At 35.7% G+C, this 230,686-nt stretch carries 204 protein-coding genes, 8 tRNA genes, 1 other RNA gene and 1 pseudogene (1 of these 214 cut by a window edge); 178 read left to right on the top strand and 36 right to left on the bottom strand.

What is annotated here, in order from left to right:
- The first annotated feature begins 213 nt into the window (after positions 1 to 213).
- The 19 genes from rpmG to LE179_RS00095 all read left to right on the top strand — a co-directional run bounded on the left by rpmG (position 214) and on the right by LE179_RS00095 (position 16,890).
- Positions 214 to 366: a 50S ribosomal protein L33 gene (gene rpmG, locus LE179_RS00005; RefSeq protein ID WP_374128327.1), complete on the top strand. Its 153-nt coding sequence runs from the start codon at positions 214 to 216 to the stop codon at positions 364 to 366.
- A 474-nt stretch (positions 367 to 840) separates the two neighbouring features.
- Positions 841 to 1,020 carry a hypothetical protein gene (locus LE179_RS00010; protein WP_374128328.1) on the top strand — a complete coding sequence of 60 codons (180 nt, stop codon included), beginning with the start codon at positions 841 to 843 and terminating at the stop codon, positions 1,018 to 1,020.
- A gap of 188 nt (positions 1,021 to 1,208) precedes the next feature.
- Positions 1,209 to 1,279 (top strand) — tRNA-Trp (locus LE179_RS00015).
- A gap of 29 nt (positions 1,280 to 1,308) precedes the next feature.
- Positions 1,309 to 1,497, top strand: a complete 189-nt coding sequence (gene secE, locus LE179_RS00020) for a preprotein translocase subunit SecE (RefSeq protein WP_374128329.1) — start codon at positions 1,309 to 1,311, stop codon at positions 1,495 to 1,497.
- A 13-nt stretch (positions 1,498 to 1,510) separates the two neighbouring features.
- On the top strand, positions 1,511 to 2,041 hold the full coding sequence (gene nusG / locus LE179_RS00025; RefSeq protein WP_374128330.1) for a transcription termination/antitermination protein NusG: 531 nt from the start codon (positions 1,511 to 1,513) through the stop codon (positions 2,039 to 2,041).
- A gap of 94 nt (positions 2,042 to 2,135) precedes the next feature.
- Positions 2,136 to 2,570, top strand: coding sequence for a 50S ribosomal protein L11 (gene rplK / locus LE179_RS00030; RefSeq protein ID WP_374128331.1), 435 nt, complete (start codon positions 2,136 to 2,138; stop codon positions 2,568 to 2,570).
- 178 nt (positions 2,571 to 2,748) lie between these two features.
- Complete coding sequence (rplA, locus tag LE179_RS00035; protein ID WP_374128332.1) at positions 2,749 to 3,474, top strand: 50S ribosomal protein L1; 726 nt, start codon at positions 2,749 to 2,751, stop codon at positions 3,472 to 3,474.
- 77 nt (positions 3,475 to 3,551) lie between these two features.
- Positions 3,552 to 4,007, top strand: coding sequence for a ribosome maturation factor RimP (rimP, locus tag LE179_RS00040; protein ID WP_374128333.1), 456 nt, complete (start codon positions 3,552 to 3,554; stop codon positions 4,005 to 4,007).
- Between the two features lie 9 nt (positions 4,008 to 4,016).
- Positions 4,017 to 5,273: a transcription termination factor NusA gene (gene nusA / locus LE179_RS00045; RefSeq protein ID WP_374128334.1), complete on the top strand. Its 1,257-nt coding sequence runs from the start codon at positions 4,017 to 4,019 to the stop codon at positions 5,271 to 5,273.
- Positions 5,274 to 5,285: 12 nt separating this feature from the next.
- Positions 5,286 to 7,550, top strand: a complete 2,265-nt coding sequence (gene infB / locus LE179_RS00050) for a translation initiation factor IF-2 (RefSeq protein ID WP_374128335.1) — start codon at positions 5,286 to 5,288, stop codon at positions 7,548 to 7,550.
- Between the two features lie 378 nt (positions 7,551 to 7,928).
- Positions 7,929 to 8,282: a 30S ribosome-binding factor RbfA gene (rbfA, locus tag LE179_RS00055; protein ID WP_374128336.1), complete on the top strand. Its 354-nt coding sequence runs from the start codon at positions 7,929 to 7,931 to the stop codon at positions 8,280 to 8,282.
- Positions 8,283 to 8,436: 154 nt separating this feature from the next.
- The gene (locus LE179_RS00060) at positions 8,437 to 9,423 is read left to right on the top strand and encodes a bifunctional oligoribonuclease/PAP phosphatase NrnA (RefSeq protein ID WP_374128337.1); all 987 of its coding nucleotides are present in this window, start codon (positions 8,437 to 8,439) and stop codon (positions 9,421 to 9,423) included.
- A gap of 452 nt (positions 9,424 to 9,875) precedes the next feature.
- Entirely contained in the window at positions 9,876 to 10,103 is a 228-nt protein-coding gene (locus tag LE179_RS00065) for a hypothetical protein (RefSeq protein WP_374128338.1), read from the top strand.
- Between the two features lie 54 nt (positions 10,104 to 10,157).
- Entirely contained in the window at positions 10,158 to 11,042 is an 885-nt protein-coding gene (gene ribF / locus LE179_RS00070) for a riboflavin biosynthesis protein RibF (protein ID WP_374128339.1), read from the top strand.
- A 721-nt stretch (positions 11,043 to 11,763) separates the two neighbouring features.
- Positions 11,764 to 12,111, top strand: a complete 348-nt coding sequence (locus LE179_RS00075) for a histidine triad nucleotide-binding protein (RefSeq protein WP_374128340.1) — start codon at positions 11,764 to 11,766, stop codon at positions 12,109 to 12,111.
- Between the two features lie 52 nt (positions 12,112 to 12,163).
- Positions 12,164 to 12,370, top strand: coding sequence for a 30S ribosomal protein S21 (gene rpsU, locus LE179_RS00080; protein ID WP_374128341.1), 207 nt, complete (start codon positions 12,164 to 12,166; stop codon positions 12,368 to 12,370).
- A gap of 74 nt (positions 12,371 to 12,444) precedes the next feature.
- Positions 12,445 to 13,404: an NGG1p interacting factor NIF3 gene (locus tag LE179_RS00085; RefSeq protein WP_374128342.1), complete on the top strand. Its 960-nt coding sequence runs from the start codon at positions 12,445 to 12,447 to the stop codon at positions 13,402 to 13,404.
- Between the two features lie 2 nt (positions 13,405 to 13,406).
- Entirely contained in the window at positions 13,407 to 15,209 is a 1,803-nt protein-coding gene (gene dnaG / locus LE179_RS00090) for a DNA primase (protein ID WP_374128343.1), read from the top strand.
- Entirely contained in the window at positions 15,166 to 16,890 is a 1,725-nt protein-coding gene (locus LE179_RS00095; RefSeq protein ID WP_374128344.1) for a sigma-70 family RNA polymerase sigma factor, read from the top strand. The genes dnaG and LE179_RS00095 overlap by 44 nt, the downstream gene beginning before the upstream one ends.
- A gap of 110 nt (positions 16,891 to 17,000) precedes the next feature.
- Here LE179_RS00095 and LE179_RS00100 read toward each other — a convergent pair whose 3' ends face one another.
- The 3 genes from LE179_RS00100 to LE179_RS00110 all read right to left on the bottom strand — a co-directional run bounded on the left by LE179_RS00100 (position 17,001) and on the right by LE179_RS00110 (position 19,289).
- On the bottom strand, positions 17,001 to 17,744 hold the full coding sequence (locus LE179_RS00100) for a thiamine pyrophosphate-dependent enzyme (RefSeq protein WP_374128345.1): 744 nt from the start codon (positions 17,742 to 17,744) through the stop codon (positions 17,001 to 17,003).
- Between the two features lie 268 nt (positions 17,745 to 18,012).
- Positions 18,013 to 19,080 carry a 3-methyl-2-oxobutanoate dehydrogenase subunit VorB gene (locus LE179_RS00105; RefSeq protein ID WP_374128346.1) on the bottom strand — a complete coding sequence of 356 codons (1,068 nt, stop codon included), beginning with the start codon at positions 19,078 to 19,080 and terminating at the stop codon, positions 18,013 to 18,015.
- Positions 19,077 to 19,289: a ferredoxin family protein gene (locus LE179_RS00110; RefSeq protein WP_374128347.1), complete on the bottom strand. Its 213-nt coding sequence runs from the start codon at positions 19,287 to 19,289 to the stop codon at positions 19,077 to 19,079. Before LE179_RS00110 ends, LE179_RS00105 begins: the two co-directional genes overlap by 4 nt.
- A 304-nt stretch (positions 19,290 to 19,593) precedes the next feature.
- Between LE179_RS00110 and LE179_RS00115 the strand changes: the two genes are divergently transcribed.
- Together LE179_RS00115 and LE179_RS00120 are read left to right on the top strand one after the other, a co-directional pair.
- On the top strand, positions 19,594 to 20,247 hold the full coding sequence (locus tag LE179_RS00115; RefSeq protein ID WP_374128348.1) for a hypothetical protein: 654 nt from the start codon (positions 19,594 to 19,596) through the stop codon (positions 20,245 to 20,247).
- Positions 20,248 to 20,923: 676 nt separating this feature from the next.
- Entirely contained in the window at positions 20,924 to 21,106 is a 183-nt protein-coding gene (locus LE179_RS00120) for a hypothetical protein (RefSeq protein WP_374128349.1), read from the top strand.
- Positions 21,107 to 21,374: 268 nt separating this feature from the next.
- On the opposite strand, the gene LE179_RS00125 is transcribed toward LE179_RS00120, so the two are convergent.
- A complete protein-coding gene (locus LE179_RS00125; RefSeq protein ID WP_374128350.1) occupies positions 21,375 to 22,478 on the bottom strand; it encodes a carbohydrate porin in 1,104 nt (367 codons plus the stop codon).
- Positions 22,479 to 23,553: 1,075 nt separating this feature from the next.
- Between LE179_RS00125 and LE179_RS00130 the strand changes: the two genes are divergently transcribed.
- The 8 genes from LE179_RS00130 to trpA all read left to right on the top strand — a co-directional run bounded on the left by LE179_RS00130 (position 23,554) and on the right by trpA (position 31,050).
- A complete protein-coding gene (locus tag LE179_RS00130) occupies positions 23,554 to 23,727 on the top strand; it encodes a hypothetical protein (RefSeq protein WP_374128351.1) in 174 nt (57 codons plus the stop codon).
- Positions 23,728 to 24,100: 373 nt separating this feature from the next.
- Positions 24,101 to 25,576 carry an anthranilate synthase component I family protein gene (locus LE179_RS00135; protein WP_374128352.1) on the top strand — a complete coding sequence of 492 codons (1,476 nt, stop codon included), beginning with the start codon at positions 24,101 to 24,103 and terminating at the stop codon, positions 25,574 to 25,576.
- Positions 25,573 to 26,151, top strand: a complete 579-nt coding sequence (locus LE179_RS00140) for an aminodeoxychorismate/anthranilate synthase component II (protein WP_374128353.1) — start codon at positions 25,573 to 25,575, stop codon at positions 26,149 to 26,151. Before LE179_RS00135 ends, LE179_RS00140 begins: the two co-directional genes overlap by 4 nt.
- A complete protein-coding gene (trpD, locus tag LE179_RS00145; RefSeq protein WP_374128354.1) occupies positions 26,148 to 27,173 on the top strand; it encodes an anthranilate phosphoribosyltransferase in 1,026 nt (341 codons plus the stop codon). The genes LE179_RS00140 and trpD overlap by 4 nt, the downstream gene beginning before the upstream one ends.
- 136 nt (positions 27,174 to 27,309) lie before the next feature.
- Complete coding sequence (gene trpC, locus LE179_RS00150) at positions 27,310 to 28,083, top strand: indole-3-glycerol phosphate synthase TrpC (RefSeq protein ID WP_374128355.1); 774 nt, start codon at positions 27,310 to 27,312, stop codon at positions 28,081 to 28,083.
- A gap of 187 nt (positions 28,084 to 28,270) precedes the next feature.
- Positions 28,271 to 28,873, top strand: coding sequence for a phosphoribosylanthranilate isomerase (locus tag LE179_RS00155; RefSeq protein WP_374128356.1), 603 nt, complete (start codon positions 28,271 to 28,273; stop codon positions 28,871 to 28,873).
- A 166-nt stretch (positions 28,874 to 29,039) separates the two neighbouring features.
- Entirely contained in the window at positions 29,040 to 30,230 is a 1,191-nt protein-coding gene (gene trpB, locus LE179_RS00160) for a tryptophan synthase subunit beta (RefSeq protein WP_374128357.1), read from the top strand.
- Positions 30,223 to 31,050 carry a tryptophan synthase subunit alpha gene (gene trpA, locus LE179_RS00165; RefSeq protein WP_374128358.1) on the top strand — a complete coding sequence of 276 codons (828 nt, stop codon included), beginning with the start codon at positions 30,223 to 30,225 and terminating at the stop codon, positions 31,048 to 31,050. The genes trpB and trpA overlap by 8 nt, the downstream gene beginning before the upstream one ends.
- 1,369 nt (positions 31,051 to 32,419) lie before the next feature.
- Here trpA and LE179_RS00170 read toward each other — a convergent pair.
- On the bottom strand, positions 32,420 to 33,268 hold the full coding sequence (locus tag LE179_RS00170) for a hypothetical protein (protein ID WP_374128359.1): 849 nt from the start codon (positions 33,266 to 33,268) through the stop codon (positions 32,420 to 32,422).
- 1,291 nt (positions 33,269 to 34,559) lie between these two features.
- Entirely contained in the window at positions 34,560 to 34,706 is a 147-nt protein-coding gene (locus tag LE179_RS00175) for a hypothetical protein (RefSeq protein ID WP_374128360.1), read from the bottom strand.
- 697 nt (positions 34,707 to 35,403) lie between these two features.
- Here LE179_RS00175 and argF point away from each other — a divergent pair.
- The 6 genes from argF (at position 35,404) to LE179_RS00205 (ending at position 45,184) form a co-directional block, all read left to right on the top strand.
- Complete coding sequence (gene argF / locus LE179_RS00180) at positions 35,404 to 36,339, top strand: ornithine carbamoyltransferase (protein WP_374128571.1); 936 nt, start codon at positions 35,404 to 35,406, stop codon at positions 36,337 to 36,339.
- 1,575 nt (positions 36,340 to 37,914) lie between these two features.
- Positions 37,915 to 37,987, top strand: a tRNA-Thr gene (locus LE179_RS00185).
- 151 nt (positions 37,988 to 38,138) lie between these two features.
- Entirely contained in the window at positions 38,139 to 38,588 is a 450-nt protein-coding gene (gene smpB, locus LE179_RS00190; RefSeq protein ID WP_374128361.1) for an SsrA-binding protein SmpB, read from the top strand.
- Between the two features lie 36 nt (positions 38,589 to 38,624).
- Positions 38,625 to 41,678 carry a UvrD-helicase domain-containing protein gene (locus LE179_RS00195; RefSeq protein ID WP_374128362.1) on the top strand — a complete coding sequence of 1,018 codons (3,054 nt, stop codon included), beginning with the start codon at positions 38,625 to 38,627 and terminating at the stop codon, positions 41,676 to 41,678.
- A 191-nt stretch (positions 41,679 to 41,869) separates the two neighbouring features.
- Positions 41,870 to 44,671: a PD-(D/E)XK nuclease family protein gene (locus LE179_RS00200; protein WP_374128363.1), complete on the top strand. Its 2,802-nt coding sequence runs from the start codon at positions 41,870 to 41,872 to the stop codon at positions 44,669 to 44,671.
- Positions 44,672 to 44,872: 201 nt separating this feature from the next.
- Complete coding sequence (locus tag LE179_RS00205; protein ID WP_374128364.1) at positions 44,873 to 45,184, top strand: phasin family protein; 312 nt, start codon at positions 44,873 to 44,875, stop codon at positions 45,182 to 45,184.
- Between the two features lie 85 nt (positions 45,185 to 45,269).
- Here LE179_RS00205 and LE179_RS00210 read toward each other — a convergent pair whose 3' ends face one another.
- Positions 45,270 to 47,045 (bottom strand): cation:proton antiporter, encoded by a 1,776-nt coding sequence (locus LE179_RS00210; protein WP_374128365.1) that lies wholly within the window; start codon positions 47,043 to 47,045, stop codon positions 45,270 to 45,272.
- Between the two features lie 228 nt (positions 47,046 to 47,273).
- Between LE179_RS00210 and LE179_RS00215 the strand changes: the two genes are divergently transcribed.
- A complete protein-coding gene (locus LE179_RS00215; RefSeq protein ID WP_374128366.1) occupies positions 47,274 to 49,742 on the top strand; it encodes a TIGR03960 family B12-binding radical SAM protein in 2,469 nt (822 codons plus the stop codon).
- Positions 49,743 to 50,544: 802 nt separating this feature from the next.
- Here LE179_RS00215 and LE179_RS00220 read toward each other — a convergent pair.
- Both LE179_RS00220 and LE179_RS00225 read right to left on the bottom strand, forming a co-directional pair.
- Positions 50,545 to 51,255: a hypothetical protein gene (locus LE179_RS00220; RefSeq protein ID WP_374128367.1), complete on the bottom strand. Its 711-nt coding sequence runs from the start codon at positions 51,253 to 51,255 to the stop codon at positions 50,545 to 50,547.
- Between the two features lie 251 nt (positions 51,256 to 51,506).
- Positions 51,507 to 51,773, bottom strand: a complete 267-nt coding sequence (locus LE179_RS00225) for a type II toxin-antitoxin system RelE/ParE family toxin (RefSeq protein ID WP_374128572.1) — start codon at positions 51,771 to 51,773, stop codon at positions 51,507 to 51,509.
- Between the two features lie 654 nt (positions 51,774 to 52,427).
- Between LE179_RS00225 and LE179_RS00230 the strand changes: the two genes are divergently transcribed.
- The 3 genes from LE179_RS00230 (at position 52,428) to LE179_RS00240 (ending at position 61,042) form a co-directional block, all read left to right on the top strand.
- Positions 52,428 to 57,509, top strand: a complete 5,082-nt coding sequence (locus LE179_RS00230; protein ID WP_374128368.1) for an AAA domain-containing protein — start codon at positions 52,428 to 52,430, stop codon at positions 57,507 to 57,509.
- Positions 57,510 to 57,689: 180 nt separating this feature from the next.
- Entirely contained in the window at positions 57,690 to 59,402 is a 1,713-nt protein-coding gene (locus tag LE179_RS00235; protein ID WP_374128369.1) for a hypothetical protein, read from the top strand.
- Positions 59,402 to 61,042 carry a hypothetical protein gene (locus LE179_RS00240; RefSeq protein ID WP_374128370.1) on the top strand — a complete coding sequence of 547 codons (1,641 nt, stop codon included), beginning with the start codon at positions 59,402 to 59,404 and terminating at the stop codon, positions 61,040 to 61,042. The genes LE179_RS00235 and LE179_RS00240 overlap by 1 nt, the downstream gene beginning before the upstream one ends.
- 85 nt (positions 61,043 to 61,127) lie before the next feature.
- Here LE179_RS00240 and LE179_RS00245 read toward each other — a convergent pair.
- From LE179_RS00245 to LE179_RS00260, 4 genes are all read right to left on the bottom strand, one after another.
- Positions 61,128 to 61,203: transfer RNA gene (locus LE179_RS00245), tRNA-Gln, on the bottom strand.
- A gap of 851 nt (positions 61,204 to 62,054) precedes the next feature.
- Positions 62,055 to 62,474, bottom strand: a transfer-messenger RNA (tmRNA) gene (gene ssrA, locus LE179_RS00250).
- Positions 62,475 to 62,589: 115 nt separating this feature from the next.
- Complete coding sequence (gene tadA / locus LE179_RS00255; RefSeq protein ID WP_374128371.1) at positions 62,590 to 63,093, bottom strand: tRNA adenosine(34) deaminase TadA; 504 nt, start codon at positions 63,091 to 63,093, stop codon at positions 62,590 to 62,592.
- On the bottom strand, positions 63,083 to 63,481 hold the full coding sequence (locus LE179_RS00260) for an acyl-CoA thioesterase (protein ID WP_374128372.1): 399 nt from the start codon (positions 63,479 to 63,481) through the stop codon (positions 63,083 to 63,085). Before LE179_RS00260 ends, tadA begins: the two co-directional genes overlap by 11 nt.
- Positions 63,482 to 64,676: 1,195 nt before the next feature.
- On the opposite strand from LE179_RS00260, the gene LE179_RS00265 reads away from it, so the two are divergent.
- The 3 genes from LE179_RS00265 (at position 64,677) to LE179_RS00275 (ending at position 68,842) form a co-directional block, all read left to right on the top strand.
- Positions 64,677 to 65,300, top strand: a complete 624-nt coding sequence (locus LE179_RS00265; RefSeq protein ID WP_374128373.1) for a hypothetical protein — start codon at positions 64,677 to 64,679, stop codon at positions 65,298 to 65,300.
- 373 nt (positions 65,301 to 65,673) lie between these two features.
- Complete coding sequence (locus LE179_RS00270; RefSeq protein ID WP_374128374.1) at positions 65,674 to 68,085, top strand: homocysteine S-methyltransferase family protein; 2,412 nt, start codon at positions 65,674 to 65,676, stop codon at positions 68,083 to 68,085.
- Positions 68,086 to 68,260: 175 nt separating this feature from the next.
- On the top strand, positions 68,261 to 68,842 hold the full coding sequence (locus tag LE179_RS00275; protein ID WP_374128375.1) for an anaerobic ribonucleoside-triphosphate reductase activating protein: 582 nt from the start codon (positions 68,261 to 68,263) through the stop codon (positions 68,840 to 68,842).
- Between the two features lie 215 nt (positions 68,843 to 69,057).
- On the opposite strand, the gene nrdD is transcribed toward LE179_RS00275, so the two are convergent.
- The 8 genes from nrdD to LE179_RS00315 all read right to left on the bottom strand — a co-directional run bounded on the left by nrdD (position 69,058) and on the right by LE179_RS00315 (position 76,164).
- The gene (nrdD, locus tag LE179_RS00280) at positions 69,058 to 69,237 is read right to left on the bottom strand and encodes an anaerobic ribonucleoside-triphosphate reductase (RefSeq protein WP_374128376.1); all 180 of its coding nucleotides are present in this window, start codon (positions 69,235 to 69,237) and stop codon (positions 69,058 to 69,060) included.
- A gap of 104 nt (positions 69,238 to 69,341) precedes the next feature.
- A complete protein-coding gene (locus tag LE179_RS00285; RefSeq protein ID WP_374128377.1) occupies positions 69,342 to 71,390 on the bottom strand; it encodes a ribonucleoside triphosphate reductase in 2,049 nt (682 codons plus the stop codon).
- A gap of 398 nt (positions 71,391 to 71,788) precedes the next feature.
- A complete protein-coding gene (locus LE179_RS00290; RefSeq protein WP_374128378.1) occupies positions 71,789 to 72,205 on the bottom strand; it encodes a hypothetical protein in 417 nt (138 codons plus the stop codon).
- A 130-nt stretch (positions 72,206 to 72,335) separates the two neighbouring features.
- Positions 72,336 to 73,256, bottom strand: coding sequence for a quinolinate synthase NadA (gene nadA / locus LE179_RS00295; RefSeq protein WP_374128379.1), 921 nt, complete (start codon positions 73,254 to 73,256; stop codon positions 72,336 to 72,338).
- Entirely contained in the window at positions 73,253 to 73,495 is a 243-nt protein-coding gene (locus LE179_RS00300) for a hydroxyethylthiazole kinase (RefSeq protein ID WP_374128380.1), read from the bottom strand. Before LE179_RS00300 ends, nadA begins: the two co-directional genes overlap by 4 nt.
- A 219-nt stretch (positions 73,496 to 73,714) precedes the next feature.
- Entirely contained in the window at positions 73,715 to 73,867 is a 153-nt protein-coding gene (locus LE179_RS00305; protein ID WP_374128381.1) for a hydroxyethylthiazole kinase, read from the bottom strand.
- Between the two features lie 252 nt (positions 73,868 to 74,119).
- Complete coding sequence (locus LE179_RS00310) at positions 74,120 to 74,743, bottom strand: AAA family ATPase (protein ID WP_374128382.1); 624 nt, start codon at positions 74,741 to 74,743, stop codon at positions 74,120 to 74,122.
- Positions 74,744 to 74,808: 65 nt separating this feature from the next.
- The gene (locus LE179_RS00315; RefSeq protein WP_374128383.1) at positions 74,809 to 76,164 is read right to left on the bottom strand and encodes an MATE family efflux transporter; all 1,356 of its coding nucleotides are present in this window, start codon (positions 76,162 to 76,164) and stop codon (positions 74,809 to 74,811) included.
- 308 nt (positions 76,165 to 76,472) lie between these two features.
- Between LE179_RS00315 and LE179_RS00320 the strand changes: the two genes are divergently transcribed.
- The 14 genes from LE179_RS00320 (at position 76,473) to LE179_RS00385 (ending at position 89,214) form a co-directional block, all read left to right on the top strand.
- Positions 76,473 to 77,138, top strand: a complete 666-nt coding sequence (locus LE179_RS00320) for an HD domain-containing protein (RefSeq protein WP_374128384.1) — start codon at positions 76,473 to 76,475, stop codon at positions 77,136 to 77,138.
- Complete coding sequence (gene tgt, locus LE179_RS00325; protein WP_374128385.1) at positions 77,138 to 78,283, top strand: tRNA guanosine(34) transglycosylase Tgt; 1,146 nt, start codon at positions 77,138 to 77,140, stop codon at positions 78,281 to 78,283. Before LE179_RS00320 ends, tgt begins: the two co-directional genes overlap by 1 nt.
- A 29-nt stretch (positions 78,284 to 78,312) precedes the next feature.
- Entirely contained in the window at positions 78,313 to 78,702 is a 390-nt protein-coding gene (gene yajC, locus LE179_RS00330; protein ID WP_374128386.1) for a preprotein translocase subunit YajC, read from the top strand.
- A gap of 546 nt (positions 78,703 to 79,248) precedes the next feature.
- Positions 79,249 to 79,932 carry an HD domain-containing protein gene (locus LE179_RS00335; protein WP_374128387.1) on the top strand — a complete coding sequence of 228 codons (684 nt, stop codon included), beginning with the start codon at positions 79,249 to 79,251 and terminating at the stop codon, positions 79,930 to 79,932.
- Positions 79,933 to 81,363 (top strand): protein translocase subunit SecD, encoded by a 1,431-nt coding sequence (secD, locus tag LE179_RS00340; RefSeq protein WP_374128388.1) that lies wholly within the window; start codon positions 79,933 to 79,935, stop codon positions 81,361 to 81,363.
- 12 nt (positions 81,364 to 81,375) lie between these two features.
- Positions 81,376 to 82,308: a protein translocase subunit SecF gene (gene secF, locus LE179_RS00345; protein ID WP_374128389.1), complete on the top strand. Its 933-nt coding sequence runs from the start codon at positions 81,376 to 81,378 to the stop codon at positions 82,306 to 82,308.
- A gap of 68 nt (positions 82,309 to 82,376) precedes the next feature.
- On the top strand, positions 82,377 to 82,880 hold the full coding sequence (locus LE179_RS00350) for a hypothetical protein (protein ID WP_374128390.1): 504 nt from the start codon (positions 82,377 to 82,379) through the stop codon (positions 82,878 to 82,880).
- A 155-nt stretch (positions 82,881 to 83,035) separates the two neighbouring features.
- Positions 83,036 to 84,244, top strand: coding sequence for a 3-deoxy-D-manno-octulosonic acid transferase (locus tag LE179_RS00355; RefSeq protein ID WP_374128391.1), 1,209 nt, complete (start codon positions 83,036 to 83,038; stop codon positions 84,242 to 84,244).
- Complete coding sequence (locus tag LE179_RS00360) at positions 84,237 to 85,910, top strand: glycosyltransferase family 9 protein (RefSeq protein WP_374128392.1); 1,674 nt, start codon at positions 84,237 to 84,239, stop codon at positions 85,908 to 85,910. The genes LE179_RS00355 and LE179_RS00360 overlap by 8 nt, the downstream gene beginning before the upstream one ends.
- Positions 85,891 to 86,823 (top strand): glycosyltransferase family 9 protein, encoded by a 933-nt coding sequence (locus LE179_RS00365; protein ID WP_374128393.1) that lies wholly within the window; start codon positions 85,891 to 85,893, stop codon positions 86,821 to 86,823. Before LE179_RS00360 ends, LE179_RS00365 begins: the two co-directional genes overlap by 20 nt.
- A gap of 10 nt (positions 86,824 to 86,833) precedes the next feature.
- Positions 86,834 to 86,995 carry a hypothetical protein gene (locus LE179_RS00370; RefSeq protein ID WP_374128394.1) on the top strand — a complete coding sequence of 54 codons (162 nt, stop codon included), beginning with the start codon at positions 86,834 to 86,836 and terminating at the stop codon, positions 86,993 to 86,995.
- Positions 86,996 to 87,148: 153 nt separating this feature from the next.
- Positions 87,149 to 87,343: a hypothetical protein gene (locus tag LE179_RS00375; protein ID WP_374128395.1), complete on the top strand. Its 195-nt coding sequence runs from the start codon at positions 87,149 to 87,151 to the stop codon at positions 87,341 to 87,343.
- The gene (locus LE179_RS00380; RefSeq protein ID WP_374128396.1) at positions 87,334 to 87,483 is read left to right on the top strand and encodes a hypothetical protein; all 150 of its coding nucleotides are present in this window, start codon (positions 87,334 to 87,336) and stop codon (positions 87,481 to 87,483) included. The genes LE179_RS00375 and LE179_RS00380 overlap by 10 nt, the downstream gene beginning before the upstream one ends.
- Before the next feature lie 63 nt (positions 87,484 to 87,546).
- Entirely contained in the window at positions 87,547 to 89,214 is a 1,668-nt protein-coding gene (locus LE179_RS00385; RefSeq protein ID WP_374128397.1) for a diphosphate--fructose-6-phosphate 1-phosphotransferase, read from the top strand.
- Positions 89,215 to 89,534: 320 nt separating this feature from the next.
- On the opposite strand, the gene bioB is transcribed toward LE179_RS00385, so the two are convergent.
- Positions 89,535 to 90,479 (bottom strand): biotin synthase BioB, encoded by a 945-nt coding sequence (bioB, locus tag LE179_RS00390; protein ID WP_374128398.1) that lies wholly within the window; start codon positions 90,477 to 90,479, stop codon positions 89,535 to 89,537.
- A gap of 489 nt (positions 90,480 to 90,968) precedes the next feature.
- Between bioB and LE179_RS00395 the strand changes: the two genes are divergently transcribed.
- Positions 90,969 to 91,184: a hypothetical protein gene (locus tag LE179_RS00395; protein WP_374128399.1), complete on the top strand. Its 216-nt coding sequence runs from the start codon at positions 90,969 to 90,971 to the stop codon at positions 91,182 to 91,184.
- 556 nt (positions 91,185 to 91,740) lie between these two features.
- Here the strand turns inward: LE179_RS00395 and LE179_RS00400 are convergent.
- The 5 genes from LE179_RS00400 to LE179_RS00420 all read right to left on the bottom strand — a co-directional run bounded on the left by LE179_RS00400 (position 91,741) and on the right by LE179_RS00420 (position 95,127).
- Positions 91,741 to 92,124, bottom strand: a complete 384-nt coding sequence (locus LE179_RS00400) for a hypothetical protein (protein ID WP_374128400.1) — start codon at positions 92,122 to 92,124, stop codon at positions 91,741 to 91,743.
- Between the two features lie 42 nt (positions 92,125 to 92,166).
- On the bottom strand, positions 92,167 to 92,364 hold the full coding sequence (locus tag LE179_RS00405) for a hypothetical protein (protein ID WP_374128401.1): 198 nt from the start codon (positions 92,362 to 92,364) through the stop codon (positions 92,167 to 92,169).
- A gap of 700 nt (positions 92,365 to 93,064) precedes the next feature.
- Positions 93,065 to 94,357 carry a homoserine dehydrogenase gene (locus LE179_RS00410; RefSeq protein ID WP_374128402.1) on the bottom strand — a complete coding sequence of 431 codons (1,293 nt, stop codon included), beginning with the start codon at positions 94,355 to 94,357 and terminating at the stop codon, positions 93,065 to 93,067.
- A gap of 264 nt (positions 94,358 to 94,621) precedes the next feature.
- Positions 94,622 to 94,837: a hypothetical protein gene (locus LE179_RS00415; protein WP_374128403.1), complete on the bottom strand. Its 216-nt coding sequence runs from the start codon at positions 94,835 to 94,837 to the stop codon at positions 94,622 to 94,624.
- A 20-nt stretch (positions 94,838 to 94,857) separates the two neighbouring features.
- Positions 94,858 to 95,127: an HU family DNA-binding protein gene (locus LE179_RS00420; protein ID WP_374128404.1), complete on the bottom strand. Its 270-nt coding sequence runs from the start codon at positions 95,125 to 95,127 to the stop codon at positions 94,858 to 94,860.
- A 166-nt stretch (positions 95,128 to 95,293) separates the two neighbouring features.
- Here LE179_RS00420 and LE179_RS00425 point away from each other — a divergent pair.
- From LE179_RS00425 to LE179_RS00455, 7 genes are all read left to right on the top strand, one after another.
- Positions 95,294 to 95,366 (top strand) — tRNA-Ala (locus tag LE179_RS00425).
- A 1,036-nt stretch (positions 95,367 to 96,402) separates the two neighbouring features.
- On the top strand, positions 96,403 to 96,819 hold the full coding sequence (locus LE179_RS00430; RefSeq protein WP_374128405.1) for a secondary thiamine-phosphate synthase enzyme YjbQ: 417 nt from the start codon (positions 96,403 to 96,405) through the stop codon (positions 96,817 to 96,819).
- Positions 96,820 to 96,823: 4 nt separating this feature from the next.
- Positions 96,824 to 97,426: a 16S rRNA (guanine(966)-N(2))-methyltransferase RsmD gene (gene rsmD, locus LE179_RS00435; RefSeq protein ID WP_374128406.1), complete on the top strand. Its 603-nt coding sequence runs from the start codon at positions 96,824 to 96,826 to the stop codon at positions 97,424 to 97,426.
- The gene (locus LE179_RS00440) at positions 97,410 to 98,156 is read left to right on the top strand and encodes a RecB family exonuclease (RefSeq protein ID WP_374128407.1); all 747 of its coding nucleotides are present in this window, start codon (positions 97,410 to 97,412) and stop codon (positions 98,154 to 98,156) included. Before rsmD ends, LE179_RS00440 begins: the two co-directional genes overlap by 17 nt.
- Before the next feature lie 54 nt (positions 98,157 to 98,210).
- Complete coding sequence (gene argB / locus LE179_RS00445; protein ID WP_374128408.1) at positions 98,211 to 98,969, top strand: acetylglutamate kinase; 759 nt, start codon at positions 98,211 to 98,213, stop codon at positions 98,967 to 98,969.
- A 491-nt stretch (positions 98,970 to 99,460) separates the two neighbouring features.
- Positions 99,461 to 100,660 (top strand): aspartate aminotransferase family protein, encoded by a 1,200-nt coding sequence (locus LE179_RS00450; RefSeq protein ID WP_374128409.1) that lies wholly within the window; start codon positions 99,461 to 99,463, stop codon positions 100,658 to 100,660.
- The gene (locus tag LE179_RS00455; protein ID WP_374128410.1) at positions 100,642 to 101,883 is read left to right on the top strand and encodes an argininosuccinate synthase; all 1,242 of its coding nucleotides are present in this window, start codon (positions 100,642 to 100,644) and stop codon (positions 101,881 to 101,883) included. The genes LE179_RS00450 and LE179_RS00455 overlap by 19 nt, the downstream gene beginning before the upstream one ends.
- A gap of 299 nt (positions 101,884 to 102,182) precedes the next feature.
- Here the strand turns inward: LE179_RS00455 and LE179_RS00460 are convergent, their stop codons facing one another.
- The gene (locus tag LE179_RS00460; RefSeq protein WP_374128411.1) at positions 102,183 to 102,662 is read right to left on the bottom strand and encodes a GatB/YqeY domain-containing protein; all 480 of its coding nucleotides are present in this window, start codon (positions 102,660 to 102,662) and stop codon (positions 102,183 to 102,185) included.
- A gap of 234 nt (positions 102,663 to 102,896) precedes the next feature.
- Here LE179_RS00460 and ribD point away from each other — a divergent pair, with 234 nt between their 5' ends.
- From ribD to LE179_RS00595, 27 genes are all read left to right on the top strand, one after another.
- Positions 102,897 to 103,964 (top strand): bifunctional diaminohydroxyphosphoribosylaminopyrimidine deaminase/5-amino-6-(5-phosphoribosylamino)uracil reductase RibD, encoded by a 1,068-nt coding sequence (ribD, locus tag LE179_RS00465; protein WP_374128412.1) that lies wholly within the window; start codon positions 102,897 to 102,899, stop codon positions 103,962 to 103,964.
- A gap of 121 nt (positions 103,965 to 104,085) precedes the next feature.
- Complete coding sequence (locus LE179_RS00470; protein ID WP_374128413.1) at positions 104,086 to 104,703, top strand: riboflavin synthase; 618 nt, start codon at positions 104,086 to 104,088, stop codon at positions 104,701 to 104,703.
- 33 nt (positions 104,704 to 104,736) lie between these two features.
- Entirely contained in the window at positions 104,737 to 105,948 is a 1,212-nt protein-coding gene (locus LE179_RS00475; RefSeq protein WP_374128414.1) for a bifunctional 3,4-dihydroxy-2-butanone-4-phosphate synthase/GTP cyclohydrolase II, read from the top strand.
- Between the two features lie 186 nt (positions 105,949 to 106,134).
- On the top strand, positions 106,135 to 106,596 hold the full coding sequence (ribE, locus tag LE179_RS00480; RefSeq protein ID WP_374128415.1) for a 6,7-dimethyl-8-ribityllumazine synthase: 462 nt from the start codon (positions 106,135 to 106,137) through the stop codon (positions 106,594 to 106,596).
- A gap of 126 nt (positions 106,597 to 106,722) precedes the next feature.
- Positions 106,723 to 106,795 (top strand) — tRNA-Lys (locus LE179_RS00485).
- Between the two features lie 6 nt (positions 106,796 to 106,801).
- A tRNA-Glu gene (locus LE179_RS00490) sits at positions 106,802 to 106,874 on the top strand.
- A 93-nt stretch (positions 106,875 to 106,967) separates the two neighbouring features.
- Entirely contained in the window at positions 106,968 to 108,257 is a 1,290-nt protein-coding gene (locus LE179_RS00495) for an adenylosuccinate synthase (RefSeq protein WP_374128416.1), read from the top strand.
- A 68-nt stretch (positions 108,258 to 108,325) separates the two neighbouring features.
- On the top strand, positions 108,326 to 109,021 hold the full coding sequence (thyX, locus tag LE179_RS00500) for an FAD-dependent thymidylate synthase (protein ID WP_374128417.1): 696 nt from the start codon (positions 108,326 to 108,328) through the stop codon (positions 109,019 to 109,021).
- Positions 109,022 to 109,194: 173 nt separating this feature from the next.
- Positions 109,195 to 110,364, top strand: coding sequence for a cation:proton antiporter (locus tag LE179_RS00505; protein ID WP_374128418.1), 1,170 nt, complete (start codon positions 109,195 to 109,197; stop codon positions 110,362 to 110,364).
- Positions 110,365 to 111,431: 1,067 nt separating this feature from the next.
- The gene (locus tag LE179_RS00510) at positions 111,432 to 111,920 is read left to right on the top strand and encodes an NAD(P)H-dependent oxidoreductase subunit E (protein ID WP_374128419.1); all 489 of its coding nucleotides are present in this window, start codon (positions 111,432 to 111,434) and stop codon (positions 111,918 to 111,920) included.
- Positions 111,920 to 113,791: an NADH-ubiquinone oxidoreductase-F iron-sulfur binding region domain-containing protein gene (locus LE179_RS00515; RefSeq protein ID WP_374128420.1), complete on the top strand. Its 1,872-nt coding sequence runs from the start codon at positions 111,920 to 111,922 to the stop codon at positions 113,789 to 113,791. The genes LE179_RS00510 and LE179_RS00515 overlap by 1 nt, the downstream gene beginning before the upstream one ends.
- Before the next feature lie 83 nt (positions 113,792 to 113,874).
- A complete protein-coding gene (locus LE179_RS00520) occupies positions 113,875 to 115,887 on the top strand; it encodes a [FeFe] hydrogenase, group A (RefSeq protein WP_374128421.1) in 2,013 nt (670 codons plus the stop codon).
- 10 nt (positions 115,888 to 115,897) lie between these two features.
- Positions 115,898 to 116,320: a Holliday junction resolvase RuvX gene (gene ruvX, locus LE179_RS00525; protein WP_374128422.1), complete on the top strand. Its 423-nt coding sequence runs from the start codon at positions 115,898 to 115,900 to the stop codon at positions 116,318 to 116,320.
- A gap of 379 nt (positions 116,321 to 116,699) precedes the next feature.
- Complete coding sequence (gene mltG, locus LE179_RS00530; RefSeq protein ID WP_374128423.1) at positions 116,700 to 117,644, top strand: endolytic transglycosylase MltG; 945 nt, start codon at positions 116,700 to 116,702, stop codon at positions 117,642 to 117,644.
- Positions 117,645 to 117,852: 208 nt separating this feature from the next.
- Positions 117,853 to 118,467: a hypothetical protein gene (locus LE179_RS00535; RefSeq protein WP_374128424.1), complete on the top strand. Its 615-nt coding sequence runs from the start codon at positions 117,853 to 117,855 to the stop codon at positions 118,465 to 118,467.
- 64 nt (positions 118,468 to 118,531) lie between these two features.
- On the top strand, positions 118,532 to 119,137 hold the full coding sequence (locus LE179_RS00540) for a hypothetical protein (protein WP_374128425.1): 606 nt from the start codon (positions 118,532 to 118,534) through the stop codon (positions 119,135 to 119,137).
- A gap of 166 nt (positions 119,138 to 119,303) precedes the next feature.
- Positions 119,304 to 120,494, top strand: a complete 1,191-nt coding sequence (locus LE179_RS00545) for a cysteine desulfurase family protein (protein ID WP_374128426.1) — start codon at positions 119,304 to 119,306, stop codon at positions 120,492 to 120,494.
- A 344-nt stretch (positions 120,495 to 120,838) separates the two neighbouring features.
- On the top strand, positions 120,839 to 121,336 hold the full coding sequence (locus LE179_RS00550; RefSeq protein ID WP_374128427.1) for a YajQ family cyclic di-GMP-binding protein: 498 nt from the start codon (positions 120,839 to 120,841) through the stop codon (positions 121,334 to 121,336).
- Between the two features lie 65 nt (positions 121,337 to 121,401).
- A complete protein-coding gene (rlmD, locus tag LE179_RS00555; RefSeq protein WP_374128428.1) occupies positions 121,402 to 122,745 on the top strand; it encodes a 23S rRNA (uracil(1939)-C(5))-methyltransferase RlmD in 1,344 nt (447 codons plus the stop codon).
- A 648-nt stretch (positions 122,746 to 123,393) separates the two neighbouring features.
- Positions 123,394 to 123,467, top strand: a tRNA-Arg gene (locus LE179_RS00560).
- Between the two features lie 10 nt (positions 123,468 to 123,477).
- Positions 123,478 to 123,551 (top strand) — tRNA-His (locus tag LE179_RS00565).
- Positions 123,552 to 123,749: 198 nt separating this feature from the next.
- Complete coding sequence (locus LE179_RS00570) at positions 123,750 to 125,363, top strand: type I restriction-modification system subunit M (protein ID WP_374128429.1); 1,614 nt, start codon at positions 123,750 to 123,752, stop codon at positions 125,361 to 125,363.
- A 4-nt stretch (positions 125,364 to 125,367) separates the two neighbouring features.
- Entirely contained in the window at positions 125,368 to 125,943 is a 576-nt protein-coding gene (gene fic, locus LE179_RS00575; RefSeq protein WP_374128430.1) for a protein adenylyltransferase Fic, read from the top strand.
- 24 nt (positions 125,944 to 125,967) lie between these two features.
- Positions 125,968 to 127,230: a restriction endonuclease subunit S gene (locus tag LE179_RS00580; protein ID WP_374128431.1), complete on the top strand. Its 1,263-nt coding sequence runs from the start codon at positions 125,968 to 125,970 to the stop codon at positions 127,228 to 127,230.
- A gap of 13 nt (positions 127,231 to 127,243) precedes the next feature.
- Positions 127,244 to 130,321, top strand: a complete 3,078-nt coding sequence (locus tag LE179_RS00585) for a type I restriction endonuclease subunit R (RefSeq protein WP_374128432.1) — start codon at positions 127,244 to 127,246, stop codon at positions 130,319 to 130,321.
- 740 nt (positions 130,322 to 131,061) lie between these two features.
- The gene (locus LE179_RS00590) at positions 131,062 to 132,657 is read left to right on the top strand and encodes a DNA methyltransferase (RefSeq protein WP_374128433.1); all 1,596 of its coding nucleotides are present in this window, start codon (positions 131,062 to 131,064) and stop codon (positions 132,655 to 132,657) included.
- Positions 132,648 to 133,424, top strand: coding sequence for a TdeIII family type II restriction endonuclease (locus LE179_RS00595; RefSeq protein WP_374128434.1), 777 nt, complete (start codon positions 132,648 to 132,650; stop codon positions 133,422 to 133,424). The genes LE179_RS00590 and LE179_RS00595 overlap by 10 nt, the downstream gene beginning before the upstream one ends.
- 1,048 nt (positions 133,425 to 134,472) lie before the next feature.
- On the opposite strand, the gene LE179_RS00600 is transcribed toward LE179_RS00595, so the two are convergent.
- From LE179_RS00600 to LE179_RS00615, 4 genes are read right to left on the bottom strand one after another with little or no spacing between them, the layout of a single operon-like run.
- The gene (locus tag LE179_RS00600; RefSeq protein ID WP_374128435.1) at positions 134,473 to 136,914 is read right to left on the bottom strand and encodes a hypothetical protein; all 2,442 of its coding nucleotides are present in this window, start codon (positions 136,912 to 136,914) and stop codon (positions 134,473 to 134,475) included.
- Positions 136,904 to 137,095, bottom strand: coding sequence for a hypothetical protein (locus LE179_RS00605; protein WP_374128436.1), 192 nt, complete (start codon positions 137,093 to 137,095; stop codon positions 136,904 to 136,906). The genes LE179_RS00600 and LE179_RS00605 overlap by 11 nt, the downstream gene beginning before the upstream one ends.
- Positions 137,092 to 137,553 (bottom strand): hypothetical protein, encoded by a 462-nt coding sequence (locus tag LE179_RS00610; RefSeq protein ID WP_374128437.1) that lies wholly within the window; start codon positions 137,551 to 137,553, stop codon positions 137,092 to 137,094. The genes LE179_RS00605 and LE179_RS00610 overlap by 4 nt, the downstream gene beginning before the upstream one ends.
- A complete protein-coding gene (locus LE179_RS00615; protein ID WP_374128438.1) occupies positions 137,553 to 137,795 on the bottom strand; it encodes a hypothetical protein in 243 nt (80 codons plus the stop codon). Before LE179_RS00615 ends, LE179_RS00610 begins: the two co-directional genes overlap by 1 nt.
- A 1,194-nt stretch (positions 137,796 to 138,989) precedes the next feature.
- Here LE179_RS00615 and dnaX point away from each other — a divergent pair.
- The 55 genes and pseudogenes from dnaX to hydF all read left to right on the top strand — a co-directional run bounded on the left by dnaX (position 138,990) and on the right by hydF (position 193,573).
- The gene (dnaX, locus tag LE179_RS00620; RefSeq protein WP_374128439.1) at positions 138,990 to 140,612 is read left to right on the top strand and encodes a DNA polymerase III subunit gamma/tau; all 1,623 of its coding nucleotides are present in this window, start codon (positions 138,990 to 138,992) and stop codon (positions 140,610 to 140,612) included.
- A 633-nt stretch (positions 140,613 to 141,245) separates the two neighbouring features.
- Complete coding sequence (gene recR / locus LE179_RS00625; protein ID WP_374128440.1) at positions 141,246 to 141,842, top strand: recombination mediator RecR; 597 nt, start codon at positions 141,246 to 141,248, stop codon at positions 141,840 to 141,842.
- An 88-nt stretch (positions 141,843 to 141,930) separates the two neighbouring features.
- Complete coding sequence (locus LE179_RS00630) at positions 141,931 to 142,509, top strand: 2-oxoacid:acceptor oxidoreductase family protein (protein ID WP_374128441.1); 579 nt, start codon at positions 141,931 to 141,933, stop codon at positions 142,507 to 142,509.
- Positions 142,510 to 142,619: 110 nt separating this feature from the next.
- On the top strand, positions 142,620 to 142,934 hold the full coding sequence (locus LE179_RS00635) for a 4Fe-4S binding protein (RefSeq protein ID WP_374128442.1): 315 nt from the start codon (positions 142,620 to 142,622) through the stop codon (positions 142,932 to 142,934).
- A gap of 34 nt (positions 142,935 to 142,968) precedes the next feature.
- Positions 142,969 to 144,174, top strand: coding sequence for a pyruvate ferredoxin oxidoreductase (porA, locus tag LE179_RS00640; RefSeq protein WP_374128443.1), 1,206 nt, complete (start codon positions 142,969 to 142,971; stop codon positions 144,172 to 144,174).
- 206 nt (positions 144,175 to 144,380) lie between these two features.
- Positions 144,381 to 145,316, top strand: coding sequence for a thiamine pyrophosphate-dependent enzyme (locus LE179_RS00645; RefSeq protein WP_374128444.1), 936 nt, complete (start codon positions 144,381 to 144,383; stop codon positions 145,314 to 145,316).
- A gap of 250 nt (positions 145,317 to 145,566) precedes the next feature.
- Positions 145,567 to 146,724, top strand: coding sequence for a chorismate synthase (aroC, locus tag LE179_RS00650; RefSeq protein WP_374128445.1), 1,158 nt, complete (start codon positions 145,567 to 145,569; stop codon positions 146,722 to 146,724).
- The gene (locus LE179_RS00655) at positions 146,724 to 147,239 is read left to right on the top strand and encodes a shikimate kinase (RefSeq protein ID WP_374128446.1); all 516 of its coding nucleotides are present in this window, start codon (positions 146,724 to 146,726) and stop codon (positions 147,237 to 147,239) included. The genes aroC and LE179_RS00655 overlap by 1 nt, the downstream gene beginning before the upstream one ends.
- 122 nt (positions 147,240 to 147,361) lie before the next feature.
- On the top strand, positions 147,362 to 148,054 hold the full coding sequence (locus LE179_RS00660) for a hypothetical protein (RefSeq protein ID WP_374128447.1): 693 nt from the start codon (positions 147,362 to 147,364) through the stop codon (positions 148,052 to 148,054).
- 10 nt (positions 148,055 to 148,064) lie between these two features.
- Positions 148,065 to 149,078, top strand: coding sequence for an acetyl-CoA carboxylase carboxyltransferase subunit alpha (locus tag LE179_RS00665; RefSeq protein ID WP_374128448.1), 1,014 nt, complete (start codon positions 148,065 to 148,067; stop codon positions 149,076 to 149,078).
- A 398-nt stretch (positions 149,079 to 149,476) separates the two neighbouring features.
- A complete protein-coding gene (gene fba / locus LE179_RS00670) occupies positions 149,477 to 150,472 on the top strand; it encodes a class II fructose-1,6-bisphosphate aldolase (protein ID WP_374128449.1) in 996 nt (331 codons plus the stop codon).
- Between the two features lie 189 nt (positions 150,473 to 150,661).
- Entirely contained in the window at positions 150,662 to 150,955 is a 294-nt protein-coding gene (locus tag LE179_RS00675; protein ID WP_374128450.1) for a hypothetical protein, read from the top strand.
- A gap of 481 nt (positions 150,956 to 151,436) precedes the next feature.
- Complete coding sequence (locus LE179_RS00680; RefSeq protein ID WP_374128451.1) at positions 151,437 to 152,789, top strand: NADP-dependent malic enzyme; 1,353 nt, start codon at positions 151,437 to 151,439, stop codon at positions 152,787 to 152,789.
- Complete coding sequence (locus LE179_RS00685; RefSeq protein ID WP_374128452.1) at positions 152,770 to 153,609, top strand: fumarate hydratase; 840 nt, start codon at positions 152,770 to 152,772, stop codon at positions 153,607 to 153,609. The genes LE179_RS00680 and LE179_RS00685 overlap by 20 nt, the downstream gene beginning before the upstream one ends.
- Complete coding sequence (locus tag LE179_RS00690) at positions 153,606 to 154,160, top strand: Fe-S-containing hydro-lyase (RefSeq protein ID WP_374128453.1); 555 nt, start codon at positions 153,606 to 153,608, stop codon at positions 154,158 to 154,160. Before LE179_RS00685 ends, LE179_RS00690 begins: the two co-directional genes overlap by 4 nt.
- A gap of 372 nt (positions 154,161 to 154,532) precedes the next feature.
- On the top strand, positions 154,533 to 154,664 hold the full coding sequence (locus LE179_RS00695; RefSeq protein ID WP_374128454.1) for a hypothetical protein: 132 nt from the start codon (positions 154,533 to 154,535) through the stop codon (positions 154,662 to 154,664).
- 378 nt (positions 154,665 to 155,042) lie between these two features.
- On the top strand, positions 155,043 to 155,840 hold the full coding sequence (locus LE179_RS00700) for a type III pantothenate kinase (protein ID WP_374128455.1): 798 nt from the start codon (positions 155,043 to 155,045) through the stop codon (positions 155,838 to 155,840).
- Between the two features lie 410 nt (positions 155,841 to 156,250).
- Complete coding sequence (infC, locus tag LE179_RS00705) at positions 156,251 to 156,790, top strand: translation initiation factor IF-3 (protein ID WP_374128456.1); 540 nt, start codon at positions 156,251 to 156,253, stop codon at positions 156,788 to 156,790.
- 87 nt (positions 156,791 to 156,877) lie between these two features.
- Positions 156,878 to 157,069, top strand: coding sequence for a 50S ribosomal protein L35 (gene rpmI / locus LE179_RS00710; RefSeq protein WP_374128573.1), 192 nt, complete (start codon positions 156,878 to 156,880; stop codon positions 157,067 to 157,069).
- Between the two features lie 29 nt (positions 157,070 to 157,098).
- Positions 157,099 to 157,446, top strand: coding sequence for a 50S ribosomal protein L20 (gene rplT, locus LE179_RS00715; protein WP_374128457.1), 348 nt, complete (start codon positions 157,099 to 157,101; stop codon positions 157,444 to 157,446).
- A gap of 6 nt (positions 157,447 to 157,452) precedes the next feature.
- On the top strand, positions 157,453 to 158,760 hold the full coding sequence (locus LE179_RS00720) for a TrkH family potassium uptake protein (protein WP_374128458.1): 1,308 nt from the start codon (positions 157,453 to 157,455) through the stop codon (positions 158,758 to 158,760).
- 92 nt (positions 158,761 to 158,852) lie between these two features.
- Positions 158,853 to 159,542 (top strand): TrkA family potassium uptake protein, encoded by a 690-nt coding sequence (locus LE179_RS00725; RefSeq protein WP_374128459.1) that lies wholly within the window; start codon positions 158,853 to 158,855, stop codon positions 159,540 to 159,542.
- An 11-nt stretch (positions 159,543 to 159,553) separates the two neighbouring features.
- The gene (locus LE179_RS00730; RefSeq protein ID WP_374128460.1) at positions 159,554 to 159,841 is read left to right on the top strand and encodes a tetratricopeptide repeat protein; all 288 of its coding nucleotides are present in this window, start codon (positions 159,554 to 159,556) and stop codon (positions 159,839 to 159,841) included.
- 67 nt (positions 159,842 to 159,908) lie between these two features.
- A complete protein-coding gene (gene pheS, locus LE179_RS00735; protein WP_374128461.1) occupies positions 159,909 to 160,928 on the top strand; it encodes a phenylalanine--tRNA ligase subunit alpha in 1,020 nt (339 codons plus the stop codon).
- Between the two features lie 360 nt (positions 160,929 to 161,288).
- Entirely contained in the window at positions 161,289 to 163,652 is a 2,364-nt protein-coding gene (gene pheT, locus LE179_RS00740; protein WP_374128462.1) for a phenylalanine--tRNA ligase subunit beta, read from the top strand.
- Between the two features lie 105 nt (positions 163,653 to 163,757).
- Entirely contained in the window at positions 163,758 to 165,263 is a 1,506-nt protein-coding gene (locus tag LE179_RS00745; RefSeq protein ID WP_374128463.1) for an FAD-binding oxidoreductase, read from the top strand.
- A 697-nt stretch (positions 165,264 to 165,960) separates the two neighbouring features.
- Complete coding sequence (locus LE179_RS00750) at positions 165,961 to 166,302, top strand: hypothetical protein (protein WP_374128464.1); 342 nt, start codon at positions 165,961 to 165,963, stop codon at positions 166,300 to 166,302.
- A gap of 305 nt (positions 166,303 to 166,607) precedes the next feature.
- Positions 166,608 to 167,243: a site-2 protease family protein gene (locus tag LE179_RS00755; RefSeq protein ID WP_374128465.1), complete on the top strand. Its 636-nt coding sequence runs from the start codon at positions 166,608 to 166,610 to the stop codon at positions 167,241 to 167,243.
- A gap of 50 nt (positions 167,244 to 167,293) precedes the next feature.
- Positions 167,294 to 168,268: a tryptophan--tRNA ligase gene (trpS, locus tag LE179_RS00760; protein ID WP_374128466.1), complete on the top strand. Its 975-nt coding sequence runs from the start codon at positions 167,294 to 167,296 to the stop codon at positions 168,266 to 168,268.
- Between the two features lie 119 nt (positions 168,269 to 168,387).
- Positions 168,388 to 169,167 (top strand): ScpA family protein, encoded by a 780-nt coding sequence (locus tag LE179_RS00765; protein ID WP_374128467.1) that lies wholly within the window; start codon positions 168,388 to 168,390, stop codon positions 169,165 to 169,167.
- Between the two features lie 69 nt (positions 169,168 to 169,236).
- Positions 169,237 to 169,842, top strand: coding sequence for an SMC-Scp complex subunit ScpB (scpB, locus tag LE179_RS00770; RefSeq protein ID WP_374128468.1), 606 nt, complete (start codon positions 169,237 to 169,239; stop codon positions 169,840 to 169,842).
- A gap of 827 nt (positions 169,843 to 170,669) precedes the next feature.
- Positions 170,670 to 170,855 (top strand): hypothetical protein, encoded by a 186-nt coding sequence (locus LE179_RS00775; protein WP_374128469.1) that lies wholly within the window; start codon positions 170,670 to 170,672, stop codon positions 170,853 to 170,855.
- A gap of 90 nt (positions 170,856 to 170,945) precedes the next feature.
- Positions 170,946 to 171,242 carry a hypothetical protein gene (locus tag LE179_RS00780; RefSeq protein ID WP_374128470.1) on the top strand — a complete coding sequence of 99 codons (297 nt, stop codon included), beginning with the start codon at positions 170,946 to 170,948 and terminating at the stop codon, positions 171,240 to 171,242.
- 781 nt (positions 171,243 to 172,023) lie between these two features.
- On the top strand, positions 172,024 to 172,761 hold the full coding sequence (locus LE179_RS00785; RefSeq protein WP_374128471.1) for a hypothetical protein: 738 nt from the start codon (positions 172,024 to 172,026) through the stop codon (positions 172,759 to 172,761).
- Between the two features lies 1 nt (position 172,762).
- Positions 172,763 to 173,872 (top strand): murein hydrolase activator EnvC, encoded by a 1,110-nt coding sequence (locus tag LE179_RS00790; protein ID WP_374128472.1) that lies wholly within the window; start codon positions 172,763 to 172,765, stop codon positions 173,870 to 173,872.
- 121 nt (positions 173,873 to 173,993) lie between these two features.
- Positions 173,994 to 175,331, top strand: a complete 1,338-nt coding sequence (locus tag LE179_RS00795) for a S41 family peptidase (protein ID WP_374128473.1) — start codon at positions 173,994 to 173,996, stop codon at positions 175,329 to 175,331.
- A 32-nt stretch (positions 175,332 to 175,363) separates the two neighbouring features.
- Positions 175,364 to 175,789, top strand: coding sequence for a hypothetical protein (locus LE179_RS00800; RefSeq protein ID WP_374128474.1), 426 nt, complete (start codon positions 175,364 to 175,366; stop codon positions 175,787 to 175,789).
- A gap of 9 nt (positions 175,790 to 175,798) precedes the next feature.
- Complete coding sequence (gene tsaD / locus LE179_RS00805; RefSeq protein ID WP_374128475.1) at positions 175,799 to 176,821, top strand: tRNA (adenosine(37)-N6)-threonylcarbamoyltransferase complex transferase subunit TsaD; 1,023 nt, start codon at positions 175,799 to 175,801, stop codon at positions 176,819 to 176,821.
- Positions 176,822 to 176,935: 114 nt separating this feature from the next.
- A complete protein-coding gene (gene dusB, locus LE179_RS00810; RefSeq protein WP_374128476.1) occupies positions 176,936 to 177,904 on the top strand; it encodes a tRNA dihydrouridine synthase DusB in 969 nt (322 codons plus the stop codon).
- A gap of 280 nt (positions 177,905 to 178,184) precedes the next feature.
- The gene (gene pal, locus LE179_RS00815) at positions 178,185 to 178,676 is read left to right on the top strand and encodes a peptidoglycan-associated lipoprotein Pal (RefSeq protein ID WP_374128477.1); all 492 of its coding nucleotides are present in this window, start codon (positions 178,185 to 178,187) and stop codon (positions 178,674 to 178,676) included.
- Positions 178,677 to 178,682: 6 nt separating this feature from the next.
- The gene (locus LE179_RS00820) at positions 178,683 to 179,363 is read left to right on the top strand and encodes a tol-pal system YbgF family protein (protein ID WP_374128478.1); all 681 of its coding nucleotides are present in this window, start codon (positions 178,683 to 178,685) and stop codon (positions 179,361 to 179,363) included.
- The gene (locus LE179_RS00825; protein ID WP_374128479.1) at positions 179,363 to 180,139 is read left to right on the top strand and encodes a TonB family protein; all 777 of its coding nucleotides are present in this window, start codon (positions 179,363 to 179,365) and stop codon (positions 180,137 to 180,139) included. Before LE179_RS00820 ends, LE179_RS00825 begins: the two co-directional genes overlap by 1 nt.
- A gap of 15 nt (positions 180,140 to 180,154) precedes the next feature.
- Positions 180,155 to 181,444: a Tol-Pal system beta propeller repeat protein TolB gene (gene tolB / locus LE179_RS00830; protein ID WP_374128480.1), complete on the top strand. Its 1,290-nt coding sequence runs from the start codon at positions 180,155 to 180,157 to the stop codon at positions 181,442 to 181,444.
- Positions 181,445 to 181,469: 25 nt separating this feature from the next.
- Entirely contained in the window at positions 181,470 to 182,108 is a 639-nt protein-coding gene (locus LE179_RS00835) for a MotA/TolQ/ExbB proton channel family protein (protein WP_374128481.1), read from the top strand.
- The gene (locus LE179_RS00840) at positions 182,099 to 182,503 is read left to right on the top strand and encodes an ExbD/TolR family protein (RefSeq protein ID WP_374128482.1); all 405 of its coding nucleotides are present in this window, start codon (positions 182,099 to 182,101) and stop codon (positions 182,501 to 182,503) included. Before LE179_RS00835 ends, LE179_RS00840 begins: the two co-directional genes overlap by 10 nt.
- 731 nt (positions 182,504 to 183,234) lie before the next feature.
- A complete protein-coding gene (locus tag LE179_RS00845) occupies positions 183,235 to 183,375 on the top strand; it encodes a hypothetical protein (RefSeq protein ID WP_374128483.1) in 141 nt (46 codons plus the stop codon).
- Between the two features lie 33 nt (positions 183,376 to 183,408).
- Entirely contained in the window at positions 183,409 to 183,654 is a 246-nt protein-coding gene (locus tag LE179_RS00850; protein WP_374128484.1) for a hypothetical protein, read from the top strand.
- A gap of 540 nt (positions 183,655 to 184,194) precedes the next feature.
- Positions 184,195 to 184,650: a Crp/Fnr family transcriptional regulator gene (locus LE179_RS00855; protein WP_374128485.1), complete on the top strand. Its 456-nt coding sequence runs from the start codon at positions 184,195 to 184,197 to the stop codon at positions 184,648 to 184,650.
- Between the two features lie 80 nt (positions 184,651 to 184,730).
- Complete coding sequence (locus tag LE179_RS00860; RefSeq protein ID WP_374128486.1) at positions 184,731 to 185,774, top strand: AI-2E family transporter; 1,044 nt, start codon at positions 184,731 to 184,733, stop codon at positions 185,772 to 185,774.
- 60 nt (positions 185,775 to 185,834) lie between these two features.
- Positions 185,835 to 186,797, top strand: coding sequence for an ATP-dependent 6-phosphofructokinase (locus LE179_RS00865; RefSeq protein ID WP_374128487.1), 963 nt, complete (start codon positions 185,835 to 185,837; stop codon positions 186,795 to 186,797).
- Between the two features lie 73 nt (positions 186,798 to 186,870).
- On the top strand, positions 186,871 to 188,181 hold the full coding sequence (tyrS, locus tag LE179_RS00870) for a tyrosine--tRNA ligase (RefSeq protein ID WP_374128488.1): 1,311 nt from the start codon (positions 186,871 to 186,873) through the stop codon (positions 188,179 to 188,181).
- A gap of 1,294 nt (positions 188,182 to 189,475) precedes the next feature.
- Positions 189,476 to 190,321 (top strand): sulfide/dihydroorotate dehydrogenase-like FAD/NAD-binding protein, encoded by an 846-nt coding sequence (locus tag LE179_RS00875; protein ID WP_374128489.1) that lies wholly within the window; start codon positions 189,476 to 189,478, stop codon positions 190,319 to 190,321.
- Positions 190,306 to 191,422 (top strand): annotated as a pseudogene (locus tag LE179_RS00880) (FAD-dependent oxidoreductase). The gene LE179_RS00875 and the pseudogene LE179_RS00880 overlap by 16 nt, the downstream one beginning before the upstream one ends.
- Before the next feature lie 351 nt (positions 191,423 to 191,773).
- A complete protein-coding gene (locus LE179_RS00885; protein ID WP_374128490.1) occupies positions 191,774 to 192,025 on the top strand; it encodes a hypothetical protein in 252 nt (83 codons plus the stop codon).
- Positions 192,026 to 192,331: 306 nt separating this feature from the next.
- Positions 192,332 to 193,573, top strand: a complete 1,242-nt coding sequence (gene hydF / locus LE179_RS00890; protein WP_374128491.1) for a [FeFe] hydrogenase H-cluster maturation GTPase HydF — start codon at positions 192,332 to 192,334, stop codon at positions 193,571 to 193,573.
- 123 nt (positions 193,574 to 193,696) lie between these two features.
- Here the strand turns inward: hydF and LE179_RS00895 are convergent, their stop codons facing one another.
- Positions 193,697 to 194,392 carry a hypothetical protein gene (locus tag LE179_RS00895; protein WP_374128492.1) on the bottom strand — a complete coding sequence of 232 codons (696 nt, stop codon included), beginning with the start codon at positions 194,390 to 194,392 and terminating at the stop codon, positions 193,697 to 193,699.
- Positions 194,393 to 195,461: 1,069 nt separating this feature from the next.
- Here LE179_RS00895 and tpiA point away from each other — a divergent pair.
- The 12 genes from tpiA to LE179_RS00955 all read left to right on the top strand — a co-directional run bounded on the left by tpiA (position 195,462) and on the right by LE179_RS00955 (position 202,161).
- Positions 195,462 to 196,214, top strand: coding sequence for a triose-phosphate isomerase (tpiA, locus tag LE179_RS00900; protein WP_374128493.1), 753 nt, complete (start codon positions 195,462 to 195,464; stop codon positions 196,212 to 196,214).
- 51 nt (positions 196,215 to 196,265) lie between these two features.
- Positions 196,266 to 196,727, top strand: a complete 462-nt coding sequence (rpiB, locus tag LE179_RS00905) for a ribose 5-phosphate isomerase B (protein ID WP_374128494.1) — start codon at positions 196,266 to 196,268, stop codon at positions 196,725 to 196,727.
- Positions 196,715 to 197,299, top strand: a complete 585-nt coding sequence (locus LE179_RS00910; RefSeq protein WP_374128495.1) for a hypothetical protein — start codon at positions 196,715 to 196,717, stop codon at positions 197,297 to 197,299. Before rpiB ends, LE179_RS00910 begins: the two co-directional genes overlap by 13 nt.
- Positions 197,300 to 197,335: 36 nt before the next feature.
- Complete coding sequence (locus LE179_RS00915; protein ID WP_374128496.1) at positions 197,336 to 198,160, top strand: transketolase; 825 nt, start codon at positions 197,336 to 197,338, stop codon at positions 198,158 to 198,160.
- 139 nt (positions 198,161 to 198,299) lie between these two features.
- A complete protein-coding gene (locus LE179_RS00920; protein WP_374128497.1) occupies positions 198,300 to 199,247 on the top strand; it encodes a transketolase family protein in 948 nt (315 codons plus the stop codon).
- A gap of 89 nt (positions 199,248 to 199,336) precedes the next feature.
- Entirely contained in the window at positions 199,337 to 199,471 is a 135-nt protein-coding gene (locus LE179_RS00925) for a hypothetical protein (protein ID WP_374128574.1), read from the top strand.
- A 61-nt stretch (positions 199,472 to 199,532) separates the two neighbouring features.
- Positions 199,533 to 199,670 (top strand): hypothetical protein, encoded by a 138-nt coding sequence (locus LE179_RS00930; protein WP_374128498.1) that lies wholly within the window; start codon positions 199,533 to 199,535, stop codon positions 199,668 to 199,670.
- A gap of 150 nt (positions 199,671 to 199,820) precedes the next feature.
- Positions 199,821 to 200,696, top strand: a complete 876-nt coding sequence (gene mtnP, locus LE179_RS00935) for an S-methyl-5'-thioadenosine phosphorylase (RefSeq protein WP_374128499.1) — start codon at positions 199,821 to 199,823, stop codon at positions 200,694 to 200,696.
- Between the two features lie 375 nt (positions 200,697 to 201,071).
- Positions 201,072 to 201,287 carry a hypothetical protein gene (locus LE179_RS00940; protein WP_374128500.1) on the top strand — a complete coding sequence of 72 codons (216 nt, stop codon included), beginning with the start codon at positions 201,072 to 201,074 and terminating at the stop codon, positions 201,285 to 201,287.
- 50 nt (positions 201,288 to 201,337) lie between these two features.
- Positions 201,338 to 201,481, top strand: coding sequence for a hypothetical protein (locus tag LE179_RS00945; protein WP_374128501.1), 144 nt, complete (start codon positions 201,338 to 201,340; stop codon positions 201,479 to 201,481).
- Between the two features lie 191 nt (positions 201,482 to 201,672).
- On the top strand, positions 201,673 to 201,825 hold the full coding sequence (locus tag LE179_RS00950; protein ID WP_374128502.1) for a hypothetical protein: 153 nt from the start codon (positions 201,673 to 201,675) through the stop codon (positions 201,823 to 201,825).
- A 93-nt stretch (positions 201,826 to 201,918) separates the two neighbouring features.
- Positions 201,919 to 202,161, top strand: a complete 243-nt coding sequence (locus tag LE179_RS00955; RefSeq protein WP_374128503.1) for a hypothetical protein — start codon at positions 201,919 to 201,921, stop codon at positions 202,159 to 202,161.
- A 680-nt stretch (positions 202,162 to 202,841) separates the two neighbouring features.
- Here the strand turns inward: LE179_RS00955 and LE179_RS00960 are convergent.
- From LE179_RS00960 to LE179_RS00970, 3 genes are all read right to left on the bottom strand, one after another.
- Positions 202,842 to 203,363, bottom strand: a complete 522-nt coding sequence (locus LE179_RS00960) for a DJ-1/PfpI family protein (RefSeq protein WP_374128504.1) — start codon at positions 203,361 to 203,363, stop codon at positions 202,842 to 202,844.
- Positions 203,364 to 203,408: 45 nt separating this feature from the next.
- The gene (locus LE179_RS00965) at positions 203,409 to 204,632 is read right to left on the bottom strand and encodes an acetate/propionate family kinase (protein WP_374128505.1); all 1,224 of its coding nucleotides are present in this window, start codon (positions 204,630 to 204,632) and stop codon (positions 203,409 to 203,411) included.
- A gap of 1,022 nt (positions 204,633 to 205,654) precedes the next feature.
- Positions 205,655 to 205,882, bottom strand: coding sequence for a hypothetical protein (locus LE179_RS00970; RefSeq protein ID WP_374128506.1), 228 nt, complete (start codon positions 205,880 to 205,882; stop codon positions 205,655 to 205,657).
- 1,041 nt (positions 205,883 to 206,923) lie between these two features.
- On the opposite strand from LE179_RS00970, the gene LE179_RS00975 reads away from it, so the two are divergent.
- From LE179_RS00975 to LE179_RS01070, 20 genes are all read left to right on the top strand, one after another.
- Complete coding sequence (locus tag LE179_RS00975; protein WP_374128507.1) at positions 206,924 to 207,154, top strand: hypothetical protein; 231 nt, start codon at positions 206,924 to 206,926, stop codon at positions 207,152 to 207,154.
- Positions 207,155 to 207,156: 2 nt separating this feature from the next.
- Positions 207,157 to 207,447 (top strand): cell division protein ZapA, encoded by a 291-nt coding sequence (locus tag LE179_RS00980; protein WP_374128508.1) that lies wholly within the window; start codon positions 207,157 to 207,159, stop codon positions 207,445 to 207,447.
- A 205-nt stretch (positions 207,448 to 207,652) separates the two neighbouring features.
- The gene (locus LE179_RS00985; protein ID WP_374128509.1) at positions 207,653 to 208,972 is read left to right on the top strand and encodes a replication-associated recombination protein A; all 1,320 of its coding nucleotides are present in this window, start codon (positions 207,653 to 207,655) and stop codon (positions 208,970 to 208,972) included.
- Positions 208,929 to 209,522 carry a 5-formyltetrahydrofolate cyclo-ligase gene (locus tag LE179_RS00990; protein WP_374128510.1) on the top strand — a complete coding sequence of 198 codons (594 nt, stop codon included), beginning with the start codon at positions 208,929 to 208,931 and terminating at the stop codon, positions 209,520 to 209,522. The genes LE179_RS00985 and LE179_RS00990 overlap by 44 nt, the downstream gene beginning before the upstream one ends.
- An 11-nt stretch (positions 209,523 to 209,533) precedes the next feature.
- Positions 209,534 to 211,090: a ribonuclease Y gene (gene rny / locus LE179_RS00995; protein ID WP_374128511.1), complete on the top strand. Its 1,557-nt coding sequence runs from the start codon at positions 209,534 to 209,536 to the stop codon at positions 211,088 to 211,090.
- A 272-nt stretch (positions 211,091 to 211,362) separates the two neighbouring features.
- Positions 211,363 to 212,613 (top strand): exodeoxyribonuclease VII large subunit, encoded by a 1,251-nt coding sequence (gene xseA / locus LE179_RS01000; protein WP_374128512.1) that lies wholly within the window; start codon positions 211,363 to 211,365, stop codon positions 212,611 to 212,613.
- Positions 212,591 to 212,803 (top strand): exodeoxyribonuclease VII small subunit, encoded by a 213-nt coding sequence (gene xseB, locus LE179_RS01005; protein WP_374128513.1) that lies wholly within the window; start codon positions 212,591 to 212,593, stop codon positions 212,801 to 212,803. The genes xseA and xseB overlap by 23 nt, the downstream gene beginning before the upstream one ends.
- Before the next feature lie 4 nt (positions 212,804 to 212,807).
- A complete protein-coding gene (locus LE179_RS01010; RefSeq protein ID WP_374128514.1) occupies positions 212,808 to 213,704 on the top strand; it encodes a polyprenyl synthetase family protein in 897 nt (298 codons plus the stop codon).
- Positions 213,705 to 215,064: 1,360 nt separating this feature from the next.
- Entirely contained in the window at positions 215,065 to 216,906 is a 1,842-nt protein-coding gene (gene dxs, locus LE179_RS01015; RefSeq protein WP_374128515.1) for a 1-deoxy-D-xylulose-5-phosphate synthase, read from the top strand.
- A 93-nt stretch (positions 216,907 to 216,999) separates the two neighbouring features.
- Positions 217,000 to 217,737, top strand: a complete 738-nt coding sequence (locus LE179_RS01020; RefSeq protein WP_374128516.1) for a TlyA family RNA methyltransferase — start codon at positions 217,000 to 217,002, stop codon at positions 217,735 to 217,737.
- Positions 217,738 to 218,042: 305 nt separating this feature from the next.
- Positions 218,043 to 220,496 carry a leucine--tRNA ligase gene (gene leuS / locus LE179_RS01025; RefSeq protein ID WP_374128517.1) on the top strand — a complete coding sequence of 818 codons (2,454 nt, stop codon included), beginning with the start codon at positions 218,043 to 218,045 and terminating at the stop codon, positions 220,494 to 220,496.
- 14 nt (positions 220,497 to 220,510) lie between these two features.
- On the top strand, positions 220,511 to 221,089 hold the full coding sequence (locus LE179_RS01030) for a hypothetical protein (protein ID WP_374128518.1): 579 nt from the start codon (positions 220,511 to 220,513) through the stop codon (positions 221,087 to 221,089).
- Between the two features lie 187 nt (positions 221,090 to 221,276).
- A protein-coding gene (gene prfB / locus LE179_RS01035) for a peptide chain release factor 2 (protein ID WP_374128519.1) occupies positions 221,277 to 222,390 on the top strand; the annotation gives its coding sequence in 2 pieces (ribosomal slippage) (positions 221,277 to 221,315 and positions 221,317 to 222,390; 1,113 coding nt in all).
- Positions 222,391 to 222,493: 103 nt separating this feature from the next.
- The gene (locus tag LE179_RS01040; protein ID WP_374128520.1) at positions 222,494 to 223,114 is read left to right on the top strand and encodes a phosphatidylserine decarboxylase; all 621 of its coding nucleotides are present in this window, start codon (positions 222,494 to 222,496) and stop codon (positions 223,112 to 223,114) included.
- Between the two features lie 9 nt (positions 223,115 to 223,123).
- On the top strand, positions 223,124 to 223,912 hold the full coding sequence (gene pssA / locus LE179_RS01045) for a CDP-diacylglycerol--serine O-phosphatidyltransferase (protein ID WP_374128521.1): 789 nt from the start codon (positions 223,124 to 223,126) through the stop codon (positions 223,910 to 223,912).
- A 5-nt stretch (positions 223,913 to 223,917) separates the two neighbouring features.
- Positions 223,918 to 224,430 carry a nucleoside-diphosphate kinase gene (locus LE179_RS01050; RefSeq protein WP_374128522.1) on the top strand — a complete coding sequence of 171 codons (513 nt, stop codon included), beginning with the start codon at positions 223,918 to 223,920 and terminating at the stop codon, positions 224,428 to 224,430.
- 571 nt (positions 224,431 to 225,001) lie between these two features.
- A complete protein-coding gene (locus LE179_RS01055; protein ID WP_374128523.1) occupies positions 225,002 to 226,771 on the top strand; it encodes a phosphoenolpyruvate carboxykinase (GTP) in 1,770 nt (589 codons plus the stop codon).
- 98 nt (positions 226,772 to 226,869) lie between these two features.
- Positions 226,870 to 227,403, top strand: a complete 534-nt coding sequence (locus LE179_RS01060; RefSeq protein ID WP_374128524.1) for an NUDIX domain-containing protein — start codon at positions 226,870 to 226,872, stop codon at positions 227,401 to 227,403.
- Between the two features lie 61 nt (positions 227,404 to 227,464).
- Positions 227,465 to 229,231, top strand: coding sequence for an aspartate--tRNA ligase (gene aspS / locus LE179_RS01065; protein WP_374128525.1), 1,767 nt, complete (start codon positions 227,465 to 227,467; stop codon positions 229,229 to 229,231).
- Between the two features lie 155 nt (positions 229,232 to 229,386).
- Positions 229,387 to 230,686, top strand: partial view of an HD family phosphohydrolase gene (locus LE179_RS01070; RefSeq protein ID WP_374128526.1) — the 5' portion only. Its footprint extends 161 nt past the window's final position; 1,300 of the gene's 1,461 nt are visible here — the first part of the coding sequence; its start codon is at positions 229,387 to 229,389; its stop codon lies beyond the right edge, outside the window.

Genomic DNA, 230,686 nt, shown 5'->3' on the forward strand with positions numbered 1-230,686 from the left:
CGGAAATAGTTGAGTGATGATAGAGGTATTTAGTAAATATGCTTTAAGGCGATATATTTTTGAGAATGAGAAAGGGAAGACTATTATTGATTGGCTGTTGTTGCGAGTAAAGACTTAACGCTTATTTAGAAAACGAAGATCAAATGAAGAAAAGTGTATGTTTTAATATTGGTTTTAATGTAAAATTATAAGTGTAATCGGAGAATTAAATAAATGGCAGATAGAATTATTATAGCCATGGCATGCAGTGTATGTAAAAACAGAAATTATTACTTCGATAGAAGCAAGAAGCAGGAAGGAAAGCTATCGTTGAAAAAATTTTGTAAAAATTGTAGAAAGCGTACTGATCACAAAGAGACAAAGTAGTGAAAACAGTAATGATAAGCATATGCGGAGAGAAGTGAATAAATAAGAAAGAGTTGCTTAATAGCGTTATTCCTTATTTATGAGCTGTGGAAGACGTTCTGTTGCGACTACTACAATGTGTCAGAGCTAGAAGAAAATGTGGTTACTCTGTCTTACTATTCCGGTTCTTTCGGAGCAGTGGTTGTGTTAAGTCTTATGGAGAGGTATATCAGCAGGAGCGCCTAAAAAAAGCTTAAGTAAGAAGAGAAAAAAATACGAAAAACCATGAGACTTTATAGGATTGAAACCGGAGCTATTCTAAAGTCGTACCGCCTTTTTCAGAATTTCATAGCTTTAAAGACACATCTCCTGCAAGAAAGAAAGATAAAGAGTTCCCTCGTATAAGGAAATTTAAGAAGACTTTTATTGACAACGCTAACACCTCTAAACCGGTTCTCTACCTAATCGAGTATTTTTATGCTGAGGAAAAAAGAGATGAAGAGGAGTCACCTTTGGAAAAGAAAAAGCGTGACGAAGATATCGTCATCATCACCTGAACACATCAAAGAACGCTCTGTTATACTCGAGAATGAGCCACCCTCGCCGTTATTTGACGAAGATAATCTAAAAGCTTCAGAGATTGACCTAATTGTAGGAGGAGAAGAAGCAAAATAAATAATAAGCCTATAGAGATGGTCGATATGGATATAAAGTAAATGAATCCATATGGAAAGCCGAAATTAACGCCAGAAAATAAGAGAAAAAGTTAGGATTACCCGTGGATCTCTTACGCAAGAAAAGACACTATTGAAAGGTTTAAAAATGAAGAAAGTAAAAGGTAATCAATAAGTCAAGTATTGGGGGGGGGCATAAGCTAATGGTAAACTTCTGGTCTCCAAAACCAGCTTTGGAGGTTCAAATCCTTCTGCCCCCGTTTTTGAATAATATTGACAAAGGTTTAAAATGAATTTAATTAAAGCATCTCTACAATTTTTTAGAGACTCATATTATGAACTTGCAAAAGTTACATGGCTTGGTAAAAAAGAAGTTGTTGGAACTACTGCAGTGGTAATTGTATTTGTTATTATCATGTCTATTTTCGTCAGCATTGTTGACTTACTTTTAGGTCTGGTTGTTAATATTATATTATGAGCTGGAGTGAAAAATGGTAAACCAATGGTATGTTGTTCATACTTATTCAGGACATGAGGATAAAGTAAAGAAAAATTTGGAAATGGCTATTACAAATTTGAATATGCACGATGTAATTTCGCAAATACTTGTTCCAACTGAAGAAGTGGTTGAGGTAAAACAAAATAAAAAGAGAATAAAAAGAAGAAAATTCTATCCCGGCTATGTTTTTGTCGAAATGACTGTAAATAATACCACTTTCTGGCTCATCAGAAATACTGTAGGTGTTACAGGTTTTTTAGGCGGCGTAAAACCCGTCCCTATGGCGCAAAACGAAGTTGAAAGTCTTCTTGACATCGTTATTAATCCAGATGCTTCTAAACCTAGACCTGCAGTATCGTTTGAGAAAGAAGAAAACGTCCGTATTATTGAAGGACCGTTTAAACATTTTATTGGTATAGTAGATGAAATCAACCATGAGAGGGGTAAGCTCAGAGTTATGGTGACAATATTTGGAAGACCTACACCAGTAGAGCTTGATTTCTTGCAAGTTGAAAAAATGTAAAAAAAGTTACGATTGAATCCTTAAAAAGTTCAATATTAATAATTCTCAGTTATGTGTGCAAGTGATGCTGAGGCAATATTAGGAGTAATGCAAAATGGCCCCAAAGAAAGTGAAAGCAATGATTAAATTACAAATCCCCGCGGGTGGAGCGAATCCGGCACCGCCGGTAGGTTCCGCATTAGGTCCGCAGGGTGTAAATATTATGGATTTCTGCAAGCAGTTCAACGAAAGAACAAAAAAAATGGAGCAAGGAATGACAATACCTGTGGTTATAACTGTATTCGAAGACAAATCATTTACTTTTATAACAAAAATGCCTCCGGTTCCTGCTTTGATTAAAAAAGCTGCCGGTGTTGCGAAAGCTTCAGGAGTTCCTAATAGGAATAAAGTAGGAAAAATTACTGCGGCGCAGATAGAAGAAATAGCAAAGCAAAAAATGCCAGACTTGAACGCAAATGGAGACCTAAATGCTGCAAAGCTTATGGTCGAAGGGACTGCAAAGAGCATGGGCATTGATGTTGTTAAGTAGTAGTCATAATATAGCATAATAAGAAATTGAAAATATAGTATCTATAATATTTGGAATTAGCGGCAATGGGTTTTTTTTACCTGATATTATAGATACTATATTGCGAATGAAACAGTTTAGAGAACTTGCCGTAGAAATTGCTTTGTTCTTTTCAGTATTAAGATAAACGAAAATAAAAATGAATAGTGGGAGTCGGTTTATACTCGACGTAACCACAGGAGGAAAAGTGAGTAAAAGGCTTAGCGAAGCGGCGAAATTAGTTGATAAACGTAAAACTTATAAACTGATGGAGGCTGTAACTCTTGTAAAAGAAATGGCAACGGCAAAATTTGACGAGACTGTTGAAGCTCACATTAAACTTGGAATTGATCCTAGACGGAGCGATCAAATGGTAAGGGGTACGATATCTCTACCGCATGGCATCGGAAAAACAAGAAAAGTTGCGGTTTTGGCAAAAGGTGAAAAACAGAGAGAAGCTGAAGCAGCGGGTGCTGATATTATAGGTTCTAATGATTTGATTGAAGATATATCAAAAGGTAATCTTGACTTTGACGTTTTGGTTGCAACGCCTGACGTCATGAAAGATTTAAGCAAGGTGGCAAAGATCCTCGGACCTAAAGGTCTTATGCCAAATCCAAAATCAGGGACGGTGACATTTGAAATCGGCGCGACAGTCGAAGAACTTAAAAAAGGAAGGATTGAATATAAGAACGATTCTTTCGGAATAATTCATGTTCCGGTGGGAAAAGCATCTTTTGAAAAAGAAAAACTTACAGATAATATAAAAGTTTTGATAGAAGCTGTTGTCAAAGCGAAGCCTTCAAGTTCAAAAGGACAGTATATGAAGAGTATTTCTGTTTCGTCGACAATGGGTCCAGGTATATTTGTTGAACAAAAAATATAGTTGCTTTTTAAATTTGTACTATACATGAAAGGTGGCTGATTGATGGCTGCCTTTTGCTTTTGTGAGGACAGTGATAGATGGAGAAAACGCAGGAAATAGAAGATTTGCTTGCACCGATTGCGGCGGAAAAAAAAGTAGAAATAGTTGATGTGCAGTATGTTAAGGAAGTCGGCAGTTGGGTCGCAAGGATTTTTATTGATAAAAACGGTGGAGTAACAATGAAGGATTGTGAAAATATAAGCTATGTTTTTAGTGCTTTTTTAGACAAGAGTGATATATTAAAAGATTCTTATATCCTGGAAATCTCTTCTCCGGGACCTAATAGAGTTTTAAAAAAAGAAGAAAGTTTTAAGCGTTTTGTTGGGAGTAAAGTGAGAATACAAACTTTTAAGCCCATAAACAATCAAAGGAGTTTTTTGGGAACTCTTTTAAATTTTAAAGACGGCAAGATGAAAATAGACGATGTGGCGAACGGAATTGTGGAAATAGAATTTTCGGATATAAAGAAAGCAAATATAGAAACAGATGTTTAGGAGGATGAGATGTCGGAAAAGGGTGAACTTTTAATAGCTCTTGAGCAGATTGAAAAAGATAAAAAAATTAAGAAAGAAGATATTTTAGCAGTTATAGAAAATGCTCTTGTGTCAGCATATAAAAAGCATGTCGGTAAAAATGTTAACGTTGAAGCTAAAGTTGATCCTGAATTGGGAAAAATGGTTGCAAGCGTAATAAAGGTCGTTGTCAAAGATGTTGTAAATCCTCTTTTGGAAATATGTGTTCAAGACGCGAAAAAGCTTGGGCAGAATGCGGAACTTGGTGCTGAAGTGAGAATACCTCTTGATACGCAGGATTTTTCGCGTATTGCCGCACAGACGGCGAAACAGGTTATAGTGCAGAAAATCAGGGAATCCGAAAGAGATTCACTGTTTGACGAGATGAGAGAAAAAATTGGGCAGATTGTAAATGGCGTTATATATCGCATAGTAAATAGGAATCTCATAGTTGATTTGGGTAAGACAGAAGCCATACTTCCTTTAAATGAACAAGTATTTAGAGAAAAATTCAGCGTCGGACAGTATATAAAAGCTGTGATTATGAAAGTTGAAAAGAACGTCAAAGGTTCTGGAGTCGTTTTATCGAGAGCAAGCATTGAACTTGTAAAAAAACTTTTTGAACTTGAAGTGCCTGAAATTTATGAAAAGGTTGTAGAGATAGTAAATGTGGTTAGAGAGCCGGGTGTGAGAACAAAAATAGCTGTGTTATCGCACAATCCAAAAGTTGATCCCGTAGGCGCGTGTGTAGGCGTAAAAGGTGCAAGAGTAAAACCTATAATAGACGAATTAAAAGGTGAGAGAATTGATTTAGTGCCTTATTCTTTAGATCCAGCGAAATATATAGCAAGCGCAATGTCTCCCGCAAAAGTTATTTCCGTGTTAATTATTTCTGAAGAGGAGAAAAAGTCGGAGGTTTTGGTGACCGATGATATGTTGTTTTTAGCTATTGGTAAAGATGGTCATAATGTAAGACTTGCTGCAAAGCTCACAGGTTGGCATATCGATGTGAAATCGGAGGGACAGAAAAAACAGGAAGACAATGAAAGGATTGAAAAGCGGACTGAAATTCTCGAAGAACTTGAAGGACTTAGCGAAAAAACCATAAAAACACTTGTAAAAGCGGGGATTACGAATATAGAAAGATTGTCCTTGCTGACGATTGACGATATTACTACTTTATCCGGTATAGGTCCTAAAACCGCTGAAAAAATCATTGAAGCGGCAAAAAAGAGCGTTGAAAAATAAGCAGGAGCGTTTATGCCATTAAAACAAATTGATAAAATAGAAGTTTCTAAGGAAAAAACTACAAAGAGGAAAGTTGCATCGTCGGCTAAGAAAACCTTAAAAAAGGGTAAAGACGATAGTGTTGCAGCTGCTAAGAAAACGGCTAAGACTAAGCCTAAGAAAACAAGAACAAAATCTGTTAAGACAAAAGGGGTAAAAGCTGACTCTGTTAAAAAGAAAACCGTTAGAAAAATTGTTAAGAAAGTTGTTTCTGAGGAAAAAGAAAAACAGGAAATACACAAACTTGAAGATGATAAAGGTGTTAAAGAGAAAAATGATTCTCAAACCTTTGTAGAAGACGAAAGAACGGAAGAAAAATCTGAGGCAAAAAAAATACAAGAAACTGCTGTTTTGCCATCTCCGTCGTCTCCCGATGTAACAACCATAGAGCAAAAACCGGTAGAACAGGAACAGACTGTTCTAAAGACTGAGAAACCAAACGCTGCGTCAAAGTCGGTAGGAGCTAACACAGAATCCGTTAAAGATAAATATAAAGGGATAATTTTAATAAATGAGTTGATAACCGTAAGGGAACTTGCCGAGAAAATGAAGCTCAAGGTTGGCGATGTTTTAAAGAAACTTCTCTCTTTGGGGAGTCTTGCTACTATAAACCAAAGACTTGACATTGATACAGCTGTTCTTTTGACTAATGAGTTCGGTTATGATACGGAGTTTGTGTCAATTTATTCTGATGAAAAGGTAAGTGCTGAAAAGGAAGATCCTTCAAAATTGAAGGTGCGTCCGCCGGTCGTTACGATTATGGGTCACGTTGACCACGGTAAAACTTCTCTTCTTGACACAATAAGAAATAGTAACATTGTTGCGGGTGAACACGGTGGCATTACGCAGCATATCGGAGCGTACAAAATAAAAGCACCAGGTGGGAAATATATTGTGTTTTTGGATACTCCCGGTCATGAGATTTTTACAGCAATGCGTTCTAGAGGATCACAAGCTACTGATATAGTTGTGCTTGTTGTCTCCGCAACTGATGGTGTAATGCCGCAGACAATTGAAGCCATAAACCATGCCAAAGCCGCGAATGTGCCTATTATAGTTGCAGTAAATAAGATAGATTTGCCTGTTTCAGATTCGAAAAAGGTAAGACAGGAATTAAGCAATTATGGTCTTGTGCCTGAGGAATGGGGCGGTGATACAATAATGATTGATATTTCTGCAAAACAAAAAACCAACATTAATTTGTTATTGGAAATGATTTTACTCAAAGCTGAGATGATGGATCTCAAGGCAAATCCTGATAAAAAAGCTGAAGGAATAGTTGTTGAGGCGAAACTCGATTCTCGCAGAGGTCCGGTAACGACGCTTTTGGTTCAAGGCGGGACTTTGAGAATTGTTGATAATTTGGTTATAGGAACGACTTACGGTAAAGTAAGAGCGATGATTGATGATTGTGGGAAGAGATTTGATGAAGCTCTTCCGAGCACTCCGGTGGAAATTTTAGGACTGAACGAGCCTCCGCAGGCAGGCGATAGATTTATTGTGGTTGATCATGAATCGCAAGCAAGAGAAATTGCACAGTCAAGAAAAGAAAAAGCTAAAGAAGCTTCTTTAAAACCAAGACGTCACTTATCACTTGTTGATATAAGTTTGGGACAAGTAAAGGATTTGAAAATAATATTGAAAGCAGATGTTCAGGGTTCTTTAGGAGCGTTGAGCGATGCTTTGGAAAGACTTTCAACTTCTGAAATAAATTTGAAAATAGTACATAGAGGTGCGGGTGCAATTACAGAATCAGATATTGCTTTAGCCGTTGCTTCAGATGCTTTAGTGATTGGTTTTAACTTACGTCCCGATGCCGCAGTTGAAAAACTTGCGGAAGCAGAAGGGGTAAACATAAGTGTTTACAGAATTATTTATGATTTAATTGCAGATGTTAAAGCTGCTATGGAAGGCTTGCTTGCTCCTGATATGAAAGAAAAAGTACTCGGCAGAGCCGTTGTAAAGCAGGTATTCAGACTGTCAAGCTATGGGATTATTTCAGGATGTTCTGTCATCGACGGGAAAATACAAAGAGCTGCAAGGATAAGGCTTTTGAGAGATAACATCATTGTTTTTGAGGGAAATATTTCTTCGTTAAAAAGATTCAAAGACGATGCCAAAGAAGTTGAAAAAGGCTATGAGTGTGGAATCGGTCTTGAAAACTTTTCTGATATAAAACCCGGTGACATAATTGAGAATTTTACTATGGAGAAATTTGCAAGAAAGCTAGATAGTTAATAAAAATGACAGGTCGGAACAACAAGCCATGCAATGACATGGCGCTTCTCTTTAATTTTCATCTTTATGTTTAGCTGTGGATATTTAAATTCTCCTCTTTAATTTAGTGTTAAAGTGTATACGCTAAAGGAAGGATACGGCAGTAGAAATCTGCAATATCGGCTTTATTTTGTGTCAAGTATTCATCATCGTCACTAAAAGCTTGATATAAAGCATCGTTCTAAATCTAGTGAGAAGTTTCATTCATAATTTTTAAGTGATGATTCCTTATCAATTGTACATAGTCTTTTAGTTCAAGTATTTTGCCATTAAAATGCACAATAAAAGGGACAGGCTCTGAAATCAAGTTCGAAGTAATAAACCTAGAAGGAAGTTAATATGCCATTATCGTATAAAAGATATGTCAGAGTAGGTGAGCTTATACATCGGACTGTGTCGTCAATCGTAATGAAGATGAAAGGCTTGGACGAAGGAGTTGTTACGGTTATGAGTGTCAACCTTACAGACGATTTGTTAAGTTGTAAAATTTATTATTCCGTTTTAGGTTCTGAAGAAGATAAGAAAAAAGCAGATATAGTTTTAAAGAAGAATACAAAAGAGGTAAGACACCAACTGGCTTTGCATTTAAATTTAAGACGTACTCCGACAATATCTTTTATTTATGATGATACCAATGAAAAAGCTACAAAAGTATTTGATATACTCAAAAAAATAGAAGAAGAAAAAAAATAGTGATATCTTTTGAGTTTGTGTGTGCAAATCAATAATTGTTTCGATATACGTACGTCAGTAAGGACTATGCGTTTAATTGCAGATATGTAAATAAATTTGTAAAGAAAAAATTGAATACTTTGACTCATTTATGGGGAGAGAAATGTCGTTGCGTATGAATTTAAATAAGAACGATTTGAAGAAAATTTCAGAAATCTCCAAAATAATCAAACAATCAAAAACATTCTTTATTGCCGGTCATATGAAACCAGATGGCGACAGTCTCGGTTCAGCTTTGGCTCTTGCGTCTGTTTTAAATAGGTTAGGTAAGAAAGCATGTGTTTACTGTGCTGACGAGGTACCAGATTTTTTAAGATTTCTTAAGGGTTCGAGTGAAATAAAAAAGTCAGCAAAGAAAACTGACATATTTGATTGTGCGATAATTTTAGAATCGATTAACTTTTCAAGAATGGGTGATATAATTACTCCGGGTCAATCAAAAAAAGTAATCAATATAGACCATCATTTAACTTATACTGATTTCGGAACTGTAAATTATATTGTTCCATCTTCATCGTCAACCGCAGAACTCATATTGAATATTTTAGAATATATGAAAATTAAACTTACTAAAAGCGAAGCGGAGAATCTTTATACGGGCATATTGACTGATACAGGTCGTTTCCAACAGATAAACACTACTTCTAATTCGCATATTGCTTGTGTAAAACTTATGGAGTATGGCATAAACATAAATGAAATTTATAGAAAAGTTTATGAAAATAGTTCTATCAACGCTTTAAAGTTAAAGGGAATTGCTTTATGTGGAATAAAAACGATTTTTAATAATAGCGTTTCTTATGTTGTTTTAACAAGAGATATGTTTAAGAAAAGCGGTGCAAGAGATGGTGACGATAATGGCATAGTAAATTATACTTTAAGAATAAAAGGCGTAAAAGTCGGCTGTCTTTTCAAAGAAATAGATAAGAAAACCACAAAAATAAGCTGTCGTTCAGTGAACACTTTTAATGTTTTAGAAATTGTGTGCAGGTTTGAAGGCGGTGGCCATAAAAATGCCGCAGGATGTACTATTAAAGAGGGAATGAATGCTTCAATCAAGATGATAAGCAGCGTTTTAAAAGAGAAGCTCATGGGCGGTTAACACGTACAAGTATATTGTGCTGTGGCAGTTTTTCTGTATATTTGTATGTTTTGTCTAGATTGTTCGCCGGACGGTGTTTTTGTTTTTTACAAAGTAGGTGAGATTTTGGAGGATTCGGTCGGTGCTGTATATGTTTGTATGAGTTAATCAGTTATATCTCGAAGCTATAATAGTTTGACGTGTAAACCATAAGGATATTATTTTGTTTGAAGTTGTCCAATAAAAAAGTAGAATAAAAATAGTTTTAAACGTTAAGTCGTCGGAGTATGCGATGCTTTAGATATTGATATTACAAGATTTTTACTTACTTTGGTAGGCAAAACGATAAATTCGTGAAAAGAGATAAGATTTGTTTAAGTTTCTTTCCGCTGGATAAAATTATTTAGATAAAAATGTAGTTTCCAAAAACGGCATTTCAAATATGAAAATATATAAAAAGATAGTTAAAATATTTGGAGATAAAGTTTCTCAGGCTTTTCAGCGGAACTTACATAAAAACTTTAGCGCAGGAGTTTGGAAGTATTTTAGAGTGCGACATAACAGTTAAGACTTTGAAAAGAGAAAGAATAGATATATTTGCTTTGAGACTTAAAGATACGGGCAGTGCTAGTAAAATAATTGAGAAATTGATACCCTCGTTTAGAATCGCTCTAATTCTGGTTTACCGTTACTACAAATAAAAAAACAGTTGCTGAAAGGTAAAGCTTTCGGCAGACATATCCAATGAGTATAAAATGATAAGAAAATCGGCAATAACCATCGGAACTTTTGATGGAGTGCATAAAGGTCACAGATTTCTCGTAAATAAAACTTTGTGTGCCGCAAAAAAGAATAATTTAAGAAGTGTAATAATTGTGCTTGAAGAGCCCATTAAAAAGGTAAAGGGTCTGCTTACGACATACGAAGAAAAAATAGAAGAAATTAAATTTTTAGGGGCAGATGAAATTTTTATAATAGAAATTCATTCGGAAATTCTCTCCTGTGACCCCAACGAATTTTTTGATAAATTTCTATGTAAAATGCTTAATGTTTCCGAAATAGTGTGTGGCTCTGATTTTGCTTTTGGGAAAGACAGAAAGGGAGACATTGAATGGCTTAAGAAAAAAACGAGAGAAAAGAATATAAGAATTGATATAGTTGAGCCTTTAAAGGACGCTTCAAGACAAATTTCATCGTCTTATATAAGGATATTAATTGAAAAAGGTGATGTAAAAAATGCAGCAAGACTACTTGGCAGAAATTATTTTTTTACGGGAATTCCGTTTAACGAAAAAGGCGCGGGTAAAAAGCTTGGATTTCCTACAGTTAATCTCCGTGTAGATAGTGATAAACTTCTCCCCAAGGGAGTTTACATAAGTCTTATAACGCAGAATAAAAGAATATATCCTTCTCTTACAAGCATAGGGATACGCTCTACTTTTGACAGGGGAAATAAAATTGTTCCAGAGACACACATTTTGGATTTTAAAGGGACATGGAAAAAGTTACAAACCAGAGTTATGCTTTTGAAAAAAATAAGAGATGAAAAAAAATTTGTGGATAGTAAGGCGCTTAAAGCTCAGATTTTAAAGGATGTATCAATGGCATTGCGACTTTTTAAAAATCAGAAAACGGGGTGAAAGATATTATTCTTGCATATAGAACGGCAATGTGTTGTATTCGGTTGCTTTTGCAGTTTTAAAACAGTTGATTCCTTTTATGAAAAACTTATGGTTTATTATCTGTTTCCTTGTACTTTCTGACATAACATGAGGATATATTTCTGAAGATTTTTTTATATCAAAATTTTCTGAGCAGCGTTTCTTTACGCAGAGTGAAAATTATTATCTACTGCTTATATCGGGAACAATAAAAATTCCGTTTTTGGAATACATATCGCAGAGCTTTGATATATTTTGTAGATAATTTGGTGAGATATGCTGAAAAAAGGATAAAATAGATATTAAAGCCGAGATGAAAGTAATAAACCTTTGGAGAAAACGGTTAAAAGAAACAGGGTTTGGGAATTAAAAAGTGAAGAAATAAGTAAAAGAAGACATAAGAATTAAGATAAAAGTATCTAAAGCAATTTAACCGGAATTAAAAGGATAGAAAATAAAGCAGGTATTCGGCGATCCAATCCAAGAATGCTTGAAGATATGCTGGTATAAAGATATGACAGAACACTGAGGCGGGGTGGATTTATAAATATTATAAATGATACTAATCGATAATTTTAAAATATCGCATCATATTTATCTAGCTAATACAGGTAAATTAATACTTTTTCTAAATGGGATACAATTTTTAATTATTTTTGTATTATATATGAGGTAGTCATAATAAATAAAGGGATTTTAAATGTCAAAGAATTGTCTTTTCTGCAAAATAGCCAAAGGAGAGATTCCGTCTTATAAGATATACGAAGACGAGAAAATTTTTGCTTTTAAAGATATAAATCCGCAGGCACCGATTCATATATTGATTATTCCCAAAAAGCATATAGTCGGGTTAGACACTGTCTCGGAAGAAGACGAAAAAATATTGGGCAATGTTCAGATTGTCATGTCAAAAATAGCGAAGCAGTTTCCTGAAATGAAAAACGGATTTCGTATAGTAAATAACTGCGGTGCGGACGGCGGACAAACTGTTCTTCATATCCATTATCATCTTCTAGGAGGTCGGGTTTTTAGCTGGCCGCCCGGATAATGTGAAAATAAAAAACTAATCTTTTTTAAGAAAGGCGGTGCTTTAGAAAAAAATGGTCAACGTTAAAGTGCGCGAAGGCGAGTCTATTGAAGAAGCTATAAGACGTTTTAAAAGAGAGTGTGAAAGAAACGGAGTAATGCAAGAAATAAAGAAACGTGAATTTTACAAGACTCCAAGCGTTTTGAAAAAAGAGAGACTTGCAGAAACGAAAAGGAAAATCCGTCGCAAAATGGTTAAAGATAGTAGATGGTCAAAGTAATTGAAAATAAGAAGGGAGTTATGTTTAGATGTATTGACGACATACGACTCCCTTTTATTTTGAGGCTATGAAAAATGAAATTAAAGGACATACATAAATTATTTATAAAGGAAGGGATTGAGACAGATCCGAGGGGCGTAAATATTGTTAAGCTGGATTTATCGAAGCGCAAAGAAGAATATGATGCTCTTTCAGGTAAAAAGAAAGAGAATTACGATATGGAAAGTCTTACAAACCCTTATTATGATTCAAGAATTCTTTACGGTGATGAAAATACCGAAGTTAGAACTGTTATGGTCGGTATAGACATAGAGAGTCAAGAGCTTTTACTTGCAAAACAGCTTATGAACTCAGGCATTGAAATTGATTTGGTCATAGCACATCATCCTGAGGGGTATGCCTATTCAACGTTTTACAGTGTTTTGGAAATGCAAGCAGATATTTTAAATAAGCAGGGTATTCCGATAAATGTTGCCGAAAAAATTGTTTCCAAAAGAATGAAAGAGGTACAGAGGAGTGTGCTTCCTCAGAATAATGAAAGAGTTTATGATGCTGCAAAGCTTTTAGGTGTACCTCTTATGACTGCGCACAGTGTTGCGGACAACCATGTGACTGCGTTTTTACAAAATGAAATCAATGCTTTAAATCCAGTATATTTGAAAGAGATTGTGGAACTGTTAAATAAGTATCCTGAATATCAGCATGCGTCAAAAGTTGGGCATGCGCCGTTTATTTTAAACGGGAGTGATTATTCGCGTTGCGGAAAAGTTTTTGTTGATATGACAGGCGGCACGGAAGGTCCTCTCGAATCTTTTGAAGGGCTTAAAGCTGCGGGAGTTGGAACAATTATTTCAATGCATTTGAGCACCAGAGCAGTTAAGGAAGCGGAGAAACATTATTTAAATGTTGTTTTGGCAGGACATATTTCATCTGATAATTTGGGTTTAAATCTGCTTTTTGACAAATTAGAAAGCGAAGCTCCTGAAAAATTTGAATTTATAGAGTGTTCGGGTTTCAGAAGGTTCAGAAGGTAAAAATGTCAATATCTGAAGATACGATTGAGAGAATAAAACTTTCCAACGGCATAGAGTCTGTAGTAAGGGAATATTTGCCGGACTTAAAAAGAGCAGGGCGCAACTGGAAGTCGTGTTGTCCGTTTCACAGTGAAAAAACGCCGTCTTTTGTAGTGAGTCCTGAAAAAGGAATTTTCAAATGCTTCGGCTGTGATGCTGTGGGCGATGTTTTTAAGTTTGTAATGCTTGCCGACAGTATATCATGGATTGAAGCGGTAAAAAAACTTGCCGCAAAGGCAAATATAGAAATTCAAGAAACAAAACAAGATATAATAAAAACATCTGAAAAAACGAAACTGTTTGGCATTTTAGAAAATTCGGCTATATATTATCATAGGTGTTTGCTTGAAAACTCAAGTGCCAGAAAAGCGAGAGAATATCTTGCAAAACGTGGTGTAAGTCGCGAAACGGTGAATAAGTTTAAACTTGGGTTTTCTCCTAAAGGCCAGTTTTTGGGATCAGCTTTAAAAGAGGGTTGTGTAAGAGATGATCTTTTAAAAGCGGGATTGATAGCCAAAATGGAGAATGGAAGTTTTTTTGAATACATGTCGGACAGAATAGTTTTTCCAATTTTTGACGTTCAGGGGAGAATTGTGGCGTTCGGCGGAAGAACTATTGCAGATCATGAGGTTAAATACTTAAATAGTCCTGAAACTGTTATTTATTCAAAATCGTCAAATCTTTACGGGTTATTTCAGACTTTGCCTGAAATTCGGAAAGAAAGAAAAATGATTATTCTTGAAGGATATATGGATGTTGTTATTCCGCAGCAGTTTGGTATAACGGGTGCAGTCGCGACGCTTGGGACTTCGTTTACTCAATATCATGCGAAGTTGATTTCAAGGTATTCCGACAGTGTCACCTTGCTTTTTGATTCTGATAATGCTGGAAGAGCTGCTGCGCAAAGATCTCTTGAAATTCTCGTCGAAAGCGGAATAGAGTGCAGAGTGTCCGCTTTACCTGAGCATGTTGATGCTGACGAGTATCTCAACCGATATGGAAAGGAAAGCTTTTTAAAGCTTCTTAAAGACAGTTCTAAGAGTGCGATAGATTTCATGATTGCAAGAGTGTGCGGAGGTTTATCTTCGGGCGGGAAAAAAAGTTCGCCCGAAATGAAAGCGAGTGCTGTATCTACTCTTTTGGGTTTTATTTTAAGAAGTTCCAATTCTATAATTCAGACAGAGTGGATAAAATGTGTAGCGCAGCATATTGGTGTTAACGAGGAAGCAGTTTGGATAGAGTTTGAGAAAAAGCAGCGTTTAAAACTCAAGGGTTATTTGCAAGTTGATAGGGGTTTAGATGAACAAGTTGTTGCAAATAAAAAAGTTTCAATGTCTTTGGAAGAAGATCTTTTAAATCTTATTTTAAACAACAGAGATTGTATTGAAGAAATTAACCTGGATTGTTTTGAAGACGCGAGATGTAAAAAAGTTTTCGAACTTATAACTTCGGGATCGAGTGACTCCGAAATATTAAATGTCTTGTCAGAAGAAGACGGAAATTGGTTTGCAGAATTGACATTGAACACAATAAAATACAATGACATTAAAGAGGCTTTAAGTATCATTTTAAAAGATATCAAAATAGACAGACTTGAAAGAAGAAGACAGCAACTTAAAAAAGAAATTCTTTTGATGGATACAGGTGAGAAAGAAATAAATAAGAATGTATTTAATGAATATAAAGAATTGACAATTTTTTTAAAGGGATCGAGGAAATTAAATGGTGAAAAAAGGTTTGTTTCAGGATTTGATCGACACCGGTAAAGGGCAGGGCTATCTGACTTATGAAGACATTAATAAGAGTCTTTCGCAAAAATCTATGGTTGCCGAAAAAATTGACAGCTTTTTTGTGACTTTAGAAGATTTGGGCATTAAAGTAATAGATGATAAAGAATATCTTTCTGATAAGGCAAAGAGAAATAGTGGCGAAGCCGTAGAGCGGTCTGTAAAAGCTATAAGTGAAGAAGAGGATATAAATCCCGTAAGAATGTATTTGAGTGAGATGGCGAAAGTTCCGTTGCTTGAAAGATCTATGGAAGTCGAGCTTGTAAAAAATATAAGAGAAAGCGAAGAGAAATTAAAATTCATAGTTTTAGAATCGCCTCTTATCGTAGAAGAAGTAAGAAAGTGGGAAATGCTTATAAGACAGCAGGAGATGACGTCCAAAGAACTTATGCCTCGAGGGAAAAAATCGTCGGGACAGTTAAGAACAATGGACTTAAAAATAAAGTCAGCTGTAAAAAAAATAAATGATATTGAAGAAAATATAAATGCTTGTGAAAAGAAATTAAAACTTAAATCAATATCCCGTAAAAACAGAGAGAAGTGTCAGACGCAGGTAAAAGAACTTCATTCCGAGATTGTCAACCTTATTGTGGATCTTGATCTCAATCAAGATAAAATCAAAAGGATTATTAATAAAGTTAAGACGAAAGCGCAGAAATTAAATGAAATAAATGGCGAGTTAAAAAAAATTGGACACAAATATAAAAGTCTTTTCCCTGAAGTTTATCTGTTGCTTAAAAACTATAATGCAAGAAAGATTTCTGTATCTGAATTTAAAAAACGTACGGGTATTTCTGTAAAAGATGTGGCAGAAGACATAACAAAAATTGAAGATCTTTTGGCTAAGCGGACTAATCTGATAGATGGTTTTGTTATAACTCCCGAAGAGATAATTGAAATTGACAGGAAGATTAGAGAACTTGAAGATATTATACACAGAGATAAAATGAAGCTTATTGAAGCAAATTTCAGGCTTGTTGTTTCAATAGCGAAGAAGCACGTCGGAATAAGCAATTTGGAATTATCGGATTTGATACAAGAGGGAAATCTCGGACTTTCAAAAGCCGTAGAAAAGTTTGAATGGAAAAGAGGATTTAAATTCTCAACTTATGCCACGTGGTGGATAAGACAATCTATAAATCGTGCCATCGCCGATCAAGCAAGAACTATAAGAATTCCCGTTCATATGAAGGAGCTTATATCAAAACTTACCAAAATTAAAAAGGAATATCAGCAAGATATAGGCAGAGAGCCTACTATAGAAGAATATTCAAAGACATTAAAACTTTCCCACGATAGAGTAAGAAAAATATTGAAGATGATGCAGGAACCAGTTTCTCTTGCGACGCCGGTTGGCGAAGAAGAAGATTCTCGTCTTGAAGATTTTATAGAAGATCAGAACAGTCCCAATCCAGTATTTAAAACTCAACAGTACAGACTTCAGCTTGAACTTGAAAAAGTATTAAACACTTTAACTCAGCGTGAAGCTGAAATTATACGTTTAAGATATGGTGTAGGCATAGGATATCCAAGTACGCTTGAAGAGGTTGGTAAAAAATTTGGTGTCACAAGGGAGAGAGTAAGACAGATTGAAGCGAAAGCAATAAGAAAATTGAAATATCCTAAAAGAAGTAAGTCATTACGCGAATATTTAGATTAATTTTATAAAAACTTAAAAGAATAATGAAAAATGCTTGAGTAATATAGAGCTGATGTGTTTTTTATATAAATGAATTTTCTCTAATTCATAGCTTTGAAAAAAACAAAACTTTATGTATTGGTCTTGTCTTTTACTGTCCCGAGTGGAAAGGATTTAATAAATGTTTCTTCAACCCATTTTATTGAATCAAGTGGAGTCATACCCCAGTCTACCGGACAATTTGAGATAATTTCGACCAAAGAGAAGCCTTTTCTATCAATTTGGCACTGAAAAGCTTTTTTTATTGCCTTTTTTGCTTTCATTATATTTTGCGGATTATATATCGCAACTCTTTCCAAGTATGCTGTTCCTTCGAGCGTTGAGAGAAGTTCACAGAGTTTTATCGGGTATCCTTCTCTTTCTGGATTTCTACCGAAAGGTGTAGTTTCCGTTATCTGTCCTATCAGTGTTGTGGGCGCCATTTGTCCGCCTGTCATACCGTAGTTGGCATTATTTACAAATATAGTTGTTATATTCTCGCCTCTGTTTGCCGCATGTATGGTTTCTGCCATTCCTATTGCAGCTATATCTCCGTCGCCTTGATACGTGAATACAAATTTGTCAGGATTTGTTCTTTTTATTCCGGTGGCAACAGCCGGTGGTCTTCCGTGAGGCGCTTCTGTAACATCAAAATTAAAATATTCGTAAGCAAAAACAGCACAACCTACGGGAGCTACGGCAATAGTTTTTTCTCTCACACCTAATTCGTCAATACATTCGGTGATAAGCCTGTGAATTATGCCGTGTCCGCATCCCGGACAATATGATAGAACAGCATCCTTTAAACTTTCTGGTTTTGATAATATTTTTTTCATAGCATTTATCCGATTATACTTTTCTTATACGGAAACAATAGCTGCTTTAAGCGAACTCAGCTTGGAATTTGATACGAAATATACAGTTATAATATCCTTTTGCCATTGTGGGCTTGAATTACAGCCTGCCTCCGCTGTTTTTATTTAATAACATATCAAGTTAAGAAAAACTTCAAAATTAAATACCCAAAATAAAATCAATCATTATAAGATAAGAGGCTTGAGATATAAGAGAGCAACTAATACTTTTTGTTATTACTTTCGTTCTTCACGCTCCGCTCGAGCCACCCAAGATTTGGCTTTGTATTTTTTTAAGTATTTCCTGTTCTGTGACAAGTCCGCCGCCGGCTTTTCCTAAAAATCCGACTTCGGATTTGCCGTTTACAGCAAGTTTCACGTCTTCAACCATCTGCCCGTGACTTAACTCGACGGATAAAAATTTTACATTTGGTTTTGCAAGAGAATTTGTTATTTCAGACGGGAACGGCCATAGAGTTTTTGGTCTTAAGAGCCCCGCTTTAATGCCATTTTTTCTTGCAAGTTTTACTGCAGATCTTGCTATTCTTGACGAGATGCCGTAAGCAATTATAATGATTTCGGCATCTTCTAGCATATAAGATTCGTACTTGACTTCATTCTCGGATATCAGTTTATATTTTTCTTGCAATTTAACATTGTGTTTTTCTAAAACTCCGTCTTTCATAAGTAACGATTTGATAGATCTAGGCTCTCTCCCTTTAGATCCGTTTAAAATCCACTCTTTTTCCGTAAATTCTTTTTTTTCGATCCTGTTAAATTCTATAGGTTCCATCATTTGTCCTATGATACCGTCTGTGAGTATCATAACAGGTGTTCTGTACTTTTCGGCTAAATCGAAAGCGTCGTAAGCCGTTTCATACATTTCTTGTGCTGAATTTGGGGCAAGAACAATTATTTTGTAATCTCCGTGACCTCCGCCTTTTACAGCTTGGAAATAGTCTGATTGTGAGCTGGAAATATTCCCAAGACCGGGTCCGCCTCTTTGCACATTTACTATAAGAGCAGGAACCTGCATTCCAGACATATAGGAAATTGCTTCTTGTTTTAAAGATATTCCAGGAGAGGATGACGATGTCATAGCTCTTGCGCCTGTTATGGCTGCTCCCAGAACCATACTTGCTGCTGCAATTTCAGATTCAGCTTGAATGAAAACTCTTCCGAGTTCAACCATCCTTTTTGAGAGATACGCCGGAATCTCGTTTTGAGGCGTTATGGGATAGCCGAAATAGGATTTAAGTCCCGCTGTAATCGCGCCTTCACAGAGAGCAATATTTCCTTTAATAAGTTTTTTCGTCATAGATCTTTATAAACCTCAATACAAACGTCAGGGCATACCATGTAACAAAAACCGCACCCTATACAAGCATTTTCTTTTTCCAAACTGGCCCAGTGATATCCGGCTTTATTAAATTGTTTTGAAAAAGATATACATTGTTTAGGGCAGGCTTTTATACATAAACTGCAGCCTTTACATTTTTCTGAATTAATTTTAATTGTTGATATCATAATAAAATATTTTATGTTTTTTTTAAAGTGAAGGCAACTTTTATATTTGTAAGATACGTAAACTGCGACATTTATTTCATTTTTGCTGCAGAAATATCTTGTTATCCTTCTTTTGCTGTTGCTTTATTCCTTATTGCATATCCGCTTATTTATTAAAACTATGCTTTGTTTGTTTATTTCTGTATCCGTTTTAACCTGTTGGTAAACTTTATTCTAGATATTGGTGCCTAAAATTATATACTTGTTGTATATGGCGATGATTTGATAAAATTAATAGGAATTTTTATATCTGGATTTATTTTTATTGTTAAAGGATATTGTGTTAGAGATACATCCGTTTAAACCTTTTGTTCCAAAAGGAGCGTCAGCGCTTATTGTAGGGACTTTCCCACCTGTAGCGCAATATCGTGATTTTGAATTTTATTATCCCAATAACATGGGAAACAGATTTTGGATAATTATGGAATATGTTTTTAATCACAAGTTTCAGTATTGGAAAGGTGGTGCAGCCATAGAAGAGAGGAAAGCGTTATGTGAGAGAGAACATATAGCTATAACTGATATGATTGAGAAATGTATAAGGACTGAGGGCAATTCGTCTGATAAAAACTTAGATAAAATAGAATTTCGCAATGCTCATAAGTTGTTAAAAGACTGTTCTACTATACAAAAAGTTATACTTACAAGCAGAGCCGATGGAAATAGTGAGCAAATACATAAAAAGCATTTAAGTAAATCAAGAGGCAATAGCGCGTTGGAATTATTAAACGAACACTTGAGAGAAAACGGAATTATTATCCAGAATTTGCATAAAAGAGAAAGCGGGCTAATTGAAGGTGAATTTAGGTTAGTCGATAGGAAGATGAGAATATTCGTTCCCTATACTCCGGTTGCAAGGTGGTATAACAGTCAGAAAAGAAAGGTAAACGATATGTATAAAGACAGTTTTGATGCGTAAATGAAATATAAATTTTTAAAAACATTTATTTACAATCTGATTTAATTGTTTAATAAGCAAGATATATTGTTTTGTTCATAAAGTGGCATGACAACTTTTTATATACGACGGTAAATAGTGAGCAATAGTTGTATGCATTGCGATGCTGTTTTTAGATGATTGAGTAATGATATGTTGTCAGCATGGTGATCCGAATGAGGAATTATGGCTAGTAATAAGCAAATGGTGAATATCCTCAATTTTTGTAATATTTGGTTTTTAAACTATTCCAGTTTAATATAAACGAAATCAAGCGCTTTTTTGTGATTGATTACTATAATAGCTCCTTCTTTTCTGTTGTTTTTTGCTTCTATAAGTTCTTTTATTAGTTGTCTCATGTCAATTAAAGAATATGTGTTGACTTCTATTTTTGATACTCGGTAAATTTGATAGTTAGTTTTTGAAGTACGATTGTGTTCAATGCTTTTCTTGTTTCTATAGAATTGTTCGTTTATCTAAAGAGGATATATTTTAAAAAAAGGACTGCACCTATAATAATTCTTCTCCAGAATGAGAAAATATCTTTTCTTTCTCATTTACAGTAAAAGAGAAAATGCCGTTTGTAAATTTGCAAAAGTATGTTAAAAAATATAAAATTATTGTGTGTAGTTAAAATTATCATAAGGGGAAATAAGAAATGAAAAAAGTGGTGTTATTTGTAGCATTAGCTACGGTGTTTGGTTTGTCATTTGTGGCTTGTAGTAGCAAAGCGGAAAATCCAGAAGATAGTCAGAACCAGTCTTCAAATGTTGATAATAATGGTGCTGATCAATCGCAGTCTGCCGCCGGTGAAAATTCTGACGCTGCAAATCCGCAGTAGGTGAAAATAAGGGCAATTAAAGTGTGGGAGTAAAATTTCCGTGATTCTTGCGTAGATGGGAAATAGATGTATCAAAAGCAGCTGTAAAGTTATTTTCTCAGCTTTCCTATAAGAAGTAATATCTATTTATTTCTGACACAGTTATTTATCTTTTTTCTGCTTAACTTTCATAAGTGCTGTCTGCCAGATAACATTGTTCTTATCTCAAAAATAAAAAAGAGACTGTCTTTAAGCAGCAGTCTCTTTTTCATTATTATGCTCTGTAAACTTAAAAGGCAAAGGAAGTTCTTATTCCATAAACAAATATATTGTTAGATGATTTTTCAGCGTTAGGATTTATAAAGTATTGAACAATCGGACTAATAGCAATATGATTGTTTAGTGCAAACTTATAATACAGTTCTATTTGCGTTGTTTTAGCATCTTTATAAGAAATTTTCTCTGTTTTTAAGCCTTTAGAATCGTATATTTGTCCGACGGCCAGACCTACCACGTCATTTGCTCTTGACCATATTGAACCTTTAATCTGAATGCCTGTACTCCACAACAATGAAATAATATTGTCACGAAACTCCTCATCTCCTGATTTTTTAATTTTGCTGTATCCAGTGGCAAATACGCCGATTTCTTCGGTTATTGCTTCATCTATACTTATGCCGAAACCCCAAGTTCCAGATTTTTTATTAGGAATTTTATAATTGGAGTATTTTTTATTGTTATTTAACCATCCGTACAGTCTATAATTGCCGTTTTTGGAAGATTTGCAGGTAACTTGGAATATATTGAATCCATTTCTATCAAAGTCGCCAGTATTTTTCGTAAAATAGGCATAAGCAATATCAAAGCTGTCAGTTGCCGCATAATTCAGTGCTAACGCAATGGTTTGTGACGGAGCGTCAATTATTTCTTTGTAGGTTGCAAAAGAACCCACCACAAACTGTGAGGTTTCGTCGTTTGCATAATTGTTGCCGGCAAAATGACTCCACAAGCTTAATTTTCCAAAATTTATGGTAAATTTATTGTCAAGTAAAGTTTGTTGATAGTATAGCTCGGGGATTTGTATAGGTATTATATCAGTTTCTTGGTGGGTTTTAGTATGATTTGTGTTTCTCAAATCATAAATGCTTTTTTCTCCCGCAAAATGTGCTATGACTTTTCCATTATTTTCAAATTCTTTTATAAGTTTTAGATTGATTTTGTATGTTGCAGGCTTTGCGATTTTTCTTATATTCTGCATAATAAACATTCCGTTTGTTTCAACTTGAATTCCAAGCTGTTCAGCTGTACTGTCTGCTGCAAGTAATAAGGATATACTAGGGTTCATAAGCATAAACGCGCTTGCTACTAAATATATTATTACTTTGTTATTCATTATTTCCTCCTGTGGATTTTGCTCTCCGTAAAGTATCTCTCCGAAGGTTTTCTGACATTAAATCTGCGAACTTAATTTTAGCATTTTTTTGCATAAATTTTGACAATTTACAATTCAAATTGTGAACTTGTAAGTAATCTAAGTTCTAAGTAAGTGAGGTATATGGCGGCAACATCAGCTAAATACCGCAAAGAATGAAGAAAGGATACGCAGTCCATTAGAGCTGTGCAGTATCTAAAGAATTATAAGCAGCTTAGACACTTAGGTGTTGCAAATTATCGTAACCTGTGAAAAACGGTATTGTAAAGCATAAAATTAGGTAGTAGCATATTATTTTTCATCGCTTATTATTCATTTCCTATATTTATTTTATCTTTTTACGTTGTGAACTGTTTATCTTTTTTAATACTGCAAGAATTATCTGTTTATGTAAATGTTTCCTATATTGTGGTTAGTGCTGAGTTCTTGACACTAGTTATAATCTTTTATATGTCAAACCTACCGTGTTTCGCATTCAAACAAAAAATAAATGCAACGCAGAAAGGCTTTTTCATTATTTAGCTTTCTTCTTGGAACAGGAAAGTCTTTTTACTTTTAGATTTTAGTCTCTATGCCGCTTTATTGATTTATATGATTTAACTGAATTATATCGAATTAAATTAATACGAGCCTAATCTCAAGAAATCTTTCCTGCTTTTATGCGGTGGAGCTGACAAGAAATTAAGTAGGAAAGACATATATTGTTTTTGCCGTCACTTCGTCGGAATAAGGTTTTCAGGCAACTAAAGAAAACAACGTCAATTTAGAACTGTTTTCATAGGAATAATGCGACTCTGCTATTGAACTGAAAGATGGAGAAGTCATATTAATATTGTTTGTCAAATGATATAGGAACAAAAAAATATTAAGATTAAATTAATATTTGCAAATGTTTTTTTATGAATATATAGGTTTTTTGAGAAAGTATTATTGATGATAGGTTTTAATATTGTTATGTTTTGTCCAGAAATAAATGAAATGTTTGTGATGAATGTAGAGAAGATGTGAGCGGTTGTGCGGTAATAATGATTCTTTAATGTTTGCTGTAATTGAAAATGAATTTGCAGCCGAAAGAATCAAAAAATTAGATGATAAAAATGAATTAATTACGGATAATTCTCAATGTAAAAATGAAATTTGCAAAAAGATTGAAATATCAAGACCTGCCATTAAAATAGGATTGTTGACATTTAATAGTGTTATTTTATAGTATAATTAAAATTTAATAATTATGGTTTTACCTGAAACCGTTGATGTGGAAATAACGGTAATTGTGCAGTTACAGAGAGCGGGTGCAGCTGAGATTCCCGTACAACGCAGATTATCAAATGGACCACGGAGGGCGCGGTCAAAAGGATTACGGCTTATGACTGTTTAGCTGTAAAGTCCCCAGTATTCCGCGACGTATAGCAAGCGTTATTTGCGATGAGCGTGTCAGCGCTCTTAAAGGGTATGGGTTTGGCTTTCGTTTTCGCTATTCCCGTAAATCAAGGTGGCACCACGGACATTTTCAAACGTCCGTCCTTGACATGTATTTTTATGTCTTGGACAGGCGTTTTTTTTATTTTATAGAGGGAGGAAAAATGATCAGACCTTCACTAGAAGAAGCGAAGAAGTTTTTTAAAGATTATACGATAGTTCCGGTGTGTAGGGAAATTTTTGCGGATATCAGGACATCTGTTGAAATCCTCAAAATTTTTATGGCGGAAAATAAAAAATGTTATCTACTTGAAAGCGTTGAAAGCTTTGCTTTTGGCGAGACTTGGGGAAGGTATTCTTTTCTCGGTTGCGATCCTAAGCTTACCGTCAGATGCAACGATAATAAAGTTTTTATAAATGATGGCGAGGAAAAGGAAGTAATCACAGATGATCCGGTAAAGATAGTGAGAGGTATTATTTCGGAGTATAAGAGTCCTAAAATAGAATATATGCCTCCGTTTACAGGAGGTTTAACAGGATATTTTTCTTATGATTTTGTTAAGTACAGTGAAAAATCTTTGAATCTTTCAAATTCAAATGACGAAAATTTTGATGACTTTTATCTTATGCTTTTTGATACGATTATAGCTTTTGACCATTTGAAGCAAAAAATTTTTATTATAGTAAACGTTCCCGTTGTGGATTTTGAGAAGAATTTTATAAAAGCGGAAATGAAACTCAAGGAAATGGAAGAGCTTATAAGAAACGGCGTCACAAAGGAAGAACAGAAATCGGAACTTAAATCAGACTTTAAAATGCTACATGATAAAAAAGAATTTATGAATATGATTGGAAAAATAAAAGAACATATACACGAGGGCGATATTTTTCAGGCTGTGATATCAAACAGGTCTGAAGCGGATTTCAGCGGCAACCTTATACAGTCATACAGGGTTTTGAGAACTACAAATCCGTCGCCGTATATGTTTTATTTTAATTTTGGTGATGTTGAAATTGCCGGCGCTTCGCCTGAGACGCTTGTTACTTTAAAAAATAATAAAATCATAAATTATGCTCTAGCGGGAACATGCAGACGGGGAGCTAATGCCGCCGAAGATGAACTTCTTATCTCGCAGCTTTTGAGCGACGAAAAAGAACTTTCGGAACACAATATGCTTGTGGATTTAGGGAGAAATGATTTAGGCAAAGTCAGCAAGTTCGGTTCCGTAGGAGTGACGGAGTATATGAAAATTTTAAAATTTTCGCATGTAAGCCATATAGCGTCGGTAATAAGTTCGACAATAGAAGACAGCTATGATCATCTCGATGCTTTGTCGGCTGTTCTTCCGGCGGGTACTTTATCCGGCGCTCCCAAAAAAAGAGCCTGTGAAATTATAAATGATTTGGAAAAACATAAGCGCGGGACATACGGCGGCGCGATAGGATATATAGACTTCACGGGAAATATGGATATGTGCATTGCAATAAGAATGGCAAAGCTGCAGAACGGAAAAGTTTATGTTCAGTCCGGTGCGGGTGTTGTTGCGGACAGCGATCCAGAAAAGGAGTATAACGAATGCAGTCAAAAAGCGCGGGCGGTTATCAATGCACTGCAAATTGCTCAAGAGGAGAAAATATGATTTTAATTATAGACAATTACGACAGTTTTTCTTATAACCTTTATCAGTACGTCGGGACTATAAATAAAGATGTGAAAGTTATAAAAAATGATGAAATGACAGTTGAGGAAATAGAAAAATTAAATTTGTCGCATTTGATTATTTCGCCGGGTCCAGGAAGACCGGATGCTGCGGGAGTATGCGAAGAAGCGATAAAGTATTTTAAAGGAAGAATGCCGATATTGGGAGTTTGTCTGGGACATCAGGCAATATGCGAGGTGTTTGGCGCAAAGATTACGTATGCAAAAACCTTGATGCACGGCAAAACAAGCGACATACATATTGCTAACGGCAGTCCTGTTTTTAAAGGACTTTCTCCGGTTCTCAAAGCTGCAAGGTATCATTCCCTTATTGCGGACAGGTCAACTCTTCCCGATGAATTGCTTGTAATAGCCGAAGATGAAGAATCGCAGGTAATGGGCGTAAAATACCAAGATTGCAATCTTTACGGACTGCAGTTTCATCCGGAATCTGTGCTTACAAAAAGCGGAATGACAATAATTGAAAATTTTCTCAATTTGACGGAGGTAAAATGATACAAGAAGCTATTTATGAAATTGTAAACAGGCATAATCTTACAATAGATAAAACAAAAGAAGTGATGAATCGAATAATGGATGGCGGAGCTACTGACGCGCAAATCGCTTCTTTTCTTACATCTCTTAGACTTAAGGGAGAAACAATTGAGGAAATAACGGCTTGCGCAATGGTTATGAGGGAAAAATGCCAGAAATTAAATCCTGAGTTTGACGTGCTTGATATTGTGGGGACGGGCGGAGATGAACTTGCGACATTTAATATTTCGACGGTGTCGTCGTTTGTCATTGCAGCGGCGGGCGTACCGGTTGCAAAGCACGGAAACAGGAGCGTATCTAGCAAATGCGGAAGCGCTGATTTGCTTGAAGCTTTAGGAGTAAATATAATGCTTACTCCGAAGCAATGTGAAGCGGTGTTAAGGAAAATTGGAATGTGCTTTTTAATGGCGCAGACATTTCACTCGTCTATGAAATATGTAGCTAAAGTGAGAAAAGAACTCGGCATAAGGACAATATTTAATATTTTAGGACCTCTTGCAAACCCGGCGAAGGCAAACTATGAACTTATCGGGGTTTATGATGAAAATCTTGTGGAACCTATAGCGAACGTGCTTGCAAATCTTGGCGTGAAAAGAGCGATGGTGGTACATGGGCATGACGGGCTTGACGAAGTAACGTTATCCGATACTACAACGATTTGCGAAGTGAATAATGGTAGATTAAACAGTTTTTTTATTACGCCGGAGCAGTTTGGATTGAAAAGATGCAAGTTGTCTGAACTCATCGGCGGAACACCTCAAGAAAACAAAGAAATAGCGTTAGATATTTTGAACGGCAAGCAGGGAGCGAAAAGGGATACTGTCGTTTTAAATTCCGCTGTGTGTTTATATATGTTTTATGATAACATGACGTTTAAACAGTGTTTAAAAATGGCACAGGAAATGATTGATAGTAAGAAGGCGTTAAATAAACTTAATGAATTTATAAAAATATCGCGTGAAGTTCAAGAGATAAGCAACTGAAGCCTGAAAGCTTCAAGCTTGCGAGAGAATGTTGGGAAATGAGAGAAGCTGAAGGGAGTTTGTCGTTTTCTTGTTCCTCAAAGATTGTTTGAATGAGGGATTTATATTTGTAAATCCGATTGCATGAGGTATAAAGATGATATTGGATGAAATTGTTGCGGCAACAGAAATAAGAGTTGAAAAAGCGAAGTTTCAAAAATCTTTTGAAACGATAAAAAAAGAAGCCTTAAATAAAAAAGAGAAATTTGTTTCTTTTGAAGAAGCGTTGTCAAAAGTGGGAATGAGTTTTATCTGCGAAGTTAAAAAAGCTTCGCCGTCAAAAGGATTGATATCAACCGATTTTAAATATAAAGAAATTGCTTTGGAATATGAAAAATCTGGAGCTGACGCTGTTTCTGTTCTTACCGAACCGGACTTTTTTCTTGGTAGCACAAGGTATTTACAAGAGATAAAAAGTATTGTAAAAATCCCGGTTCTACGCAAAGATTTTATAATAGATTCCTATCAGATATACGAATCAAGGGTCATTGGTGCGGATGCTGTTCTTTTGATATGTTCTATTTTATCGTACGATGTTTTAAAAGAATTTGCGGAGACGGCGCAAGGACTTGGCATGTCCTGTCTTGTTGAAGCTCACGATGAAAAAGAAATTGAGATGGCATTAAAAATCGGCGCTAGAATAATAGGCGTTAATAACCGGAATCTTAAAACTTTTGAGGTTGATTTTAATAACGGCATGAAACTTCGCAGTCTTGTATCGGATGATAAAATTTTTGTTTCGGAAAGCGGGATTAAAACGAAAGAACATATAAGCATTCTCAAAGCGAATAATGTCAATGCGGTTTTGATAGGCGAAGAACTTATGAGAAGCGGCAGTATTGCGGAACATCTTAGAGAATTAAAAAGCTAGAAGATTGCTGTCATTCGCATAAGTCGAGTAAATCTTTCCAGTGTATGCGTGTGTTATTTGTCATTTGCTGGAAAGCTGCCGTCTTTTTGCGGTTTTTGCAGTAGTTTTGTCTGCTCGCGTTGTTGCGGGGCAAGAAGAAACCATCAAACGATCTGCAGCGGTAAAAATCAGTAGGAAAAGAGTGATAATGCCGAAAATAAAAATATGCGGACTTAAGAGAAAAGAAGATATAGGTTTTGTAAACATTGCAAAGCCGGATTTTGTCGGTTTTGTTTTTGCAGGCGTAAAGAGAAAAATAGATTTTAGCGTTGCTGCAAAATTTAGATATCTGCTTGACGATAAAATTCGATCAGTCGGTGTTTTCGTAAACGATAAGATTGACAACATTGTCGATTTGTGTGAAGATAAAACTATAAATTTAGTACAGCTCCATGGCGATGAAGATGAATCTTATATAAGCGAGTTGAAAGAGAAAATAGAAAACCCGGTTATAAAAGCTGTGAGGGTAAAAGATAAAATTCATGATACTGAAACAAAAGCAGATTTTGTGCTTTTTGATGCGTACAGCGGTTCCGAATACGGCGGCGGCGGAAAAGTTTTTGATTGGAGTTTGCTTGAGGGCTGCGAAAAACCGTTTTTTCTTGCAGGCGGATTAGATAGGTATAATATTGTAAAAGCGGTAAAGAAATTAAATCCTTATTGTGTTGATTTGAGCAGCGGCGTTGAAACGGGCGGTATAAAGGATCTAAACAAAATTGTTGAGACGGTAAATATTGTAAGAAGTTTATAAAGACTGGAACGGATAAAGTGAAGTAAACGACAGAATTCTTTGTCTGTCGGTATGATAGAAACAGTAGTGTTGCGGGCGGAAGCATACGGATTTTTATAGTTTGTAGAAAAAGATTCTTCAAGTCTTTGTCTTTCGGAATGGCAACCATACAGGAAGGAGATAAACAATGTCAGAGTTAAAAGGGAAATTTGGAATACATGGCGGGCAATATATTCCGGAAACGCTTATGAATGCCGTAAATGAGCTTGAAATGGCTTATAATCGTTTAAAAAATGACGGGCAATTTAATAAAGAGCTTGCTTTTCTGCTTAACGAATATGCGGGAAGACCGTCGGAATTGTATTATGCTGGGAATGCCACTAAAAAACTTGGCGGAGCAAAAATATATCTGAAAAGAGAAGATTTGAATCATACCGGCTCGCACAAAATAAACAATGTTTTGGGACAGGTTTTGCTTGCGAAAAAAATGGGCAAAAAAAGAATTATAGCGGAAACAGGAGCAGGACAGCATGGTGTTGCGACAGCGACTGCCGCTACGCTGCTCGGTATGGAATGCGAAATTTTTATGGGCGAAGAGGATACCGAAAGGCAGGCTTTAAATGTTTTCAGAATGCAGTTGCTTGGCGCGAAAGTCAATTCTGTAAAGAGCGGTACAAAAACTTTAAAAGATGCTGTGAGTGAAGCTATGAGAGAGTGGAGCAGAAGAGTTGACGACACGTTTTATGTTTTAGGCTCGGTGATGGGACCACATCCGTATCCGCAGATTGTGAGAGATTTTCAAAGCGTTATAAGCAAAGAGATAAAAGAACAGTTGATGGAAAAAGAGTCTGTGCTTCCGTCTACAGTTATTGCCTGCGTTGGAGGCGGCTCGAATTCGATAGGTGCTTTTTATAATTTTATAGGTGATAAAGAAGTTGAACTTATAGGTTGTGAAGCTGCGGGTAAAGGCATTGATACTTTTGAAACTGCGGCTACTATTGCAAAAGGAAGGCTCGGAATATTTCACGGAATGAAATCGTATTTTTGCCAGACAGAAAACGGACAAATCGCTCCTGTATATTCAATTTCTGCCGGACTTGATTATCCGGGTATAGGTCCGGAACATGCGTATCTACACGATATAAAAAGAGCGCAATATGTTCCCGTTACTGATGATGAAGCTGTCGGAGCGTTTGAGTTTTTGTCAAGAACCGAAGGGATTATTCCCGCTATAGAATCTGCGCATGCAGTGCATTATGCAATGAAAATTGCTCCTGAAATGAAAAAAGATGCGATAATAGTCATCTGCATTTCTGGCAGGGGCGATAAAGATGTTGCAATGATTGCAAAATACAAGGGGGTAAATATTAATGAATAATGTTTGTTCTTCCTCTGTTTTCTCGCCTTTTAACGGCGAGAAAAAGTCGGGGAATATCACGGAAATATTTAAAAATAAAAAAGTTCTGATAACGTATCTTACGGCTGGAGATCCGTCTCTTGATAAAACCGAAAACTACATTCTGGCAATGGCTGAAAGTGGAGCTGATTTAATAGAAATAGGCATACCTTTTTCAGATCCTGTTGCGGAAGGAAAGACAATACAAGATGCTATGACGAGAGCGCTATCGAAAAAAATAGATTTAGATGATATTTTTAATGCGGTTGTAAACGTCAGAAAAAAGTCAAATGTTCCGCTTGTATTTATGACATACTTGAACCCTTTATTCTCTTACGGATATGAAAAGTTTTTTAAAAAGTGCGCCGATACGGGAATAAAAGGCGTAATTGTTCCCGACATGCCTTTTGAAGAGCAAGATGAGATTAAAGCCTTTACCGATAAATTCGGCATAGTGATTATTACGCTTATAGCGCCTACGTCTAAAGAGAGAATAAATACTTTGGCAAGACAAGCTAAAGGTTTTGTATATCTTGTTTCGTCGCTCGGCGTTACTGGAGTGAGAAGTAGGATAACTACAAATATTGGCAATATAGTCTCGGAAATAAAGAAATTGACGGATACTCCTGTTGCCGTAGGGTTTGGAATTTCTACTGCCGAGCAGGCAAAGGAGATGGCAAAAGATGCCGACGGTGTAATAATCGGAAGTGCTGTTGTCAAAATAATTGCAGAATATAAAGAAAACGCTGCCACCAAACTTGCGGAATATGTTTCAGAAATCAAGAAAATTATACAGAACTGAGATAGAGCGTGCTGGAAAAATGTTTTTATCCGACTTTGCATAGCTTGAAAGAGAAGAGAGATATCTTCCTGCCAAAAGATTATGATAGCTCTCACCGCAGATTTTTTTCTTTTGATAGGAGGAAAAAATAAAAGTCGTCGTTTTAGGAAAAGATGAAAATATGCTTGACGTAACAAAAAAGTGTTTCAACCGATAAGCTTGGATTATTCAGTCGTCGTGTTATTCTTTTAGAAACGAGTATGCTATTGATGTGACGGGCAGAAATAAGGCTTTTACAGTTTGCCGTCAATATCTTTTTCATATATTTTTTGTAATTTTTGTAATCAATGATAAAAGCAGGATTCTTATTTTTGCAGAAACGACAGTCTGCTTCTTCATTATTTAATTCCTTTTGAACGTCTAGTAGTAGAGTCGGGCAGTTTTTTTACTTTTTCTGTTTATGTTTTTTTTGACTTGCTTAAGATGATAATTGTTGTCGTCACTCTGTCGGCAGGTGAAACAAAAAATACGGTCGTTATAAACGGCGACGTTCGGATTGTGACAGTTATGCTGCAGTCAGCACATTTGCTCGCTTCTGTTTACGATAACTTCTCTATCTTCCTAGATAATCTGTGAGATAGTTTTTGAGATTTTCATTATTGTCTTTTGTTGTTAATTTTGATTTTTTTCTTGCGATTTGTATTTGTCTTGCCGGTTTGGCGGTTTTTGCTGCCGCTTCTATTATATTTCCTTTTTTCCAGTGTATTGTGTAAATTATAGTAGTAACGCCATGTTGCGGTTGTATCGCTGTCGTAAAAGACTCCGATCTGTCTGTTTTTTAGTAGGTCTCCGGTTTTTCTTGGGATTCAAATAACTTTGCTTTTGTTTCAAGTCCAGTAGTTTTAAAGTATAAATAGCACCTATCTTTTTTGGTATGTGCATAATGGAGATACTTTTTTTAGTTTCCTTGCGTATACGACGAAATATTGCCTCTATTGATTTCTATTTTGATTTTGCTCGTTCAACAGGATTGCATATCGCATTATCTTTATAAATTGCTTCTTCCTTAAGTCTTTTTTATATAATTTATACTGTAGACTACTGAGACTGAGTTAGGTTCTTAAGCCACTCATTTTTCTTACGAAACTTAATATTTTCTTCATTTTCCCAAGAGATTTAATAAGTGTTGATAGAAAATCGGAGTTGGGAGGTTATTATTTTCACTTTAATTTTATCTAAAGCTCTTTACAATAAAAAAGTTTTTCCGACTTTTTTAAACACTGGTCGACAAACGACATAGCTTATTCTCTCTATCGCTTTTTTTATTTATTTGATCATTTTTTTGACTTCTTTATGAAAATGCTTATAATCTCATCTTTCTGGACATATTTTAATTTTCAATAACAAAATAGGAATAAGGGAACGATAGAGGGTAATTTTTACCCCGTATTTTAGCAATCTTTTGTCGTAGGTCTTTTGTACCCCTCATATTAAAAGTTTTATTTTGCTGATTAATAATCAATCTTTTCTCTTTGTCTTTTAGTAAATGTTTAATAAACTTAGCTTTAAGGTCGTTGTTGATAAAAATAATGACATTGTTAATTATCTCTTCATTTTCCTCAAGAATATTATTATCATTATTCATATTAACCTGCTTGTTGTTTTGATTGGTAATTTGATTCAATTCTTTTTTTATTTCTTCGATATCTTTATCAATTTGTTGAAGTCCTTGATTGGTTGCAAGTTTTTTGATGTCGATGATCTTGCGGAGAGTTTGGATAGTATCATAGAGGTTTTTGACAATCTTTTTTTGAAGGGAGACAAAATTCTGCTTGGGAGTCTGTGATTCTTTACTGAGTTTGTAATGCTCGTTAATTTGTTCCGTATTTTGGGCTACGTAGGTTGCGTCTCTTTTAAACAATGTTATGGTGTCGTGATCATGTCTATATTTCAGATAATAGCTGCTAATAGCAATGACAGTCAAAGTAATAATAGTAGTAATGGCAGCAGTGATAATATAGTGTTCCTTTAGCTTTAGCTTTCGCAAAACAGATGAAAAACTGGAAATAATATCGGGAAAGGCATCTTGAGGAGAAACTGATAACACGGGTATTATCGTATTAGGGGCTATTTTATCCGAAAGAGTATTGTTATTGGTATTTATAATTCTCTTATCGCATCCGGTGAAGTACGACGCCATAAAGCAGAATGTTAAATAACAATAAAATATTTTTTTCATTTTAGTCTCCTTTTTGGTGGCAGCTCTTAGTGTGTATTCGATTTCTAAGATGACTGTGCCATAGGAACCCTCTGCCCTGTCCACAGTTGTCCGTTTTAATAATGCTTTCTGTCGTTATCTCTCCGAGCGTCGATACTTTATTTTTCTTGCAGGAAATGTAGAAGGCAAAAGCGTAATATATTGCGATGAAGCAACATAAAATTTTTTCAATTTTTTTATTAAATCGTTAAATCAATAAATGGTATTGTTATTATTTGCTAGTATTTTGCGGTGAATCTCCTCGTTAAAAATTATAGTTTTAATTTTCGGCATTTTTATTGCTTATCTTATCATCTTTCTGTTTATTTTCACCTGTCGTATGTTTTATTTGGTTTTGCAGATAGCTTAGTTTGCTTTCTACGATGCCAATGTTAGTACTTTTTGTTTTCTTATTGTATCCAGCAAGGCAGGATAAACCGCGGCAAAAGATAATAGAAACGGAAATTAGTTTTTTTCATTAACAAAAATATTATCTATATTCATATTTATCTCGTCATTTTTCTATTCAACTTTAACTGTCGTATTTTCATTTTTTGTTTTTATGGTAGGATATATCTTTACGGTTCTTTTGATTTTTGGTTTCGGCTTTCTGCTGGGGTATTTGTATATCTAACTGATTAATTATCTTATTGCTGTAATCAAGGTTGCAGCTTACGCATTTGGTTTGTGTATTCTCTTGTTCTCTGTCAATTTGCATTTCAACCGATTGTTTTCAAATTGCAATGTATAAATATTGTCTTTTTGATTTTTAATTCTTTCGGTTTTTTTGTATTTATTTCTGCAATTTTACTGTACCGGCCTTAATCGGTATTTATATGCCTATTATTATGCCTAGTGAGTGTTGCTGCCCTTGTTGTTGCGTATGCTTTACAGTTTTTATTATCAGTGGTGGGTACTGCGGTGGGAGTAATGCTATTTTTTAAAATCCTCTTATCACGCTTTGTAAAGTGCAATACTGTAAAACAGAGTTAAATAACAACAAAATATTTTTTTATTTCAATCTTTTTTATAACCCCAAAAAACCGTAAGGTTACCCATACCGCAAATACTGTATCTAACGGCTTAAGTGCTATTTCTGTTATTTTCCTGCTGGTACATATTTAGATGAAAGAGTATCACCAAATAGATTGTAAGATGTATCTTTAATATTACTTATTATTATATCATAAGTGGTATTATATTATTACATTCTGCTTGTCGTCGGCAACTGCGGTGATAAATGATAAGACAAACGAGTATTAGTTTTTTTATTTCAATCTCTATTTTTATGTTGAGTGTCATTATTTTGATTGTGTGCGTTTGTGACTGTCTGCGGCAGTTTATCTGCGTCCATTTTCGGCGTTTTTTTAATATAAAAGTAGTAATCAAGCTGCCTGTTGTCGTTTATAAAACGATTCATACCCGGATTAAATTTTGTCTAGCGATTTCAACAGTCGCATTTCCGCCAAATCTTTTCTGTATGCCAATGCCGTCCTTCGATGAAAGTTTGCATAACCGAGAAAACACCTCCTTTAGTTTTTTTCTATGCAATTACTATCAAAATCGTATCTATTATGACTGTTTTATTTGAAAGTTTATTTTTAATATTTGAAAAATAGACGAATATTTGCTGGATTAGGATTTATCGCCTGTCTTGCAGTTTTGTTTTTTTACTGCATGTGCTGTAACATAGCGGCGGATGATATTTTCATTGCTGATTTTTGTTTCAACTATACAATGTCACTATCTAAAATAAGGATTCGAATCGTCTGAAAAATTCTTAATGTTTTTAATCTTGGGCAGAGTTTAAATAACGATGGAAAAACAAAAAGTTTTTCCGTCGGCAGATGACGAATAATTGTTTGAAAACACAACAATATCTTTGCCTTAACAGAAAGTCGTCATTGCGGTTTTGATGTTCAATAGTTTTGCGTCTGCCGCTTCGCCGTAAGGAGAAATAATAAGGGATAATTGTAATTATCTGCGCGATTCTATTGATATTAATCCATCTGTCAGGGGAAATATTTTACGTTGATTTATAGTGCGTATTTATGATAGAATTTAATTCATTAAATAAACTTGATTCATTAGATAAACTTGTGTGCAGGAGAGACGTTATGGCAAAAAAAGATTTGTTGTCAATTTACGATTTATCGGCAAAAGAAATAAAAGCGTTATTAAGTAAATCATTTGAATTTAAAAGCAGGAAAAAAAGTCTTGATGTTTTTAAGGGTAAAATATTGGGATTGATATTTGAAAAGCCTTCGACGAGAACAATGGTTTCATTTACAACGGCGATGCTGCAGCTTGGCGGAACACCTGTTTTTCTTAATACGGAAAATCTTCAGCGAAAAAGAGGCGAATCTGTACACGATACTGCGGCAGTTTTGTCGCGTTATTTAAACGGTATTATGGTGAGGGCTTTTAAACACTCCGATGTTGAAGAATTTGCGAAATATTCTACAATTCCCGTTATAAACGGTCTTACGGATTACGAACATCCTTGCCAGATATTGGCAGATATCATGACGATTATGGAATTTCATAAGGCAAAGACAATTGGAGCTTTAAAAAAAATTAAAATTGTTTTTACGGGTGACAGCAACAATATCGCAAACTCATTGCTTGCCATATCTGCCGTTTTAGGTCTCGATTTTACGCTTATATCTCCTAAAGAATATTTGCCTAAAAAAGAGATATTGAATAAAGCTTTGGGATATACTTCGTCGACTGGTGCGGCGATTAAAATTACAAGCGATGTCGGCGAAGCAAAAAATGCCGATGTAATATATACTGATGTATGGACGTCAATGGGCTTTGAAGCCGAAGAGAGAAAAAGGAAAAAAGCTTTTAGTCCTTATCAGGTAAACGGTGAGCTGCTTAAAAAAGCTTCTTCAAAATGTATTGTTCTCCATTGCCTTCCCGCGATAAGAGGCGAAGAAATTACCGAAGAAATTATGGATAAGTATGAAGACTCGATATTCACACAGGCAGAGAACAGACTTTATGTGCAAAAAGCCATTTTGTTACACTTTCTTGGTACGGCTGGCTAATCATCATGCCATGTGCGTAAATGAAAAAAAATTATACTTGATATAGATAATGCGGACTGAGATCAAAATTCGTTTTGATGTAGTCTCAAAATTAGTTTGAAGAAAGGTGTCCAATAGGCAACTAAAACGAACATATGGCTTTTATTTATTAGTCAGCTATTCTTGGTGATCTTGACAAAAAACTTATCCCTTTTCTTCTGGAATAAAAATGAAAAGGATAGTATCTCTGCTTTTGGTAATAGCGTTAGTTTGCTGGTTGTGAAAAGTCTGCAGAAGTTGTAAGTTTAGCAAAATATTCGACTGGTTCAGACATGGAAAAGAATGTTAATAATCGTCTTATCGTTTTATCATTGAACACAAAGAAAAATACTTGTAGCAAATATTATGACTGTTAGGTGGATGGATCGATATTGTTTACTGCTTTAACTTTTTATAATGGAAGAGGCAATAAGTATTTTAACTTTAGTGACAATTTGTTTAGGATTTGAAAATGCGCGGTATTGCGATATTTCTGTATGCTAAAATGTTGTTGCTATTTTAAATTTTGTCGAATTTTGCAGATTGTTTTCAATTCTTCATCAATGTAATCGCGATGCCGTAAAATTATAGCTATTTAAGGTAAAACTTAAACTATTTCCGACTCAAATTCATTTAAATCTTTATCGAAGAGTTGTTGATTGCCTATCATTTGTTGAAAAATCCGTATAGATTGACTTAAAAAAATTTATAGCTATTTTGGTGGCGTTTGCCTTGACAAAATTCTTAGGATGTTTTTAGAGTTGAAAATATAGCCCAGAAAAATCCTGCAAAAGAAGTTCCTATAAAAGCAACGATTGTTACAATAAAGATTATACGAGTATGTTTCCTTAAGAAATTCATCATTCCTTTTCTGCTCCGTCATTTATTTCTTTTGTTGTCATTGAAGATTTATCGTCGAGATACGTTCTCATATCCGCAGTTAGTATTTTTTTGTCTTTATATTTCTGAGAACTTTGACTTTCGGCATTATTTCTATGCAATCAAAGTCGTTTATATTTCTTTTTAGCTTAACGTCTCGTTTATCAGAGGCGATTTTTATGTTTATGCCGTAGGTTATTTCAGTCGTCTACTTCTTCGGAAACTGTAGGGCATTAATGCTTTCCGAACTTAATCGAACGAGTTGTTAAAGCGGTCTGTGAAATCATAAAATATACATATAAGTAGAGATAAAATGCTTATTTTAAAAGAGTCTGTTTTGCAGTACGGAGTAAAACGCTATGGTAATTCTTTCCTTTAACTATATGGTTTTATGAATAATTTTTATAAAATAATGCTATCATATATAAGAAATTTATGTCAATATGTTTTTTGACATTGAAACTTTTTTTATAATTTTATCTCGTAATCTGCCGGTATATACAATATACTTGCGTCTGATCTGAGGCACATACAGTAGTGGACGACTAAACGGAAGTATTTCCGCTTTATCCGAGCGGGACAAAATACTGTTTCTTCCTTTTTCCTCCTGCAAGACATTCTGAATTCTCCGAAGAATTATAAGCGGTATAGGCGTATCGTATATGTCAATGGCACTGTGCCGACGTAGCTCAGTTGGTAGAGCAGCGGTTTTGTAAACCGCAGGTCGTAGGTTCAAATCCTATCGTCGGCTACGGACAAGAAAATCGGCATTTATCTCCCAGTTGTATTAGTCGTGTAAAAAAATATCTGTTCCGAGCAAATCCATTTTAACAGTTCTGCATATTTTAAAAATATAGCATATTATTTAAAGTTTCATTAAAATTTGACGTGCGATATACCTAATGGGAAAAAAGATACTTTCATCAAACAGAAAAGCTTACTACAACTATGAAATTCTTGAAAAGTTGGAAGTAGGAATTGTATTGTCGGGATATGAAGTAAAATCCGCTAGACGGTCTAATATAAGTCTTGTCGATAGTGTTGTGTGGTTTTCTAACGGCGAAGCTTTTTCCGAAAAGATGTTTATCGCTCCTTATGAATTGATGTCCACTCATATTGCAGACTATGACGTTAAAAGAAAGCGAAAACTTTTAATGCATAAGTCGGAAATTGACAGACTGAGCGCAAAAGTTAAAGAAAAAGGACTTACCGTTGTCCCTTTGGAAGTTTATGTCGGCAATAAAGGCAAAATTAAACTTCTTATAGGTCTTGCAAGGGGTAAAAAGTCGTACGATAAAAAAGAAGCCATAAAGAAAAAAGATATTGAAAGAGAAATGACAAGAGAATATTAATAGCGTATAAAACACTACTAGACCGCAATTAGGCATATGAACAAATCTCAAATAATTTCAGTACAGGCGTCCGCAGGATCAGGCAAAACTTATAATCTTGCAAAAAGATATCTTTATCTTTTGCTTGACTCTGGCAGTCATACCAGTATAAAAAATGTAATAGCCGTGACTTTTACAAATAAGGCGGCTGTGGAGATGAAGTACAGGGTTATGAGTTATCTTAAAAAAGCGGCATTGTCTTTAGATACCGGCAATTTTTTTGATGATTTGAAACTTTCTAAAAATGAAATAGCCGATAAAAGCTCCGTCGTTTTGAAAGAAATTCTTGAATCTTACGATAATTTTAACATAAGCACCATAGATAGTTTTAAAAACCACATCTTAAAGTCTTGTGCTATAAGCGTTGATCTTTCTCCGAATTTTACCGTAGAACGGGATTATTCGGGTAATCTTTTGTTTTCTTTGGAAATCTTTTTGCAAAAAGTCCAGATCTCAGAAAACTTGAGGAGCATTGTATTACAGTATCTGTCGCAGTATTTGATGAGAGATACAGGTTGGTTTCCTAAAAATAATATCTATAGCGAAATTGAAAAGGTGTTTAAAGCATCGGGAAATACCGGGAAAGATGTTATGTCGGACGAAGAAATATCTTTTAGAAATGAAATTGATTCAAGAGCCGCTGTGATTATAGAAAAAATTGAAGAATTTGCAAAATTTCTTCCGAATATTGAAGCGAAAAGATATTATTCAGACGCTGTTGAAAAAGTTTTGAAGTCCGGTAGAAAAATATTTTTTTCAATGGATATTCCTGCTAGGTTTGCATACGAAACCGTCGAGTACACAAAAGGCGCAAAAATTGATGCTCGCTCCGATGAACTTTGGAACGAAATAAACAAAGAAATTAGATCCTTATGTGATTTTTATATGGAAAACTATTACGGTATTTACTCTTATATATATTCAAAAGTAGCGCTTGAGTTTGATGGGCAGTCAAAAAAAGACGGTGTTGTATTTTTAAATGAAATAAATAAAAAAACAGTCGGTTTGTTTGAAAAGAATAACACTATGCCGGAGGTATATTGCAGGTTGTCAGAAAAATATAAGCATTTTTTAATTGACGAATTTCAGGATACTAGTCTTGTACAGTGGCTGGGGATTAAAAGGTTTTTGGAAGAAAGCCTTGCTGAAGGGGGAACGTTTTTTTATGTTGGCGACGTAAAGCAGGCGATTTATGCTTTTAGAGGCGGAAACTCTGAGATTTTTGATACGGTGTCAAAAGAATTTCCTTCGGCAGATGTCGATAAAAGATATCTTAAACAGAATTTTAGAAGCGGTAGGACTGTTGTAAATTTTAACAATAATATATTTTCAAAAGAAAATATCGAGAGGTTTTTAAATGAATTTTACAAAGGAAAAGACGTTGAGTGCAATTTTTCAAAGTTTATTGAAACTTACTCTTTCCCTAAACAGGAAACGCCAGAGGAACATAATTACGGTTATGTTGAAATAGATTTAATAGATAAAACCTGTAAAGATGTTGAAGAAGAAATAAAACAAAGATTTATAAATTGCATTTTTCAAATATCAGAAAGGTTCAAGTTCGGAGATATAGCTGTTTTATGCAGAACGAACGACGAAATACTTACCATAAGTTCGTGGCTTTTGGAAAAAGGACTTGGCGTAGAATCGTCACAAACTCTGAATATAAGAAATAATAGCGTTGTAAAACAGATTGTATCGCTGCTTATATTTATTGATTCTCCCATAAATGCGCTGTCTTTTTCCTCTTTTGTTATTGGAGATGTTTTCGGTAAAGCCGCAGGTGTTGAGAGCAATGAGCTTGAAAAGTTTATTTTTATTTATAATAAAGGGAATAAAAACGGAACTTTTTATAAAGCTTTTAGAGAGGTATATAAAAGTCTTTGGAATGAATATTTCGAGGGGTTTTTTGTGAAAGCGGGTTTTGTGCCTGTTTATGAATTAATTCTTGCAGTGCTTGAAAAATTTAAAATTGCGGATAATTTTCCAGATAGCAAAGCGTTTATAATGTGCTTTTTGGAGCTTATAAAAGATTTTGAAACGCAGGATTCGGGGCTTAAAAACTTTTTAGAATATTTTAACAATTTAAAAAACAATGAAGAGTCTTTATATATAAAAAGTGTTTTTAGAAACAGTATAAAAGTTATGACGGTGCATAAGACTAAAGGACTTCAATTTCCCGCAGTGGTAGTTCCTTTCCTCAAACTCTCAGAAAAGGCTGTGGGAAGACCTTATTTTGACGATTCAGGCGAGAAAATAAAATTGTTGAGCATATCGGAAAACCTTGCGAAGTTTTCGCAAAAAGCGAAAAAAATATACGACATGGAAAAAATGAATTCGTTATTGTCTGAACTTAATACAGCGTATGTTTCAATGACAAGAGCTGAATATGAATTTTATGCTATAGTTCCGCCGAAATCCGGTAATTCAAATAATGCAATTTTGCTGTTGTTGGGAAATAATAATCTTATTTCCGGCACTAAACGGACATACAGTTTCACCGAAATCGAGAAAGACGATGTTATTTCAGACGCTTTTATCGGTGGTTATAAAGATATGCAAAAATATTTAGAAAGAGCAGATAGAACGTTGCCTGATATAAAAGAAGCGGAAAAAAAAGGTTCGATTATACATTATGCTTTGTCAAAGATAACGTCATTAAAAAATAAAAATATAAGTGATGCCATTGATGATGTGCTTAAGATTACAAAAAGAAAATTTTTCTTTGAAGATGTTGAGTTTTGTAGGGAAAAGCTTAGCAAAATGTTTGTATCGGAAGAAATTTTAAATCTATTCGCGTATGGCGAAAACAATATTTATAATGAAAAAGAAGTTGTAGATACTGCGGGTAAAACTTTTAGGATTGATAAATTGATAGTACGTAATGACGAAGTTATAATAGTAGATTTTAAAAGCTCAAATTCTGGGAAAGAAAAAAATGAAGAACAGCTGAGGCGTTATGTATCTCTTGTTTCCGAAATTTATCCCAATAAAAAAATATCGGCTTATATTGCGGATATTGAAAATGCAAAATGTCTGCCGGTACAATAAACAAATGCTGTCCCGCCGGACATGATTTCAATGTCTGCCGTTATTCTTAAAAGGCAGGACTTTCTTGAAAATATGCTTTGCCCGTTATCCGCTGTCGTGCCATGCTTTGAAAACAAGTATTAATCCGGCAGTTGTAGGCATTAGCCATGGTTGGTCAATTTGTCATTAAAATATATCGTAAGGGATATAAGATGTTGGGTAGGATAATAAATATAGACGCCTGCGAAAACATAATAAATTTTACAGCCGACTACATTTTTAAATCGGATAGGAAAATTGCTTTGATAAGCGGCGGTCGGAGACCTTTTCTATTTATTAAGAAACAGCTTGCCGAAAAGCAAAAGAAAGCCTTTTTTCCTCCAGAGTTCTTTACGAACAATGAATTTATCGAGAGAGTTATTTTTGATAATACGGAACTTGTAAAAATCTCAGATATTGAAGCGGCGTTTATGATATTTGAGATTGTTAAAAATGAAGTGCCGCAACTTTTGAACGGTAAAATTTCTTTTGCATCTTTTATGGATTGGTCTTTTGAAATTTTGTCTTTTATAGAGCAAGTGAGCTTGGAAGATGTCTCTGAAGAAAAACTTAAAGCCGTAAAAGCAAACGCTGAAATAGGTTATGACGTTCCCGACAATATCAACGATTTATTGAAAAATATCTTTAAAATAAGAAATAGTTTTTATAACAGTTTGGAAAAATCGTCAAAAACTACGGAGGGTCGCAGTTTTTTAAAAGCTTCGGCGATGGGACCGGAATTGTTAGTTGGAAATTTTGACGAAGTGATATTAATGGTGCCATTTTATCTTCACAAGACTGAAATTGAAATTTTTAAAAAAATTTACAGCGTTGGAAAACTCACCGTGTTTATTCATGGAAATCCATGGAAGTATGAAACTTTGGTAAGTTTATATTCTGCATTTGACGAGCCGTTGCCGAACGCGAAAAATGAAAGACACGAATACAAATTAAATGTATATTCCGCTTTTGACGATCAGTCTCAGGGCGCTTTGCTTAAAAATCTTATCAGCGGTTATTCTGAAAATGATTTAGATAAAACGGTTATTATTGTGCCGGATTCAAAAATGCTTCAATCTGTGATATCTGAAGTTTCAATAGTTACAGAACATTATAATGTTTCGGCGGGTTATCCTGCTGAAAAAACGTCTGTTTTTTCTTTACTTGACGCAATTGTAAAAGCGCAGCTTTCAAAGAAGGGACGATACTACTATTCAAAAGACGTTATGAAAGTACTGGCTAACCCGCTTTCAAAAAATATGAGGTTCTTTGGAGAAAATTCAATATCGAGGATTGTCGCTCATAAGATTGAAGAAGCTTTAGATCAGGATTCAAAAAGTAGTTTAAGCGGCAAAATGTTTGTTTCTTTTGAAGAAATTGTCGGTGAGAAGCAACTTGTTGATGAAATAAGTCTTACTGTAACCGAAGCTTGGAAATACGTTGCCTCTAAAAAAATTGTAGAGATATTAAAAGAAATTTTTGACATTTTCTTTGTGTCGTGGGAAAAAATAAATACTCTTGATAATTTGTCTTATATTTTGTCTGAATTTTTTGGGAAAATATATTCTTTAAGCGCTACAAGCGCTTATCCCTTAAATATTGAAGTTATGGGATTATTATTATCTTTGGCAAAAGATCTGAAATTTGGAGAGGTATCGCAGGCAGAGTTTTCCAATGAAGATGTTTTAAATATTTTCAAAAAGATGATTAGAAATAAAAGAATAGCTTTGCCGGGTTCGCCTCTTAACGGTATGCAAATTTTAGGACTTTTAGAATCGAGAAATCTTTCGTTTGACAATGTTTTCATAGTGGGAATGACAGATTCGGCAATACCTGCCGTAAAAAAAGAATATGCTCTTGTCCCCAAAGATATAATGTACGCTTTAGGAATTAAAATGGCCAAGAAAGAGTTTGAAATACAACGGTATCATTTTAATAGACTTATTGCAGGAGCAAAAAATTTAAGTCTTATTTATCCTGATAACGAGAAAGACGAAAGGAGTAGATTTATCGAAGCTCTTATTTGGAATAAACAGCTGGAAAATAAAGACATTGATATCGTAAAAACAAATAAATTTGTTTTACCTAAATTTTCGGCGAAACAACTTGTAAAACGAAAATATGCAAAAACTGAAGAGATTAGAGAATATCTTAAAAATATGTTTTATACGTACAGTAAAATTGACGCTTATTTAAGCTGTAAACTTAAATTTTATTTTATGTATGTGTTGCTGCTTGACGAAGGAATGGAAGTGGGACGAGAGCTTTCCGGCAGCGATATAGGAAATTTTGTGCATAGTTTTTTAAAAGATGCTTTATATGAAGAACTTAACGGCGAGAAACTGAAGACTTCGGAATTTGAAAAAGAGTATTTAAAAAAACTTGAGAACAGTTTTGATAATTTCCCGTGTTTTAAGTTTAGGGAAGACGCTTTTATGATAAAAGAAGTTTTAGTGTACAGAATGAAAAACATTTTATATTATGAAAGACAAAGGTCTTATAAAAACATTTACGGTTGCGAGAGAGAATATATTTCAAATATTGAAACGACTTCAGGGGAAACTTATAAATTAAAATGCAGAATTGACAGGATAGATACGGACGGTAAAGATTATATGATATTTGATTATAAAACAGGTGCTGTTCCCGATAAAATTGTTTTAGAGAAATATCTTGAGTTAATGTCAGATGATTTTGGCAGGCAGAATATAAAAAAGGCGATAAGTTCTCTACAGCTTCCGTTGTATAAATACATATTTGAAAAAGAGACAGGTCTTGCCGTCTTAAATTGCGGAATTTATGATATAAAAAAAGCAAAAATTATTGAATTTCCTGAAAAAAGAGAAGTATATGAGAAATGCGTTGATGTAGTTAAGATTGTGCTTGACGAGATAAATGGTGGAGAAAATTTTGAATTCGATGAAAAAGATAAAGTTAACTGTGAGATGTGCAGATATTTTTATGTATGCAGATAAAATATTTTTAGAATTTTTAACCAATAATAATTTCTTAAGAGAAAGGAAAAATAAAAAATATTTACATAACTAAATTGGGTGAATTGTAAAACTTAAATAATTTTGTATGATATTTGAAAATACTTTGTAAAAAAGTAAAATTGAGAGAGTGAGATTTTCAGTTTTGTAGGCAGGTATTAGCTTATGACAAAAGGGGGACACATGGCAGGCTTGAAAACAGTGCTTTATGCGGGCGTGGGATTGGCGTTGAAAGGTAAGAAGAAAATAGAGGAGGCAGCAAAAAAGTTTGTTGAAAATAATAAAATTGAAGCTGATGAGGGTAAAAAATTTTTTGATGAAACCGTAAAGCAGGCTGAAACGGCAAAAAATGAATTATCAAAAAAGATTAATAAAACTGTAAAAACGACAGTCAACAAAATGGGTTTTATAACGCATGAAGAAGCGGAAAATCTCAAAAGTGAAATAGAAAAACTTAAAACGCAGTTGGACAAGTCCGAAAAAGGAGAAAAATAAGTTTTCTAGTGGAAATTATTTTTCATTGTCTATGTTGCTAAATAAAAATTAGTTTATTTAGCATAGCGATGTATTTTTTTATTGTTTATTCTTGCTCTTTGTCGGCTGACTGAGCTGCAAGTTCCGAAGCTACCGCGAGTAGGCTTTGTTTTTCCAAATCGTCGAGTAGTAAAGAAGTCAAAGCATTTGCAACTTCTTCTTCTTCAAAGACTATTCCCGATATGCCTGTTTGTTTTAAGTTCTCTTTGCTGTCAATAAAACGCGCTCTCACGAGTATGCGTGTTTTTGGGTTTAAGGCGGACGCAAGTGAAGCGGTTTCCAATGTTGTATTTAAAGAAGGAATTGTAATAATTAAATAATCTGCATTTTTTATGCCTGCTGCAAACAAAATATCTTTTTTTGCCGAGTTTCCGTAAATTACTGCTTGTCCTTGGGAACTCAGGCTATTAACTGTGTCTATGTTTATTTCAACGATAATAGGTTTTACATCTTGCTCTATTAATGCCTGAGTAACTTTTTTACCGGTAGGTCCGTAACCTACGACTATGGCTGTTTTTTGTGCAAGGTATTCTTCAGTGGGGAGCAGATTTTTTGCGAGATCCTTATCTTTACTGTTTTTATTTCCTTTTCTGTCAGCTGCAAAATTTAAAATCTTCCACAACTTTTTTTTGGAACGAAGAAATTTCTCAATTGCCGGAACTTTCTTAAATACCGACGGGTTTAGAGTTATTGATGCGATGGAACACACGACTATTGCATTGTAAACAACATCTCCAGCAAGACCTAACCGTTTTGCTTCTTGCGCCAGTATAAATGAGAATTCTCCGACCTGCGCTAGCCCCGAAGCGACTGTGAGGGCTGTTTTTGTGGAGTATCCTAAGATGGAGACTGTAAGTATAGCGGTTAAAGGTTTGATGAGTAAAACGATGGCGAGACACATGCATATGAGCAGCGGATACTCGATTATAAATTTTAAATCAAAAAGCATACCGACTGCAAGGAAAAATAAAACTGCGAAAGCGTCTCTCAACGGAAGAATATCAGCGCCTGCCTGATGGCTTGCTTTGCTTTTTCCTACAACCATTCCGCCCAAAAATGCGCCTAAGGCAAACGATGCTTGAAATACGACAGCCGCAAGAATTGCTGTTAAAAAAGCTATGACTAAAACCGTGAGAGTGAAAAGTTCTTCTGAGTGGGTCTTTATAATTTTTGACAAGAGCCACGGAACAAACAGTTCTCCGCCTTTCATAACCAAAACCCATAATAAAACAAGCCGTCCCAAAGCGATTCCTATTGCTTTAAGTATTTCAATACTTCCTTCTGCAGTACTCGTATTAGACAATATTGTCATAATGCTAGGAAGGGCGACAAGTATTAATACGGTTAAAATATCTTCTACAACGAGCCATCCGACGGCTACATGTCCGTGTACGGTGTTGACAATATCATTGTCGTTTAAAACTCTTAAAAGTACGACAGTGCTTGCCACAGCAAGACCAAAACCAAGTATGAGCGCCGACTTTAAATCAAGTCCTAAGGTGGTGCCGACAAATATTCCGCAAATGGTTGCAATAGTGCTTTGTATTACCGCTCCCGGGATAGCGACGCCCTTAACTGCCATGAGATCATCCATTTTGAAATGTAATCCCACGCCAAACATCAAGAGAATGACGCCGGCTTCTGAAAGTTGAGATGCCAGAGCGTAATCTGCGACAAATCCGGGAGAAGCGGGACCTATGAAGAACCCAGCTAAAAGATATCCGACAATAGAAGAAAGACCCAGCTTTTGCGTTATAAAACCGAGCACAAGAGCAAAGGCAAAGCCTATTGCTATAATTTCAAGTAATTGGTATTCGTGCATTTAAAACCGCCTTGAAGTCTGCGATATTATAACATAAAATTCGGTAATCTTTGTTATTTTAGAATCTGTCTGTTATTTTTTATTTCAAGCTTTTGCGCTTTTGTGCTGTTTGGCGCGGCAATTTTCATAAACGCCCTTAGGTCGTTAAAGTGCAAAACAAAGAAAAATTTGTTTTATATGCAAATTGTGTATAATATAAAAAATCCGATTTGCTGTAATACGAAACTTATGAAAAAACTATCCAAAATTGATGAAATATTGAATGTTGTGAAAAAACCTGCAAGGTACATAAACGGTGAGTTAAATTCACATTCTGCCGATATGCTTGCGGATTTTTCGATAGTCTTGTGTTTTCCTGATATTTATGAAGTCGGCGCTTCCAACCTTGGACTTGAAATTCTTTACCATTTAATTAATGAAAAAAAAATTGCCCGCTGCGAAAGGGTATTTGCTCCGGATGTCGATTTAGAGCTACTTTTGAGAAAAATGGGAACTAATCTTTTCTCGTTAGAATCCGGCAGTGATTTAAAGAATTTTGATATTTTGGGTTTTACAATTCAGTGCGAACTTGTTGTGACAAACATAGTCAATATTCTTGACTTATCGGGCATTTCCATATTTTCAAAAGACAGAAAAAACAACGAGCCTTTGATAATCGCCGGCGGACCTGCTTTAACTAATCCGGAACCTTTCTGCGATTTTTTTGATATGTTTGTTTTAGGCGACGGCGAAGAAGCGATTGAGGATATAATAAACATATGTAAAGAATCCAAGAAAGCTGGATTTTCAAGATTAGAAATCATAAAAAAACTGTCAAAATTGGATGGCGTATATGTGCCGTCATTCTATAGTGTCAAATATAATGATGACAATACGATAAAATCTGTAACTCCCATCTCGGAAGATGTAAAGCCTGTTGTTGGGAAAAGAGTTTTAAACCTTGAAAACGCATATTTTCCGGAAAAGAAAATAGTTCCTTTTGTAAAAACCGTACACGACAGATTAAATATTGAAGTTGCAAGAGGATGTCCTGGACAGTGTCGCTTCTGTCAGGCATCAAAATATTACCGCCCGTGGAGGCAGAGACCGCTTCAGAAGTTGCTATATCTTGTAGAGAAAGGTTTGCAGGCTACAGGTTTTGAAGAAGTTGTCTTTTCATCTCTTTCATGCAGTGATTATAAAAATTTAGACGAGTTGCTAATAAAGACAAACGATTTGTACGGCAGGTCAAATCTTAGTATTTCGCTGCCGTCTTTAAGATGCAACGAACATTCCCTTAAAGTAGCTCAATATATCAATAGAAACAAAAAGCCTACGCTTACTTTTGCGCCTGAAGCAGGCACAGACAGAATGCGTAATGTAATAGGCAAGTATATTTCCGAAAAACAGATAGTTGAAACACTGCTTGCCGCAAACGCTATGGGCTGGAGTATGATAAAGCTTTATTTTATGATAGGTCTCCCAACGGAAACTAATGAGGATATAGCAGGTATAGAGCGTCTTGTAAAGCTTGTCAGAAAAAAAGCGAATGGTTTAAATTTTAATATTACTGTTTCGCCTTTTGTTCCGAAAGCCCAGACAGCATTTCAATGGACGCCGATGGCGGATGCGGACGAAATAAAGCGGAAAATTACGCTTTTAAATAAACTTCTTCCGGCAAATGTGAAAGCGCATAATCATAGAGCGAGTATTTTAGAAGCTTTAATTGCAAAAGGGGACAGGCGACTTTCATCTGTAATTTATAAGGCGTGGCAGAAAGGCGCGAGATTTGACCAATGGGCTGATAAATTTGTCGGCAGCATATGGGATAAGGCTTTCGCTGAAAGCGGGATTAATATAAATTTTTATGTGTATAGGAATATAGGATATGGCGAGATCCTGCCGTGGGAGCATTTAAATTTCGGTGTGTCAAAAGAAGCGTTATATGCAGAGTATATCAGAGGCATAAACGAAACTGCCGATGTTGCGGAAAGACAATCTAATAAAGTGCAGCGTGTCCTGCCTGAAATTTATGAAAAGCATAAAATTTCAGCTACTACTGCGCCTGTTATGCGTTTAAGGCTTCGTTTTTCAAAAAAAGGAAAGGTCAGGTTTATATCTCATTTAGAACAGGTAGAAATGTTTCGCAGAGCCGCAAGGCGTTCCTGTCTTCCCGTAGCGTTTACTGCAGGCTTTAGTCCTCAGATTAAATCGTCTTATGGACCGCCGCTTTCTATAGGTCAGGAAAGTACGAGTGAATATATGGAATTATATTTTACGCAGAAAGTAAATGTTGAAAATGTAAGACTGAAATTTTCAAAAGCGTTGCCGGAAGGGTTTAAAATACTTGATGTAAAAAAAGTGCCTTTAAATTTTCCGTCTATAGATATTTTATCAAACGTTTCAGAATATGAGATAAAAAATGCGGATATCGCTCAAGAACAAATTGATAAATTTTTATTTCAGGATTTGATTGCGGTAGAGAAAATAAAAATGGGAAAAACTGTTGAAGTCGATGCTAAACCTTTAATAAGATCTTTTAAAAATGAAAACGGCATTTTAAAATTACAGCTTCGTTTTGGCGGCGGTAGATATGTGAAGCCTGAAGCGATTTTAAAAAAACTATTGGGGGATCAGTATAATTATGGCAAAATATACGCTATTGAAAGAACTAATTTATATATTGAAACAAAAAGCGGGAAAATATATGAACCGTAAAATATCAAATTTATGGCTTTATGCGTTGTTCTTTGTTTAATCTCGTTTCTGCGCGACGAGTTGTAAAAATACACCTTTCTATTGCAGAGATAGTATTAGAAGAGCTTATTTCACCGGTAAGAAAATTTATCCCGCCGCTTATGAGAAATTTCTCAATGTTACAGACAATCTCAATTTCTTCATTTTTTTTTAATTCTGCTTGTGCTACGAAAAGCTTAGAAAAGACAAAACAACGTGGCGGTATGATATAGTCTCAAAACCCGCTATCTTTTCCTCTGTCAATTTAATTTATGCAGGATATAGTAATCATTTACGCCTGTCCTGCTCGCATTTTAAATCATACATAAAGAGTATTTTCTATAATTAATACCTGTTAAATTTGGTTTTTAAATTCTTATGGGAAAGTAGGAGTTTATTGTTAAAGGAAATGATATTTTAACTCAAATGTCTGACTTTGCAGTTGCTAAAGACAAACGGACAATAACGAATCAGACTTATTGATGAGCTAGGTTTGCAAATATTTGATGCCGATATTTGTGAAATCGATAAAGTATCTGATAAGGTCATTTTAATTTAAGTATACTATGCATTTTCTATGGTTTATTTAATAGCTATAATCATTTATACTTTGCAAGTAACTTTAACGCTGCATGTTGACTTTTACTGTTTATAGCTTATTACCATAAGCATATAAACTCTTACAAAGTAACCATAATATGTGTATATATTTGCTTACTTTTGGCATTTGCTTTCAGTAAAATTATTGCGAGCTTCGCTAATTGAAGGATTTTATTATTTGCTACTAGGAGGGGTTCTCTAAAAAAGAAAAATCTTCATAAGTATACCAATATTTCTTATATTTTTCTCCTATGGAACTGATATCATCATTATAAAATCTTAAATCAAATTTAATATTTAGTCCTTTATATGGGGGAATGTTGGAATTGAGGAGTAATTCTTTAAAATCGTCAATCTTGTTCTCATAATCGGTATGGCTTGTTCCTTTAGGATCTATGAAGATGATTTTGTAATCGTTTTCTTTTTTAACCCAAAAGATAAAATCGGGAAAAAATTTTCTGTATCTGTTATCTTTTCTGTAGAAATACGGTATTCCAATTTTGTCCAAAGTTTCATCTATTTTACTAAACATCCATTCTGCTGATACGCTTTCTCGATTTATATATTTCTCAAGAGCCTTAATAAATTTCACTTCGCTCTCATTTACTATTATATGGTTTATATAATCCATTTTCTCTGTTCTTGAATAAATTAACGGCAAATAATAATGTTTCGCTATATTTTTTATTTTTAATTCTTTAAATTCAGCCTCATTCTTTTTGCCTGTTTTTACATTTTCAATTTCTGAGTTTAACAATTCAACATCTTCAGTTGCTAGATTAGATATTTTTATATGCTTAAAATGTATTATTTCGTCTTCAAGTTCTTTAAATCCGTAAAACGTTTTATTTTTTATATCGGTGTGAGAAATCAATTTGCCGAGCAAAAAATCCATATCATTATAGACATTATCCTCTTTTATTTGAAAAGAATTATCATCGTCAATTTTCTGCTGATTGTTTTACTCCTGTACTATCTGCGAGCTTTTTTTGAGTTAATCCCTTTTTTCTCTTGTCTCAATAAGTTTGCCTATAAGAGCAACCTCTAAAATTTATACGTCTTTTTGCGTCGGATGTAAGAAGTTTTGGATCGCTCCATATATAGTTAAAAGTTGTACATTTTATATTATTTATCTTTTTCATATTTTTAGTTCTCTCTTTTTAAAAAATCTGTCAGATTGTGTCTCGCTTTTTCTATGTCTCTTAGCGGTGTTTTTTTCATTTTCTTAATAAAATGGTGTAGTAAAACGTATATATTTTTTTGCCAATAGAAGAAAAATATTCTATTTTTCAGCGGTCTCAGCTCCCATAATTTTCCATCAATATGTTTTACTATCGGTGCTTTTGCTCTTGTTCCATATTTTTCCAAGACTTTTACATAAGCTATTATTTTTTCAGCATTAATTTTGTCGATTTTATTTGTTTCTCCTCTTTAAAATAAATCATAAATATAATCCTTGAGAAATTCTCTTCCATTTTTATCTTTATAAAAGATAATTTCATACATACTAAATTTATCCCTGTATATATGGTATATCGTAGCAATACCTTTTAGTACAGAATTGATTACGAAAATAAACGAATAGCAAAGAGAAGTAAGGACAGTGTTTATGAGTAAAAATTATTGAGATTAGTAGCAATAATAAGCGTGACGAAGGTATTTAATTGCAACGGTAAGAAAGTTTATAGTGAAAAATAGGAGAATACAGTTTGGAGGAATTCGAGAAAACTGTTGAGGTATTCGGATTTATACTGTTTATTTATGTCTTTATAATATTCTATAATTTTGTATTAAAGTAATCACTTTTGATTATTTTTTGTTTTAAAGCATGTGTGTTAAAGTATATGCATAAATATAATTGATTGAAAATTTATTCTTATAATCTGATAATAGGTAAGCAATGATAGCTATGCGAAGAACGAGGGGGGGGGAATGAAAATATTTAACTATTGATTAAAATAAAGCTATTTTAATAAAAGAAACCGCTAAATATCCACTTTTTCAAGCTTGAGACTTGTATTTGTGCAATAAACAAAATATTAATACTATAAATATGGAATTTGAATTATGGATAATATTCGACTAAAAACATTAAACTTATTTAAGTATATTAAATCAGTTTTAGAACTTAGCCTTAAAGTTCAGACTGACTTTTCTGGTATATCATTTAAAAAATTTGAAAACTCTTTTCAAAATACTAAGTATATTTCATCAATTTTTACAAATCCAGAACAGGAAGATTACTTTATAATAAAATACCCTGATAATCTGCCTCCGCTGAAATATCCAAATGAATTATCGGGGTTCATTATAGATTATCCTGATAATCCACATTTAATAAAAGAGGAAAACCCTAATAATGATACTATTATTACTCAAAGCAATAATAACAGAGAAAAAATTTGGCAAGAATTTTTGCCTAAATTGCAAGCATGGAAAAAAGAGAAGCAAGATAGATTATTAGTTGAGAGACTTTTTAATGATTTATATAACCTTTCTATACATAGAGATGAAAACTATGAGTTTATATTAGGACATGGGATAATAGCATGGAAAATATCTAAACAAATATCATTAAATTACCCTTTAGTAAGCATGGAGTTAAATGTTGGTTACGATTCTGAATCGAAAACAATTAGGATAAGTGCTGTTGATGGGAAAAGCTTTGTATTGGAAGATTTGGTTATTCAAAATTATGTCACAAATATATTGGAAATAAAAAACTTATTTTATAGTTTTGATTACGACATAGCTGAGAAAAGTTCATATATAAATTTTTTTGGACGTATTGTCAATATGTTTAGAGACCCAACAAATGGAAATATTGCTAATGCGAAATTAGTTGAGGATAAGCAAATAGACCCGTGCGAAATTGATCATGACTTAAAATTAATTGATACATGGGGAATTTTTTATAGAAAAAGAAGACAAAGTGCAGAAATAAAAGATTCAGAAAACTACATCGAGAAGTTTAAAAGTGGCAATAAAAGCGATGATGGGAACAATATAGGTGCTTTGAAAACTTTTTTACAGAAAGCATCAAATACTCGCAAAACCGCCGGAAAGCCACTAATTAGCGTAACACAGTTACTGCAAAAACATGGCTTAGTACGCGATACCTATCCAGACAACGAATTTCTGCGGACTGCGGCAAATAGAGGCACAAAAATCCACGCTAATATTGCGAAATGGGTGAACGGGATTGATGAGAAAGAGCCGGATGTTGATAGCTACTGTGCGGCGATTAAAAATGCGTTAAAAGATAAAATGGCTGACACTCATAAGTTCGCCGAATGGAGATTATGTGACGATATGATAGTTGGCACGGCTGATTTAATTTACGTCGATAAACAAGATGGCAAATGCATAATGGCAGATATCAAAACCGTGAAAAAGTCTGAGAGAAAGTCTGAGAAAAAGTCTGATTATCGGAGCGTAGCGTGGCAACTTAGCCTCTATAAGTATCTGTTTAATTTAAACGCGATTCCGTTAGGTCTAAAGCTTATTGATAAGCTTGAGGTGATAAGATTATATCCCGATGTCGATGGCATGCATTGCGAGCTAACAGATGTTTCAAGTTACGTGTCTGAGATAGATGTTATGGAATTGCTGCGCGCTGAAAGAGAAGGCAGACAATGGACTGGAAATAAAATAACTGTAGCGAACGATGAACGTAAGCTAATTAATCTAGCAACGCGTACTGTGGATAATTTTTATCCTAGATCATATACTGAAATAGAGGTATTGCAAAATGATAAAATTTTGTTTCCTCTTCCTTTTAATGATGAACAGGTCAATATTCTGACAAAGTTAGAAGTTTCTGATAGCGTAATTGTTCAAGGACCGCCTGGCACAGGGAAAAGCCATACAATAGCTAATTTGATTTCACACTTTTTAGCTATGGGCGATAGGGTTTTGGTGACTAGTCAAAAAGATCAAGCTTTAGACGTGTTACTTACAAAAATTCCTGAAGAGCTTAGAAATTTTTGTATACCGATTTTATCGTCAGTTCCGGATGCCAAAAAAAAGATGAATAGTGTATTCTGTGGAATTACAGAAGCAATTAATTATCCTTCGCATGATTTAGCAAAAGACATTGAAGTCCTCAATTGTGAAATAAATGATGCAAAGAATAAGTTAATTGAAATGCAAGATAATATAAAAAAAGCTTCTAAAGGACAGCTAACTAAAATTAAACTTAATGATGACAGCTATTTGCCAATGGTTGTTGCGCAAAAGCTTAAGGATGAGACAGATAAACATTCATGGCTTAAGGATAAGGTCGCGTATAACGTCGAGTATGTCAAGGACAATATGGGCAATGATGTAAGTGTAGTAACACCTATACTTCCATTGGATAAATCTGAATTGAAGCGTTTGTCAGATTTGTCAGAACAGTTAAGAGGTTATTTAGATGATTTAAAAATAAAGAGACCTCAAATAAAATCTTTGATTACTCCTAAAGAATTTGAAGAATTATCAAGTAATTTATTGAAAATAAGAGATTTAGGTTCTCGATTGAATTCATTTAGTCCTGATTTAGTTATAAAAAGTTCAAAAATTGAAGATTTGGCTTCTTTTGCTACTTTATTAAGGAATAGATTGGACAATGATAAGAACATAATATTAGAATGGCAAGAAAAGTTGTTGAAGATTATAAGTGATAAGAGAGAGCAAAAGCAACTGCAAAGTATATTCTCAAAACTTTTAGAACAGAAAAGTAAGTTAGAAGAATTGAGAGGCAAATATGATTCCTTTAAGGATGTTATAATTAAAACTTCATTTGCGACTACAGAATTAAAAAATTTTTTATTTAAACAATTGGAAAAAGTTAGGGATAATAAGAATATTTATAGTTTTTTTAACAAAATATTTATGTCAAAACGAGAGAAAATGACTCTGAATAATATTTCAGTAGACGGCATAAAAGAGTTAGAAACAGAAAGCGACTGGCGTCAAACTATAGATTACATTGAAATGTTAGAACAATTGAATAATTTATGTGTAACATGGAATAAGATAGCTAACAAATATTCTTTGCCGATTATAAATATTATAAATACGCCAAATACTGATAGAAACAAGTTTAAAGAATTTGAAGATAGCTGTAAGGAAATATTACTGTCAATTTCATATATGGAAGCTGTATTACGAAATAAAAAGATACATGAGAAAATTAAAACTTTTTCGGGAAATATTTTAGAGAGAGCAGATTATGCATTAACTACTTGTCACATTGAGAGCATATTACAAGCGGTAGATTGTAAACTTGAACTTATGAGTAGTAAATCCCGGAATACTAAGGCTAAGGAAGAAGAGCTAAAAAACACAATATCTCAATATTTAAATGGTTATAAAGAGAATTTACAGATATTTAATTCCCTTTCCGCAGTTTATAATGGTCAGGAAAAAGCGATTTTAGATTATACTTCAGCGTACAATAAATTAAAAGATTTAGAGTCGTTAGAAGATAGGTATAAGGAATTTTGTGATTTGTTGAATAAATTGCAAGATAAAGCTCCTATATGGGCAGGGTTCTTTATGCAAAACTTGTCATCCGGCGTAGTTTATCCTGAATATTGGGCTAAGACGTTTCAATATAAAGCGTGGATGTCATACATTTCTGAAATTAATAAGTTAGCAAGAAGCTTAACGCGTCGGGAAAAAGAATTTGTTTCTCTGAATAAAAAATTGAGGAAACTAAAAGAGCAGTTGATACTGAAAACTGCATTTATGAATATTCAAAAAAGCGCTACACGAGCAAATGTGATAGCACTTGAAGAATGGAAGATGGCTCTAAAAAGGTTACCAAAAGGAAAATCTAAATATGCATTTGAAAAGAGAAGACTGCTGCAAGCGGCCACACAAAAAGCCAAAAACGCTATACCTGTTTGGATTATGCAATTGCATAAAGTATCAGAAACAATTCCTTCTGAAGTGGGCATTTTTGACGTCGTAATTATTGATGAAGCAAGTCAAAGCGATATTAGAGCTTTTTTGGCTCTGGTAAGAGGTAAAAAAGTAATAGTTGTAGGAGATCCAGAACAAGTAAGTCCGCTTAATATTGGAATTGATGTAATGCAAATTCAAAATAAAATAAAAGAACATCTTGCTGATATTCCAGCTAGCAGTTATTATGATTTAAAAACAAGTATATATGACATTGCAAAGTTGATTCTTGGTGGCAATAGCGAGTTGATGTTGAAAGAACATTTTAGGTGCTTGCCAGAAATTATTAAGTTTAGTAATGATTTATGTTATGACGGAAAGATTATCCCTTTGAGATATGAGAATCCCAATAAAAAACTAACACCGGTTTTAGAGACTGTGTATGTACAAAAAGGCATAAGGAGAGATGATGTTAATATAAATGAAATGGAGGCAGAGATTATATGTTCAAAAATCAAAGACGTTATAAAAAATGAGCTATTTGATAATAAAACCATAGGTATAATATCGTTGACGGGTAGTGAACAAGCGGAATATATTGAAAATATTTTAACTAATTATATATCAACAGACGATCGTGCAAAATATAGAATTAGAGTGGGGAATGCTGCAACGTTTCAGGGAGATGAGAGAGATATAATATTTTTGTCTATGGTGGTTGGTCCTAATGACAGTAAACAATATAAACCTTTAACAGAAGATGTGTATAAACAAAGGTTTAATGTTGCTGTAAGTAGAGCAAGAGATAAGATTATACTAGTTCATTCCTTAAAATTAGATGAGATTGCAAATCATAATTGTATGAGATATAAATTACTTGAGTTTATGACTGGCGTGGATTTAACAGAAAAAATAGAAAGAGATCATTTAACCTTTGAATCTGATTTCGAGGAGATAATTTATAATATTTTTGCGGATAAAGGATATGCTGTTAATTCACAAGTAAAAATTGGGCCATATAGAATAGATTTAGTTGTAGAAGGAGCTGATGCCAAACTCGGCATTGAATGCGATGGCGACAAAGATTGTCTGCCGGAAGAGTGGTTTCGAAATAGTTTAAAGCAAAAAAATTTGGAAAGGATGGGATGGAATATTTATCGTATATGGGGAAGCGATTTCTATAATGATAGGCAAACTATTATAGAAGAAATCACTGCGAATCTAAATAGATTGGGCATTTATCCAGTTGGGAAGATATAATACTAATCATGTCGGTTAATAATAAATCTTTAACTAATACAATCAAAATTAAGTATATTTTTATGGTCTTTTAGATATGAGATTGGAGAGTATCTAAGCTGCCTGCCTTTCAGAGTCGGAATAGTAAACTTATAACTTATTGTTTTAAATAGTATGCTAAGTTTTATGGAAGGAACTTTTATGAAATTAAAAAATTCTCCAACTCCAAAGCAATTCTTCGAAAAATTGCAAAAGTTGATATCTGCCAATAGAAAGAATGAAGCAAAGTCAATTTTGGACAATGCTCACAGCGATATTCTCAATATGGCTTGCAAAGCAATTAAACAGGAATACAGTCCCTTTAAAATACTATCGATATTTGAAGAAATTCAACCGAGAATTATTCTAAATTGGGATAGTTTTATAAAGTTTATTAGAATTGTACATAAGAAAACAATAAAAGATATTTGTGCATTCAAACAGTACGAACTTTTCAAATCAATTTTAGAAAATAATGAATCTCAGTTGGAGCTTATTGAAGCAAAATTAAAAGAAAAAGTTTTTGAATTTACGCGTGGTTATATATCTACATTTTATACTTTTTTATTGGAAAAAGATTTTCTTAGCACGCATGCACGCATTGTGAATGAAATTTCAGAAACAGACAATATGCATCTTTTACATGGCTATATAACTGCCATAGGAAAATATAATTATACCGGTGATTATGATAAAGAATTGAATGCAACTATAAGAATTCTTGAGAGTCTGCAAACAGATAGTAGACTTCATAGCAGTATATTGTATGCTTGTGAAAATTTAATAAAATTTTCTGAAAAAATACCAAGGTTGCTTTTAAAGTTGAAAGATTCGTTAAAACCTGATAATAGGCAGACGTTATTATTTATACTTTCAAATTTGGTCGAAGGTTATTTAAAAGAAGATTGGTTTAACCAAATTTTATTTTCTTATACTGGTATTTTATCAGATGATGTTGATCCTATAGATAATATCTTATGTAAAAAAATAGTAAAAGGTGATATAGCTACTGTCAAGAAGTTTTTACATACTTGGGCTAAAAAAATTAATTTACATCAATCAGAAAAATTTGATATAAGATCGTTTCATGATACAATTAATGCATTTCATAAAGAATCCGATATTGCAAAAGAAATGATAATAGAGATGTTAGATAATGAAAATTGTTCGATTTTTTATCTGGGAACTTTGTTTTTAGACACATATCAAGCTGAGTATCTGGATTTTAATAACTTTTCATTTGATTTTTTATCTTCAAATAATAAGTTAAATAAATATGATTATATATACATATCTAAAAAATTAATAGGACATTATAGTAATAAATTTAATACGATGTGTCCTTTGATTTTTTCAATTATGGATAATTTAGAATACAATGATAGCAGAAAAAATATAATAAGAAAATTATTTATAATTTTTATAGGTTTTAACTTTCCCCAATCTACGATAGTATTTCTTAAAAATAAATTAGTTTTACTTGATCCTAAAGAACCTAAAACTCGATATATTTCGTCTATTATAGATTGTATTGAAACACATATTAAACCTAAAAATGAATTACCTCCTTTAAAAGAATTAGAACCTCCTGACAACATAATGCGAAAACTGTCCAGAGCTTTAAATGAACGATATCACAATGGAATGATGGAAGCAGTTAAAAAAGAGTCGATTCTGTTGTGGCGTATACGGCAAACTCGTATCAAATATGGGATCGCTTCTTTTTCTTATAATAAATCCTTAAAAGACTATCCTGAGCCTCAAAAAATGGGAACTATAAGTTTTTCTTCGGAAAGTCCGTTATCTGGAATATATTCCCCAATTCCTCACGCTATGTGTATGTTAAATATGCTAAATATTAAAAAAGGTTTATAATGAAATTAATAATAAAAGAATATCTAACTATGTTGAAAGAATCAAAAGAATTGGATATTTTACTGCCTGACTTATTATTACAAATGGGATTCGATGTAAGAGTAAGCCCCTCCATAGGTGTCAGACAATATGGGGTTGATGTAGAAGCAGTAAAAGGCGAGAACGGGGAAATATATCTTTTCACGATAAAAAGAGGAGATATTGATAGAAAAAATTGGGATGGAACCCCTCAGTCTGTAAGGCAATCACTGAATGAGATAGAAGATACATATATACCAAACATGCTGGCAAAAGAATATAAAAATAAGAAGAAAAATATAATTGTTGTTACCGGTGGAGAAATGAACCAAAAAATCACTCCAAACTGGGAAGGATATAAAAAGTGTAATAAAGATAAGAATATTTCATTCGATTTTTGGGGCGGGAATCAATTATCTCTTAAGATAGAACGATATCTTTTGAATGAACACTTATTATCGCCTAAATTGAGTTCAAGTTTCAGAAAAATATTAGCACTTTTAGAATATAATAGTTATGAATTCACTGAACTCAATAAAATTTTAGAGGAGATGTTCATTGATGATATGCAAGTGGGAGAAAGAAGTCGTGATGATAGAATTGAAAAAAAATTTCGAACAGTGAATCTTATGTTGAATATAATATACTATTGGGCTAAAAGCAACAATAATATAAAGCCTGCAATTCTTTGTGCAGAAAAGATTACAATAGCGTCATGGGGGATGTTAAAAAAATACTCTCTATTTAAAAATAATGTCTTAATAAAAGAGTTCAAAAAAATATACGATACTTTAGAAGAAATATATGGTGATTATTTTGAAAAAATAAAACCTTATACAGAAATTGAAAATGGATTGTGCATTAATGTTGCCGATTTTTCTATCAATTCAATTAATTTATTTGAAATTTTGGGTTTTCTAGGTATTTATGGCTTTATTAAAGAAAAGTTATTAGAAGTGCAAAAAACTATAATTGAACTTATAAGAAAACATAAATGTTTATTGAATCCATGTTTTGATAATCAGATAATAGATATTACCTTAGCCGTTTTAGTCATATCTAAAGATATAACAACTAACAGAAAATTTTTATCATCGTGGATCACTTCTATGATAGAATGTGTATGTTTTGCTTATAAAGAAGGGATGTATTTTCCTATATCATCAGATGATTATGATGATTTATTTGAGTGTAATATAAATAAAAAGTTGACTAAAGAAGAATTGTTTGATGTATCAACACTTATTCCGATACTTTTACAATTGTGTTGTTTTAATAATTTGGATGATATATACGATGAAATCCAAACAATGTTAAAAAATATGGATTTCGGAAAATGTGATTTTCAAATTTGGTATCCAAACAAAGATACGGAAGAAAAAATGTATAAAAATAGCAATGCTGTGCTAGAGACTGGTTGTACAGATAGTGAAGTTGATATTCAAATTTCAGCTAAAGAAATGAAGAATAGAATACAATTAATTCAAAAAAATTCTGTCTCGTCTGATGAAATTTCTGCTATCAAATATGGTTTTAATGTATTGCCTTTGATAATAAGTCGTCATTATAGGATGCCTGTATTCCCAATGTATTGGCAAGATCTATTGTTGAATAAAAAATAATACACTATAATCTTATTCTAAATCTAACTCAGCTTGGAGATATTATTTAAGATATGATATTTAGGATAAGCAGCCAGTTAGATATTGGCTGCCCGACCTGGACTCGAACCAGGAGACTTCTGCTCCAGAGGCAGACGTGTTACCAATTACACCATCGGGCAATTTTTATGATTAATATTATAAATTATATTAAAAAGTTCTAATTTTTGGCAAATTTTTCTCTTGCAGGACTAATCAAGCCGTGTTGTGAAGGATAACGGACGGGGAAGATATCTTTAAATTTTTGTCAGTATAAAACAACTATTGAAACAAGTGCATTATTTGTATTCTTTACATTTTGCAAGTTCATATCGGCAAATTTTTTATTCAAAAAAATTAACAATTGATGTTGCTACGTAACAGTTCAGCGATATAATATAAAATCTTTAATTTTTTTATCTATGTTTTTGTTATTGAATTAGTTTTTTTATGACACTTGTGGTTTTCACTATGTCTCGCATAAAGAAAGAATAAAGAGTATTTCTCATTTAAAGGGGGGAGAGACTCCTTCTACAGGATAGATATCTCAGAAAGAGAAGTGTATTATTGCGAGGTAGGAGGAAGACTAGACGAGCATAACGCATAACGATTTATTTTTATAATCCAATTACTTTTCATCAAAATTAAAATACGCAGGCTTAAATAAAAACTTTCAAAATCTTTTTGATGAAATAATAAGTGTATATTGTGTTGATTTTAATTCTAAAAACGGGAAATACAGTTTAAGTTTAACAGCTTAATTGCACTGAATGTCGTTAGGGAAAGAGTGCCTTTATTATAATTATGTACGGTTTAGTCCGTTAAGACTCAAATATCAATGGAATAATGAAAAGAATTTTTCATCAGCGAGACAGATAAAACCGTAAATTTAATCTATTGAGAAAAATTACTTTTTCTCATAATGTGTAGATTACCTTTTAGTTTATTGTGACTGGATTGCCAGAATTAAAATTAAGTGATGCGTTGTTAATGTTTATGGAGGTGGCGGGAATTGAACCCGCGTCCGAAAATGTTTCAGTATGACCGCTACAGGCTTAGTCCGAAAGATTTATCTCGTTTATAACGCCGTCTCCGGACGTGATTACGTTATAAACCAGCGCTGTTTTAATTTCGTTTTAAGCTGACAGCACAAGCCGCTTAAAACTAACCTGCTTTTTGTCGTTTTACCTTATAGCAAGTGTCTAAAGTAAAGCGAGACTGCGTTAAGCAGCCATTAATGGCATTTGTGCTTTCATCATTGAACTAAACATTATTGGTTGTTTAGTTATTTCTGAACTAAAATGCCTATTTTTCGTTTTGTTGTTTATTTTTCGGTCGATTTTTACGGAGCCATCGACCAACTCCGACCTGCTGTCATTACGTCCATCACTTCCGTCGAACCCTGTTCACCCCCGCTTTTCTTCGTAAAACTTTGCTCAGATATAACTGTTTCTCTTTGCTATTCTTTCTTGTATGTTTAAATTTTGTTTTACATTAAAACGAAGAAAGAACTTTATAGGATATACTTTTTATATAATTTTGATTGATTTATGCTTTTGTTGTCTTACCTTTTTAAAAAAAAATTTTATGATATCTGCACATTCTCTGCTTAAATATTCTTCTCTCCCGCCGTCAATTTCTATTCGGCAGTTGGGTTTTTTAGTATCTGCTGTTTTAAGTACGTTTCCACAATAGTCCACCTTTTTATCAAAAGCACCAAAAATAATTTTTTTTATTCTAGCATTTACTAAAGCTCCGGCGCACATTGCGCACGGTTCAATTGTAGCATATAAACAACAATCATTCAGTCGATAATTTTTGAGTTTTTTTGCAGCTTTTCTCAATGCAATAATTTCGGCGTGAGCTGTAGGATCTGACAATGCGATGCATTTGTTAAATCCTCTTGCAATTATTTTGCCGTCTTTAACTATTACAGCTCCTACGGGTACTTCCTGCGATTCTTGGGCTTTAGAGGCTTCTTTTAAAGCTTGGAGCATAAAATAAGCATCATCTCTAACTTGTTTATTTTTCAAGATGTTTTTCTATTAATTCTCTTATATCGTTAGGGAAACGCACAGGTTTAAACATTTTGTTTACAAAAGGATGTTTTGTTTTTCCCGTAACTAAGAGTTTTCCATCACATTTTACTTTGTAAGAGCATGTAGTGCTTGCCGCTGTAACTTCAGTAAGACTTGTTTCTATTGCTATTAGGTCATCATATTTTGCTGGCGCCAGATACTTGCATTCGGCATAAATTACTGGAAAATAAAATCCGCGCTTTTCAATTATTTTATATTCAAAGCCGATTTCTCTAAGTAATTCAGCTCTTCCTCTTTCAAAAAAAGTCAGATAATTGCCGTAATATACCATTCCCATCTGATCGGTGTCGGCGTAAGCTATTCTCAAGTGCAACACATTCATAATCTACTCCCAGTTTAAGTTTGCTTTAAATTATAATAAATTTGTTTTTAATAAATCAATACGCCGTATCTAAAGAGGCACCGGAAAACAAAAATATTGCCACTGTCTGAACTTAAAATTATAAAGGAACTACAACAGAAGTTTTTGAAACAAAAATAAGATAAGCACTGCTAATTATGAGGAAAAAGTCCGCATTCTTGACTGCCTTTGTAAAATTTGTAAATTCCCAATATCTTAAAAAAAACTGTTGTTAGACGCTTAAGTCAAATCTCATCTATCAAATCGAACTGTTCCGCACTGCTTTTACTTGCAAATCTCAAAAAAAGCTCTGTCTTCTCTAAAATAACGCTTTACTTCTTCTTAAAATATCCTGAATAGTTTTGTTAACTCTCGAATTTCAATATTTTTGCTTTCATAATAATATACTCTTTTCAATAAATATGGACGATTAAGAGAAATGACAATATTTACTTCGAATAAAAAACTATACTTTTATTCTAAAATTTCCGCTTGCCCTCGTTATATATTCCTTTAACATTGCCGTTTTTGTTAACAAACTTTGCAAATATGTTTTGTCAAGTTTTTTCTTGGAGGTTTTTGCAATTTAAGAGTAACAATCTCCCTACTATTCTATAACAAATCCTCTAAAGACGTTATTGTATTAGAAAATCCATCTTATTCCAAGTTTATTTTTTTGCGATTAAAGTAAAAATAAGCAATATCCGAAGGGTAAAGCGGAATGTAAAATTTTATTGCTCTGTCTAGCATAATGCTTTTTGCAGAATTATAAGAAGTTTTGACAAGATGCATATGTGCAAGGGAGCTTTTTTGATTTCTTACTGTATTTTAGCGACATAATGCTTTTATGCCATTTACTTGGCTTATCTTCTTGTAAAATGGAGAAGAAATTGATTTTATTATTTATTGAGCGCATAGATGGAAATTTGCTTATTGTTAAAAAGAAGGCTTCGGGATTGTAAATCTGGACGATTTTAGATATATGCGCTTTTGAAGAGAGAACTTCCTTATAAATTTGCACGCACAGCCGTGGGTTACAAATAGAGAGTGTGATATATACGTTGTGCTTATAAAAAAGTACGTAAGAAAATTTTTAAACTGTTTTTTATCAACTCTATAAGCGTAATTTCGTAATTTTAATATTTATTGAGTTGGGTTTTTTTGTAAAATGTTAATTATGCTGAAAATTTTAACTGTAGAAGTACCTTACAATAAGCTGCTTACAAGATTGGGATATCTTCAGACTAAAACAAAACTTGATGAGAAAACTGCCGGTTTAATAAGGGAAAATTTAAATTTGTCGCAAAAACTTGTTAAACCTCAAACGGCGGTTGCTTTTGAAAATATAACGATAAGCGGTGGCAAAGTATCGGATGAAATTTTATTTGAGAGCGGATATAAAATTAGAAGTAGTAATTTAATGGCGCTTTTAAGAGATTGTTTTAAAGTTTATGGGATTAGCGTAACTATAGGCGGGTTGTTGGAGCGCAGGAGAGATGTGTTTTTGAAAAAAAAAGAAACTTTTAACGCTCTTATATCTGATGCGGTAGGGTCCGTTGCCGCAGAAGAAACAATAGATCTTGTGAATGCACAGATTAAGTCGTATGAAGAAAAAAATGGTAATATATTAACAAGGAGATATTCTCCAGGGTACGGCGACTGGTCGCTTGAGGACAATAAGCATTTTTTGGATTGGATAGGCGCAAAACATATAGGCATTAAATTAAATGAGTTTTGTCAGATGAATCCAGAGAAATCTATTTCAGCTTTAATAGGTGTTGCCAAAAGAAAGACAGAGTAAAAGCTGAAGAATTGAAAAAAAATGTTATAGAAAGCAAGAGCAAAAAAATTGCAATTAATTTGTAAAAAAATCTCTATTATTGGGAAATGGTCTGTTTTATTAAAACATTTTTAAGTTCAAATGCGATTAGAGAGGGAGATATCGTAGGGACTGAAATATTCTGTTAGTAAAAAAAGAATTTCTTATAAAAATATATGATATAAAAACAAAATATTGGTGGGTGTTACCTTGCGGAAAGTAATTTTAAATAAAATTAGACTTTAATCGTGTAATATCTGAGATTGTGAAAGACTGAGAAAAGTGTTTATCGGCAACAACAAAAAACTGCAAAAACCAGTATGGATAATTAAGCAAGAAAAGAAGGATTTTTGGTATGAACAGACAAGAATTTTTGGATATCCTAAGAAGTCGTGTGTTAATAATGGATGGAGCGACAGGAACTGAGCTGCAGAAGAAAAAATATCTCGACGGCGTTGAGATTCCGGAGGAAATAAATATTAAATTCCCGGAGAGAATTGCGGAAATTTATTCCTCTTACATAAATGCGGGTTCTAATATAGTTCTTGCAAACACATTTGGCGCGAATTCCATAAGGTTGAAACAGCACGGACTTTTAGACCGAGCTGATGACATAATAAAGTCAGGGATTGGTTTGATAAGAAAAATTTCTTCTGATACTATTGTCGCTGGCGATATTTCGTCGATAGGGGAATATATTGAACCGCTTGGTTCTTTATCTTTTGATGAGGCTTATAACGCTTTTGCATTTCAGTCGTTTTTGCTGCAAAAACACGGTGCAGATATTATAGTTATTGAAACAATGACTGAAATAAAAGAAGTTAAAGCGGCAATTCTTGCAGCGAAAGAAAATTTTAACGGAGCAGTTATTGTTCAAATGACTTTTTCAAAAGACGGTATTACGGTTACGGGAACTGATTTAAAAAGTTTTATTGCAATGGCGGAAAGTTTAGGCGCCGATGCTCTGGGATTAAACTGCTCTATAGGCTCTCAGGATTTGGCGGAGCTTGCAAAAGTTCTGTGCGATAACACAAATCTTCCTATATCTTTTAAACCTAATGCTGGAATTCCTGTGTTGATTAACCGCGAAACTTGCTTTCCTGAGACGAAAGAAGAATTTATTGAAGCAAGTTTAAAAGCATATTCTTACGGCGTCAATATGTTTGGCGGCTGCTGTGGAACGAATCCTGAATTTATAAAAATTTTGTCTGGCGAGCTTAAGAACAAAGCTCCGAAAATACGTGGTATGAAAAGTAAATATTTCCTTTCAACGAGAACAAAAGCTATAGATGTAGATGAGGCTAAGCGTCCTGTTGTAATTGGCGAGAGGATAAATCCTACGAACAGGAAAAAGTTTCAGGAGGAGCTGCTTAAGGGCAATTTATCTCACGTAAAAGATGAAGCTCGCTCGCAGGTTCAATCTGGCGCAAATCTTTTAGATGTGAATATGGGTGTTCCGGGAACAGATGAAATAGAACTTCTTACAAATGCCGTAAACCAGATACAGGAGACAGTCCCTGTTCCTTTATGCATAGATTCGAGTAATCCCGGCGCTTTAGAGCAGGCAGTTAAAAACTGTGCAGGCAAGCCTATTATAAATTCTGTAAACGGCGAACAGGCAAAACTTGACATAATATTGCCTATTGCAAAACGCTATGGCGCGGCGCTCATAGCATTGACGACAGATGATAACGGGATACCTGAAACGGCAGAGGGTCGATTAAAAATAGCTGAAGAGATTTTAAACTTTGCCGATCGATGCGGATTTGAAAGGAAAAATATTATTTTTGATTATCTCGTTCTTTCCGTAAGTTCTTCGCCAGGGCAGATACAAGAAACGTTAAAGGCAATGAAAGAATCAAAGAGAATATATCCTGAATGTAAGCTCATTTTAGGTGTTTCAAATATTTCTTTCGGACTTCCTTCAAGACAAACAATTAATTCAACTTTTTTAAAAATGGCTGTGGATGCAGGGCTTGATTTTGCAATTGTTAATCCCCACGAGAATTGGAATATAGATGATCCTTTTGCTAAGAATTTACTCCTGAATAAAGATAAGGGAGCAATTAAGTATATGGAGACATTTGCCGCTTTTAAAAAACAGATGCCAAAAACTGAGGCACAAAAACTTCCTCCGGATAAACAGCTTTATTTTGCGGTTTTAAATGGGAATCAAGAATCTGTAACTGACATTTTAAATCAAATTATTACTTCTGATGCCAATCCTTTTCAGACAGTAAACGATAATGTTTTGAAAGCTTTAAACCTTGTCGGCGAAAAATTTGCCGCAAAGGAATATTTTTTACCGCAGATAATTATGTCTGCACAGGCTGCTCAAAGAGCTTTTTCCATAGTAAAAACTATTTTAAAAAAGGACGAAAAGTCTTCTGCCGGTAAGGTTATATTGGCTACAGTTAAAGGCGATATGCACGATATAGGTAAAAACATAGTTGGCGCTGTGCTTGAAAGCTATGGTTTTGACGTCATAGATATGGGCATAAACGTCGATTCTCAGGCAATAATGAATAAAACCCGCGAAGTTAATCCGATTGCAATAGGGCTTTCCGCTCTTATGACAACCACAATGCCTGAAATGGAAATGGTTGTAAAATTAAGAAATGAAGCTCGTGTTCCCACAAAAATTATTGTGGGTGGAGCGGCGGTGACAGAAAAGTTTGCTAAAGAGATAGGCGCAGATGCTTATGCCAGAGACGCTATGGAAGCCGCAAGATATATGAAAGCTTTACAAGCAAGTAGGTGTAGATAATAAAGATCAAGTTACGCTTTTGAGTATATGTAATAATAAGATTTTGGAAAAATAAAGACTACACGAAAGGAAAAACGAAGCAATTGAGGCATCTCGTTAAATTCTCAGTTTAGTCACCATAAGCTCAATTAATCGGAGCAGTGGAGGATAAGTTCAGAATAATACAAACAAAGGGGTGGCAAAGTTGCGGATAGGCGGACTTCAAAAACTATCGCTTATAGATTATCATGGAACTCCTGCAGCCGTCATTTTTACACAGGGTTGCAATATGTTCTGTCCTTATTGCCACAATCCTCAACTAGTTTATCCCGACTCATTTGAGAAAATTCTAAATAGAAATGAAATTTTAGATTTCTTAAAAAAGAGACAAGATCTTTTAAAAGGAGTAGTCATAACAGGCGGCGAACCCACGCTACAAGATGATTTATGCGATTTCATAAAAAAAATCAAAAATTTGAAGTTTCCCGTTAAGCTTGACACAAACGGCACAAACCCTGAAATATTGCAAGAACTTATATGCGGAAACCTCATAGATTTTATAGCTATGGATATAAAATCGCCTGCCAAAAAATACAAATTATTTTTCAAGGGAAATTTAAACTTAATTATGCGGTCACTACATATAATTAAGTCTTCAAACATACCTCATATTTTCAGAACTACATACGATATGGATATTTTAAATGAAAAAGATATAGATGAAATAAGAGCAACCATAGGAAATTCAGAATACATAGTTCAAGAATGCAGGAAATAATTTAACAATTAACAACGGACAACAGTTCAATAAAAAGCACAATCAACTGTTATTTTTTATAGCTGTGCTCTCACATAGTGTAACGCAAGGATGGAAAAAGAAAGTGTCATTACGGATTTACATCGGAGTCTGTTATTTTTGTTTACTTTTTAACGGAAACTCTCAATTAGATTCAGTATGGCGATACTGTAGTAGTCCAAAAAGGAGAGAAAATATTATTTGTAAAAACAATAATTTTTACGGGTTTTAAATTCTTCTCTCTTACCTTCGTTCCACGAAGCAACGGGTCTCAAATATCCCACCACTCTTGAATAGACTTCACATTTTGTACCTTTAACTAAATCTTTTTGTAGTTTTAATTCTTTGATTTTCTCATGAATTTCGTTTAATGTCATTTTAGTGATTTCCTTATAAATTTATTTCACAGCAAGAGTAAACTTTGATTTGCCATGCATGGCTGTTCTAAAACATCTTATATGAGGAAAAATGAGAAAGGATATCAATTCTCATATAACATGTCTTCGAGTGCTTTTATTTGTTTGTCTATATTGTCAAGTTTTTCCTGCTTACATTTCGGACATTCGGTATGTTCGCCTTCAATGTAGCCGCACCGCGGGCACACACTGAAAGTAGGCGTTATTGTAAAATATGGCAGATTGTAATTTTCGCATACGGTTTTTATAAAAATTTTTAGACTTTTCGTATCTTTAATACGCTCCCCTATGAAAATATGCAAAACCGTCCCTCCAGTGTACTTTGTCTGCATTGAATCTTGTAAATCTAGATTTTCAAAAATGTCGTCGGTATAATCTACCGGCAATTGACTTGAATTTGTATAAAATGGCGTATTTTCTGTTTTACTTGCCGAAATTATATCGCGGTATTTCTGCGTATCAAGCCTTGCAAGCCTGTAAGATGCTCCTTCCGCGGGCGTAGCTTCAAGATTGTAGTTGTTTCCTGTTTCTTTCTGATATTTAATAAGAGTTTCTCTCATAAAATCCAATACTCTTTCGCCGAAGGATTTCCCTTTTTTGCTCCCGATTCCTTCTCCAAACAAATTCATACATGCTTCGTTTAACCCTACAATTCCTATTGTTGAAAAGTGGTTTTTCCAATATTCATTAAAGCGTTTTTTAATCGTTCTCAGATAAAAACTTATATAAGGATATAAATTACCAGACGTAAATTTTTCTAAAATGTTTCTTTTTATTTCTAAACTTTGCTTTGCAATATCCATATTCACTTTAAGTCTGTCTATAAAATCAGATTCGTTTTTTGCAAGGTAACCTATTTTTGGCATATTTATTGTGACGACTCCTATTGAACCCGTAAGCGGAGACGCTCCAAAAAGTCCGCCACCGCGCTTTTTAAGTTCGCGGTTATCTATTCTCAAACGGCAACACATGCTTCTTGCATCTTCGGGTTTCATATCAGAATTAATAAAGTTTGCAAAATAAGGTACTCCGTATTTTGCTGTTATATCCCATAAAGCGCTTATGTTTTTATTATTCCAATCAAAGTCTTTCGTTATGTTATATGTAGGTATTGGGAATGTAAAGACTCTGCCTTTAGCGTCCCCTGCAAGCATGAGTTCTAAAAATGCCTGATTTAACATATCCATTTCTTTTTGAAATTCGGCATATTTTTTATCTTGATATTTGCCGCCGATTATGACAGGTTCGTTTTTGTAATGTGGAGCTATGGTCAAATCCATAGTTAAATTTGTAAAAGGAGTCTGGAAACCGACTCTTGTGGGGACATTTATATTAAATAAAAATTCCTGTAAAGCCTGTTTTACTTCTTCATAGTTTAGTTTGTCATAATAAATGAAAGGAGCCAGCAGTGTGTCAAAGTTTGAAAAAGCTTGCGCTCCGGCGCTTTCGCCTTGAAGAGTATAAAAAAAATTTACAATCTGTCCAAGCACTGTCCTGAAATGTTTTGCCGGTTTTGCTTCAGATTTTCCGGATGCGCCTTTAAATCCGTTCAGCAGCAAATCCTGCAAATCCCAGCCTACACAGTAAGCGCCAAGCAATCCTAAATCATGCAGATGCAGATCCCCTTCGCTGTGTGCCTTTCTTACATTTTCCGGATAAATTTTATTCAGCCAATAAATCTTGCTGATTTCTGAAGAAATATAATTGTTGAGACCCTGCAAGGAATAAGACATGTTGCTGTTTTCATTTACCTGCCAATCTGTTTTTTTGAGGTACTGGTCAACTAAATCAACGTTGAAAGCAGACATTATTTCTCTTATTTTACTGTGCTGATCGCGGTAGAGTATATACGCTTTTGCAGTTTTTTTATACACAGAAGAGAGCAAAACTTCTTCAACTATGTCTTGAACTTCTTCGACAGTGGGTTTTTTGTTTTCAATCGTATCTAGTAGAAGAGATAAAGCTTTTATGGTTAGTTTATTTGCTATGTCTTGTCCAAATTCGCCTGTAGCTTCGCCTGCTTTTGCTATAGCCGCAGCAATTTTTTTTGGATTAAATGCTTCCCTGATACCATTTCTTTTTATGATTGAACTAAAAAATTCTTTGTTTTCCATATTGTGCTTATGTTAATATTTACTACCTCTTATGATTGAACTAAAAAATTCTTTGTTTTCCATATTGTGCTTATGTTAATATTTACTCCCCCCTGCTGCCTGATAGCAGAAGTGAAGAGGAGGAGGAGTAAGGATAATGAAAAAAGTAAGTGAGCAAGGATTAAAAGAAATAAAAAAGAGCAATGAATATAAATGCAAAATAGAACAATACATATAAATAAGTATTTCAAGAAGGAGGACTAACTTTACATGAGGCGAAATGTAAAGTCTTAAGAAGCAAAGAACTGAAATTGAGAACGCAAGAAATAAAAGAGAAAGAGATAGATAACAGGAAAGAATTTGAGCAAGCGATATTTAATTAAGCCAATACATCTTTCTTTTTATACCCTCTTTATTTATTATTGAACTTTGAACATCTTTGAGATAGCTTTTGCAGATGAACACTTGTGCAAAAATATACACAGGTTTATGTTAACATACCAATGTTCCCATTGTTTTTTGCAGAGCGTCCAAATACTCCCAAGATTAGTTTCTTCCAACGGGGGGCGTTCATAATCTGGTATTTTTGTTCTGTCTTCATTATGGCCAGCCTCTTCTGGCGGCTTGTTATCAAAAAAAAGAAAAGGCTTCTTCTCAGTCTTTAGACGAGCCAAAATTTTAGCTCTTTCGCCATTAGGAGCTTTTCTACAACTGCATATCATTGATGGTATTAAAAGTCCTGCTATAAATTTACTCACGTCGTATCCTTCTCTACCAAATACTTCAAATACCGTCTTTTTCGTCGTTTTCTGAACTGTCTGTTTCTTATTGCCCAATTTGAGACACTAGTGTGCATTTTTTCAAAAACCAAAAAATTTACAAAACGCTAATATAGCATAAACGCCGCTTATTTAGTGTGATTTAATATTTATTAAAAACAAAAATATCAACAAAAAAGTTGTTTTCTTAGCCTTGCGCGTTTATTTCCAGCATCTTTAGAATTGGAATGTAAGCTTTTTGTCTTATGTCGTCAGGAACAGAAACTATATTTTTCATATTTGTAAGCGTATCTAGAACTTTTGCAAGTGTGATTTTTTTCATATTAGGACACACTGCAAAAGACGATACGGGGTAAAAGTTTTTATCCGGATTATCTTTTTTAAGCTTATATAGAATTCCCGTCTCTGTTCCTATGATGAATTCTTTCGCGGTGCTTTTTTCAACATATCTACACATAACACCGGTTGACATAATGTGGTCTGCGGAAGATATGACTTCTGGACGGCATTCAGGATGAACTAAAACTTCCGCATGCGGATGCTCTTCTTTTGCGTTTAAGGCATATTCTGGCAGAATTAAATTATTGTGCGTAGGACAAAATCCGTTCCAGATATTCATTTTTACGCCTGACGTTTTTTGAACATAGTTGCCTAAATTTCTGTCGGGAATGAAAATTATATCGCTTTTATTGTCGGCAACGCTTTTCACAACGTTTACAGCATTTGAAGACGTGCAGCATATATCGCTTTCAGCTTTTACCGCAGCGGAAGTATTTACATAAGCTACCACTACCGGATTTTTATATTGCGATTTGAATTCTTTTAATTTTTCGGCAGTTATCATATCTGCCATAGGGCAACCTGCATCTATTGCGGGAATTAAGACTTTTTTATTTGGATTTAGTATCGATGCGGTTTCTGCCATAAAATGCACCCCGCAAAAAACAATTACATCTGCATTTGTTTGCACAGCTTTTTTGCTTAAATCCAGAGAATCGCCGACAAAATCTGCTATATCGTGAATCTCAGGCAGCTGATATATGTGGGCTAAAATTATGGCATTTTTTTCTTTTTTTAACTCATTTAGTTTTTTTATTATTTCTTTCATTGTTTTATTTCTTCAAATTTTCTCATTTTAATTGATATACCGCTTAATGCAGTTATTTTGCCAAACAAATTTGTTTTAAATGTTTTATGACCTTCGGATGTTTCGTCGGCACTTTCTGCTGCAATTTCAAAACATATAAGACTCGCGATCGTGGCAAAAAGATAATCTTTTTCAACTGCGCAGAATGTCCCTGTAACAGAAGTCGACATACGGTCTGTCCTCACAATTTGGGACATCATGGGATATCCATCTTAACTATAAAAACTTTTGCTCCATCGGTATAAATATCTTCTTTTCCAGCTGCTGCAACAACACTCTTTTTTCGTAAGCAAGAGTCTTTGCAATTTTTATTATATTGTTCCCGGAATATTTCCGCTGTCAACGCCTTTTGTGACGACGTTTATTCCTGCAACTTTTGCGATTTCAGAAGCACTGCCTTTTATAATGGTAACTTTATACTATAAAAGTTCTGCTATTTTTTCATTTCTGTATTTTGTCGCACCTACCTCTGCGGCATCTACAACTACGTGGATTTCCTTTTGTTTGCGGTAGCCATAAACTTGTTTCATAGCGTCGACTGTGTTGTTATTTAGAGTTCCTATGCTTATCATAACGGAGTTTGCACATAGACGCCATATCTACAGCTTCTTCAGGAATGTGTGTCATTTACTAGCGAGCCGCCGAAAATTTTGATGGTATTGCGCAATCTGAAATTATAACCCAGTTTGTAATGTAATGCATTAAAAGGGAAATTTTTCTCGTTTTTTTTCCAAAACTTCGTAGATATTATCTACAATTCTACCTCTTTACTAATTTCTATTTAGAATGACCAATAAATATTGTAACTGTTATTAATTATACTTTTATTTGAATTTTTTTTCTACAAGAGTGCGTATGAATTCTGCCGTTTTATCTATGCCGAGAACAGAAGAGTTGATACACAAATGATATGAAATTGCCTCTTCCCAAACTTTTCCCGTATAGTAATTATAATATTTTGAGCGTTCTCTGTCCGAGCGTTCTATTTCTTCAAGAGCTTTGTTCTCCGTAATATTTTTATACAAACTTATGCGTTCTATTCTATCTTCTATATCAGCGCATATAAACACATTGATACATTTTGGATGATTTCGCAAGACATAATTGGCGCATCGTCCAATAAAAACTGACGATTCTTTTCTCGCAAGCTGTTTTATTATGTCGCTTTGAATTTTAAATAGAGAATCGTTTAAAATAAGATTATTGTCGCTCTGTTCCAAACCGAAAAAGTTTACAAATAATCCATGTAATCCTCCGAAAAGCCAAAAATGTTTTTTTTCGTCTGAAGCTTCAAAAAGTTCCTTTTCTAAACCACTTTTTTCTGAAGCTATCTTTATAAGCTCTTTATCGTAAAATGCTATATTTAAATCTTTGGATAATTTTTTGCCTATTAAAAATCCGCCACTGCCGTATTGTCGCGCTATTGTTATTGCAAATTTTTTGTTCACAACTTTACCTCTTTGCCTTGTTGTCTAATATGAAGTAGAAAGCAAAATGAAATGAGTGACAGCAGCTAACAGCTTTTTTTACTCTGTAATTTGCGATACTGTGCCATAAATATATAAACCGCTAAAATAGAAGACGCTATATCGGAAATCGAAATACTAATCCATACTCCGAAAATATTCATATATTTTGGCAGAACAATAAGAAGCGGTATAAGAAAAAGCACCTGACGTGTAAGTGATAATAAAATAGTCTTTTGCGCTTTGCCGATAGCCTGGAAGAAAGCCACCGCCACAGTCTGAAATCCTATAAAAGGGAAAAACATAAATGTGTAACGGAGTCCGGTTGCCGTTATATCAATGAGATTTTTTTCATTGGTGAAAATAGATGCCGCAGAGTGCGGAAACAACTCTACAAGTACGAATCCAAAAGTCATTATGGCAACCGCAATAATAATTGTTTTTTTTAAAACTTCTATTACGCGTTCATAAGCGCCTGCCCCGTAATTATACCCGGCTATAGATTGCATGCCTTGATTGAGACCAAAAACTATCATGATAAAAAGATATGTCATACGGTTTACTATTCCATAAGCGCCTACCGCAAGATTTCCGCCGTAAAAAGAGAGGTTTTTATTGATGAGAATGACTATCACACACGCTGTGGCGTTAAGAAGAAATGACGCCGTACCTATAGAGAATATTCCCTTTACAATTTCTTTTCTTAAGCGAAAAGAATCTTTTTTTAAACGTATAAAACTTTTGTTGCTGCTGAAAAACCATATTTGCCATGCTAAAGCTAAAGTCTGTGATATAATCGTGGCCGCGGCGCTTCCTCGTATTCCCCAACCGAATTTAAAAATAAACAGGGGATTAAGTGTCAAATTCATTAGGACGGTTATAATTGTGGCATACATCGCTTTTTGAGGATGGCCAGCGGAACGCATTAGAGCGTTGAGTCCTATATATGTATGAGTAATTACATTGCCAGCTAAAATGATAATCATGAAATCGCGTGCATAAGGAAGCGTCTGGCTGCTTGCGCCAAAAAAGATGAGAATAGGATTTAAAAAGACGAGGACTATTACAGAAAATAATATTCCCATTGCGATGTTGAGTACGTATACATTTCCGATTATATAATTTGCGGCAATGTAATCTTTCTGTCCGAGTCTCAGCGATAAAAGAGTTGCTGCTCCAATGCCTACTAAAGACCCGAATGCTGCGGCTAAATTCATGATAGGAAAGGTAATCGCAAGACCGGATAAAGCCAAAACTCCGACACCGCGACCTATAAAAATGCTGTCGGTTATATTGTAAAGCGATACGGTGATCATAGCAATAATCGCAGGAATTGCATATTCAACTAGTAGTTTGTCTATATCCGAAGTGCCTAAAATAAGCGGAGACTTTCCTTTTTTCATGTTTTTAGGATTCCTGAAATATGAAGTATATGTGTTATGTGTATGGATTAATATTAAGTATTTTAATAAAAACTGAATGTTTTGTATATTTACTGTCTATTATGTGCAGATTGTTCTTGTGGCGACAGAAGAGATATTTTGCAGTTGTCGTTTATTTCGTATTCTGCCTTTCAAATTCAAGACTGTTTTCTTAGCGTTACTGCAAAAATATTGAAAGAAATATCTCAGAATTTTGCTTTTTGGCAAGCCGTACTCAAATTGAGGATAATACCAAAATAGCATAGGTTGAAATTTGATATAATACTTAAATGGATGATATGTTAACTTTTGAAGAAATAAAAAATAATCCTGAAATACAGACATACCTTAAATTTATGGACAAGACATTTGCTCTTATGGGATATAAGGAGCATGGTAGAGGACATGCTTTGTATGCTGCCGAAATTGCTGAGCGGATTTTGAAATATTTGGGCTATAGCAAAAGAGAGCAGGAACTTGCTAAAATTGCCGCTTATATCCATGATATGGGTAACTTGGTTTCAAAGTATGGACACGATCAAAGCAGTGCAATAATGTTTTTAAATATTATTGGAGATGACAGATACAATGAAGATGTTTTTGCTATAGCAAGCGCTGTGGGTTGTCATGAAGATAAAACTGTGGACCCGGTGTCGGCGATTGCTGCTGCTCTTGTTCTCGGTGATAAAACAGATGTGCGCCGTGAAAGAATAAGAGCAGAGGACGTATATTATATCTATAAACATTCTCGTATAACTGCTGCTTGTCAAAAAGTTGATGTTGTTATAGATAAAGAAAGGATGACTATCGGACTGCAAATAAAAATTGACACTACAATATGCTCAGTTATGGACTATTTTGAAATATTTATGTCAAGGACAAATTTCTGTAGAAGGGCAAGTAGTGTTTTGAATTGCAATTTTGAATTATATATTAATGAGGATAAGTTTCTGTAATGGAATGCGGTTCTTACCAACTTATAAAAAAATCGTCTGAATGTGGGGCAAGACTCGGAAAGGTTTATACTACGAGAGGTATTATTGACACTCCGATTTTTATGCCTGTGGGGACGCAAGGCACGGTTAAAGGTGTTGCCATAGAGTTTTTGCGCGGTTCCGGCGCGCAAATAATACTTGCAAACTCATACCACTTATATCTTCGTCCCGGAACTGAAGTAATAAAAAAAGCGGGAGGGATACAGAAATTTAATTCGTGGAACAGTCCGATGCTTACAGATTCGGGTGGTTTTCAGGTGTTTAGTTTGAGAAATATCAGAAAAATTAACGAAGACGGAGTTGAATTTCAGTCTCATATAGACGGATCAAAACATTTTTTTTCACCGGAAAAATCCGTACAGGTTCAAAAGGACATAGGTGCTGACATTACAATGTGTTTTGACGAATGCACGCCTTACCCCGCAGATTACGGATATGCAAAAAATTCTATGGAATTAAGTCTTAAATGGGCGGAGAGGTGTAAGAAAGAATTTTATAAGGATGATTCTTACAAAACTCAATCTTTATTTGGCATCATACAGGGATCGGTATATAATGATTTAAGAGTAAGAAGTACGATGGAAATGTTAAATATTGGTTTTACTGGCTATGCAATGGGTGGACTTTCTATAGGCGAGCCTAAAAAAGATATGCATTCTGTTTTAGAAAGTATTTTGCCTGTGATTCCTGAAAATAAAGCCAGATATCTTATGGGTGTGGGAATGCCTGAAGATTTATGGGAAGGTGTTGAACGTGGAATTGATATGTTTGACTGTGTTATTCCTACGCGCAATGGACGAAATGGACAGGTTTTTACAAGTCTTGGGAAAATTAATATAAGAAATGCGGAATTTAAGGAAGATTTCAGTCCATTGGACCCGGATTGTGGCTGTCCTGTATGTACTGGATATTCAAAAGCGTATTTAAATCATTTGGTGAGGGCTCGCGAGACTTTATATTTAAGTCTTTTGTCTTTACATAACATTTATTTTATGGTAAACTTAACGTTAAAAATGAGAAAATCATTAGAAAATAGTACTTTTATCAAATCAAAAAAAGAATTTTTTGAAAAATACTATTCGAGAGACAGACTTTCAGAGGACTAGTATTTTAGAGAATTAAGAATGAGGGTAAAATGAAGAAGTTTATTAATTTATTTATATTTTTAATGTCGATTATTGTAATGCCATCCTTGGCGTTTGCGCAGCCCTCTTCGATGGGATTGTCTTCTTTTGGCGGATTAATGCCGTTAATTCTTATATTTGTTTTTTTCTATCTGTTCTTGTTGAGACCGCAACAGAAAAAGGCTAAAGAACATCGGAATTTATTGAATTCTTTAAAAAAGGATGATAGGATTATTACCGCTGGCGGTTTATATGCCACAGTAAGCGCTGTAAAAGGGAACATCGTTGAGGCAAAAGTTTCAGAGGGAGTTTGTGTTCAGGTTGCAAAACAATCGATTTCTGCTGTTATAACAAAAGAATATGAAGAAGCGGCAAAAATACCTGAAATAGTTAAGAAATAAATATAAGAAATAAATAATGGAGTATTTTAGTCTGACTTGAAATGATGAATACTGTTATCCGATGGTCAGGATAAACAAAATCTACGAATACTGCTTTGCAAGAAAGGAGCAGTTTCTCATAAACAATTATTGGCAGATGGTATTCTCAGAATAACAGTCCAAATAAGGAATGCTGTGAGGCAAAGTATCGCAAACAGGCACAAAATCGTAAAAGCACGAAGACACAGCGTTGAAAGAATTCCAAAAGGCGGAGACTGACAAGTCGCAATATCCTGAAAAAGGAAAGAGATGAGATTAAAAAGGTGGAATCTATATTCGATATGTTCCAAATAAGACAAATAAGTAACATTTGGCAGAGCATCGTAAGACCACTAACCAAGTCCTCAACGGCAATAAGAACGACTCAAATTTAACGACGAAACCATTAAGAGATAAAGGAAAGGAAGACTATATGTATATGCTTCCTGACTGGCTGCAACTTGCTGCCAAGAGCAAGAGAAGAAAATGGACTAATGCCGCAAGCTGCAGAAGAGCCGATAATATATTATGGATGATAAAAATAAGTATTCAAGTGTAACTCTTAAAGACGTAAAGAAAAACCCGATAGTTAACGCGTTTATTAAATCTGCTAACGATTATTTGGGGACGATTGGTTATACCGAACACGGCGTCAGACATGTAAAACTGGTTGCTTCTATAGCTGAAAATGTTTTGTTGTATCTTGATTATCCGAAGAGACTTCAGGAACTTGCGGGAATTGCAGGTTATATGCACGATATAGGAAATGTCGTAAATAGACAGGATCACGGACAATCTGCTGCCCTTGTGTCGATGAGGTTACTGAAAGATATGGGTATGATGCCTGAAGAAACGGCATTGATAATTTCGGCAGTAGGAAACCACGAAGAAGAAAGAGGAGATCCCGTAAATCCTGTGGCGGCTGCTTTAATTTTAGCTGACAAATCTGACGTGCACAAAACAAGAGTTAGAAATCCCGATATTTCAAGATACGATATACACGATAGAGTAAATTCTGCCGTGGAAAGATCTTTTTTAAAAGTTCTTAAAGATAAAGAAATTATATCGCTTCAGCTTACCGTTGATACGCAAATATCAAAAGTTATGGAGTATTTTGAGATTTTTATGTCGAGAATGCTTATGTGCAGAAGAGCTGCGAGTTTTTTGAATTGTACGTTTGAGTTAATAATAAATGAGAGGAAATTACTTTAAGTGAAGATTAACTGGAAATTGTGGATTAGTATTGTATTATTAGCTTTTTCGGTTTGGGTGTTATGGCCGTCTTTTAACTGGGCGATTATGTCTGTCGAGAAAAGAGAACAAGCAGAAAAAGAGAAAGATCCTATTTTAGGCAAACTTCTAAAATTAGGTTTGGATTTAAAAGGCGGTACACATCTTCTTTTAGAAATTGACGCATCACGGTTAGATGGGAGCGTAAAAATTAAGGATGCAGTTGACAGAGCGATAGAAATTATCAGAAATAGGATTGATCAATTCGGCGTAACGGATCCCATGATTGCAAAGCAAGGAGATAAGTGGATAGTAGTGCAGCTTCCGGGCATTAGAGATCCAAAAGCCGCGAAAGATTTAATCGGTAAGACTGCATTGCTTGAGTTTAGGATAGAAAATACAAGCGAAGAAGCAAAACGAGCTCTTGATTTGATTTATGAGAAAAAAATTACGCCTGCACAATATAGAGAAAATCCATCGCTGTATCCAGATATAAAAGCCGTTATGCCTGAAGGCGCATCGGTTTTTGAGACCAAAAGAGATGTAATTTATTGCGTTTTAGATAAAGCTCTTTTAACAGGAGCCGTTCTTGCAAACGCAAAAGTTGAATTTGGTGGAGAGTACCAACATGGAATGGTAGTTTCAGTGGAATTTAATAAAGATGGTGGAAGAATATTTGAGCATATAACTGAGAGAAACATAGGAAAAAATCTAGCTATAGTTCTTGACGATGTTGTGCAGTCTGCTCCTGTGATACGTGCAAAGATTTCTAGAGGAGAAAAAGCGGTTATTGAGGGTAATTTTAACTCTGATGAGGCAAAACTTCTTGCAGCCGTATTGAGAGCAGGCGCTCTTCCTGCGCCGGTTAAATTGATAGAAGAAAGGACGGTCGGACCGTCGCTCGGTGACGATTCTATAAAGAAAGGTTTTATGTCGTCTTTTATAGGTGTTATATTAGTTTTTCTTTTTATGTTTATCTATTACCGTTCCTCAGGATTAATTGCAGATTTAGCGCTTGCTTTAAACTTAATAATACTCATGGCGATAATGACATATTTTCAGTTTACTCTTACGCTTCCGGGAGTAGCTGGTATAGCGCTTATGCTTGCTATGTCCGTTGACGCAAATGTGCTTATATTGGAAAGAATAAGGGAAGAACTTGCTGCTGGAAAAACAGTAAGAGTGGCAGTGGATATGGGATATCAGAAAGTTTTTTGGACTATTTTTGATGCGAATTTTACGACTCTTGTAGCTGCGGCTTTTTTATTCCAGTTTGGAACAGGTCCTATAAAAGGTTTTGCCGTTACTCTTTCGATAGGTCTTATTGTAAGCATGTTCACTGCTGTGACTGTAACAAAACTTATATATGAACTTTTGTTCAAAGAAAATCTTTTATTAAAAATAAAAATATAGCCGGGGGTTAGCGTGCGATTTTTTAAATCTGTAAATATAGATTTTATCAGGAACCGCTATAAATTTTTTGTAGTTTCTGGACTATTGTTTTTAGTGACGATAGGAGCTTTTATTTACAGAAGCGGACCGAATTATGGTATTGACTTTACCGGCGGTATTCTTATGCAGATTTCTTTTCAAGATAAAGTTGTATTGCAGGATGTCCGCAAAGCTGTAGAGGAAAGTGGAATAGGTTCTTTTGAACTTCAAAGTTCTGGCAATCTTATTATAATAAGAGCAAAGAAAAATCTTAAATCTCAGGAAGAGTTTGAGGATTCAGTTAAAAGCTCAATACGGTCAAAATTTCCGGATAATCCGTTTAATATTGAAAGAGTTGAATACGTAGGTCCTACTGTCGGCGAATATATTTCAAAACAAGCTATCTATGTATTTTTATTTGCATTTTTAGGTATGATTATTTATATTGCGTTCAGATTTAAATCCAGTTTGTGGGGACTTGCGTCTATTGTAGGAATTATTCATGATGTTGTTATATCTTTAGGTTTTGTAATTCTTGTAAACAAGGAAATTAACATAACGGTTATTGCCGCTCTTCTCACGGTTGCCGGTTATTCAATTAACGATACTATAGTTTTGTTTGATAGGATAAAAGAAAATTTAAGACTTCTTGGAAAAGAAGATTTTGCAACACTAATTAATAAAAGCATAAATGAGGTTCTTGTCAGAACTGTTGTTACTTCTTTAACTGTGTTTATTGTGGCGTGTTCGCTCTTTTTCTTAGGTGGAGAAGTTATACATACTTTTGCATACATAATGGTCATAGGGACGGTGCTTGGAGTGTTTTCTACGATATTTATTTGTGTGTCGCTTGTTTATGAGTGGGAAACAAGGAAAAGTAAACGTTTGAAAAACGCCATAAAGCAGGGTGTTGTTCGTTCAAAGTGATGCGGAAGATAAAGAATTTTAGAGTAAATTTGCGCCTGAAAGAAATTTTGCGCGTAATTAAGAAGCTTATGAATACCGCTGAACTATCCTTAGAACTTGAGAAGTCAGTTCAGAGGAGTTGTCGTTTTTATTCCAAGTTTTTGGTTCCGTCTGTGGTTTATGAGACTTTTTCAAAAGAAACACTTCCTTTTATTTATGAAAAAGATGTACCGCCAAAATGGATTGCTGAAAGTGTTTTTTTTGTAACTATAGGCAGCAGTCTTTATGAAGAATATAAGAGAAATGAAGAGATTTTTGGTGAATATACTGGAAAAATTGTTTCTGTAATAAGTAGCGATGCTTTAGAACAGTCAAAAAAATTTATACAAAGACTTGTTTTGAATGAGGCACAGGAAGAAAACTGTGAGATTTCGAGGGTTGTTGACATTCCGCCGTGTTTATACGAAGCTGCGGCAAAATTTATTCCTGTTAGTAAAATAGGCATAAATGCAGAATCTGGGGAACTGAGTCCTCTATATTCAACATGCGGATTATTTTATTGGACGTCTTCTAAGAAGAGGACAAAGAAATAAGAATTTAAAGTAAAGACATGATTGTGTGTTAGAAGCTAAGAAATTTACAGTGTAAATAATACGGTTCTGGTCGCGAAAAATATCTTTATTTTAGTACGCGGTGAGGGAATGACAATTTTTTTTTGGTAATATACAATATTTTCTTTGTTTTATTTTTGCCTTTGATTGCGGTTTTTGTTCTTTTTAGTACTACTACCGGATACAGGAAAGAATTTTTTTACAAACTATCTGAACGTCTTGCTATTTATAAACTCTCGCATAGGAATTTAAAAACAACTCTTTGGATACATTGTGCTTCGCTCGGAGAAATACGCGCTGTGGAGCCTATTTTGGATGGGTTTGGAGATAAGTATTATATCGTTTTAACATCAACTACAAAAAGCGGCAGAGACTATGCCCAAAAATTACAAAAAGCAGATTTTGTCGCTTTACTTCCTTTAGATATTTTTCCTTTTATGTGTAAAGCGTTTAATGTTATTAAACCGGATATGCTGATACTTGTTGAAACTGAACTTTGGGTGACTATGCTTTATACTGCGGCACGCAAAAATATAAAAATTATTACAATCAACGGGAGAATGTCCACTAAATCATTTAAAGCTTATAAAAGGTTGAAATTTTTCTGGAGTAGATTTATGAAGTTAATCAATGTTGTTATGGCAAGAAATAAAGATGATGCTGATAGATTTGCATTTTTAACGGGTGGAAAGAGTGAAATTGTTATTTCTGGGAATATAAAATATGACAGGAATTTTACATTAAATTCAAGGAGAGAAGATTTCTCTCTAAGTGAAGAAGATTTTGTTTTTACAGTCGGCAGTACAAAAGAAGGGGAAGAAGAAATTATTGCAGACGTGTATAATAAAATAACTTCCCGTTTTAGCAAGATTAAATTTTTCCTTGCTCCGAGACATCTCTCAAGAGTAAAAACCGTAATGGAAATTCTTAAAGGTAAGCGTATTAAATATTCGTTATTTTCTGAGGGTGATTTTAACAGTAAATTCATTTTGATCGATGTTTTTGGAAAATTACAGAGCATATATTCGGTTTCAGACGTTTGTTATGTCGGAGGTTCTTTAGTAAATGGAGGTGGACAGAATCCCATAGAGCCTGCGGCGTACGCGAAACCCGTTTTGTTTGGCAGAAATATGAATAACTTTAAAACCGAATCTGAAATTCTTTTAAAATATGGCGGAGCTTTAATTGTTGAAAATGCCAGCGATTTAGCTGATAGCATAAAAAAGTTTATATCTGATAAAAAGTTTCTTGAAGATACTGGTCGCAATGCTTTAAAAGCTATTGAGTCGCAGAATGGCGCTGTTTCTTTTACAATAAAAAAAATAAAAGAAAGTTTAGATGCCTAGTAAAAATTTAATGAGAATTATTATTTTTATATGTCGTATTATAGATAAAACTCTGAGAAAAAAATCGTTAAATGATACTTTTCATTATCCAAAGCCTTCAATTTATTCTTTCTGGCATGGAAATACATTCCCGATGATGTTTTCTAACCAAAAAAGTAATATAGTTATTATGGCAAGCCTGTCGAAAGACGGAGAAATTTTGTCTCAAGTTTTAAAAAAGTACGGTTATTTAACTGTCAGAGGATCATCGAGTAAAAGCGGTGGAAGGGCGCTGATAGAAATTATAAGATATGCCCGCAAAGGATATTCTATTGCTTTTGGGGCAGATGGTCCTAAAGGGCTTTATCATAAATTTAAATACGGAGCCGTATATGCAGCGCAAAAAACGGGTATGTTGCTGCTTCCCATAAGTTGTTCGCCGAAAAATAAAATCGTAATTAACAAGTCGTGGGATAAAATGATAATTCCGCTGCCTTTTTCGAAAATGGTGCAGATTTATGGAGAACCGTTTTATATCGATGATGGAGATGATATTGAAGAGAAAGCGGTTCTTGTGGAAGAGAAATTAAATAAGTTATTTGAATTTACGGGTAAATATTACTGGGAAAAAGATATTTTAAAATATTTGGAGTATCATCCTGCTCCTAAGATTTTAATTGTTCAGCCCAGCAGAATAGGCGATATAGTTTTTTCTATACCAGTTCTTTCGGCAATTAAAAAAAGATATCCCTATGCAAGATTAAGTTGGATTGTGGATGAGAGATGCGTTGAAATTTTAGATGGTAATCCTTTTCTCGAAAATATTTTTATCTGGGACAGGAGACAAATCTCTTTTAAATATTATAAAAATTTAAGACAGTGCTTAAGAGAACAAAAATTTGATTTAAGCATAGATTTACACGGACTTGCAAAGTCGGCGATGCTTGTTAAACTTGCCGGCGCAAAGTTTAAAATAGCGTCTTCTTCTACAAATGGAATGAGAGAGTTTTCGTGGCTGTTTTCAAAAGAAATAAAATCTCGCCAAAAATGCCATTGTGTCGAGCGACATTTTGAAGTTGCAAAATATTTGGACTGTGTCGACGAAAAAAGTTATCCCATTGTAATACCTGAGGAGAACTTTAAAAGCGTCAGGCAAAAGCTGTTAAAAGAGAATGTAAATTTGGAAAAAATAATCGGAATTCATCCCGGTGGAGGTTGGGTTTCAAGAAGGTGGGGCAGCCATAAGTTTGCCGGTCTTGCGGGAAAGTTGAAAAACGAGTTGGATGCGGATATTGTTTTTGTCGGAGGAAAAGAAGGCGGAGCAAGCGAAAAAGGTTTAAACGAAGAAATAGTTTCAGTCGTTGGCGTTAAAACTACTGATATGACCGGAAAATTCACTTTAAAAGAACTGTGTGCTTTTTTAAAAATGTGTAGAGTTTTTGTAGGCAGTGAGTCGGGTCCTATGCATATTGCAACGGCTTTTGACACTCAAGCTGTGGCAATTTTAGGTCCGACAGACGCAAAACTTACGGGACCGTATAAAGGCAATACGAAAATTATACAGCATCAGGTGGACTGCCAGCCGTGTAGAAATAGAAATTGTAAAAGTACTATATGTATGCGTAGTATAACTGTTTCCGAAGTTTTTGAAGAAGTGAAGAAAAAATATGAAAATTTTAATTATTAAGCCAAGCTCATTTGGTGATATTGTAAAAGCTTTACCTTGCGCGAACGCTTTAAAACAGGCATATCATCATATGTGCGAAATAAGCTGGGTTGTTTTTAACAGATGGGCTTCTATTCTTAAAATTTGTTCTGATGTCGATAAAATTATAAAGTGGGACAGAGAAAAAGGATTAAAAGGTTTTTTTGAAGTATTAAAGAAAATTAATGAAACAGAATATGATTTAATTATGGATTTGCAGGGGCTTTTAAGAAGCGCTTTTCTCGCAAAATTTGCCAGAGCAAAAATAAAACTCGGCGTGCCTGGAATGAAGGAATTCAGCAATCTTTTAATAAAGGAAGTGTATCCGGAAAATGCTGGGCTGAATAGTACGCTTCGCAATCTTGAACCTGTTCGTTTTTTGACCGGTAAAATTTTTCATCCTGAAGTGAACATGAAAATAGATTCAAATGCGGATGAGATTTTACAAGATAACGGGATTTCGGGGGATTTTATTTCCCTGATTCCTTTTGCAAGAGGAAAAGGAAAAGACTGGAGCATATTGAATTATAATAAGCTTATTGATTTGATAAAAAAAGAATATTTTAATGTGCAGATTGTGATTTTGGGTTCTGTTAAAGATTTCGGAAAATTAAAGTCCGATAAAATTATAGATTTATGCGGCAAAACGGAAATAGAGGATGTCGCAGGCATTTTGTTGAAAAGTAGAGTTGCCGTCGGAGCAGATACCGGACCTATGCATCTGTCGTCGATTTTGCAGACTCCATCTGTTTTTATACTCGGGACTTTGAATATAGATGATGCCTCTCCCTATATGGGAAAATTTTCGTTGCTTTTAAATGAAAATGATGCTAAGAATATAAACGCTGTTAAACCTGAGAATGTTTTTTCAGAGATAAGAAAGTGGATGAGATAGTTTTTTTCATATGAATCGGCTTGGGGATTTACCTTTCTCGCTCCCGGTTCTTAAGTCTGCAAAACAGGAATTGAATGCGAGGGTATATTCTGTCGTTAGGTCTGCTTTATCGCAATTTTTAACGTCTTCAGATTTGGTTGACGGAATAATACCTAAAGAGAAAACTTTATAAAAAATATAAGAAAAGAAAAATTTGATGAAGACTTTCTTTTTTCGGAATCGTCGCGTTCGTTAATTTCAGCTTATTTTTCGGGAGTGAGAGAAAGGACGGGTTTTGAGACGGCGTCTTTAAGTTTTTTACTTATCAATGAGGCGCATATATCAGGTGTTTCCTCGTTATTTAATAATAAGGGAATCTTTAAATGAAATTGCTGGAAAATGTAAAATGGCGACAAAGATGTTTATCGCAGAAAACAGTATTTTAGACAGAGTTGCTTTTTTAAAAAAATGCAGTTTGTTTGTAGTGTATGGATTCGGATGCTATGCATTAACCGCTGCTGTAGGGGCAAGATGTATATAGGTGTGTTTGGTTGTGCGGATCCGCTTCAAACGAGACCTATGTCTTTTGAAAAATATCTAATAATACAAAAAGATGATATTTCACAAATTATGCCGGAAGATATTATTTCAAAAGTTACAGTGTGGACTGGAAGTTGCTAGTATATACAATATATTTTCGCGTTGTGCGTAAACAGATTCTAAAAAAATCGGAGGACATAAAGGATGGCAAATGTTTCGGAGCTTCAAATTGAAAGAAGGAAATTTAAGCCGGTTCTGCCGGACGTATTAAAAAATGGATCGGCTTCTATAAAGCTCGTTAAGGGAAAAGCTACGCAATCTGTGGCGGATCAGGATGAAATAAAAGAGATTTTTAAGAATATTTACGGTTTGCCTGAAGTTAGATTTAAAAAAGGCACAAATGCTGTTGCCGCAAAGAAAGCTATAAAAGTTGCTGTAGTTCTTTCGGGAGGACAAGCTCCGGGAGGACATAATGTCATAGCAGGGCTTTTTGACGGATTGAAAGAAGCAAACAGCGAGAACACTTTAATAGGTTATCTAGGAGGTCCATCGGGAATTTTGGAAAATAAATATAAAGAGATTTCCAAAGAATTATTATGCGAGTACAGAAATACGGGTGGCTTTGATTTCATACAATCGGGAAGAACGAAAATTGAAACGCCCGAACAGTTTAGTTTGACGAAAGCTAATCTTTTGACGTCTAAAGTAGATGCGCTGGTTGTTGTCGGTGGGGACGACTCGAATACAAACGCTGCTATGATAGCGGAATACTTAAAGAAAGAAAATTTAGGCAAATGTGTTGTAGGTGTTCCTAAAACTATTGACGGAGATTTGAAAAATAAGTACATTGAAACTTCATTTGGTTTTGACACAGCGACAAAGATTTATTCGGAGCTGGTCGGAAATATCTGCAGAGATGTAAATTCGGCGCAAAAGTACTGGCATTTTGTTCGTCTCATGGGGAGAAGTGCTTCTCATATTACGTTGGAAGTTGGTTTTAAAACCCAGCCTAACATTGTTTTAGTCGGCGAAGAGATTTTGTCGAAGAATATGAAGCTTGCCAAAGTCGTTGAAAATATTGTTGACGTTATAATAAGACGTTCACAGGCGGGTAAAAACTTCGGAGTTGTTTTGGTGCCAGAAGGACTTATAGAGTTTATACCTGAAATGAAAGAGCTTATTTCAGTCCTTAACGATACTTTAGCTGAAAATGCAGATGCCGTTGCGAAGCTTAGTTCGATTAGGGATAAGAAAGAATTTGTCTGCGGTAAGCTTCCTAAAGAACTTTCCGATTTAATGAAGTCGCTTCCTGCGGACATTGCTTCGCAGCTTATGTTGGACAGAGATCCTCACGGTAATGTTCAGGTGTCATTGATTGAAACAGAAAAACTTTTAATAGAGATGGTGCATAAAAAGCTTTCTGAACTGAAAAAAGAAAATAAATATAAAGGTAAGTTCTCGGCGATTACACATTTTTTTGGATATGAAGGTCGCTGCGGAATCCCGTCAAATTTTGATGCAAATTACACTTACGCTTTAGGCTATAATGCGGCTATGCTTGTGATAAACGGACTTACGGGTTATTTATCGTCTGTAAGAAATCTTGTAAAATCCCCGGAGCAATGGGAGTGTGGCGGAATTCCTCTTACAATGATGATGAATATTGAAAGAAGACATGGGAAGGAAAAACCCGTTATACAGAAAGCTTTGGTTGATTTAGACGGGAAACCGTTTAAAGAATTTGTAAAAAATAGAGATGAGTGGGCTGTCAGCGAAAGTTATATTTTCCCGGGACCTATACAATATTTTGGACCTGCAGATGTCACAGATATGATGACGAGAACGCTTAGATACGAACAGTCTGAAAAGTGATAGTAGTTTAAATAGGATAGTTAGCTTGGGCTGTCCCCAGAAATATAAAGGGACAGCCCTTTTTTGTTTTTAGAACTGGCACTTAATAAAAAGAGATTTAGGATAAAGTCGGTTTTTTTAGTCCCTTAGATAATTATGGGTTGTGTTCATATCTCTCTCATATTTCTTAAAAATCAGGATTATCAAGCCTTGCTTGTTATCGTTGCAGTAGAACTCGCTATTGATATTTGTTTTATTGATGGGACGGTACATCTGCGCAAGATAGGCTTTTTACTGTAAACACAATATAAAAAATATTTAAAAATGTGACATTTTCTGCTTTATTCTATTTCTAGGTCTAGGTCTTTTATCATTTGTTTATCAGAAGTTATGTTTCTGCCGCTTATGGTGAGGTAGCCGCCGGTCATGAGACCGTTTGCGCCTGCTTGGAATATCCACGACTGTAAATCTCTTAAATTTACTTCTCTGCCGCCGCATATCATAATATCGGGAGTTTGTAAGATTATTCTGAAAACTGCTATTGTTTTTAAGATTTCGACTGGAGTCATTGTGGGTAAGTGTTCGAGAGCTGTGCCTTTAATAGGCATTAAAAAATTCATAGGAACGCTGTCAGAGCCAAGCTCTTTTAAAGTAAATGCTAAATCTACTCTGTCTTTAAAACTTTCTCCCATACCGAAAAGTCCGCCGGAACATATTTCAAAACCGAATTTTTTAGCTCTTTTTATAGTGTCAACTCTTTCCTGATAACTGTGTGTGGAACAAATATTGGGATAAAAATTTTCAGACGTTTCAAGATTATGGTGCATTTTTTTTATGCCGGCTTTTTTAAGTTTAAGAAAATTTTCGTCTGATATTCTGCCTATGGAAACGCCTAAATGCGATACTTTCTTATGTTTTTTAAACATTTCGCAAAGTTTTTCTATTTCTACATCGTTCAAAGAATTGCCGCTTGAAACAATGCCGAAACATCCTACGTTTTCTAAAGCTTTAATAGAAACTTCATTTATTTTTTCAGTATCTACAAGAGAATATACCTTCACGTCAGTTTTGTTGAAAGCCGATTGAGCGCAAAACTTGCAGTCTTCGCTGCACTGTCCTGATTTTGCATTTATAATAGAACAAACTTTTACTTTGTCACCTTTATATTTTCTGCGTATTTTAGCGGATGCAAGAAAGATGTCTTCAAGTTCAAAATCAAAAAATTTCAAAGCTTCTTCTTTTGTAATCTGTTTACCATTTGCGATTTCAATAGTTAAGTCTTCCATTTATGCTTTTTCCTATTCTGCATTAAATTCAAAATTTGCAAACATTTATTCAATTTATCATTTTTTAGCGCCTGAATACATCAAATTCGATCTTTGCAGATTATTTTTATTGTCCAAATAAGTCCACACAATACCTTCGCTTTCTCCTCTTTAGCGTGAGCAGCTGCAATCATTCGCCTATTTAATTCATCCTCTAGTTCAGGCAATGTTTCCCTAAATTGAGGAATAATATATCTTTTAAGAATTTTTTTAATCCGCTCCTTTTTTACTCTTTATGCTGCTCTTCAATCAATATTTTTTTGATCCTTTTATTTTTTATGGCATAACAATAAAGCAAGCTTAAATGCTTCACTACAGCGTTAAGTCCTTAATTTTCTGTGTTTTTTTTATAGAGTAGCTTTAAACGCAAGCTGCTCTGTTTTCGTTTTTAAAGAAATCTGCATTTACCTGCAAACTCTTTATATAAGACAGTCTATCGACGGAAGTTAATTGAGAACCGTCAATAAACAGCTTAGGCAATATATATCCGCTTCGCTGATTTACATCGGTATAATATCTACTTATCTACTGTTTTTAAAAGCGGTTGAAGTAGTTCCACTCGACGTTTTATACTTTAAGAGGAAAAAAATACAAAAGCGGAGAAAAATGCTGGCAGCTCCCAACACGAAAGGTATAAGCAGTAAAAACGCTGCGAGTATCGTGTGAGAGATATTTTCCAATCCGCATTAAACTCCTTGCGGGAGTTGACAAAAGCTTTTATAATTATGATTACTCACTGAGAAGACAAAGCTCTGCATTAATAGAATTACCTTGCGTCATGTCATTAAATTCTTCTAATATTGTCGGCGAATAGGAAGGAGTATCAGAATCAAAACGACTAAATGCCGACTGTGGTATCTGACTTATTTCTGCTGGCTTTTTTCCTTCATTCTTTAAACGATTATAGACGAGATAAAAGAAAAACACTATACACACCCCTGCTAAAGAGTTAAAGAGTCAAGAATTAAACGATTGTTAGCTTTCAGACACTCTGGACACTTTAAAGATAAAAGCTCTGACGACTTAGGCTTATAACTATCGGAATTATTGCCGAGTGCGGCTCTATAAATTACCTTTTCTTTTGATTAACAACTTGTTCTTTTTTTTATTATGGAATAATTCTAAAAGCATTAACATGACAACAACGTTAAACTGATGTAATTACTTGTTTATCTTTCCCTCACTAAACACGGAGCAGTTTTGACAATAGGTCGTTCCGTTTTCATTCCTCTTCAGGATTAATCAAATTTGCGTTATCATTTTCCGCATCGGTCCAAGTTGCCTCCATAGCAGTAATATTATTTAAAAGTTCTTCAAGTCCCAAAACAAAAGGATTCGCGTCATTATTTCCCGCATTTTCCACAACTGTGTCAGGAGAAGAATTATTGTCTGAATTTACCAAATTTAAACCTGAAGAATTTGCCGAATTTACAGAAAAATTCACGTCATTATTTTCCGCATTTTCCGCAACTGTGCCAAGAGAAGAATTATCGTCTGAATTTGCTAAATTTAAACCTGAAGAATTTGCTGAATTTATAACTCTTGCAAACTTTCCACAACTTGCAATTAAAGCTACTATCAAAAGAAGCGCTACTGTTCTTTTCATTTTTATCCCGCTTTTACCCAGACAGAAGAAGTATAAGGTTTTTTATTTATAGCTTTTATCTTCACTAAGTTTTAGAAGATTTAAATACACATCGCAGGCGTTGGCAGTCGTAATATTATCCATAATAAAAAGCTTATTAATCGTACAATTGTCACACTTGTGATAAAGATAAAGCTTCTTACAATAAGCAAAATACAGCTGAATGCCTACAAGCTCTTCAAAAACCTTAATCAAAATCAAAATCGCTTGAACAAATATCTCTCGAAGAAGATGAAGAAACTGAAAATGGATTTAATAACTCATTCAGATTATTAACTGATGAATGCGTCGGATATAAACAAAGTAGTAAGAATAAGTCAGATTTAGAGATTGCAATTTAGCTAAGTAATAATCTGTCTTAATTTTTTTATGAGAAGACTCATGAGCATCAGCAGGAGAAATATCTGTATAAAAAGCATAGCGATTTAGTATGCACAGGAAAAGTACTCAAACAGCCAGTAGTTAGCATTAATGCTAAAGAAAAAGCTATTATTTTCTTATATCATATTTGTCCTTAATTATGTTCATACAAACACTGTTTAAATTTGAGTTTTTCCTTTCAGTTAGATTTTGCAGTCTTGTCCAAGTGCCGTAATCAATCGCCGCCGTAATATTCTTTTTTCCACAATCGTTGCTGTCAATTCGGGTAAAGAATTCTGTAAAAAAGCTGTAAAATTTGGCTTCTATTCGCTTTTTCATTCTTGGCAATATCGTTGACGTAATTTAACAATTTTGCATCGCCGTAAAGGTTCAACGCTCTTTTGCTCCTTTTATTTTATCATTATTATCCTTGAATTCAAGATGCTCAAATATTGCCTCCGCATTTATACTGGCACACTTGTTCTTTTGCAGCTCTAAATTGTAAGCATATATCATTGTCGTGTTTAAAACTGCATGCCTTTCAAACTTCTATTTTAATTTTAACCGTTTTGTGTTTCACTATAGATTTTGTGGCGTTGATCTGCTTTAAAGCTTTTTCAAGATCCTCGAGATGTGTTTCGTGCGTAATTATGATAATTCTGCCGTAATCGGTGCCGTTTATATTGAGTTGTGCAAGGCTCCTTGCGATTGAAACTTTAAATTCGGCCAGAATTCCTGAAATTTTTGATAAAACGCCGGCTTTATCTATGACGGCAAACCTTAAGTAATAAGGCGATTTGCTTTTGCCTATAGGAAGAATTTTAATTTTTTTCTTACTGTCATAGACTACATCTGGGATAATTCCTACAGTGTTTGTAATGATGGATTTTGAAAGGTTTATAATGTCGGACACAACTGCGCTTGCCGCAGGCTGTTGTCCCGCTCCTTTGCCGTAAAATAAGACGTCGCCTGAATCTTTTCCCGTAATCATGATGGCGTTATATTCATTTTCAACTGTTGTGAAGGCGTGATCGTAATTTATAAGGCACGGCTGTACGGACATATCTATTCCGTCTTTTGTTTTCTGTGCCGAACCTATGAGTTTCACGTCGTATCCGAAATCCTGTGTTATTAAAATGTCCTCGATATCTAAATCCGCAATACCTTTGACAAGCGGTATATTTTTGACTTTTATCCAGCTGCCCCACGCAAGAGAAGCAAGTATAGCGAGTTTGTTTGCCGTGTCAATGCCGTCTACGTCAAAAGATGGATTGGCTTCGGCATAACCGGCTTTTTGAGCGCTTTTTAAGGCTTCTTCATAAGGTACGCAGTGCTTTTTCATTTCGCTTAAAATGAAATTTGTGGTACCGTTTAAAATACCTTTGATTTCAAATACTTCTTCAGAAGCAAGTCCTTCGCTTAAACCTTGAACCACCGGGATTACGCCGCCGACAGAAGCTTCGTAATATATTGATTTCTGATATATTTGTGCTGTTGTGAAAATCTGATCCCAGTATTTTGCAAGTACGGCTTTATTTGCACTGACGACATTTTTGCCAGCTTTTAAAGATTCTATTATCACTGTCCTTGCAGGCTCGTATCCACCGATAAGCTCAACAATCAAATCTATTTCGGGATCTTTTATTATGTCTCTGAAGTTTTTAACGTAAAGTTCAGGTTTGTCTATAGGTTTTAAATCGCAAATTGATTTTATACATATAGGTTTACCGACTTTTCTTAAAACTATTTTTTTGTTTTCTCCTAATATTTTTACTACGCCTTTTCCTACAGTTCCATATCCTATGAGACCTACATTAATATACTTTTTTTTCATAGCTAATCCTTGATATTTTCCAATTTTTATATGCTCGCAAAACGATATGCTGCATGTACGGTGCATTTTGTAAAATTGTTTATGTGAGACAGAATGTTGTTAAGTATTTTACTATATTTTGCGTAAGACGCTTTTACATATCTTTCGCCTTATTATTGAAACTTTTATCAAAATGAGACAATAAGTCCGATTTCTTTTGCAAGTTATATCCGAATAGTCAGTCCAGGACGTCCTATCGTTTGCTCGGTTATGATTTCTCTAAATTCAGGTATCTTGCGGGTACTTGTTTGTATTTTTGTGTTTTAACGTGTTGCAAAATCTGTCGATGACGCAACAGGCCGCGGGAAAAACAGAACTCCATATATCTAAATTTGCGACATAAGACTTTTTGCCATAAACTTCTTTCTTGAACCAGTTGATTTTGGCAAACATATGAGGTGGCAGTTTTTCTAAATTTTTAGACGATTTTATATTTATCATATTTTATTTAAACTCAATTACTATATTATTTTTCTAAGAGTTGTAGTAGGCTTAAATGAAACCTTTTTCCCCGGCGGAATGAGAATTACTTCTTTGGTTCTAGGGTTTCTCCCCTGTTTGGCTTTGCGGGGCTTAGTTCTAAAAGATCCGAGACCCGAAAGAGAAATCACTCCGCCGTTTTTTAGAGTAATTTGGATTACTTTAACTAGAGCTTTTATTGCTTTATTTGAATCATTTTGCGTTAACCCTGAAACATCAGCAACCTGTTTGACGACATCAGGTTTTTTCATCAAATTAATACCTCCATTCGAAGTAAATTGTGTTTTTTTAAAAACACATTCATTTTATAATAAATTTCAATAAAAATGTCAATGACGTCGATAGCTCAAGTGCAGTAAATAAACATATTTGACAAATACGTACATCTTTCGTTATAATCTGTCAAGCTATGGTTATGGGGCTATAGCTCAGCTGGGAGAGCGCTTGCATGGCATGCAAGAGGTCAGGGGTTCAATCCCCCTTAGCTCCACATAAAAATTGAGATGTAAAAGAACTTTAGCAGAGAAGAAGTATAGAATAAAGAGCGGTTAAAATAGGTGTACAAAAAAATCCTAAAAAAATTGGTTCTACTATAGTCCGTTTAACCTTATTGGCGAACTGCGGTTCGGAGAAAATATCACCAAAAGACTCATTGACTCCGAATACATCTACAGGGTCTACGCCCTCGCAAAAAAACAACCAAAACACAGAAAAAGTCAGTCGCTTTGATGAATGGTTTGCAGAATGCGAATTACAACAAGAACGGAACAAAAACGATGGGTTCTTCAGGGCAGCAGATTGCGACAAAGATTAAGGTAGTCTGAGGTATAGCCTTAACTATTCTTGCTGCTGTAGGCTTATACAAAGGAGCAAGATTGTATTTTACAGAGCGTTCAGACGAGTATTCGGCTACCTCAAGACCGCTCTCAACAGCAATCAGCAAAAAAATGCGACAGGATATAGGAATATGCTCATTGGTTAGCTGGCTGGGCTTGGATAATATGTTTTGAGCTGTATCAAGACCGAAAGAAATCTATAACCTGTGAATTTCGGTTGGGCGATATTTAATATTCAGTATATAAATTCGCATTGATACAAATATCTATGGAAACGCTACGTGCTAGGAGTTCCTCTATCAACACGGAATGCGTAATTTTCTAGAATTACCGGGATAAATCCTCCCTTAGAAAAGGACGATACTCCTATTGATAATCACGGTGAAGGAAGAGTCATATTTTAATTGTGAATTTGATTTCCAAATATAAGGAAGATAGATGGACAGAAACAATCTATAAGGTTCTTGCGCACCATAGAAGAGACATGTAGGAAATGCTCATAGAAAGGTCAGGCGAACGTACTCCGATGAGGGACGAATATGTAAGAGAGCTGCTATGCGGCAATAAAAGATTAGCGATTTAGCGGCGAAAGCGGAATAATAAACGACCGGGAACGAAGGTTCAATCTCTCCTCCTTTAGTTCCATTTTTTGAAATATAAAAAGTGAAATAAAACAAAGGAGTTAAAAAAATGATTTACTCAGAGTATATTAATTGTGAAACTAAAGGTTATACTGATATTCTTGACATAACAGATGATATTAAAAGAGTTGTTGCTCGTTCTGGGATTACAAACGGCATAGCGACTTTGGGCGTGACAAGTTCTACTTCTGCCATCACGACTCTTGAATTTGAACCGGGACTTGTCGAGGATTTCCGCAAATCTCTTGAAGTAATTGCTCCCGTCAAAGGTGTTTACGCTCATGACGAAAAATGGCATGACGGCAACGGTTTTTCGCATATACGTTCTTCATTAATAGGTACGTCTAAAACCATACCGATTGTGTCAAAATCCTTAATGACAGGAACTTGGCAGCAAATAATTTTGGTAGATTTTGATAACAGGCCTCGAAGCAGAAAAGTGTTCGTTCAGGTTTTTGGAGAATGAGTAAATGACTTTGAAGGTTATCGCGGGCGCGTCTCGCGGAAGAAGGATAAAAACTCTGCCGCGTGATGACTTATCCATACGCCCTATGCTTGGCAGAATGAAGAAATCGATTTTTGATATAATACAGTTTAAAGTTTCATCTTCTGTTTTTATTGATTTATTTGCAGGAGTGGGTTCAGTCGGAATTGAAGCTCTTTCTCGCGGTGCGAAAAAAGTGGTATTTGCAGAGTTAAGCGAAGTTTCTCTGTCGCTTATTAAATACAACGTAAACATGCTCGGATTCAATGACAGGGCAAAAATCGTCAAATGCGACGTAATAAAAGATTTTGCCGTTTTGCGGGATAAGTATGACATAGTTTTTATGGGTCCTCCTTACAAAGACGGAAATAAAAAAACTCTTGCGCTTACATATCCTGCTTTGAAAAATGCGATGAAATACGATATTTTAAAAGACGACTCCGTTCTCATAGCACAGAAACATATAAAAGAACCTGTCGGAAATATTACGGGACTTGAATGTTTTAGGGTAGAGAAATACGGCGACACTGTTATTTCTTTTTACAGAAGGGCAAGGTTAGGAAACATAGGAAATGAGAGAGGATTTTAAAATAAGTTATTCGAGGGTAAATGCGTATTTGTTTTGCCCGTATAAATACAAACTTATATATTTAGATAATTTTCATATTCCGGTTAATGCGAATGTTACTTTTGGGCATATTATTCATAAAGCGCTTGAACAATTTCACAGCGGCAAAGAACAATCTTATAATGTGTTGTTTGAGTGTTATGATGACGCTTGGAAAAATGATGGATTTACTGATCCACAGCAGATATTTGAATATTATGAATGCGGCAAACGAATGCTCGTAAATTATTATAAATCTTTCAGCAAATCGGACGCGGAAGTTTTATACGTTGAAAGAGCGTTTGATGCCAATATAGGAAGATACAAGTTTATAGGTATTATTGACAGAATTGATAGATATCCTGACGGCAAGTATGAAATTATGGATTATAAAACCCATGTAAAGGTATGGGAGCAGGAAAGAGTGGACAGAGATTTACAGTTAAGTTTTTACGCGTATGCTTGCAAAAATATTTTTGGTTTTAATCCTGACGAGATATCGATTTACTTCTTGTCGGAAAATAGAAAAATTTATACGAAAAGATCTAAAAGCGAAATAGCTGACGCGATAAATCTCGCGATATTAACCGCAGAAAATATAACGGCGGAAAAGTTTAATCCTGACGTTTCGAAATGTCAATTATGCGATTTTAAGTTGAAATGCAAATTTTCAGTTTATAAAGAAGCATGCGCCGAATTGTGTCCAGCATGATTTATGTGCGTGGCAGGACTGCAGGAAACTCAAAATATTGAGCAGGTAAAATACATGAAGACGTTAATGGTAGTGAAGTTCGGCGGAAGTTTAACCAAAAGTCCGTTGGCGCAGAGTAAATTTCTTGAAGAACTAGCTTTAATTTCACGAAAACAAAATATTATTTTAGTTCATGGCGGTGGACCCGAAATAAATGCGCTTCTTGAGAAATTTGCGATGGAAAGTAAATTTGTGGACGGTTTAAGATTTACCGACGCGGATACGTTAGGCGTTGTTGAAATGGCTTTGAGTGGTAAAGTAAACAGAGTTTTAACCACAGGGCTTATAAAAAACGGCGCAAATGCTGTCGGAATATCCGGGAAAGATGGAAAAAGCGTAGTATGCAGGCAAGTTGAACGACTTGGTTTTGTCGGTGAGCCGGTTAAAATAAACAGAAAACTTATAGACATTTTAATAAAAGCTGGATTTCTGCCGGTTATAGCTTCTATTGCCGCTGATGCTGAAGGCAATGTCGTAAATGTCAACGCTGACACTTTAGCCGCTTCAATAGCAGCGGCTTTTAAAGCGCAGAAACTTATATTTTTGACGGATGTTGCCGGGGTGCTTGATAAAAATAAAAATACAATTAAAGAAATTAAAATTGAAGAAATAAACTCTTTAATAAAAGACGAAACAATAACAGGCGGAATGATACCGAAGATTAGAGGCTGCGCCGAATCCGTTAAAAAAGGCGTAAAAGAAGTTTGGATAGCGGAAGGGATAAGCGGGATACAAAAAATAAATGGAACAGTAATAAAAAAGAGAGATAGGTAGAGAAAGTTTGAGGTAAATATATGTCAAGTCGATTGTATTGAACAGTGTATTGATGATGGAATGGTCGCGATTCTATTATAAAAAAAAGAGAACGGATTGATAAAAAGAAGTTGGCTGCAGTACAAAAACCTATGGGAACAATGAAATCAATAGAATTGTGTATTTTGTGGATACTAGCTTAATAATAGAAAATAAAAGTCTATTATAAAAAAGAATTCTTTATCTTGAGAATTCTGAAATTGAGTCGCAAATATTTTATGGTATAAAATAGTTAAGCACTTAAAAGACTGTGAAGTTAATATCTCCGATTTGTTTAAAACGAATTTTGATTTAATATCAAAAATTATTGTATTTAGAAGACTTTTATCAAATAGCAAAATGAAATGCCATTGATTTTCTTTCATAAAGATAAGATTTTGAAATTGCTTCTGAAATATTTAAAAAAATCTCTGATTATTTAAGTTATCAGAATTATTAAAAAAGAGGTTAATATGGATATAAAACAAATTGAAGATAATTATTTTATGCATACATATAAGCGTATTAACTTAGTTGTGAAAAAAGCTAAAAACCGGTTTATATGGGATAGAAACGGTAAAAAATATCTTGACTTTTTTGCTGGTATAAGCGTATGTAACGTCGGACATTGCAATGAAGCCGTCATAAAGGCAGTAAAAAAACAGTTGGACAGTTTTGCGCATGTTTCAAATTTATATTATGCGCTGCCACAGATTAAATTAGGCGAGGAGCTTGTTAAGAGAATATTTCCCGTGAGCGGAAGAGTTTTTCTTTCAAATTCCGGAGCGGAAGCGAACGAATGCGCGATAAAGATTGCAAAGAAATGGGGTTTTTTGAATCCTTCAAAAAAGGGAAACAGATATGAAATAATTTGCTTCACAAATTCATTTCACGGAAGGACGCTCACTACGCTTTCCGCAACAGGTCAGGAGAAATTTCATGAGTTTTTTAAACCGTTATGTGATGGATTTGTTTTTGCTGAAATCAATAATATAGATTCGGTAAAAAAACTTTTAAATGATAGAACCGTTGCCGTAATGATAGAACCTATACAGGGCGAAGGGGGGATAATTCCCTCCGATAAGGTATTTTTAAAAGACTTGAGGGCATTTTGTGATGAGAATAATCTTCTTTTGATTTTTGACGAGATACAATGTGGCGTGGGTCGTACAGGAAAATTTTATGCTTTTGAAAATTACGATGTTAAACCGGATATTGTCACTTTGGCAAAATCTTTGGCTAACGGACTGCCTTTAGGAGCTACCATCGCTGGAGAAAAGTGCGCTGAAGCGTTTTCATACGGAGAACATGGTTCTACTTTCGGAGGAAATCCTGTATCATGTGCTGCGGCTCTTGCGGTGTTAAAAATTATCAATTCAAAGTTCTTGAGAACTTCTTCAAAAACTGCGGAATATCTCCGTGTAAAACTTGAAGATTTAAAAGAGAAGTATTCAGTTATAGAATGTATCAGGGGACTTGGTTTAATGATTGGCATATGTCTTAAAGTAAGCGGCAAAGATATTGTAAGTTATTGTATGGATAGAGGTTTGATTATAAATTGTACTCAAGAGACAGTATTAAGATTGTTACCGCCGCTTACAATTACGAAAAAAGATGTAGATTTTGCTGTGAAAATTTTGGAGGAGGCATTAAAATGGAAGTTAACAAAGTAAGCAGTAAACCCATAGGTAAAGATGCGGTTAAAAAAGTAGTTGTAGCTTATTCTGGCGGACTTGATACGTCTATCATTTTATCATGGATAAAAGAGAATTACGGATGCGAAGTTGTGGCGTGTTGTGTCGACGTGGGGCAGGGGAAAGAACTTGAAGGATTAGACGAAAAAGCAAAAAAAACCGGTGCTTCAAAATCATATATAATTGATGCGAAAGAGGAGTTTGTCACGGATTATATTTATCCCGCGATAAAAGCGAACGCTTTATACGAAGATAGATATTATTTAGGGACGGCGCTTGCAAGACCGATAATTGCCGACAAAATTGCAGGTATTGTAAAAAAAGAAAAAGCCGATGCTGTTTGCCATGGCGCAACGGGCAAAGGAAACGATCAGGTGCGGTTTGAACTTGCTTTTAAATCTTTAATCCCAAATATAAAAATTATAGCTCCTTGGAGGGAATGGGATATAAAGTCGAGAGAAGACGCTATTGATTATGCTAAAAAAAGGAACATTCCTATCCCTGTAACAAAAGCAAAACCGTATTCTTCAGATGCAAATTTATGGCATATTTCTTATGAGGGCGGTGTTTTAGAAGACCTTGATAATGAATATGATGAGTCAATGTTTAAAATGACTGTTTCTCCTGAGAAAGCTCCGAATAAACCCACATATCTTACTATAGTATTTGAGCAGGGTATCCCTGTTTCTATAGATGGCAATAAGTTTTCGCCAGTGGAATTGATTACAAAACTAAATAAAATTGCAGGTGCAAACAGCATAGGAAGAACTGATATAGTTGAAAATAGACTTGTCGGTATGAAGTCAAGAGGTGTTTATGAATCTCCCGCGGCAGCTGTTTTATATGCAGCGCATAAAGAACTTGAATCGATTTCCGTTGATCGCGATACACTGCATTTTAAGCAATTACTTGGTCCTAAATATGCCGAAATTGCATATTACGGTTTATGGTTTTCGCCGCTCAGAGAAGCTCTTGATGCTTTTGTCGACAAGACGCAGAAATATGTTACCGGCAGTGTAAAATTGAAACTTTATAAAGGAAATATTATAACTGCTGCAAGAGAAGCAAAGCATTCTTTGTATTCAGAAAAGCTTGCAACTTTTGAGAAAGATGAGATTTATAATCATAAAGATGCCGAAGGATTTATTAATCTTTGGGGGTTGCCGACAAAAGTACAGGCTATGCTAAGAAAAAGTAAATAAAACTAATAACGACTTTTTTGTTTTCTACAAAGCGTTTACAATGTCATTGTCTTATGAAATGCGGTTAGGTATGTATTAAAAAAACAACCGGTAAAATAAATTCCGGATTATTGACACCTATAGCGATTCTTATTTTCTTTATTTTGCTTTTCCTCTTTCCTTTTTCAATGTGGATAGAGAGTGGGAAAACAAATATATGTGGTGTCATGATTTGGGATCTACTTGTATATTTTTTACTATGATTGTAAGATTGATGCAGAATATTGCTTTGGCGTTGACTCTATATTTGTTATTTTCTATTAATTATTTATGCAGTCTTTAGATTCGAGAATGCTAGCTATTCCCAATACTTTTTTGACAGTCGCAGAAATGCGTTTTCCGTCGGCTTTTCCATTTGCGCTGATTATCGCCGCTTTAATAACGCCACCAAAACTTTTATCTATAGAAGCGTCCGCAATAGCTTTAACTTTATTAAAGAGTTCTTCATCGGACATTTCAACGGGAAGATATTGTTTAATTACCGTAATTTCTCTGCTTTCTTTGTCTATTAAATCTTGTCTTGCGACTTTTTTGAAACTTTCAATGGATTCTTTACGCTTTTTTACTTCGCTTCTCAATACTTTTACAACTTCTTCGTTATTGATTTTAATATTTTTCATATCGCGTATATTTATCTCGTTGAGTATGCCTCTTATGATGTTTAACTTTTCCATGTCTTTAGCTTTCATATAAGTTGTCAAGTCCGATTTAAGCCTTTTAACCATTTCATTGTCTGTCATTTTTTTCTCCGTCGTTTATATTTTGAGGAATATCATAATTTTATACGCCGATAAAAGCAAGTAATATTGTAATTTTTGAAAGAAAATTGTTGATATTTTTATTATACTAAATTCTCGTATTAGCAGAAATATTGATTGACAGAACGGGCAAAAAATGAGTATAATTGACAAAAGTTTTTGCAAAGATGGTTCGTTTGCGCTTCCTCCGCAGAGAAAATTTTTTTAGGGTTTCATATGAACGACAATAATTATATGCAAATTGCGTTGAACCTTGCAAAAAAAGGAAAAGGCAGAGTTTATCCCAATCCTTTAGTAGGCTGTGTGATTGTAAAAGATAATAAAGTTGTGGGAAAAGGGTGGCATCAACATTTCGGTGGTAATCATGCTGAGATAAATGCTCTTAGAGATGCAGGAGGAAATGCTGAAGGCGCAGACTTGTACGTTACGCTTGAACCTTGCAACAGTTATGGCAAAAAACCTCCGTGTACTCTCGCGATTGTAAAAGCCGGTATAAAGAGGGTTTATTACGCAATACCTGACAGCAATGTCTCGGGCAGCAGAGAAGTGTTGCAGAAAAATAATATTGAGGTTTATGAAGGCTTGTTAAAAAAGCAAGCTGAAGTTCTGATTAAAGATTATCTAAAGTATTTAAAAAGTAAACCTAAAGTTTCAGTTAAAGCGGCGATGACTCTAGACGGCAAAATTGCAACTTATGGATATGATTCAAAATGGATAACATCAGAAGAATCGAGAAATTTTGTACACAAAATGAGATCACGTTATGATGCAGTTCTTGTAGGCACGAATACGGCACTTAAAGATAATCCTTTTCTTACGACGCATTCAAAAAACTTAAAAAATCCGATAAGAGTTGTTATAGATTCGAAATTAAAGCTTCCGGAGTCTCATCATTTGTTTGATGTATGTGTTCCGACAATTGTTATTTATGATTCGAATGTCAAAAGTATACCGGAACATTTGAAAAAAGAAGGAATAATTCTATCTCCTATTGATATTGATGCTGCAAGAAAAGATTTTAATGTGGTAGTAAAAAAGCTAAATTATCTTTCGCTAAAAAGAATTTTAATAGAAGGCGGTAGCGAAATAATTGCTTCGGCTTTATTTTCAAACGCAGTGAATGACATATATTTTTTTATTGCTCCAAAGATAGCTGGTGGCAAAACTGCGATTTCTGTTGTAGGTGGCGCGGGAGTGAAAAAAATATCGGAATCGTTGCCTGTAAAAAATATGAAAGTAAAAAAAGTAGGCTTTGATTTGCTTGTAACAGGACGAATTAAATGATGTTTTACGTGTAGTTCTGGAAGACCCGAACGGTAATGTTAAAGAGCTTTTAAGAGATTTTGGGAAAATAAACTTTTGATTGCTTCATTTCCTCAAAATAGCAAATCTGAAGGAATAGCAGATGTTTACAGGTTTAATTGAAGATATAGGTACAGTCAAAAGTGTTTTAGATTCTAAGATTGAAATTAGAACAAAGCTCGACGATATTACAAAAGGTGACAGTATCTCAGTCAATGGAGTATGTTTGACTGCAGTCTTTGTAAATAAAGACGGTTTTGTTGCTGATTACAGTCCCAATACTGATAGGATTACGTCGCTTTCAAAATTAAAACAGAATTCAAAAGTCAATTTAGAACGCGCTATAAAATTGTCTTCGCGGTTTGGTGGACATATAGTAAGCGGGCATGTTGACGGTACCGCTGAAATAGAAAAAATAGAGAAGCTTGGACATTTTTTTAGAGTTATATTTTCTTGCGGAGAAAATATATCCGCATACTGCGTTGACAAGGGTTCTGTTGCGGTTGATGGCATAAGTTTAACGCTTTCATCTGTGTCAACTTTAGGATTTGAAATTTTTATTATACCTGAGACTTTTAATAATACAATTATGCGGTTTAAAAAAGAAGGGAGTAAAGTAAATATTGAGACTGATATTCTTGCTAAATACGTAAAAAAGTTTGTGAGTAAAAGAGCAGATAATATTTCGCTTGAAATGTTAAAAGAAAATGGTTTTTTTTAACGCGGATGCATTGTATATGCAAATGGAGTTTATATGAAGAGCAAAATTTTTACGTCGGTAGAAGATGCGATTAGAGACATTAAAGCGGGGAAAATGGTTATTGTTGTTGATGATCCCGGCAGAGAAAATGAAGGAGATTTGGTTTGTGCTGCTGAAAAAACTTCTCCTGAAATTATAAATTTTATGGCAAAGTATGCAAGAGGTCTTGTTTGCGTTCCGATGGAACATGAAAGGCTTGAAGAGCTTGAAATAAAAAATATGGTTGAAAAGCCGACAGAAAAAAAAGGTTGTTCTTTCACGGTGTCTGTCGACTATAAAATAGGTACTACAACGGGCATATCGGCTTATGATAGATCTATTACTGTCAGGAAGCTTATTGATAAAACTACAAAGCCTGAAGATTTTACGAGACCTGGTCACACATTTCCTTTGAGATATAGGGAAGGTGGTGTTTTAGTCAGGACGGGGCATACGGAAGCGGCTGTTGATTTAGTCAAACTTGCGGGATTTTATCCTGCTGGAGTTATATGTGAAATAATGAATGGCGATGGAACAATGGCGAGAATGCCTGATTTGATAGAGTTTGCAAAGAAGCACGATTTGAAGATTATAACAATAGAAGAGCTTGTAAATTATAGGCGTCGGACTGAAAAACTTGTCAACGAACTTGTAAGCGTTGATTTGCCTACAAGATACGGATACTTTAAACTTATTTTATTTGAAGATACGATAACGAAAGATTTTCACCTTGCGATTGTAAAGGGCAGTGTAAAAGGCGAGCAGGACGTTTTAGTAAGACTTCATTCGTCATGTGAAACGGGAGATATATTTCACTCTTTAAGGTGCGACTGCGGTGAGCAGCTTAAAACGGCTTTAAAAACCATTGAAAAAGCGGGGCAAGGCGTGGTTTTGTATATGCATCAGGAAGGCAGAGGAATAGGACTTGTAAATAAACTTAAAGCTTATAGTTTACAGGAAAAAGGCATGGACACTGTAGAAGCTAATGAAGCGCTTGGGTTTAAGCCGGATTTAAGAGATTATGGAATAGCTGCTCAGATGTTATCTGAACTCGATATAAAGAGTATTAATCTTATGACTAATAATCCCAGAAAGGTAGAAGAACTTGAAGGATACGGTTTAAAAGTTGCAAAAAGGGTCCCGGTGGAGATTAATCCTACGGAGTTTAATAAAGGATATTTAAAAACTAAAAAAGAGAAGATGGGGCATATATTAGAGACAGTTTAAATATTTTATTATGGAACGTACTGCTGTCTTTAGGAGTTGTGAATGGGGAGATAATTGTAAAATCAACGATAATTTCGCATTTGTCGTTATAAAATTGCGGTATTCTGTATTTTTAAGGAAGTCAATCGTTATACTTGCTTTGTTGTTTATAATGGCAAACATAAATGAAAAGATAGAGAGGATAGAATGAATATTGTTGGCGGGCAGTTAAATGCACACGGGAAAAAATTTGCAATAGTGGTATCGAGGTTTAATGAATTTATAACAAATAAACTTATAAGCGGCGCGGAGGATATTCTTAAAAGACATTCAGTTGCAGATGAAGATATTTCTGTTTATTGGGTTCCAGGAGCTTTTGAAATTCCCGCAGTCGCAAAAAAAATTGCAGAAAACAAAAAAGTTGATGGAATAATCTGCCTTGGTTGCGTTATAAGAGGAGCTACTCCGCATTTTGATTATGTCTCATCCGAAGTTTCAAAAGGCGTTGCTTCTGTATCGCTTCAGAGTGAGGTTCCGGTGATTTTTGGCGTGTTGACAACGGATTCCATAGAACAGGCCATTGAAAGAGCCGGCACTAAAGCGGGAAACAAAGGGTCTGATGCAGCGATGAGCGCAATAGAAATGGTAAATTTATATTCTGTAATTTGACAAAAAAGCATTTTTATGTTATCTTTCAAAGATTATTAATTATTAAAATTATCCATTATTCATAGTAATTTAGTTCAATTCTGCAATCTGTTATTAGTTTTAATAATTCCTTTTATGTCATGTGATGGGCCCGTAGCTCAGCTGGTAGAGCACCTCACTTTTAATGAGGTTGTCGTGCGTTCGAATCGCACCGGGCTCATTTTTTGCTCCCATCGTCTAGGGGTCTAGGACACAGGATTTTCAATCCTGCGACACGAGTTCAAATCTCGTTGGGAGCGCTTGTTTTTAAGACATGTCACAACGAATATCGGATCATTTAGACCTTGTTTTTTTCAAGAGTTTAATGTTATTTTGTTTTATGGAAGGTAATCATGTCAACATTAGTTGTTTTAGGAACGCAGTGGGGAGATGAAGGTAAGGGAAAAGTCGTCCATTATCTTGCAAAGCAGGCGGATTATATTGTTCGTTATCAGGGCGGAAATAATGCAGGTCATACCTTAATTTATGAAAATAAGCCTTTTATTCTTCATTTAATACCATCAGGGATACTCTTTCCCGAAAAATATTGCTTGATTACAAACGGTGTTGTAGTGGATCCTAAAGCTTTAAAAGAAGAAATCGCCATATTAAATGATAATCATATCCCCGTTGGAGAAAGATTTTTTATAAGCGAGCAAGCTCATATTATACTTCCTTATCATAAGATTATTGATGGAATTCTCGAAGATGAAAATGTTAAAATAGGCACCACAAGAAGAGGGATAGGACCCGCGTATGCGGATAAAGTAAAGAGGATAGGGATAAGAGTTATTGACTATTTAGAAGAAGACGTTTTTAAAGATTTACTTGAGAAAAATTTTATTGAAAAATTGCCTATATTAAAAAATAGCGGAGTGAATATTGCGGGTTTAAAAGAGGAAATATTGAAAGAGCGTGAAGAGCTTTCAAAGTTTCTTGAACCTTTTGTTGCAGATACAAGCGTTATGCTTGAAAGTGCGATAGAGAGAAATAAAAAAATACTTTTTGAAAGCGCTCAAGGCACCCTGCTTGATTTGGATTTCGGAACTTATCCTTTTGTAACATCGTCTAACCCTATAGCCGGCGGCGTATGTTCCGGTGCGGGCGTCGGTCCTACAAAAATAGATAATGTTTTAGGAGTTGTAAAGGCTTATACTACAAGAGTCGGTGAGGGACCTTTTACTGTGGAGCTTTTTGATGAAATGGGAGAATTTTTAAGAGAAAACGGTGGTGAATACGGAGCGACAACCGGAAGACCCCGCCGTTGCGGATGGTTTGATGCAGTTGTCGTAAGACACAGCGTAAGAGTGAACGGCATAAAGCATTTAATTCTTACAAAGCTTGACTGTGTGGAAGCTATAGATAAAATTAAGATATGCGTTGCATACAAATATAAAGGTAAGATATACAGAGAATTTCCTGCCTCAAGGACAGTTCAAAAATATGCTGAACCAGTTTATGAAGAAATGCCGGGATTCAACGGGAAAGTTAAAGGCGTTACTGATTTTGAAAAACTGCCTATCAATGCGCGAAAATATGTTAAGCGTTTGGAACAGCTTGTCGGTGCCCCGATAGATTTAATTTCTCTTGGAAGGAAAAGAGAAGAAACTATAGAGGTAAGAGAAGGCGTAAAATGGTTTTAATTGCTGTATTGTTTTTCCACCACTTGGCTTTGTTGTAGATAAATCAGTTTATTCATATGTTTTTGTCAATGGATGTAATATTTTACTATAAAGATATGAAAGTAAAACTTTTAAATTTTACTCGTAATCCGGAAAAAATATGCGCTGTAGCCGCAAGATTATGTTATAGCTCTAAAAGCATTGATGAAAACTTCAAGAATTTTAAAAAAGAGAAAAGCAAAGAACTTCTTGATAAGATTATTTTTTCAGGTCATCATTCTGTTTTGGAACATTCTTCCTTCACTTTTGGAATTGAAGGTGTTTCGCGTGCTTTGCTCGCGCAGTTTACAAGACACAGAATAGCCTCTTTTTCCGTGCAGAGCCAGAGGTATGTAAAATTTGAGAACGACATTAAATTTGTGTGTCCTAAGACAATAAAAGAAAACGCCCTCCTGCGAAAAAAATATAATGATTTTAAGAATAATGTTAAAGAATTGTATAAAGAATTTTTAGATGCAGGTGTTCCCGCGGAAGATGCTAGATGTATTTTACCTAATGCTTCAACTACAAAAATTATAGTTACGATGAATGCAAGAGAATTGAGACACTTTTTCTCATTGAGATGCTGTAACAGAGCGCAAGGTGAAATGAATGATATGGCGCGTCGTATGTTAAAACTTGTCAAAAAAAAAGCAGAGCTGTTATTTTCTAATGCGGGACCTAGTTGCTTAAGAGAAGGTTGTCATGAGGCTTTTCCATGCGGTAAGCCGTGGAAAAAACGTTAAATTTTATTGTTCACTTTTAACTTGATTCAATTTCTTCTTGGACAAACAGATAACGGCAAGCGCTAAGTTAAATTCCAAATCAAGTTTTTCGGCATTGCGAATCTGAATCTGAATCTGAATCTGAATCTGAATCTGAATAGTAATGTATTTCCTGGAGTGATATAGTGTATGAGGTGTTTGATTTCCTAATATCTTTAGCAAGTATTCTTTTCTTTGCAAAAGTTTTTGGGGAAATTGCTTTGAGACTTGGACAAAGCGCTATAATTGGCGAGCTTTTAGCGGGGATTTTTATAGGACCTGGCGTTTTAGGAATTGTGCATGAAACATCTGTTTTGTCAAACATGTCTGAACTTGGCGTAATAATTCTCCTTTTTGAAGTCGGACTTTCAACCAATATAAAAGAATTTTTAAAAGCAAGCGGATGGGCGATGGCCGTAGCGTTTATTGGCGTAATAGTTCCTTACTTTTTAGGATATTTTGTATTTTTACGCTTCGGACTTACAAATATACAGGCAATTTTTGCCGGTGCCGTTCTTACGGCGACTTCTGTAGGTATTACAATAAGAGTGTTCATGGATTTAAAACATCTCGAAGCTGAAGAGGCAAAGATAGTTCTTGGCGCTGCAGTTATTGACGATGTTATAGGACTTACAATGCTTGCCGTTGTTTTGAGACTTGTTACGGGAGGAGCCGTCAGTTTTGGGACTGTTGTACGTATAAGCGGAACCGCAATACTGTTTTTGTCGTTATCTACTGCTGTGGGTTTGCTTATAGTACCTACGGTTTTTAATTTTGTTTCAAAAATGAAGCAGGCTCATATAGTATTTGTTATGGGTGTTGTTTTGTGTTTTGTTTTATCGGCATTCTCAATTAAAATTGAGCTTGCTCCTATGGTAGGCTCGTTTGTTGCTGGACTTATTCTTTCAACTATAAAACAAAGCGAAGAAATAAAGAGAGGCATAAAACCGATTTATGCGATTTTTGTGCCTGTATTTTTTGTTGTAATGGGTACTAAAGTAGATATAAGCACATTTAATCCTTTTGTTGCTGCGAACAGAGAAATTTTAATTTTAACGGGAGTACTTTTTGTTGTTGCTTTTGTAGGTAAGGCAGTTGCTGGTTTTGCCGTATTAAAAAAAGGAATAAATAAATTTTTAATAGGCGTTTCAATGGTGCCTCGCGGTGAGGTAGGATTAATATTTTCAGAAATTGGTTTGAAAAATAATGTTTTTGGAACGCGAGATTACAGTGCTTTAGTTGCAGTTATGATGCTTACGACTTTTATTACTCCGATAATATTAAAGCATCTTATATCAAAACAGAAAAAAAGTAGCTCGATATAATAGAAATAATAGAAATTGTTAAAAAGTAATATCGATACTTCTAAATAATTTCGGCTATTTCAGGCAATACTTGCTATTTCCATCACTGTTTACAGGCAAAAATTTTGTGCGGCACATCAACACACTCGCCGCCAAAAACAACATTACACAGAGTTAGATAATGCACATAGCTGGTAATTTAACGGCTTTAGCCACATTGTGACATTATAGAGTAATTGATATTATTTTGAAAAGCTGGGTGGTTTGTTCCATTCCTTGTAATAGTTCCGCCTGTACAAGCATTCGTCTTGAAGGTTGTTTAACGCTTTTTGAAATGGTTCGATAATTTTCCTGTCTGGACTTCGGGCGTTTGATTTTATCACCTTCTTATAAAAGAAGTGGTTTTCTCAAAATTAAAACAACAAGATTTAGTGAGAAATAATTATTATGTGATTAATGAAGAGCTTGTAGAAAACTACAGGCTCTTTTTCTTTGGTTGTGTTGATAAATTTAAGTCGTAAGTGTTTCTATGCTTGTTTTTTATATCGGGTTTCTATGGCTAAAATCTATGTTTTTTAACATTTGAAAGGATCAGAATTAATTGAGAGTTAAGCCTTGTTTAGCGCTTAGCTATAAATATCCACAGCGGAAACATAAAACCAGAATGGAAACAAGTACTTCGATTTTATATAAAGAACGGTGTGATTATTATATATGCTTCTGAAGTTTTAATTATTTGCAAGTCTTAAATGTTTGCTGAAAAATAAAATGACGTGAGTGTGTTTAACTATAAAGATAACAAAAGCAAGTATAAATCCTTTTATTCCGTATATAAAAAGTATATAATATCCATAACTATTGGATAAATATTTAATCTACTTTTTTGTCTTTTGACTAAAGAAAAAAATTTATTTGCTGGCGTAATATCAATTCGAACTTTGTCTATCGCTATAAACGAAATAATTGTGATAGAATAAAATGATAGGTCAAATCTATTATGACGGTAAAATGCATCAAAGTACGTTAAGTTAAATGATGCAGGAATGCAGTGCTTGTTATTTGTTATAAAATCTCATAGGAGTAAGCAAATGGAATCAGATTACGGTAAGTTTGAGGCAGTGTGCCGGATTCTTGAAGAAAATAGTTTTGATAAGTCGAAGCTGATAGCTATTCTTCAGTCGGTTCAGGAAGAATACAGGTATTTGCCGGAAGACATTTTAGATTTTATAGCGTCATCACTGAAAATTTCTCCCGCAAGAGTTTACGGGGTCGCAACGTTTTTTGCGCATTTTACTTTAAAACCTAAAGGTAAACATATCATAAAAGTTTGTGATGGAATAGCCTGCCACGTAAAAAAATCCGATCGTCTTATAGATGCGGTAAAAAATAGGCTTGGGTTAAAAGAACTCGAATACTCTACAAAAGATATGCTTTTTACAATTGAAACGGTTTCGTGCCTTGGGGCATGTGGTCTTGCCCCTGTTTTTCTTATGGACGAAGAGGTTCACGGACAGATGACTTCCGATAGAGTTGTTAAACTGATTGATAAAGTAATGAGTCAAGAGGAGGTAAAATAGTGGTAGATTTAGATGAAATAGCCCAGTCAGTTCAAAAAGCCGGAAAAAATATAACTAAAAGGATTATTATCTGCGCAGGCACAGGTTGCGTTGCAAATGGCTCCATTAAAGTTTTTGAAAGTTTTTTAAATGCTGCGAAAGAACTGGGAATGGATGTACACATCGAATTGAGAGAAGAAAATAGTGGAACATTTTTGTCTAAAAGTGGTTGTCAGGGATTTTGCCAGAAAGGTCCACTTGTAAATATTTTGCCTGCCGGGATACTTTATATAAGAGTTAAAGTTAGCGATGTAAAAGAAATTTTAGAGAAAAGCATAAAAAATGAAGAGCTTATAGATAGGCTTTGTTATACTGATAATGGGAAAGTATGCAGAGGGCAAGATGAAATTCCTTTCTATAAGAAACAGCACAGAATGGTTATTAAACAATGCGGCATTATGGATCCCGAGAATATTAAAGAATATATTTCTATTGGAGGGTACAGAGCTGCAAAAAAAGCTTGTGCGGAGATGACCGATAAGGAAATATGCGATGTGGTTTTAGAATCAGGTTTTAGGGGACGCGGCGGCGGAGGATTTCCTGTCGGTAAAAAATGGAGTTTAGCCAGAAGTCAATCTGCTTCAAAAAAGTATATTATTTGTAACGGCGACGAAGGTGATCCGGGTGCATTTATGGACAGAAGTGTTATGGAAGGAAATCCGCACGGCGTTATAGAAGGTTTGATAATCGCGGCAAAAGCAACTGGCGCCGATGAGGGATACGTGTATGTGAGAACAGAATACGCTCTTGCTGTTAAGAGAATGAAAAAAGCGGTAAAAGATGCTACAGATATTAAAGTTTTGGGAAAAAACATTTTTGGATCAAACCATAATTTTACGCTTCACGTTATGGAAGGAGCCGGTGCTTTTGTATGCGGCGAGGAAATTGCGCTGATAGCTTCGGTCGAAGGAAAAAGGGGAATGCCTTTGCCGAAACCTCCTTTTCCCGCACAGAGTGGATTATGGGGAAAACCTACTACGATAAATAATGTTGAAACTCTTGCGGCTATTCCCATGATAATAAATTATGGCGCAGACGTTTTCAGAAAGATAGGAACTGCGTCTTCCCCTGGGACAAAAACGTTTGCGTTAACCGGACACGTCTTGAATACGGGACTTATTGAAGTTCCTTTGGGGTCAACTTTAAGGCAGATAATATTTGACATTTCAGGCGGGGTTACAGATGAAAAAGGACATGTCAAAGACAGTAACTTTAAAGCCGTACAGATAGGCGGACCTTCAGGCGGTTGTTTGACTGAAAGGCACCTTGATCTTTCGTTGGATTTTGACTCTTTAAAAAGAGTCGGTGCTATGGTAGGTTCAGGCGGACTTGTGGTAATGAATAAAAGTACTTGTATGGTAAATATTGCAAGGTTTTTTATGCAGTTTACGCAAAATGAATCTTGTGGAAAATGTGTTTTATGCCGCGAGGGAACGAAACAAATGCTTTTAATGCTCAACGATATTACCGAGGGTAAAGCGGACGAAAATACTATTCCGCTTTTGGAAAAACTTGCTAAAGCAGTTCAAATAGGTTCTCTATGCGGGCTTGGGAAAACTGCTCCTAATCCGGTTTTGTCGACGTTAAAATATTTTAAAGATGAGTACGATGCTCATGTTAAAGAAAAAAGATGCCCCGCGGGTGAATGCGCAAATCTTATAAGCTATAGGATAACTGACAAATGCGTCGGCTGTACGGTTTGCTCAATGAAATGTCCTGTAAAGGCTATAAGCGGCGAACGCGGGCAGAAGCATAAAATTGATGTTATAAAATGCGTAAAATGTGGTATTTGTATGCAGTCATGCAAACTTAATGCAATAGAGAAAGCTTAAACATTAAACATATATATTATCGTGTTTGCGTTGTATAACAAATGTTAGATTAATTTGTTATACAGATTAGGAGGTTTGGGTTGATGGAAAAGTATTTGACGATAAATGGCAGAAAAGTTTTATTTAATGGTGAAAAAAATCTTTTGGAAGTTATAAGGAAAGAAAATATAGAGTTGCCGACATTTTGTTATCATTCGGAACTCAGCGTTTACGGTTCGTGTAGACTTTGTATGATAGAAATTGAAGGCAGAGGAATACTTCCTGCTTGTTCTACTCCACCTGAGAACGGAATGGTGATTAAGACAAACACTGAGCAGATAATAGAATTGAGAAAAATTATAATGGAGCTTTTTCTTGCAAATCACGATGGAGAATGCACTACGTGTGGAAAAAGTGAAACCTGTCAGCTTCAGACATTGGCGAGAAGACTTGGCATTGATGAAATAAGATTTAAAAATGTTATGCACAAAGAACCTAAAGATTTATCTACATATTCTTTAGTAAGAGAGTCTGGTAAATGTATTCTTTGCGGTGACTGCGTAAGATTTTGTGATGAAATACAGAGTGTAGGGGCGATAGGTTTTGCAAATCGCGGTCAAAAATTCGTGATTTGTCCGAGTTTTGGAAATGATTTAGAGTCGTCGGGGTGTGTTTACTGCGGACAATGTGCAAGAGTGTGTCCTACAGGTGCAATTATGCCTAAATCTGAAATAAGCTATGTGTGGAAAGCTTTAAGCGATTCAAAGAAAAAAGTTATAGTTGCAATAGCTCCTGCGGTGCGTGCGGCAATCGGAGAAGTATTTGGACTTGCCGGCGGCAATGGAACCGAGATAGCTGGAAAGATTGTGGCGGCTTTGCGTTCTATGGGCTTTGCAAGAGTTTTTGATGTTTCGTTTGCCGCGGATATGACAATAGTTGAAGAAGCAAACGAGTTCGCTGAACGTCTGAAAAACAATACGAATATGCCGCAGTTTACATCGTGTTGTCCTGCATGGGTGAAATTTATAGAACAATATTATCCTGATTTTATTTCAAATCTTTCAAGTTGCCGTTCTCCGCAGGCAATGTATGGCTCTGTCGCAAAAAGGATTATGCCTGGGATACTTAAGATTCCGAAAGAGGATTTAATTGTGGTTTCAATAATGCCTTGTACGGCAAAAAAGTTTGAAGCGAGAAGACCTGAACTTTCAAAAAACGGTATTCTAGATATTGATTATGTTTTAACGACGCAAGAACTTGCAAGAATGGTCGAAGAGGCGGGACTACGCTTTGGCGAGCTTGAACCGTCGGCATTTGATATGCCTTTGGGTTTCAAAACTGGCGGAGGGATAATATTTGGTAATTCTGGCGGCGTAACTGAAGCTGTTTTGAGAAGCGTCGTAAATAATAATTCATATGGGACAAGCGAAACTGAGCAGTTCAATTTTGTACGCGGTGAAGACGGCTTAAGAGAAATGAAAGTCAATCTTGGTGACAGGAAACTTAGAATTGCCGTCGTCTATGGATTAAAAAATGCAAGGAAAATTTTAAGAGATATTAAAGCTGATAAATCGAGATACGATTTTGTAGAAGTTATGGCATGTCCGGGCGGATGCATAGGCGGAGCGGGACAGCCTGTTTATAAAGATTTATCGGTAAGAAAGACAAGAACTGAAGTTTTATATAAAAGCGACAAAACTATGGAACTCCACCGACCTCAAGATAATCCGTACGTTCAAAAGATATATGAGGATTATCTCGGAGAACCGGGAAGCTGTGCGGCTCATGAATATTTACATACCGAATATAAATATAAAAAGAGATTTAAAGAAACATTTGAAATTCACAAACCCGCAAAAGAAAACAGTATTAAAGTTAGCGTGTGTTTTGGAACCGGATGTATGCAAAAAGGTTCAAGAGAGATTTTAAAGCATATTGTCGATTTTATAAAGAATGGCGAATGTAAAGATCACGTAGGCATAGAAGTTTCTATCTGTTTGGAAAGATGTTTCAAGGGACCGGTCGTAAAAGTTGCAGACCAGATACTTGAATACTGTACGACTAAAAGGGCAGAAGAAGCAATACATGAAGAGCTGAAAAAACGATTGAATATGTAATGTATATTATATGAGCAGAATTATGGGAGTCGATTATGGTTTAAAGCGAATAGGAATTGCGATGACAGACTTTCTGCGTATTACTGCTAGTCCTTTTTGCACTGTTGAAAGCGTGTCTTTAAAAAAAAATGCTTTGGAAATTGTAGAAATTGCAGAAAGTAATGATGTATCCACAATTGTTTTGGGACTGCCGATAAATATGAATGGTACTGAAGGTTCAATGGCTGAAGTCGTCCGTAAGTTTGTTAGGGAGATTAAATTTCTTTCAGGTGTTGAGGTGACGACAGTTGACGAAAGGCTTACGACAGTACAGGCTGAAAGAATGCTTATAGATAGCGCTGGCGTTTCCAGAGAAAAACGTAAAGGTCTCAAAGATAAAATTGCTGCAGCGCTGATTTTGCAGACATATTTAGATATGCAAGCGGCAAAGTAGAAAAAGGGTGCAGGTTAGTAAAGTTAGCGTTCAGTTTGGCGATGGCGGTTTTAACTGCGTCACAATGCGATATGCCTTGCTGTGGATGCTGGTTTTAATTGTTTGGAGAGATATTTTATTTTGAGTATGGATTTCTCATAAGATTATACAGCATACTGTTGCGGCGCTTATTTCTAGACGACAGAGTTGTAGCGGCAATCCTGTCGTTTTTTTGTCAAAAAATATGTTTGTTTTTTTATCCGTCATTGTAAAAAATGGTTGTCTTTTGCTGCCATATCGTTTCCGAAAACTGCACTCAGAGAAAAAGTCTGCATTAATAGCTGCTGTTAACAGCTAAAATGAATATTTAAAAAGCGGTAAAGAAGGACTTTAAGAAGCGGTGATTAAAAAAGTAGCGGTTATTTTATTGATAGCTATAATGTATTTTCTTATTCCTATCTGCATGCGTTTTTTTGCCTCCGGCGATAAAGTTTTAATAAGAGTGCAAAGCGGTGACAGCGCTTCGGCGACGGCGGCGCGCTTGAAAAAAAATAAGCTTATATACTCTGAAAAGTTATTTTTGTGTTTGGTTAAACTTACAAAGACACAAAATAAGCTTAAATCCGGTGTTTATAGTTTTTCCAAGAACGATGGTATGTTTAAGATACTGAGAAGCTTAAAGAACGGTTCGGGAAACCTCTTGCGCTTTACAGTGCCTGAAGGAAAAAATATAAATCAGACAGCAGAAATTATTTCAAGAACGATAAATATTGATAAAGAAAAATTCGTTAAAATTGCGGCAGACAGGAATATAGAAGGCTATCTTATGCCTGAAACATATTTTGTAGATCATGGAATAAGCGAAGAGCAGCTGATTGAAATGATGTATAGCGAATTTAATAAAAAAATTACACCGGATATGTATAAAAGGGCTAAAGAGATTAATGTTCCGTTTAAAGATATAGTTATAATAGCGTCGATTGTTGAAAAAGAAGCCGCTAAACGGGAAGAAAGGGCAATGATAGCTGCGGTTTTTTATAATAGATTAAAAAATAATATGAAATTGCAATCGTGCGTTACTGTTTTATATGCTATGGGTATAAATAAAGCGAAGCTGAATTTTGAAGATATAAAATTTGATTCGTCATATAATACTTATAAGCATTTAGGACTCCCTCCGGGTCCTATATGTAGCCCAGGGATAGAGTCGATAAAGGCGGTTTTATATCCTGCGGACACGACGAGTATGTTTTTTGTTTCAGCTGGCGATGGCAGTCATTTATTTGCAGATAATTTGTGTGATCATAACAAAAATAAGCAAGCTATAGATAAGAAAAGGAACTAGCGGAAAGCATAATAACAAAAATGAGTTTAACCGCTTTGGCTGTAGATACATGCTTATCGTTATACAGTCTTATAACAAAAAATCCTTCAGTGATTTCTCGCATTTGGTATGCTCAGTATATTCTTGAGACTATCCGAGTATTTGCGTATCCTCATATTTGGGAAGCGTTCTCTTTTGATTTTTATTTTATAAAAGGTGCAATATGGAAATGAAAAAAATTATATGTATATGTATATGTATATGTATATGTATATGCCTGATGTCTGGCTGTGGTAAGCCGCTTAGGCATGGAAGACTTGCGAATGCTGTTGTTGAGGATAAAGGAAGCGAAGGCGTTTCAACGCATTCGCTGACGTCAGATACTTCAAATGCTTCCGCTTCTAAACCTTCAAACACTCCCGCTCCAACACCTGAGCCGAGTAAGTCTGCTCAGCCGTCTGATAGTGCTGATACAGGTAGCTCAGTTGGGAAATATGTCGGTTATGCTGTTGCTGTTATTTTTCTTATTGTTGGCTGTTATGATGTGTTTAGATATTTCAAGCCTAAAGAAATTATTATTCCTGCGCCTAAGATTGCAGGTTATGTCCCTTCTAATCCTACCCAAGTTGACCATGGCAAATACCGAGATTGTTATCTTTATTGGAAGGATACCATTTCTTATACTTGGTATTTTGCTAAAAGGGAAACTACACGTTATTACTTTCTTGACTTTTTATCGTATAAGGAAATTGATAGTAAAATACCTGTTTATCAATTGTGTGATACTTTGAATCATTCTCATCTTTTTGATTCGTATGTTTACGAGCTTGCACCTGACCAATAGGAGCCTAGAATGCCCGAAAACGTTGAGAGCGTTACAGAAGACATTTTAAAAGTGCAATATAAAAATGAAAAAAATAATATCTGTATGCTTATGTATATGCCTGATGTCTGGCTGTGATAAGTTGCTTAGTCATGGAAGACCTGCGAATGCTGTTGTTGAGGATAAAGGAAGCGAAGGCGTCTCAACGCATTCGCTGACGTCAGATACTTCAAATGCTTCTGCTTCAACACCTGAGGCTCAGCCTGCGTCTGATAGTGCTGTGTCTTCCTCTTGGATTTCTTGGCATGGATATGTTCCTACAATTAACGTAAATAATTCAGTTTTATATTGGACTTTGAATGCTGTCGGTTATGCTTTTGCTTTTATTGCTCTTATTGTTGGCGGTTATGATGTGTTTAGATATTTCAAACCTGAAAGAAGAGCAATATTTTGTCCTTGTGCAGGTCTTGTCTCTCTTTCTCGTGACCAAATTAATGATGGTGGAGTTTATAAATATTGTGGGCTTGCTTGGGATATGGATAGTTCTTATACTTGGTATTTTGCTAAAAGGACAACTACACGCTATTTTTATGTTGATGAAGAGGGGAATAATATTGATAGTAAAATACCTGTTTATAAATTGCAGGGTGAGCTTTCTGTATATGTTTACAAGCCTGCACCTAGCAAATAGGAGCCTAGAATGCCCGAAAACGTTGAGAGCGTTACAGAAGACATTTTAAAGGAAACACGCAACATCTACATTATTACGTTTGTAGTTAGCTTAGCTTGATTAAATGTTTGTTGTAAAATGATGATAGGTTTCGAATTAAGTTCTAAATGACAGAATAGGAAGAATAATGAAACGAAGAAGAGTTTATTTGGATAACAGTGCTACAACCGTTGTCTATCCTGAAGTTATAAAAGAAATGCAGTCATATTTTTCTGATACTTATGGGAATGCTTCAAGTCTTCATTATTTCGGAAGACAAGCAAAAATAGCGCTTGATAACGCAAGAAAGAAGACAGCGGCACTATTAAACGCCAGCTCTGAAGAAATATTTTTTACCGGATGTGGCACTGAGTCTGACAATATCGCTATATTTGGCATATTAAATGCTCATAAAAAAAAAGGACACGTAATTACGAGCAGAATTGAACATCATGCCGTTTTATATTCATGTAAGCATCTTGAAGACAACGGATATGAAGTAACTTACCTCGATGTTGATAAAGACGGAATTGTTTCTGTTGAAGATTTGAAAGAAGCCGTAAAAGACGATACTATTCTTGTGACGATAATGCATGCAAATAATGAAGTCGGTTCGATTCAGCCTATAGAAGAGATTGCGTTAGAATTAAAAAAAATCAACGCAAAACGAAAAAATAAAATTTATTTTCATACGGATGCCGTGCAGACTGCGGGTAAGCTTCATTTGGATGTTGAAAAACTTGGAATTGATTTACTTGCAATATCGGCGCATAAATTCAACGGTCCTAAGGGCGTTGGCGCTCTTTATGTTAAAAAGGGAACAAATATATCGCCTATAACTTTCGGCGGACATCATGAAAACGGACTTCGTTCTGGGACTGAAAATATTTCGTCTATCTCGGGATTTGCAAAAGCGTTTGAGATTTCAAGTTCTAAAATTGAAGAATGCAATAAGCGTATTCTTGATTTAAGGGAAAAACTTAAAGCTGGTATTCTTAGTACTATTCCTGAGGTAATAATTAATGGAAGTGGAAGCAAAGCCGTTTCTAATATTTTGAATGTGAGCTTTAATTATATAGAAGGTGAAGCTTTGCTTCTTATGCTTGATATGAAAGGCATAGCTGTTTCTACGGGTTCGGCGTGCGCTACGGGTTCGGCGGAACCGTCGCATGTCTTATCTGCAATGGGTGTTAATCCCGTTGCTTCGCAGGGCGCGATTCGTTTTTCCGTCGGATGTTATAACACGGGAGAGGATGTTGATTACGTACTTGAAGTTTTACCAAAAGCTGTAAATAGTCTGCGTTCAATGTCTCCCGTCTGGAATCAAAAAAACGCTTGAGAATAAACAATAAAGCAAGTAGAGTATAAAATCATATTATATACCTTTATGTCAGTCCGTAAATACACAGTTCTTTTTTGATAATTTTCTCAATCAGTCCTATGTAAAGAATACTGCCTGCCGCAAGACAGTGGAATTTTATAAATAAATTATAGCAGCGTAAGTGTATTATTTGTATTAACGGGCATTAAATGGTATTGGAGGGGAGAAATGTATATTAATTTTGCATCAGACTGGCCGGTATATCTGTTTATGGGAGTGTTTGTTGTTTTTTTTGCATATATTGTTGTCAAAGGAAATTCTAAAAAAGATGGCGATGCGTAATTTTACGGAGGATTAATTGTATGGCTGATAAGTTTTCTTTTGATATTGTTTCTGAAGTGAATATGATGGAAGTGGATAATGCCGTTAATCAAGCGCGGAAAGAACTTGCAAACAGGTTTGATTTTAAGGGCAGTAAATCGTCAATAGAATTAAATAAAAATGATAAAAAAATAATTTTAGTTGCAGACGACGAATATAAAATGAAAGCTTTGAAAGATATTTTGGAAGGGCGTTTTGCAAAAAGAGGCGTTTCAATAAAATCTTTGGACTATAAAGCACAGGAGAATGCTTTTGAAGGATACATAAGGCAAACAGTTGAAATTATTTCTGGTATTCCGTCTGATAAAGCAAAAGAACTTTCAAAACTGATAAAGGATTCAAAAATAAAAGTCCAGACTCAGATAGACGGCACGAAAGTAAAAGTAATTTCTCCCCAAAAAGATGACTTGCAGCGTGTGATGTCTTATTTAAAGCAGGTATCTTTTTCGCTGCCTTTGCAGTTTACTAATTATAGATGAAGCGGTAAATTGGACAGAGCGCAAAAAGAAATTTAATCTTTGCAAAAATACTCAAATCCATGTCTTTGAAAAATAAAATTATTGATGTCAAAGCTGAAAAAATTGTTTTCCCGGGTCGTTCCCTTTGTAGGTGTTCAGATGGAACTGTTCTGTTTACCGAAGGATTACTTCCCGGCGAGATCGCGAATGTCCTTGTGACGAAGGATAAAAAAACATTCAGAGAAGGTCTGCTTAAAAGTATCACTTCTGAATCTGTTGAAAGGATAAAGCCTTTGTGTTCGTCTTTTGGTTTTTGCGGCGGATGTTCTTTTCAAAATGTTTCTTATGAAAATCAGATTAAGTATAAACAGAAATATATATCGGAACTTTTAAGTTTTACCGGGACGGCAGTTTCAAAAATATTGTCAGCTTCTTCGATTTGGTATTACAGAAATAAAGTGGAATTCAGTTTTTTTAATAATAAAGGTGTTACAGATTTGGGATTTCATTGTAAAGGGAGTTTCGACAGATATGTTTCGGTCCCGCCCTGTTTTATATCGGATAAAGATTTTTTGCAAGTCGCAGAAACCGTAAAACGATTTGCGAACGAAAACAATCTTACGGCGTATAACAATAAGACTCATGAAGGATTTTTTAGACATTTGGTTTTGCGTAAAGCAAAAAATAACAATCAGCTTCTTATCAACATAGTTACGAATAACGTTGAGTATGAACCAGCGTTTTGGGAGATTCTTGTGAAGGAACTCGGCGGATTCTCCTGCAGTATTTATTGGACGTACAATGGAAGAAAATCTGATGCAGTTTTGGCTGATAAAGTAACCCTTATTTACGGGGAGCCGTTTATTACTGAGAAGCTTAATATAGGGGGGAAAGATTATTTTTTTAATATTTCGCCGTTTTCGTTTTTTCAGACGAACTCAAAAGGAACTGAAATTCTCTACAACGAAGTTTTAAGATTGTTAAATCAGTCGGAGAACGATATTTTGCTTGATTTATACTGCGGTACCGGAACAATAGGTGTTTCAATGGCTGGTAATGTCAAAAAGGTTATAGGTATAGAACAGGTTGCGCAGGCAGTTGACGATGCAAAAGAAAATGCTTTGGCGAATAATGTTTTTAATGCGGGGTTTTATGCTTCAACTGTAGAAGACTGGGTTAAAGAAAATAAGATACCTTCTGACGCTGTGGTTGTCGATCCGCCGCGCAGCGGTCTTACTAAAGATGTTATAAGGTTTCTGCTTGAGTCAAAATCGAGAAAAATAGTTTACGTTTCTTGCAATCCATCCACACTAGCAAGAGATCTGCAATTAATTGTTGAAAACGGCAAGTATAAAGTCAAAGAAATTACGCCTGTTGATATGTTTCCGCAGACATATCATATTGAAATAGTAGTATTGTTAGAATTATAAGCAGATAAAATAAGCCGACAAAAATTTGATTATAAAAGCGGCGAAGTTATTATTTGTTTTTTTACGTTTATTTTTGTATGGATTCTGCTTACTGTAAACTGTTAAGTATAAATTATTTATCCGGATACAGTTGTTAAAATAACAGAGACTCAAAGACTGTGCTTATGCAAATTAAGAAGAGTTAATCAAACATATGATATTGTTTCCTAAACTTAATTTGAAGTTGTTATAATTAGCTGTTGGCGACAATTTTTTGATTAAATCGGGAGAGATTTCCCTATCTTTTCTCTCTTCTCTTAAAACAGCCTTGCTTTGTGCGGTTGCATAAATTGAAGGAAAAATCTCCCTGTTTTTTCTTGCTTTCTTTGAATGCTGAAAGCGGAAACATTAAAAAATCTTCTTATTTTTTCTTTTCTTGAGTAATCACGCTTTGTATAATCGCATAACTTGAATGAACAGTCTTCTTATTTTCTCTATTCCCTAGCGAATACTGATAGGATAAGCGTTAAAGTCTAGAGGTCGCGAAGACAATTATAGATTTCAAAATAAAACCCTTGAAATATTTTAAAATATGCTGGAAGATAGAGTATTTTTTAGATTGCGGGGTAAGTTTATTTTTGTTATAATCCAATTCTTGAATTGCAAATTGTCTCCGTAGCTCAACTGGATAGAGCAACTGCCTTCTAAGCAGTAGGTTGCGTGTTCAACTCACGCCGGAGACGTTCTTCTTTGGTGGTTGTAGCTCAACTGGTTAGAGCGTCGGTTTGTGGAGCCGAAGGTTGCGGGTTCAAGTCCCGTCAGCCACCCATTGCCCTATTATAACGTTAGTTAAATGACATTCTAGCGAAGTGTGACGCTTCTTTTGTCTATAAAAAAATGTAAAATAATATAGGCAAAATAGATTTGTGCATAATTGTAATGAAGCATAGGCAAGATGATAGCGAAAGAAGTAATTTTGGATTAGAACAATCTGAGGATAAAGAACTTGATAAATGAGTTAAAATATGCGTAATGCCAAAACAACTGCCGATACTTGCCTTAACAACGTAGTCCCCGCCGTAAATAACAAAAAAGAACAAGAACGCCAAGCCTTACACGCAACTATTTGGAAGATTGCTAATGACCTGCGCGGTTCGGTAGACGGCTGGGATTTTAAGCAATATGTTTTAGGATTATTATTTTACCGGTTTATCTCGGAAAATCTTTCGTCTTATATAAACGAAAAACAACAGAAAGCTGATAAAAAAGATTTTAATTATGCCGAACTTGCCGATGAAGAAGCAGAAAATGCACGAAAAGTGATGGTTGATGAAAAAGGTTTTTTTATTTTGCCTTCACAGCTTTTTGAAAATGTCTGCCGAAAAGCCAAAAATGACGATAATTTAAATGAAACTCTTAAAAATGTCTTTGAAAACATAGAAAGTTCTGCTCAAGGTGCGGACAGTGAAAGCAACCTTAAAGGTTTGTTTGACGATGTTGACGTAAACAGCAATAAGCTTGGCAGCACGGTTGTAAAGCGCAACGAGCTTCTTGTAAAACTGCTTGACGCTATCGGCGGTTTAAAGCTCGGCGATTATGCCGATAATGCTATTGACCTCTTCGGCGACGCATATGAGTATTTAATGACTATGTATGCGGCAAACGCCGGCAAATCTGGAGGCGAATTTTTTACTCCGCAGGAAGTCAGCGAACTTTTGGCGCGTATTGCCGTTTCAGGCAAAACGGAAGTCAACAAGGTTTATGACCCTGCCTGCGGTAGCGGTTCTTTACTCTTAAAATTTGCCAAAATACTCGGTAAGGAAAATGTCCGCAATGGCTTTTTTGGGCAAGAAACAAACATAACCACCTATAACCTTTGTCGTATAAATATGTTTTTGCACGATATAAACTTTGAAAAATTTGATATAGCGCACGGCGATACGCTAAAAGATCCTAAACACTGGGACGATGAACCGTTTGAGGCAATCGTTACGAACCCGCCTTATTCTGTTAAATGGGACGGCGACGCTAATCAGCTTTTAATTAATGACGAACGTTTTACGCCCGCAGGAATTTTAGCCCCAAAATCCAAAGCAGACCTAGCTTTTGTTATGCACTGTCTTGCTTGGCTTTCCACAAACGGCACTGCGGCAATAGTTTCATTTCCGGGCGTCTTATATAGAGGCGGAGCGGAGCAGAAAATCCGCAGGTATTTAATTGATAATAATTTTGTAGATACGGTTATTCAGCTGCCGCCGGACTTGTTTTTTGGCACGGGCATAGCAACAAGCGTGATAGTGCTTAAAAAGAATAAGAGAGAGAATAAAACGCTTTTTATAGATGCTTCTGCCGAATTTTCACGCATTACCAACAAGAATAAACTTTCCAATAATAACATTGATAAAATACTAAAATCTTTCCAAGAGCGCAAAGACATAGCGCATTTTGCCAAACTTATACCAAATGCCAATATTGTCGGAAATGGTTATAACCTTGCGGTAAGTTCGTATGTGGAGCAGGAGGACAAGCGGGAAGTTGTGGACATTAAAAAGCTGAATGTAGAAATTTCACAAGTAGTGGCAAGGCAAGCGCGGCTGCGAACGGAAATAGATAAAATAATTTCAGAAATAGAAAGTTGAAAATATGGGTCAAATTGACGGACTCAGCAAAAAAAAGGCGTATCAATTATTTGGCAGCGGCGATATTAGCAGCATTGAAGTCGGAACGATAAAAGGATTGCGCCAAATTCATAAATGTTTGTTTGAAGGACTTTATGATTTTGCCGGTATAATCCGCAATCAGAACATATCAAAAGACGGGTTTAGATTTGCAAGCAGTTTGTATTTGAACGAAAGTCTTGCAAAAATTGAAGCAATGCCGGAAACTACTTTTAAAGAAATTATAAAAAAATACGTTGAGCTAAACATCGCCCACCCTTTTATGGAAGGCAACGGCAGAAGCGGCAGGCTTTGGTTGGACTTAACTTTGAAAAAGAATTTAAAGGTTTGTGTTGATTGGCAAAAAGTTGATAAAATCGCTTATTTGCAGGCTATGGAAAGGAGTCCGATAAACGATTTGGAAGTAAAAACTCTTCTGAAAAAAGCTCTGACTGATAAGATTGGCGATTGTGAGATATTTATCAAAGGCATTGAGCAATCATACTGCTACGAAGAAGTCGAAAACTATAAAGAAAATATAGTTAAAGGTAAGAATGACTAAATTTGCTGCCATCGCGAGGAATTTATGACAAAGCAGTCCAGTCGGTTAGGTAATTTAATTAAAAAATATTGCCCCAACGGCGTGAAATTTAAGGAACTTTACAAACTAACAATTTGGGATAAGAGATTCGATGGTGTTGAAAAAGAAAAGCAACCAAATGTTCGCTCGTTTAAACACATATCGGCGGCAGAGTTAAAATCATTGTATATAAAAGGGAGCTGTAATGTGCAAAATAATGTCAGATTATTGTCAACGGGACAATTTGATGGTTATACAGCACAGGAACTGGTAGGCGATAACTTGAATAATGACGAAGTTATTGCAATACCATCTGGCGGTTCAGCGAATTTGAAATATTGTAAAGGCAAATTTGTTGATAGCGGAAATATTTTAGCAGTTGCCAGAGATGAAAATGTTCGTTTGAAATATGTTTATTATTTTTTGTTAGATAAAAATAGATTGATTGAAAGTTACTTTAGAGGTTCGGGATTGAAGCACCCGAGTATGCGTGAGATTTTGGAAATTAAAATTCCTGTCCCGGCGATTGAGGTACAAGAAGAAATCGTGCGAATATTAGACACTTTTACTCAGCTTGAGTCGGAGCTTGAGTCGGAGCTTGAGTTGAGAACAAAACAATATGAATATTACCGCAATAGTTTACTCTCATTTGAAAGCGACAAGACAAGACAAGTAAAATGGGCAATATTAGGGGAGATAGGCAAGGTTTCAATGTGTAAAAGAATTATGAAAAATCAAACTTCTTCTGTTGGGGATATACCATTTTATAAAATTGGAACTTTTGGTAAAAAAGCAGATGCTTATATTAAAAAAGAAGTTTATGAAGAATATAAAAACAAATACTCCTTTCCGAAGCTGGGTGATATTCTTTTGTCAGCTTCTGGTACGATTGGAAGAAGGGTTATATATGACGGCAAACCTGCTTATTTCCAGGATAGTAATATAGTTTGGATTGATAATGATGAAAGTAAAATAATGAATAAGTTTTTATATTATCTTTATGAAACTATTACTTGGCAAACAGAAGGTGGCACAATTAAAAGACTTTATAATGCCAATGTGGAAAAAACGAAAATCCCAATACCGCCTATGTCAGAGCAAAAAAGAATAGTGGGTGTTTTGGATAGGTTTGACAGCTTAGTTAATGATATTTCAGTTGGTTTGCCTGCGGAGCTTTCCGCGAGGCGCAAGCAATATGAGTATTACAGAAATAAACTTTTAGCCTTTAAAGAAGTGGACTGCCGCGAAGCGGCCAACCGACTCTTGTAGTGGCGATAAAAAAATGACCAAATATAAAACAGTAATGGAACAGCCAAACTCAACCGTTGTAGCTGAATATAAGGCGCAGTATCAGTATGTCAAAAAATACCAAAGCGAAGGAGAACTTGAAGCAGAGTTTATTAAACTTTTGCAAAGCAACGGCTATGAGCATTTGCAAATTAAAAACTCAGGCGATTTACTTGCCAATTTACGCAAACAACTTGAAAAACTTAACAACGCGCTGGATTGTCGCGCCGATAAATCGGTCTGCGGTGCCGCCGGGTCGTTTAAATTTAGCGACGTCGAATGGCAGCAAATTTTAAACAGTTACCTTGCAAACAAAAATGAAGGCATTGTAGAAAAGACCCGCAAGATCCAAGAAGATTTTATTTATACACTAAAGCGCGCCGATGCAAGTCCGAAAAACATATATATCATAGACAAAAATAATATCCATAACAATTTTTTGCAGGTTGTAAATCAATACAGCGCCGTAGGAACGCGAAAAAATCGCTATGATGTTACAGTTTTGGTAAACGGCTTGCCGTTAGTTCATATTGAGTTAAAAAGACGCGGCGTTTCTATTAAAGAAGCGTTTAACCAAATAAACCGTTACCAGTATGACAGTTTTTGGGCTGAGAGCGGATTATATGAGTTTGTGCAGTTATTTGTAATTTCTAACGGCACGCATACAAAATACTATTCCAACACCGTAAGACGCCGGCGTTTAAAAGAGCAGTCCGCAGACGGGCGAGGTAAAAGCAAAAAGACATCTAACAGTTTTGAATTTACTTCTTGGTGGGCAGACGCTAAAAATAAAAGAATCGCCGATTTAATGGACTTTGGAAAAACGTTCTTTTCTAAACATGCTTTACTTGCCTTGCTTACAAGATACTGCGTGTTTACAACTGAAAAAGATTTGCTTGTTATGCGTCCGTATCAAATTGCGGCTACAGAACAAATTTTAAGCAGAATAGAGATGTCCAAAAACTTAAAGCAGTTAGGGACGGTAAAAGCGGGCGGGTTCATTTGGCATACAACAGGAAGCGGTAAAACGCTGACAAGTTTTAAAGCCGCACAGCTGGCAAGTAAATCAGAATTTATGGATAAGGTGCTTTTTGTGGTTGATAGGAAAGACCTTGACTATCAAACTATGGTGGAATACGACAGGTTTGAGAAAGGCGCTGCAAACAGCAATACTTCAACGAAAGTTTTGAGCAAACAACTTGAAGACCATAACGTCAAAATTATTATTACTACAATTCAAAAACTTGATAGGTTTATTAAAGATAATAAAGCTCATGCCGTTTTTAACAGGCATGTTACAATAATATTTGACGAATGTCACAGGTCGCAATTTGGCGATATGCACAGCAAAATCATAAAAAGTTTTAAAAATTACCATATATTCGGCTTTACCGGCACGCCCATTTTTGCGGCAAATTCGTCGTCGGGCGGCAATCCGCAGTTAAAAACAACAGAGCAGGCATTCGGCGATAAATTACATTCTTATACCATAATGGATGCTATAATCGACGAAAATGTTTTGCCGTTTAGAATTGATTATGTAAATACTCTAAAAATAAAAGAGGACATTAAAGATAAAAAGGTATCCGCCATTGATATAAAACGAGCGGAAAGCGCGTCTGAGAGAATTACGGAAATTGTTAAATATATCTGCGAGCATTTTGACCAAAAGACAAAACGTAATCAGTTTTATAAGTTAAAAGATAGAAGTATGGCTGGGTTTAACTCCATTTTTGCGGTAAGCTCCATTGAAGCAGCAAAGCTATATTATTTGGAATTTAAGAAGCAGATAGCAGACTTATCCGCCGCGAAAAAGTTAAAAATCGCTTTAATTTATAGTTTTGTTACAAACGAGGACGAAGTAGAAAACGGAATTTTGCCTGACGAAGATTTTGACGCGGAAAGGCTTGATAAAAGTTCGCGAGATTTTCTTGACGATGCCATAAAAGATTACAACGTTTATTTTAAAACTAATTTTGACACTTCATCAGATAAGTTTGAAAATTATTATAAAGATGTGTCTCAAAGAGTTAAAAGGCGCGAAGTTGATTTATTGATAGTATGCAATATGTTTTTAACTGGTTTTGACGCTACTACCGTAAATACTTTATGGGTTGATAAAAATTTACGCCAACACGGGCTTTTGCAGGCGTTTAGCCGTACTAACCGCATTTTAAATTCTGTTAAAACTTTTGGCAATATAATTTGTTTCCGTGATTTAGAAAATGCCACCAACGAAGCTGTTGCCTTATTTGGCGATAAGGACGCGTGTGGAATAGTTTTACTTAAATCCTATAAAGAATATTACGAAGGTTTTGAAAAGGGTGGAAAATATCAAAGAGGATATATAGAATTGATTGCCGAACTTAAAGAAAACTTTCCGCTGCCGGTTGATATTGCAGGCGAGCAGGCTGAAAAGGATTTTATAAAACTTTACGGAGATATTTTAAAGGTACAAAACATTTTAACCTCTTTTGACGAGTTTGCTGGCAATGAGATTTTGAGTATTAGGGACTTTCAGGACTATCAAAGCTCGTATATTGACCTTTATCAGAAGTTAAGAAAAGGCAAAGATGTCCATAAAGAAAATATTAACGACGATATTGTCTTTGAAATGGAGCTTATAAAGCAAATTGAAATCAACGTTGATTATATCTTGAATTTAATAGCAAAATGCCAAGAAGACAATATAAAAGGTAAAGAGATTTTAAATCACATTGAAAAGGCAATAAATTCAAGCATTGAGCTAAGAAGTAAAAGAGAGCTTATAGAAAACTTTATTGCAACTATAAACAATAAAACAAATATCAATGACGATTGGAAAAAGTTTGCAGGCAAGCAGCAAGCGCAAGATTTAGACAAAATTATAAAAGAAGAAAGATTAGAAGAGAAAAAAACTAAAAAATTTATAGAAGACGCCTTTCGCGACGGTGAGATAAGAGAACAAGGAACGGCGTTTGCAAATATTTTGCCGCCTGTCGATATGTTTACAAAGGATAATGCGCTTGCTAAAAAGAGATATACAGTATTAGAAAAACTAAAAGTATTTTTTGAAAAATATTTTGGAATTTAAATCATCTCTTGGGCGAAAATAAATGAAATATTCATTACTAGAGGTTTTATCCTTATTATATATATGTCAGAAATATTTAAGTATTAGGGTATAAATCAAGATAAAATGTTCGGTTTTTGGAATAGCTGCAATAGCAGCGGCATTTCTAAGTCTTTATTTTACGGCTGCGGCTATAATTTCATAAACTGTGTATAGTAAAATTAAATATGAAATTGGAGATTTTAATTTTATATTGGCTGCATTTTTAACTTTTATTGCATTAATGAGTCTTTGGAAATTAGCAATAAAGGGTTATTAGTTTTTTTAATCCGGTATATTTAATCTTTATTTACCTTTTACCCGAAATTAATCATTGTTTTGCAATTATTTCTAAAAATAAATTATTTAAATTTGATGTTAATTTACAGGATCGTAGTAGAGAAGGAATTATAAAAAGATTTGATATCTATGGAGATATTTTTATATTTACTGCAAAACAAAAACATTTACAAGCAAATAATTTATTTTCAATAGAAAACTTGACGTTGCCATTATTAGATTATTATGAACGTGTATTAAAAAAGAAATACCTGCGAATAGTTATTAGTTTGAAAGAGAGAATAAGTTTAAAAAGTATATAAATGTAAGTTATAAAGTTTCTTTGTAACTATGCATATCGATTTGAATTTTAGATAATGAAAGGATAAGATATGTAATTTCTACGTTTTAAACAAATTTAAAGGGTTTTATATAATATTAACATGAAAAACAATGCGCGATACTTAACCATTTCGCAAGCAAGTAAGTGGGCAAGTCAATATCTTGGAAAAGAAATTACAACTTCTAATATTTCTTATTTGATCCAGTATGGATGTATACGCAAAATCGGGAACAACAATTCAACTCAAGTTCTAAAATCAGAACTTGAGAACTATTATTATTCATTTAATAAATCAAGAGAACACGCTTGGAAAGATAAACTCGGGCAGGATTTGAATTGGAAGTTATCTTTCGACAATTTAAAGGAATCAGATACAACAAAGCATGTTCATAAACTTCACCCTTATAAAGGTAAATTTATCCCTCAGCTTGTAGAATACTTCTTAGATGACCATACTGATGAATTTAAAAAAGAAGAATTTTTTAATAAAAATGATATTGTTTTAGACCCTTTCTGTGGCAGCGGGACAACTCTTGCTCAAGCAAATGAACTCGGCATGCATGCAATAGGCATAGATATTTCGTCTTTTAACTCTTTTATTGCAAATTGTAAGATTAGTAAATATGACATTATTTCGTTAGAAAAAAGTATAAATGTAATTACGGAAAAACTGATTAAAAATCCCATATTCTTAAAAAATATTGAATTTGAGCAAACTCTTATAGAAAAGTTAAAAGAATTTAACAATAAATATTTCCCTGTGCCCGAATTTAAGTATAAGCTTAAACGAGGGTTTATGGACGAAGATAAATATGGACAAGAGAAAGAGAGATTATTTCTCTCGATCTATAAAGACTTAATCAAAAAGTATAATGTAGAACTTTTCAAGCAAAATCCTAAAACTTTTATAGAAAAATGGTACTTTAAAAATATCATATATGAGATAAATTTTGTTTTTGAAGAGATAAAAAAAGCTAAAGATTCTAATAATAAAAACATTCTAGTTTTGATTTTGAGTCGCACAATGCGCTCATGTAGAGCTACTACCCATTTTGATTTAGCAACTCTGGTAAAACCTATATTGGCGACTTATTATTGTTCTAAACACGGAAAAATTTGCAAGCCGATATTTTCGATTATGAAATGGTGGAAAACTTATTCAAAAGATACAGTCAAAAGAATAAAAGAGTTCGAGAAATTAAAAACGAAGACATATCAATACTGTTTATCCGGAGACGCCAGAGTAATTGATATTTTGTCAGTGCTTTCTAAAAAGAAAACTCACTTTTTAGATATATTAAACAAGCAAAAAATTTCAGGAATATTCTCAAGCCCTCCTTATGTAGGACTTATAGATTATCATGAACAGCACGCTTATGCGTATGATTTATTTGGTTTTAAAAGAAACGATAAGTTTGAAATAGGTCCATTATTTAAAGGGCAAGGAAAAGAAGCACAAAGAAGATATGTTGAAAATATTTCAACAGTTTTAAATAATTGCAAAAAGTATTTAAAAGAAAATTATAATGTCTTTTTGGTAGCAAATGACAAGTATAATTTGTATCCTGCGATTGCTGAGAAATCGGAAATGAAAATTGTAAATATTTTTAAACGTCCTGTATTAAACCGCACAGAAAAGAGCAAGGGTGCCTATGCCGAAATGATCTTTCATTTAAAGGAAAACAAATGTCTTTAAATCAAGAACAGCAAAAAGAAATGAAAGAAATTTTAAAAGAAAGTCTCAGAGCCAAATTTGAAAACTATAAACCTGAGTCTGCTTCAATGCCATTTCATACAAGATTATTGGGTAAAGATAGAATGGCATTATTTTCTTTTATCCATTCTTTAAATACTAATTTTGGGACTACTATTTTTGAGCCCATTGCTCTTAAATTAGCAAAATCTAATTTTAGGATAGTCGCCGGACAGAAAAATGCAGGAATGCAGATCAGTGATGGATCTCAAAGAGAAATACAATACATTATTGATGATATTTCCGCAGGAAATATTAAGCCAAATAAAATTGAGGAAACAGAGAGAATAAGAAAAGTGAGTCAAGAAGGTAGAATGTGCAAAGTAAAACTTACAAGAATAGGTGTTTTTCTTGAGAACTCAGATGGTGAAAAGTTCTTATTTGATATTAAAACGGCAAAACCCAATAAAGGTAATTTTAAAGAGTTTAAGAGAACATTATTAGAATGGGTTGCCGCAATATTTGCAGAAAATCCGAAAGTAAAAGTGAATACACTTATAGCAATACCATATAATCCTTATGAACCAAAGCCATACGACCGTTGGACAATGGCTGGAATGCTAGATATCCCAAATGAGCTAAAAGTAGCTGAGGAATTTTGGGATTTTTTAAGCGGCGAAGGTAGTTATAAAGATTTATTAGACTGCTTTGAACAAGTCGGTATTGAATTAAGCGATGAGATTAATAATTATTTTGAAAAATATAAATAACTTTGTGAAGAGCCTGATTTTAGATTCATTAATTTTATCTGAGATAATTAAAAGTTATGAGTAATATTTTGCCACAATTATAAGTTTTTAGAATCCATTTATTCTCAAGATTTTTTACATCTAAAAACAGATTTTTTAATAAAGATTCAACTATACTTGTGGTTCAGAATTGTTTAATTCGGCTGATATTTCTGTAGAAAAAAATTATTGAAATTATCAGAGATATAATGAATAAAATAACTACGCATAATTATTTTGCAAATGCATATTTTGCTATTGGATCTTATAGGAAAAAGTATATATATTGGGATATCGAGGAATTAATTGCCGCAAAAGAACAATTTTAATTGCATCGTTGTTGTATATTATGGATAGAAATAGCAAATGCCTGTGGTGGTATATATATAAAAAGAACGGCAATTTAAGCGAAAAGTTAGAATTGATCCTTTTTTTATTTATTCCGCAGGAGTATAAATACGAAAATAAATGTTAATACAATGAAATAAATATTAGATGATAGCGAACAATAATAAATATGTATTATATCCTTTCAGTATGTTTAAGAGTTTAAATAAAGAAGTTTTATTTAATATGATTTATGAAATTATTGATATATAACATGAGAAATATAATTGTAATAGTGTTAAAAGGCAGAGAGCATGTATGGATTTTAGGAGATTTGATATTGATGATTCTCCCTTTGTCTGTACTTTATACGGCGAATAGAATGGACATATAGATATGAAAAGGACTTGCTTAAATTATTAGTTTTTTATGCAAAAAAATAAAATTTGCACTTCAAAATATTTTAAGAAAGGCAAAAGAATTCAGTTGTAGATATCGGAGTTAAAAACTATTATATTGAAATGAGTTTTTTATAAATAATTATATTCTATTTTTAATAAAGCGCATAGTTCGAATAAAAAAATCAAAAGTTTGATATAGTGAAAATATGAAAAATGTATTTTTTGTAATTTGATTTTATAGACAACTTTAGATAATGATATTTAGCGTTAAAAAGAAAGAAGATAATAGAAACTTAATGTTCTTACTTGTCCCAAGCGTACTTTGTTTTTCCGCAATCGCAGCTGATTTGCTTCGCTCTCTTATCATAATTTTCTATTGATATTTGTGGTTTTTTACAATTGGAGTCTTGGCAGTTAAATATTTTTTCAAATTCTTGTACGTCTGTCCAAAAAGCTTTTAAATCGCCAAGTTTGGGCTTGGATGGATTGTCATGAGAGAACTGATTCCCTAATGTAGATGATAATAAGGCAACTTGATTTATTGTTGGGATTTTGGATTTTAAATCTTCAGAGGCGTGTTTCTTGATTTTTGATATTAATTCGCTAATCAATTCATTAGACATTCTTTTTTCATTAGTGTCATTGAATTTAAAACTAACTTTTACTTCTAAGTTGGAACATATGTTCTTTAATATGTGTTCTAAATGTTGTCTTATTAGATTACCCGCTGTTTCAGGAGAGCCTTTTGCAAGTTCTTTTTCAATACGTTCTTTTAAAGTAAGTGTTTCGTCAACATATGCTCCTTGATGTTTATCCCATTTTATTTCATTAATCAGCCAATTGTTTCTTCTTGCTTTTTGACTAATATAATTGAACCACTCAGATTCATGCGTAAGTAAAATTATTTGATAGTCAGAGAATTTATTAAATAATAAATCTGCAAATTTGTTTCTGTGATTTGTATCAAAACTTGAAATCACATCGTCTAAAACAAAAAATTTATTGTTCTTATTAAAAGCTTTCACAGAAGCTAAGAAAAATGATATTCCAAAGCAATTTAAATGCGATTCGCTAAAATATTTTTGCGGAGACGATTCCCACTGGCCATTATATTTGTATTTGATAGTGATGCCTTTTAAATTGTCGCCGTCAGGATTTTCAATAGTAGTAATTTGTATTTCTTGAAATAGGTCTTCGGGATTCATATATTGATAAAAATCATTTATACTATCAGAAAAAATAGATATAAAATTTTCTAATCCTTCTTTTTGCTTTTTTATGAACTCATTATAAATTAGTTCCAATGATTTTTTTTGTTGCTCTAAATTGTTTTTATCTTTTTCGAATCGTTTAATTTGTAAAAATGCATCTTTAGCGGCTGATATATTGGCAAAAGTCTCCGTGGTATTGTCATCTTTAATAGATATTTTAATTGCTTCTATTTCTTGAGCGATTGTGTTTTGTATTTTAAAATCTTCATCTTTTAGAATTAAAGTATCATCATTTGGCAGTTTATTTCCTGACTTAACTTCTTCCTTTGCCGCTTTTTGGTAATTGGAAAATTTAACTTTTAATTCTTCTATTGCTTGCTTAACATTGTTATGCGAAGGTTCATTAATTAAAGGATTTCTCAATATTACTTCTTCAATTCTTTTTAATCGTTCACTTGAGATATCTAAAACCAATTTTTTTGTATTATCATATTTTTCATTTATTTTTAAATAGTCTTCAATTCCTTCAAGACGTTTTTGAATATCAGTTTTTAATTCATCAAGATTTTTAGTTTGTAAACATAAAGGACAACTGTTTTCTTTGTGATATTTTTTGTTTAAAACGACTTCTCCTGATTTTAAAAGTTCATATAGGGAAGCTTGTATTATGCTTTTAATATCTTTTGCAGCTTTATTAAACTCGTTAAAATATTTTTGATATTCGTTTGTAAAAAGGGGTATCTCACTTTTAAGAGTAGAAAGCATTTTGTTGATATCTTCTAAAGATTTTAATTCCGTTGACTGCTTTGTGTTAGATGATTTTTTTATATGATTTAATACCGAATCAATATCTTTAAAAGAACTAACAGTTATGCCGGTTTTTAGGGGGAGTATAATTTCATTTATTGTTTTAAATAGATCTTTTTCTTGACTTACAGCTGCCCCTATTTTAGAAATTAATGTTTTTTCTTGAGTTGCTCTTTGAGCTTCAAAGTTCTGATTTTTTATTTCATTTTTTATTGAATTGAATGTTCTTTTTAGGATATCTTTAATTTTTGTTACATCGGAGAAGCCTATGATATCAGATAGATATCTCAGTTTGTCGCTTTTAGTCTGGTCTATAAAATCTCGTAGCGACTGATATCTGAGTAACAAGTTCTCATTTTTTGAATCATCTAAATATTTACTAAAAGAGCTGTCTGATGAATTTGATAGTTTATGAACCAACTTTTCCCTTTCGAAATATAAACTTTTTGATATATTATTAAGCTTTTTATTAAATGATATAGAAATTTTAGATACATCTGGTTTTGATATATATGAATTACGCAAGGCATCTTTTAAAACAATCTCCTCATTTGATAAATGAGAAATTTTATCAGTATAAAGCCATTCTATAGAATCTGAAATACTACTTTTTCCTGTACCGTTGTCGCCGTATAGTAAGACAGATTTTTCATTTAATGGTAAATTTATAGTATTTTTTATACCTCTTATTCCAGAAATATTTATATCTTTGATTTTAATTGTCATTTTCCTGTCTTATCTCATCTATTTTATTGGTTATGTTTTTTTCAGTAAATTTTCCGGTTTTATATAATTCCGATAAGATGTTTGCAATCTTGTCGTCTACTCCTTTAATTGAAGAAATATTTTGAAAGAAATCATCTAAAATTTCTTTCCCGGATTTTACGTTATTTTCTTTTGTTCTCATTTAAAATAACTCCAATTAATTTTAAAGTTTATTAAAATAGTATTATTAAGTACTTTTAATCCAGTTTTGTTATTGCAGATGGGATAGACGCCAAAATTTTCAACAAAGTTTAAAATAAAGTAGCTTTCTAAGTCTTCGACTCGGAATTCCCAAATATTTTTCAATACCTCAAAATTTATATATGTAAACCATAACGGTTTTATTTTTCTATAATTAACTAGCCCTATGTTTTTTGATTTTCCTTCAAAATGTCCAATAAGTCTGCTTCCTATGCCATTTGTTTTTTTTTCACTCATTCCAATGTAAAGTAATTTTGATTTGTCAAAAGGATATTGAATTTGATTATTTGGACTAAAAATAAAATACAATCCTATTATGCCATTTAAAGGTTTAATATTATCTGCTTCAAATGGCATAGGATTATCAAAGTATATATTGACTATATTCTTAATCTTCACTATTCCTCATCTATAATTTTCTCATATGAGTTTTTAATGTTTTTATTGATATAAGTGTTTAGACCTCTACCTTTTTCTTTGGCTAATTTTTTCATTTCTTCTATATTATCTTTTCCGCTGCTATTATAAGTATAAAGATAAATCTTCTTGGGTGTTTTTTTGAATTTAACTTTAATATAATCGTCTCCAATTTCAAATTCAGAAACTCCAGAATTTCCACTTAAATCAGAATATTTTTCCATAATTTTTTTGTTGTACAGCTTAATGTACTATATAAACAAACTCCCTTTGCGTAAGATTAATAGGTACTTTATAAATCTTATAAATTAAAATAATCTTTCTTTTGTTTTCTGTTATTTTTCCCTGTGAAGCTTCTTCTCAATCTGTTTGGCTTTTAAATCGACTTATAGTTGGCAACATGATGTCTTCTTTTGGCGTCAAGATATGTCTTTTGAGCCTCATTTTTTTGACTTTATATTTCCTCAAAAGACTCAGTTCTGTCACCTGTGTCCTTGATACAGCTATGAACATCTAAATGACACACACAATACGACTAAACCCAACACAAGTAAAAGGTTTTTCATTTATTTTCCCCTTACGAGCCTAGATTACGCAAATCTCCGAATAATGCCGCACTGAATGTCTGTCATTTTGCCCACATCCGCTTTCCTATTTTATATGTCTATGCTTTTCTCCTTAGGGAAGATGCAAGAGGTCTTACCTTCCTCTCTTTACTTAAATGTTACTGTTGAATTATATCATAAAACTTTGAGATTGTTAAAATAATTTCTATTATAATAAATGATAGCAATATAAATATTAATTTCGAATTTAGATACTTTTCATTCTTTAATTATAACTGCAATTGTTTTCAGTCTTTCTGAAAAGACTGCTCTGTCGACTTATATTTGTTTTGTAGGGAAACTGCCTTTCCTAAATTGCACATCTGTTTCGTAAAACTCAATATCTATTAGCTTAACCATAAGTTTTTTTGTCAGCACAGGATAATTAAACAGGAGTTTGTACCGGTGTTGCCAGTCTTGCTTTTCTCCCCCCGTCTCTTAAGATAAAAAATTGTCAGAAAACGAGTCTCTATTCTTGAAGAATGGATAGTCTAAAATGAGAGGTATGTTGTTGGACGGACATATAACGGCAGGTTATAAATTATATATACAATCAGTATTTAATGGTTGCCATTTCGAATCTAATTTAGAGTCGTTAATATCCATGATGGTAAATATTTATGATATTAAAACTTCTATTATAATGTGTTATAGTAAAAATGTTTTTTTGTTTCTGCGGTAAGATAATGGGCAATATTAAAATGACATCGTAGAAAAGGGAGTAATGGTTTAGCAAGAATTTGTTTTCTTAGACAATCAAATGAGTATTTGCTAGAATTACAGTATAAAAAATGAATCAGGGATATTTGTTTTATGTCATATCTTGTTTTCGCCAGAAAATTCAGACCGCAAAATTTTGATAAAGTTATCGGACAGGAACATATTTCGCAGACTCTTAAAAATGCGATTTGCGAGAAACGCGTTGCCCATGCCTATTTATTTAGCGGACCCAGAGGCTGTGGTAAGACCACTATGGCAAGGATTCTTGCTAAAGCTTTGAATTGTAAAAATGGTCCGACAATTGAACCCTGCGGAGTATGTGAAAACTGTTTAGAGATTTCAAAAAGTTCGAGCATTGACGTTTTAGAAATTGACGGAGCGTCAAACAACGGCATAGATGAGATCAGGGCTTTAAGGGAAAACGTAAAGTTCTCAAGTGCCAATTCAAAGTATAAAATTTATATTATAGACGAAGCGCACCAGATAACCTCGCAGGCGTTTAACGCATTGCTTAAGACGCTCGAGGAGCCGCCGCCTCATGTTGTTTTTATTATGGCTACAACTGAACAACATAAAATTCCCGCCACTATTCTTTCAAGATGTCAGAGATACAGGTTTAAGCTTATATCAAGCGCTGAAATGATTTGCGCAATAAAGGATATAGGACAAAAAGAAGGTTTTGAGATAGACGACGAAGCTTTAAGCATACTGACTTCGGCATCTGGCGGCTCTATGAGAGATGCCTTAAGTCTTTTAGATCAAGCTGTGTCTTCAAACGCAGGCAAAATAACCGGCAATTATATAAGAGAGCTATTCGGACTTCTCCCGAAAGATATTATAGTTTCGATTACTGACAGTGTTGCAAAAGGCGATATACAAGCAATTCTAAAAACTGTCAAAGAAATTTTCGAGCAAGGATACAATATTTTACAGTTTGCAAGAGATTTAAGAGACCATCTTAGAAATGTTATGATTTATTCTATAAATCCCGCAGTCGCAGAAATTTCTTCTGGAGATAAAAAACTTTTTGATATTCAAAAAACTTTGTTTACCGTATCCCGCCACTTGCGTATGAACAATCTTTTATCAAAAGCTCTTGAAGAAATGCGTTGGCATGATCATCCCAGAATTATTCTTGAGATGTATCTTCTTAAAATGTCGGAACCGTATTATGATGTCGGCGAACTTATAAACATAATTTCTGATCTGGAGAAAAACGTTAAGGTTAGCGGCGGCTCGTCGCTGCCTTTTGAGAAGCAGTCTGCGGTTCAAAGCGAATCTTGTGTTACAGATGAGATTTCTGCTTCCGTAGATTTGGCAATTGTGTGGAATGAGATTGTTTCTGAAATAATAAAAAAGCATCCGCTTACAGCTGTGGCGTTGAAAAGAGCATCGATTAAGGTGAAAGATGTTTCGTCAATACAGTTGACGGTTTCAGAGCAATTTGATTATGATAGTATTTTAGAGTTTCAGGAACAGATTTCAGAACTTTTTCAAAGAAAGACAGGTTTAAACGTAACAATGGGAATTGTTATTGAAGAGGTCGCGCCTAAAAATGAAATAGCGGAGGAAGATATAGTCATTAAAAAAGAAAATTCCCCGCAATCTTTTGAATATGGCGTTGAAGAAAATTGTGAAGAAAACGCAGAAACTGCTGTGCCCAAACATATAGAAGAAATAGCCAAAAAATTTGGTTCTATTGCTAAAAAGATTTGATATATCTCAGGATTTTCTAGAATGGAAAGAAATAATTTATAAATGGTATTTTGTTTTATAGAATAGATATTTTTGTTATGAGTAAAATTGACTGAGGATAATTATCTAAATCCGGGAATAATCCATATATTATAATAGGTTGCGATATTAATTTGTAAATAGTGTTTCCAGCGGCATCGTATCAGTGTAGCGTCTTTTGTAAGTGGGATAAAACAAAAAATTGATGTGGTTCGCAAAAATGAAAGAAAACAGCTGATTATAGATGATGAAGTATCGTATGCAGGTTCAAAAGTACAGTTTTACGCGAAAGGGAAAATACTTTTTTTAGGCTGTCAGATATTTGGAGATACTGTACAGTATAAAAATCAAAATAAAACAGGGTATTGTAGTATATATAAGCTAGCTTGAGGATTATTGCAAAAGTATTTAAACCTGCTGACAGCAAAGATATGAAGTCCGGGTTTGTTATAGTATAGGTAAGCAGTCTGTCTTTTCTACATTTTTGTGAAAATATGGAGAGATAGATATTTAAAAATTTCAACATATATTTCTAAAGAAAAAAAATCAAGCAGATATCAAAAGAAGGTATTTTTTTTTTTGAGCTGTTAAAGGGATATTGGGGATTTAAACAATATGAACAGACCGCAGCCTGTAGAGAGAATGGTCGAAATAGTAAAAAAGCTACCCGGTGTAGGTCCTAAAATGGCGGAACGGTTGAGCTATCATATGTTGAAAATGCCTCAAGAAGAAGTTGACAGATTTATATATTGTATACAAAATGCAAGACAGACTATGAAGTGCTGCAGTATCTGTTGTAATTTAAGCGAACACGATCCCTGCCTTATATGTTCCGATACCACAAGAGAACAAAGCATTATATGTGTTGTGGAAACTCCGCAGGATTTGATAGCCGTAAGCAAAGTTAAAGATTATAAAGGGCTTTATTTTGTGCTTGGCGGCGCTTTGTCGCCCCTTGACGCGGTTGGTCCTGATGACATAAGAATTGATAAGTTGATGGAGAGATTAAAAAGTGATAATATTAGCGAGGTAATAATAGCTACGGATACGGACTCTAAAGGCGAAATAACTGCCGTTTACCTTGCAGATATTATTAAAACATTAGACATTAAGGTTACAAGATTAGGTTATGGTTTACCTGTCGGCGGCGATATCGAGTATGCCGATGAGGTAACTATTTCGCGCGCTATTGCGGGACGAAAAGAAATGTAAGATGACAGAGTAAGAATAGAGTTAATGTCAAAGAAAAGAAGTCTTTTATCTTCACTCTTTAATTCTATATATGCAAAGGAGCAGAATGATGTTAGAAAAAATGATTGAAGTTCGTTGGCATGGACGCGGTGGTCAAGGTGCAAAAACAGCTGCGCTTTTATTTGCCGAAGCTGTTTTGGCAACAGGCAAATACATTCAAGCGTTTCCTGAATACGGCCCGGAAAGAATGGGCGCTCCAGTTCAGTCTTTTAACAGAGTAAGTGAAGATCCTATTACAATCCATTCGGGTATTATAAATCCGAATTATGTGGTTATTTTAGACCCGTCTCTTATGGAATCAGTTTCGGTGACAGAAGGTGTCGGCCAAAATGGAAAAGTTATAGTAAATACTTCTTTCAGCGCCTCAGAAATTGCACAAAAACTCGGTATTGACGCGGGTCAAGTGTACGTGGTGAACGCAAGCCAGATTGCTGTGGAAACAATGGGAAAAGATATACCGAATACACCAATGCTTGGCGCTTTGGTGAAAGTTATAGGAACTTTAGATATTGATAGCGTTTTAGAGGATACAAAAATTAAACTTACGGCAAAATTTAGACATAAACCTGAAGTTATTGAGGGAAATCTTGCGTCAATAAAACGCGCTTTTGACGAAGTGAAAAATTGATAGGTTTTTACCTCGCAAGACGCAGGGATAGAAGTATATCTTTGCGTTTAATTTCGTTCTGATGTTTAGATGTTTAAATGAAGAGGTTTTTTGCCTCTCGGAGGAATAAAGTGAAAAAAGAAGAAAATGAGAAATTAACAGCCGCTGAACTCCCCATAGGTGATATAGTCGAAGCCGGGACAGCAGTTGAATTTAATACGGGGAATTGGCGTTCTGAAAGACCTGTGTGGAATAAAGAAAAATGTATTCATTGTTTGACATGCTGGATTTCGTGCCCTGATGCTTCTATAAAAATTGCTCCAGACGAAAAGAGAATAACGGTTGTTACAGGCATAAATTATTACCATTGCAAAGGTTGTGGAATTTGCGCAAAAGAATGTCCGCCTAAAATTAAAGCAATTACAATGGAACAGGAAAGAAAATAATTATTGAGAGGCTTTGCCTCAAGGGGTTAATGAAATGATAAAGACAGTGTGCTCAAAAGGTAAACTTGTTGCTAAAACCGGCAACGAAGTTATGGCTGAAGCAATGCGCCAGATAGAGCCAGATGTAGTGGCGGCATATCCTATAACTCCGGCAACTGAGATAGTGCAGATATTCTCACAGTTTGTTGCAGACGGTGTTGTAAAGAGCGAGTATGTTGCAGTAGAAAGCGAACACTCCGCTATGTCGGCGACAATAGCAGCGTCGGCAGCCGGCGCAAGAGCGATGACAGGCACTTCTTCACAGGGATTATGTCTTATGTGGGAGATGCTTTATATAGCTTCGGGATTGAGACTTCCCATAGTTATGGCGGAAGTCAACAGAGCGATTTCCGCTCCAATTAATATTCACGGCGATCATTCGGATACAATGGGTGCAAGGGATGCAGGGTGGATTCAGATATATTCGGAAAACTCACAAGAAGCTTACGACAATATGATACAGGCTGTTAAAATAGCTGAAAAAGCGAAACTTCCTACGCTTGTGACGACAGACGGGTTTATTATTTCTCATTGTATGGAAGTTGTGGAAACTTATCCTGATGCGGATGTAAAAGCTTTTATCGGCAAATACGAGCCTGAAAGATACCTTTTAGATGTGAAAAAGCCTTATACGTTAGGTTCAATTGATTTGCAGGATTATTATTTTGAACACAGATACCAGCTAGCACAGGCTGTAAGGGATGCGAAAGATATAGTTTTAGATGTGTCGGAAGATTTCAAAAAAACTTTTGGACGCAAATATGATTTATGCGAAAAATATATGCTTGACGATGCAGAAATTGCAGTAGTAGTTATAGGTTCAACAGCCGGGACTGTAAAAGCTGTAGTAAAGGAATTGAGAGAAAGGGGCATTAAAGCGGGTTTTTTGAAGATAAGAGTTTACAGACCGTTTCCTGCAGAACAGATAGCAAAAGATTTAGAGCACGTTAAAGCGGTTGCAGTTATGGACAGAGCGGATTCATGTTCTGGAGCATTTGCTCCTGTTTATTCTGATGTTGTCGCATCTTTATACGCCGCGGGGGTTACAAAGCCTAAAGTTGTAAACTACGTTTGCGGTCTTGGCGGAAGAGAAATCAATACCGGACATATTGCCGTTGTTTACGAAACGCTCGGTAAGATTGCGTCAGGCATAGAAAAGCCGTCAAATAAAGTTGAATACATAAATGTAAGAATAAGATAGTTATCAGGCTCTTTTTATCTCTCCATCCTTGTCGAGGATGGGAATAAGAATGCATAAAGAGTTCAAAATAAGTTGATGTCGGGAGCGAGAGGCAATTCTGACCGGGAGGACAGCTCTTCTTTTTTTTCTTCTTCTCTTCTCTTATTGTAGAGGAAAAAACTGAGGGATATAGTCAATGAAAAAGTTTTGTTCTTAGGAGAAATAAAATGGCAAATTTAAAAGAATTAAGTAAAAGCCCGGAGCACCTGACAGGTGGACATCGCCTTTGTGCCGGTTGCGGCGCAGGCATAGTTGTAAGACAGGCTTTGATGGCTGCCGGCGATACGCCGATTGTTGTCACAAGCGCTACTGGTTGCTTAGAAGTCTCGACAACAGTTTTTCCTTATAGTGCATGGAGAGATTCGTTTTTCCACAGTGCGTTTGAAAACTCGGCAGCAACATGCAGCGGCATTGAAGCAGCATATAGAAGTTTAAAGGCGCAAGGTAAAATTAGAGATGATATTAGATTTATAGCTTTCGGCGGCGACGGTGGAACTTATGACATCGGTTTGCAGTCTTTGTCAGGTGCAATGGAGAGAGGGCATAGAATGCTTTATATATGCTATAACAATGAAGCATATATGAATACCGGAATCCAAAGGTCGGGAGCAACTCCTAGAGGAGCACATACGACAACCGCTCCTGCGGGAAAAGTGCGTCAGGGTAAAGAACAGAATAAAAAAGATTTAACGCAAATAATGATTGCTCACGATATTCCTTATGTCGCCCAGACCTATGTTGGAAACTGGAACGATTTTATAACAAAAGTTCAGAAGGCGTTAGCAGTTGACGGACCGTCGTTTATAAACGTTTTAACGCCTTGCAGGCTTGGTTGGATATATAAACCGGAAGACACGATGGAACTTACAAGACTTGCAGTTGAAACTTGTATTTGGCCTTCTTTTGAGGTTGAAAACAGTGTTTATAAAATAAATGTTGTACCTAAAGAAAAAAAGCCTGTAATTGAATTTCTAAAACTACAGGGGAGATTTAAACATCTTTTCAAACCCGATAATGCCCATATTCTTGAAGCAATTCAGAAAAATGTTGACGAAAAATGGTCTCTTTTACAGCGAAAAGCAGCATCTGGATGCCAGGCATAAATTTACAATAATCGTGGTATTTTGCATTATATCGGGATAAAATGGATTGCAATGCATATCCATCTGTATAGTTAGCAGTAATGCCTGAAAACTCCTATTGAATACAAATATGCTGGTAGCGGAAACATGTCTTATTAAGAGAGCAGGTATTTTTTATCTGTTCTCTTTTTTTATTTGTGAATGTATGTTTTACATACCTCCATTAAATTAGGTATAATTATTAGCAATTCACTATAATTAAGGAGCGAATATGATAAGGTTTACTACAGCAGGTGAGTCACACGGGGAAGGACTTCTTGTTATTCTCGAGGGGATTCCTGCGGGACTTACCATGAACTTTGAAGATATAGACGTAGAGCTTGCAAGAAGACAGAAAGGTTATGGTAGAGGACAAAGAATGCGCATAGAGACGGATGTCGTCAAAATTTTTTCAGGTATGCGTCATACAGTCTCGCTCGGTTCGCCGATAGCAATGTATATTGCAAATAAAGATTATAAAAACTGGACGCAGGTAATGTCTCCAACATCTAGCGATTTGGGCGGAAAGCCTCTTTTGAGACCGCGTCCGGGACATGCTGACTTGGCAGGACTTATGAAATATGGTGTAAGCGATTTCAGAGATATTCTGGAAAGAGCATCTGCAAGAGAAACGGCAGCGAGAGTGGCGGCTGGTGCTGTGTGCAAAGCTCTTTTAAAGGAGTTTGAAATAAGTATCGTGTCCTACACGTTGCAAATAGGAGATATTGTTGCAGATATGTCTTTGATTAAAGAAGATGAGATATGGCATAGCGCAGAAATGTCTTATGTAAGATGTCCTGATGCACAAGCAAGTGAAAAAATGATCCAGTTAATAAAAACGGCAAACGAAAAAGGCGATACTTTGGGCGGTAAAACCGTTGTTGTGGCAAAAAATGTACCGGCGGGACTTGGAAGTCATACTCAGTGGGATTTAAAACTTGATGGGCGCCTTGCACAGAATTTAGTTTCAATTCAAGCTGTAAAGGCTGTTGAGTTCGGTGCGGGAACAGAGCTTGCTTCGCTTTTTGGTTCAGCATCTCATGATGAAATTTTTTACAATGAAACAAAAGGATTTTATAGGAATACAAACAGATCAGGCGGCATAGAAGGCGGTATGAGCAACGGAGAGCCTATTGTTGTAACGTGTACTATGAAAGCGATTCCATCGCTTGCCAATCCTCTGCACTCCGTGAATCTTGCTACAAAAAAAACCGCTGAAGCTGAAGCGGTAAGAAGCGATGTTTGCGCAGTTTCTGCGGTTGGCATTGTTGCAGAAGCTGCAGTTGCTATAGAGCTTGCAAAAGCATTAAAAGAAAAGTTTGGCGGCGATTCTCTTGAAGATATGAAAAAGAACGTGAATACGTACAAAGAAAGAATAAAGGCATTATAATGAATCTTGTATTTACCGGTTTCATGGGTACAGGCAAATCAAAGACAGGAAGAATCGTGTCGGAAAGACTAAAAAGAGGTTTTTTTGATACCGATAACTTAATAGAAAGAAAAGTTGGATATTCGATAAATGATATTTTTAAAAGATACGGCGAGACCAGTTTTAGACAGATGGAAATTGAAACCATAAAAGAAGTATCTGAAAGAGATTCTGCCGTAATTTCATGTGGTGGCGGGGTGGTTTTAAATTCCGTAAATATTGCAGCTTTAAGGAAAAAAGGGATAATAATAAATCTCTACGCTTCAGCTGAAGTTATATATGAAAGGTTGAAAAGCGAGAGTGACAGACCTCTTCTAAGATGTGAAAAACCTTTGACAGAGATAAAGAAACTTCTTAATTTTAGAAAAACCTTTTACATGGATTGTGATTTTTCTTTTGATACGGACGGGTTATCGGCAGCTAAAGTCGCGGATAAAGTTTTGAATAACGATACCATAAAAAAATTGTTGCTTTAGTATATCGCTGCCGATAAACTCAGTAGTCTTTTCGGTATGCGGAACTAACCGATAAAATCAAATTGATTTAAAAAATCAAAAATTATATAATTTGTGCGTTATATTCCAAAGAGAGAAAGCAGATGTTTAGAAGAATATTGAATTCGGCGCTATTGATTTTTTTTTCTGTTTCTTTGTTATCTGCGAGTGAAACTTATTTAATAGATACTCCTACTGCAAGTGTATTGGATTACGGTTCTTATAGTGCGGGATTTAGGGTTTTTTCAAACGGCAACCTTCTTTCAAAAATTGATTTTGGTGTTTTTAAACTCTTAAATATAGGTGTATCGTGGGAGTTAGACAAGTTTGTCGGGAATGATCGGATAAAAGCTGCAATTCCTGCTTTGCGGATCAAGTTTAGGGTTTATGATGGAGATATGACTTTGCCCGAAGTAGCAGTAGGTTATGACGGTCAGGGGTATTTTTTTGATTTTAACCGAGAGGGCAATTATTTGCAGATGGGTAAAGGACTGTATATTGTTGCAGGCAGAGAGTTTCTTATTGAAGGTTTAACGCTTAATGCTGGCATCAATATGAGCAGTTTTTCGAAACCTAGAATTCATGGCTTTTTAAATTTAATAACTTCTCTATATAAAGATATAATATATTTTATGATGGAATGTGACAGCATGGATCTAAAACTTAATTTTGGCTTTAAATTTGCTTTAACGGAACATATAAGTGCAAGATGCGTTTTGAGAAACCATTATGATTGCGACAATCACAAAATTTGCTCTGAAAGAGTTTTTAAAATAAGTTATTCCGGTAAATTTTGAGCGAGGATAAATGGAAATGTCTTTTGATTTTGAAAAGCCTATTGCGGAGATTAATAAGAGAATTGATGGTTTAAAAGAAGCTTCTCGGATTGGCAATATAGATTTATCGGTACAGATTAAAAATCTTGAAAAGACAAGAGATGAGTTAAAACAAAAAATTTACAGTTCTTTGACGACTTGGCAGAGAGTACAAATAGCAAGACATCCACAGAGGCCTTACTCTGCAGATTATGTTAAGCTTGTCTTTAAAGATTTCATAGAACTTCATGGTGATAGGACTTTCGGTGACGATCAAGCAATTTTATGTGGCATTGCTACGTTTGACGATAGTCCTGTTGTTGTCGTAGGACATCAGAAAGGCAGAACTCTCAAGGAAAATATGGATAGGAATTTTGGCATGGCGCACCCTGAGGGATATAGAAAAGCAATGAGAGTGATGAAACTTGCCGGAAAATTCAACAGGCCGATAGTAACTTTTATAGATACATCGGGTGCATATCCTGGAATTGCAGCTGAAGAAAGAGGGCAGGCGGAAGCCATAGCAAGAAATCTAAGAGATATGTCAAGTTTAAAAGTTCCTGTTGTGAGCATTGTTATAGGCGAAGGCGGTTCTGGCGGAGCTTTAGGCATAGGCGTTTCAAATAAAGTTTTGTGCCTTGAGAATGCCTATTATTCTGTTATTTCTCCGGAAGGCGCCGCCGCTATACTTTTTAGGGACGGTTCAAAAGCGTCGAAAGCCGCTCAGGCAATGAAAATAACGGCTAAAGATTTGTTAAGTTTAAAAATTATAGACGAGGTTATAAAAGAACCGCTCGGAGGCGCCCATTGTGACCCGTCGGTTGTGGCAGAAAATATAAAAGCTGCTTTAAGCAAGTATCTCCGTCAATATGAAACTATGAGCTGTAAAGAAATTGTTGATGAAAGATATTTAAAATTCAGGAAAATAGGCATTTACGAGGATGTTGCGGGCATTGAGAGTAACGGCAAAAAAACGAAGAAAAGTCTGCAAAAAAAAATAGAATAAAAAACGAACACGGCGCACTAAATTTGACAGTCACCTCATCGATGGGGTGTTGCAGTGCGATAAAATCGAGATGCTATACTATGAAGGTTTGCACAACTCTGTCGGAGTAGAATAGTTACGCCTTATTTGTCCTATGAGGCGGTTAAAAGGATGCCAAGAGTGCATAAAAAAGAGGAGGGAGAGGATTACTTCTGTTAGTTTTATTTGTGTTGTTTTCTCTTTTGCTCCTTAATCGAGGTTATAATAGAAAAGCTTTGGGAGGAGAGGGAGAATAGTGAATAAAAAAGTTTTGCAGTGAGATGAAAAAACGCTGGACTGTCTTTTATGACTGATAGAAAAAATATTTGAGATGTTAGCTATAATTTGTAAGAACAATATCTAACTAAGGAGAAAATAAAATGGCGCTGGTATCGGGAAAACAGATTTTAGATGAAGCGAGAAAGAAAGGCTACGGAGTAGGGGCATATAACGTCAATAATATGGAGCAAATACAGGCAATTATGGCTGCTGCAAAAGAAACGCAGTCTCCAGTAATAATTCAGGCTAGCAGAGGGGCTTTAAAGTATTCTAATTTTACGTACCTGGGATATTTGATGAAAGCTGCTGTTATAGAGAACCCGGATATTCCGGTTGCAATGCATTTAGACCACGGCAATTCTTTGGAATCAGCTATAAGAGCGATAGAGCTTGGATTTTCGTCGGTTATGATAGACGGTTCTTTGATGGAAGATGGAAAAACGGCTTCAACTTATGATTATAACGTACAGGTTACCCGGTCTGTTGTCAAATATGCACATGAAAGAGGTGTTTCGGTGGAAGCTGAAATCGGAACATTAGGCGGCATAGAAGACGGCGTAGGTTCAGGTAAAATACATTTGACAGACCCTGAAGAAGCAAAAAAATTTGTAGACGAGACAGATGTTGATTCTCTAGCTATTGCGATAGGAACTTCGCACGGTGCATATAAATTTAAGGGATCTGCAAATCTTGCTTTTGATGTTTTAAAAAAAATCAGAACTTTGATAGATATTCCGATTGTGTTGCATGGAGCATCGTCAGTTCCTAAAGAATTAACTGACGAAGTAAACAAGTATGGTGGAAAAATGCCAGGGGCAACAGGTGTGCCTATGTCAAACCTTCAAGAAGCAATTAAGCTCGGAGTGTCAAAAATCAATGTTGATACCGATGGAAGACTTGCAATTACGGCTGCAATAAGGAAAGTTTTTGTAGAAACACCTGAAAAATTTGATCCGAGGGATTATTTGGGACCTGCAAGAACTGCTCTTACAGATCTTATCATTACGAAAATGAAAGATTTTGGAACTGCAGGTCATGCAAAAGACTACGTTCCAAAATCTCTTGAAGATATGAAAAAATTTTACACATCGAAATAATAACAAGTTAGATTATGCGAGAAACTTTATAAGTATATCATTTCTGCCGCTTGGCAAGAAGAAAAGCGGCAGAAATGATTTTATTCTAATAATGAAATATTTATTTATCAATTAAAGAGGATTGTTTTGTTGTAATCTATTTTAAACTTTAAGCATGATGTCGGTTGAAAGTTAAAAGAGGAAATTTTAATGCCATTTTATAATGTAAAAAAAATCCAGATTCTTTCGCTTCTTGAAACATTGCCTATAATTTTTATGATTTTAGGTATTGTCATAGGGTTGCTCTCGTTTTTTTTATTACCGCTAGGTTTAATCACAGGTTTTGGTTTTAGCGTAAGAAAATTATTGACATATTTTACTTTTGTAGCTTTCTATACTATTAGTACGACTGTAGGATCGATAGTTATAGTATGGCTTTATAATTTTATAGCTGCAAGATTAAACATCGGTATTACAGTTTCTCTTGAGTCTAAAGTAGATTAGTTGCTTTAATTGGTTATTTGCTGCTTACCTAAGATAAACCTCAATTTCGTTTTATATTTTTTAAGAAATATTTTATCTTTTTTTTATATACCGTTATTAGTATCTAAGCTCGCGAATCGTACTTTCATTTTGTATTTTTCTACTATTTTTTGTATATTCGCCGTCAAATCTTTTATCTAATGTTTTCCATCTTAAATTGCCCGTCTTGGTTTGAAATATTTTTTTTTGAGAAGTTCTTAGATGTAAAAAAATTCCGTTGACTGCCCACGCTTAAAGATATATAATACCTTGTACTTTTTGAAAGCCAACAAATTTGCAAAAAATGCTTAAAACTGAAAAATTTAGACGAGATTTCTAAAGGTTAGTGTTAGAGAATCGCTTGTTTGACTGAAGAAATGCCGTCGGAATTATTGATAATTTGATAATGTGTTTCTGGATAAAATATATGTTGTGATGTAAGTTTTTTTGACAGGAAAATAAAATGAAGAAACAGAAGAAAGTTGACGTAAAAAAGCTTTTAGAAGCGGCGCAGGAACCGTCGAAAATTGCCAGAAAATTGCATCCTTTTTATCGCGGTAAGATTGAAGTGGTTCCCAAATGCAGAGTTAAAGATTTAAATGATTTTTCAATATGGTATAGTCCTGGAGTCGCAGCAGTCTGCACTGATATTTACAAGAACCCTGAGCTTGTGTATGAATATACAAATAAATGGAATAGCGTTGCGATAGTAAGCGATGGGACGAGAGTTTTAGGACTTGGCGACATAGGACCTGAAGCCGGAATGCCCGTTATGGAAGGAAAAGCTCTTTTATACAAATATCTTGGCGGAGTTGATGCGTATCCTATATGTCTTGGTACAAAAGACGAGAAAGAAATAGTGCAGACTGTAAAGATATTGCAGCCATCTTTCGGCGGCGTGAATTTGGAAGATATAGAACAGCCGAAGTGTTTCCCGGTATTAAATACTTTGAGAAAAGAATGCCATATACCTGTATGGCATGATGATCAGCAAGGAACGGCTCTTGTGACACTTGCAGGCTTTATAAACGCTTTAAAAGTTGTTGGCAAAAAAATAGAAAAAGTTAAAATTGCAATGATAGGAGCAGGCGCCGCAAATATATGCATATCAAGACTTTTAATTCTTTATGGTGTGGATCCTGCAAATATAATCATTGCTGACTTAAAAGGCACTTTGCATAAAGAGAGATTTGATTTGAAACCATTTCCTGAAAAATGGGTGTTAGCCGTTGATACGAATATAAACAGTGTATGCGGTGGAATTAAAGAAGCTATGGAAAATGCCGATGCTGTTATTGCTTTGTCAGCTCCGGGACCTGGAGTAATAAAGAAAGAGTGGATAGAAAGAATGGCTAAAAACCCCATAGTTTTTACGTGCGCAAATCCCGTGCCGGAAATTTGGCCATGGGAAGCGAGAGAAGCGGGAGCAGCCATAGTTGCAACAGGGAGAAGCGATTTTCCAAATCAGGTAAACAACTCTTTGGGATTTCCTGGAGTTTTTCGCGGGGTGCTTGATGTAAGAGCTTCAACAATTACGGATAGTATGTGTATAACGGCTGCAACAGAACTTGCTTCCTGTATAGGAGACAATAAAATAAAACCTGATAAAATTCTTCCTACTATGGACGACTGGGAAATTTTTCCTAAAGTAGCCGCTGCTATAGGCGTGAAAGCGATAAAAGAAAAAGTAGCTGGCAAAAAATTGAATTATGACAGAATTTTTGATGGTGCAAAAGCAATTATAAAAAGAAGCAGAGCTATAACTGAGACAATGATGAAAAGTGGTTATATAAAAAGTGCGAAAGATAAAATCTGAAACTGTAATCAATGTCGTAGAGAATTTGTGCGCTGAAGCAAATTTTGAACTTCCTGTAGATGTTTTAAAAGCTCTTGAAAAAAATGTTGTTTTGGAAAAAGATACAGCAAAAGATATTTTAGAAGAAATTATTGAAAATGCAAACATTGCAAAAGAGGAGCGGATTCCGCTCTGTCAGGACACAGGTACGGCAAATTTTTTTATAAAAGTCGGCAGAAATGTGGATATTGGCGACGGAGATATTTGCACTGCAATAAATAAAGGCGTCTCTTTAGGATATGCGAATAATTATTTGCGCGGATCCATTGTATCTGATCCTATTGAAAGAAAAAATACTAAAAACAATACGCCAGCAAATATTTATATCGATATAGTATCCGGCGATAAAATAGAAATTACTTTTTTGCCAAAGGGAGGCGGAAGCGAGAATGCAAGTGCATTGAAAATGCTTACTCCGTCTGTCGGTTGGGACGGTATAAAAGAATTTGTTTTAAGTGCGGTAAGTGAAAAAGGCAGAAATGCTTGTCCCCCTTTAGTTGTCGGTGTTGGCGTAGGTGGGGACTTTGCGTCTGTCGGACTTATGTCAAAAAAAGCTCTACTCCGTGAAATAGGCAGTGGAAATGAAAGTGCTTTTTATGGCGAGAAAGAAATAGAATTATTAAACGATATAAATAAATTAAATATAGGTCCTATGGGTATGGGCGGGAAAACAACGGCTTTGGCGGTATTTATTGAAATAAAGCCAGCGCATATAGCCTCACTTCCTGTCGCTGTAAGCATTCAGTGCCATTCTTGCAGAAGAAAAACTGTTATAATATGAAAATAAGTTTACGAGATTTAGTTTTAAATCCTGAAATACTAAAAGCAGGGCGAAGAATTTTGCTCAGTGGAACTGTTTATACGGCAAGGGATGCTGCTCATAAAAGAATTATAGCTATGTTAAACAGCGGCGATGCAGCTCCTTTTAATTTAAAGAATGCTGTGATTTATTACTGCGGTCCGTCACCTGCAAAACCGGGCGCGGTTATTGGAGCGTGTGGTCCTACAACGTCTTCAAGAATGGATGTTTTTACTCCCAAAATTTTAGAAGAAGGTGTTAAGTTTTTAATTGGGAAAGGAGCGCGGTCTGAGGCTGTTGTCAATTCGATAAAAGAAAACGGTGCGGTATATCTCGTTGCTACCGGCGGTGCTGCGGCACTTCTTTCTAAGACTGTAAAAAAAGCCGATTTAATTGCTTTTGAAGATTTAGGACCCGAAGCAGTTTATAAGCTTGAAGTTAAAGATATGCCGTTGATTGTTGCTGTAGACAGCACAGGCAGTAATATTTTTGAATTAAACAGAACTGTAACTTCGCAAAAAGGCACGCACTAATGTACACATTATCCGGTTATTTCTTAGTACTCTCTGTACTGTTCCGTTTCAATTAAAGCTTTATAAAAGCGCAGTCCTTCCAGAAGGTTTTTACCAATAATCCGCTATTGTTTTTACCAAGGGTTTTAATCAGGAATCTACTATTGTCATTTCCGAAAGTTTCAATTGGAAATCCAGTGTAGTCCTTCCCGAGAGTTTCTGTCGGGAATCTGTGTTTTGCAGTTGCTAAAGTTGATTAAGTATTATTTTATATACATTGTAGCTAGAATTGAGTTTAATAAGATTTTTGCGGGAGTTGCAAATTAGACATTATTTTTATATATCGTGACAAATAAAAGAAGTGATGTTTTGTATATTGGCGTTACAAATTTTTTGGCTCGTAGAATATATGGACATAAAAAGAGCCTTTGCGATGGTTTTGCTAAGAAGCATAAGTTGAAGATACTTGTTTATTATGAGATGCTTAGTGATGTTGAAAAAAGCTATAAAGAGAAAAGATTTTAAAAACTTGGAATCGCTTTTGGAAAATAAGGTTAATAGAAAAAAAAGGATTCCGAGCGGCATGATTTGTATGATGAAATAGCACATTAAAAAAAGGGAAAGAATCCCGAGGAATATAAAGTTAGAATCCCGAAAGAAACACTCGGGAAAGATAAGCAAGACAAGTCCTCTCATTAGATTTTCGGGCAAGAGCATTCAGGAATGACAGTGTTGAGTTACTAACAGGGTCTCTCGGGAAAGACAAATAAGGAAAAGTTTTTCCATCGTATGCAGTTTTTTTAGGCTTTAAGATTAAAAGGGAAACAAAAATATTATGTTATAAATAGTGTTCTGTTTTCCAGAGCTGCAATCTTGAGTATCAAAGCTGTTATTGGAGAAAGTATGTTTTTAGCGTTAGATATCGGTAACACAAATATAACTGTCGGTTTGTTTGGTATGAAAAATGGGAAAGTTTTACCTAACCCGTTAAAAGTTTGGAGAATGTCAACTGTAAAAGAGCAAACTTCCGACGAGTATGCGACAATACTTATGAATATGTTTTTTTATTTAGATTTTGACGTAAAAAAAGTAAGCGATTTCGCGGTTGCAAGTGTTGTTCCGTCGTTGAATGCTGTTTTTGAAGAACTTGTAAAAAAATATTTTGGGAAAAAGATATTTTTTATAGATAATAAAAACTGCGTTGGGTTTATTTTTGCAAAGGGGAACTCTAGGGAGACGGGTGCTGACAGAATTGCGGACGTTGTAGCTGCATATTCCATTTATGGCGGCGGCTGTATCGTTATTGATTTTGGTACGGCGACAACTTTTGACTGTATAGACTCTAAAGGAATATATATGGGCGGTGCAATAGCTCCGGGTCCGACGATTTCGGCGCAGCTACTCAATTTGAAGGCGGATCAGCTCCCGCGGACGGAAATGAGAAAACCTTTAAAGTCAATAGGCGCTACAACTGTTGAGTGCATGCAGTCCGGACTTTATTTTGGTTATGTCGGACTTGTAAAAGAACTCATCGCAAGAATGAAAAAGGAAATGGAAGTAAAGCATATAGTTGCTACCGGTGGTTTAGCTAGCCTTGTGGCAAGCGAGATAAAAGAAATAGAAATTATCTTGCCGGATTTGACTTTGGAGGGAATACGCATTATATGGGAAAAAAGTAACGACAATAACAAGGATTTATAGAGTTTTATTTGTAAGTTTTAATGTGTTGAACTATCCTGACATTCAGCTCTTTTCATTGTCGCAAGCTGGATAAAAGAGGTAAATTTAAGGATTGAAACTGATTTTAATTATATGCTAATTTTCTGACGGGGAGTTTTTTGTTTTATTTTGTGTTGCTATTGGTGTGCGCTGGTAAAAAACCTTGAGGAATGTAGTTCATTTCTTGCTGATGCGTTGACAAAGGGAAATAGTTATTATACAATTATACAATCAATTAACTACTAGATAAAAAAGCAGCTATCCCAGCTCACCTTTACCTATCTGTAATTTAAGGGAAAAGGTTAGAAATATATATAGAAGTAGCTTTATATTGTATATTTACGGGGCGGGATTATATTTCCGCCCCGATTTTTTTTATGAAAAATTGACAGGTGTTTGTCAGAGGAGGAGCCGTAGAAAGCAAAAGATTCCGTATAAACCAGTTTATCACAGCGCCAGAGGTAAGGCTTGTTGATTTTGACGGTACGATGATAGGAGTAATAAGGACAGTTGATGCTTTAGCAAAGGCACATATAAAGGATTTAGATTTGGTGGAAATTTCTCCACAGGCAAATCCGCCTGTATGCAGAATAATTAGCTTCTCTAAATTTAAGTATGAGATGAATAAGAAAGAAAGAGAAGCCAAGAAGAAGCAAAAGATTTCTCATATTAAAGAAGTAAGAATAAGATCTCGCATTAGCGAACATGATTTAGAAGTTAAAATTAAACGTGCCAGAGAATTTATTACTGACGGAGATAAAGTGCAGATTACGGCTATGTTTTCTGGAAGAGAAATGCAGCATAAAGATTTAGGAATTAAAATTATAGATAAAATAAAAGAATCTTTGGCTGATATCGCAAGTCCTGAAGGAAAGATTTCTTCGATGGGTGTAAGAGTATTCTTAACTCTAGTTCCAAAAAAAGCAAAATAAATTTAATTTATAGCAGACTATGTTAGGTTTAGCAAATTGTAAACGTAAATCAGTTTGTTGTAATCAGCGGAGGGATAAGTGCCTAAGATGAAAATGCACAGCGGCGCAAAAAAACGCTTTAAAGTTACGGGAAAAGGAAAAGTTAAATATAAAAAACCCGGGCAAAGGCATCTTTTGACCGGAGATTCCGGCAACCAAAACAGAAAAGCAAGAAAATCTATTATAGTTGCAAAGGCGGATATGAGAACTATGAAAAAGATTATGCCGTATAGCTTTTAACGGTGTTTATATAACTGAGGGAGATTTAAATGCGTACGAAAAGCGCTGTATATACAAGACAAAAAAAGAAAAAAATATTTAGACTTGCGAAAGGATATTATTCGACAAAGAAAAATCGTTGGAGAATGGTAATTCAGCAGGTAGAAAGATCTCTTAATTACGCTTATACTGGAAGAAAAGACAATAAAGCAAATTTCAGAACTCTTTGGATAGTACGTCTTAATGCCGCGGTAAGAGAAGAAGGAATTTCTTATAATAAATTTATTTCTGGCCTGAAGAAAGCTAATATTACAATAGACAGAAAGATGCTTGCAGAGATAGCGGTAAATGATAGTGTTGTATTTAAGCAGTTGATTGAAATCGCAAAAACCGCATAAAAATAAATGAATTATTCTCCTGCAAAAACAATAATATTGTTTTTTTTAGGGCTGGCAATAGTGGGAACAGCGCTTTTATCGCTTCCTGTCGCGCACAATTTCAACGCTTTTTCTTTTATTACAAATTTGTTTACGGCTGTTTCAGCCGTATGCGTTACAGGTCTTTCGGTTGTAAATATTGGCGAATATTATTCAACATTCGGGCAGATAATTATTTTGCTTCTCGTGCAACTTGGCGGTATGGGATATATGTTTGTCTCAACTGTTATTATTCTACTACTTGGTAAAGTTGCTTTGAAAGACAGGCGCATAATGCAAGATATGTTTAACATATCGTCCTTCAGCGGTTTAAAAAACCTTCTTTTAAAAGCTATTTTTTTTGTTTTAACGATAGAATTTGTGGGAGCGGTTGTATTAACTTTTATTTTTTTAGGTAGTTTTTCATCACTTTCAAAGTCAGTGTATTTAGGTATATTTTATTCTATAACGGCATTTTGCAATGCCGGTTTTAGTTTTTTTTACGATAGTCTGGCGGGATTTGCGGATAATCCGTTTTTGTTATATGTAGTTTCGGCTTTGGTACTTCTTGGCCGACTTGGCTTTTTTGTAATAGTTGACATTTATGACACCTATAAGGAAAATCGTTTACATTTGTCGACGCATACGAAAGTTGTTCTTTCTGTATCTGCTGGAATTACGTTTTTTGCTTTTATATTATTTCTGTTTTCAAATACAGTAAAAGGACACGGAGTATTTTATTTAATAAATAATGCTTTTTTTCAGGCTGTGGGTGCTAGAACGGCAGGCTTTTATTCTATTCCTTTAAATTTGTTTAATGAGTTTGCCAAGGTGATGTTGTTATTTTTAATGTCGGCGGGCGCTTCTCCTGGAAGCACTGCGGGCGGCATAAAAGTTACTACGCTTGCATTAGTTTTTGTGTTTGTAAGAAGCATATTGAAGGGCGATGACGATTTTGTTTTATTTAAAAGGCGTATCACGGTTGACTTGATCAAAAAAGCGCTGGTAGTTTTCATCGTATTTTTTGCTTCAATTGCGTTTTTTTCAGTGATTCTCGTTTTGTTGGAGAGTTGTTTAAGTCCGCTTGCTGTTGTCTTTGAAGTCGTTTCAGCATTTGCAACAGTTGGATTGTCGCTTGGTATCACAAGCGATTTATCAGTTGGAGGCAAAGTGCTTATTATTATTGCAATGATGGCGGGAAGGATAGGAATCCTTACATTATTAATAGTTGCATTGAATCCATCTGCTAAAAAGAAAGATATAAGATATCCCGAAGCAAGAATATTAGTCGGGTAAGGCGGTTGACATTATTTTTGTTTGTTGAAATCCCTATATAAAACCGGATACTTTACTGCATTTTTATCATGACAAAGAGTGGAATATTAATAATGAAGAAGAACCAGTTTGCGGTTATAGGACTTGGAACATTCGGTTATAGTGTTGCGGTGGAACTTGCAAAAAAAGGTATGCAAGTTTTAGCTGTTGACAATAATAATGAAACGGTTAATCGAATAAGTCAGTTTGTCACTCAGGCTTTAATAGCTGATGCAACCGATGAAAAAGCTATGGAAGATGCCGGTGTTGCGGACTGCGACAGCGTTATAATTTCAATAGGTGGAAATATAGAGACTAGCATTCTTGCTATATTAATAGTTAAGGAGTTCGGTGTTAAAAATGTTATTGTCAAGTCTTCAAGTCGATGGCATTCAAAGGTTGCGGCAAAGCTCGGTGTTGACACCGTAGTTTATCCGGAATTTGAAATGGCAAAAAAACTTGTAGACAATATAGTAATGCCGAATATTTTAGAGCAGATAGAACTTTCAAAAGATTATAATTTAGTTGAAGTGGTGGCTCCGAAAGAAATTTGGGGAAAGACTATAAAAAATTCAAACATCAGAAATAATTACGGGGTTAATATCATTGCCATACGTAAGCATGTTCCAATTATCAACGATGACGGGCAGAGCGATATAAAAGAGGAAATAAATATGATGCCGGGATCTGACGATGAAATCGGCCGAAATGATATTTTGGTTGTCATAGGTTCTGAAAAGTCTGTAGCAAAATTAAGAGGATAATGAGGATAATAATGAGTAGTATAGATATGGAAGGCATAGTTTCAAGCGAAGCGGATCATATAGAGCTGGGGAAATTTTATTTCCTGAATAATAAATATGATGAAGCCGTGTCTGAATTTAAAAAAGCTTTAGAAATAAATCCTGGCAATGCTGAGGCTTATTACAATATAGGTCTTATCAAAGAGAGCTCGAATCTAATGAACGAAGCGAAAGAAATGTATTCGAAAGCATTAGCTGTTAAGCCCGACTATAAAATAGTCAGAGACAGGCTTAATAAGCTCATAGGTATTGAAAATTAAAATGCATATCTGCGTTTAATTGAGGTTGATTTCCAGATTTAAATAAATGTAAAAACAGGGTCCTGTAATGAACGATATTGGACAGCTTATTGATGAAGCGTCGAAAAAAATAGAAAATGCTGATGTTGCGACTCTTGAGAACGTGAGGATATTGTATCTTGGGAAAAATGGCATTTTAACGCAGATTTTGAAGTCCCTATCGCAATATTCTATTGAGGATAGAAAAAGAATCGGTTTGGAAGCGAACCGAGCGAAACAGATTATTGAAAGCGGAATTGAGAATAAGAAAAAAAATCTTGAGAAGATTTTGCTTGATGAAAAAACGCAAAAAGAGAAATTAGATTATTCTCAAAGTTTTTATTTTCCGTTTTCAAAAGGAAGTTTTCATCCCGTAGTTCAGACAATAAAAGGTATGGTCTCTATTTTTGAGTCGCTTGGCTTTCTGTCTGTTGAAGGTCCTGAAATAGAAACCGATTGGTATAACTTTGAAGCTTTAAATATACCCAAAAATCATCCGGCAAGAGATGTGCAGGATACCTTTTATATCGCCGGTATGAAAAATTTACTTAGAACTCACACTTCTCCGGGGCAGATTCATGTTATGGAAAAACAAAAACCTCCGGTGAAAGTTATTGTCCCCGGAAGAGTTTACAGGAATGAAGCTTCCGACCCTTCTCATTCGTCAACTTTTCATCAAATTGAAGGTTTTGAAGTAGATGAAAATATATCGTTTGTGGATTTAAAGACTGTGCTTATCGAATTTATATACAAATTTTTTGGTTCCGATTTGAACGTGCGTTTCAGACCGTCGCATTTTCAATTTACAGAGCCGTCCGCCGAAGTTGATATACAGTGCTTTTTCTGTAAAGGCAAGGGCTGCAGAGTATGCAAGAATTCAGGCTGGATTGAGGCGTTGGGCTGCGGAATGGTTCATCCTAATGTTTTAAAAGCCGTTAATTACGATTCTGAAAAATATACTGGCTATGCTTTTGGCATAGGAGTTGAAAGAATTACAATGTTAAAATACGGAATAGACGATATACGACTGTTTTATGAAAACGATTTGAGATTTTTAAAACAATTTTAAGAAGGCGGAATCATTTTTGTTTGCAATTGCGAAAGGGTGCGATTTTTGAAAAATCTTTGCAAAAACTTGATGCTTTGAAAACTTTCGGCAAAATTATTTTGTTCTTCTTAGCATATTCAAATAGCTAGGATTTATTTCTCTTGTTTTAGAGCCGCCGATAATACAGGATAAGACTAAACTATAAAGAACGGAGTATTTTGCAAAGCAGATTTATTGCCTGCGTTGACGCAAATGGCGTGCTAACGGCAAAGTCTCTTCAGCGGTAGGTTTCGGACTTAAGTTCTAAAATAACGGTTTGTATGTTCAAACGGAGTTTTATGCCGTCATCTTGTGCCGTTGGAAAAGACGAGGACTTGTGGAATGAAGATATCGTATAATTGGCTTAAAAAGTTTGTAGGTTTTGACCTGAGCCCACAGGAACTTGCGTCAATGCTTGTTTCCGCAGGCATTGAGACTTTCGTTGTTTCAACCGGATGCGGCTGGAGTAATGTTGTTGCGGTAAAAGTCTTAGACGTGCAAAAGCATCCCGAAGCGGACAAACTTTCTTTATGTAAAGTTAGCGACGGTTTGGAGAATTATTCAATAGTGTGCGGCGCAAAAAACATTGCCGCAGGACAAATTGTTCCTCTTGCGAAAATCGGCGCCGTTCTGCCGAGAGATTTTAAAATAAAGAAATCCAAAATAAGAGGAATCTGGTCTGAGGGTATGATATGCTCTGAAGCGGAACTCGGACTAAAAAAAGAATCCGACGGTATTTTAGTTCTTGACGAGAATATAAAAGCGGGCGTCGCTCTTGAAAACGTTCTAACCGAGCTTGATTCAATACTTGAAATAGAAATAACTACAAACAGAGGCGATTGTTTAAGTCATTTGGGAGTCGCAAGGGAAATAGGCGCAAAACTGCGTAAAATACCGACTCTTCCGGCAATAGAGACTTTCAATGTCGCGGACTTAAATTGCGTCGAGCTAAAATCTGACTTGTGTCACCGCTATATAGGAAGCGTTATATCAGGCGTTAAAATAGGTCCATCGCCAAAATGGATTGCAGATGCTTTAGAAAAGAGCGGGATAAGACCCGTCAATAACGTCGTTGACATAACTAACTATGTTATGATTGAGTTGGGACAGCCGTTGCATGCTTTTGACATAGCGAAACTTTCGTCTAGAAAGATTGTTATAAGAAAAGCTGTCGATTCCGAGAAAATAATTGCTCTCAACGGCAGAGAGTATAAGCTTGATTCCGAGATGCTTGTAATAGCGAGCAGCGAAAAGCCTATTGCAATTGCAGGAATAATGGGCGGCGAGTGTTCGGGCATTGACGAAAAAACCGAAACCGTATTTTTAGAAAGTGCGATTTTTGACGCAGTTTCGGTAAGAAAAACTTCAAAAAAATTAAATCTTTCAAGCGACTCTTCTTACAGATTTGAAAGAGGATTGGGGTGGGATATAACCGAGCTTGCGTCATGGAGGGCTGCTAATCTCATAATTGAAATTGCGGGTGGCAGAATGGATGCGAGAGGAGATTTGCGGACTGTTAAATATGAAAGGGCAAGTATAGCTTTAAAAGTTGAAAAAGTGTCTAAAGTTCTAGGCTGCGATGTTAAAGAAGATGAGATAGCGGAAATTTTAAGATATCTGGGGATAGATTTGCAGTCCAAAGGCGCAGTGATTTTATGTACTATCCCGTCATGGCGCAACGATATAAAAGAGGAAGTGGATTTAATTGAAGAAGTTGCAAGGATTAAAGGATATGACGTCATAGCGTCTCCTGAAAAATGTGCAGTTAAGGTCTATGCGCCTGGTAATTCGCTTCTTTCTGCTGTGGCCGAAGGATTCAAAGTTAAATTAAACGGATTTGGCTTTAGCGAAGCTTTAAATTACAGTTTTTCAGAGATCAGCGAATTGGAAAAGTTTCATTTAAAATATTCTTATAAAATAGCGAACCCCATGTCAAAAGAAAACGAAGTTTTAAGACCGTCTTTGCTGCCAGCGCTATATAAAAATCTGTTGCTTAATGTCGGGCAGTGTTCAGAAACGGTGACTTTATTTGAGTACGGTAAAATTTTTACCGTGTTAGGCGAAAGAAAATCTTTTGCGGCTATAATGTACGGCAAGATCTGGCGAGAATGGTGGAAATGGGCGGAAAAGGGAGTTAGTCCCGAATACGACTTTTATTTCGGCGGTGCAATAGTGAGAAATATTTTGCCGTCAGATGAATTTATAATTGCAGAAAATTTGAACCCTGAAAACTATTACCATTCTGGAAAAACCGCAGCTGTTGTTTACAATGGAAAACCTGTAGGACAGTTCGGTGTTTTGAAACCGTCAATGAGCGACGATGTTAAAGGCGACGTCTTCTACTTTGAGATTGATTTAGAACCGCTTGAGAACGTTTGTGCCGAAAAAAAATCTCTATATAAAGCGTATTCAAAGTTTCCCGTTGTGAAAAGAGACATTGCAGTGACTGCAGATAGAGATTTGCAATTTGCAAAAATAGAAAAAGTTATTAAAAGCGTTATGAAATCCGGCGGTATTTTAAAAGAGTATTCGCTGTTTTCAGTGTATTCCGATATCGCTAAAATAGGCGATGGCAAAATTAGCTATTCATTCAGATTGTCTTATAGAAACAATGAAAGAACATTAACCGATGTGGAAGTCAATGAGGATATAGATGTCCTGCTGCAAAAGCTCAACGCTGATTGCGGTGTTAAACTAAGACGCTAGAAATACGGTGTCAGAGATTTAAAGTAAACGCATAGCGGGAATATTTCTTAAACTATAGTTGGATAAATGTCTATTGACAGAAGAAATGATGTTTAGAAAAATAGAATGATAATAAAAAAAAATAAAGATACAATCCAAAATTATTTTGAAGATAATTCGGGTCTTAGAGGGGCTTTCGCCGATTTTGTCGCAGTGGCGGAAACAGAAGACGATATACCCGGATTTCTTTATGAAATGTCTGAGTCAGAAACGCCGGTGACGGTTGCGGGAGCGCTTACGGGAAATACCGCTTCCGGACTTGCATTCGGTGGTGCTGTATTATCTTTGGAAAAGTTAAATAAAATTGGCGAGGTAGAGAGAATCGATGATAAGAACGCTCTGATCACTGTTCAGTCGGGAGCGAGAATTTGCGATGTAAAATTAAAAACTTTTAGCAAAGGCTGGATGTACCCGCCTGATCCTACCGAAAAAAACGCGTCTATCGGAGGGAATATTTCAACTAATGCTTCAGGCGGCAGAGGTTTTAAATTTGGCGTGACAAGAGATTATGTCGAGGCTTTAAAAGTCGTTTTTTCAGACGGCTCTCAAAGTTATGTTAAAAGGGGAGAATATTTCGCGGATAAAAACGGCGGGATAACTTTTGACACGAGTAAAGGTAAAAAACACATCGTACTTCCAAAGTACCGTTTACCTGCCGTAAAAAACGTCGCGGGATATTACAATTATCCCGCCACCGATTTAGCTGACATTTTTATAGGTTCCGATGGCACTCTCTGCGTTATTGTTGAAGCTGTGCTTAAACTCATTCCTCATTTTAAAGAAGTTTTTGGCGGAATAATATTTTTTGAAACCCGCGGCAGCGCGTACGAATTTGTAGACAAGATAAAAACTATTTCTAAGAAAACAGAAAAAGAAAATTTAAAAGATTCAATCAGCGCTATGTCTTTGGAGTATTTTAATAAGAATGCGTTGCTTATGATAAAGAGTGATTATCCCGCCATACCTGAAAATGTTGAGGCGGGCATTATGTTTGAGCAGGATATATACGGAGACAATTTTGATATTTTAATGGAAAAATGGGTTGAAGTTATCAGCGCAGGCGGCGTTGATTTAGAAAAAGTCTGGTTTGCTTCAAATTTGGTGCAGCAGGAGGAATTCAGAGTTTTCAGGCACAGAATTCCGGAGCGCGTAAATGAAATGATAAGGAAGACTAATATCCCGAAAGTCGGTACGGATTTTGCCGTTCCGGAGGGAACATTGCGCGAAATTGTTGACTTTTGCGACAAAGAATTTGAGAAAGCTGGTATTTTTAATTTAACTTTCGGACACATAGGCGAGAATCATCTACATGCAAATATTATAGCTTCAAATGACGAAGAATACAAGCAATGTAAACAAATGTGCGTGGATATTGCCCAAAAAGCCGTTGAGCTTGGCGGAACGGTTTCTGCGGAACACGGAATAGGAAAACTTAAACATATTTTGCTGGAAAAGATGCTTGGCGAAGAAGGCTTTAAAGAAATGGCGAAATTCAAAAAAAGTCTTGATGAATCGGGAATTTTAGGACGAGATAACATATTTCCGAAAGATTATCTTCAGCGAATTCAATAATTAACTACGGCTTGTTGAAAAAATAAAAACATACATTGAATATTTGTTTTTCCCTGCTAAGCACTATATTTTGTGAGTTTTAGGATTAAGAAGATATGCTGAGATACGCGGAAAATATACCAAGACGCCTTGTCTTAATTTGAAGCTGGCTTGACATTTAACGTTTATGTAAATGACGTTGGGCTTATGACAGAGGTAATAGTATAGAGGTTTTTGATAAATAGATGTGCGTAATGTGCGATTTGGCAAAAAAAGAGAATTATTTGTTGTAATCTGTATCACCAGAGAACAAAAAGAAAAGAATTTATAATAAAAGAGGTTGTGGAAAAAAACATAATAATTTGTAAACCTATCCCTATGCCAGCACAGCGACAGGCTGTTCGTAGCGGGAGATGGAAAAACATAACGCTGCTTGGCGAAGCGGTAATTGCCCTATTGGCGGCGTTAAGCGCAGGAATTACTTGCTATATACCGACGAGCCTATTAACTACTATCGTCCTCTCTCGTCCTTTCCTACCAACGGACTGCTGTCGAGCCGGCGCAGCCTGTTTGTTGGTAACGGCGTGCTTTTATCAAATAACTGTTTTATTAAACAGCCTGTTTGTTTAAGCAGGCGAAAAGGATAAATGGAAAATGAGAAATGCAGAGGAGATAATGGAAGTTATTCGGTGTAGTCGAGAAGAGATGGAAAGTGAAAATGTCTTATAAAGAAGGCGTTTTGGGAAAACAGTGCAATATACTCTTCATGTCGCTCAAAATGCGAACGTCTCTCGTCTTACAAAGTATATTCAATTTGATGAAAGAAAAAGCAGCGCGCGATATTAAAACTCTTAGGAATAGCGTTGCTTCTCCTACGCGACAATGTAGAAATGCAAAGGCAGAGGATAGATGCTTTTCAAGCAGAGTTCAAGAGGTGAAGCATAAAAATTTTGCCCAAGAGAACGAGTTACTTGAAGATAAGGTTCAGATGTTTGAGGAAACGAACGCTTGCTTTGCGGAGTACAAAAATGACGTGATTAACTCTTCCAACGATATGTAAAACCATCGCGCTTTATGGATAGAGACAGAGATAACGGGAAGTATTTGTATTGGGGTGACTGTCTGGTATTACTGGGTGTGGATATGAAAATGAATGCAAGTTTGGATTTGCAAACTGGTACAAATAGGGCAAGATAGACCAATTGAATGAAGATACTAATGAACACATTTTGCATCAAAAAATGTTAAAGACAATTGATGCTATGACCAATATTTAGGTTTGACAAAGGAGTTCAAAAAACGTAAAATTACTCATCGGTTTTTGTATGATATTTCAATAAATAATATAAATATAGAAAGGTAGCGATGGCGGTATTTGAATATATTGTTATTTTAATTTTTTCGGTAATAATTCATGAAGTAGCGCACGGATATGCAGCTCATTTAAGAGGCGATGATACAGCTAAAATAGCAGGACGCATTACTTTAAACCCTATATCGCATATAGAGCTGTTCGGCAGTATTTTACTTCCGATAATGTTGTTGCTTCTGAAAGCGCCTATTCTTTTCGGATGGGCGAGACCTGTTCCTTTAAACTACAAAAATTTAAAAAATCCTAGAGTCGATATTCCGCTCGTTTCTCTTGCGGGACCTGCCTCTAATATGCTGCTTGCTTTTCTGTCTGGACTCGGAATACGCCTTATAAAAGCGTTTCCGAATTTTGAGATCGGATTCGGCTGGTCAATAAAATCTTTTTTATACGCAATGCTTATTGTAAATATTGTCCTTGTGATTATAAATCTTATACCGATTCCGCCGTTTGACGGTTCAAAAATTGTGATGTATTTTTTGCCTGAAAAGATTGCGGTAAAATACTTAAGCCTAGATCCATACATTTGTTTAATAATGCTGTTTGTAATATTGTCATCGGAAATAATATGGGGATTTATATATCCCGTCATAAATCTTTTTGTAATGGCTTTTAGCGGAGCTACTTTTTGATATTTTCAGATGACTGCTAAAAGATTTTTAGGATAAACAGAGAAAATTATATGGGCAGAGTATTGTCGGGTATACGTCCGACGGGCAGGCTTCATTTGGGTCACTATTTCGGCGCTTTACGGAATTGGGTTGAGTTTCAAAATGAATGCGAATGTTATTATATGTCGGCGGACTGGCATGCTTTAACTACGGATTATGCCGATACCTCTAAACTCGATGAAAATACTTTGGAAATGGTTGCCGATTGGATCACTGTAGGTATAGATCCTGAAAAAAGCGTACTTTTTAAACAATCAAGAGTACTTCAGCACAGCGAGCTGTTTTTAGTGCTTTCCATGATAACTCCTTTAAGCTGGCTTCAGAGATGTCCTACGTATAAAGAACAAAGAAATGAGATAAAGAATAAAGATCTCAACAATTATGGTTTTTTAGGGTATCCGATTTTAATGTCTGCGGATATCTTGTTGTACAAGGCCGATATTGTTCCTGTCGGAAAAGATCAGCTTTCTCATTTGGAGCTTACCCGCGAAATAGCGAGAAGATTTAACAACTTTTACGGAAATATTCTTGTCGAACCGCGGGAAAAACTTACGAAAGCCGCAAGAGTTCCGGGATTAGACGGAAGAAAAATGTCAAAATCTTACGGCAACTCGATTTTGCTCGGTGAAAGCGACGATATTTTAAAAGATAAAGTTAAAAATATGTTTACGGATCCTCTAAAGATAAAAAAGGACGATTCCGGACATCCGCGTGGCTGCGTGGTTTTTGCATTTCATGAGATATTTAACAAAGAATGCAAAAAAAGGGAAAAAGAATGCGAAGTGGGCGCAATAGGCTGCGTGGCTTGCAAAAAACAGCTGATGGAAATGCTTTCCGAATTTATGAAACCTTTGACTGAAAAAAGAAAAGATTTAATTGCTGATAAAGCGTATTTAGAAAATGTAATTGATACGGGCAGCCAAAAAGCTGTAGAAATTGCACAGGAAACAATGAGAGAAGTCCGCAGAGCGTTAAAATTTTTATAACCGTTATCAGTTGTTTGTATTTTTGAAAATGAGCGGGATTTTAAATGATCTGGAGAGAATTTAAAGAAGAGATGCTCTCGGAAAGCAAAGCTTTCTCTCTACTAGGATAGTAGATTATCATGGCTTATGATATACACCTTGACGCATTCGAAGGTCCTTTAGATATTCTTTTACATCTTATAAAAAAGAATGATTTGGAAATTAAAAATATAAAAATAGCCGAGATAACAGCCGAATATCTTGCGTATCTTGATTTAATGCAAAAACTCAACATTGGCTTAGCGGGTGAATTTCTTCTCATGGCGTCGACTCTTATGCAAATAAAAGCGAGAAGCCTTATTCCGTCAAGCGATGAAAAAGAGAGCGAAGAGGACGATTCTTTAAATCGACTTAAAGAGAAACTTGTTGAATATCAGAAATATAAAGAAGTCGGGAAACTGCTGTCGTATAGAATTATGGAAAATTCGCAGATTTACTATAGGCCGGCGCCGGCTATAGATAAGCGAGATTTTGTTTTAAACGTCACAATTTTTGATTTGGTAAGCAGTTTCCGCAAAGCTTTAGCGGCGCTTCCGGAAAATATAAAGGAAATTATGTATCAGGAAATTCCCATTGAAACAAAAATCAGGGAAATTCTTGATATTCTAGAAGGGAAACAATATATTTCTTTTACAGGAATGTTGGAAATGCAGAAGACCAAAATGGCGCTGGTAGTGTGTTTTATAGCTGTTTTGGAACTTATAAGAAATAAACAAATCGCCGCTAAGCAGTCTGAATTATTTTCAGAAATAAGAATTTATAGAATCTATAATAATGAAATTGGAACTGAGGCGGAAGAAGATAATAAATATATTTTTAAATTTGCGGAAAATAAAGACAGGCGGGAACAACTTTCATAGGAATCTGCCGTTCTCGGTTTAGATTTAATCTCTGGATATCTGGAATCGATATATCGCAAGAGGAAGACGATGGAAATATCTGAAGTCAGCCAGATCTTGGAGGCGTTACTTTTTGCTTCCGAAAGACCTTTGAGTTTAAAAGAACTGAAAGAGCTTATAAAAGCTGATTATCCCGATACGGATAATGTTGAAAACATTTTAAACGATCTCAAAGAAAAATATGCAGGTTTAAATAAACCCTATGAAATTAAATTCGTCGCAGGCGGCTGGACTTTTGCTACAAAACCTGAATATTCTCCTTGGATAAGAAAGCTTCTCAAAGAAAAGTCAGTCTTGAAATTGTCTCCGTCGGCTCTTGAAACGCTTGCAGTGATTGCGTATAAACAGCCTATAACACGGGCTGAAATTGACGAAATCAGAGGCGTTGAATCTTCAGGCGTTATTGACACTCTCCTTGAAAGAAGGTTGATAAAAATAGTAGGCAAAAAAGAAGCGTTGGGAAAACCTTTGCTTTACGGCACGACGCAGGATTTTCTGAAACATTTCGGACTTGCTCATTTAAGCGAACTTCCTCTAATTGAAGATATGCCGAAGAATGCGCAGCAAACCGCCAATGTTCCTGAACCGGAGCTGCCTTTTGGCGGCGAAAATTCCGACGGCGAGGTTCCTGCTTAGTATGGTATGGGTAATATCCAGTGACAGCTTAAGCTCATAAAGAATTTGGAAAAACCGTTTCGGCTATGATAAAGTTGGGCGCTTGAGCGGCTAATGGTTTGGGATACTCAAAGCTTTTGACAATTTGGCTCAAAAATAAAAAAATACGGTGAGAGTTCACGACAGACATTTATTTCTTGCAGAACTCAAAGAGGACTTGATTATATTAATTTAAGATTTAAAGACGTTGATAATTATGCGGTTTGGGCTTTGCTCGCTAAAAATTTTGATGAAGTTCCTTTTTATCAATTATCTGTTAATAAACATATTGTACAGCTTCTTCAACGCTTTATTTCTTCTTTTTCTAAAGGATTGAGCATTTTATATTCTTGCTAGATCGTGCTTCAGTCTTTGATTAATATTATTGGTTTTTTTCAAAATAATTGTTGGTGTAGCGTTTTAACTAACGAAGTTGTTTTAACGGAAGTTTTTTATGTTGTCGAGCATTTTCGCGTCTCTACAGACGGAGAGTCAAAATATGAAAATTTATCTATATACCTAAAACAGATATAATAACTTGCCTAAAATTTCTTATGAATCGGTTGAGGAAAAAAGTAGAACAATATTTAGCAATGGGCAGATTGAGTTGATTTTTGACGAGGTTTTAATTGAACACCTACTAAAATACCCGCATACCGTTATCTGAATACTTTTTCGCTACAAAATCCACTCTTGAAGCTCGACTTATATATAAAACTCAAATCCACCAAGACACAATTCTTCAAAACATAAAGCGAAACGCAAAAGATAAAAATCCAAATCAAAATCCAAACGAGTTTCTCATTAACATGAAAAGCCTGCTGGAAGCTGCGGATTTGCCGAGTTATGATGGAGTGATGAAGCCAAAAACTAAAAGTACATATAGGAAAATCATCGAGCCGTTTGAAAAAGCGTTAAACAACCTTCAAAACGCAGGCTTGTGTGGCGGGAATATGGCAAAAAAGGGAAGAAACCAATATCAGGCGAAAATGTAAGAGAATTGAAGGTCTTCCGAAATCTCTGCATAAACATAAAAATTATATGGAAAATTGTCAAAATACCAGAGCAATTAACAACGGCGGATAATGCTTCAACAAGTATCAGAACAATCAACAAAGAAAGATAACAATCAACAGCCAGAATTGTTCTCAACTATTGGTAAAACGCAAGCAACTCCCTCGAAAAAAAAGCCTCTTATATCTTTTTATGGATTTAAATGGGCAGTTGCCTGTTTGGACAGGCAGCTCCTGCTTAACGGAAGAGGCGCGGCAAAGGCAAATCCGTTAAGTCTGGTTGTCTTTTCTTTTGGGAAGCCGCGTCTTTCTTTCAAGACAAATAGACTTAAAGACAACGACGTTAAAGCCGCTAAGTCTTTTTCTTAGAAGTAGAAGTCTTTTGCAGCTGCTTTTCTTTTAACGGCAACAGACCATAAAGAATGAAGGAGTTATCCTGTAGAAAGCAGAGGCGGTCGTCATACAAGATTTCTGCGCTTACACATATACTTCGTTCATTTATGTTCGTGATGCGCAGCCGCCGCGTGATTCAAAACCCTAAAATCGCGATATTTTGCATTATTTTGGTTCTATAGCGGTTTTATTTTGCGTGTGCATTGCTTATTTGTATGATTTGGCGGCTGTTATATATGCATCGTTTAGTTTTAAAACTAAATGCGTCGCTGGCTGGCGGTTTGCTTAACGAGCTGGCTTTAAAATTACGTCTGATTTTTTGGTTGTGTCGCCTATAAATTTGCACGGTAAGTCTTTGTAAGTAATTTTTTACGATGAGAGAGCGGCTGAATGTTAATGCGGATGTATGTGGTATGCGATGTGAGTAATGCCCTCTAACAGCAAAATTAAATAGCTTATCTTTCTCTACCTCCTAATAGGATAGAATAGCGCCGGCGAAATACGTTCAGCATAAAAGGATAGAGGAAAAGTCGAGAAAAAGGAACCTCTTAAATCTAATATTAAAACGCGCACATGTGAAATAAGGATATTGTTGTAAATCGTCGGGGTAGATTAAAGTCAAGGTTAAGTTTCTATTAAAATTTTATATTATATAAAACTGGCGTCGGCATGGCAAAACCCGAAACACGGGATACCTGTGAAGTGACGCCGTAAAAGATTTCTTTTGCTTAATGAAAATATTTTTTACGGAGCGAATATGAAAGTCGGTAGATTTACAGTAAAGACAGCGTCTAAGATATTGAAACTTGCTGCTCTGGCATTTTTGTGTGCATTTTGCATTTTGGTTTCAAGCCATTATTGCCGGATTAAAGATTATGCCGGGTCATTGTTGAGAAATCTTAATGTAGTCATCTTTTTTGACAAGAACTCTAAGGACGATGCAGTTGTAAAAGATGAAATTGAAGCGACGGGTTTGGTATCGGTAAAAGAATATGTAAACTCGTCTCAGGCATACGCGAAAGCTGTCGAAAAAAATCCGTTCTTAAAAGATATTTCTGTGTCGGATATCGCTAAGTCAATTCAGTCGTATGCGGTGGTTGCTCCGAAATCCGTGCCGGATAAAAATTTTCTTTCAAAGATGAGAGCTGCTTTAGAAAGTATTTCTGGCGTTGATGAGATAGTGTTTGACATATCGGTTTTTGAGCATTATTTAAAAATCGAAGATTTATTGTCGTTTTACCGTAAAATATTTCTTATTTTTGCAGCTGTTATTTTTACTTTGTTTGTTTTTAAATGCGCATTTCTCTTTATGGAGCAGGAGCTGAATGCAAAGAAACTTGCCGCAAATGTTTTTTCTTATCTGTTGTCTTCGTCGTTTGGTTTCCTTGTTTTATGGATTGTTTGCGTTTATACGCAGTATCCTTTATTAATTGATAAGACGGCGGCGTTGTCAATAATGTCTTTTATTGCCGTTCTTGGAGTCATATTGAGTTGATATGAAAAAAGCATTTATTTTGATTTTTTTACTGTTTTGTTCTTTTGTACCGGTGTCTGGACAGGTCGAAGACGTTAAATCGCAATCAAAAAAACTTGCTGAAGTTAAAAAATCCATAAAAGAAAAAGAGCAGGAAAAAAATAAACTTATGCTTCAAGAAAGAGTTTTTAAAAGAGAGTTAAGGTTTCTTAATGATAATATAAAAAAAGCTGAAAAAAAGCTTGCGAAATTCTCGGCGGATATAAAAATCGCTCAACATAATCTTGAAAATTTTTCAAAAATGTATAAAGTCGCTTCTTCGAAAAGCGCCGTCTGGAGTCAGGTGGTGCTTAACGAAGTAAAACTTTTTAATAAAATGACTTTTATGTTTTCTTATGAACAGAATCCGTCGGAGTATAAAATAAGGCGCAAATCTTTGGAATGTAAGAAAGAGAATTTTGAAAAAGAGAAGAAAACGGCGGCAGTTTCTGCGGCGAACGCAAGAAGATGGGAAAAATCAAAAAAAAATCTTTTAATTTTACAGCGGGAAGAGAGTGAACTTACATTGCAGCACAAAAATATGCTCAAAGAGAAAAATGAACTTTTAAAGACTACGTCTGGCAAAAGACTTGTCGCAGAAAAGGAGATAAAAGCTTTAAATAAGAGCGCAGAAGCGCTGCAGGATTTGATAAATAAAATAAATGCGGGAAATAGAAAAAAGCAGACGGTAGCAGTGTCTCCTCAAAGAAAAAACTCGCTTTTATGGCCTGTAAACGGGAAAATTATTGCCAATTTTGGCAAAAATAAGCATCCTGAGCTTGATACTTATGTCATAAACAATGGGATAAAAATAGCTGCCGCTGATTTCAGCAAGGTAAAAAGCGTTGAATCTGGAATCGTAGTTTTTGCCGGACAGTTTCGTTCTTATGGAAAAGTTGTTATAATAGACCATGGAAATTCAAATTTTAGCGTTTACGGTCTTTTAGGCAAAATATTTGTTAAAGAAGAACAAAAAGTTTCAAAAAGCTCAGTCATTGCAGAACTTGACAACGGCGCCAATAGTGTTTTGTATTTTGAAATAAGGCATGATAATGTTCCGGACGATCCGCTGCTGTGGCTTCAAGCTAAATGATGACCGTCGCCATTGCTCCCCATCTTTTTTCAGGATTGTAATACTGAAAGTCCTAACTTAATAGTATATAAACCACCATTTCGAATATGGTAAAAAATTGTCTTTTTGGCGGCAGACTCTGATGCCAGCGGAGATAATGATAATGAAATTGAGAAAAAAAACTGCTTTAATCACTGCGTTTTTATTTCTTTGCAGCGCGAACATTTTTGCTGGAAATGATGAAACGTATGATAAACTTAAATTGATGATAGAAATTATGGAATTAATAGATATAGAGTATATTTACACGACAGATCCTAAAGATTTAGCTACCGGCGCTATTGAAGGCGTCGTCGCTAAATTGGATCCGTTTTCGCAGTATATAGGAAAAGAAGTTTATAAGGAACAGGAAGATGAAAATAAAGGCGTTTACACTGGTGTGGGAGTTGTCGTTGCGTTTAGAGACAATTCTACAATTGTCACGTCGCCCATACCCGGAACTTGTGCATATAAAGCCGGTATTCTACCTAAAGACAGAATAATAAAAATTAACGATAAATCTGTAATAGACGTTGACGAAGACAAACTTTTAACCTTACTTCGGGGCAAAGCAGGGGAAAAAATTAAAATCACAATTTTAAGAAGCAATGTTTCGGGTGAAATTGAATTTAATCTTATAAAGGAAAAGATAAAAATCGAGACTGTGATAGCAACTCTGCTTGACGGCGGTATAGCGTATATAAGAATTACCAGCTTTAACGCTCAAAGCGTCGGCGATATCAAAAAAACGCTTGTTAATTACAAAAAGCGGGGGATGCGGGCTTTAATTTTGGATTTGAGAAATAATTCCGGCGGCGTTTTAGATTCTGCTTTAAACACAATCAACATGTTTATAAAAGATAAAATGCTTGTTTTCACCATAAAAGGCAGAGATGGAGAAATTAAAGAAGAGTGTTTTACAGCCGGCGACGGAGAGTTTTCTGATATTCCGCTTGTTATACTTGTAAACGAATGTTCGGCTTCTGTTTCCGAAATGATATCAGGGGCAATGCAGGATTTTAGAAGGGCTTTAATAATAGGAAACAATACGTTTGGAAAGGGAAGTGTTCAGAAAGTTATCCCTTTGTCGGGCGGCGCGGGCTTGCGTCTTACAGTTGCGAGATATTATCTTCCCTCGGGGCGTGGAATAGACTGTTCCAATTGCGAGAATGCCAAAGGAGGCATAACTCCTGATATAGAGGTTAATGTCACTGCTGAAGAAAAAGCCAGACTTTATGAGCAGTGGAAAGAGATAATTTTTACAGAGGATAAAAATCGTAAACTGACTACCGCGCGGAAAGATAAAGTTGAAGACAATGTTTTTAATCAAGCTTTGAAGATTATAAAAGAAGGTAAAGTTGCCGAAATGATAAAATCTTCAACGGCTCTAAATAATGTACAAATTGTTGAAAGGAGCAGAACAGATAAAAATAAAAAATGACATTTCATTAGAGGGACACTGTGGCGCATAAGGTGAAAAAAGAAAGTATATGGATTAAAATGTATATAATAGCGCTGTTTTTCTGCGGCGTAGGAATGTGGTTTTCTGCGCAGCCCGCACATAAGCATAAGGTATGTACGGCAACAATGCTTGATAGAAGGATAATGAAAGTTTTGATTGCAAACGGCGTTATTAAAAACGATATCATAAGTCAGCATATAAAAGAAAGAGATATAAAAACAGCTGTGTGGAATGAGTTTTATAAGGTAATAAAACTTAAGTCCGGCGAAACCGTTAAGTCTTTTGAGAAGATTTTTAGAAGTATTGCTAGCTCTATGAAAATGGGTTTGAGCAGGACGGATAATGACGACGGCTCGGTAACATATAAGTTTTATTTGCCGGGTAAGAATTATTCCAACATAACTTTTGTTAATTCAAAGGAACCTTCAAGGGGTTAACTGCAGAATATGAATATGCTTGCGATAGAAACTTCATGCGACGAAACTTCCGCGTCGGTTGTTGCGAATGGGTCGGAAGTAATGTCAATTGTAATTTCTTCTCAGGTAAAAATACATGCTGAATTTTTCGGTGTTGTTCCTGAGCTTGCAAGCCGTGCGCATATAGAAAATATTAATCCCGTAATATGCCGGGCTTTAAACGATGCGGGTATAGATTTTGTTGATTTTTCTCAAAAAATAGACGCTGTGGCTTTTACCGCGGGACCCGGTCTTGCAGGCGCTTTGCTCGTCGGAGCGGTTGCCGCAAAATCGCTTGCTTGCGTTTATAAAAAACCTTTAATACCGGTAAATCATTTAGAGGGACATCTCTACTCTTCGCTTATTGAAAATAAGTCTGTAAAACCGCCGTTTTTAGGCGTAATAATATCAGGCGGACATACAGAACTTGTCACAGTGAAGAATTTTGGCAAGTACAGGGTATTGGGGAGAACGAGAGACGATGCCGCCGGTGAAGCGTTTGACAAAGCTGCTAAAATGCTCGGACTGTCTTATCCGGGCGGACCTGCCATAGATAAAATGGCGGAAGACGGAAATTCTCAAACAATCAGATTTACAAGACCTTACTTAAAAGGAAGCTGGGATTTTTCTTTTTCGGGAATTAAAACGGCTCTTTTGAACTATCTCAAAGCAAATCCCGTTAAAAACAAAAGGCATTTAAGCGACATCTGCGCTTCTTTTAGGCAGGCTGTTGCAGAAACGCTTTGCTTTAAATCTTTTGAAGCTGCCGAAAGGTTCGGCTTAAAACAGATTGTCTTGGGCGGCGGAGTGAGCGCAAACTCCCTCATAAGAAAACTCTTTTTGGAAGCCGGTCGAAAAAATAAGATAAAAGTTTTTATTCCGTCGCTTATTTATTCTACCGATAATGCCGCGATGATCGGCTGTGCCGCGTATTTCAAACAAAAAAAATGCGGTTTAAAATATAGCGATATTCAACTCAAGCCTAACCCTTCTCTTTCATTTGAAAACTGGTGATTCTAAGCTTTAAGATGCAAATTTTAAAGAGACGGCTTATTTTCTGCTTGTTCCGCTTAAAATTTATAAGTCGTTGTAAGTAATAGTCGCTTAGAAAACAGTATGTTTAATGAGATGAAAATAAAAAAAATAAATATAGGAGATATCGAGCTTGACAATAATATCATTCTTGCTCCTATGGCGGGAATAACAGACTTGCCTTTGCGTTGCCTTGCAAAAAGCGGCGGAGCCGGCCTTGTCTATACGGAAATGATGTCGGCGAAAGCGCTTGCCCGCGGCGATGAAAAAACAAAAAAACTTCTTAAAATAGCAGATAACGAAAGACCTGTTGCAGCGCAGATTTTTGGCGGCGATGCTTACAGTGTGTCGGAAGCGTCAAAAGTTGTAAGAGACGAAGGCGCCGATATTATAGATATTAATCTTGGATGTCCTGCGAAGAAAATAGCGAAAGCCGGTGCAGGCGCGGAACTTCTCACCAATGAAAAACTTGTTTCTGAAATTTTAGAATCTGTTGTGAGAAGCGTTGACATACCCGTTACAATTAAAATTCGCACGGGTCTTCTGCCAAGCCAGAATATGGCACCAGAAATTGTTAAAATAGCGCAAAACTGCGGAATAAAGATGGTTGCGATACACGCAAGGTCTGCTTCGCAGGGACACTCAGGGTCCCCAGATTTAAAATCGTTTGCCGCTGCCTGTTACAACGCGAATATTCCCGTTGTTGCAAACGGCGGTATTGTCGATGAAAAAACGGCGGCGGATTTTTTGCAGCTGCCTAATTGCGCGGGAATTATGATAGGGCGCGGCGCTTTAGGTAATTATTCAATATTTAAAAGGCTTAAAGAGTTTTTTAACGAGGGCAAAAAGCTGTCTCTGCCGTTAAAAGAAGAAAAGATGGAATGGTTAAAGAAACACGCTCAGTATTCTGCGGAACATTACGGTGAGAAAAAAGGATTTATCGTTATGAGAAAAGTTGTCCACTATTATATTAAAGATCTGCCGAATGCCGCAAAAATACGCGACATGTTTAATAAAAAAGTAGTTACGTTATCAGACTTTAATGAATTGATAAAGCTTATTTAGATGCGCCGATGCGGCTTTTTCAGAAACTCCATTGCGGCGGACGCGTTAAATACAGAGCTTAAATACCAAAAGAAGAATAATTTATTCCGACTGGGAAAAAAAAGACCGTTGAAGTTCCCCTCTACATAACGGAAGCTTAAGTAAACACAAATACCGCTTGGTTATTCCGTTGTCTTTCATGCTTTAGTCTGTAAGCGTATTTTTATTGACAAAAAAGCATAATAATATGTAGAATAATCGGCAATTGATAAGCTGAACATAAAAACAGGAGAGCTTTTAAATGAAAAAGTTTTTATTGCCAGCTCTAGCTGCTATATTTATTTTTACAGCAGGCTGTAAAAAACAGGATATAAAGCGCGACGATACAGACAGCTTAGAATTAGAAACGGTTGCTTTTACCGACGAGCCGTCAGTAAGAGTCGATTCTAATAAAGATATAAATCTTAAAACCGTGTATTTTGATTTTGACAAAAGCGATTTGACAAAAGATTCTATGGAAACTTTAAAAGAAAATGCGGCTTATTTGACGAGCAATTCTGACATAAAAGTTGTTCTTGAAGGTCATACTGACGGAAGAGGTACTACCGAATACAACTTGTCATTAGGACAGCGCAGAGCTTTAAAAGTTAAGGAGTATTATACGCAGCTTGGAGTTGCGGCTAACAGAATTGCGACAACTTCATACGGACGGGAAAAGCCTGTTGATTTAGTGGATAACGAATCGGCTTGGGCAAAAAACAGAAGAGCGGAAACAAGACCGCTGACGAGATAAGAACAAATGAAACGATACGGATTTTTGTTGATATATTTTGTATTTGCGGCGCTTACCGTCGGATGTGTTCCATTGAATTCGAATGTAATTACGGACTTAAGGGGCGAAATGTCGCAATTGCAGATACAATACAGGGAGCTTTGGCAAGATCATGCCGATTTATATGCAAAAGTTGATTCGACTTGTGTAATGCTTGACGCTCTTAACGCTTCGATACAGGATTTACAAAGTAAAAATTCTATATTGAAACAGACGATACATGATTTTAAAATTGTTTCAAGCGAAAAGTTAAAAAATAGCCACAGCGTTATGCCTTCGTCTCTTTATCAGAACGCTTATAGCGATTACTCAATGGGGAAATTTGACCTTGCGTATTCGGGGTTTCAGTCGTTTGTAGATAAATATCCTCATGCCGAACTTGCGCCGCAGTCTCAGTTTTATATGGGCGAATGTTTTTATTCGACGAGTATGTGGGAAAAAGCTTTTGAAGAATACAGAAAAGTAGAACAGCATTATAGTAAATCGAATTTGGTGCCGTCTGCGAGGCTTAAATCGGCTTTGTGCTGTGAGATGCTTGGTAAAAATGATGAAGCGGCAGACGTCTTTTCGTCAATACTGAAAGATTTTCCGCAAAGTCCGGAATCTTTAACGGCAAAAGAGAAGATCAAAATACGTAATAATAAATAATGCTCAAAAGAGATGATCTATTACCTTATTTAATAATTTCAATATTTTTGCACATGACGGTGTATTTTTTGTTTCACGGTAAGGAAAAGCCTGTTTTTCTGTCCGCCCCCGTAGAAGTTTCTTTTTATTCCCCGTCTCAGCGGAAAGCAGAGCAATCGCCGGCTAGGGTTTTTGAAAGAAAAGAGGGAGAAGCCGCTCTCCCCGTGCGGGAGCGGATAAGAAACAGCGACGCAAAAGAAGATGTTGTCGTAAGGAAAAAAAAGTTGTCAGAAGAGAACATAGATAGTCGAGAATTCGAAGGAAAATTGGAACCTCAAATCAAAACTGACGCAAAAAAATCAGACGAGCAGTCCGCGAAGCCTGTTGAAGAAAAAAAAGTTGAAAAGGCGCTGTCCTCAGGAAATAACAGCAATGTTGAAACTTTTCAAGCACCGGATTCTGACGGACTGCCTGCCGGGACAGGCTCGCAATATGAAGGACTTTCTTTTGATGTTCGGGATTTTAAATATTCTTATTACAAAGGGCAAATAGTAAGGAAAATAACAAGTTGTTTGAGACGGTCTAAAAGTTACGAAAAGTTCAGAGTGCTTGTATATTTTAAAATACGAAGAGATGGCACGGCGTTTGATATTTCTGTTAGAGAATCTTCTGGGAACAGCGAATATGATAAGTATGTTTTAGACACGATACGTCGCGCGTCGCCTTTTCCTGATTTGCCCGATGGTTATAAGGACGATTCTCTGGGTGTTTTTTTTGAATTTAAATACAGAAATTAAAATATTAAAATAATAATGAAAAAAATTTTTTTCTTTGTTCTCGCTGTTTTGTTTTCCGCTGTGGCGGTCTATGCTCAAGTTGATGTTTATCTTTCTCTTTCCGCGACGGGGAAAAGATCTGATATTGCCATAGAATATTTTGTCGCCGCGGATGGAAAAGACGACACCGTAAAATATGCAAAACTCTTAAAAGAAATAATAGAAAACGATCTCATTTTTTCCAGATATTTCAATATAGTGCAAGATATACCTAAGAATACGGAGAACACTTTAAAAGAGAGACTGTTTTCGTGGGAAAAGAAAGGAGCGTCGGTTCTTCTTACGGCTTCCGTGTCTATTGACGGGGATAAACTCGTCCTTGAGTCGAATTTGCTTGACGTTGCCAGCGGAGAAACAATATGGAAGCGCAAGTACAAAAATGAAATTTTAAATTACAGATATATGTCTCATGAAATAAGCGACGAAATTGTGCGAAAATTTACGGGCGAAACCGGCATAGCGCGTTCAAAAATAGTTTTTGTAAATGAGGGCACAAGATTTAAAGAGTTGTATATTATTGATTACGATGGATATAATCTGCGCAAGCTCACTAAAGACAATAAAATAAATATTCTTCCTAAATGGTCACCGGATGGAAAGCAGATAATTTATACAAGTTATCTCTACAATAATCCTGATTTATTTGTGTTGGATCTTGTCAAAAACAGGCGCAGCATTATCTCGAAGTATCAGGGATTAAATGCCAGCGGTTCATTTTCTCCGGACGGTAAAAAAATACTCCTGACTTTATCGCGAGGCAGGTATCCGAATTTGTATCTTATAAATATGTCCGGCGAAATACTGCGGAGGATGACCGAAGGTTCATATATTGATACGAGTCCGTCTTTCGCTCCTAACGGACAGGAAGTAGTGTTTATTTCAGACAGACCCGGCTATCCACAGCTCTATATAATGAGCGTTGACGGTGGAAATATAAGAAGACTTACGACAAGCGGTTCCTGCGATTCTCCTTCGTGGTCTCCGCGTGGCGATAAAATTGTTTTTACAATGAGGCAATCGAAAGGAAATTATGATTTGTATGTCTATGATTTGCCTACCGCAAAAATAACAAAACTTACAAATAATCATAGAAACAACGAAAATCCGACATGGTCGCCGGACGGAAGATTTGTCACATTTTATTCAAATATATCGGGTAAAGGCGAAATTTATATAATGGCTATCGACGGATCGGGCATAAGAAAACTTGTGGAACTTCCGGGTACATCTTATACTCCGTCATGGTCTCCTACTTTAACTAGATAGAGATTTCTTATACAAGAGGATAGAAATGTTTGAGGGGAAAAATTTTATAGATATACTTAATATGGGCGGTTGGACTCTTTTCGTGCTTTTAGGCGCGTCAATCCTTTCAATAACAGTCATTTGTTTTAAGTCGGTTGAGTTCTGGACGAAGTCAAAAGTGACAAGATCTCAATTTATGCATAGACTGGTGGAAAAAATTAAAAGGGACAGATTTGAAGATGTTCTTGATTTCTGCGATACGGTTGATTCTCCTCTGGCGCCGGTTGCAAAAGCGGGCATAATTGCTTTTAAAGAAAACGAAGGAAATATCGGCGAATCTATGGAAAGGGAGATAATGATTCAGACCGTAAAGCTTGAACAGTTTACCACTATTTTAGGGACGCTGGGGAGCGTTGCGGTTTATATAGGCTTGTTCGGAACGGTTTTAGGCATTATAAGAGCGTTTCATGATATTTCAAAAATGGGTTCAGGTGGCATATCGGTTGTTATAGGCGGCGTTTCAGAAGCACTTATTGCGACGGCAGCGGGTCTTTTTGTTGCAATTCCCGCGGTTATCGCCTATAACTTTTTTACAAAACTCATAGATAAATTTGTTGTAGATATGGAATACTGTTCTTCCGCAGTTGAAGACACTCTGAAAGGAAAAACAGAAAAATGGCTTTAAACAGAAAGAGAAATGCTGTTATGTCGGAAATCAATATAACGCCGTTTACCGACGTTGTTCTTGTGCTTCTTATTATTTTTATGATAACCACGCCTATGCTTATGCAGCCGAGCATAAAAGTTAATCTTCCCAAAACGCAAATATCCGATAGCGAGGATGCCTCAAATATAGAAGTTTTGATTTCAAAAAATGGATATGTTTATGTTGAAGGAAAACAAATACATAATTCAAATGTTGAAAGTGTGATTCGCGATATGGTATCTTCGCATACAAGTAAAACTGTAGTTATAAAGGGCGACAAAGAAGTTCAATACGATTACATAATACAGTTTATGGATAAAGCTAAAAAGGCAGGGGCAATCAAATTTGCTCTTGCGGTTGACAATAATAATTAAAGTAGGACACAACTGAGATGTCTATCCGTTCATTATAGAGAGACTAAAATTGTTTGCTGTCATGCAGATCGTATGAATTCATAGTTTGTCAATATTTACACTGGATATTGTGGTGCAGTAAATGAAAGCGTTGAGATCATCAAACTTACTGTTGATTTGTTTGTTTCTAATTATGGGTTCAAGCTTTATATTTTATTCGTCGATGCCGCTTTATGATTTGATAGCGGGACAGCAGTCGCCCAATTTTTCTCTGACATGACCTAAAATAAGATTTTTTACGGAACTTTTTTATTTTTTGCCGTTTTATATATTGATATTAAACAGAGATCTTTATCAACCGGTCGTGATTTCGTGGGTTTTATGGGTTACAGCCGCCGCGTTAATCTATTGTTTAGCCAATGGGAAACAACCGAAACAAATTTTAAACAATGTATTCTATTTGCTGATGGTTCTTGCAAAGGTTGTGTCGCGGTTGGCATTCATTTACATACAATAAGCTCACATGACAATGTTGCTCCTGCTGGAGTAAGTTTAAAAGCACATTTAAGTCATAAGTCAGGTGTTTGATGTTTTCTCTAATATGGAACATAATCAAACACGAGACTTTGCAACGTTTCCAAGGGTCACATTTTATAAGACGGTTTATCCTGGAATGCAAATACAGACCGAAGAAAGAGTATCCGTGATTACTCTTAGCGACTAGAGAATTTGATGGGCGAGATTATAAAAGTATGCCGCTTGCGGATATTATAAGAAAAGCGCGTGAAAACAAAATGCTTGTTATTATGCCGCACTGGCGGAAATGTCGCAGGCAGACTTTTGCGGAACTCAAAGGTTTTGGGATTGACGGTTTTGAAATATATAACTGCTGATATAGAAATTTTAACGAAAATGACCGCAGAGCTATGATAGGTTTTTCAAAAGAAAACAATCTCTTGATGTTTGGTGTTACAGGTTGGCATGGATGGGGATGTATGTCTGATGTTTGGACTGTTTTTCAAGGTAATGTTTCGGAAAATATACAGGAGCAGCTTGCAAAAAATCCGCAGATGCAAGTAATTTTATGCAGACAGGAACAGTCGAGATCAATTTTAAGGTTTATTTTTGAACCGTTTGCCGCTTTTTATTATTACATAAAAATGCAGATTTGAGGTACGCGATATCGCTTATGATTTGGATTGCAATTGTATTTTTTATTTTTACAAGTAGATTTTTTAATTATATAAAAAAGTATTTTCCGTTTGTCATGGCTGCGATTTTTGCGTCAGTTGCTGCTTATTTCTATTAATCGTAAAAGCGGTTGCGCCGATACGAACAAAATTATAATGAGTTTGATAATGCCTATTTTGGCGCTGTTTGGTGTATTACGTGTTATTTTGTGGAGAATTAATGGCAATAGTGACAGTTTGTAAAAGTTGAGTTTATTTTACGGTGTTTCTTATTGTTTTGCCAGCCGCAGTTTTTGTGTGAAAACGGTGAAAAAAAATAATTTCGTAAAAAAATAGTTATAAGGTATTTTCCGCAAATCTTATTGAAAAAGCAGATGCGTTTTTTCTAGAGTTGCCGGCATAGAGAAAGTGGCGGAAGAACTTATTATGGCGCTTATTCTGTGTAGTTGACAGGTGCAACTGTCAACGCTTTTATGCCTCTTAGATGGCGGACATCGGGAAAAGTGCGAAGGGAAAAAACGAATGATAAAGAAACTGTTAAAGTTTTTATTTACCGATGGTATTTTAAAAAAAGATATTGCTTTTTTGAAAAAGATTGTTTTATTTAAGAATCTTTCAGAAAAGCATTTGGCGAAAGTGGCGTTGATTGTTTTTAAGAAAACTTACCTTGCCGGGGAAAAAATTTATGAAGTTCATCAGGAAGCGAACGTTGTTTACATAGTTAAAAGTGGGCATGTCAGATTGAATGCCGGCAGTGATGGCAAATTTGTTGAAACCGGAGATTTTTTCGGCGAGATTTCTTTAGTCGGGAGCTATAAGCATAATTGTAGCGCGGTTACTTTGAAAGACAGCGAACTCTATCTTATATACCGTGCAAAGTTTGACGATATGTTCTCGTCGAACGGCAAAGCGGGGTTGGTGATAATGAAAAACCTCGCGTTAATATTTGCAAAAAGACTTGAGTATTCTGAGATTTAGAGAATAGCCGCTGCCGTAATTCTAAAAAGGCAGGATTTTTGAAGTATTAGCAGACGTAAAAATAATGTATAGGGGAAACGGTGACAGAATCATCAGAAAATAGAGTTTTTGTTATTATAGTGATGATTTTTCTTGCAGTTGGCTTGTTTTTGTATTTTGCAAGAGGGATTCTCGCTCCTTTTATCGTAGCTGCATTTATCGCGTATTTAATGTCTCCGCTAATTGTAAAAATACAGTCTTACGGTTACAGGAGGTGGGTAGGAGTTGCGGTAATCGCATTTATTCTTGCTGTTGCTCTTGCTGCTTTTTTGATAATTTTTATTCCTCTATTAATCAGTGAAATTGAGAAATTTAAGTCCAGCTCTTCGGACTATTACAAATATTTTTTAAATTATTTTGGCGCTATAAGAGCAAAAATTGAAATGACTATCCCCGTAATCAAAAGCTATAATATTTCAAGTGTGGTCATTGAAAAAATCCACAGTTTTATAGTCTCAACAGTGCAGCAGTTGCCCGCGTATCTTATGAATATTTTTTCGGTTTTTTCAATTATAGTTTTAATCCCGATGCTTGTTTTTTTTATGTTGCTTGGCGGAGATAAAAGCGTAAATGCGACTTTAAATTTTCTCCCGTCAAAATATATTGAGACGGTTCTCTCCGTTGTTTATGAAGTAGATGCTGTTTTGGGAAGATTTGTGCGCGGGCAGCTCATAGAGGCTTTTTTTGTGGGTATTGCGTCCGTAATATTTTTGAGTGTGTTGGGTGTTAATTTTGCATTAATTATCGGAACTATTGCAGGATTTGCGAATATAATTCCTTATCTAGGTCCTTTTGTGGGGCTAATTTTAGCTCTTGCGGTGGGAGTTGTGCAGTTTCAAACTTTTGCGATAGCGGTAAAAATAATTATTATGTATGCATTAATACAATTTTTAGATAACAATTTAGTACAGCCTCTTGTTGTGGGATATAAGTTAAATTTAGGTCCTGTTGCAATGGTCTTTGCGATGCTGGCGGGCGGGCAGATCTTTGGTTTTTTGGGTATGATATTTGCTGTTCCGGTTATAGCAATAATTAAAATGATTTTTATAATGTTCATACAAAAATGTAACGGAGCGGAAGTGTAGGATAGGTATTTAGGTAAATTTATACCGGTTATTTATTATGCGTTGTATCAGGAGAATTCAATGGCAAAAAAAATAGGTGTTATAACTTCAGGTGGAGATGCGCCGGGAATGAATGCAGCCGTCAGAGCCGTCGTGCGGCAAGGGATTTTTTTTGGATATCAGATGATAGGCATAAAGAGGGGATTTAAAGGGCTTCTTGACGACGAATTTGTAACGCTTACTTTGCGATCGGTAAGCGGCATAATAAACATGGGCGGAACAATGCTGCATACTGGAAGGTGTCCTGAGACAAAAACAAAAACCGGAATGGGCAGAGCTATTAAGGCGATAAAAGAGATTGGTTTGGAAGGCTTGATAATTATAGGAGGAGACGGTTCTTTAGCGGCGGGCAACGTCTTGTCAAAGTATGGAGTAAAAGTTATAAATATTGCCGCGTCTATTGATAACGACATATACGGTACTGATGAGACTATAGGTTATGACACAGCTTTAAATACTGCCGTGGAAGCTATAGATAAGATAAGAGACACTGCTAAGAGTCACGACAGAGTTTTTGTGGTTGAAATTATGGGCAGGGAGCATGGGTTTTTAACCGTTGATGTCGGACTTGCGGCCGGCTGCGAATTTATAGTGGTGCCGGAAATGAAAGTTGATATGCAAAAACTTGCTGCGGAACTCAAGAAAGGAAAAGACAAAGGAAAAACATCTGAAATTATAGCTTTTGCCGAAGGTTGTGGTCTTTCGGGCGATTTTGCAAAAAAGGTGGGCAAACTTACGGGCTTAGAAGTAAGGGTAAGCAATCTCGGGTATATACAGCGCGGCGGAAGACCTACTGCAAGGACGAGAATACTTGCTTCGAAGTTCGGATATACCGCAATGGATCTTTTTCATAAGGGAAAAACAAATCTCCTCGTAGGAATAACTGATGGCGCTGTGTCTGCGATACCGATCCATAAAGCTGTAAAATATGAAAAGAAATTTGACGTGCAGACGGTAAAAGTATTGAGGAGTTTATCGGTTTAATATCACTGTTTGTCATTCTCAAAAGCACGGCGGTAAAACTGCAAAGCGCTGAAAAACCTGAAAAGGAAAGTAGATGAACGAAGCGTTGGAGAAAATTAAACGCGGAACGGATGAAATTATTTCTGCTAGAGAACTTGAAAAAAAACTTGCTTCCGGCAGAAAGTTAAGAATAAAACTGGGTGTTGATCCTACTGCTCCAGATTTGCATTTAGGGCATACTGTTATTATAAATAAATTAAAAACATTTCAAGATTTAGGTCACCAAATAGTATTTTTAATCGGCGATTTTACTGCGCGAATAGGCGATCCGTCGGGTAGATCCGAAACGCGTCCTATTATGACAGATGAGCAGATAGAGACAAACACGAAAACCTATGCTAATCAGGTATTTAAAATTCTTAGTAAAGAAAAAACGGAGATTGCCTATAATGGCAAATGGCTGAAAAAACTCGGCGTAAGCGGGCTTTTAAATCTTGCTGCTAAAAGTACGGTAGCGCAGATGCTTGTGAGAGACGATTTTAAAAAAAGATATAAAGAAAACAATTCTATAAGCATAGTTGAATTTCTCTATCCTTTGCTTCAAGCGTATGATTCTGTCGCTTTAAATGCCGATGTGGAACTTGGAGGCGGCGATCAAAAATTCAATCTGCTTCTTGGAAGAGAAATACAAAGAGGTTATGGAATTAAAGACGCCCAGGTTATAATTACCATGCCTCTTTTGGAAGGGACCGACGGCGTTAAGAAAATGTCAAAATCGTATAAAAATTGCATAGCTTTAAACGATTTGCCTAAGGATATGTTCGGAAAGATAATGTCAATTTCTGATGAGCTTATGTACAGATATTACGAACTTCTTACGACGGCAGATTTAAATGCCGTTAAAAATATACATCCCAAAGCGGCGAAATCTGCGTTGGCTCAGGAGATTGTAGAAAGATATCACGGAAAAGCAAAAGCTTTGAGAGCGAAAATGGAATTTGATAAGATTTTCGTAAGCAAAGATATTCCGGACGACATCGAAGAATATTATGAATATTATATGGAATACGGCGGGATAAAGTTATCCGATTTGCTTGTTAAAAGCGGTATGGTTTTAAGCAAGAAAGAAGCGGGACGGCTTATAAAACAAGGCGGCGTGAGGATAGATTTGCAAAGAGCAGACGAAGATATTATGGTTAATAAGCCTAAAAGTGAAAGTAAAAATTCGTTTATTCTTCAAGTGGGGAAAAGAAAATTTAGCAGGATAATATGGATTAGTCCGTACAAATATTATACTGAAAAAACTGCCGAGGAAAGATTTACTAATTCGCGATTTTTGGACGCTGTCGAACGGCAAGAAGATTATAATATGGAAAATATGGAAGACTCCTCTACTAATCCATGATTTTGGGACGCTTATCAAACGGCAAGAAGACTATAATATGGAAAACATGTGGAACTTCTACTGTGCTTCTTTGTTTTAGCAAAAGCTATAATTAAGTCATTGTGGGGTTTGTTGGTGGGCTTATTTTAATGTCCATTCTGCCTATGTGGCAACATAATGGGGAAAATGTGAAGTTAAGAAAGGCAGCGTCATGTTTTTGGGTATTGTCTTAGCAGTTTGTTTTGCAAATAATTATGAAAAAAGTTTGGAAAAATTTAGAAGTGCAAAAGAGAAATTTGAAGAATATTGTCAAAAGAACATAATTGCGGGCTTTGTATGAGTGATTTTTAATGGTAGCAGGGGTTTCTCTTTTTACAAATGGTTATATAAAAGTTGTTTTTCAAAAGCGTATTAAAGAGCGGGTAATTTTCTTTAGAATGCGTTTGTTTAGATGTAGAGGACAGTGTTTTAGTTTAAGATTTAGAACAGATTGCTTGAAAATGCCTTAAAACTGATATAAGAAAATTTATGCGGAGTTTTGTCGTTAGTGGTTGTGTAAAATATGTTGTGGGAAATCCATTTCAAAAGCTTCCGAAAGCAAAGCGAGGTAGGAACTGGAAGTACTTCCACAGATTTCTTTTAGTATGTAAGATTTTCTTTTAAAAACCGCTGATAAACGCACGGAATACTCCACCGTATAAAATTTTACTGCGATGAGCAGAGATGGATTCTAAAGTGATGCCTAATGAGATTTTTCGCTGTGTCTACGCGCTGCTTTACGACGGTTATAGGCGACATTCTTGCTGTTGTTATTCATACAAAAGAAATTTTATATTTTGATTTGCGGCAAAAAATGAGTGAATAGTTATATATATCGCGATTGGCTTTAAAGAAAAAAAAGAGAAACTGCTTTAAACGGGGAATTGTAGTGATGCAAAAGCTAATCAGTATCATTATCTTCTGTTGTCTTCCCGTTAATGAAATAACATATTCGTTTTTTTTCGGATAAACCTTCTGAATTTTACGGTTTTAGGATTTTGGATATTTTTCAGTATGTAATTTTAAAGGGTGCGTATTGTAAAGTTGTTTTAAGATGGATAGCATACTTTCTATGCCGCAAAAAAACTGTCGCTTTTGGATGGATATTGGATTTTTAATCGGATTTGAGAAGTGCGAAATATATTTTTGTGAATTTGTAAGGGTAAAATTATGCGACGGCGAATATAGTGAGCGGAAAAGTCTGCAGCGGCGGAGTATGAGTGTATTGATTTTTGTGTTTTATAGATAGTGGATTATTTATACTTGAGGATAAAAAATGTTTAAAATTGTAAGCAAAAAAGAAATCGGACCGAAAGTGCGGGCATATGAGATTTATGCTCCTGAAGTTGCGAAAAGCGCAAGAGCCGGACAATTTGTTATATTCAGAATTGACGATAAAGGAGAACGCGTTCCTTTGACCGTAGCGGGAACAAATCCTCAAAAAGGTTTAGTGAAAATAATCTTTCAAGAGGTAGGTAAAAGCACAATGCATCTTGCTTCTCTTTGCGAAGGCGATTACATAAAAGATTTTGTAGGACCTTTAGGACATCCCACAGAAATTAAAAAATACGGCACAGTTGTTGCTGTCGCCGGGGGCGTGGGTACGGCAGAAGTTTTGCCGGTTATAAAAGAGTTTAAAGAAGTGGGCAATAAAATTGTTACTATAGTAGGGGCGAGATGTAAAGATTTGATAATACTTGAAGATGAATTAAAACGAGAAAGCGACTTGCTCCTTTTTGCCACAAATGACGGAACGCGCGGTGTAAAAGGATTTGTCACAGATGTTTTAAAAGACGTCGTAGGCAAAGAAAAAGTGGATATAGTATATGCTATAGGTCCGGTGCCTATGATGAAAGCCGTTGCGGAACTCACCAGAGCAGAACATATAAAGACGCTGGTTTCTTTAAATCCTATAATGCTTGACGGAACGGGAATGTGCGGAGCGTGTAGAGTTAGCGTCGGCGGGATGATAAAGTTTGCCTGCGTTGACGGTCCTGAATTTGACGCACATTCCGTGAACTGGGAAGAACTTGTTTCAAGACTTGAACTCTTTAAAAGTCTTGAAAAAATATCGGTTGATAAATTTAAATATAACCAGGAGTGTAAATGTCACGAAAAATAAAAATGCCCGAAAGGGATCCAGAGATAAGAAAAAGAGATTTTAAACAGGTGAATACGGGTTATACGCGTGATGAGATGCTCAAAGAAGCCGGAAGATGTCTGCAGTGCAAGAAACCGACGTGCATCGGCGGCTGTCCCGTTGAAATTGATATTCCGGGGTTTATAAAACATCTTGCCGGCAATGATACTGCGCGGGCTCTAAAAGTTTTAAAACAAAAAAATAATCTTTCGGCTGTATGCGGTAGAGTCTGCCCGCAGGAAAACCAATGTGAAAAATTGTGCATCTTAGCGAAGAAAGGCGAAAGCGTTTGTATCGGAAATTTAGAAAGATATGCGGCTGATGTTGCGATTGAAAATAGCGATGACAAGATGGCAACTGAGAAAAACGGCATAAAAGTTGCTGTTGTCGGTTCAGGACCGGCGGGACTTGCCTGCAGCGGCGATTTGTTGAAAATGGGATACGATGTTTCAGTTTATGAATCTCTTCATAATTCCGGCGGTGTTTTGCGTTACGGCATACCTGAATTCAGACTTCCAAAAGAGGTTTTGGATAGAGAAATAGATAATTTAAAAAAGCTTGGAATGAGAATAGTTTTAAATACTCTTATCGGAAGAACAAAAACGATAAAAGAGTTATTTGACGACAGATACAAAGCCGTATTCATTGCGGTGGGAGCGGGACTTCCCGTATTTCCGGGTATAACGGGCGAAAATTTGAATCATGTTTACTGTTCAAATGAGTTTTTGGTGCGCGTAAATCTTATGCGTTCTTATGATTTCCCCGATTACGACACGCCAGTCTATAAAGGCAAAAGCGTTGTGGTAGTCGGTGGCGGAAATACGGCGATGGATTCGGCAAGAACAGCGCTGCGACTCGGTTATTTTGGCTTTAGGACTGCATCCAAATCCTATTTTGCCACTGCTTACTGAAGGTTTAAATACGGACAGTCGCGGTTATATTATAATTGACGACAACTATATGACTTCGATATCCGGCGTTTTCGCGGGTGGCGATATTGTTGGCGGGGATACTGTTATAGAGGCGATGGGAATGGGTAAAAAAGCGGCGCGGGCGATAGCAGATTATCTTAAAAACATTTGAGCAATGCGGCTCTGTTTTATTTTCCTTTTTTTCCCTTTTTCCGCAATAAAGCATGAAATTCTTGTAATACGGAGGTTTCTATTTTATTTTAGTAAGTTTTAGTTTGCTGATGATCTTTATAACTTTACGTATCTGGATATTACGATTTCTTTTCATGTATGCGTAAGCGACGAAAAATTTCGAAATCTTTATCTTTGCGCTGAAGTCAACGACCCGACTCTATCAAGCATTGGGAAGCGGATAAGCATGCTAACAAGGACAATTTTTCCGTCTGTTGTCGGTAAGCGGGGCAACCCGCGTAGCGAGAAACATGTCTCTCGCTACAGTTCTCTCACAAAAATAGAGCAGATTTTGACAAAAATTGAAGGTAAAATTATCAAGAGAACGGCTCGAGAAGTCGCTCTTTGCAGTCCGGGCGCGTCGCTGAAACTTATATCGAACTTTATTATCGCGACTAGGATGAAGAACCGAAGCGGGATGCCAAAGTGGAAAGACACGAGGTTGTACAATCACAATAACGGCAAAAAATTGAAGGAGATAATATGTCTGATAGCCACAGCACAGGCATGCTATTTGAATTATATTGTGTGCAGCGTTTTATAGGCCGCGCGAACTGCAATGCGGTGGGTATCCACAGCAAGAATTCCATGATAAAAAAAACAGATGAGCTTTGTTGTCGTTGTTATTTAGGAAATTGACTTATTGTTTAGGAAGGAAGGTTTTAAACAAAACGGTGTTTTGCAGTTTTGGTCGACAAATAAAAGTTTATGGAATTTTCTGTAAAAAGGCATGCGTAAAAAAACTTTTGAAACAATTTTTACCCGCGTTGGAATTCCGGATCGTCTAACTAAAAATACAGGAAAATAATATGTTTGCGCTGAGAGCGGGAGGAGTGGCGGCGTGAAAGCGTTGACAATTCAGATTGGAATATTTGGCAGAACAAATGTTGGGAAATCATCGCTTATGAATTTTATTACAAACCAAAACACGTCTATTGTCTCAGAAACGGTGGGAACTACAACGGATGTAGTTCATAAGCAAATGGAGCTTAACCCTTTGGGACCAATAACGCTGTTTGACACCGCGGGAATTGATGATACGTCTGTTTTAGGAAGTAAAAGAATAGAAAAAACGCAAAAAACCTTTGATTCTTGCGATATTGTTATTTTAATGTGCGATTCGGGAAAATTTGGCAGCTTTGAAGAAAGTATTGTCAAAGAAGCGGATAAAAGAAAAACGCCGTGCGTAATTGTCGTAAGTAAAACTGATTTAAACCCTCCCGACAAGATATTTCTGGAACAGTTGAAAAAATATACAAAGTACGTTATGCTCTTTTCTAACGTCAGTGGAAACAGAGATGATTTTCTGAACGCTTTAAAAAAGATTCTTATAGAAGCACTTCCCGATAAATACATTGAGAATTATCGAGTTTTAAGGAATATAGTAAAAAAAGGCGATACGGTAGTTTTAGTTATGCCCATAGATTTGGGCGCCCCGCGCGGGAAAATAATAATGCCGCAGGCACAGACTCTAAGGCACATTTTGGATTTAAATGCGGCTTCGTATACGGTACAAGACACTGAATATGAAATTGCGTTGCAAAATTTAAAAACGCTTCCTATAATTGTGGTGACGGATTCACAAGCTGTTGAGCGCATAGCGGCAAAGACGCCCGATAACGTTAAACTTACGACTTTTTCAATAATTTATGCCGCGGATAAATCTGATATAGTTGAAATGGCGAAAGGCGCTACCGCTCTTAATAATCTTCAGGACGGCGATAAGGTGTTGATTTCCGAAGCGTGTGCGCATCATGCGTCTGCAGACGATATAGGGAGAGTGAAACTTCCAAAATGGATTAGGAAATATTCAAAGAAAGATTTGGAAGTTGAGTATATATCAGGACAGGATTATCCTGAAAATATTGCAGTTTATAAAATCATAATACACTGCGGCGGGTGTACTTTAAATAGAAAAAGCATGCTTTCAAGACTTAATAAAGCTGTCGAAGCCGGAGTGCCGATAACAAATTATGGTATTGCGATATCAGTTCTCCACGGTGTTATAGAAAAAGTGCTTGAAGTTTTTCCAGAAGCGTTATCAGCTTATAAAAAGTATGAATTCAAGTGTAGTGGGTATTATAAAAATTGAGAATAGAGGTTGAAATTTTTTTTCGCTGGGTCTATAGACGATTGATGATTACCGATACTACCTTGGACATTACTTTGAATGATGCTAAGAATGGTGATTTGGCAAGAGATAGCAGAAGAGACATTAAAGATATTGGCATAAAAAAATTGCCGCAGTCCATGCAGTCTTTGCCCATATATATATCTTAGGAAAGTTGACAAATACAGCTGCTATGCCAGCTAGACCATATCTAATTATTTTATACTTCTCATAAAAGGGTTTTGCGTAGTTCCAGAGTTTTCTCATAATGATTAAATTACTTAAATCATTCATCAGCTCTTTATTTACTTCAGTCATTTCGTGAAAGCTTGAATTGATCATACCCATATTTATTAATGTTTTTACTATGCTTATTATTGGATTAGAATTTGTCCATGCGTTGCTGATAGCACTCAAATATGTATCTATCTGAGATTTTGCATAATGAATGCATATTAGCTTATCGATAAATACTGATGCGTCCCGGATATCTATAAGTATTGGTTTTTTTGTGATGGCGTATAAGCTGGCAATTGTTTCTTTGACTGCATCTCTCCCCAATTGCGTAAGGATTGGCATTGGTATTGGCATTACACTGTTTCTTTGTCTGAGTGTTTCTTCGATATCAGTTACAAATGGTATAATATGCATGAATGCTGACATCGCAGATGCTGATACACTTTTTATTTGGCTTTCATACTCTTCCTGATTTCCAGCGGGAAGTGTATTGGTTTTTTTACAACAGTAATAAGAATTTAACGAAACTGCAGTCAAAGGAAGCAGCGTTTCAAATCGAAACATATTCCTAAGTGTTGTCCTTTTTAATATAAGATGAGCTTCATATCCCGCCATTAAAATATTTATAATGGGCGAAAGTATTGTTACCCGAGGATAGTTCGTTTTCGTTGGAACTGCGGGGGAATCAGAATTAGTCCGATCAATCAGGTCAGTCCGATCAATCAGGTCAGTCCGATCAATCAGGTCAGTCCGATTAGTCCTGTTTTTATTTGTATTGCAAGCGCTTAAGTTAAGTATTGCATAACACAATAGTAAATAAATACAAATTAATTTTTTCATTTAGATAATTTTTCGAATTTAAAAAGTTGCTAGTTTAAAGCTGTTACATTCATTAAAAAAGCGCGCAAGTTGGCAAGAGTGAAACACTGCTTGCCTATACAGTATACCATTATTGCGTTTACTGTGCTATATTGTCATGCGCTTAAAATCAGATCGCGGTTAATTAATGAAAAGAGAAAGTGTTTGGAAGCAAAAGCAAAGATTGAAAAGCGTATTGGCATATTCACAGAATTTGTCGACAAAAACGAGCGACAATAATGGTATTATAAAAATATATGGAGGCGATAAGCGGAAATTTTAGAATGCGAGTGGAATTTTTTGTTCAAAATAAACATTGTTATTTTCCTTAACCTGTATTTATTTGTTACGGGAATAAAAGTATTGAAGTTTGAGTGTTAATAGATCCATAGATATTTTTCTCAAAAGTATTTTTTGAAAGAGAAAAAAATAAGATGTTATTTTGGGAGTATGATAGGGTCTTGTTTGAAGTTTGCAAGTAAAAGTAAGCGGAACAGTTCAAGTTTGACAGGTAAGACTTGATTTGGGCGTTTAACGAGATATATTTCTTAAGAATTTACAAACTTTACAACAGATTTTTCCTTTTTATAATTCGCGATGCTTATCTTACTCTTGTTTTAAAAACTTTTATTATGATTCTTTTCTAAAACCGGAGTCGATATTTTTGTTTTTTTGATGTCTTTTTTTATAGCCCGATTATAATTAAAATGTTGAAAGTCCGACTGTAAATCTGGTATAATTTCAAAATATATAAAAAAAATAAAAGGAGCTACCCATGAGGAAACCGTTGATGGCAGGAAATTGGAAGATGAATAAGACTGTTCCAGAGGCTATAAATGTTGTAAAGTCGCTTAAAAGTGCTGTCGCCAGCGTATCGGGTGTTGAAATTTTGATTTGTCCCGCTTTTACAGCGCTTTATGCGGTAAGTAATGAAATTAAAGGCTCAAATATTAATCTCGGAGCGCAAAATCTTTTTTGGGAAGCAAAAGGGGCGTTCACCGGTGAAATTTCTTTGGAAATGCTGAAAGATGCCGGCTGTTCTTACGTTATAATCGGTCATTCGGAGCGCAGACAACATTTCGGCGAGACTGATGAAACTGTAAACAAAAAAACGAAAGCAGCCCTTGCGGCGGGTATTACTCCCGTAGTTTGCGTGGGTGAAACTCTTAAAGAAAGAGAAGGCAATGTAACTTTTAAAGTTATAGAAAAACAGGTGAGAGTCGGTTTGTCAGGCATTAGTCCTCAACAGGCGTCTTTGGCGGTTATAGCTTATGAACCTGTGTGGGCTATAGGAACGGGAAAAACCGCAACTCCCGATCAAGCTCAGGAAGTTCACTCTTTTGTGAGGAAGATATATGAACAGATGTACAAAGAATCAGCTGAAAAAGTGAGAATCCTTTACGGCGGTTCCGTAAATCCGAACAATGTGTCGGATCTTATGAAAAAAACCGATATTGACGGCGGTTTGGTAGGCGGAGCGAGTTTAGAAGCCGAATCTTTTGCAAAACTTGTCGAGTATTCTAAATGAAATAACGCAATAGCAACATGGCAATAACATAAAATATACAGCGAGAAAGATATGGATAAGATTATAAAATTGGCTTTTGGCACGGATCATGCCGCCGCCGAAGTAAGGAATAAAATAAAAGAATATTTTCAGAGCAGTGGTTATGAGATTGAAGATTTCGGTTTCTGCGGAGAAGGAAGTTGCGATTATCCCGACTATGCTCTTAAGGTTGCAGAAGCTGTTGTCGGCAAAAAAGCGGATAAGGGCGTTCTTATATGCGGGACGGGAATAGGCATGTCCGTTGCGGCAAATAAGGTTAAAGGCGTTATTGCGGCAGTTTGTTGGGATGAAGATACCGCAAAGCTTGCGGCGCAACATAACGGAGCAAATATTTTATGTCTTGGGTCGAGAACTGCTACATTGAACGAACTGTGCCGTAGAATAAAGATATTTCTTGAAACTCCGTTTGAGAAAAGACATTCGCAGAGAATAAAGAAAATTAGGGAAATTGAAAAACTGCAGTGCCAGAAATAACAATGAGGGAGTTTATTTTTACTGTTCTTTTTTCTGTCTTTATAATGTCGTCGTGTATTGTAAGCACGGCTGTCGTAAAGCCGGATTATGATTTTTCAACAATTAGGACTGTGCGGGTAGAGAATTTTTCTTCCGGCAAAAAATACAGAGAAGCTGGCGAAGCGTCGCGAAAAATTTTTATTCGACATCTTTTAGCTAAAGGTTATAACGTCGTATCTGATAATGTTAATGTTGAAGTTGACGCCGTTATAGAAGGGAGCATAACTTCTTTTCGCTGCGAGCGGAAATATGTTTTATACCCGGTGAGATGTAGTTCGCAATGTTATATTTTTAATGATTATTATGACGGTTGTTATGATTACAATTGGGCGCGCAGTCGGACGCTTAGAAAAGTTGTTACAAGGGATGCCGCAGTCGGGATTTACGCGTATATGACTGATGTGAAAACGGGACAGGTTATATGGTCAGATTCGTCTGTTTGCAAAAATAAAAATATAGATTATGCGCTTGACGCAGTAGTGAGAGATGTCTTAAGAACCATTCCGCGCGACAATGCTAATAAGCGGAAATAGTTTTTTATTTACAGGACTTAAAAAGGAGCTATTATAATGGAGATTTCAGACTTAAAGATAATGTCTGCTAATGTCAGAAAAGATATTATTAAAATGCTTGCTCTTGCGGGTACGGGACATCCGGGCGGTAGTTTATCTTCGGTCGAACTTTTGGTGTCGTTATATTTTAAACATATGAAATTTAATCCTAAAGATACAAATGACCAAAACAGAGATTACTTTATATTGTCAAAGGGGCATGTTTGTCCAGTGCTTTATGCGGTTTTAGCGCAGCTTAAATGTTTCAATTCCGACGAATTGTGTACTTTGAGAAGAACCGGGAGCAAACTTCAGGGGCATCCGGCAAAAGATAAAAAACTTCCGGGAATAGAAGTGTCCACCGGTTCTTTAGGATACGGCTTATCTATTGGAGCGGGAATTGCCGTAGGAATGAGGCAAGCGGGTAAAAGCAACAGAGTTTACGTTCTTATGGGCGACGGCGAGCAGCAGGAAGGAAGCGTCTGGGAAGCTGTAATGTCGTCGGCTCACTATAAACTTGACAATCTTTGCGCCATCGTTGACAATAACGGTTTGCAGATAGACGGCGCTACGAAAGATATAATGAACGTTGAGCCTTTAGCCGATAAATACAAAGCTTTTGGCTGGAGTGTTATAGAGATAGACGGACATAATCTTGAGGCGATTGACAAAGCTTATTTGCAGTTCAAAACGGAAAAAGGGAAACCTACGGCGATAATAGCGAAGACTGTTAAAGGCAAAGGCGTTTCTTATATGGAAAATGTCGCCGAGTGGCATGGAAAAATTCCCTCAAAAGAATTGGTTGAAAAAGCGGTGACGGAAATTAACGAATCGTTGAAATAGGGAAAACGATGTTGTCGCCCAGTTTAAAAAAAAACGACTGTAGATATCGTCGGGATAAAGCTTAGATGTAAAAAGAATAAAAATAACGATTGCGGTTTGGCATAACGGCTGAAAGTATGTATTCGGTCAGGAGAAAAATATGATAGAAGTTTTTGGAAAAAAGGCTACAAGATTTGGTTTTGGCGAAGGTCTTGTCGAACTTGGAAAAAAAGACCCTAAAATTTTTGTTTTGGGCGCGGACACGGTTTCTTCAGTTGTAATAGATGGTTTTAAGGAAATGTTTCCCGACAGATTTGTTAACGTCGGCATCGCGGAAACCAATTTGATAGGTATGGCTGCAGGACTTGCCGTGGCGGGGTTTATTCCGTTTGTGTCCACTTACGGAGTCTTTGCGTCTGGAAGACCGTGGGAACAGATAAGAACGACTGTGTGTTATTCAAATTTAAATGTAAAAATAGGCGGTTCGCATTCTGGAATTACGGTAGGACCTGATGGAGCGACCCATCAGGCTTTGGAAGAAATAGCCATAATGAGATGTCTTCCCAGAATGAAAGTCATAACGCCGTGCGATTTGGTTGAGACGAGGAAAGCGGTAGTAGCAAGCGCGTATTCAGACGGGCCTACATACATAAGATACGGAAGAGAAAATATCCCCATGATCACAAAAGACGATACTCCTTTTGAAATAGGAAAAGCAAATGTTTTAAGAGACGGAGATGACGTTGCGATTATGGCTTGCGGAACAATGGTTTATGAATCTCTAATGAGTGCTGAGATTTTAAAGAAAAAAGGTATCAAAGCAAGAGTCATAAATATCCACACGATTAAACCTATAGACGAAAAAACAATCGTTGCCGCTGCGAAAGAATGTGGTGCGGTAGTAACCGCGGAAGAACATCAAATTTATGGCGGATTTGGTTCTGCGGTTGCCGAAGTTCTTGTCAGAAATTGTCCGGTTCCTGTTGAAATGGTGGGAATCAACGACAGATTCGGCGAGTCCGGCGAACCTATGGATTTAATGTGCAGATTCGGACTAAAAGACGTAAATATTGCGGATGCGGTTTTAAAAGTTCTCAAAAGAAAATGATATACCAAAAAGAATAGTATTGATTGTTTTATACTCGGAATATGTCGACAGGAATTTAAAAGAGACTGTGAAATGCGATAATTATTGAAATCGAATTAAAGATTTCAGACATAAATATTGACTTCTATAAACAGATGGAAGTAATGGAACCTTTCGATATGAACAATTTTAGCCCCGTATTTTTCATAAGAGATGTAATACTAACTGAGATATCGGTTTTTTGAAAACAAAGAAGGTCCTTTAAAGTTTAAAGTTTTGCATAAAAGAAGTAAAAATATTCAGACTGTGTTTTGGAACAAGGCAAATCTTCCAAAGATGACCCGTTCCGAAGATTCTTTGAATATAGCTTTTAATCTTGGCGTGGTCGGCAAAAATGAAAATAAAGTAGTGCAGCTCAATGCTGTAGATATAAAACTCTCGTAATTATAAGTGATTTTTTTAGTCGTTGTGGGGAAGGCAGTTTGAAACTTGGTATTGAATTTTCAACTGCTGTTTATTTTTTAGATGGCGTGCATAGCAATATCTTAAGAATTTCTGAATTTAATTTGTGGATAAAATTACGAGGATATGGAAATGCGCGGAAATCTGGTAAAGATTGCATTTATAGGCGGCAGCGGATTATATGAAATTGCCGGTATTAAAAATATTATCGAGAGAGATGTTGATACGCCTTTTGGCAGACCTTCGGACAAAATAACCACAGGCGAGATAAACGGCGTAAACTGCGCTTTTTTGCCGAGACACGGCAGAGGGCATACCTTAAACCCTTCGGAGATTAATCAAAGAGCGAATATTTATGCTTTAAAATCTCTAGGCGTGGGACAGATAGTTTCTTTTACAGCGTGCGGTTCTTTGAAGAAAGAAATGAAACCGAGAGATTTCGTTATTCCTGACCAGGTTTTTGATAAAACAAAAAACAGGCCGTCGACTTTTTTTGAAAAAGGCATAGTCGCTCATGTCTCAATGGCATATCCCTTCTGCAATGGAATAAGAGATTTAATCCGCCAAATTGTTGACGAGCTTGGCATAAAACATCATTTCGGCGGAACATATGTCTGCATTGAAGGTCCGCAATTTTCCACGAAAGCTGAATCGGAAGCCAATAGGCAGGCGGGTTTTTCAATAGTTGGAATGACGCTTTTTCCAGAAGCAAAACTTGCTAGGGAAGCTGAAATGTGCTATGCAAACATTTCTCTTGTGACTGATTTTGACGTATGGAAAGAAGGGGAAGAAGTAACGAACGACGCCGTTGCCTCGGTTGTTGCGGCAAATCTTGCAAGCAGTAAAAGAGTTACTGAAAGGCTTGTTGTGAAACTTTCAGAGAGAGAAATAAAGTGTTCCTGCGGCAGTTCGTTAAAAACTTCGTTTATGACTCCATCCGGTAAAATAGCTCAAAATCCGTATTATAAAAATGTATCTTTGTTAATTGATAAATATTTTAAATTATGAATGTTTATTTTTTGCCGACTGAGTTTGATGATAATGTTCGTTTTAGGCATATAATATGTCATGACGTGAACTTAGCGGAATATGTTTTTAACAGTTGGGTAGTATCTGTTTTCAATGAAACATTAATAATAAAAGATAAAGAACTATTAGATGACATATGAAACATTTAAAAAATAAAAAAGAGGATAATAAAATAAATAGCAAAGAATACAACGAAGCCAGAATAACAAAAGTGATTAAATTAATTCGGAAATATCTCAGAGATAATTCTTACAGTAAGGGCAGTGGCACACGGATTTTAACGAATGCGACATAATTGAAGCCTTGCATAAGCATATTTGTGATAATCGGGAAAATGCGTTTGAGATTTGTAACATGTTTTTAACGATAGCGGAAGAATGCGATGACACGGAACTGAAGACAGAGCTGGAAGGAATAAGCGTTTACGACACTTACAAATTATTGCTAGTCGCAACGGAGCAGGGCAATAGCTACATATGCGAAAACTGTAGTTGCGACGAGGGAACTTTTGAAAACTGCGGACACAAGTGCCTCAGGGAATGCAATGAAACTGGACGCATACGAGTTTAATCCAGATGACTGTGAAAAATGTCCGATAAATTATTTGCCGTGTGACTACTGTGAAAGACAAAGAAGCACGCAACGAGTATGACCAAGATAAAGCCGATGAATTAAAAAGTGAAGAAGCGAAATATAACGCAGAGATAAACGAAGACAAAATAAACGTGATAAGACCTGAGGAACAGGGGCTAATTAGCTCCTAGTCTGCCCACCTCAGTAAGCAGGCATAGAAGTTAAATAATTAAGTAGTGGCAGTAAAATGTTTAAATCTTATTTACCAGCGAAAAGAATGACAACAAAGCAAAGTTAGCGGCTGGTCTTTCTATTGTGTTTTTTTTGTAGGATTTTGCGGAGTCTGCGGATTGATTAAAAATCCGATAAACACAGTGCAGAGATGGACAGGATAGACAGGGACAAGGCAGAAAGTGACAAGGCAGAAAGTGACAAGGCAGAAAGTGACAAGGATTTGCATGTTGTATTAAACAAAACAAAAATTACAAGAGCAGAGATTGACCTGCTAATTGCACAAAGCCAAAAGATGACCTAACAAGGAAGAGCTAATACTTAACACCATAACAATCGGCGAAACGTTGCAATTGGCACACAAATACGGACTTAAAATTAATGGGAAGGCGAAAAAATGATAAATGAAATGATAGATAAATTTATTAATATGTTTACCAATCACCACATTAACACAAAGCTCCAAAGCGTAAGTATGTACACCAGCATAAGCGAGGACATGCAGAGATGTGCAAGATATCAAGAAAGGACATACAAAAAGCCACGTAAATCAGCAGTACATTCCAGATTATTAGCTGGCAGAGAGTTCTACAGTACTAAGACCAAAACTAAATTAACCATGCAGAGAGACGAGGCTTAGCTTAATATAGCCAAACCTGTAGGACAGACAGACGCATTACAAGTACTGCGGAAAGAGTTTTTTTAACTTCAAGAACTGCGGCAAAAATACGCGCGAGAGATGTCGCATTGGCTCAAATCCAAAAAATAAGCCAAATCCGGTGGATTTTAATAAGCGAGGGATAAGTGTTTGCGGTTGTCGGTGATATATTAAGCAGTTGCCGAAAAAAAACAGAACTAATCAGAATGGAAATCAATTGCTTTCAATATAAAACGCGCGAAACACACATGAGATATAAAACATGAAAATGACAATTTTTGGTGCTGTGTAGCGTTGCAGCGCGAGAGATAATAATGCGAATATAAAGAAGTTGAAAAGCGGTGACAAGAGTGTTGACAGCCAAAGGCGATAACTATAAAAACCGACAAAGTCTATTCCATCGCATTTATAGAGGAATGTGGCAAAACAATTAAAGAGAAAAAAGAGGAGTTTAAAAAATATAACGACGAAGCTTGAATAGCTCAATGAAGAAAAGAAAGTCAATGCAAGAGCAGCTAAAAGAGGCTAGCGAGAAAAACATAAGGATCATTAAGGATACAGAAACTCAGCAGGCACGCGAATGATGAGGTTAAATTTATATGCAGTGGGTAGAAAAGCAAGAACAACAACTTATTGCAATAAATGAAGCGCTCACTGCACGGTTAATGAATCAGTTTTTGTTCAAGGGCTTTTAAAATAGCTTTACCAAAATCTTGCGCGATGTCGGGACCATTCGCAGTGATAATATTTCCATCAGTTTCCAGGTCGTTGCCCGTATATATGGCGCCACCTTTTATCAATTCTTCTTTCCCGTCAATAAAAACCGTTGCTTTTTTACCTTTTAAAATGCCTGCATTTGCGAGAATTACACACGCTATGCATATTGAAGCCGTAGGTTTTCCAAGTTTAAAAAAATCATTTGCAAGTTTTAGAGCGCTGGGATTATCGAAAAACACTTTTGATCCGCCTCCGCCGATATACGCTATCGCGTCAAAGTCATCTGGATTAATATCTTGAATTAAAAGCGTGCTTATCGTTTTAAATCCAAATCTGCCTGTCAGCTCTCCAATTTTTACACTTGCAGTTGTAACTTCAACGCCAGCATCTTCAAGAATTTTTTTAGGTTTATAGTATTCTTCGTCTCTGAATACTTCAGGGGCGGTTATAAATATAACTTTATTCATAAATGCCTTGCCATTAATGACTTTATGCTGTAAATATTTTTAAATCTATTCGTCTGTCTGAGCGCTTGCATGCAGACAGACTTTTGACTCTCTTGCGATCATCAATTCTTCATTTGTGGGAATTATCATAATTTTTACCTTAGAGTTCGCGGTTGAAACGAACCTTTCTTCGACTGAAGGTTCGTTATTCTTTTTTGCGTCCATCTCAATTCCCAAAGCATGTAGATTTGCACATATTTTTTCTCTGACTGCCGTAGAATTTTCTCCTATGCCCGCCGTAAAAACTAAACCGTCAATGCCGTTTAATATTCCGCAATAGGCGCTTATGTATTTTTTTATGCTGTAACAGAGCATTTCAAAAGCGAGTTTTGCTTTTTTGTTGCCTTCCGCCGACGCTTTGATAGTGGTTCTCATATCGCCCGAAAGTCCTGATATACCGAGCAATCCGCTTTCTTTATTCATTAGAGTGTTTAAGTCGTCGTCGTTTTTATATTGAGGATATTTTTTTATAATATAAGCTATGATTGCAGGGTCTATGTCGCCGCATCTCGTTCCCATCATAACTCCTTGTAGCGGAGTAAAACCCATAGAAGTATCTATAACTTTCCCTTTTTCAATCGCAGTTATACTGCTGCCGTTGCCTAAATGAGCCGTAATCAGTTTCAATTCACTTAAAGGTTTTCTAAGCATTGCAGCCGCTCTCTGTGAAACGTAATTATGCGAAGTTCCGTGAAAACCGTATTTTCTTATATGGTGTTTCTCGTAATATTCGTAAGGAAGAGCGTACATGTATGCGTAGTCAGGCATTGTCTGGTGAAAAGCGGTGTCAAAGACTAGAACTGACGGAATTCCCGGAAGCATTTTTTCTACGGCAAGAATGCCGGCATAGTGCGCCGGAGTATGCAAAGGCGCTATTGAAAAGCATTCTTTTAAACCTTTTTTTACTTCTTTCGTTACCAAAACCGATTTTGAAAACTTGTCGCCGCCGTGTACTATTCTGTGACCGACTACGGCAATTTCATCTATATTTGCAATGCTTCCAGTTTTTTTATCTAAGAGATCTTTTATTATAAGTTCAACGGCTTCCGTATGGTTTGTAACTTTTATTGAAGTTTTTTTCTCTTTAGCGCCGGACGTTTGTCTTTTATAGTATGCTTCGGAAAGACCAATGCACTCGACTATTCCCCATGCAATCTTTTTCTCGCTTTCCATTTCAAAAAGAGTGTACTTAGTTGACGACGAACCGCAATTGACCACTAATACTTTCATTCGAGGTCAAGCCTCCCCTATTTTATATAAAATTCATTTACTTGTTAGAACCGGCGGATAATCTGTTAAAAAAAACAAATTGCTTTTATTGTCTTGTTCAATTTTTTTAAGCCTATTAACCACATTTCGTCAAATTCTATACTGATATATTTTCTCTTTAATTCCGCAATTTCGCTGCAACGATGATTGTCGTGCTGCTGTCAAAAGAAAAATCTAAAACAATTTGGTTTCCCTTTTGTTGTCAATAAAAATTTTCGTTAATTCTAACGGTTTCTAAGCCAGATGTAAACCCGTATTAAAATTTGGAGAATATTGGTTTGGACTGTCAGCTTAATGCGTAGAAGCTTTTTTATTACAAGCGGCGGCTTCGTTTTCAAGCATATTTTATTGACGGTTGCTGCTGCACCTATTTTATAAGTCGGCTCGTATAATATTTCTTAAACTACCTGCTTCATAACTGTTCCGTATTTTCAAGTATTCTATAAATAACACTGAGTCTTTGCATTTTGTGATTGACTGCGCTAACAACGCTCTTGGTTTTAATGTCCTAAACTTTTTTATCCGCGTCACGCATCGTTGTTGGCAATGCTGAAAGGGTATTTTTCTATCACTCAGTGACGGAGCATTTGGGGATTTTTTTTAAACATCGGCGATTTTGTTTTACTCTAAAATTGAATTTAATAAATCTAAATTAACGTTTTTATATAAAATACGCGACTATTCCGTATAAGTAGCAAAATTACCTAATATTATCATATCGGTATCGGTGACAGCGTTCGTATCGGCATCGGTGTCGACGTTGAGGGTGGATTACTTACTTAGCTAACAGCGTCATAATACGCAGCATTTCCGATATCAATTAGCCTGTCATAGCCAGCGATTAAGCTTGCAATTAAAAACAACGATAATATTCTTTTCATGATTAATTTGTAATTATCCTTTTCTTATTATCTATCTTGGAACAGTATGCATTTCAGATACATCAGCGGACTACACACGGACAATCCCTGTATGGTGTTATCTTACTTTCTATCATAACCAGCTCTATTATAATCTAACATATTATAGCCGTCTTTATCATAACCGTCTTCATCATAGCCATTCGGCTCACGTGTAGGTGTCGGTGCTGGTTCTGGACTAGTTTGCTTAACCTTTTCAGTAACAGTATTCACGGTGCCTGCACTGTTAAGCAACTTACCACAGCCAGACGTCAAGAATATACACAAACATACACATATAATTTTCTTCATTTTGTTTCTTAGCAATTCCTAATTTTTTCCTCAACCAAATTTCAGAGATTTCAGGAATTTTATCTATTCTGACAAATAAGGTTTATAAAGATATAAATAGAAACAATCTATACCCTTAAAGGTATTACGAACAGGTACTCCTATTTCTTTAGTCTGTTTTTTTGTCTTTCTATCCCGATAAAAAGAGCGATAAAATATACCAAGTACAAATAATAGCCTCAAAATTCCAATAACAACCTTTATAACCTTGCTCGCTAATTTGTTCAAGAGAAAGGTTAACAGTTTTGTAGTATAAAGCCTGTAAAGCTGACGTAGTCTGTCTTTCTTCCTTCTTTTGTAGTGTTCTTCGGATAATATTTTTTTGTGATAGTAATCGGGATACGGGATATTAACATGCTTACCTTCTATTAGCCAGATATTTCGTCGTTAATCGTCGTAGCTTGGCAATTATTTTCGGAAGCATAAGCATATAAGATTACTACCGCATGCCTTCGGCGTTTGGTGAAGCCAAAATAAAAGACGATTTTGGCTTTCGTTAAGCGTAGTAGATTAATAAAAAGATGTCACCTGTGCAGATATATTATTATTTTCGGTAATTTTTGTCATAACTTCGGTGATTTTTGTATAAACGGTGTCTCCTGTAATATTACAATAGAAGCGACTTTGCATTGTGTATAAGCTTAATTATATGCCATTTTTTTAACTTATTGTCAATTAATATAAATCTAGTACGCTTACGCTAGCATGAATAAAAGGAATAATTATAATCATCGTAAAAGAGAAAAAGACGAGCGATATGCAGCAGGTGTAATGCCAAAAAGAAAAAAGGGCAATGAGATACTTTTCAATAGAGATGCTATAGTCATCTCTTTTTTGCTGTTATATTGTCATAAAATATGACGGCGTTTTATAAAGAAGGAGTTCATAAACATAAAATAAGATGCAATATTAGTTAAAGATGGATTTAGCGACTTAATTATCGTCTTCCGCATATTGATATACTGCATTGACAATCCTGCAGGCAAATTGTAAAATGTTGGCATGAAAGATATTGAAATTTTAGCTTTAAAAATTAAAAAAACGGCTGAAAAATTGAGAAAACTTACCGACGAAAATCTCAAACTTAAATTGGAAGTGGAATATTTGAGGAAAGAAAGCGAACGCGGCAGAAAACAGTCGAGCGAGTATGTGGTGTTGAGAAAAAATGCTGAAGCAGCTGTTACTAAAATTGAAAGAATTATAAAAAAAATTGACACGGTAAAGGTTTTATAATTATGGCAACCACCCGTGAGAAAATTATGGGAAGGGACATAGACCTGCATATAGATGGTATGGATGAGCTGAGCTTTAATAGGGTTGTAAGTTTTGTAAACGAACAGTGGCTAGAAGTAAAGAGCGAAAATGCTAACGTTCCCGACACGCAGAAGATAGCGGCTTTGACGGCTGTAAAGATAGCGACAGAACTGCTTAGGTTGAAAGATTTACAAGAAAGTATTTCATGTAATTATGAAAAAAAAATTAAAGAGTTTATACGGCAATTAGACGAAGCTGATTATATGAATTGAAATATTTTTCATATTTAGTCTGCGATGTTGGCTATGTTTAATCGATTTATTTCTATGTGTCTCTTTTTAAAGAGCGGCAAGTAGGCGTGTACTGTCGCATTTTAATTGAAGAAATGAGATCTAGATTGATTGGAATTTCTAGCATTGCAGTTTTTTTTACTTAGTTAAAAGCTGAATTAGTGCCGAAAAGCAATGTAGATAGCTTATGAAACAGACAAATTTTCTTGAAAATGCCGTAAATCATAAAAACAAACCGCTGGCTGTAAGAATGTCGCCTCGTAATTTTAAAGAATTTGCGGGACAGGAAAGCATTTTGGGAGACGGCAAACTTTTGCGTCGTTTAATAGAATCTGACAATCTCAGTTCTGTAATTTTTTTCGGTCCGCCCGGAACCGGTAAAAGTGCGTTGGCAAGGATTATTGCTTCAAAAACAAAAGCGTATTTCGAAGAAGCAAACGCAGTGACGATCGGCATAGCTGACATAAGAAAGATAATAGAAGCCGCAAAAGCTAGGACGGAAGTTTTTGGCAAGAAAACTATTCTTATGCTTGATGAAATTCATCATTTCAACCGTTTGCAGCAAGACGCGTTGCTTCCGGACGTTGAAAGTGGCATAATAACGTTAATCGGTATAACTACGGAAAATCCATTCTTTTATATTAATGCCGCTATTATTTCGAGGAGTACGGTTTTTGAATTTCAGCCTTTGTCAAAAGAAGCTCTTTTACATATTATGGAGTCAGCTTTAAAAGATAGGGAAAATGGACTTGGAAGCTATAAAGTTAAAATGTCAAAAGAAGCGAAAGAACATTTGCTCGCGAATGCAGCTGGCGATGCCAGAAGACTTCTCAATGCGCTTGGGGTAGGTGTTCTTTCCGCGGAGACTAATGCGGAAGGCGTGAGAGTTTTTGATATCAGCGTAGCTCAGGAATCAATACAGAAAAGAGCATTTTTATACGATAGCTCGGGAGACGCTCATTATGATCATATTTCTGCATTTATCAAATCAATGCGGGGAACAGATCCCGACGCAGCGATTTACTGGATGGCAAAAATGCTTGCGGCTGGAGAAGATCCTCGCTTTATTGCAAGAAGAATAATAATCTGTGCCTCCGAAGACGTGGGTATGGCGGATCCTGGAGCTTTAACGCTTGCGGTTTCCGCACTTAATGCGGTTGAATTTGTCGGCATGCCCGAAGCGAGAATAATTTTAGCCCAAGCAGCTATTTACGTGGCTTGCGCTCCGAAATCTAATGCCTCTTATATGGCTGTCGAGCGGGCTTTGTCGGAAGTTAAAAACGGTAAAGTTAGAGGTGTTCCAAATCATTTGAAAGATGCGAATCTCGATGGCGGAAAACTTGGGCATGGGCAGGGATATAAATATCCGCATGATTTTGAAGGACATTACGTACAACAGGAATATTGGACTGATCCTGTGGAATTTTATACGCCTACAAAGGAAAGCTACGAAGGGAAAGTCCGTGAACGATTGCTTGGAATTAGAAAAAAGAAAAGTAAGATATAAGTTTTTAGCTATAAGAAATGGAGTAGGACCGGCTTTGGCGGCAGCCTATAGCGCAGATATTTTTGTAGAAATTAAAAAGCTTTCTCTATACAGAAAAGCGAAAACCGTGATGTTTTATTTATCTAGCGGTTCTGAAGTTGTTACTGATTTTATGGTAAATTCTGCTCTTGACAATGGGAAAACCGTTGTTGTTCCTGCGATAGAAAATTCCGAAAATAGAAAGATGTACGCCGTAAAGATTTCAAGGCTTGAAGATGCTTGCCAATCGGTTTGCGGCATAAGACAACCTGGAATAAGTCCCAGAGATATAGTAGAAAAAGGCGATGTCGATTTGGTTTTTGTTCCGGGCATTGCTTTTGACGCTAGAGGATACAGGACGGGCTACGGCAAAGGTTACTATGACAGGTGGCTTAAAAGCGTGCCGCTTGAAAAAACCGTAGGACTCGCTTATGATTTTCAAATTACAGACAAACTTCCGACTGAGGAATATGACATTCCGGTAGGTGTTATTATTACTGAAAAAAGGATTATGCAAATTGAAGGAATTTAAGGAGCGGAGAAATGGAAAACGTTATGGTGATTGTTATAACCGCTTTTGTGGCTTTGACTGTGGGATATATTTTGCGTTTTATTTATGCGAGATTAGATATTAGATCGGCAGAACGAACTTCAGAAAGAATTGTGGAAGAGGCAAAACTAATAGCTGAGACAAAATCAAAAGAGATAATTTTAGATGCAAGGTTAGCGATTGACGGAGAGAGGAAAGAATTCGAACATAAAATAAAAGAAAGAAAGCAGGCCGTTCAAAATACGGAAAATCGCTTGAACCAGCGCGAAGAAAACTTAGATCGTAAAATTGACGCGATTGACAGGAGGGAGAAAAGTTTATCCAGTAAAGAAAGAGATATTTTCTCAAAAGAGCAGCATCTTTCCGTAAGATTTGCGGAAATCGATAAAATGAAGGAAGAGCAAAAGAAAATTCTTGAAAAAATTTCAGGAATGACTAGGGAAGAGGCAAAAAAAAATCTTATAGGCGAAATGGAGAAGGATGCAAAACAATACGCATCGGTCCTAGCACAGAGACTTGAACAAGAAACGCGGGAAAATGCCGATAAAAAATCAAAAGAGATTCTTTCTATTGCGATACAGCGCGTAGCCGTAGATCATGTGGCGGATATCACCACTTCGACGGTTCAGATTTTAGGCGATGAAGTAAAAGGAAGAATTATAGGCAGAGAGGGCAGAAATATCAGAGCGTTTGAACAGGCGACAGGCGTTGATTTGATAGTTGACGACACGCCTGAGTCGATAGTCATTTCGGCTTTTGACGGCGTAAGAAGGCAAATAGCAAAACTTGCTTTGGAAAAATTGATTGCCGACGGCAGAATTCATCCTGCAAGAATTGAGGAAGTCGTTGAAAGGATAAAAAAGGAGATGGAACAACATCTTAAGGAAGTCGGAGAGCAAGCCGCGATAGAGGTGGGAGTTCCCTGTTCTAATCCTGAAATTATTAGATTGCTCGGAAAATTAAAATACAGAACTTCTTATGGGCAAAACCAACTTCAGCACACGTTAGAAGTTGCATGGCTTGCAGGTGCCATAGCAGGCGAGCTAAAGCTTGACGTAATGTTTTGCAAGAAGGCGGCGATGCTGCACGATATAGGAAAAGCTGTTAATCATGAAGTTGAGGGTACTCATCATCAGATTTCCGCCGATATAGCTAAAAGATATGGCGAATCCCCTAAGATGGTAAATGCAATTTTATCGCATCACGAGGGTTTTGAACTTCCGTCAAGCTCTGAAGCTTTCGTTCTGGCGGCGGCGGATGCAATTTCTGCGGCAAGACCTGGCGCAAGAAAAGAATCAATAGGGCATTATCTCAAACGTCTTGATAAACTTGAAAAAGTCGTAAAAGGGTTTCGCGGCATTTCAGTGGCTTACGCAGTACAGGCTGGAAGAGAGGTAAGAATACTTGTAGAGCCAGATGAAATTGACGAAAAGCAGGCGCAAATTTTAGCGCATAATATAGTTAAAAAAATTGAGCAAGAACTAGAATATCCGGGACAGATTAAGATTACCGTTATTCGAGAAACAAGGGTGCAGGATATAGCAAAGTAAGTTTTTTATTCTGTTTTTTTTATGCGTATGCTTGCGCTATGTGCCGACTTATTGCGTTTTTTGATATAAAGTTTTGATGGCGAAAACTCTGCTTAAGCTCAAAGTAATTCGTAAAAATATAAGATGTCGGTAAAAAATTAGCTTGATTCAAAGGCTTTTTTAACTCTAATATTTACTCCTAGTATATAGGGCGGAAAATTACGCAGATATCTGGGGATTTAAAATAAGGAATATATTGCCCGCACGGGACTGTGAGGTAAAAAGCTGCATAAATGTCTGAGGATTTAGAGTTTGATTTCAGTAATGATAACAGCGGACGACTTATCTATACCGTTACGCAGATAAGCAATGGGATAAAACTCATCCTTGAAGATTCATATCCCGCCGTATGGATACAGGGAGAAATTTCAAATTTTAAGCTTTATAATTCTGGACATATGTATTTTAGTATTAAAGATGCAAATGCTCAGATAAAAGCGGTAATATTTCAAAATATAGGTATAAATTTAAGTTTTGTTCCTGAAAACGGAATGAAAGTTTTGGTTTACGGTAGAGTGAGTTCTTATCCTAAGCGCGGCGATTATCAGATGGTTGTAAATCGTATGGAGCTGTACGGTAAAGGCAAGCTTTACGAAGCGTATGAGCAATTGAAGAAAAAATTGGAAGCGGAAGGTCTTTTTGACGGTAACGCAAAAAAACCTATGCCGTATGTTGTAAACAGAATGGGAATCGTTACTTCGCAGGACGGTGCCGCGTTGCGTGATATTTTAAAAGTAGCGGAAAATTTAAACGCGAATATTGAGATTTTGATATATCCTGTGAGGGTTCAAGGTAAAGAAGCCGAAAAGGAAATTCCGAAAGCGATAGAATATTTGAATTCCCACCATAAAAATTTAAGCGTTTTGCTCGTGGGCAGAGGCGGCGGTTCAATAGAAGATTTATGGGCTTTCAATACGGAATCTGTAGCAAGAGCGATCTTCGCTTCAGAAATACCGGTAGTATCGTGCGTGGGACACGAAGTTGATTTTACAATAGCGGATTTTGTTGCGGATATGGTATCTCCAACGCCTTCTGCGGCGGCAGAAATGGTCCTAAGAAGCGGAAATGGCATTAAAAAACGCATAGAATTTTTAAGCGAGTCTCTTATTGAAGCGATGAATTTTACATTAAGCGACTGCGGAGCAAAACTTGACAGACTTGCGTCCTCAAGAGCGTTGACGAAGCCGCATTTGATATATGAAGATAAAATATCCTATTTAGACGGACTGGATAACCGTCTTTTAGTAAATATTCGCAGAGCGTTTGAATTAAAATCCGAGAAGGTGAAAAATATTTCCCATAAATTAGATATTGTGTCTCCGCTATCTGTTTTAAAAAGAGGCTTTTCCGTTTGTTTTGATAGCGGTAATAAAATTATTAAAGATTCAAAAAACGTCAGCGCCGGGGACGATATCAGTATAAAGCTTGCGTCAGGCACTTTAAATGCTGAGGTAAAAAGTTGTGAAAAAGCAGTTGAATTTTGAGAAATCTCTTGAAAGACTCGAGAAGATAGTTTCCGAAATGGAAAACGCTGCGCCTGATTTGGATAAAGCTTTGGCTTTATTTGCGGAAGGCGCTGAACTTGTAAAATTCTGTTCGGCAAAATTAAATGAGACAAAGAAAAAAATTGAAATTATAACTTCTTCTGGAAAAATAGAGCTCTTTAAGGAGTAAAATTTTGAAGAAAAACGTTAATTTTGAAAAATATCTTTTCCAAAAAGCGGAATATATAAATTCAGCGTTAAAAAAATTTCTGCCCAAAGATAATTCCATTATTTCTCAAAGTATGCGTTATAGCGTTCTGTCCGGCGGCAAAAGGTTGCGTCCCATATTAGTTATTTTGGCGGCTGAGCTTTTTGACGCGAAAGCAGAAGATGTGATTCCTGCTGCCTGTGCCGTCGAATATCTACACACCTATTCCCTAGTGCATGATGATTTGCCTGCGGTGGATAATGACGATTTGCGTAGAGGAATGCTTACAAATCATAAAAAATTTGGCGAGGCTACAGCTATTTTGTGCGGCGATGCATTGCTTACGGAATCTTTCAATCTTATAACAAAATCGAAAAGCAGCGAAAAAAATATAAACGAAGCTGTAAGGATTCTTGCGGATTACAGCGGTTATAAAGGAATGATTGCGGGACAAAGCGAAGATACTATTGCAAATGGAGTATGGAGCGGAAAAAGTGAAGCGCTATTAGAAAAAAAATTAAATTTTATACAGGTTCAAAAGACGGCGGCATTGATGGTTGCAAGTTTAAAAATAGGTGCAGTTTTAGCCGGCGCGGATAAAAAAAGTTTAAAAGCGCTTGAAATTTATGGTACAGATACGGGTATAGCTTTTCAAATAACTGATGATATTTTAGACGTATATGCTGATAAAAAGCTGCTAGGCAAAAAAGGCAGCGACGTGGAAAACTGTAAACTTACGGCTCTTTCCTTATACGGAAAGCGGAGAGCAGAGAAAAAAGCGGACGAACATATCAGAAGAGCAAAAGAAGCGATAGCCGTATTCGGAGATGAATCCGAAATATTTATCTGCTTTACAGATTATATAGCAGGCAGAGCATATTAAATTTTCGCCGTTGCGGATAAGTTGGGTTTTTATCCTTAAACTCTCTAGCGTTGTCGTATATTTTTTAAATGATAGTTTTTTGAAGCAAGTTTTCGGTTTGATAGCTGTTCCGTCCTCAATGTAGGATTTACTATCGCACGTATCGATATACTTTTCTGAGATGGCGACTCTCTTCTTTCTCCTTCTCTGCAAGACTGACTTGAAGCAGGATATATGTCTCGTTAAAGAACAGTCTTTAACAGCGATTTCTAATCAAGTTCGTAATGACGAATGGAAAAGCATATTGTGTTATTCTCCTAAAAATGCAAAAATTCACTCCTCGAACAAATAAAAACAACGGTGTCACAAACGCCCGCTTTGACGAATACGGCGCATTGAGGACTTAAAAAACAGCCCATTGGAATCTTTTTTATTTGTTATGCCGAACCAAAATCCACTCTCTCTCTTTTGTTGTGCCGAGAGAAGTTTGCCTCTCAAGTCTCCGCCCTTCTGTTTTTTCTGTATTCTTCAAAGGCTATACCTTTTAATTTAATGGCAGATTTTTAATCAAATTTATATATTTAATATGTGCGGTACTTTAAAAATTTATTTTAACATCTTTTTATCGTAATCGTATTTTAAGGTTTATCTTTTTACTTTGAAAGAAAAATTCTTTTTTAATTCTATATTTCAGTCGCAATTGAAACCTGTGTCTGCTTAAAAATAATGAGAGAGATATTTTTAGCGTTTAAGTGTTGTCCGCTTAAACTTGATTTAGAATCATTAATTGTCTTCTTTGAAGAGAGAATATACAATGTGATTCTATTGATATTTTCTCAAACGCTAAGAGTCAATTAAAAATATGAAAGAATATTTTGTTGGCAATCTCAGGTATTGCTATGGTATAATATATCGTTAAAAATCTGTAGCGTTTTTCAAAACTGTTGCAGATTTTTTAAACGCTGACGTTTTTATCGTCATAGCTTGGTAAAAAAATTTTCGCAGCAGTTTAATCCTTTTTGTTTATTATACTGTATTTCAACAATAATAAACTTTTTCGGCAGGACTTTATCTTAACTGTCCAGATTAACGGCGGTAAAAGACGCGACAACAACAGCGGTAATTGATAAGATTTAACAAAAGAACGAAAAGAAACAGCAAAAAACTGGAAATGCTGAATAAGACGTCAGATTTATTTCTTAATGAGCGTTACTTGCTTATCAACAGCTTGGAAAACGAAGTGGGCTTAAATTTTGCCTGTTGTCAAAAACATAACAATATCTTACTCGGCAGATAGAAAAAAAGAGAAGCGTCGTTTCAGACAAAAATTCCAAACTTTCTGAACTGAGTTCATTCAATTATGACTAAATTGGAGCGATAGTTGAAAATATTAGACAGTATAAATAGTCCTTGTGATTTAAAAAAAATAAAAAAGGAAGACTTAAGCTATCTCGCAAAAGAAATAAGAGCAGAAATAATAAATACGATTTCAGAAAATGGCGGGCATCTGTCCTCAAATCTTGGTGTTGTTGATCTGTCCGTTGCAATTCACTACGTGTTTAACGCTCCGCGCGACAAAATAATCTGGGACGTAGGACATCAGTCTTATGCTCATAAAATTCTCACCGGAAGAAAAGATAAATTCAAAACTATAAGGATACATAACGGCTTAAGCGGATTTCCAAAGAGATCCGAATCAGAATACGATGCTTTTAGCACAGGACATTCTTCAACTTCAATTTCAGCCGCATTGGGGTTTGCCGCTGCAAGGGATTTAAAAAATGAAGATTATAAAGTAGTTGCTGTTATAGGCGACGGTTCTATGACAGGCGGACTTGCTTTTGAAGGTTTACAAAACGCGGGACATTTAAAAAAAGACATGCTTATCATATTAAATGACAATGAAATGTTCATTTCGCATAAAGTCGGTGCTGTCGCCGGATATTTTGCAAAACTTCTGACTGCGGGCATGGCGCGCAAATTTGAAGAAAAAGTTATGAAAACCGTAAGCAGATTCCACAGCTTTGGGTCTCCATTTAGGAAATTTATAAAAAGAGTAAAAGTTATGCTTTTCCCTGGTATGCTTTTTGAAGAGATGGGTTTTACATATATAGGTCCTGTGCAGGGGCATAACATAAATAACCTGATTGTGATTCTTGAAAACCTAAAAAATATAAAAACTCCGGTATTATTGCACGTTATTACAAAAAAAGGAAAAGGGTATGCCCCGGCGGAAGAAGATCCCGTAAATTTTCATGGCGTCGGAAAGTTTGACGTTAAAACTGGTAAAATCGAACAAAAAAAAACCGTCACTTACACGAAAGTTTTTTCTGATACTCTTATAAAACTGGCTCAGACTGATAATAAGATAGTTGCGGTAACGGCAGCTATGCCCGAAGGAACCGGACTTGATAAATTTGCAGAAAATTTCCCCGACAGATATTTTGACGTCGGTATTGCCGAAGGACATGCGGTAACTTTTGCGGCTGCTATGGCGGCAGATGGTATGCGTCCGGTGTGCGCAATATATTCGACTTTTATGCAGAGAGCGGTTGACAATATTATACATGACGTCGCTTTGCAGAATCTTCCGGTTGTTTTCGCTTTAGACAGAGCTGGACTTGTCGGAGAAGACGGCGGAACTCATCACGGAGTTTTTGATTTGTCTTATTTAAATTATATTCCTAACCTTATTATTATGTCTCCGTCTGATGAAAACGAGTTGCAGAATATGCTTAAAACGGCTTTAAATTCAAATAAGCCTTGCGTCATAAGATATCCCAAAGGTGTTGGTACGGGTGTTGCGTTAGACAAATTACTGTGTGTTTTGGAAATAGGGAAAGCCGTAGTTTTAAAGAAAGGAAGCGATATTTGTTTTCTTGCAATTGGAAATCATGTCGAGACGTGTTTGAAAGCTGCAGACTTGCTTTCGAAAAAAAACGTGAATGCTTCCGTTGTGAATATGAGATTTTTAAAACCGCTTGACGTCAATGTCGTCAAAGGAATGCTTTCAAGAACAAAGAGGTTTATTACGGTTGAAGAAAATGCTTTATCGAGCGGGCTTGGCGAAATCGTGAAAGCTTTTTTATGTGGGAGCGGAGCTGAGGTTGAATGCATAGGTCTGCCTGATAAATTCATAGAACACGGAAACTTAGAAGCTTTGAGAAAAAAATACGGCTTTACGCCGGAGAACATAGCGGAAAAGGCGCTACAGATGTTGTGACAACATTATTTTGCGTTTTCTCAGTTAATCGCGATTTTCATCTGCGGACGTTTGGAAGAACTGGAAGCTTGCCTGTTTTTTTAGAAGGTAATTATGGAGAAGAAAAAAAATAAAAAACGTCTCGACGTCTTACTTTTAAAAGAGAGATTTGCTGAAACCCGCGCAAAAGCACAAGCTTTTATAATGAGCGGAAACATTTTTGTAAACAATCAGGTTCAATATAAACCCGGAACTTTAGTGGGGGAAGAAGATTTAGTCGAGGTGAAAAATACAAATCCGTACGTTTCGCGCGGCGGATTAAAATTGGAGTCGGCTTTAAAAACTCTTGCTATTGATGTAGAGGGATATATTTGTTTAGATATAGGTGCATCGACAGGTGGTTTTACAGATTGCCTGCTTCAAAAAGGCGCCGCTAAAGTTTACGCGGTAGATGTCGGAACAGGGCAGTTGCATTATAAATTAAGGCAAGATAAACGCGTCATCAATATTGAAAATGTCAACTTTAGATATTTTGACGTGTTTTTTTTAAAAGACAATATAGCCTTAGCGACTATAGACGTCTCTTTTATATCTCTCGATAAGATTTTGCCTGTAGCGTATAAAAGCGTTTCAAAAAACGGGTTTGTTTTAGCTATGATAAAACCGCAATTTGAACTCGAACCGTCGGAAGTAAAAAAAGGTATTGTGAGAGATAAAAAATTAAGACAAAAAGCCATAAATAAGATTAAAAAAGTCGCGTTGGATTTGGGCTTTAAAATCATTTCCGAGACTGATTCTGCTCTCAAAGGACCTAAAGGAAATCTAGAACATTTTGTTCTTTTAAGCAAATGACAAATAGTCTTTTGAGTTACTGTTAAAGAGCAATTTTAATGATATTAAAATAATGTTTTTTCTAAAAGAAAGGAATGTTATTCAAAAAGCAGGTTCGTAGAATGGAATGTGGTTGGGATTTTCAGGATATATTATAAGGATAGTTGATGCTGTGCTGTCCGATAAACTTTACGCAGGATATTGTGGCAAGCAATAACAAAAAAAAGGTTAAAAAAATTGAAGTCTTGCAAAAGACGGCATATGAAGAATTACTCTGAAAATATTATAAAAGATTTGAAGAGAAACGGCATTTAATGAGGAAAAAGATGACAGACTATAATTACTCTGAAGTTGAGAAAAAATGGCGGAAAAAATGGGAAGAAGATAAAGTTTTTGAAGCTAAAGAGCAGCAGGAAGGAGAAAAATATTATTGTCTTGTCATGCTTCCTTATCCTTCGGGTAATTTACATATGGGACATGTTAGAAATTACGGTATTGGAGACGTTTTTGCGCGTTTTCATAAGATGAAAGGAAAAAATGTTTTACATCCCATCGGCTGGGATGCTTTTGGGCTTCCTGCGGAAAACGCGGCTATAAAAAATAAAATTCATCCCGCAAAATGGACAAAACAAAATATTATACGCATGAGAGAACAATTAAAAGTTTTAGGTATCTCTTACGATTGGAGCAGAGAATTTGCGACGTGCAACCCAGAGTATTATAGATGGAATCAGTGGTTTTTCATAAAAATGTGGGAACGAGGTTTAGTTTTTAGGAAGAGAGCGAATGTCAATTGGTGTCCGTCGTGCAATACTGTTCTTGCAAACGAGCAGGTTTCGAACGGACTGTGTTGGAGATGCGATAGTCGTACTGAACACAGGGATTTGGAACAGTGGTTTATAAAAATTACGGATTATGCTGATGAACTTTTGGAAAAACATAAACAGCTCAGCGGCTGGCCTGAGCAGGTTTTATCTATGCAGAAAGACTGGATCGGCAAATCTTTCGGGGCAGAAATTGAGTTTGCATTGACGGGAACTGGCGAAAAATTAAAGATATTCACGACAAGGCCCGATACGCTTTTTGGCGCTACTTTTGTGGTTGTAGCGCCGGAGCATAAAATTATTGGCGAAATAAAACCGCGAATCATGAATTATAATGAAGTTGCAGAATACGTAGCTGAAAGCGGCAGAAAATCAAATATAGAGAGAGCGTCATGTAAAGAAAAAACCGGAATAAGGCTTGAGGGTGTCAATGCGATAAACCCGGTTAACGGCAAAGAAATTCCAATTTTTACGGCGGATTATGTTTTGACCGGATACGGTACTGGCGCGATTATGGCGGTGCCGGCTCATGATCAGAGAGATTGGGAATTTGCAAAGAAATATAATATTCCGATCGTAGAAGTTATAAGAGGCAACGACTCTTGTGGCATAACTCAATCTGTTGATGAAAACGCTTACGAAGACGAGGGCGTGCTTGTAAACTCTGGACAGTTTAACGGAATAAAATCCATCGAAGCATTTGGCGTAATTTCAGAATGGATTGAGAAACAAGGTTTTGGCAAAAAAACGATAAATTTTAAACTTAAAGACTGGCTTATATCAAGACGGAGATATTGGGGAACTCCGATACCTATGGTTCATTGCAAAATCTGCGGTACCGTTCCCGTGCCGGAAAAAGATTTGCCTGTGATGCTTCCTGAGGATGTTGAATTTACGGGAGAAGGAGAATCTCCGTTGAAATCGAGCGAGGCTTTTGTAAATGTGAAATGTCCTAAATGCGGCATGGACGCTGAAAGAGAGACTGACACAATGGATACTTTTGTCGATTCTTCATGGTATTATGCGAGATATTGCGACGCCCGCAATAGCAATATGGCTTTTGATGCTGTGAAAGCAAACTATTGGATGCCGGTAGATCAGTATGTCGGCGGGATAGAGCATGCATGTATGCATTTGATATATTCTAGGTTCTGGCATAAAGTTATGAGGGATTTGGGCATTGTAAAGCACGATGAACCGTTTATAAATCTTTTAACTCAAGGAATGGTGACGCTGGGCGGTAGAGTTATGTCTAAATCAAAAGGGAATATCGTAAGCCCTGATGAGATAATTGGAAAGTACGGTGCGGATACAGCGAGACTTTTTGTTCTTTTTGCCTCGCCACCTCAGAAACAGCTTGACTGGTCTATGGAAGGTGTTGAAGGGTGTTGGAGGTTTATAAACAGAATATGGCGTCTCTTTGATGTAGTTCACAAGAAGTCTGATATTCCCGCATCTGAGAAAAATAAAAATGATATTTTAAAAATAATGCATCAGACAATCAAAAAGGTCACTATTGATATTGAAAAAGAATTCCAATTTAATACGGCAATTTCTTCAATTATGGAATTTGTAAATGCTTTATATGCTTATAAATATCATTCAAATGACGGCGGAGCATCTGTTGAAGCGTATAAGACTGTTGTGCTTTTAATGTCTCCGTTTACGCCGCATATTTGTGAAGAAATATGGGAGATGCTCGGTTACAGAGGATATATATCGACTTATCCTTGGCCTGCTTTTGACGAAAGTATGATGAAACAGTCTTCTATTGAAATTCCCGTGCAGATAAACGGGAAGTTGAGGGGCAAAATAATGATTTCTGCAGGAACCGACGAAGATGAAATTAAAAAAATTATAGAAACAAACGAGAAGATTGCTCCGCAGTTAAAAGATAAAAAGATAGAAAAATTTATATATGTTAAAGATAAAATCATCACAATATCCGTTAAATGATGTTTAGGGGATTTATGAGAAAAATTATGTTGGTTTTGTCTTTATTTGCATCGTTTTTATTTTTAATATCGTGTTCTTCTCTTTATGTCCCCGCCACCGCACGCCTGTTGCCGGAAAATATTAAGAAAATTTATGTGAAGCCTTTTCTTAACGGTATCAAACTAATTGCTGGCAGTACCAACCTAGCTAGTATTGGTATTGAAGTAATCTTTACAAAGATTGTTGAAAGAGAAATAATAAGGGACGGGCGTCTTTCTTTAGTAAACACTGAAGAAGAAGCTGATATCGTTTTAGTTGCTGTAATTGAAGGATATATTTTGCAGCCAATTACTTATTGCAAAATAAATGCAGCGATAGATAAATTGAGTGCTGATCAATTTAAGATGTTGATTAAAGCGAACGTTTCGCTTATTGATAAAAGTAAAGGTGTGATTCTGTGGAATGAACCGAATATGAGAGACATGCATATTTATAGGGATATTAGTAAAGACTCGAAATTTCTCAAATTTAACGACGGAATAACGGAAAGTAAAGCCAGAAAAACTATTTTTGCTAAACTGTCAAGGCGTATTATAAGACAGGCGTTAAAATAAAAGGCTTTGATTCGAGTGGTAAATGTCAATGTGAAAAAACATTGCATAGTAAGTAGAAAAAGAAAGTAGAATGACGGAAGAAAGGAATGCGAATTCCGCTTGGATATGGATGAAAATCAACGTGAGCAAATAAAACCGCAGGCTCAATCGTATGTACGAGACAGCGTAAATGACAAAAGGGGTTTAAATGCTTGAACAACAAAAAGAGAGAATAGATGCTTTAAGGAGGTCTCTTTAATATTGATTTAAAAATCAATCGAATCAAGAATCTTGAGCTTGAAATATCGGCTCCAAATTTTTGGGATGATCAAAATAAAGCCAAGAAAATTATGGCGGAACTCGACGGTTTAAAGAACATGTGCCATAAATGGTATGATATGAGTAAACAAGTTAAAGATTTAATCGATTTAAATGAACTTGCAGCAGGCGAAAACGATGAAAGTCTTTTAAAAGATATAAAAGACGACAGCAAAAAACTTGAAAGAGAACTATCCGTTTTTGAAGTAAAAACAAAGCTCAATGGCAAGCATGATAAAAACAGCGCGATTCTCTCTATACATGCCGGTGCTGGCGGGACAGAATCTTGCGATTGGTCCCAGATGTTGGTGAGAATGTATTCGAGATGGGCTGAAAATAAAGGTTTCGAAACGGAAGTTGTCGACAGTTTAGAAGGCGAGGAAGCCGGAATAAAAAATATGACGGTGATAATAAAAGGCGAGTATGCCTACGGATTTTTACAATCGGAAGTAGGTGTTCATAGGCTAGTTAGAATTTCTCCGTTTGATTCAAATAAAAGAAGACATACATCTTTCAGCTCGGTTGACGTTATACCCGAAGTGGAAGACGCTATTAATATAATTATTGAAGACGGAGATATAAGAATTGACACTTATAGAGCTTCTGGCGCCGGCGGACAACATATAAATAAGACTGATTCCGCAGTGAGAATTACGCATTTGGCAACGGGGATAACGGTGCAGTCTCAAAATGACCGTTCGCAGATAAAAAACCGGGCGACAGCAATGAAACTTTTAAAAGCCAGACTCTATGAGCTTGAGCGGGAAAAGCAGCGCGCTTCTTACGAAAAGCATTATAATGAAAAAGGTGCCATAGAGTGGGGAAGTCAGATACGCTCCTATGTTTTTATGCCTTATCAGCTTGTAAAAGACCACAGAACAGGATATGGAACATCGCAGGTGGATTTAGTTATGGACGGGGAAATTGACGACTTTATTGGTGCGTATTTATCGTGGAAATTAGAAAAAAATATAACGAGCAAAACTAGCAGCTTTAATATTTAAATTTAAAAGTGTTTTATTTTCAGAGGTTTTGCATTAGGTTGTTTTTTTATAAAATTTTATCTTGAAAAAATAAAAATCAAAGCGTGTGAAAAGGTATGTTTATATGCAAATTGTAAAGGAAGGGTACCGATTTATTACAGTTCCGCTTATTTTGGGTTTGGTATTGCTTATTGTAAGCCGGGGTACAATTTTGACTACGGCGGGAATTTTCTGCATTTTGATTTCGTTGTTTTGCGTATATTTTTTTAGAGATCCTCAAGTGGAAATAACAAAAGGAGATAATTTAATTCTTTCTCCGTGCAACGGAACAGTTTTAGAAGTAAGCGAAAATGAAACGGAAAAAATTATAAAAGTGTTTTTGTCAGTTTTAGACGTTCACTTACAGCGTTCCCCTGTTATGGGGAAAGTTAAATGCGTCGAATATAAACCCGGGAAGTTTTTAAAAGCTATGGATCCTCAAGCGCATATAGTCAACGAACAAAATATTATAACCATAGAAAATGAAAGCGGAAAGTATCTTGTCAAACAGATTGCAGGAATACTTGCAAGAAGATGCGTTTCGTGGGTAAAGCCCGGCGATATTTTAAACACTGGCGACAAAATAGGTGTAATAAAATTCAGTTCGCAGGTGGATTTGCATATTCCCAAGAATACTGATGTCAAGGTAAATCAGGGCGATAAAGTTGTATCAGGTGTAACAATTTTTGCAACTTTAAATAAGTAGGAAATTTTCATGGATGAAAAATTAAAAAAAGGCATTTATATAGTGCCAAGTCTTTTCACATGTGGGAATATAACCTGTGGTTGTTTATCTACAATATCGTCGATAAACGGAAATTTTACGAAAGCTGCATGGCTGCTTATATTTGCCATAGTTTTTGATATGACGGACGGAAGAGTCGCTAGGTTGACAAAAACGACGAGTGAGTTTGGTGTTCAGATGGATTCTTTAAGCGATTTAGTATCGTTTGGTATTGCTCCGTCTGTGATGATGTACCTTCTTGTTTTAAACTCTATGGGAAAGATTGGCACGGCAATTTCTGTGTTGTTTATTTTATGCAGTGCTTTGAGACTTGCAAAATTTAATGTTAAAGCTTGCAGTAATGATTCAATATCGAATTTTTTTATGGGACTGCCGACTCCTGCTTCGGCAGGATTGTTAATATCTTTCGTCTTGAGTTATGAATTGTTTATTGCTGTTCCGGGACAGTCTTTAACGTTTAAAACGATACCAATTTTGATGAAAAATATGCCGGTATTTTTTAAAACAATGCCTATTGTAATGGTGGTTTTATCTTTGCTTATGGTCTCGAACATTCCTTATGTTTCATTTAAAAAGATAAACGTTGCAAAGCCTAAAGCGTTCAAGTTTTTAATTTTGACAGTATTGCTTATATGGCTTACGTTTACATTTCCGCAAAATATTATTTTTATATTATTTACTTTATATGCTTTTTCTGGTATACTTAGCTACGTAATAAAGTATTGGAAAGTTTTAAAAAGGATCTTTCAACAAAGGTAGAAACAATGGCGATTGAACAGCTTTTAATTTTGATTAAACCTGACGGAATTAAAAAATCTCTTACGGGAAATATTCTAACTAAGCTTTCTGAGGCAAGAATGGTTATTATAGGAGCAAAAGCGGTTAGAGTGAGTAGAGATTTGGCAGAAGCGCATTACTATCATCTCAAAGATAAACCTTTTTTTGGCGGACTTATAGATTATATTCAGGGTGAAGTGTACGGAAAGCCTTGGGATAGAGTGTTGGCATTTGTATATCGAGGCGAAGACGCTATTTCAAAGATGAGAAAAATTGCTGGAGAAACTAATCCTGAAGAAGCAGATCCCGTTTCAATCAGAGGAGCATACGGAAGAATAACAACTAAAGGTGTGTATGAGAACGTCGTACATTGCTCTTCCGATCCATCGGAAGCTGAGAGAGAAATCAAGCTGTGGTTTAAACCCGAAGAAATAGTGGAAAGAATATATCCAGTGAAAAAAATTGTAATTGAAAAAGAAGAAAAAGCGGTCTGGGCGTAACTTAATAATAGTTTTTGAGTCTATCAATGCATAAGTTGCAGAGTGGTATTGGTATAGTTGCGGCGGTTACTCGCTCAATAAAAAGTTGTCGTTTTTAAAAATATAAAACTAACGGAATTTTCGGCTATTATCTTAACTGTTGTCTTTTCTAATAGAGAGAGCAGATTCCCTCAAAAGGCTATCTCGCAGAGTCCTGATGTTTCCTCAGCAGGAATTCTTTTTGCGGGGTATAAAGCAAGACATACTTTGAAAAGCTTTTAAGAAAATGATGCGATGCTGAGCGTTGTCAAGCAGTGTGGCAGTTAATCAACTCACTGTACTCATAATGCAGCACACCTCATGCATAGCGCGCAGAGCGACGAGACGGAAAGTACTACGGCGTGTAAGCGATAACATGCAGAGTTAGACCTGCAGAAAACCTGTGTGTTCTGTGGTTGTCTGCAACGAAATTTTATCAGTTTGAAATGTGTTAATTATCGTTTTTTAATCGGTTTTTTTGATTATATTATTTTGGCAAATAGAGGACACCTCGGAGTTGACAACAAAAGTTGAAAAGGAGTGTTAAAAAGAAATGACAACGCCAATGGAATTATTTGTAGAAGAAATGCAAAAGCTTTTTCAACCTGACGAAGTTTATGTAATGGATGGTTCTCAGGAAGAAGCAGAGAGATTGGCAGATATTGCGCAAAAGTCAGAAGTAGACGGAAGAGTTGTTTTAAGAAAATTAAACGACAAAGAATATCCGAATTCGTATTATCACCGTTCAAATTCGAACGATGTGGCGCGCACCGAGCATTTAACTTTTGTCTGTACTCCTTCAGAAACAGAGGCGGGACCAAACAACAACTGGATGGATCCCAAAGAAGCAAAAGCAAAAATGACTGGATTCTTCAAAGGTGCAATGAAAGGAAGAACAATGTATGTTATTCCTTTTGTTATGGGAACTCCCAAATCAAAATATGCAAAAAACTGTATTCAAATAACAGATTCAATCTACGTCGCTTTAAGCATGAGAGTTATGTCCAGAGTTGGAAAGCAGGCAATTGAGAGAATAGGCGGTTCTTCTGATTTTTTCAGAGGAATTCATTCGATTGGCGACGTGAATCCCGACAGAAGGTTTATTATGCATTTTCCGCAGGAAAATCTTGTTATGAGTTTCGGTTCGGGATACGGCGGAAACGCTTTGCTTGGCAAGAAATGCTATTCTCTCAGAATTGCCTCTTATCTGGGATATAAAGAGGGTTGGCTTGCAGAACATATGATTATTGTAGGCGTACAGGATCCTAACGGAAAAGTGACGTATTTTCTAGGTGCTTTCCCGTCGGCGTGCGGAAAAACAAATCTCGCTCTTTTAGAGCCTGTGCTGAAAGGATATAAGGTCTGGACTTTGGGAGACGACATAGCTTGGATTAATGTCGGAGAAGACGGGCGGCTTTACGCGATTAATCCGGAAGCCGGGTTTTTCGGAGTTGCTCCGGGAACAGGGTTAAAGACAAATCCCGTTATGGTAAAGACGCTCAAAAACGATAAATTTTTCCCGACAATATTTACAAATACTGCTGTTGACAACAGCAACAATACTCCCTGGTGGGAGGGAGTTTCTGATGAAGTTCCGTCAGATATGACCGACTGGCAAGGACAGAAATATGACAAGGACTCGAGTAAAGCTGCGGCTCATCCGAATTCAAGATTTACCGTTTCAATTTATAACTGTCCCACGCTCTCACCTGAATGTGATAATCCTAAAGGCGTTCCTATTTCGGGGATAATTTTTGGCGGACGTAGAAAAGACACGATTCCGCTTGTATACGAGGCAAAAGACTGGAACAGCGGCGTGTTTACGGCTTCAATAATAGGCTCTGAAACAACTGCAGCTTCAAGCGGACAGGTGGGAAATGTCAGACGTGATCCTATGGCTATGCTTCCTTTCTGTGGCTACAATATGGGCGAATATTTTCAACATTGGCTTAATATCGGCAAAAAAGTTCAGAAGCTTCCTAAAATTTTTATGGTGAATTGGTTTAGAAAAGATGAAAATGGCAAGTTTATGTGGCCTGGATTTAAAGATAATTCTAGAATTATAAAATGGATGATAGACAGAATTGAAGGAAAAGTAGGGGCTAAAGAAGCTGAAATAGGTTTATTCCCTGAAGAAAATGCAATAGATTTGAGCGGTTTGGATATTAAAAAAGAAACAATGGAAAAACTGTTGAAGGTTGATAAGGAAGACTGGAAAAAAGAAGTGGTGATGATAGAAGAGTTCTATGCTAAATTCGGCAACAAAATGCCGGTCGATTTAAGAAACCATCTGGCAGAGCTTAAAAAGAAACTTGGAATATAAATTCTAAATATTTTTGTCAAATAAGAAAGAGGCTGAAAGAGAGTTTTTTCAGCCTCTCTTTATTTTATTTGCATTCAAAAAAATGATAAAATAAAAAAATGAATATAGTTGAAAAATTGATAAAAAAAAATAAAGTCTATTGCGGATCCGCAATAGATCTTTTTTGCGATAAAATCGAACTTCCAAACGGTGCCGTCGCGAAAAGAGAATATTTAGGACATCCCGGAGCAGCGGCGGTTCTTCCTTTTATAAGTAGGAAAAGTATTGTTTTGGTAAAACAATACAGATATCCCATAAATCAAATAACTTACGAAATACCCGCCGGTAAAATTGACAAAGGCGAAACGCCTCTTGAATGTATAACAAGGGAACTTGAAGAAGAGACAGGATATCGGGCTAAAAAATTGAAAAAACTCTTGGCGTTTTATCCTACTGCCGCTTTTTCAAATGAAATTATCCATATTTTTGCGGCTTTCGGACTTATAAATGGAGAGCAAAATCCGGATGAAGACGAGTTTGTTTCAAGAGAAATTATGAGTTTTAAAGAAGCTGTCAAAATGGTAAAAACAGGCAAAATAAAAGATTCAAAAACGATTATTGCATTGTTGTATTTTGAAAATATTTTAAAATAGCGTGGAATGTAGAAAATATCGTGCTTTCTTATTGGCTCTGCTGGAGAAAAAAGAGGATTTTATGAAGAGAAGCGGTTACTGCGGCGGTATAAGGGAAGACAGCATAGGTAAAGAGATTGCTGTTTGCGGATGGGTTCATTCGCGCAGAGATCACGGCGGAGTGATTTTTATTGATTTAAGAGATAGAGAGGGCATTCTACAGATTGTTTTCCAGCCTGAAAATAAAGAGATATTTGAAACGGCGGAGAAACTTCGCGGCGAATACGTAATCGCCGTTAAAGGTTTAGTGAGAAACAGACCTGACGGGACGGTAAATCCCAATATGCCCACAGGAAGCGTTGAGCTTATAGTTGCAGAACTTAAAGTTCTCAATACTTCGACGGGTCTTCCGTTTGAAATTTCAGATTATGTTGATACATCTGAGGAATTGAGATTAAAATACAGATATTTAGATTTGCGGCGCCCAAATTTTCAGAAAAATTTTGTAATGCGTCATAAAATTTCAAAAGGAATAAGAGACTTTTTAAATGAAGAGGGGTTTTTGGAAATTGAAACGCCGTTTTTAACCAAATCCACTCCGGAGGGAGCCAGAGATTTTTTAGTGCCGTCAAGACTCCAACGTGGAAATTTTTTTGCGTTGCCGCAATCTCCGCAACTTTTTAAACAGATTTTGATGGTTGCAGGTTTTGATAAATATTATCAGATTGCAAGATGTTTCAGAGATGAAGATTTGCGCGCGGATAGGCAGCTTGAATTTACACAAGTTGATATTGAAATGTCATTTGCAAACGAAGAAGATATAATGGGTGTAATAGAGAGAATGCTTGCAAGAACTTTTAAAGCGGCTTTGAATCTTGACGTGAAGACGCCTTTTGAAAGAATACCGTACGCGGAAGCAATGTTGAGGTTTGGTTCTGACAAACCCGACACAAGGTTTGAAATGGAAATAAAGGATTTATCTCCAGAACTTAAGAACAGCGGGTTTGGCGTGTTTTCATCTGCAATCTCAAAAGGCGGAACTGTAAGAGGTTTATGTATTCCGAAAGGCGCAAGCTTTTCCCGCTCTGAAATTGACGGACTTGCAAAATTTGTCGGCGAATACGGAGCCAAAGGTTTGGCGTGGATGAAAATTACTGACACTGGTGCGGACTCGAATATAGTAAAGTATTTCAAAGAAAATGAAATAAAAGCAGTTATATCTAAACTCAACGCTATATCCGGCGATTTAATTGTTTTTCTTGCGGACGAAGAAAAAATAGCTGCTCAAGGGTTGGGAGCGTTGAGACTTAGGATAGGTAGAGAATTCGGACTTATAGATAAAAATAAATTTAATTTTTTATGGATCGTTGATTTTCCTCTTATGGAATGGGATAAGGAAGAACAGAGATGGCAGGCGCTACACCATCCTTTTACTTCACCTGAGGATGCAAATTCTCTTACAAAAGAAAATGCGGGCATAGCAAAAGCGAGAGCGTATGATGTTGTTTTGAACGGCATAGAACTGGGCGGGGGTTCCATAAGAATACACAGGAGCGATGTTCAAAAGAAGATTTTTGATATTTTAAATATTTCAGATGAATCCGCGAAAGAAAAGTTTGGATTTTTGCTTGAAGCTCTGACTTATGGCGCTCCTCCGCATGGCGGCATAGCGTTGGGGTTTGACAGGCTTTGCGCCTTGATTGCAGGGGAAGATTCAATAAGAGAGGTTATAGCTTTCCCTAAAACACAGAAAGGGGTTGATCCTCTTTCAAATGCCCCTGCTCCGGCAAACGATAAACAGTTAAAAGAACTGGGAATACGTATTACAGTTAAACAAGCGGAAAGCTGAGAAAAGAAAAATAAAATCAGAAAGTTTGTTTATTACAACAAAATGTTTTGGCGCTAATATATCATGTTTTATATATTTTTTAAGTTTCATAGCTTTATTGTTTCGCTTTTTATAATGACGATAGAAAAGAGGCAGCTGCAGAAAAAAATACAAAAATGAATAATCCGTTTGAAAAATTGAAGTTTTGGATAACATTTGTCCTTATAAAATTTGTGAGAAAACTTAGAACGGAGCGACCTAAAAGCCCCGTTGTAAGGGAACCTAAAAATTTACTCTCAAAAGAAATTAAAATACCTACCTTTATTTCGCTGATTTTTACCGTTACTGCCATCTATTGCATGTTTGTTACAGGTCTTGCAGTAAACTATAAAACAATGCTTGGAGCTGTTATTCTTATAGCGGCTAGCGCGGCTTTCTTTATTCTCTATGCTCGAAGTAAAGAGAAGATGATGTTAAAAGATAACGATGCGGTTGTTTTAATGTGTCTGCTTTTTATAATTGCGGTATTAATGTTTCAGATTTCGAGAGAATACATCTCAGCTTTTGTGTCTCCAGCGTCTGCGTTTGCTCTCATGTCGGCAATGCTTTTATCACCGCGATTCGGAATTCTGTACGCTGTTTCTTTAAGTTCGTTCGTAGCTTTTTTGAATTTTATGAGATTTGACATTTTTATTGTTATGCTTTGCGGCAGCGTTGTAGCTGTGGCGGGCGCGCAAAGCATACGCAGCAGAGCGGATTTTATAAACACGGGTATTAAAACTGCCGCTGTACATGCGATAATAATAATAATGTTTTATTTTTTCGGCAGTTATAATGTTACAGAATTTAAACACAATCTTTTTTACGGGGCGCTGAACGGCGCATTTGTAATTATTATTATTCTCGTTTTTATGCCTTTGTTTGAAAAACTGTTTTCCAGAACGACGAATATTAAATTACTTGAACTTTCGGACTTCAACAATCCTTTGCTTAAAAGGCTTATACTTGAAGCTCCCGGCACATATCATCATTCGGTTATGGCAGCAGACATTGCAGAACAGGCCGCTAATGTTATAAATGATAATTCTCTTCTTGCAAGAGTAGGTGCTTATTATCACGATATAGGAAAACTCAAAAATCCGCAGTATTTCATAGAAAATCAGGTTTCCGATAATAATCCGCATGACGGATTATCTCCGACAATGTCAAATTTGATTTTAGTTTCGCACGTCAAAGACGGTGTTACTTTGGCGAAACAATATAATGTTGACAGCGAAATTATTAATATTATCGGACAGCATCACGGAACAACTTCTATACATACTTTTTATCACAGGGCTTTAGAAGAAAGTCCTAATATTGATATAGAAAATTTTAGATATCCGGGACCAAAACCTGCTACAAAAGTTGCCGCGATAGTAATGATAGCCGATTCTTCCGAAGCCGCCTGCCGTTGTATCGAAGAACCGACTGCCA

Origin of the sequence: Candidatus Endomicrobiellum agilis (assembly GCF_020328115.1) — a bacterium.
Lineage (GTDB): Bacteria > Elusimicrobiota > Endomicrobiia > Endomicrobiales > Endomicrobiaceae > Endomicrobiellum > Endomicrobiellum agilis.

Bases quoted from the DNA above. Each gene is read 5' to 3' on its own strand.
- LE179_RS00580 (WP_374128431.1), top strand. From the start codon at position 125,968: ATGACAAAGCAGTCCAGTCGGTTAGGTAATTTAATTAAAAAATATTGC.
- LE179_RS00120 (WP_374128349.1), top strand. From the start codon at position 20,924: ATGAAAAAAGTGGTGTTATTTGTAGCATTAGCTACGGTGTTTGGTTTG.
- LE179_RS00730 (WP_374128460.1), top strand. From the start codon at position 159,554: ATGAGTAGTATAGATATGGAAGGCATAGTTTCAAGCGAAGCGGATCAT.
- LE179_RS00970 (WP_374128506.1), bottom strand. From the start codon at position 205,882: ATGAAGAAAATTATATGTGTATGTTTGTGTATATTCTTGACGTCTGGC.
- trpA (WP_374128358.1), top strand. From the start codon at position 30,223: ATGAATAATGTTTGTTCTTCCTCTGTTTTCTCGCCTTTTAACGGCGAG.
- trpB (WP_374128357.1), top strand. From the start codon at position 29,040: ATGTCAGAGTTAAAAGGGAAATTTGGAATACATGGCGGGCAATATATT.
- LE179_RS00205 (WP_374128364.1), top strand. From the start codon at position 44,873: ATGGCAGGCTTGAAAACAGTGCTTTATGCGGGCGTGGGATTGGCGTTG.
- LE179_RS00725 (WP_374128459.1), top strand. From the start codon at position 158,853: ATGAAGAAGAACCAGTTTGCGGTTATAGGACTTGGAACATTCGGTTAT.
- LE179_RS01030 (WP_374128518.1), top strand. From the start codon at position 220,511: ATGAGAAAAATTATGTTGGTTTTGTCTTTATTTGCATCGTTTTTATTT.
- LE179_RS00360 (WP_374128392.1), top strand. From the start codon at position 84,237: ATGCCTAGTAAAAATTTAATGAGAATTATTATTTTTATATGTCGTATT.
- LE179_RS00680 (WP_374128451.1), top strand. From the start codon at position 151,437: ATGAAGAAACAGAAGAAAGTTGACGTAAAAAAGCTTTTAGAAGCGGCG.
- LE179_RS00765 (WP_374128467.1), top strand. From the start codon at position 168,388: ATGGCTTATGATATACACCTTGACGCATTCGAAGGTCCTTTAGATATT.
- trpC (WP_374128355.1), top strand. From the start codon at position 27,310: ATGATATTGGATGAAATTGTTGCGGCAACAGAAATAAGAGTTGAAAAA.
- LE179_RS00285 (WP_374128377.1), bottom strand. From the start codon at position 71,390: ATGGAAAACAAAGAATTTTTTAGTTCAATCATAAAAAGAAATGGTATC.
- LE179_RS00475 (WP_374128414.1), top strand. From the start codon at position 104,737: ATGAAGAGCAAAATTTTTACGTCGGTAGAAGATGCGATTAGAGACATT.
- LE179_RS00270 (WP_374128374.1), top strand. From the start codon at position 65,674: ATGAACAGACAAGAATTTTTGGATATCCTAAGAAGTCGTGTGTTAATA.
- LE179_RS00980 (WP_374128508.1), top strand. From the start codon at position 207,157: ATGGCAACCACCCGTGAGAAAATTATGGGAAGGGACATAGACCTGCAT.
- LE179_RS00975 (WP_374128507.1), top strand. From the start codon at position 206,924: ATGAAAGATATTGAAATTTTAGCTTTAAAAATTAAAAAAACGGCTGAA.
- LE179_RS00745 (WP_374128463.1), top strand. From the start codon at position 163,758: ATGATAATAAAAAAAAATAAAGATACAATCCAAAATTATTTTGAAGAT.
- rplK (WP_374128331.1), top strand. From the start codon at position 2,136: ATGGCCCCAAAGAAAGTGAAAGCAATGATTAAATTACAAATCCCCGCG.
- LE179_RS00380 (WP_374128396.1), top strand. From the start codon at position 87,334: ATGTATATAGGTGTGTTTGGTTGTGCGGATCCGCTTCAAACGAGACCT.
- LE179_RS00335 (WP_374128387.1), top strand. From the start codon at position 79,249: ATGGATGATAAAAATAAGTATTCAAGTGTAACTCTTAAAGACGTAAAG.
- LE179_RS00235 (WP_374128369.1), top strand. From the start codon at position 57,690: ATGAAATTAAAAAATTCTCCAACTCCAAAGCAATTCTTCGAAAAATTG.
- yajC (WP_374128386.1), top strand. From the start codon at position 78,313: ATGAAGAAGTTTATTAATTTATTTATATTTTTAATGTCGATTATTGTA.
- LE179_RS00790 (WP_374128472.1), top strand. From the start codon at position 172,763: ATGAAAAAAGCATTTATTTTGATTTTTTTACTGTTTTGTTCTTTTGTA.
- tgt (WP_374128385.1), top strand. From the start codon at position 77,138: ATGGAATGCGGTTCTTACCAACTTATAAAAAAATCGTCTGAATGTGGG.
- LE179_RS00410 (WP_374128402.1), bottom strand. From the start codon at position 94,357: ATGAAAAAAAAGTATATTAATGTAGGTCTCATAGGATATGGAACTGTA.
- secE (WP_374128329.1), top strand. From the start codon at position 1,309: ATGAATTTAATTAAAGCATCTCTACAATTTTTTAGAGACTCATATTAT.
- LE179_RS00210 (WP_374128365.1), bottom strand. From the start codon at position 47,045: ATGCACGAATACCAATTACTTGAAATTATAGCAATAGGCTTTGCCTTT.
- ribD (WP_374128412.1), top strand. From the start codon at position 102,897: ATGAACGACAATAATTATATGCAAATTGCGTTGAACCTTGCAAAAAAA.
- rpmG (WP_374128327.1), top strand. From the start codon at position 214: ATGGCAGATAGAATTATTATAGCCATGGCATGCAGTGTATGTAAAAAC.
- thyX (WP_374128417.1), top strand. From the start codon at position 108,326: ATGGATGTAATATTTTACTATAAAGATATGAAAGTAAAACTTTTAAAT.
- tyrS (WP_374128488.1), top strand. From the start codon at position 186,871: ATGAACGAAGCGTTGGAGAAAATTAAACGCGGAACGGATGAAATTATT.
- LE179_RS00700 (WP_374128455.1), top strand. From the start codon at position 155,043: ATGTTTTTAGCGTTAGATATCGGTAACACAAATATAACTGTCGGTTTG.
- ribF (WP_374128339.1), top strand. From the start codon at position 10,158: ATGATAAGAAAATCGGCAATAACCATCGGAACTTTTGATGGAGTGCAT.
- pheS (WP_374128461.1), top strand. From the start codon at position 159,909: ATGAACGATATTGGACAGCTTATTGATGAAGCGTCGAAAAAAATAGAA.
- LE179_RS00630 (WP_374128441.1), top strand. From the start codon at position 141,931: ATGTTAGAAAAAATGATTGAAGTTCGTTGGCATGGACGCGGTGGTCAA.
- LE179_RS00300 (WP_374128380.1), bottom strand. From the start codon at position 73,495: ATGATGTCCCAAATTGTGAGGACAGACCGTATGTCGACTTCTGTTACA.
- recR (WP_374128440.1), top strand. From the start codon at position 141,246: ATGAACAGACCGCAGCCTGTAGAGAGAATGGTCGAAATAGTAAAAAAG.
- LE179_RS00540 (WP_374128425.1), top strand. From the start codon at position 118,532: ATGAAAAAAATAATATCTGTATGCTTATGTATATGCCTGATGTCTGGC.
- LE179_RS00320 (WP_374128384.1), top strand. From the start codon at position 76,473: ATGGATGATATGTTAACTTTTGAAGAAATAAAAAATAATCCTGAAATA.
- rsmD (WP_374128406.1), top strand. From the start codon at position 96,824: ATGACTTTGAAGGTTATCGCGGGCGCGTCTCGCGGAAGAAGGATAAAA.
- LE179_RS00915 (WP_374128496.1), top strand. From the start codon at position 197,336: ATGGAGATTTCAGACTTAAAGATAATGTCTGCTAATGTCAGAAAAGAT.
- argF (WP_374128571.1), top strand. From the start codon at position 35,404: ATGGCAAAAAAAGATTTGTTGTCAATTTACGATTTATCGGCAAAAGAA.
- LE179_RS00785 (WP_374128471.1), top strand. From the start codon at position 172,024: ATGAAAGTCGGTAGATTTACAGTAAAGACAGCGTCTAAGATATTGAAA.
- LE179_RS00840 (WP_374128482.1), top strand. From the start codon at position 182,099: ATGGCTTTAAACAGAAAGAGAAATGCTGTTATGTCGGAAATCAATATA.
- LE179_RS00780 (WP_374128470.1), top strand. From the start codon at position 170,946: ATGCTTCAACAAGTATCAGAACAATCAACAAAGAAAGATAACAATCAA.
- tpiA (WP_374128493.1), top strand. From the start codon at position 195,462: ATGAGGAAACCGTTGATGGCAGGAAATTGGAAGATGAATAAGACTGTT.
- trpS (WP_374128466.1), top strand. From the start codon at position 167,294: ATGGGCAGAGTATTGTCGGGTATACGTCCGACGGGCAGGCTTCATTTG.
- LE179_RS00585 (WP_374128432.1), top strand. From the start codon at position 127,244: ATGACCAAATATAAAACAGTAATGGAACAGCCAAACTCAACCGTTGTA.
- LE179_RS00605 (WP_374128436.1), bottom strand. From the start codon at position 137,095: ATGAGAACAAAAGAAAATAACGTAAAATCCGGGAAAGAAATTTTAGAT.
- LE179_RS00940 (WP_374128500.1), top strand. From the start codon at position 201,072: ATGTTTTTAACGATAGCGGAAGAATGCGATGACACGGAACTGAAGACA.
- LE179_RS00795 (WP_374128473.1), top strand. From the start codon at position 173,994: ATGCCAGCGGAGATAATGATAATGAAATTGAGAAAAAAAACTGCTTTA.
- LE179_RS00820 (WP_374128478.1), top strand. From the start codon at position 178,683: ATGAAACGATACGGATTTTTGTTGATATATTTTGTATTTGCGGCGCTT.
- LE179_RS00570 (WP_374128429.1), top strand. From the start codon at position 123,750: ATGCGTAATGCCAAAACAACTGCCGATACTTGCCTTAACAACGTAGTC.
- LE179_RS00755 (WP_374128465.1), top strand. From the start codon at position 166,608: ATGGCGGTATTTGAATATATTGTTATTTTAATTTTTTCGGTAATAATT.
- LE179_RS01020 (WP_374128516.1), top strand. From the start codon at position 217,000: ATGGAGAAGAAAAAAAATAAAAAACGTCTCGACGTCTTACTTTTAAAA.
- LE179_RS00100 (WP_374128345.1), bottom strand. From the start codon at position 17,744: ATGAAAAAAATATTATCAAAACCAGAAAGTTTAAAGGATGCTGTTCTA.
- LE179_RS00775 (WP_374128469.1), top strand. From the start codon at position 170,670: ATGAAAAGCCTGCTGGAAGCTGCGGATTTGCCGAGTTATGATGGAGTG.
- LE179_RS00140 (WP_374128353.1), top strand. From the start codon at position 25,573: ATGATTTTAATTATAGACAATTACGACAGTTTTTCTTATAACCTTTAT.
- fba (WP_374128449.1), top strand. From the start codon at position 149,477: ATGGCGCTGGTATCGGGAAAACAGATTTTAGATGAAGCGAGAAAGAAA.
- LE179_RS00495 (WP_374128416.1), top strand. From the start codon at position 106,968: ATGTCAACATTAGTTGTTTTAGGAACGCAGTGGGGAGATGAAGGTAAG.
- LE179_RS00155 (WP_374128356.1), top strand. From the start codon at position 28,271: ATGCCGAAAATAAAAATATGCGGACTTAAGAGAAAAGAAGATATAGGT.
- nadA (WP_374128379.1), bottom strand. From the start codon at position 73,256: ATGAAAGAAATAATAAAAAAACTAAATGAGTTAAAAAAAGAAAAAAAT.
- LE179_RS00895 (WP_374128492.1), bottom strand. From the start codon at position 194,392: ATGTTTCGATTTGAAACGCTGCTTCCTTTGACTGCAGTTTCGTTAAAT.
- LE179_RS00520 (WP_374128421.1), top strand. From the start codon at position 113,875: ATGGAAAAGTATTTGACGATAAATGGCAGAAAAGTTTTATTTAATGGT.
- ribE (WP_374128415.1), top strand. From the start codon at position 106,135: ATGAATATTGTTGGCGGGCAGTTAAATGCACACGGGAAAAAATTTGCA.
- LE179_RS00875 (WP_374128489.1), top strand. From the start codon at position 189,476: ATGTTTAAAATTGTAAGCAAAAAAGAAATCGGACCGAAAGTGCGGGCA.
- LE179_RS01055 (WP_374128523.1), top strand. From the start codon at position 225,002: ATGACAACGCCAATGGAATTATTTGTAGAAGAAATGCAAAAGCTTTTT.
- LE179_RS00195 (WP_374128362.1), top strand. From the start codon at position 38,625: ATGAACAAATCTCAAATAATTTCAGTACAGGCGTCCGCAGGATCAGGC.
- nusG (WP_374128330.1), top strand. From the start codon at position 1,511: ATGGTAAACCAATGGTATGTTGTTCATACTTATTCAGGACATGAGGAT.
- LE179_RS00550 (WP_374128427.1), top strand. From the start codon at position 120,839: ATGGCTGATAAGTTTTCTTTTGATATTGTTTCTGAAGTGAATATGATG.
- LE179_RS00955 (WP_374128503.1), top strand. From the start codon at position 201,919: ATGATAAATGAAATGATAGATAAATTTATTAATATGTTTACCAATCAC.
- LE179_RS00105 (WP_374128346.1), bottom strand. From the start codon at position 19,080: ATGACGAAAAAACTTATTAAAGGAAATATTGCTCTCTGTGAAGGCGCG.
- LE179_RS00365 (WP_374128393.1), top strand. From the start codon at position 85,891: ATGAAAATTTTAATTATTAAGCCAAGCTCATTTGGTGATATTGTAAAA.
- xseA (WP_374128512.1), top strand. From the start codon at position 211,363: ATGTCTGAGGATTTAGAGTTTGATTTCAGTAATGATAACAGCGGACGA.
- LE179_RS00415 (WP_374128403.1), bottom strand. From the start codon at position 94,837: ATGATAAATATAAAATCGTCTAAAAATTTAGAAAAACTGCCACCTCAT.
- fic (WP_374128430.1), top strand. From the start codon at position 125,368: ATGGGTCAAATTGACGGACTCAGCAAAAAAAAGGCGTATCAATTATTT.
- LE179_RS00430 (WP_374128405.1), top strand. From the start codon at position 96,403: ATGATTTACTCAGAGTATATTAATTGTGAAACTAAAGGTTATACTGAT.
- tolB (WP_374128480.1), top strand. From the start codon at position 180,155: ATGAAAAAAATTTTTTTCTTTGTTCTCGCTGTTTTGTTTTCCGCTGTG.
- LE179_RS00220 (WP_374128367.1), bottom strand. From the start codon at position 51,255: ATGGATTTTTTGCTCGGCAAATTGATTTCTCACACCGATATAAAAAAT.
- scpB (WP_374128468.1), top strand. From the start codon at position 169,237: ATGGAAATATCTGAAGTCAGCCAGATCTTGGAGGCGTTACTTTTTGCT.
- LE179_RS00370 (WP_374128394.1), top strand. From the start codon at position 86,834: ATGAATCGGCTTGGGGATTTACCTTTCTCGCTCCCGGTTCTTAAGTCT.
- LE179_RS00265 (WP_374128373.1), top strand. From the start codon at position 64,677: ATGCTGAAAATTTTAACTGTAGAAGTACCTTACAATAAGCTGCTTACA.
- LE179_RS00985 (WP_374128509.1), top strand. From the start codon at position 207,653: ATGAAACAGACAAATTTTCTTGAAAATGCCGTAAATCATAAAAACAAA.
- LE179_RS00260 (WP_374128372.1), bottom strand. From the start codon at position 63,481: ATGAATGTGTTGCACTTGAGAATAGCTTACGCCGACACCGATCAGATG.
- LE179_RS00130 (WP_374128351.1), top strand. From the start codon at position 23,554: ATGTTTGCTGTAATTGAAAATGAATTTGCAGCCGAAAGAATCAAAAAA.
- LE179_RS00865 (WP_374128487.1), top strand. From the start codon at position 185,835: ATGGCAAAAAAAATAGGTGTTATAACTTCAGGTGGAGATGCGCCGGGA.
- LE179_RS00720 (WP_374128458.1), top strand. From the start codon at position 157,453: ATGAATTATTCTCCTGCAAAAACAATAATATTGTTTTTTTTAGGGCTG.
- LE179_RS00095 (WP_374128344.1), top strand. From the start codon at position 15,166: ATGGTGAAAAAAGGTTTGTTTCAGGATTTGATCGACACCGGTAAAGGG.
- rpsU (WP_374128341.1), top strand. From the start codon at position 12,164: ATGGTCAACGTTAAAGTGCGCGAAGGCGAGTCTATTGAAGAAGCTATA.
- rny (WP_374128511.1), top strand. From the start codon at position 209,534: ATGGAAAACGTTATGGTGATTGTTATAACCGCTTTTGTGGCTTTGACT.
- LE179_RS00960 (WP_374128504.1), bottom strand. From the start codon at position 203,363: ATGAATAAAGTTATATTTATAACCGCCCCTGAAGTATTCAGAGACGAA.
- LE179_RS00010 (WP_374128328.1), top strand. From the start codon at position 841: ATGAAGAGGAGTCACCTTTGGAAAAGAAAAAGCGTGACGAAGATATCG.
- LE179_RS00850 (WP_374128484.1), top strand. From the start codon at position 183,409: ATGATAGGTTTTTCAAAAGAAAACAATCTCTTGATGTTTGGTGTTACA.
- LE179_RS00460 (WP_374128411.1), bottom strand. From the start codon at position 102,662: ATGACAGACAATGAAATGGTTAAAAGGCTTAAATCGGACTTGACAACT.
- LE179_RS00660 (WP_374128447.1), top strand. From the start codon at position 147,362: ATGTTTAGAAGAATATTGAATTCGGCGCTATTGATTTTTTTTTCTGTT.
- LE179_RS00110 (WP_374128347.1), bottom strand. From the start codon at position 19,289: ATGATATCAACAATTAAAATTAATTCAGAAAAATGTAAAGGCTGCAGT.
- LE179_RS00085 (WP_374128342.1), top strand. From the start codon at position 12,445: ATGAAATTAAAGGACATACATAAATTATTTATAAAGGAAGGGATTGAG.
- LE179_RS00175 (WP_374128360.1), bottom strand. From the start codon at position 34,706: ATGAATCGTTTTATAAACGACAACAGGCAGCTTGATTACTACTTTTAT.
- LE179_RS01060 (WP_374128524.1), top strand. From the start codon at position 226,870: ATGAATATAGTTGAAAAATTGATAAAAAAAAATAAAGTCTATTGCGGA.
- LE179_RS00125 (WP_374128350.1), bottom strand. From the start codon at position 22,478: ATGAATAACAAAGTAATAATATATTTAGTAGCAAGCGCGTTTATGCTT.
- LE179_RS01040 (WP_374128520.1), top strand. From the start codon at position 222,494: ATGCAAATTGTAAAGGAAGGGTACCGATTTATTACAGTTCCGCTTATT.
- mtnP (WP_374128499.1), top strand. From the start codon at position 199,821: ATGCGCGGAAATCTGGTAAAGATTGCATTTATAGGCGGCAGCGGATTA.
- argB (WP_374128408.1), top strand. From the start codon at position 98,211: ATGAAGACGTTAATGGTAGTGAAGTTCGGCGGAAGTTTAACCAAAAGT.
- rbfA (WP_374128336.1), top strand. From the start codon at position 7,929: ATGCCATTATCGTATAAAAGATATGTCAGAGTAGGTGAGCTTATACAT.
- LE179_RS00665 (WP_374128448.1), top strand. From the start codon at position 148,065: ATGGAAATGTCTTTTGATTTTGAAAAGCCTATTGCGGAGATTAATAAG.
- rpmI (WP_374128573.1), top strand. From the start codon at position 156,878: ATGAAAATGCACAGCGGCGCAAAAAAACGCTTTAAAGTTACGGGAAAA.
- smpB (WP_374128361.1), top strand. From the start codon at position 38,139: ATGGGAAAAAAGATACTTTCATCAAACAGAAAAGCTTACTACAACTAT.
- LE179_RS00690 (WP_374128453.1), top strand. From the start codon at position 153,606: ATGAAAATAAGTTTACGAGATTTAGTTTTAAATCCTGAAATACTAAAA.
- LE179_RS00420 (WP_374128404.1), bottom strand. From the start codon at position 95,127: ATGAAAAAACCTGATGTCGTCAAACAGGTTGCTGATGTTTCAGGGTTA.
- rplT (WP_374128457.1), top strand. From the start codon at position 157,099: ATGCGTACGAAAAGCGCTGTATATACAAGACAAAAAAAGAAAAAAATA.
- LE179_RS00230 (WP_374128368.1), top strand. From the start codon at position 52,428: ATGGATAATATTCGACTAAAAACATTAAACTTATTTAAGTATATTAAA.
- bioB (WP_374128398.1), bottom strand. From the start codon at position 90,479: ATGGAAGACTTAACTATTGAAATCGCAAATGGTAAACAGATTACAAAA.
- LE179_RS00200 (WP_374128363.1), top strand. From the start codon at position 41,870: ATGTTGGGTAGGATAATAAATATAGACGCCTGCGAAAACATAATAAAT.
- LE179_RS00595 (WP_374128434.1), top strand. From the start codon at position 132,648: ATGTCTTTAAATCAAGAACAGCAAAAAGAAATGAAAGAAATTTTAAAA.
- LE179_RS00750 (WP_374128464.1), top strand. From the start codon at position 165,961: ATGTCTTATAAAGAAGGCGTTTTGGGAAAACAGTGCAATATACTCTTC.
- LE179_RS00825 (WP_374128479.1), top strand. From the start codon at position 179,363: ATGCTCAAAAGAGATGATCTATTACCTTATTTAATAATTTCAATATTT.
- LE179_RS00600 (WP_374128435.1), bottom strand. From the start codon at position 136,914: ATGACAATTAAAATCAAAGATATAAATATTTCTGGAATAAGAGGTATA.
- LE179_RS00170 (WP_374128359.1), bottom strand. From the start codon at position 33,268: ATGAAAAAAATATTTTATTGTTATTTAACATTCTGCTTTATGGCGTCG.
- LE179_RS00545 (WP_374128426.1), top strand. From the start codon at position 119,304: ATGAAACGAAGAAGAGTTTATTTGGATAACAGTGCTACAACCGTTGTC.
- LE179_RS00845 (WP_374128483.1), top strand. From the start codon at position 183,235: ATGCCGCTTGCGGATATTATAAGAAAAGCGCGTGAAAACAAAATGCTT.
- LE179_RS00655 (WP_374128446.1), top strand. From the start codon at position 146,724: ATGAATCTTGTATTTACCGGTTTCATGGGTACAGGCAAATCAAAGACA.
- LE179_RS00675 (WP_374128450.1), top strand. From the start codon at position 150,662: ATGCCATTTTATAATGTAAAAAAAATCCAGATTCTTTCGCTTCTTGAA.
- LE179_RS00215 (WP_374128366.1), top strand. From the start codon at position 47,274: ATGAAAAAACTATCCAAAATTGATGAAATATTGAATGTTGTGAAAAAA.
- LE179_RS00305 (WP_374128381.1), bottom strand. From the start codon at position 73,867: ATGATAAGCATAGGAACTCTAAATAACAACACAGTCGACGCTATGAAA.
- LE179_RS00350 (WP_374128390.1), top strand. From the start codon at position 82,377: ATGAATACCGCTGAACTATCCTTAGAACTTGAGAAGTCAGTTCAGAGG.
- trpD (WP_374128354.1), top strand. From the start codon at position 26,148: ATGATACAAGAAGCTATTTATGAAATTGTAAACAGGCATAATCTTACA.
- LE179_RS00590 (WP_374128433.1), top strand. From the start codon at position 131,062: ATGAAAAACAATGCGCGATACTTAACCATTTCGCAAGCAAGTAAGTGG.
- LE179_RS00645 (WP_374128444.1), top strand. From the start codon at position 144,381: ATGGCAAATTTAAAAGAATTAAGTAAAAGCCCGGAGCACCTGACAGGT.
- LE179_RS00920 (WP_374128497.1), top strand. From the start codon at position 198,300: ATGATAGAAGTTTTTGGAAAAAAGGCTACAAGATTTGGTTTTGGCGAA.
- LE179_RS00835 (WP_374128481.1), top strand. From the start codon at position 181,470: ATGTTTGAGGGGAAAAATTTTATAGATATACTTAATATGGGCGGTTGG.
- pssA (WP_374128521.1), top strand. From the start codon at position 223,124: ATGGATGAAAAATTAAAAAAAGGCATTTATATAGTGCCAAGTCTTTTC.
- LE179_RS00950 (WP_374128502.1), top strand. From the start codon at position 201,673: ATGGACAGGATAGACAGGGACAAGGCAGAAAGTGACAAGGCAGAAAGT.
- LE179_RS00060 (WP_374128337.1), top strand. From the start codon at position 8,437: ATGAATTTAAATAAGAACGATTTGAAGAAAATTTCAGAAATCTCCAAA.
- LE179_RS00965 (WP_374128505.1), bottom strand. From the start codon at position 204,632: ATGAAAGTATTAGTGGTCAATTGCGGTTCGTCGTCAACTAAGTACACT.
- tsaD (WP_374128475.1), top strand. From the start codon at position 175,799: ATGAATATGCTTGCGATAGAAACTTCATGCGACGAAACTTCCGCGTCG.
- dusB (WP_374128476.1), top strand. From the start codon at position 176,936: ATGAAAATAAAAAAAATAAATATAGGAGATATCGAGCTTGACAATAAT.
- nrdD (WP_374128376.1), bottom strand. From the start codon at position 69,237: ATGACATTAAACGAAATTCATGAGAAAATCAAAGAATTAAAACTACAA.
- rimP (WP_374128333.1), top strand. From the start codon at position 3,552: ATGGAGAAAACGCAGGAAATAGAAGATTTGCTTGCACCGATTGCGGCG.
- aroC (WP_374128445.1), top strand. From the start codon at position 145,567: ATGATAAGGTTTACTACAGCAGGTGAGTCACACGGGGAAGGACTTCTT.
- porA (WP_374128443.1), top strand. From the start codon at position 142,969: ATGATAAAGACAGTGTGCTCAAAAGGTAAACTTGTTGCTAAAACCGGC.
- infB (WP_374128335.1), top strand. From the start codon at position 5,286: ATGCCATTAAAACAAATTGATAAAATAGAAGTTTCTAAGGAAAAAACT.
- ruvX (WP_374128422.1), top strand. From the start codon at position 115,898: ATGAGCAGAATTATGGGAGTCGATTATGGTTTAAAGCGAATAGGAATT.
- dnaX (WP_374128439.1), top strand. From the start codon at position 138,990: ATGTCATATCTTGTTTTCGCCAGAAAATTCAGACCGCAAAATTTTGAT.
- nusA (WP_374128334.1), top strand. From the start codon at position 4,017: ATGTCGGAAAAGGGTGAACTTTTAATAGCTCTTGAGCAGATTGAAAAA.
- LE179_RS00240 (WP_374128370.1), top strand. From the start codon at position 59,402: ATGAAATTAATAATAAAAGAATATCTAACTATGTTGAAAGAATCAAAA.
- LE179_RS01050 (WP_374128522.1), top strand. From the start codon at position 223,918: ATGGCGATTGAACAGCTTTTAATTTTGATTAAACCTGACGGAATTAAA.
- aspS (WP_374128525.1), top strand. From the start codon at position 227,465: ATGAAGAGAAGCGGTTACTGCGGCGGTATAAGGGAAGACAGCATAGGT.
- LE179_RS00455 (WP_374128410.1), top strand. From the start codon at position 100,642: ATGGAAGTTAACAAAGTAAGCAGTAAACCCATAGGTAAAGATGCGGTT.
- LE179_RS00510 (WP_374128419.1), top strand. From the start codon at position 111,432: ATGGAATCAGATTACGGTAAGTTTGAGGCAGTGTGCCGGATTCTTGAA.
- LE179_RS00135 (WP_374128352.1), top strand. From the start codon at position 24,101: ATGATCAGACCTTCACTAGAAGAAGCGAAGAAGTTTTTTAAAGATTAT.
- leuS (WP_374128517.1), top strand. From the start codon at position 218,043: ATGACAGACTATAATTACTCTGAAGTTGAGAAAAAATGGCGGAAAAAA.
- pal (WP_374128477.1), top strand. From the start codon at position 178,185: ATGAAAAAGTTTTTATTGCCAGCTCTAGCTGCTATATTTATTTTTACA.
- LE179_RS00400 (WP_374128400.1), bottom strand. From the start codon at position 92,124: ATGAAAAGAACAGTAGCGCTTCTTTTGATAGTAGCTTTAATTGCAAGT.
- LE179_RS00075 (WP_374128340.1), top strand. From the start codon at position 11,764: ATGTCAAAGAATTGTCTTTTCTGCAAAATAGCCAAAGGAGAGATTCCG.
- LE179_RS00470 (WP_374128413.1), top strand. From the start codon at position 104,086: ATGTTTACAGGTTTAATTGAAGATATAGGTACAGTCAAAAGTGTTTTA.
- LE179_RS00440 (WP_374128407.1), top strand. From the start codon at position 97,410: ATGAGAGAGGATTTTAAAATAAGTTATTCGAGGGTAAATGCGTATTTG.
- LE179_RS00855 (WP_374128485.1), top strand. From the start codon at position 184,195: ATGATAAAGAAACTGTTAAAGTTTTTATTTACCGATGGTATTTTAAAA.
- LE179_RS00615 (WP_374128438.1), bottom strand. From the start codon at position 137,795: ATGGAAAAATATTCTGATTTAAGTGGAAATTCTGGAGTTTCTGAATTT.
- LE179_RS00450 (WP_374128409.1), top strand. From the start codon at position 99,461: ATGGATATAAAACAAATTGAAGATAATTATTTTATGCATACATATAAG.
- rpiB (WP_374128494.1), top strand. From the start codon at position 196,266: ATGGATAAGATTATAAAATTGGCTTTTGGCACGGATCATGCCGCCGCC.
- pheT (WP_374128462.1), top strand. From the start codon at position 161,289: ATGAAGATATCGTATAATTGGCTTAAAAAGTTTGTAGGTTTTGACCTG.
- rplA (WP_374128332.1), top strand. From the start codon at position 2,749: ATGAATAGTGGGAGTCGGTTTATACTCGACGTAACCACAGGAGGAAAA.
- dnaG (WP_374128343.1), top strand. From the start codon at position 13,407: ATGTCAATATCTGAAGATACGATTGAGAGAATAAAACTTTCCAACGGC.
- LE179_RS00385 (WP_374128397.1), top strand. From the start codon at position 87,547: ATGGCAAATGTTTCGGAGCTTCAAATTGAAAGAAGGAAATTTAAGCCG.
- LE179_RS00315 (WP_374128383.1), bottom strand. From the start codon at position 76,164: ATGAAAAAAGGAAAGTCTCCGCTTATTTTAGGCACTTCGGATATAGAC.
- LE179_RS00535 (WP_374128424.1), top strand. From the start codon at position 117,853: ATGAAAAAAATTATATGTATATGTATATGTATATGTATATGTATATGC.